The sequence below is a fragment of the Enterococcus sp. AZ179 genome (assembly GCF_050498885.1).
GTDB classification, from domain to species: domain Bacteria; phylum Bacillota; class Bacilli; order Lactobacillales; family Enterococcaceae; genus Enterococcus_D; species Enterococcus_D entomosocium.
The window spans coordinates 2120001-2350686 of record NZ_JBMHEO010000001.1; the positions used below are offsets into that span (position 1 = coordinate 2120001).

Below are 230686 nucleotides of genomic sequence, written 5' to 3' on the forward strand. Positions count from 1 at the left end.
TATCGTCAAGCGGGTATGTTTCAAGTACAACCATATCCGTTGATTGAAGAAACATTGCAGGAGTTGGCAAAGGATCACGATTTGTATATCGCCACGTCGAAACCAGAAGTTTTTGCAAAAAAGATTCTGACTCATCTCAAGTATGATGGCTATTTCAAAGGAATCTATGGGGCGGATCTTGAGAATAAACGTGGGGAAAAAGCGGCCGTTATCCACTATGCGCTAACTGAGATCGAAAAGGAGCAAAAAGCGCAGCAAGCCATCATGATCGGCGACCGTGAGCATGATATTTTAGGTGCAAAAGAAAACCAGTTACCGGCAATCGGTGTTTTATATGGTTTTGGGTCACGAGAAGAATTGCTTGATGCTGGTGCAATCGCTTTAGCCGCTGAGACACAAGAACTTCTTTCGTTGATTTCCCATTCCGTATAGAGAAAAAGAGCTGACAAGCACCTTACAAGGCGTTTGTCAGCTCTTTTGTTACACATTCGTTTGCTTCAACTGCGGAGAAGCTTCCAATAAAAGATTGGTATCCAAATAGCCGCTTTCGTTTTTCAAAATCAAGGTTCCTGAAGTTGGGTGAACATCTAGAATTAGATGACCAGTCAAGAACATTTGATCATAGGTTGATGTAAAAAAAGTAAACTGATTGCTTGAGACTAACTCATTGTATGGGTCTAACGGTTCGTCGATCGGTGTGATCAAAAAACGTTCGCCGATCATACAGCATCCAGCTGCGGAAGAAAATTGGTTCGATCCGTCATTACTCGTCAGAATATATAAGTCGTGTCCTTCTGGAAAGCGAGCAGCGGCATTAGGGGTAATATGTAAGTCCATTTTGCATGATCTCCTTTTTGAAACGAGTGAGCAGCAAGCTGTTCGTTTCGATAATTGTTGATAAATCAAGTGTATCACTCCTCTTAGGGATGTGACAGCAACTTGCTTTTCAACAAACCAAGCTTAAAGTTTTAGCAAGAAAAAGGCGATAATACCGATTATCAGCAAGAAAAGCCCTAAGTACAAGAGCACAGTGACTGCAGCATGGAAAAAAGAGCGCATTTCTTTCACCTCGAATCATTGTTCTTCTTATTTTACTGCATAATTGCGGAACCAAGTAAGGACCTTCACAAATCTTAAAGGAAGTTTTAGGTCTCTTAAGAGTAGACCTCGTCCTTTTTTGTAACGCTTCCATTTTTTGTGGTAAAATAAAGAAAAGGAGGCGATTTGGATGTTACGTAATTCTCAAAATGTACTTGTAGCCTTAGATGGGTCGGATCAGTCAGAAAAAGCGTTCCAAGAAGCACTCGCGATTTGCCGTAGGAACAAAGCCAAATTGTATGTCCTCTCTGTTATCAACAATGCTGAGTTATCCACAAGTGCCTATGCTTTTGCGAAAATTTTTGATCAAGAAAAATTACGTGTGGAAACGGATATGTTGAAAAAAATCTATGATGCCAATCAACATGGGGTGGAAGATGTTGAGGTGATCGTTGAAGTCGGTGATCCAAAACGTTTTATCATTCATGCAGCGACTGAATTGTATCCAATTGATTTGATCGTTATCGGTGCAACTGGTAAAGGCACATTGACCCGAGCTGTCGTGGGTTCAACCACCGATTATGTCGTTAATCATTCGAAATGTACGGTGCTGGTCGTGAAGTAAAAAGTTGAATCAAACGGAAAAAATATGTTATTTTTTAAGTCAGCATAAGGCATCTCCTATCAAAAAAATTCAGTTTAGTTGAAAAACCCGCTCTCTTTGCTTTAGGAGAGCAGGTTTTTTGTTGTAAAAAAGAAGTGCCTAAAATGGAGCTGTGAGTAACGATTGAAAACGTCTTTTCGTCGTTTTATCAAAAAAATATTTATGTAAATTGAACTAGGTTGACCGTTAGAAAAGAAAGTTTGTTACACTTTTAATAAGCAAAGGATGTAGGAAAAGTATTGGAGAGAGGGGCTGATAATTTACTGAGTTTCCATGATTCAGCTGGTTGCAAGTGGCTATCATTGGAAAGGAGAATGAAATGAAGCGTGTTGCAGAAAACTATTAGGTTGTTTTTTCGATTCTTTTGCTGAGTATATGGTTAGGCTTGATCCAAGTGAAGGAATATTCGCAAGAAGCAGTCCTGTCGATCATTTACTTTATTAATCTTTATACGCTCTTGTTCAAATTTAAAGATGCAGCGAGAATGGTGAAAGCAGTTGTATCTTTCGTACTATTGGGTTTTACGATCTTATTTCTTTTGTATATCGCAAGTAATTAGAGGCAATACGAATTGTTAACTTTAGAAATTATCGCTATATATTGGGAATGAGATGTACAAAAAAAGACAACGTCCGACAAACGTTGTCCTACCAAAGCCACTTGACGGGCTTGAACCGTCGACCTCATCCTTACCATGGATGCGCTCTACCAACTGAGCTAAAGCGGCGTGTTATTTAACACAAGATATAGAATACCGTAAAGGCGCTACTTTGTCAATGAGATTTTCGGATATTTCTAGAGAAAAACGCTTTGCGGGAAGGGAAGTTTCTAAAAGGGGATTTTCTTGAAAAAAAGGATCAAAAAATTGATTTTTGCTCTTGCTAAATTATCTGACTATTTGGTATAGTACAGATAGATTCTTCCGGCATAGCTCAGTTGGTAGTAGCGCATGACTGTTAATCATGATGTCGTAGGTTCGAGTCCTACTGCCGGAGTATCAAAAACGACCTTCGTTTCGGAAGGTCGTTTTTTTGTTGGAAAGAGTCCGTTCTTTTGTTGGTTGTCGATAGCCTGGGGATAATGGGTTGCCCAGTTTTTTCTCCAGAACACTCACTCCGCTGAGGAAATCTTCTGTAATAGTTCCTCGTATAAATCCGTCGTTTCGGCGGCTTTTTTATTTGTGTAAAAAACGGTTGGGCCATCGTTAGTAGTGACTTTTAAAATGGGCGTCACCTTCGTGTCGACAAACATTCTGGCAGGTTCGCCGGCAACGGTAAACTTACCGATTTGGTAACTGGCGGTTCCTACACCCATGGTACGAACACGAGGAGACGGCAATGTTTCGATCAATTCCACCGTCTCTATATCTGCCAAAGAGACCGTAGTTTTCCCGGTCATTGGTGCATTGAAGGTGACTTCTTGTCCTTGCACTTCGCCGGTGATCGCATCAGGAGCGAAATCTAAGCGGTACATGGGAATGATGGTCCCAATCATTAACACAAGTAAGAAGACCGCGGTGATACCTGCGACGATTTGTCCGCTGCGTTTGCCTAAATTGATGCCGATATTCATCCCAACACGGTCAGGAACGAACAGACGCGCATCATTAGGATTGATGTAAAAACCATATCGCCAGTAAGCATCTTCGCCATAATAGCGCGGTTGTGCTGCTGGTTCTAAGAGCTGATCTTGTTTTTTACGCAGATCAAGCAATAAGAAGAAGGTAAAGACGATCAAGAAAACCACCAAAACAACAAAGAGCACTAAGAGGATAGTACTGAATGCTCCGGTAGCGGACATGGACGCCAGCGGGACAGTCAACAAGAGCAGCGTAATGGTGCAAGTCACGGCGATCATTAAGGACCAATAGCGCTTTGTTAAATCATTGATGTGTTGATCGATAGTTGAATTGCCGCTGATCCCGCGAACGGGTAAGCGGCTGATGATCACCCAGAGATAGAGGAACAGCGCAAAAATTGCTAAGGAGACACCGCCCATCAAGTATCCTGTAGAAAGATCAGGCAACTGCCATGCTTGGTACAAACTGATCATCAACAAAATCCCCGCAGGAACGAGGCTATACCACGGCAGCATCCGCTTATTTTTGGTTTGAACGAGTTTCGTATCGATCCGAATCGGATCGATGGGTAGTTCCCATCCATTGGTAAGGATCAATTGCCGCATTTTTCCGATGTAATGTACTTGCACCAAGTAAGCTGTCCCCAGCAAAGCGGCCATATAAAGCCAGAACAGGGTAAGGATGATGGAGTCAGATAAATTGAACAAAAAAAGGAGACTTGCTACACTAAATGTACCAACGATTTGTAGGATACGCTTGCGAAATTCTGTGATCAAGCTGTGGACGCTAGGATCATCCAGATGCTCAGGGGCAAGGGTATTTTCGAGTAAAACATTTTTGTGGGGTTTACTGATCAAGCGTAAACCAAATGCGGTCGTCCCACAGAGGACGAGGGCAATAATGAAAAAAAGATAAGTCATTTGCATTCATTCCTTTCAGGAAATTGGTCCAGAAGTTGTTGAACATCCGTTAAAAGCGCTTGCTTGCTTTTGCCGTGTAAGAGAGCGGTTGCTAGCTGTAGCTGTAAGTTTTGGCGATACTCCGCTTCTTGTCCGGAAGTAAACGGTGGTGGCGCGGCAACGGCGGTTCCTTTGCGGCGATCTGTGACTAACAAGCCTTCTTCTTTGAGGGAATTGTAGGCTTTTGAGATCGTCATGGTATTGATGCCGATCTCTTCGGCTAATTGACGGACGGATGGCAGCAATTCGCCAGCGGCCAAATCGCCTTTTGCGATACCGACAATGATCTGTTCCCGCAACTGCTGGTAGATGGGTTGGTTGCTTTGGGTTTGAATATCAAATATCATCGAAAACAGCTCCTTTGTATTATATATATTAATACAAACTATACAAAATAGCAACTGGTAATCAAATGAACAAGAATCGTTAGAAAAAAGTAAATAGCTTGTTATAGTTCTGTTTCATGGATCAGGTATCCTTTGACAGATACAACTTAGAGGAGGAACTTTTTATGAGCCAATCGCAAAGAACGGCTTACTTTGATAATGCAAAATTTTTACTGATGATCTTGGTCGTCTTCAGTCACTTGCTGCAGCCTTTTATCGGCGATCAGAAGTTTTATCATGACCTATATTATTTTATCTTCACTTTCCACATGCCAGCTTTTGTTTTTCTGGCTGGGTACTTTGCCAAACCGTTGACGAAGGGACACAAGCTTCGTGAGTTGATGAAAAAGTTCTTGCTGCCTTATGTCTTCTTTCAGGTGTTTTACACCGTCTATTACTGGTTGATCGGTCTACGGGAGTCGCTAAAAATCCAACTGTTGAATCCGCAATGGGCACTTTGGTTTTTGCTTAGCATGTTCTTTTGGCAGCTCTCGCTGTTGATCTTTCAAAAAATGTCCAAAAAGCAGGCGATCCTGCTGAGTATTGGCTTGAGCATCTTTGCTGGCTACGTGCCGTTTTTAAATCAAGTGTTGACCTTGCAGCGGACCTTTGTCTTTTTGCCGTTTTTCATTATCGGGTTTTATTTTCCCAAAAATGAGATGCGCTTTTTATTGAAACCAAAGATTCGAACCATCAGTTTGCTTTTCCTACCGATCATCTACACCTTTATCGCGTTTTTTCATGGGATGAACAAGTACATGGTTTTTGGTTCCAAGCCTTATGACGATTACTTGAGCTATCCGTTGTTCGGCGGTCCCTTGCGTGCGGTCTTTTTCGTGATCGGGCTGATGGGGATCATCGGTTTTCTGAGCCTCGTGCCTAGAGAGCACCTGTTTTTTACGAAGTGGGGCAAAAACACTCTGCTGGTCTATCTTTTACAGGGGATCTTCATCAAGGGCTTGCGGGCATTAGCGATCACCGACTTGAACCTGTCGGTATTAGGCTTTGTGACGTTGGTGTTAGCCAGTGTTTTACTGACGATCTTGCTAGCTAGTCGTCCGATCCGCTTCCTTTATGCACGATTTGAACGAGGACTATCCTTTGTTTTACTTGGCTTTTTGCTTTTGATGCTAACTCTTTAAATCCTTGATACGAGCAACCGCTCTTAGAAAGATGATTTTTTCATTTTTCTAGGAGCGGTTGTTATTTGAGAGGCAGAGGCGTAAAATGGAAGGAAAGGAAAGTGAAAGGATGAAGAAATATGTCAGAAATTTCAAAAAAGACCACCGCTGCCTTTGCGCAAGCGTATCAAGAAAATAATAAACAAACGGCACTGCAACGGAGTGTTGTGAAAAATGGGATCACCGCTTCTGCGGAAAACGTGTCAGCAAAAGTCAACAATGTGCCAGTTTTTTCAGTTGATGTGACAACCGGGAAAGTCTCAAACCAAAAACAATCAGGCCGCTGCTGGATGTTTGCCGCATTGAATACATTCCGTCATAAGATGTTGAATGATTTCAATTTAAAAGAATTTGAATTGTCGCAAAACCATACCTTCTTTTGGGACAAATACGAAAAAGCCAACTATTTCTATGAAAATATTTTAGCAACTGCTAACGAACCTTTAACAAGTCGCAAAGTTGCTTTCTTATTGCAAACACCACAACAAGATGGTGGGCAATGGGACATGATCGTTTCGATTTTCCAAAAATATGGTGTCGTGCCAAAAACGGTCATGCCAGAAAGCAGCAACTCTTCCAATTCTCGTGACCTAAACAATTACTTGAACAAAAAACTGCGTAAAGATGCGGTTGCTTTGCGTCAGCTAGTGGCTGAAGGCAAAACAGCTGAAGACATCCAAACAGCCAAAGAAGCGATGTTGGAAGACATTTATCGTTTCTTAGCGACTTCTTTAGGCACACCGCCAGAAACATTTGATTTTGAATACCGTGATGAAGACAAAAACTATCACATTGATCGCAACTTAACACCGCAAAGCTTTTATGAAAAATATGTCGGGGTGGACCTTGACGATTATGTCAGTATCATCAACGCACCAACTGCCGACAAACCTTACAATCAATCGTATACCGTAGAAATGCTAGGCAACGTGGTTGGCGGCAAAGAAGTCAAATACTTGAACGTCGATATGCCGACCTTCAAAAAATTAGCGATCGCTCAATTGGAACAAGGGGAGTCCGTGTGGTTCGGTTGTGATGTCGGTCAATCTTCTACCAGAGATACTGGGATCATGGCATTATATGCCTATGATATCAACGACTTATTTGATATCGACTTTACGATGACGAAAGCAGAACGCTTAGATTTTGGCGAAAGCTTAATGACCCATGCGATGGTCTTGACTGGCGTTGACTTGATCGACGGCGAATCAACCAAATGGAAAGTCGAAAACAGCTGGGGTGAAAAAGTCGGAACGAATGGCTTCTTCGTCATGAGCGATGCATGGATGGATGAATACACCTATCAAATCGTGGTTCGCAAAGAATTCCTGACAGCAGAACAATTGGCTGCCTTTGAAGCAGAACCAACGGTCTTAGCACCTTGGGATCCAATGGGCGCTTTGGCGTAAGTCAGCAATTTCTAATGATTGCCTGAATATTTTCTGAAATTTTTCAAAAAGACGAAATGAAAAAATAACGAACCAGTTGCCGCAATCCAACCGTTAGGAAAGCAGAAATCCTAGCAGCATGGGAGTGTGGCAACGGTTCTTTTTTTATTTACTGACAAAAAAGCGGTACCATCCCAGAAAAGTGGGAACTTATTTATTGTAAGATGAAGCAAACTTCTTTAAAATGGAATAGTCACTAATGATGCCACACGTCTCATTAGAGTGAACTGTTGAAGAATGGTCACTGGGAACCTTTACTTCCTCTGACAGACTTTGTCATGTTTATTGAACAAAAGGAGGATTCAAATGACAAATCTGTTAACTATTATTGTTGTTCTACTTTTTGCTGCCCTTATTTATGGGTTCTACTTATTGCAAAAGCGTCACGTGAAGTTTTCAACGCGGGTCTTTGCGGCGTTGTTCGTCGGGATCGTTTTTGGTGGTGTGCTACAGCTGATTTTTGGGACAGGCTCTGACGTTGTCACGCAAGCTCTTGACTGGATCACGATGGTCGGTAGCGGCTATGTGGCCCTCTTGCAAATGCTGATCATGCCCTTGATCTTCGTTTCGATCGTTGGTGCTTTCACCAAGATGAAAGAAAGCGAAAAAATCAAGAAGATCAGTTTTACGGTTCTTGCGACTTTGCTAGGGACAACGGCGATCGCTGCCTTGATCGGGATTGTGATGGTCATGGTCTTTGGTCTTGACGGTGCCAGCTTTACCGAAGGAGCAACGGAAACAGCGCGGATCGCAGAATTAGCGGAACGTTCGACACAAGTCCAAGATCTATCGATCCCACAACAAATCGTTTCTTTCATCCCAAGTAATGTCTTCGCCGACTTTGCTGGTACTCGTTCGACAAGTACGATCGGGGTCGTGATTTTCTCAGCCTTTGTTGGGATCGCCTTTCTTGGTGTCAAACGCAAATCACCGAAAGAAGCGGAAACTTTTGCGAATTTGATGGACAGCTTATATAAAATCGTGATGCGTATCGTCACGTTAGTTTTGCGCCTGACACCTTATGGCGTTTTGGCATTGATGACAAACGTATTAGCTTCAAGTGATTTTGAAGCCATCTTGAACTTAGGAAAATTTATCATCGCTTCTTATGCCGCTTTGATTTTGGTCTTACTCGTTCATTCATTATTGCTGATCGCTGTTCGGGTCAATCCAGTAACGTATTTCAAAAAGGCCTTTCCAGTCTTGAGCTTCGCCTTTACTTCTCGTTCAAGTGCGGGTGCCTTGCCATTGAACATCGAAACCCAAACCAAAGCGTTAGGTGTTGATGAAGCCACGGCTAACTTTGCAGGCAGCTTTGGGTTATCGATTGGTCAAAACGGCTGTGCGGGTGTTTATCCAGCGATGTTGGCAACGATCGTTGCACCAACGGTTGGGATCAATGTCTTTGATTGGCAGTTTATCCTGCTGCTAGTTGCAGTAGTTACGATCAGCTCATTCGGCGTTGCTGGTGTCGGCGGTGGCGCAACCTTTGCTTCATTGATCGTCTTAGGCTCAATGAACTTGCCGATCGCCATCGTAGGCTTAGTTATTTCTGTTGAACCATTGATCGATATGGCACGGACACTTGTTAATGTCAGCGACAGTATGGTTGCTGGAATGGTGACCAGCAGCCGTATCAACGAACTGGATCGTTCGATCTTAGATGATTCTGCGGCCGTGATCGAAGCCGAATAGAAACATTTTTTAACAAGCGAAAGCAAAGAAAGACTGCGTGTGGTCTTTCTTTTTTTTGTCCGTTAAAGCTCAGCTCATAGAAAAATCTAGGTTTCAGTGCCCTTAATAGCGAAGTTTCTGCTATACTTTTAACTAGAACATCGCGGGAGGGATAAGCAATGACACAATTGATTCAACTAGAACGAGCAGCAAACGTCAGAGAACTTGGCGGCTATCAAACGATAAACGGCACGACGATCAAACGAAAAAAATTGATCCGCAGTGCGGCGATCAATGAATTGACTGCTTCAGATCAAGCAGTACTGGCAAACTATGGGGTCAATCAGGTCATTGATTTTCGCTCCATCGCTGAAGCCAATGCACAGCCTGATCGACCGATCGCCACAGCAAAGCAGCTTTTTTTACCTATTTTCAAAGAAGACGAAACGATGGTTTCCTTGTCGCCAGAAAGCTTGAAGCAGCGCTTGGAAGATGGGGAAGATGCCGAAGAGCAGATGAAAAAAGTCTACCGTCACTTTGTTGAAAGCGACTATGCCCGCCAACAATATCGGCAGTTCTTTGATCATGTGATCGACAATGCGGAAGGTAAAGGAGCAACCTTGTTCCACTGTACCGCGGGCAAAGATCGCACAGGCTTTGGCGCCTTTTTATTGCTGCATGTGTTGGCTGTGGCACCAGCGACGATCAAAGAAGATTATTTAGCGACCAATCGCTATTTAGCCCCAATGCTAAAAGAAAAATTTGCCCCAATGACCCAGCATTTGCCGGAAGAGCTGTTAACGGCGATTACGGTTTTGATGAGTGCCAAAGAGAGTTTTCTTGAGGAAAGTTTGGCTGCGATCGATCAGTATTTCGGTTCGGTCGATCAGTATCTCCTGCAAGGACTAGGTGTGACGAAAGAAGAGCAAGCGTATTTGACTGCCCAACTGACTGAGTAAAGAAAGGGAGATCCGTATGGAGGAAGCATTGTTCGCAGCAATCGGGATGCCCGGCTCGCTGACACCCATCAGTGGTGGGGATGTCAATCAAACGTATCGTTTCACGACAGCAGAAAATCGCTATTTTTTAAAGACCCATCCTCATGTTTCATCGGTGTTCTTTCAAGCAGAAATCAATGGCTTAGCTGAATTAGCCCCTTTCGTGCGGGTGCCAAAAATCGAACGCCTCGGTCAGACCGAAGTGGGGGCATTTTTATTGATGGAATGGATCGATAGTGGGGAAGGACAGCAGCGGCGCTTAGGCCAATGCTTGGCTCGGCTTCATCAGCAGACGCAGGAGTCTTTTGGTTTTTACGAAGACAATTACATCGGCTTTTTGCCGCAAGTCAATCCGAAAACCACCGATTGGCTTGATTTTTACACAGTCTGCCGTTTGGATGTGCAAGTCGAATTAGCGAAGCTGGGTAATCACTGGCATGCCAAACGGGAAGCCGCTTATCTGCGTTTGAAAGAATTTTTGCATGAGAATTGGCGTGATCGCAGCGTCACACCTGCTTTATTACACGGTGATTTTTGGCGGGGGAATGTGCTGTTCGATCAACAAGGAGAACCAGTGTTTCTTGATCCGGCAGTCGCCTATGGGGATCGAGAAATGGATATTGCGATGTCCCAGCTTTTCGGCGGTTTTCGTCAGGAATTTTTGGAAGGCTATCAAGAAGTCTATCCATTAGATGAGAATTGGAAAGAGCGACTGCCAGTGTATCAATTGTATTATTTATTGGTCCATTTGAATCAATTTGGCGAAAGTTATGGACCAACTGTCGATGAAATATTGAGTCGTTTTTAGGAGGCAATTAGAACTATGGCAGCAAAGTATCAAGCCACGCATGAAGTGGCGTATTATGAATGTGATGTCAACCAAACGATGACGTTTCCAGCCATGCTAGGCATTGCCATCAAGACATCAGAAGAACAAAGTGCGGCGTTAAACCGCGGACCGGAAGTCATCGCTAGTTATGGCTTGACCTGGATCATTACCAGCTATCATATAACGGTAACTCGTTTGCCGCGCGTAGGGGAGCAGATCCAAGTGGCGACCCAGGCGAGAGAATACAATAAGTTTTTCTGCTACCGTTACTTTTGGTTATTGGCAGAAGACGGAACGGAATTGGTCAAAATCGAAGCGGTTTTTGCGTTGATGGACCCGGAGACGCGCAAAGTCAGCAGTGTTCCGGATGAGATCGTGGTACCTTTTGGCAGTGAAAAAATTAAGCGAATCAAACGCTATCCGAAGATCACCCCTATCACGCAAGGACAATTTTTGCCGTATCGGGTGCGTTTCTACGATATCGATAGCAATCAGCATGTCAACAACGCCATGTATTTCAATTGGCTGATGGACGTCTTAGGCTATGAGTTTTTAACAAAACATGAAGTGACCCAAGTGACGATCCGCTTTGATCGGGAAGTTGCTTACGGCCATTTGATCGAAAGCCATTTTCAAATCAATGAAAAGACAGTCGATGAAGCCGGCGAGGCTGTGCCGCTGCATACGATCCACGAGATCAAGATCGGTGAGGATACTTACTGCGAAGCCATCTTTACTTGGCGAGAAAAATAAAACAACCCTTTTGCCTCCGTTAACGGAATGGCAAAAGGGTTTTTGTTTGGTCAATTCTCCATGAAATCAGGAAGCTCATCCATGGTCAACCCACGGTTTTTCGCTATCAACAATTTGATGCGGGCTTTTTGGCTATTGATGCTATTGCAGAAAATCACCCCAAGAGCTTGCAATTCGATCCCGCCGCCTAAGTAGTCATAGACCGGCTCGGCAACTCCGTTGAAGCAGCGAGAAACTAAGACGACCGGAATGTTTCTAGCGATCAGTTTTTTCAAAGGCTCAATGGTTTGAGGCGGCAGATTGCCAGCGCCTAAAGCTTCGATCACTAGTCCATCGATCAGCGAGTCGGCTAAAGCATCGAACAATTCCCCAGTCATCCCAGCATAGGCTTTGACGATCGGAAACAAACCATCGACACGATCAACATCCAAATGGCGGTTATTTAACAGCTCTTGCATAAACAAGATTCGGTGCTTTGTGACTAAGCCGATCGGACCTAATGTCGGGGTGCGGAACGTCGCAATATTGGTGGTGTGGGTTTTCGTAACATAACGTGCGGAATGGATCTCATCGTTCATCACGACTAAGACACCTTTTCCTATGGCATCGGGGGACTTGGCGACCCGAATCGCACTTTCAAAGTTATAAAGCCCGTCACTGCCGATTTCATTACTTGAGCGCATGGCACCAGTCACCACGATCGGTAACTGACCGCCGATCGTGGTATCTAAAAAGAAGGCCGTTTCTTCCAGCGTATCGGTTCCGTGAGTGATCACGACCCCATCGACACCGCTTAAATGCGCCAGCTGGATACGTTCTTTCAGCTGCAGCATTTCTTTTGGCGTCATATGAGGACTGGGAATATTAAAAATGTCTTCGACGATCAATTCAACATCGTCATCAATGTGGATCGGTGCATCCATCAGCGGATTGCTGACATCGGGGCTGACGCCGCCTGTCAGGGTATCTTCTTTCATGGCGATGGTACCGCCAGTGTGCAACACGAGAATTCGTTTCATTTTTTCATCACCTGCAATGATTTATTTACTCTTAACTCAAAACTATTGTATACTATTAAAATAAGAAAACAAGGAGCGATGGGAAAAAATGATTCGAATTGGTTGTACCACATTTAGTGAACATGGCAGTCTCGTGCAAAGAAAAAACTCGAAATTATTTGAGTATGCCCGTTATTTTCCGTTAGTTGAGCTGGATACCACCTATCATTTTTTGCCAAAAGAAAAAGACGTGCGCAATTGGTTGGCCCAGATTCCCGAAAATTTCCGCTTTGTGTTGAAAGTCCATCAAAGTGTGACCACCCAAGGGGATTTGCCAGATCAGTTGACCATGACCGAAGCGCTGCAGCTTTATAAAGAAGCGATCGCGCCAATGGTAGAAGCGGGCAAACTGTTTTGCCTATTGGCGCAATTTCCCAACAGCTTTAAATGTACGAAAGAAAATGTCGCCTATTTAGATCAAGTGCGAGAATGGTTTGCGGGTTACCCAGTGGCGATTGAGCTGAGAGACAGCAGCTGGTATCAGCCGAAACTGTATCCGGGAATGATCGATTATATGAAGCGAAAACAGTTTTCCTTAGTAGTCGTTGATCAGCCGAAAAAGCTATCGACCACGATTCCCCTTGATCCAACCGTGACCAATCCTGCGTTTGTCCTGTGCCGTTTTCATGGACGCAACGACAGCGGCTGGACAGCGACGGGGCCAGATGCCAAAAATCTGCGGACCTTGTATCGCTATGACCAAGCCGAACTAACGGAGTTAAAACAAGCGATTCAAGCCATCGAAGCCAATGCCAAAGAAGTCGCAGTGGTCTTCAATAATAATGCCGGTCGTGATGCCGCTGACAATGCTCGTGCATTGATCGATGCGCTGCAGATCGATTACGAAGCATTAAATCCTAATCAGTTGAAATTATTTTGAGGAGTCATATGATAAAAGCAATCTTTTTTGATATTGATGGCACACTGATTGCCAGTAACGGCAAGGCGCTTGCCAGTACTCGTGAAGCCATCAAACAAGCCCAAGCCAATGGCGTCCTCTGCGGCATTGCCACCGGACGTGGTCCGGTTGATTTAGAGAAGGTGATCGATTACTTGTCGTTAGACATGTTTATCACCTATAACGGCCAATATGTTTACACGAAGGAAACCTTGATTTATGCCAAACCTTTTCCAAAACAAACGCTGGAAGCGATCGTAGAATACGCCGATGAAAATTATCGTCAAGTCATGTTTGGCGGAGAAACGCAAGTGGCTGGCAGCTTGACGATCCGTTTAAGCCAATCACCCGTCATGCAGCGCTATTTGCGCTATGTACCGAAAAAATTTCCCGTCGGCTTTTTAAAGAAAGTCTTGCAGCGCTTCAGTCCCAATCGCAACGCCAAACGTTATGAATCATTGGACATTTTACGAGAGCCAATCTATCAGTGTATTATGCTGAGCCCTGAATCAGAGCGCGAAAAATTACGCTCCAAGCTGCCGCAATGTGATTTTAAGCGATCCAATGCCTATTCTGTTGATATCGTGCCGAAAAACGGTTCGAAAATCAAAGGGATCAAAGAATTTTTGGCCTATGAAGGGATCGCGATGGAAGAAGCGATGGCCTTTGGGGATCATTTTAATGATGTGGAAATGTTAGAAGGTGTGGGGATCGGGGTTGCGATGGGCAATGCCCAGCCCATCACCAAAGCCAGTGCTGACTTTGTGACGGACACCAACGATCATGACGGCATCAAGAAAGCCTTGATCCATTTTGGGATCATTGCCGAGGATGCCCAAGCAAGGGATTGAATTAAAAAAAATAAACAAGGTGTAGCCAATCCATGAAGCAACGTAGGAGACAGCGCAGAACCATGAAACAGAACCATTAGAAAAAGCAGAAAGAAGCGAGAGAAATGAGTCCATTTGAAATGACGGAAGAGTTTCATAAAACCTTTGATCCAACACGACCGCCATATCCACAAGCTTTTTCAGCGGAAAAAGCCCAGTTTCGTGCTGGTTTTAAAATTGAAGAATTAGTTGAGTTCCTTTATGCTGCCAGCAACAATGACGAAGAGACCTTTCAAGCAGGCCTGGAGCATTTGCATCAAGCAATTGATCAAGCCCAAGCCAAGCTGGCTGCCAAACAACAGCCTGTCAGTGATTCTCTAGTAGAACAAGTCGATGCGCTCTGTGATCTGCTGTATTTTACCTATGGCTCTTTTTCACTGGTAGGGGTCGATCCAGCGCCGATCCTGGCTATCGTTCATGACGCCAACATGGGGAAACTTTTTCCAGATGGGCAGCCCCATTATGATCCTGAGACCCACAAAGTCATGAAGCCTAGCGATTGGGAAGAACGGTTTGCTCCTGAACCGCGAATCAAGGCAGAAATCAAACGCCAATTGGCACAAAAACAAGCGCAAGCCCAAGAATCGTCAGAATAATAAAGAAACGTGCCAGTTGCCCGTTCCGATTGCTTATTAGCAAAAGGAGTGGTGCAACTGGCACGTTTGGTTTAATCAAAGAAAGTGTAGTAAAGGGTTCTGACAGCGGCTTTTTCTTGTTCTTTGTGGATGCCGAACATGATGCTGACCTCAGAGGACCCCTGGTTGATCATCTCTAAGTTGATATTTTTCCGCGCAAGGGCAGCGGTACTGTCGGCAGTGATCCCGACCCGCTGACGCATCCCTTCACCAACGACGACGACCATGGATAGATCGTGGGTCATTCGCAGTTCATCGGGATCGATCTCGTAGGCGATCTTGCGCAGCAGTTCTTCTTCCAATACTGGATTCAACTGGTTGGAGCGCATAATGATCGAGATATCATCGATTCCTGAAGGCATGTGTTCATAATTTAAATCAAATTCCCGGAAAATCTCTAAGACCCGTAACGTGAACCCAACTTCGCGGTTCATCAAGTATTTGCGGATATAGATCATACAAAAGCCTTCGTCACTGGCAACGCCGATCACCGGCTGATCCAAATTGTCTCTTTGGTTGGTGATCAAGGTGCCGGGATGACTTGGGTTATTGGTGTTTTTGATCACCACGGGAATTTTCGCATGGTATGAAGGCATCAACGCCTCATCGTGCAAAACAGTAAAGCCGGCATAAGACAGCTCCCGCATTTCTCGGTAAGTCACTTCTTTGATGGACTCTGGATGATGAACGTAGCCTGGATGAGCAGAAAAAATCCCATCGACATCGGTAAAGTTTTCGTACAATTCTACTTGCAGACCAGCCGCCACGATGGCACCAGAAATATCAGATCCCCCTCGAGAGAAGGTACAGATTTCGCCGGCTTCTGTGTAACCAAAGAAGCCAGGAATCACTAAGATTTCAGGACTATCGCGCCATTGTGCGATCTTAGCGTACGATTTGTTCAAGATACGGGCGTTTTGGGGTTCATCCGTCACCAGCAACCCAAGTTCTTGTGGATTCATGTAGCGAGCAGCTAATCCACGGCTTTGTAAAATCCCTGCGATCAATTTGGCATTGTTGTCTTCGCCGCTTGCCAAAACCGTATCATAAAGATGCGGATTGTCTTGAGTAGGCAGTGTTTGAAAAGCCGCCAATGATTGCCAGATGCGGTCTAAATGGACTTGTTCGATACCAAAGGGGGCGGCGATCGCTGTATAGCGGGCATAGATTTCTTCTATTAAATCAGTGATTTCTTCTTGGGCAGACAGACGGGTACAGACTGCTAGTAACAGATCGGTGACTTTCTGATCGTCGCTGGAACGCTTACCAGGCGCTGAAACAACAACAAACCGTCTTTTAGGATCACTTTCAATTATCGCAACAACTTTTTCGACTTGTTCGGCTGAGGCAAGGGAACTGCCTCCGAATTTCGCTACTTTCATTTGACATTACTCCTGTTCAAGCTTTTTACTAGAGTACAGTTTCAATAGGGAGAAATCAAGCGGTTTCTTGAAAAAAATCGGAAAAATCAGAAAAAAAGTCACTTGTTGATGTAAATTTCACGATTTGTTTTCATTATCGATGGAAAAGCCGTGAATGATTTTATTCAATGCGAAAAAAGTCGATCTTTTTTGCCTCAATCTAATGCTTGATTTTTTTCTTTATGCTATAATCTAGCGTAGATGCTTTTTTATAAAGGGACTGTCTGTCCTTTTTATACTCAACGAACTTATCAATCAATCTGCTGATCAGCAGATTTTAGACGAAACATGTATATTTGAAAATTGGAGGAACCACAAAATGGGAACTAATATCATCTTTGGAATTGTCATTGCCATCATCATCATCGCAGCGGTCTTGTATGCAATTGGCTTTTTCATGCGGAAGAAAAACCAAGAAAAGCTAAATGACTTGGAAAAACGCAAAGAAAATCTGTTTGACTTACCGGTGATCGAAGAAGTCGATGAAGTAAAAAGAATGCACTTGGTTGGTCAAAGTCAAAACACCTTCCGTGAGTGGAACCAACAATGGACAGATATCTCCACAAAATCTTTTGCTGAACTTGAGAGTCAAATCTTTGAAGTGGAAGAACTAAACGAACGCATCCGCTTTTTCAAAGCAAAAGGGGCGATTGTTCAAGCGGAAGCGACCATGGATGAGATGGAACGCCAAGTAGAAGAGATTCGCGCCGGCTTGAAAGAATTACGAGAAAGTGAAGAACGAAATTCACTGGAAGTCCAAAAAGCGTTGGACGTTTACGAAGACTTGAAGAAGAAGCTACGGGATCAAGGCGAAGAATTCGGTCCTGCTTACAATGAGCTGCAAAAACAAATCAAAAACATTGAAATTGAGTTCACCCAATTTGTTACCTTAAATACTTCAGGCGATCCTGTGGAAGCACGGGAAGTGTTAGACCAAGCAGAAAAACACACCTATGAAGTAGAAGACTTAATGAAACGGATCCCAGCGGCCTACGAAGAATTAAACCGTACCTTCCCAGATCAGTTGAAAGAAATCCAAGATGGCTACAAAAAATTATTAGAACAAAAATATGTGTTCCCAGAAGCAAACTTCCAAGAAGAAATCAACCGTGTGAAAAAACGAGTTGAAAACTCCATGAACGATCTAGCGAAAACAGAAGTCGCTTCCGTTGAAGTGGCAAGTCGTGATACTGCAAGTGATATCGATGCCTTGTATACGGTGATGGAACGTGAGATCAATGCCAAGAAATATGTCATGAAAAATCGCCAAATCATTGAAGACTATATTGACCACGCAACGAAGAACAACCGTCAGTTGTTGATCGAGTTGGATCATACGGCACAAAGCTATACATTGAATCATAATGAATTAGGTCGCGTCCGTGGTTTTCAAACGGAAGTCGACGAATTGGCTCGTCGCAATAACGAGTACCTACCACAATTAGAAAAGCACGAAATTCCTTATTCAGAAGTGCAAAGCTTCTACAAAGATGCCTACAAGATTTTGGATGATGTGGAAAGCCAGCAAGTCGAAATCGATGATTCCCTTGCGGAATTACGTCGTGGCGAAAAAGTTGCGCAAGAAAAAGTGGAAAGCTTCGAATTCCGTCTACGCAACTTGAAGCGGTTTGTTGAGAAGCAACGCTTACCTGGTTTGCCAGGTGAGTACTTAGAATTCTTCTTCGTGGCAACAGATCGGGTGGAAGAACTAGGCAAAGAATTGAACAAGATTCGCATCAACATGCAAGAAATCAATAAATTGGTTTCTGTCTGTGAAGAAGATCTTGATCTTTTAGATGAACAAACGAAAGACTTGGTGGATGCTGCGGCATTGACTGAGCAAATGATGCAATATGCCAACCGTTATCGTCATTCTCATCCAGATATCAAGGCAGCGATCGACAAATCACTTTACTTGTTCAGTAAAGAATATCGCTATCAAGATGCGCTAGATGAAATCGGCACAGCGTTGGAACGAGTAGAACCAGGTGCCTTCAAAAGGATCGAAAACTTCTACTTCAATAACCGCGACTTAGTATAATACGAAAGCCAGCAGTGAAAAACTGACTGGCTTTTTTCATGGAAAGAATGGCTCGCTGCATGATTAACGCTTACGAAGGAAGGGAAAGTTTCCTTTAAATAAAGCCAAAGCCAGCGAGTCACCTTGAAACTCAGCCCAAGAGCAGTTATAATGGGAAAGAATTTTTTTAGAGAAAGGGTCCTATCATTGATCTATTTTGACAACAGTGCAACAACCGCTATTTATCCACAAGCTTTAAATACATATGTCCAAGTCAGTCAGCGAATCATCGGCAATCCCTCAAGCCTGCATGATTTAGGAAATCAAGCCAATCGCCTGCTACAGCAATCACGTCAGCAGATCGCCGATCTGTTAAACGTTTCTTCCAAAGAGATCGCATTTACCAGTGGGGGGACCGAAGGAGACAACTGGGTCATCAAAGGGACTGCTTTAGCGAAAAAAGCCTATGGGAATCACCTGATTATTTCCAGTATTGAACACCCAGCCGTCAGTGAAACAGCCGCTCAATTAGCCGAGTTAGGGTTTGAGGTCAGTGTGGCACCTGTCGATGCGCAAGGCTTTGTCAACGTGTCAGAATTAGCAAACATGATTCGCAAAGAAACGATTTTGGTTTCGGTGATGGCGGTCAATAATGAGGTAGGATCGATTCAACCGATCCATGAGATCGCAACCGTGTTGGCGGACTACCCAACGATCCATTTCCATGTAGATGCTGTCCAAGCCATCACAAAGGTCCCGCAAGAGCAATGGTTCAATGAGCGAGTCGATTTTGCCGTGTTCTCTGCACATAAATTTCACGGACCTCGTGGCGCCGGATTTATCTATTGGAAACAAGGTCGTAAGTTGGCGCCATTGATGACTGGCGGTGGGCAAGAGCAAAACCAGCGCAGCGGTACCGAAAATGTACCAGCAATCGTTGCCATGGCAAAAGCCCTGCGTTTAGCGACGGAACACAAGGCTGAAAAGCCGAACCATGTTCAATTATTAAAAGGCTATTTGCAAGAAGCACTGGCTGGCTATGAGAAAGTCACGCTTTTTTCTGGCACTGAAGGGTTTGCGCCACATATACTTTGTTTCTCATTAAAAGGGATCAGAGGAGAAGTCTTAGTCCATGCCTTTGAAGAAAAGCAGATCTATCTTTCGACGACGAGCGCTTGTTCCTCTCGTAAAAAGATGGCCAGCAGTACGCTTCATGCGATGCACGTTCCGGAACAGTTAGCGACATCCGCTGTTCGTATCAGTTTAGATGAGAGCAATACGATGGCAGAAGTCGAGCAGTTTCTAATCGTCTTCCACCAGTTGTACCAAAAATTTTCGAAAATTAATTAAGCACGACATAGCACTATAAAATCAATCCAAATCAAAGGAGTTTTCTCGTGAATTATTCAGAAATCATGGTTCGTTACGGCGAACTGTCAACAAAGGGCAAAAATCGTCGTAGTTTTATTATGCAATTAGCCTCAAACGTCAAACGTACCTTAGCCGATTATCCCCATGTCAAAGTTCATGCCGAGCGAGATCGCATGCACTTGCTATTGAACGGTGAAAACAGCCAAGAGATCATTCCTAAGCTGCAAAAAGTCTTTGGGATTCAAAACTTTTCCCCTAGTATTCGGGTTGAAAAAGACATTGAGGTATTGAAGAAAGCCGTTCAAGACGTTATGGCAGAGATCTACACCGGTGTTGAGACCTTCAAAATCACAGCTAAGCGCAGCGATCACTCGTTTGTGCAAGATAGCAACCAGTTGAATTTGACCTTAGGTAATGCGGTGATCGACCGTTTTCCTGATATCAAAGTCCAAATGAAAAAACCAGACATCAATCTGCGGGTGGAAATACGGATCGATGGCGCCTATCTGTCCTATGAAACGATCCAAGGAGCAGCCGGCTTACCCGTTGGCACCAGCGGTAAGGGAATGTTGATGCTTTCTGGTGGTATCGATTCGCCAGTTGCAGGCTACTTTGCCATGAAACGCGGTGTTGAGATCGAAGCAGTCCATTTTGCAAGTCCTCCTTATACGAGTGAACAAGCATTACAAAAAGCCAAAGATCTAACGAAGAAGCTTGCTCCTTATGTGGGAAGCATCCAATTTATCGAAGTTCCGTTTACGGAAATCCAAGAAGAAATCAAAAACCGTGTGCCGCAAGGCTATTGGATGACCATCACCCGTCGGATGATGCTGCGTTTGACAGATGCGATTCGTGAGGCTCGTCATGGCTTGATTATCTTAAATGGTGAATCATTAGGACAAGTCGCTTCACAAACTTTGCATAGCATGGTCGCCATCAATGAAGTAACCAATACGCCAATCGTGCGCCCAGTGGCAACGATGGACAAATTGGAGATCATTGAAGTTGCCGAAGCCATTGATACCTTTGAGTTATCGGTTCAGCCCTTTGAGGATTGCTGCACAATCTTTGCCCCCCCTCAACCAAAGACACGCCCAAGACTGGATAAAGTACATCAATATGAAGAGCGTCTCGATATCGAAGGGATGATGGAACGTGCGATGGCTGGGTTGAAACTAGAAGTAATCACGGCAAATCAAGAAAAAATAGCAACCGAATTCGCTGAATTCTTATAATAAAGTTTCTTTTTTAAACTACGACCACAACTGTTATGGAACATTTGTGGTCGTTTTTCATCGTGTGAGAGAGTTTGTGAATATTTTCTTGCTATTGAAAATGGAACATGCTACACTCAATATGTGAATCATTTAACAAGGAGGGTGGACAGGATGGAAGCATTAAGAGATAAAAAACTTCCGAAAGCAACGGCAAAACGTTTGCCAGCTTATTTACGACACTTAAAATTACTGGATGCCTCAGGTATTCAGCGAATCAAATCAAAAGAGTTTGCAGAAATCACGCAAGTTCCTTCAGCCACGATCCGCCGGGATTTTTCTCATCTAGGAGAATTGGGTAGAAGTGGGTATGGCTATGATGTTCCTTATTTGATTGAGGTTTTGAGCTATATTTTAGAAACCAATGAGGAGAAAAAAATCGCCTTGATTGGTTATGGAAATTTAGGAAAAGCGTTAGCTAACAACAATTTTCGCAGAAATGAAAATCTTTCCGTCATCGCGGTTTTTGACAATGATCCAGAAATGATTGGCCAGACCATTAGTGGACGTTATGTCTATGGAATGGACCAATTGGCGGAAGTCGTAGCAGAAAAAGGGATCACCGTAGCGATTTCGACTGTTCCTAGCCGCTATTCACAAATGGCGATCGATGCGATCGTGGATGCTGGGATCACAGCAATCCTGAATTTTGCCCCTGATCCCGTCATCGTGCCAAAAGATGTCAATATCCAATACATTGATTTGACGACAGAATTGCAAACCTTGATCTTTTTTGATACGACCTACTCGCAAAAATCGAAAGTCTGAGCAAATCCTTTTCGTTTTTTGACAATCTTTCTTATACTGGGAGAAAATGCTATAGGAGAGATGTTATGCAAGTTACACGCAAAGAAACGGTTTATGAGATGCCCGGCAACCAACCAAAAGTAGGGGATAAAGCAGCTGATTTTCGCTTGAAAAGTTTAGAGGACAAGGAATATACACTGACTGATTTTTTAGGAAAACCAACGATCATCAGCGTTGTTCCCGATATCGTGACACGTGTCTGTGCGTTGCAGACCAAGCGTTTCAACCAAGAAGCAAGTCAATTGGATGATATAAATTTTGTAACGATCTCTAACAATACAAAAGAAGAACAAGCACAATGGTGCGGCCAAGAAGGCGTCGACATGATCATGTTTCATGATCCAGCGAATACCTTCGGTGAGGCCTATCAAATCATGATCCCAGACTTCGGTCATTTTGCCCGAGCAATTTTCGTTTTAGACCGTGAAGGCGTGATTCAACACGTTGAGATCGTACCTGAGATCTCCCACGAACCAGATTATCAAGCAGCCATCGATGCAGCGAAAGCAAACCTCTGATTGACTTTCAAAAAAGTTCATTGTAGAATGTAGCAAGATGAAACAAGAATCTATGATGGCAAGACAATGTTCAAGAGGAGTATCAGTGACCCTGGCGGTCAGAGAGAAGTCGGTCGGTGCAAGACTTCCCCAGACACTGAAAAGGTAGCTTGAAGGTCTTTGATCCGAACCACGGTTTGTTTCTTGCAGACAAAGCCGCACAGTAAGATCAAGCGCGTCGTGAACGTTACCTCACGTCAAAGTGGCAGAGCAATCTGCAATTTAGGTGGTACCGCGTATCAGCGCCCTAATGCCTCGGCATTAGGGCGCTTTTTGCTGTGAATCACTGCGACTGGCCCACAAAGTGGGACAGAGCAGATGATGAACAGTACTAGGCGACCAAAGGGAGCGTAGTAACCATACTAGGAATCACTGCGACTGGCCCACAAAGTGGGACAGAGCAGATGATGAACAGTACTAGGCGACCAAAGGGAGCGTAGTAACCATACTAGGAATCACTGCGACTGGCCCACAAAGTGGGACAGAGCAGATGATGAACAGTACTAGGCGACCAAAGGGAGCGTAGTAACCATACTAGGAATCACTGCGACTGGCCCACAAAGTGGGACAGAGCAGATGATGAACAGTACTAGGCGACCAAAGGGAGCGTAGTAACCATACTAGGAATCACTATGACTGGCCCACAAAGAGGGACAGAGCAGATGATGAACAGTACTAGGCGACCAAAGGGAGCGTAGTAACCATACTAGGAATCACTATGATTGGCGCACAAAGTGGGGCAGAGCAGATGATGAACAGTACTAGGCGACCGTAGGGAGCGTAGTAACTATACTAGGAATCACTATGACTGGCGCACAAAGAGGGACAGAGCAGATGATGAACAGTACGCGAAGTCAACAAAATTGGTTCACGAAGCGAGCCAGATCGCTTGCCAAAAGCCCTAAGACACAATAGAGGATCACGGAAGTGAGCCATGACCTCTGTAAGCAATTTTTTTTACCAACAATAAACAGCTGTTAATTACCACTGCACTCATCCTGAACGATTCAAACATTTTCGCGCTTTACCCAGCAACAGGCACCAAAAAACCACACCAACCATTACGTTTAAAAAACGTAACTTTAGGAGGACCAACTATGACAGAAACTGAGAATCTATCCACCAAGTACAATCCCCAAGAAGTAGAAGCCGGGCGTTACCAAGATTGGTTAGAGCATGACCGTTTTAAACCAAGCGGCAACAAAGAAGCAAAACCTTATTCTATCGTGATTCCACCACCAAACGTAACAGGAAAATTGCACTTAGGTCATGCCTGGGATACCACGTTACAAGACATCATCATTCGTCAAAAACGGATGCAAGGGTATGACACCTTATGGCTGCCAGGAATGGACCATGCCGGGATCGCTACCCAAGCCAAAGTAGAAGAAAAGCTGCGGGAACAAGGAATTTCTCGCTATGACCTTGGTCGGGAAAAATTTGTTGAACAAGTATGGGATTGGAAAGAAGAATATGCCGGTCACATTCGGGAACAATGGGCGAAACTAGGCTTATCCCTAGACTATAGCCGTGAACGGTTCACATTAGATGATGGATTATCCGAAGCGGTTCGTAAAGTTTTCGTGACGCTATATGAAAAAGGCTTGATCTATCGTGGCGAGTACATCATCAACTGGGATCCACAAGCCCGCACGGCATTATCTGATATTGAAGTGATCCACAAAGACATCGAAGGTGCTTTTTACCACATGTCTTACGAATTAGCAGATGGCAGCGGTGTGGTGGAGATCGCAACGACTCGCCCAGAAACGATGTTGGGGGATACAGCAGTCGCGGTTCATCCAGAAGATGAACGCTATCAAGCATTGATTGGTAAGAAAGTGATCTTGCCTTTGGTCAATAAAGAGATCCCAATCATCGCTGATGAGTACGTGGACCAAGAATTTGGAACAGGGGTCGTAAAAATCACTCCTGCCCATGACCCGAATGACTTCGAGGTCGGTAACCGCCATGACCTACCACGGGTCAATGTCATGAATGATGACGGAACAATGAATGACTTAGCAGGTACCTATGCAGGCATGGATCGTTTTGCTGCTCGCAAGCAAATCGTGAAAGATTTAGAAGCGTTAGGTCGTCTGATCAAAATCGAAAAAATGGTCCATAGCGTAGGTCACTCAGAACGGACAGGCGTAGTAGTCGAACCTCGTTTATCGACACAATGGTTCGTAAAAATGGAACCATTAGCAAAACAAGCCATCGACAACCAAGAAACCGACGATGCGGTGGACTTTTATCCGCCACGTTTCAACCAAACATTCTTACGTTGGATGGAAAATGTCCATGACTGGGTTATCTCTCGTCAGTTGTGGTGGGGCCATCAAATCCCAGCTTGGTACCACAAAGAAACGGGGGAAATGTATGTAGGACTTGAAGCGCCAGCAAATGCCGAAAATTGGCAGCAAGATCCAGACGTATTGGATACATGGTTTAGTTCTGCTTTATGGCCGTTTTCAACGATGGGGTGGCCAGATGAAAACAATGAAGATTTCCAACGCTACTTCCCAACGAATACATTAGTGACTGGCTATGACATTATCGCATTTTGGGTAAGCCGTATGATTTTCCAAAGCTTGGAATTTACTGGCAAACGACCATTTGAAAATGTCTTGATCCACGGATTGATCCGTGATGAACAAGGTCGCAAAATGAGTAAGTCTCTTGGAAACGGGATCGATCCGATGGAAGTCATTGAACAATACGGCGCTGATGCATTGCGTTGGTTCTTATCAAATGGCTCTGCACCGGGACAAGACGTGCGTTTCAGCTATGAGAAAATGGATGCTGCTTGGAACTTCATCAATAAAATTTGGAATGCTTCCCGTTTTGTCTTAATGAATGTCAGCGAAATGACTGCAGAAGACATTGATTTTTCTGGTGAAAAATCAGTGGCGGATCGTTGGATCTTGACGCGCTTGAATGAAACGATTGAAAAAGTCACTGACCTTTTTGAACGCTTCGAATTTGGTGAAGCAGGTCGTCAATTATACAACTTTATCTGGGATGATTTCTGTGACTGGTACATTGAAATGTCGAAAGAAACGTTATACGGTGACAATGAAGCAGCGAAACAAGTTAATAAGAGCATCTTAGTCCATGTTCTTGATCAAATTTTACGCTTGTTGCACCCAATCATGCCATTTGTTACAGAAGAAATCTGGAGCAAGCTGCCGCATACAGGGGAATCATTAGTCGTTGCTGAGTATCCACAAGTGGCTCCAGAATGGACGGATGAAAAAGCGGCGCAAGGGATGGAAGTGTTGAAAGAATTGATTCGTTCGGTTCGAAACATCCGAGCAGAAGTAAATACACCACTTTCGAAACCAATCACTTTGCTGATCCAAGCAAATGAGCCTGAGATCGAAGAATTCTTGATCGCTAACAAAAACTATATCGAACGCTTCTGTAATCCAGAAGAACTAGAAATCTCTAACAGCTTGCAAGCCCCTGAATTGGCGATGTCTGCCATCCTATCAGGTGCGACGATCTACTTGCCACTAGCTGGGTTGATCAACATTGAAGAAGAAATCGCGCGTTTGGAGAAAGAACTAGCGAAGTTCACCCAAGAAGTTCAACGGGTACAAGGCAAACTGGCGAATGAACGCTTCGTTGCCAATGCACCAGAGGAAGTCGTGGCACAAGAACGCAGCAAAGAAGCCGATTATCTTGAAAAACAAAAAGCCGTTCAAGAACGGATCGAACAATTACGCACAATCCAATAGGATGAGCACATCATACGCAAACAAGCATCTTTCGGAGATGCTTGTTTTTGCTTATTCAATAGAAACAGGGCGAACAATTTTCTCGTTTAAAGGAAAGAAATTGGGAAAGCCGTTCATTTTTTGTTAAAATAGGAGCGAGGTGAGCGAGATGACAAGCGAAGAAGCAACAGCGTGGATCCATTCGCGTTTGACATTTGGGCAAAGACCTGGATTGATGCGTGTCGAAGCATTATTAAAACGGATGGGTAATCCTGAAAAAAAGGTGACCATGATCCATATCGCCGGTACGAATGGCAAAGGATCGACCGTCAGTTATTTGCGTAGTCTTTTAGAAGAAGCTGGGCAGCAAGTGGGGACCTTTACTTCCCCACACATTGAAGCGTTCAATGAACGAATTGAAATCAACGGACAATTTATATCAGATGAGGACTTGGTCGCTTGGGTGGAAAAAATCCAGCCGCTGGTTGCTGAAATTGATCGCGATGAAACGTTGACGGGCATTACCCAGTTCGAGATCATTACCGCTATGGCATTAGGCTATTTTGAAGAAAAAAAGGTCGATGTTGCGATTATTGAAGTTGGCTTAGGGGGACTCTTAGATAGTACCAACGTTATTTCTCCTATTTTGACCGCGATCACGACGATCGGCATGGATCACATGGATGTCTTAGGGGATACCATTGAAGCGATCGCTGCCCATAAGGCAGGGATCATCAAGCCGCAAACACCCCTTGTTACTGGCAATATCGTTGAAAGTGCGCTTTCGGTGATCGATTTGAAAGCTGCAGAAGCACAGGCACCCGCTTATCATGCAGGGCAAGAGTACCGTGTGACCTATCGTCGTCCCGATGAAGAATGGGGCGAATTGTTTGATTTTGAAAATGAGCATGGCAAAATCAAAGGCTTGAAAACACCGATGTTAGGCCGCCATCAACCAGAAAATGCCGGTGTTGCGATCCAATTATACAGCCTGTATTGCGACCTGCGGCAACTGCCCTTTTCAGCCAAAGAGATTCGCAATGGCTTGCGAAAAGCCTATTGGCCCGCCCGGATGGAACGAATCAGTAGTGAGCCACTAGTGATTATCGATGGTGCCCATAACGTACACGCCATGGCTCGTTTAGTAGATACGATGAAAGAAGAGTTCAGCGAATATCGTATCCATGTACTGTTTTCAGCGCTTGAAACCAAAAACGTCAATGAGATGCTTCAGCAATTGCTATCGATTCCCCAAGCCGAGATTTATTTAACGACCTTCGATTTTCCCAAAGCACTGCATTTGGCAGACGGCTATCAGGAACTTGATGAAAAACGAATCTCAACCGTTTCTTTATGGCAGTTTGGCTTGGCAGAATTATTAGAAAAAATGACCAATGAAGATTTGCTGCTGGTGACAGGATCCTTGTATTTTGTTTCAGAAGTTCGTGAATTGTTATTGGCAATAGGAGGAAGAAATGGCTAAGTTACGTGGTGTGATTTTCGATATGGACGGCTTGATTTTTGACACGGAGCTGCTTTATTACCAAGCGACTCAAATCGTGGCGGATCAAATGGGTATTCCCTATACAAAAGAGTTATACCTAGCCTATGTAGGTGTTTCGGATGAAGAAGTCTGGGCAGCTTATCATGAGAGATTCGATGAAGCCTTTGGTCATCAGATGATTGAAGAATTTATTCAAGCGGCTTTTCAGCAAACGTTGGAAATGTTCCAACGGGGCGAGGCTGAATTGAAGCCGGGGATCCACGAGTTATTGCATTATCTTGATGAGAAAAAGATTCCCCGAGTGTTGGCGTCTAGTAACCAGCGCAAAGTGATCGACACCTTGCTGGAAGCAGCAGACTTAACGGCGGAATTTCCTAAGATCGTCTGCTTTGATGATGTCACACGGGCAAAACCAGATCCTGAGATTTTTGAAAAAGCTCATGCATTACTGGCGGTACCAAAAGAAGAATTGGTGATCCTTGAGGATTCGGCTAACGGTATTCATGCTGCTCATGGGGCTGGGATCTCAGTCATTATGATTCCCGATTTGATCGCGCCGACGACCATCATTGAAGAAAAAGTCTTGAAAGTCTTGCCTTCACTAGAGGATGTCCCAGATTTTCTAGAAACGGCTTTTTCGATTTAACTGTGATATTTTGCGCATCTTATTCATGAAATACTCTCTCCTTTGCGTATCTTTTATTAGACCGACGCAAAGGAGTTTTTTTATGATCAATGAAACAGAGATTCCCCAAAGCTCGTTTCCACGAGAGCGCTTAGTGCAATATGGGGTTGATGCCCTTTCGAACCAAGAACTGTTGGCAATTTTGTTGCGGACTGGCTCACGGCCCCTAAATGTCTTGGAATTAGCGGCTAGTGTCTTGAATCGTTTTGAAGAATTGTATGAATTAAAAGAAGCGACAATCGATGAATTACAAGAAATTCGCGGCGTCGGACAAATCAAAGCCATCGAGATCAAAGCGATGATTGAATTAGGTGTGCGGATCCAGCGGTCTGTTCAACCAAAGTACGGCAAGATCAACTCCAGTATGGCGATCGCTCATCAGCTGATCCAAGAATTAAAAGACTTTCGTCAGGAGCACTTGCTAGGGATTTATTTGAATACCAAAAATGAGATCATTCAAAAAAAGACGATCTTCATCGGATCGTTGAATCAGTCGATCGCTCACCCACGGGAGATTTTTCATTGGGCGGTACGCTACAGTGCCGCACGAGTGATCGTCGTTCACAACCATCCCAGCGGTAGTCCCCAAGCCTCAGAGGCAGATCTGCTGTTTACACGCCGCTTGATCAAGTGCGGAGACTTGATGGGGATCGAACTACTGGATCATTTAATTATTGGCGACAATGCCTATGTTAGTTTGCGAGAAGAAGGCCTCTGGCATCAAGAAATTTGCTGACACAACGGCTAATTTGCGAACATTATTAAAAATAAAGGTGAATTGTCTAATCGTCTGTCTTGCAAAAAAATACGGGCAAGTGTAAAATATTATTGTAATTTTGTTTGCTGAATAGATGTTGAAACGCACGTTAGGCCTCTATCGCACAAAGGCAATGTTACACATAATTAAGTGCTTATGCACGAGGAGGTTTTTTTATAATGGAACAAGGTACAGTAAAATGGTTCAATGCTGAAAAAGGGTTTGGTTTTATCTCTCGCGAAGACGGTACAGACGTATTTGTACACTTTTCAGCGATCCAAGGTGAAGGATTCAAAACTTTAGAAGAAGGTCAAGCAGTAACTTTCGACGTGGAAGATTCTGATCGTGGACCTCAAGCAGTTAACGTAAACAAAGCGTAAGCTTTCAAACAAACTGCCAGTAAGAGCACTTTGAAATCAAAAACCCAAAAGACCATCGAATCGATGGTCTTTTTTTTGCTTTTTGCAACGGAAAGGAAAAAGGGGAGTTCCCAGTAACCTGAGAACTCCCCTTGCATGTGAGACTATAAATCATCCGGTGTCATGATCATTGAAAGGATCATTGGATGACGCTCGGTTTTTTCAAATAGGAATGGCTGTAAAGCCGATGACATCGCTTCTCTTAATTTGTGCTCTGTTGGGTCTGATTGGTTCAAGACTTCTCGCAACGCACGGAAGAGAATTTGTTGGGCTTCGTTGATCATCTCGCCGGATTCCCGCATGTAAACAAACCCACGAGAAAGGATATCTGGTCCAGCAAGAACTTCTTTCTTCGCCACATCGACTGTCGCTACCGCTAAGACGAGGCCTTCTTCTGAAAGAATACGACGATCTCGTAAGACGACATTCCCGATGTCACCGATACCGCTGCCGTCGACATAAACATCATTGGCATTGAAATGACCAGCCAAGCGAGCGGTATCCGCTGTTAAGGCCAACATGTCACCATTTTCCATAATGAAACAATTTTCTTTTGGTACACCGACATCTTGTGCCAGTTGGGTGTGGATGTTCAGCATCCGAAATTCCCCATGGACAGGCATGAAGAATTTTGGCTTCATTAGACGCAACATCAGTTTTTGTTCTTCTTGGCCACCATGACCAGAAGTATGGATGTTGTTCAATTTGCCATGGATCACGTTTGCGCCAGCTTCCAACAGCAAGTTGATCAGCTGATTGACACTCGTGGTATTTCCTGGAATCGGTGAGCTTGAGAAAATCACGGTATCATCTGGGTGAATTTGGATTTGACGGTGAGTCCCGTTGGCAATCCGACTCAAAGCAGCCATCGGCTCTCCTTGAGAACCCGTACAAAGGATCATCGTTTCATTTGCAGGCAAACGATTGATCTCATGAGATTCCACAAATGTACCATCTGGCACCTTGATATAGCCAAGGCGCTGTCCGTTGACGATCGCATTTTCCATACTGCGTCCAAAAACGGCGATTTTACGTCCAGTCGCAACCGCCGCATCTGCAGCTTGTTGGAGCCGGAAAATATTGGAAGCAAAGCTGGCAAAAATGATCCGACCATCGATTTTTTCAAAAATCTTTTGGATCGAGCTGCCGATCGTTTTTTCTGATTTGGTAAAGGTCGGAATCTCTGCATTGGTACTATCGGAAAGGAGGCAAAGGACGCCTTCTTCACCAATTTTTGCCATTTTGTGCAAGTTTGCTGGTTCGCCCACAGGCGTAAAGTCAAACTTGAAATCGCCAGTTGCGACGATATTGCCAGAAGGCGTTTTGACAACGACACCTAAAGCATCAGGGATACTGTGGGTCGTTCGGAAGAAGCTGATGGACGTTTTACGGAAACGAATCACCGTATCTTCATTGATTTCGTGTAATTCCGCGTCCCGCAATAAGCCATGCTCATCTAATTTGTTGGTGATCAAAGCAAGTGCCAAGGGTCCCGCATAGATTGGGATATTGGCTTCCCGCAACAAGTAAGGGATTCCGCCAATATGGTCTTCGTGACCATGAGTAACGATCAAGCCTTTGACTTTCGGTAAATTTTGAACGATGTAGCTATAATCGGAAATGACATAGTCGATCCCAAGCAGTTCATCTTCGGGGAATTTGATTCCCGCGTCAATTAAGATGATCTCATCTTGGAATTGAACCCCATAACAGTTTTTTCCGATTTCGCCAAGTCCACCGACGCCGAATACGCCGGTCTCATTATTTTTCAGCGAAACTTTCATCTTAAAACTCCGCTAATTTGAAATCAGCGTTTTCTTTTTCGTAAGCTAAATGTTTTTCATCTAGTTCTTGAACGAACTCGATGTTGTATGGGGTATTTTGTTCCACTAGACGGCGTGCGATCACTGCATCGTCTGCTTCAATGTACAAAGAGTGGGTTTGTTCTCTCTTTGGGTTGCGGTCTTTTGTTTCTTGGTAATAAATTTTGTAAATCATATCTTTTCTCCTTTATCTGCTTTTCGCAGTAGTCTATTTGGTTGATGAATTCGCTGCATCAAAAAATCGAGGTCCGAATAAAGTGACCTGAAAAGAAGGCTTCGAGAGCCGCTGCATGCTTTTTTCAGACAATCGTTGTGAGAAAAAAGAGAAAGCCTCGTCTTTGCTTTCCAAATGTCGTCATAAAAAATTCACCGGGTTTGTAAGTCGTTCCACTACAAGTATCCCTAGTTTATCACAGAAAAACGAATAAGTATAGAAACACGTCATTTTTGAAAAGGCTTACTGAAAGAAAATGAAACGACTATTTCCGAAGTTTACTTTTTTTCGTTGAAAGTGCATTACAATGAGAATATTCCTATGCTATAGTAGAAGTAATGAAGTAAAAAAGGAGGGGATTTTTTGAAATTAATGTGGCACTATACGATGAGAAACAAAAAACTGCTGGTTTTTAATTTCATCTGTGTTTTTGGTTTTATTTTGATTGAATTAGGTTTGCCGACGTTATTGGCAAGAATGATCGACAAAGGGATCGCCGCTGGTGATCGCGACTACATATGGAAAATGGGTGCGGCGATGATCGCGATCACCATTGTGGGGATCACGATGAACATTTTGTTAGGCTATTTCACGTCACGTATCACCACTAACATTGTGGCAGATATTCGTGACGATCTTTTTGAAAAAGTCCAAGGCTATTCACATACTGAATATGAAAAAATCGGGGTTTCATCATTGATCACCCGTGTGACCAATGATGCGTATCAAATCATGCTGTTTATGCAAAGCATCTTACGGACGGGTTTGATGACACCCATGATGTTTGTGGTCAGCTTGTACATGGTCATGCGGACAAGTACACAACTAGGATTATATGTCTTGGGGGCATTGCCGATATTGCTAATGGCAGTCATCGCCATTGCCAAAATCTCGGAACCATTATCCACCAAGCAACAAGCCAATCTAGATAAAATCAATGGCATTTTGCGGGAAAATCTCTCTGGTTTACGAGTGATCCGTGCCTTCGTCAATGAAAAATTTGAAGAAAAACGCTTTGGCAAAGTCAACCAAGCCTATGCGTCTAGTTCTCGCAGCTTGTTTCGCTTGATGGCAACGGCACAACCGGGCTTTTTCTTCTTATTCAATATCGTGATGATCTTGATTATTTGGACGGGAAGTATTCAAATCGATCAAGGGCAACTGCAAGTCGGTGACTTGATTGCGTTTATCGAATACATCTTCCATGCGCTGTTTTCTTTCATGCTGTTTGCGACCGTCTTTACGATGTATCCACGAGCAGCCGTTTCTGCTCGCCGAATCCAAGAAGCGTTAGATGCGACTTCTGAAATCAAAGAGCCAGAACAGCCAGTGACAGAAACTAAGACAAAAGGTTTCTTGGAATTTAAAAATGTTACCTTTGCTTATCCGGGACATGCGCAAAGTCCAGTGATTCGTAATGTTAGCTTTACCGCTTCACCAGGTGAAACTGTGGCGTTTATCGGTAGTACCGGGAGCGGGAAATCGACCTTGATCCAATTGATTCCGCGTTTTTACGACGTCAGTGAAGGCCACGTCTTGGTGGATGGCGTTGACGTTCGGGATTACAGTTTAACGACTTTGCGCAACAAGATCGGGTTTATCCCTCAAAAAGCGTTGCTATTTACAGGGACGATCGCAGAAAACCTGCGCTATGGGAAAGAAGATGCCACGCAAGCAGAGCTGGAACGAGCAGCCGAGATTGCGCAAGCGGCCGATTTCATTTCTCGCACACCAGATGGCTTTGATGCTCATTTGGCAGAAGGCGGAAGCAATTTCTCTGGCGGACAAAAACAACGTCTAGCGATTGCCCGTGCGGTGATTCGCCAACCAGAGATCTATATTTTTGATGATAGTTTTTCTGCATTGGATTACCAAACGGATGCAAAATTGCGGGCACGCTTGAAAAAAGAAACCACGGAATCGACCGTTTTGATCGTTGCTCAACGAGTAGGAACGATCATGAATGCCGATAAGATCGTCGTCTTGAATGAAGGCGATGTGGTTGGGATCGGTACCCACAAAGAACTGCTGCAAACTTGTCCAGTATACTACGACATTGCGGCGTCACAATTATCAGAGGAGGAGTTGGCACAATGAAAGCAATCTCTTCTTTAAAACGGTTAGGTGCTTACATCAAACCGTACAAAGTACAATTTATCCTAGTCTTGCTGTTTACAGTTGCAACCGTCGGCTTCAATGCGGCAATGCCGTATGTTTCTGGATTGCCGACGACAGAGATCAGCCGCAACATCGCTGCAGGCGAAGGCGTTAATTTTGATTACGTGATCCTTTGCTTGATCTGGATCGCAGTCGTTGGTGTCGGTTACTGTTTCTCACAATTGATGTCAGGGCTGCTGATCACCAACGTTGTCCAATCTGCGATGCGAGATTTGCGGCAAGACATTGAAGAAAAAATCAATCGTCTGCCCGTTTCTTACTTCGACCGCAACCAGCAAGGGAATATCCTGTCAAGGGTGACCAATGACGTGGATGCCGTCAGCGGTGCGATGCAGCAAGCCTTGATCGGGATCGTCAATGCCTTCTTAGGAATCATTATGGCGGTTTCTATGATGTTTTATATCAATACTTACATGGCATTGGTTTCATTGATCATGATCCCAGCCTCCTTATTGATTTCTCGCACAATCGTCAAAAAGTCGCAAAAGGACTTCCAAGGCATGCAAAATGCGTTAGGAGATCTGAACGGCTACGTACAAGAAAACATGACTGGATTCAGTGTGTTGAAAGTGTATGGACGGGAAAAGCAAACACTTGAAGGGTTTAAAAACGTTAACCACCAGTTGCGCTATTACGGCTTTCGTTCTGCCTTTGTGTCAGGATTGATGATGCCACTGGTGCAAATGACCGCTTACTTTACCTATATCGCAATGGCAGTCATGGGTAGTTTTTACGTGATCAGCGGCGTGATCGTTGTTGGTCAGCTGCAAGCGTTCATTCAATACATTTGGCAAGTCAGTCAGCCAATGGGGAACATTACCCAGTTGTCTTCCGTCTTGCAAAGTGCCTCAGCAGCAGCAAAACGGGTCTTTGAAATCTTAGATGAGGAAGAAGAGCCAGTCAATCGAACCGATATCCAATTACCGGAACAAATCAGAGGTGACGTGACCTTTGAACATGTCGGCTTTGCCTATGATCCGAAAAAACCATTGATCAAAGACTTGAACTTTGAAGTCAAAGCTGGGCAAACTGTGGCGATCGTTGGACCAACAGGTGCTGGGAAAACGACCTTGATCAATTTGTTGATGCGTTTTTATGATGTCAATGAAGGGGCTATCAAGATCGACGGCATCGACACGAAAAAGATGGAACGTCACGATGTCCGCTCACTGTTTGGGATGGTTTTACAAGATGCGTGGCTGTATGAAGGCACGATCGGCGATAACATTCGCTTTGGGAAATTAGATGCCACCGATTATGAAGTCGTTGATGCAGCGAAAACCGCCAATGTCGATCACTTCATTCGTACGATGCCAGATGGCTACGAGATGATCATCAATTCTGAAGGTGATAATGTCTCCTTGGGACAAAAACAATTGTTGACCATCGCCCGGGCAGTCATCTCTGATCCGAAGATTTTGATTCTCGATGAAGCCACCAGTTCGGTAGATACCCGCTTAGAAGCGCTGATTCAAAAAGCAATGGATAAAGTGATGGAAGGTCGTACCAGCTTTGTGATCGCCCATCGTTTGTCAACGATTCGTGAAGCAGATCTGATCTTAGTGATGGATCAAGGGTCGATCATTGAAAAAGGCAATCACGAGACCTTGTTGGCAGCTGGCGGCTTTTATAGCCAACTGTATCAAAGTCAATTTTCAGAAGAAGCCGAGTAAGCCGAAAAGAGCGTCCAGTCTGACTGGCGCTCTTTTTGCATTGTAGCAAGGGTGGTGCTATAGTGAAAAAAGAAAGCGCAGATCCGTTTATGGATTGGAAGGAGAAGTTGATGGACAAAGAACAATCAGGGAATGAAACCCAAAAAACAGTTTCGCCCGCCTCGCCGCAAGCGACACCTTGTTTTGTGGCAAAAAATGCGACGATCGTAGGAAACGTGACTCTAGGAAAAGATAGTACGGTCTGGTTTCAAGCAGTGATTCGAGGCGATGCCAATCGAATCGAAATCGGCGCGCGTACCAATATTCAAGATGGAACGATCATCCACGTTGATCACGATGCCCCGACGATCGTTGAAGACGATGTGACTGTTGGGCATCAGTGTATGCTCCATGGCTGTACCATCAAAAAAGGGGCGCTGGTCGGCATGAGCTCGATCGTTTTGAATCATGCCGTGATCGGCGAAAATAGTTTGTTAGGTGCCGGTTCGTTAGTGACGGAAGGAACCGTCATTCCTCCTAATGTGTTGGCGTTTGGTCGTCCGGCACGAGTGATCCGCCCGTTGACAGAAGAAGAGATCGCCAAAAATCAGGCAAACATCACGCATTACGTGGAAAATGGGCATGCTTACCAACAAGGCCAATATGGCGAAGTCTGACGATGAACCAAAAGACGCAAAAAGGTGTACGAATTGCTTCGTACACCTTTTTATGCAAGCTTATTTCAATTTGTTTGATTCCATGATCTCGTCGATCAAGCCGTAGTCTTTGGCTTCTTGTGCGGTCATGAAGTTGTCGCGATCGGTATCGCGTTCAATCACTTCGATTGGTTGACCAGTACGTTCTGACAAGATTTTGTTCAGACGTTCGCGGGTTGCCAAAATGTGGCGGGCAGCAATTTCAATCTCAGTTGCTTGACCTTGTGCGCCACCTAATGGTTGGTGAATCATGATTTCGGCATTTGGTAACGCAAAGCGTTTGCCTTTTTCACCAGCGGTCAATAAGAATGAACCCATAGAAGCAGCCATCCCCATAACGATGGTTTGGACATCGGCTTTGATAAAGTTCATGGTATCAAAGATCGCTAGACCAGCAGTAACGCTTCCGCCAGGCGAGTTGATGTACAAGTAGATGTCTTTTTCAGAATCTTGCGCGTCTAAGAATAAAAGCTGAGCAATGATCGAGTTTGCTAAGTCATCGGTTACTTGACCACTCAACATAATGATCCGGTCTTTTAATAGACGAGAATAGATGTCATACGCTCTTTCACCGCGAGATGATTGTTCAATGACAGTAGGAATTAAATTCATAGTGATAGTCCTCCTAAAAATCGTTATAGATATAGTTTAGCATAAAGTTTTCGCAATATCTAAGAGATAGTATACCGATTAGGTCAAGAAAGGTCAAATAAAAAGTTCGTTATCTTTTTTGCGAAACTTTCAAATATGATACAATATTAAAAAAGGAATGAGGAAGGATCGAAGAATGGCAGTAGCAATAGCAGGTTTGATTGGCGTCTTAGTGGGCGCATTGTTAGTAACCATCATTTTTAATTTACGCATACGGTATGAGGAACAAAAAGAAAAACAACGCCGTTTGTTGGAGCATAAAGTCAAAGAAATCGAAACGCTGGTTTTATTGAATCAAAAAATCAGTGAGATTCTACAAAAACGGGTCATGCTGATGGATGAGTATGTCAGCTTTGATGCCTTTGACGACTGTTATATCACCATCGATGATTTTGCCTATCTACAATCTTTTGCGGCGCAAAACAGTTTTTATCTACCGAATTTTTTCTTGGAAGAATTTTTCAAAAAAATCGGGACACGTCGGGTGATTTTGTCGCCAGAGGAAACCGTTAAGATCGGTGGGTATACGTATAAAGGCGGTCGGATCATTATGGAAAATTTCCTTGATCAATTGGTTGAAATGGTCAATGAGCGTAAAAACCAAATGAAAAACATGACGAGCGAACCGTTGACCTATTTTTCAAAAACGATTTGATTCTTCTGGTCAGTCGGTCGCCTTGGTTAAGGTAACCAAACCATAGTATCGACGATTGCACTTTTTCAACTGATCACACACACTCTTACTGCGATCATAGTAAGAGTGTTTTTCTTTGACCGAAACAAAGCGCTGTCCCCTTAAAAGGATCAAAACAAACAGAGGCTTTTTGGTTCTAGCAGATTCCATGGTAAAATAAAGAGTGAGAATGGAGTGAAAGAATGATGGTACAAATCGTTGCCCACCGCGGGAGTAGCGGCAACCGACCTGAAAACACGCTACCGGCATTCGCGGAAGCGGTGCGGGTCAAAGCTGATATCATTGAGTTAGATGTACATCTATCAAAAGATGGCGGCTTGATCGTCATGCATGATGAAACGGTTGATCGAACGACCAACGGCAAAGGTCGGATCTGTGACCTGACGGTTGCTGAACTAAAAGAACTCAATGCCGGCAGCTGGTTTTCTGAGGAATTCCAAGCCGCCAAAGTCCCCACGCTAAAAGAAGTGTTGGATTTACTTGCAGCGAAGAATTATCGTGGCATTTTGACGATCGAATTAAAAACCGATCATTATGAGTATGAAGAAATCGAAGCCAAAGTATCCGATTTATTGAATAGCCAAGAATGGCCTTTTACTCATTGGTATTGTTCCTTTAATATCGAGACTTTGGATCGGATGCATGCGATCGAACCGGATGCGATCCTTGATTTTATTATGGGACGCGGGGAAGACAAACCACCGTTGGCGCTCAGCCGACCGTATATCGAAGGAATTCATCCGGCCTATCGCTGGGTCCAAGAGACAGCAACGGTCTTGACTGATTTTCCGATTGCGATCCGTCCGTGGACTGTCAATGAAGAAGCGGCGATTCGCACCTGCTTGGCTTTGGGGTTGACCGGGATCATCACCGATTTTCCAGAAAACGCTCGGGCAATTGTGCAGCAGGTCCGCGAGGAAACAAAAGGATGAAAAAAGTCTTAGTGATCGTGGGACCGACCGCAGTCGGTAAAACCGCCTTGAGTATCCAATTAGCTCAAAAATACCATGGGGAGATCATCAGCGGGGATTCCATGCAAATTTATCGACAATTAGATATCGGTACCGCCAAAGTGACGAAGGAAGAAATGGCAGGGATTCCTCATCATTTGATCGATATTCGTGCAATGACGGAAACGTATTCTGCGGCTGATTTCCAGCAAATGGGGCGTGAGGCCATTGAGACGATCCAGCAGCAAGGAAAACTGCCGATCATTGTGGGGGGGACAGGGCTATACATCCAAGCGCTTTTGTATGACTTTCGTTTAGGGGCAGAAGAAGGCGACTCAACGATTCGTCAGCGCTATGAACAAGAAGCAGCAGCCATCGGCAAAGAAGCTCTATGGCAAAAGCTGCAGGCGGTCGATCCCTTGGCAGCAGCGAAGATCCACTACAACAATGAGCGGAAAGTGATTCGTGCGTTGGAGGTTTTTGAAATGACTGGCGAAAGTATTGCTGCACCAAAAGAAACACCGCAAGTTTTGTACGATTTCTTCATGATCGGTTTAACCACTGAGCGAGAATTGTTATACCAGCGAATCAATCAGCGAGTGGACTTAATGATGGATCAAGGTTTGATCGAAGAAGCAAAAGCTGTTTTGCAGTATCCAGAAACGCAAGCCGCCAAAGGGATCGGCTACAAGGAATTTTTGCCCTATTTTCACGGGCAGGCCACATTGGATGAAACAATTGAGCAAATCAAGCAAAACTCACGCCGCTATGCCAAGCGGCAGCTGACGTGGTTCAATAACCGAGCACAGCCCCGATGGATTGATTTAGTGAGACAACCTGAAGAACAACGTACCCTTGAAACAGAAATCAACCAATGGTTGGAGGAGAAAAGATGAGCCAAGAACGTGTGATTCTTGTCGGAGTAGAAACGGAGAAAAACTATCTTCATTTTGATTCGTCAATGAAAGAATTGAAAAGCTTAACAAAAACCGCCAATGGTGAAGTTGTTTTTTCACTGGTGCAAAAACGGCAGCAAGTCGATCGACAAACCGTGATTGGCAAGGGGAAAGTTGCGGAATTGCAGCAGTTGGCAGAAGCACATGAAGCAGATCTAGTGATCTTCAATCATGAACTGACACCAAGGCAAAGCCAGTTGATCGGTGATGCGCTAGAAGTGCCAGTGATTGATCGCGTCCAGCTGATCCTCGATATTTTTGCGATGCGTGCCCGTTCCAAAGAAGGAAAGCTGCAAGTAGAATTGGCGCAGCTGGATTATTTGCTTCCACGTTTGATAGGGCAAGGAAAGAACATGTCTCGGCTGGGGGGCGGAATCGGAACGAGAGGGCCAGGGGAAACCAAGCTGGAGACCGATCGTCGACACATCCGCAACCGCATCACCATCATCAAACGGGAATTGAAGGAAGTGGCCGCCCATCGAGACCGGACACGCCAAAAGCGCAAAGACAGCCAAGTCTTTCAAATGGGCTTGATTGGTTATACCAATGCCGGAAAATCAACTATTTTAAATATTTTGACCAGTGCGGATACGTATGAACAAGACCAGCTGTTCGCAACACTCGATCCGTTGACGAAACGCTGGCGGATGCCGGAAGGATTTGAAGTCACCATTACCGATACGGTTGGCTTTATCCAAGAATTGCCGACCCAATTGATCGATGCGTTTCATTCCACACTGGAAGAAAGTCAAAACATGGACTTCTTGCTGCATGTCGTCGATGCCAGTTCCGAAGAACGGGTTCAGCAAGAGGAGACCGTCTTGAAGTTAATGGAAGAACTTTCTTTGACCCAATTACCGATGTTGACGGTCTATAATAAGGCGGATCGCATCGACGCCGATCAGTTTGTCCCAACGCTCTTTCCCAACGTCTTGATTTCGGCAAAGAGTACCAAAGGCAAAGAACGCTTGACTCAGGCGATCAAAATGGAGTTGATGCAGATCATGCAGCCTTATCATCTGGTTCTGCAAGCCGATGAAGGCAATGCGCTGAATCGTTTAAAACGGGAGTCACTAGTTTTGAGCAATGCCTTCGATGAAGCAACACAGACCTATCATATCAAAGGATTTGCGCTTGAGGATACCTATCCACTACGCAGAATGGCGCAAGAACAGGAATAAGCAGAAACGGTGCAACCGATGCACCGTTTTTTTGTCGTGACAAAATTATGAAGTATAAGTGGTTTGGCTTGCTTTGAACGCAAAAACCGAACATTTTTGGCTAAAGCACCATTTATTCCATAAAAACAACTGCTTGAACATACGATCAAATCAAGGACCTAATGAAAAAATCAAAAAAATTTGCATTCATGTCACTTTTTCTAACATGAGGGGTTGACACGCAAAAAAAGAATTGGTATAGTTTCCATAAAGTTACGCAGCATCATTGAAACGGAGGGGAGCCAAGTTATGCGGGAAAAAGAATTGCGGCGCTCAATGTCAGTCTTTCCTATCGGAACAGTCATGAAATTGACCGATCTCACCGCCCGTCAAATTCGTTATTACGAAGAACAAGAATTGATCCACCCGGAACGCAGCGATGGCAATCGACGCATGTATTCGCTGAATGATATTGATACCTTGCTAGAGATCAAAGACTATCTTTCCGATGGACTGAACATGGCTGGGATCAAACGAGTTTATGAAATGAAAGTTGCCAAAGAAAAAGAAGCGAAGAACAAACCGCCGCTGACCGATGAAGATGTTCGTCGAATTTTTTATGATGAACTCTTGGCTCAAGGTGGATTGAATCAACAACAGCCATACCAGCAAAAAGGTCCACGAATGTAGAACACTTGTAGATCATTGCTGTGATATAAAAAAAGAATTGGGAAAAAGGAAGGGATACTATGCCAAAATTTGAAAGAACTGCCGAAGACATCAAACAAATCGTAAAGGATGAGAACGTGCGCTTTTTACGCTTGATGTTTACTGATATTTTAGGAACAAACAAGAACGTTGAAGTACCTGTAAGTCAATTAGATAAAGTACTGGAAAACAAAATGATGTTTGACGGTTCTTCTATTGAAGGATTTGTCCGTATTGAAGAAAGTGACATGTATCTGTATCCTGATTTGTCGACATGGATGATCTTCCCTTGGGAAAGTGAACATGGCAAAGTGGCTCGTTTGATCTGTGATATCTACAATCCAGATGGCACCCCATTTGCAGGCGACCCTCGCGGCAACTTAAAACGGGCATTAGCGGACATGCAATCCCTTGGCTTTACTTCTTTCAATCTTGGACCAGAACCAGAATTTTTCCTATTCAAATTAGATGAAGCAGGCGAAATCACAACGGAATTAAACGACAAAGGCGGCTACTTCGATTTTGCCCCAACCGATCTAGGGGAAAACTGCCGTCGCGATATCGTATTAGAATTAGAAAGCCTTGGCTTTGAAGTTGAAGCGTCTCACCATGAGGTAGCACCAGGGCAACACGAGATCGATTTTAAATATGCGGATGCAGTGGAAGCATGTGACAACATCCAAACCTTCAAACTTGTCGTGAAAACTATTGCTCGTAAACACGGCTTGCATGCAACCTTCATGCCAAAACCATTATTCGGCATCAACGGTTCAGGCATGCACTGCAACATGTCCTTGTTCAAAGGCGATGAAAATGTCTTCTTTGATGAAGAAGGGCCAATGCAATTAAGCCAAACAGCGTATCACTTCTTAGGCGGTTTGATCGAACACGCCCGTGCTTACACAGCTGTCTGCAACCCAACCGTCAACTCCTACAAACGCTTAGTGCCAGGTTACGAAGCGCCTGTATACGTGGCATGGTCAGGACGCAACCGTTCACCATTGATTCGGGTACCAGAATCAAGAGGCTTGTCAACGCGTTTGGAATTGCGTTCGGTTGACCCATCAGCCAACCCATACTTAGCAATGGCTGTTTTACTGCAAGCAGGACTTGATGGCGTTAGACGTGAGTTGACACCACCACCAGCAGTCGACCGCAACATCTACATCATGAACGAAACAGAACGTGCAGAAGCACAAATCGAAGATCTGCCATCAACGATCCACAATGCCATCAAAGCATTGCGCAAAGATCAAGTGATGATCGATGCTTTAGGCAAACACATCTATGCCAACTTTGTCGAAGCAAAACGATTAGAATGGGCAGCCTTCCGCCAAACAGTCTCCGAGTGGGAAAGAGAACAATACTTGGAGTTGTACTAAAATCGAGAGAAAACCGCTAGAGATAAACAATCTAGCGGTTTTTTTATTGCTACATATTTAATCAAGGGGCAGAAAAGGGGCACTTTTAAATATTTACCGTATTGAGTTGGTCAATTAAATTTGTTTGCATTTTGTTAGTTACATGCGTATAGATTCGTATGGTTGTTGATTCGTCTGTATGTCCAACACGATCCATTACTGTTTTTATTGGCACGTTCATTTCAGCAAGAATTGAAATATGAGTGTGTCTTAACCAATGGCTAGTCACGGGTTTGTCTATACAAACTCTTGCAGCTCTTTTAAGAGTTGGGGCGAATGTACGATAATCTATAGGGTTGCCTTTTTTATTAGTGAAAATATATCCTTGATCATTGTACTCTGGAGTAGTTTTAAATATTTCATTTTCTTGGAGAACGGTAATTATTATGTCAATTGCTCTATTTGGTAATGATACATTTCTGTAGGCTGCGCTCGTTTTTGGAGATGTTCTAATTACTTCAGAATAATGACCGCTTCTGAAATCGATTGTTCCTGTTACTTTAATATATCCGCCGAATAAATCCTCTTCCCTTAGAGCGATTAGTTCTCCATATCGCAAACCCGTTAGCACCATGAATTCGACCATGTAGGCTTTCCTTACATTTTTAGCGTAAGAAGAAAGTTCATTGATTATCTTTCTAACTTCATGATGTTCGAGGTACTTTTCCGCAGGGCCTGTCTGCTCTTTTTTTAAATTCAACCTAAACTTAGGTATGTCTATACTGTATCCTTCTTCTTTTGCATTTTCTAAAATTGCTATTATCAGTGCTTTGACCCTCTTCACGTAATTAAAAGAATATTTTTCAACATAAAACATATGCTCAAGTTTCATTCTGAGAAATTTTGTGTCGATATTTTTGATAATAATTTCTTCACCTATTACTGACCTAATTTTTTTTTCAGTAGATTTGAAAGAAACAAAAGAGGATGACTTTACTTTTCTTTTATAAACTATCAGGAAAATATCAACAGCCTCTCCAAAACGTAAAGATTTCTGCGTTGATTGGTTAGTTGCCTTTTCAATCTTTTCTTGCAACTCTAAGATTGCTTGTTTTTTTGCTTGGTTAGATTTGGAATTTAACGTTATTGATACCCTCTTCAATTTCTCAGTGTACGGGTCTTGGTATCTCTCGAAATATTTATACTTACCATTTGGTAATTTCTCTATCCACATGACATTCACTCCTATTTCATGATAAAATAGGCATAGCAAATAAGCCTATTAGTTTATTGCAATACACGCCCTCGTCCGCCAAGATAGAAGGGCGTGTTTTTTTATAAGTCGATACTTATCTTTACAGCTTTCCCGATAATTGTCGCAGGATTATCTTCTGTAATTATATAGGGATCGTATTCCTTGTTATCTGCGACTAACATGACAATGTTCCCTTGACGTTTAATGCGTTTCAACGTAGCTTCTTCGTCACCGTTTACCCTAACAGCGGCAATTTCACCATCTTCCACACTCTCTTGTTTTCTAATTAATACGTAACTACCAACTGGAACTGTCGGAACCATACTATCTCCTTTTGTTTTTAAGAAAAACAATTCCCCAGTAGGAAGGAAATCACCTATTTCTTCTCTATAACCATCAAAGTTTTCTTCAGCTAAAATAGGCTCGCCGCAAGTAATCGTCCCAAGTATTGGAATTTTCACTATGCTTGATACTCTTTGTAAAACGCCAGTTTGTTCTTCGGTTATTCTAGAACGCGGAACGTTAAAATAATCAGCCAACATTTGCAATTTATCAATTCTAGGATACTTCTCTCCGTTAAACCAACTACGCACTGTTGCCTCAGCTACGCCCAACTCACGAATTACATCAGCCTGAGTTTTCCCTTTACTACGCAATAGGGAATTGAGATTATTTGCTAATATTTCTCTTTGTTCTTTTGCCGTTTGTAATTTTTTCATTCTATATAACTCCTCTGATTTATGTATTCATTCTACACTTAAAGTGATGTATTGTAAATAACTTTTATTAAAAATAATTTACTTTAAGTGTTGACACCGTACTTTTAGTGCGGTATATTTAACTCACAGAGAAGTTGGAGGTGATTTACAATGGGGGATAAACAAATGTCTGTGAGATCATTCAGAATTGATGCTGGTTACACTCAAGAAGCGTTGGCGCAAAAATTAGGGGTGACATCAAAGACTATTTCTGATTGGGAAAATAATAAAGTTCCAATCAAACCACTTACTGTTTTTGCTTTAGCGTATGTGTTCAAGATTGATGCAGATCTAATCCGCATTTAATTTTTTTGCATCATACCGCACTTTAAGTACGGAAGAGGTGAGAATATGCAAGTAACATTGGCGAGAACAATTGAAGTAAAACAAGCGTGGATGGCTAAGGACGAAGCGGTTATCTACTTTGGCTATCAAAACCATAAATCATTGTTTCAAAAGTTACTCAGGGAATTTAAGGAACACAAAGACTTTAAAGATGGATATAGATTAGTCACTTCTAATCTGCCAATTATCAACATTAAATTATTTGATGAATTCTTGGTCTGGAGAACATCGAACAAATACAAACGATAGAGAAGGAGGAGCATTAAATGAATACACCACAAATTTTTAATTTCGAACAAAATGAAGTTCGGACAATCTTAGTAAATGACGAACCATATTTTGTAGGTAAAGATGTAGCAAGAGTTTTAGGATATTCGAACACTAAAGATGCCTTGTCACGACACGTGGATTCGGAAGATAAAACGGGGTCGCGAATCACGACCTCAGGTCAATCAAGAGAGATGACGATCATCAACGAATCGGGGCTGTACAGCTTGATACTTAAATCCAAGCTACCAAATGCAAGAAAGTTCAAACGTTGGGTAACAAGTGAAGTCCTTCCAACAATCAGAAAAACAGGAAGCTACACAAACGTCCCTCAAAGTTTCGCTCAGGCATTGCGACTAGCAGCTGACCTAGAAGAAAAGAATCAACTGCTCGAACAGCAGATTGCTGAATACGAACCAAAAATCAGTTACCTAGACATGATCCTGTCATCAACCGATACAGTAGCAACGTCTCAAATCGCAGCAGATTACGGAATGTCGGCAATCGCACTCAATAAACTGCTTAATGAGTTAGGTGTTCAACATAAAGTCAGTGGTCAATGGATTCTGTACCGCAAACATATGAACCAAGGATACACAAAATCGCACACAAGCGAGATTCCAAAAGCTGATGGCGGAGTAAAAGTTGTGATGAATACTAAATGGACGCAAAAAGGTCGTGTCTTCATTTACAACTTATTAACTGCAGAGGGTTACTATCCTCAAATGGATCTACTGGATTAAAAATAACCCCACACGGAAGGAGGAGTCGGCATGAAAAATAAAACGTTTGTTGAATTGGCGGAAATTTACCAAGCAGCCATTGATGAGCTTGAAAAAGCAGATATCGAAATTGGTAAGTGTTTGGATGCGGGTGATAAATCAAGAGCAAAGTCGCTTGAATGCGGTATGAATCAACATATAGACACGCTTTTCGAAGTGGAAGAAATACTTGATCTAAGGGACGACTTTTGCTAAGGCAATTTGATGTTAAGAAAACTATAAAGGAGCAAACACATTGAAAAACAAACTAGCAAAAACAGCAGCAATCATCGGACTAGCACTAGGTAGCGGAGTTATCGGCTACGCAGCAAGCAACGCATTTCAGGATTTGGACACGATCAAAGCAAATTTCAACACAGTCCTACAATACGGACAAACGAAATCGCAACGTGTGTCAGAACTCGAATCACAGCTATCTAACAACACTCGCACGCAGGATCAGCTGAAAGCCGAGATTGAGCAAATCAAATCGGACAAGCAGAAGGAAATTGAAGCTAAACAACGCGAGATCGAACAAAAGCAACAGGAGATCGCTACAAAGCAACAGGAAGCCGATAGCTTGCGCCAACAGCTGAACACAGTGCAGAACGACAAGGAACAGCTAGAACAACGTGTGAGCGAATTACGGCAGTATACGGATCAAAAAGTAGGGGAGTTGGGGAAATAATGGCAAGAAAACCTAAAAACAGATATCGATTAACCGTTGGTGGTTTAAAGGTTGAGCTTTCCCTTTGGACTAGATTCACTGATACGGCTAGTGACCTAGAAATTGCAAAAGCTATCTTACGTCACATGAGGTTCTATTCGGTTTATGAGTCGGTATCCGAAGGAGCGCCTTTTGATTTAAAAATGATTCGAGCATCTAAAGCAAACGTTGAGAAAGGATGACTAAAAATGATTAAAAGAATCACTATATCAGTTGAGGAAGATAGCGGATCAAAAATGCAGCATACCGTCTCAACAAAAGAAGAAGCGCTTGCTTTGATCGATCGTTACTTCAAGGAGGAGTCAGCATGAATAAAAAATGGTTAGCCAGTCTAAATAGTAATCACTTTTACAAAGCAAGACAACTTCAAGCGATTTCATATTTGAGCATTGGGTTAAACATCGTACTTTTGTTAACTCTGATTTGGATCATGGGGGTTAAGTAGTATGACCAGAGTTGAAGCGCTACGTATAGGCAAAGTCATTGCTGATCGCTGGTACAAGCATAACAAGCCTTTGATTCAGTCAAGGCAGAATATTGAACGACAAAAAGACCGACTAGCCGGCAAGCTTTAGTCAGTCAGAAAATACATCTTAAGGAGATTATACCATGAGAATAGCTATTGACACAATCGGGCGTATACATCTAATTGACGGATACAAGCCATACGGATCAATCGTTTTCGATATTGATAAGAAGAACGATCGAGTAGGTGTTTATCAGGACAGTGACGACGAGGATGTCCGCACACAATTTGAAACTATCGAAGAATCAGCTGAATTTGATCGAGAAGAACTGATTCAAGGGTTGGAGCAAGTAATCGAGAAATTGAAGGAGGCGTTGTAGTTGAGTGAGAAGAATGTTTATCAGCGTTTAGCGGAAGTCAGAAAATCAATTTCTTATCTGAAGAAAGAAAAATCTGGTAGCCAGTTCCAATACGTGGGGTCTAGTGATGTGTTAGGGGCTTTGCACAGTGCTATCAACGATGCTGGGCTTTTGCTAATTCCTTCCATTACTAATCACAAACTCAACGAACGGGTTGAGCTAATCGGAAGTAAAGAAAACCAGAAAGAACGTGCCACTTATTTTACTGAATTAGAAATGAATATGCGTTGGCAGAATATCGATGACAGACATGATTTTGTCGATAGTGCTTGGTATGCACAAGGTGTTGATATTGCTGGGGAAAAAGGAGTGGGTAAAGCTTTAACCTACGGAGAAAAGTATTTCTTACTGAAGTTTTTCAACATTGCGACAGACAAAGACGATCCAGATTCATTCCAAAGAAAACAAGAATCTATCCAGCCGCCTAAGCTTATTGACGGTAAACAGCTGGCTAGTTTGAATGACGAAGCTAGAAAAGTCGCTGAATTAGTAGGGGCTGAACTATCGATAATCCAAAATAAGTTGGCTGGAATGGCAAAGGTTTCATCTCTTGAACAATTGCCAGCGAATCTATATAGCGGTGCTATGGCTCAACTCATTAAGTGGAAGCAAGACTATGAGAAAAACACTAAAGAAAGCAAGGCTGCAGAACAAAAACAAAATGATATCAATTGGGGGAATGCACAGTGACGACCGATTTAACTACTCAACTTGAATTTAACGTAGATTTCACACCAAGCCAAATCACGATCAACAATGAAGCCAAGCTGAAAGAGTTGGTGGATGTGACTATCGCTCGTTATGGAACTTTGGTTTTCACTGACGACAATATTCCAGAAGCGAAACAAGCTAAAGCAGATTTGAATAAAATTGCCAAGTTGCTGGACGACCAACGCAAAGCGGTTAAGAAAGAATACAGCAAGCCTTTAAAAGATTTTGAAACTAAGATCAATGGTTATACGAATCAAATCAAACTTGTTAGCGACGGCATCAACGAAAGTATTTCTTCTTTTGAAGAGTCTGAAAAGAACAAACGATTTGAAAAACTGAAAGCAACGATCGAAGAAATTGCACCAAACTACGAGATTGATCCCAACGAGTTGGAGATTAAGCCAGCATGGTTAAACAAAGGCAATTTTACTACAAAAGGTGAATTGAACAAGAAAACACTCGAAGAAATCACATTCCAAATGAAACAAATCGCTGCAGAAAACAAACGAATTGAAAATGATAAAGCTATCATTGGCAACTACGCTAAAGCAGTAGGGCTTGAGCCAGAATCGTGGGTAGCCCAGATCGAGAATGGATTATTCGCATCAGATTTAATGAAGCAAATTGATGCGACTGTGGTCGCTAAACGGGAACGAGAAGAGCGTGAACTCAAGGAGCAGCAAGCCCAAGCTGAATATGAGCAAGCTATGAAAGAACTCAAAGAGCGACAAGTTGAGAATAATGTCATCGATCAAGAAACTGGTGAAATTTTAGAGGAGTCACCAGATTTGCAACGCCAAGAAATTGAAGAGTTTAGAACAGTTGAATTGCGACTAACAGGAACGCATGAACAACTAACTGCATTAAACAAATTTATCACTGGTGAAGGAATAAAAGTGGAAGTGATGTAAATGAATAACCTTTCGTATCTAGCGAAAATATCAAAAGTAGAAGGTAATCACCTGATGCTAGAACTTAAAGATGAACTAAACATCGAACGACTCAAAACAATATTTGATGGATATGACGGTGAGCGACAAGCAGAACTATTCATCAAAGACCCACGAGGGTTCACAGTCGAGCAGAGACGCTTCACATTCGCTTTAATGCAAGACATATACATTTACACTGGCGAACCATTAGAGAGCCTTAAAGACGTGTTCTATTGGCAATTTCGATACTTTACAGGGAAGAACATCAGCTTGTCGAATCAATCAGAGAACACAGTCGATGAAGTCTCAACATTAGATGAATTGATACTAGATTTTATCTTCGCAAATGACATTCCATTTCGTGAAGGCTATGAGATTCCGGCACAAAATGAACAGTACTTTTTCTATAAATGTGTGACAAACAGGACTTGCTGCATTTGCGGTAAAAAGAACGCTGACATCGATCACTTTGACAAAGCCTTGGGAAGACGTAAGCGGAAAGAAGTAGATCACACAGAATTTACTTTTGCAGCACTTTGCAGAACCCATCATACCGAGAAGCATCAAATGGGGATTACAGAGTTTAAAAACAAGTATCACGTTATTGGCATAAAGCTAAATCAAGATGAGATAAAAAAATTGAGGATAGGAGGTTGATAGCGTGGCAGAAAGAAGGATGTTTGCCAAAACCATTATAGACAGTGATGCGTTTCTTGACATGCCTTTATCAACACAATCATTGTACTTCCATTTATCCATGCGAGCAGATGATGACGGTTTTATTAATAACCCAAAAAAGATACAACGTATGGTTGGTTGTGGAGACGATGATTTAAAGCTGCTTATGGCTAAGAAATTCATTCTTGTTTTTGATAGCGGAGTGATTGTTATCAAGCACTGGAAAATTCATAACTATATTCGTAACGATCGGTACAAGCCGACTCTTTATCAAGAAGAAAAATCTATGTTAGCTGATAAAGAAAATAAGGCTTATACCTTTGATACCAATGGTTTTGGCGCTCAAGAAATTGTTGGTATACCAGATGACAACCAAGCGGTATACCAAATGGATACACAGGTTAGGTTAGGTAAGGTTAGGTTAGGTAAGGATAGGGTAGTAGTAAACAAGGACATCTACGACTACTACGAACAAAATGGATTTGGATCAATCACACATAAGACAATGACTGATTTTGAGTATTGGGTGGAAGACCTAGTTAAAGCAGGGGCTACAGAAGATAATGCTCGATTGATGATTATACACGCTTTGGGAATTGCGATTGATAATAACGTTCGAAAATACGCTTATGTAAATACAATTTTAAAAGATTGGGAAAGAAATAAATTCAAGTCAGTTGAACAAGTGCAAGCGGAAGACAAGAAGGCTACCAAAGATAAAGGCAAGCTTGAAAATACAGGGTCTAGCGAATATGACGATTTAGGATGGTGATTTATTGGAAAGCGTAGCAGTAGGTATTTCAAGACTTATAGAGCAAACGCTAGAAATCAGAGGAGTTTGTCCTGAGTGTAACGGCGCTCTGTACGGTTGGAAAACGAAAAATAAAGACGGTTCAGATAGATGCGCACCTACTTGCATGGTGTGTGGATATTATGCCTTAAAACTAAAAGTAGATGCAGATACGAACAAGCGATACGAAACCAGCCTGAAAAAGAAGAATCATGATTTATTCAAGTATAGATCCGTGATTACTGATTATGCCTTGTTCGATAAGTCTCTAGATAACTACCAGACCAAAGAAGAGGAAACTGCGGTTGCTATGACTTATGCGGTGGACTTTATCAAAGAGGTTTTGAATGGAAATCCTACACATATGATTTTATCTGGAAAATCTGGAGTTGGTAAAAGCCACCTATGCATGGCGGTATGTTGGGCGATATTACAAGAAAGTCAATACTCAAAAAAAGTATTATTTGTCAATTATAGAGAGTTGTTGGAAAGGCGCAAGGCTTCTTTTAACGATCAATCTGAGTCGAAAAATCAAATAGCCCTTTTACAAGATATCAAAACAGTAGACTTCGTGGTTATTGATGATTTGGGCGCAGAGCTTGGAGGTAACAGCATAAAAGATAGCACCAGCTTTAACAACGACATCTTGTATTCAATTTTAGAAGCAAGGCAAAATAAAGCATTAATGGTAAACACGAATTTAACATCGGATGAAATTAAAAAGGCGTACGGCGAGCGAATATTGTCTAGAATATCAAAAAATTCAAAGCGGCATAACATTCAATTTACTAGAACCACTGACAAACGGATAAGAGGTGTAGATCAATGACTGGAGCATTAATACAAGAACATGTGATTTGTCTTGACGGATGGAGATTTGATTTCCCTAAACATACGGTAGCCAGAGCTGTAGCGTTGCTAGATAAGGGAGTTAAGCCAACGGAAGTAGCCAAGACTCTAAGACTAACAGAAAAGGATATAGCGGTCATAACTCTGGATCACTTGGACAAGCGAAATGCGCTATAAGGACGTTGGCACAGGCAAAGAATTTCAAGAATATTTGAAAGAGCATGAAATGGTGCCAAGTTGTATTTCGGAGAAATATCTTGAGTGCGTACGGCGTTCACAACAGACGATAACGAATTTAATCAACTTAACCGACTTAGAACGGCGGTATTACGAAGGCATAGGAATAGATTTGGAAAAGGAGCTTAGATATTGGGAAGCTCATAGAAAAGCCTATATTCAAGTTGCGTTATCTCAATGTGAATTTAAGAAAAACATTCATAATCTGGCAGGATGGATGAGCGCAAACGAAGCGTATAAGAAAACGATGATCGAATATGATTTGGCACCGATTTTAGTTGAATACAAACCTTTGGATCCAGAGCATTGCAAACGATACTTGAAAGCGAGGGGAATGTTCTGATTATTACGATACCAGGAGAGCTAACAGACCTGAACAAATTCATCAATAGTCAGCGGACGAACCGCTATGCAGGCGCTAAGTTGAAAAAGGAGAACACGGAAAAATGTTGCTATGCATTCTTGATGGCGAAAGCAGCAGGGCTGAGAGTGACAAAGCCAATCAACTTGAAAATAACTTGGTACTGCAAAAACAGAAAAAAAGATAAAGACAACATTGCGTTCGGAATCAAGTTTATCTTGGACGGCATGATTGAAGCGAGAGTGATCGCAAATGATGGATGGGGCGAGATTGCCAACTTTGAGCATCGGTTTGAAGTGGACAAGGATTGCCCGAGGATTGAAATTGAATTGGAGGAAGAAAATGTTATCAAAGAAAAACAAAGCAAAGATTATACCGACCGGGCTTTATGCAAGGGAAATTGACAAGAGAACTCGCACAGGGGCAAGCACCGATCCTTATTGGTGTACGAACTGGACATTTCTTCCTCGAATTAGCGAAAACGAAATAACACTGATTGATAGCTACTATCAAAGTTATCAAGATAGCATTTCATACGTTCTTGACGATGAAAATATCAATGACTTCACGCTGATTTTTGATTGTAACGATGTTCGAGAAGTAGAACAAACCACTTATCAAGAATACTCGGAAGATGATCGCTTTCAGGTTGCATGTGATTCAGGCGGCAGAAGATACCCAAAATATTTTGTCAAAAAGACGGCATTTCCTAACAAAGAGAAACAACTTTATCAAGTAGATAGTGAAATCGAATCACTTGAATATCAGTTGAAGAGGCTTAAAGAGAAGCGCAATTCAATTATCAAATCGGAGGAAGAAAAATGAATACAGTAAATTTAATCGGCAGATTGGTAAGGGATAACGAATTGAAGTACACGAAGTCTGGAAAAGCAGTGGCAACGAATACGCTGGCTTTAGACGATGGTTGGGGAGATAACAAGAAATCATATTTCATCCCGATTGTAGTGTGGGAAAAACAAGCCGAATCACTAGCCAACTACACAAACAAGGGATCAAAAATTGCTGTCAACGGTAAGCTGACTAGCAGAAGTTATGAAACGCAAGACGGGCAGAAAAGAACGATTGTCGAGGTCGTGGCAAACCAATACGGCGGAGTTGAGTTTTTAGACGCCAAAAACAACGGTGGCGGTGTTTCAAATAGTCAAACGACTAATAATGCCAATGCTCAACAAAACCGCAACAACGTTCAATCAGACCCGTTCAGCAATTCATCGATCGATATTGATGATAATTCTTTACCGTTTTGAGAGGTGAGCAGATGACACCGACACAAGAAAGCATACGCAAACTATCAGATAAAGAGCTAATAGCGCAACTAAAAATCGTGCGGAGCGTGCAAAGGCGATTTAATTTTCGTGAAAAATGGATTTGTGAAGAAATGGAACGGAGGAGTAAAAGTGAATAAACAGGAAATAATCAGAAATATTGATTTACAAACCTATACTTATCCAGATGAACCGCCAAAAGGTAATTCTGGACCAACTATTGCATATAAAAAAGGATTTAACAGTTGTGCAGAATGGGCATTAAACTTAATGGAGCAGCTAGATGAACAATCAAAAGTGACAGTGCCGCAGTTTTTAGATAAATATATTCAAGATAATAAAGGAAATAGCGCATCAGACATTTTCAGCCAAGACTGGTTTCACGAAAGCGTAGACGAGACGGATGATGAGGTTAATAAATGGCTTTACGACAATGACGCAGCGGAGAATGACAGAAGATATCTCATTGCAGTTCAGGCTTTTGTGACAGGTGAGTATGAGGTGGAGAAAGAACCGCTATATCAAATTGAACTTCCCGGAACATCATGGGGCGCATACCTAACTAAAGCTGATAATGGGGATATCGTGATATTTCAAAATACTACAAGCGGATCAAATTTTACTGAAGCTGAAATCAAATCAATCGATGAAAGATATTGGGCATTCGCAGTACCAGTGGAGGAAGTCAAATGAAACTAGCAGACACAGTAACAGGCGTGCAAGACGGCAAGTATAGCCCGCCGCCACGAGTAGTCAGAAAGCAACGGAGAGTAAAAGCAGGCATCGAGTATTGGTGCGTGACCGAACGGTTTAAAACACCTTTCAAAGCAGTGTGTGTCAAAGTGCTTGAGAACTCAGCTATTGTGACGTTTGGCAGCGATCGGACAGTAGTTAGATTGCGAGATATGAAGAGGGTGGAATGATGGCTAACAAAGAAGATTTGTATCGGTTGGAAAAGTTAGTTAATACGCCAGGTGCTGATGAAGACGAAATCAGAGTTTTGAGAAAGGCTTTGTGGGGAAAGAGTTACGACCGACCAAAGCAGAATAGATACAACTCAACGCCAGTCAGATTTACTTTTCCAGATGGTGAAGTCAAAGAATTCAGCACACAGCGTGAAGCCGCAGAGATGTCAGGGCTGAACAAATGGACATTGGATCGAGCGTGCAGATTGCAGATACCTTTGAAGAAAGGCAATTTTGCAGGTGCAACGGTCGAGATATTGAGTCAGTAATCGGAAGAAATAGAAAACTTGGAGGAAATATAAATGAAATGGATACCGCGGTTAAATAAACCTTTCAGGATAAAAAAAGATTTATCTATTTTTATGTTAGATGGCATCCAAACGCTAAATATCTGGATGCGAGATGAAAAGATTTGGTGTAATCCGTTCGGTTTAAAAAAGGAAAATAAAATCAGAACAATGGTAGAGGATAAGGAATGGATGTACTTATTTGAGTATAAGGATGAAGAATTCACAGCAAATAATTTAAGTCATGCTTACACTCGATTTTTAGATGAATCTTGGGGAAATCACTACGTGAAGTATCTCGAAGAGCTAGGATTTAAGAGCATGTCTATTGATGCAGTCGAAGACATAAAAGAAATCGAAGAGGATGAATACTACAAACTCATACAAAAATTAGAGAATGGGTCTTTGTTTCAAATCGAAGTCTGGGAAAACGAAGATGGATCATATCAGGGACTGGCGCAAGAAGTTCATACAGTCAATTAACGACAGAAATAGCAAACTAGAAAGGAAGATAACAAATGAGAATTTTTGAAATTAATGACCCGTATTTTGCAATTGTAGCAGCTGAAAATGAAGGGAAATGTATGGAATTTTATGAAGAAGTAGTGTGTGACGTAGAAGACAAAGAGGACTTTATGGCTAGTATGAAAGAACTTGAGACGACAGTTGCCATTACAAAAGTTGCAAATACAGTGAGTGAAGAGACAAATGAGCCAGTAGGTCTTCATGAGGCAGGTAATCAGGTTTTTAGTTGCATTAATGACAATGAATCAACGTTATTGGCTCTCGATGGGGCTTTAGTTTAGTCCGTTATCCACCAAAATAGTGGAATAGGGGGGAGGATTTGTATATGACAAAAAAAGAACGATTAACCTACTCAGGAGAACCATTCACTCTAGGTAAATGGGGCGACAGTATTTACCTAAAAGAAGCAAGAAATGGAAAATACTGCACTGAAATTAGGGAATTCATTCCACAACCACATGAAGCCCAAAATGCAGAGTACATGATGTTTTGCCATGGCTTACAACCAGAACTAACCAGAGATGAGTTAAACGAGTTTGCCTTGAAAATCCTGAGTTTTACTGGGTATTTCGATAAGTAGAAATTGAGTCGGTTATCCGACGAAATAGCAGAAAGCGAGGAATGAATGTGAGTGAAATGAATGACTTCAGAGATTACGTTGAGGAGCAACAGCATCTTTGCTACGGAGTTGAAGGCGGAACGCCGGGAGTACATGGCAGTTTAGCAAGGCAATATGACTTTTTGCTTGAAACCATTGATACCTATCAGGAAATTGAACAACCGCAACTCAGCGAGAATCAGCAGATTGTGTTGGAGCGTTTGAAAGAAATGATGGTTAGTTTTGATCTATGCAATGCAATTCATCGATTGGAACGCGCCGAAGATTGGGGATATTCAAAAGAACCATACGATATCGCTTATGAGTCACTAAACGATAAACAGCGACGTCAAGTTGTTCAAGAGGCTTGTCAATGGGCGCAGGGACAGGAGGAATGAACGTGATTAAACCGAACACTATATTTCTTGAGGGTAGAAAAATTGGAACGTACAGAAAAATGAGGACGGCCGGGACAGGTCACATTAATTTCAGTGGATTTGAGCCATACGAGGAAAGACCGGATGGAAAAAAACGTTATAGAGTATTACTACCTATTCGCTTTAGTAGCTACAAGTATAATTATTTAACTGCTACGGGCATTCACGGGATGACTGATTTATTGTGTATGGTGCCACAACTCACAGAAAGTGAGATCAGGAGGCTTGATCCAAGATTGATGGCGCTTGCGACACCTGTGGAGGAGGCAGAGTGATGGAGAAAATAAATGATAAACAACAGATGTTATTAGATGATTTAAAACATGTATATAGCTGGCAACATAGTTGTGCTTGGGATCTATTTTACTATTTGGTTGATAGTGATAGGTCTATGTTTGAAGACGATACAATACGTAATTTTCAGAGCTTGTCTGATGATGAATCTCTTAAAGTCCTAATTATTTTCAGTCAATGGGTCTTATCACCAAAAGATTAATTCCGCAATCGTCAGCGATAGCGAAAAAAAGACCCACTAGGAGTCTTCTTTTGGAATTATTGAAATTCCTTGTGTTTTCAGATCGACTGCAACACGTTCAGTCACTCTGACCATAAATTGTTGCTTAAGAATTTCAGAAAATTCATCAGAATACTCATTTATGTAAATACTCAGTTGTTTCAGAAATTCGTTAGGATCATCGCTTAATTCGATGACTCGTAATGGATACATCATTTCATTAACAGCATCAATGACGGCTATTGGAACAACTGAGTTTAGATCAACAGTAATTTTCATACGATCGCCTCCTATGGCGATTATATCATGGACGGAGGGATAAGATGCTTGGATTATTCAAGAAAAAAGTTGAGTACGTAGAAGTCACAAGAAATACATTTGATAAATATAATAAAGCTATTTTAGGAGGAAACTTGAGTTTGGAATTGGGTTACTGCCGGTTATTCGAGCATTCAGGGCTAGGGATAACTATTTACGTAGTCATCAATACATCACACGAAGACACCGCTAATTTTTGGCGGAAAAGTCTTGAAAGTCAAGGACTGGAACAGTGCGGTGACAGAAATTATTTCAAAAAAGTTATGCATTTAAAGGAATTTGATGACTTCATTTCTGAGACGTTTGATAAACAGGAGGGATAAGATGGTACCAAAATATAGATGTTGGTTTAAAAATAGCGGAATACAAGCTGCTCAGATGGTTGAATGGGACAAATTGAAAGAGTTCGTAGGTTTAGGACGTTTGTTTGATGATAGTAAGAAATCAACCTTATTTACCCTCATGCAGTCCACTGGCTTGAAAGACAAGAACGGCGTGGATATTTTTGAAGGCGACGTTGTAAAAGTATCTGACGGGGGCAACGAAGAAGACAGCTACACCAGTGTGGTTAAGAATTATGCGGACGAGGGTTACCCAGCCTTTGATATTGAAGCTCCCAGCTCGTGGTATTACGAAAACAACGTTTTGTCTACAATTATGGGGGGAGATTACGAGACAATCGAAGTTATCGGGAATGTTTGGGAGAACCCAAACCTGCTGGAGCAAGCCAATGAAAACTAGCCAAGCAATCATCATAATACTGCTGACGATCGCTGGTCTAAGTTGGCTATCCTATACAATTGTGGACCAGCAGAAACAGATTGAGCAGTTACATGAACAGCTGCAGCATGAGCAGATGAAGTACAAGATTATTATCAATGATCCGCTAGTGCGAGATGCGATGGAAAGCGGAGGATAAATGATGGACTTTGCAGTAGCGTTTTTTCTCGCAGTCGTAGCGACAGTGGTTGCAAGTGTGATTTTTGGTAAGGAAGATAATGAGGAGGGCAATAAAATGAAAGACAGACAATTTATTTGTATCGATAGTTTTGAAAGCGAAGGGCGCTATTGCTTGGTTGGCGAAGTATACACCGCATATAAGATTGATGGCGGTTATAAATTGGTGTTTGAGAATGGGGAAATGAATTTTACGGATGACTTATTTGAACGAACTCTGAAAGCTTGGGAAGGCGTTCTTGTCGAGGAGGGCGAGTGATTGGATTTGAAAGCTGCTGGCTCGTATGCTTATGATTTCTCTCACGGAATGCTGCTAGAATACGTATGGCAGCGACTGATCGAGAGTGAGTTTGGAACAAGAAAAAAATACAGCGAAGAAGAAATTGAAGAGTTCGTCAGAGATTATATGGAGGTCGAGTAAATGTGTGAGTACTGTAAACCCGATCCAAGGAATAGGGAAACTTTGTATAGATCTGATTATCTGTGGTCAGGACGTACCGACTGTGTGGAAGTTGGAGTGAATGGCAATACAATGCATGTTACAGCTGAAGTTGATAATGCGGGTTACACGGCAGAGTTTGATATTACCTTCTGCCCTATGTGTGGGACCAATTTAATTGAGGAGGGCAAGTGATTGGAGAAATGGCGTGTTGAACGAGTCAAGGCAGTGTTGAAAGATTACCGAGATACGGATAAGTACGTCAGGAAGCTTGAAGAAGAGATTCGGGTTCCGTATCGGGAAGAGGATATAAATGGAGATATCAAGGGGACTAGAAGTGATAGTGATACAATGTTCGGCACATTGTGGACTATCGAGACGGATAAACAGATTCGGCGGTTGAAACGCAATAAGCAGATTGTACAAGAACTTCTCGATGAGTGCGGCAGTGACACCGAGACGATCATTCGAGAGTTGTATATCAAACGATTTCCGCAATACACGATGCAAGGGCTGGTTGATAGTTTCCAGATAAAGTGTGGTAAAACCAAAGCGTTTGAATATCGGAACAGATTTTTCGAAGAGTTAGACAAGATGCTTGATATATGAACGATTTGCGGAATTTTAGGCACTAAAAACGTGGTAAATTAGTATTATCAGATATCGCCCACAAGCACAACGGCATTCAACCTCCTTTTGATACGTAAAAATTATTCTGTGGGCGATAGTCACTGTGGCGGAAAGGGTAGACGCTTAGACCGTAAGATAAAGTACTCCTCGGTTATGGGAACGACGTGATTAATAAGCTAGGTCGGGAACGTGAATGAAGTAGCGTACCAGTCGGAAATATAATCTTTATCATGCAAGGTTCGATTCCTTGCCAGTGACTCTAAATGCCTATGATGGTTACGATCACCGAAAAAGATCGTGAAGAAGCTATACGGTGCTACATACGGCAATGTAGTAAGTGTGCTATCTGTACACCACCAAGCTTCGGTCACTGTGGCGGAAGTAGAAGACGCTTGGTTGTATCAATATTTTTAGGGGCGACCAACAAAGGAACTAGCCAATCTTTTGTGGTATTGATACGTGAGTGGGGCAGTACCACTCCAGTGACATTGAGATTGGACAGTAAGCACGTGGCAATCAGCCACCGAATTATCCCGGGGCTTTTGTTGGATAAACAATCTCAAAACACGGGAATTAGTCCCAGAAAAATAAGCATGCAGAGGGTAGCTCCCTCAAGTTGGTATATAGTTTAAAGGGAAAACAGTCGTCAGAATGCGGAGGATGTCGGTTCGAGTCCGACTATGCCAGTAGGGTTCACAGTAATCCCTAAAAACTGATAGAACCCCGCACACCTCTTAGCAATGTGTCCCAAGCGGGGACGTACATATCGAAGTCACTCATTGCGAGTGGCTTTTTATTTTGAGGAGGAATGGAAATGGTACAAGAACAGATTTTAAAAGGTGAAGTTGCTTACTTAAGAAGTCTTTCAAGTCGTGCTGATGTTAACCTAGATGAAATTGCACAAGTAAGAAACAAATTGAGCAAAAAGGTTAAAGGTATGAAATTGGATCAAGCGATTGAGCAGCATGCACGTACGGTACATGCATTTTAAACAGCGTAGCTAGTCTACGCAATACATAGAACGAAGCGAGGTGGCAGACATAAACTGGACGGAACAAGAAATTGATAGGCTGAAAGCTTTAGTCGGTGAGGGTAAGACAAATAAAGATATAGCGATTATATTATCAAATGAATTCGGCAGAGAGTTTACCTATCACAGCGTTAGGCATAAAGCTAGACGTTCGAGTGTGACTACGCCGCCTCGCAACATAGATGGTCAGTCAATTAGTGAGAACAAGCGGTACAACATTGATGGCACTATTTCTCAAGCCGAATTCGATGTGAAGATGGCTTTCTACCAGAAGGACAGGAAAACGCCAGAAGATATCCTTAAGTACAAGGGCTATGATCCACAAGAGTGGGAAATATCTCAAGTAACCACTAATGAGTGGACGACCACAACAGCGGATATCCAGAAATGGAATCAGCAGTTGAAGTTTGTGGTGAAGCCAAAGCATAAGGCATTTAACACATCTGCCTTTACCGAATCAATCGAGCCAGTAAAGCTAACCGCAATCAAGACGGGTGACAGAAACCTATTCATCGGTTTGGCTGATTGGCATTTTGGTATCACTAAGCTAGAGGATTTGCAAGATAAGCTAGCGAGAATGATTGAAGTTATCTCAAAAGGCTATAAGCAGATTGTTATTGGTCAGCTAGGAGATTTATTCCATAGCAGCCAAATTAAGAAGTCGGTCACGATGGCTGGCACACAGTTAGATGACGTGGACATGGTTAAAGCGATTAAAGACGCTCGCTCCTTTTTTGATGTATTGATTACTGAGTGTGTGAGACATTCGAAGCTAGTGACTGTGGAACACGCTGAAGGGAACCATAGTGGATCCATCGAGTACATGTTTCTCTTATACCTAGAAGCCAAGTACCCAGACATCCAAGTGCATGCACATAATAAATACCGACAAGCGTTCATGTTGGATAACGTGGCGATCATGATTACTCATGGGCAGTATGGCAAGCGGAAGGATTTGCCGATGTTATTTGCTACTGAGTTTAGCGATATGTGGAGTAATGCAACTACACGGGAGATAATCACTGGTCATTTCCACACGCAACAGACGAACGACTATCAAGGTGTGATCCATCGTCAGTTAGGGACCATTAAGCCGAATGACAGCTATGAGATTGAGAATGGTTGGACGATGGGCAAGAAGGTGTTGCAGTTGTTTGAATATGATAGCGAAAGGCTGAGGGTGACGTATGACATTTAAGGTAAGATATCTTTTGCTCAGATTGCAAATGAAATGGCATTACTATGTTACTCATGATATGGACAAATGGGAAGAACTTTGGAAAAAGAAGAATCGCATGAAAAAGCGTATGGCGTCTAAAGGTCAAGAAGTCTATGTAGTCGTTAAAATGGGATTCAAAGCCAGAGCGGTATGCAATAATCCGTTATCACAACCGGAACTTAAGTTATTCGGAGATATAGCAGGCATCCATTCAATAATGGAAAATGAAAAAGATGCTATACGGACAGCGGAGCAATTAAATGAACAAAATTCTATTTATCAATATGAAGTCCGTGAATGTGAGTTGAGGTGAATTATGACATCTAAAAATAAAACTTTCTATGTATACGTGAGTTGCTTAAGCGATATTTACTTTTTAGATGAATATGACGAAGAAGTCACTTCGAGAGTTTGCCCTATGTGTGGAGATTCAGATGACTATATTGGATCTTTTGATAATGTAGAAGATCTCGTTAAAGAGGCTTGCTACGATGACTGGTATTGCTTTAGAGAAGACTATGTGCGTGAGTCTTGGAATGAGCATATTAAATCCAAAGGAGGAAATAATAATGAATAAAGAAAATAGTGGTGGCTTGGGTTTCTTGAGTATCCTGACATTAATTTTTGTCGTTGCTAAATTATTTGGAGTAATTGCTTGGAGTTGGTGGTTAGTATTTACTCCAGTTCTAATTGGAGTTGGACTAACAATACTGATTTTAATCATTGCGGTGATTGCAGCCGCAGTTAGTGACTGATATGCATTACTATTACATCCAACTATCAGTAGGAATACTAAGTCATAAGAATATCCGACAAGCGGAGTTGAAACCAAAGCACACGTTGCTTGAATGCCATGAGCAATTTAGTGACGAGTATATCGATCGGCATAGGTTGATATACATTGGGCATGGCTGGAAGAGTGACTCGCATATTATGGAGAGATTAAGGAGGTATGGAATGTGAATGAAGAAAAACGAATTATGTTGAGAAATGCGTTTAGCGCTTTCGAGCAATTAGACTTAAGTGAAGTCCAATCGATAAATCTTGAATTGGTTGAGTACGATGACTTTACTAATAAATTAGCCCTTGAAGTTGTATACTCACAAGAAAATAAAGAAAAGGACAAAGAGTATCATATTCACACAGGGGTAAATAAAGCATCTGAACTAAACATTGCTATTAATGGCAAAGAAATTGCCGGCCGTATTCTTGCTAAGTCAGGAGATGCTCGCATATGAAATTCTTTGAAGCATTATTAACGGTTGATGTAGAACCTGAATTCGCTGAAGCGTATAAGAAGGCGATTGAAGGCGAGAACGAAAGATACTTTACTGAGAACCCTATCCTGGATAAAGAGGGCAAGCTGATTAGCAATGAGATTAAACCAGTATGGAGTGGGAACTATGTGAATGTGAATACCGATTATATCAGATCAGTAGCAATTTGTTGGTTATCTATTGCAGTAGTATCCCGAACTCAAACAAACGTTGAAGAATTTATTAAACAGTATGAGCGAGAGGGAGCAACGCTAGTTAAGAAGAACTTTTAGAAAGAAGGTGAGGTTGCATGACAGAAAATGACAAATACAAACCTACACCAGCTGAGAAAAAACTATTAGAAGTCTTATTGAACGCTGAGAATGTCGGTAAATCTGTTCAAGAGTTGTGTAATCTCGCTGGTGTTAGTCGAAATAAGTACTATGATGCAATGAAGAAACAAGAATTTGTCGATTTGGTAAATAAAACGACTATGGAGCTAATCAAAGGGAAAGCCGCTAACGTTCTGAATGCGGCGTATAACTTTGCTTTAACAGAGAAAGGCCATCAGGACAGAAAAATGATTCTTACGATAGCCGGTATATACGCTGAGAAACAAGAAACTAAGATTACTGGTGATATGAAAGTGAGCAATCCTTTTGCTAATCTTTCCGAAGAAGAATTGCGAAAGTTGGCGAATTTATAGCTATAAACCTACCATGTACTACCTAAATGTGTTACAATATATATGAGGTGGTAATATGGAAAAATGGAAAGATGTTTCGGGTTACGAAGGATTATACCAAGTCAGCAATTTAGGAAGAATCAAAAGCGTAGAAAGATATCGAGACAATCACGGAAAACCGCAAATTGTTCATGAGAAAATTAAAAATACAAGAATGAAAAATAGCGGATATTTAATGACAGATTTGTATAAAAATAATAAATCAAAATCTGTCATGGTTCATAGGATTGTAGCGAGTGCTTTCTTGCCTAATGGAGAAGGAAAAGAAACAGTTAATCACAAAGACGGTAACAAACTTAATAATAATGTTGAAAATTTAGAATGGAGTTCTTTCTCTGAACAAAACAAGCATTTTTACAAAAAAGGATTAAAATCAAAAGAAAATATAAAAAAAGCAGTAAAAGCAATGAACGGAAAAACAGCGAGAAAAGTAATGTGTGTAGAAACAAATGAAATTTTTAATTCTCTTTCAGATGCTAGTTTATATAGCAAGGGAGACAGAAAAGGCGTGCCTCTAATTGTAAGGAGTGCCAAAACAAAAACGACTACTGCTTATGGGTATCATTGGAAGTATGTAGATTAGAAAGAGGGTGATGGGGTGCAAATTAATGAGATAGTAGTTAAAGGAGCAAAGATCGAACTTGCAAAGCGCAGGTTCTTTTTTTATTGCAATTTAATCATGCCGAAGTTTTACGATATACAACGTGAATACTTAATGAATTTATGTGACAATTTGCAAAATTTCTTGAATGACGATGAACATGATGTCCTAATTATTAATTTGCCTCCGTAGCTTAGACATGGAAAAAGTTTAACGCTTGGACGGTTTGTTGAATGGGTATTAGGAAATGATCACAGCAAGAAAATCATGACTGGTTCATATAACGAAACACTATCAACCGTATTTTCCAAGAATGTGAGAAACACGATCCAAGAGATAAAGGCCGACAAAGATATGATTGTGTACGCCGACATATTCGACGCAAAAATCAAATATGGTGATGGCGCAATGAATCTTTGGAGTTTGGAAGATGGCTATAATAACTACCTGGCTACATCGCCTACTGGTACAGCTACTGGTTTTGGTGCAGATATCATCATCATTGATGACGTAATCAAGAATGCAGATGAAGCCAACAACGCTGCAGTCCTTGATAAACATTGGGAGTGGTTTGTAAATACCATGCTATCTCGCCTTGAGAGCAACGGTAAGATCATTATCAACATGACTAGATGGCATAGCAATGATTTGGCGGGTAGAGCATTAAAAGAACTCCCTCTTAGCGGATATAAGGTTAAGCATATCAACTTTCAAGCGTACGATGAAAAGAACGATCGGATGCTTTGTGAAGACGTCCTTTCCTATGCGGATTATCAGCGTAAGGTCAAAACAATGGGTGCCGACATCGCAAGTGCCAACTACCAACAAGAACCTATCGACATTAAAGGGAGATTGTACGGAGAGTTCAAGACTTACAGCAACAGATCCAACTATAAGAAGATTTGGCATTATTGTGATACTGCCGATACTGGTAAGGACTACCTTTGTTCGATCGTTTGGGGAGAAACGCTAGATGGCTATCAAGATGTTTTAGACGTTATCTATACGCAACAACCTATGGAATACACGGAGAGTGCAGTTGCAAATCAGTTGATTAACTTCAAAGTGAATACATCACGTATCGAGCGCAACAACGGCGGTCGGTCTTTTGCTCGTTCGGTAAGAGAGAAAGTAAAAGGGAAATGCGCAGCTGCAATATCCGATTTCTTTCAAAGCGCCAATAAAGAAGCGAGAATCTATTCCAACAGCCACTGGATTGAACAATATGTGCGGATGCCTAGTGATTGGAGAACAAGATTTCCTGATTACTACAAGGCAATGACTACATACCAACGAGAAGGAAAAAACAAACATGACGATGCTCCAGATGCTACAACAGGCATCGCCGAAACGATGAGCATGAACACAACAGAAAAAATAGATGTCATGAAGACGATCGACACATTCAAAAAACTAGGATTGTAGAGGTGATACAGTGGAACAGAATATTCAGCTTTTAGGGCATAAGCGATTTGATGAGGAAGCGAACCTTGTTTATAAGGTGCCGGTTAGTCAGTTGCCGAAAATAGACATGCTAGATAAGCGGACAGAAAAAATAAGCGAGTGCATCGACTTCAAGCATGAAGACATGTGGAAAACGATTGTCGGTTTTATCAGGCATCATCGTGAGAAACAAGTACCTAGATTAAAAGAGCTAAAGCGATACTTAAACGCTGACAATAACATCAAGCGGCGCCCAAGCAAGCCAGATGGCAGAGCAGACAATCGGATAGCGAGTGATTTCGCAAACTTTATCGTGTCGTTCAAGCAAGGCGTCTTGCTAGGTAATCCGATTAGTTATAACGGTGATCGAGTTATTGTTGAACGAATCAATCGGTTTGCTAGTGAATCCAATGAGGACTACCACAATCAGTTGATGAGCCGTGATGCTTTTGGTTTAGGGCGTGCTTATGAGTGGGTTGGGCGTGATGAATATGGCAAAGAAACGATAGCTAAATTTGATGCGGAACAAACATTTGTGATTTACGACAATACTAAAGACAGAAATTCCATCTGCGGGGTTCACTACTTTGTTGAGAAGTTCTTGGACAAGTCATTCACTCGGATTGAGTTATACACAAACTGTGGATATAACTATTACTTCACGGCTAAAGATGATGATTTAGAGAATGCTGTACTTGATGAAGGCGGAGCTGTTCAAAACTATTTTGACGCTGTGCAAATCAATGAATGGCCAAACAACGAAGAACGAACGAGCGACTTTGAGCATGTGATGGATTCCATCGATGCATACGACCTTTCTCGATCAGAGATGGCTAACTTCCAACAAGATTCATCGGAAGCTTACTTGGTGATTAAAGGTAACCCTGATACAGCAGACGACCAGGAAGGCGACAACAGCAAATTAGCAGTATTCCAAGCTATGATGCAAGCTAGAATGCTTGTATTAGGGGATAAGAAGATTTACGACAACAACGTTGCAGGTGCTGAACCTGATGCATACTACCTTAAGAAAGAGTATGACGTTGCAGGAATGGAAGCTAATGACAGTCGAACAGTTGCAGATATTTTGCGCTTCACATCTCTTATTGATTTTACTGATGAGAACATCGGGTCCAACCAGTCGGGTATTGGATTCCGTTTCAAGGGTTGGGGATCAGACAACGATCGCAAGAATAAGGAACGGATGGTCAAAAAAGCTATCATGCGCCGTCTACGGTTGCTCACACACTCTTGGAGCATTAAAGAGGGACTGGATGGATTGGATAAACCACGAGGCTTGATTGATACAGTCAAAGCCTTTTTTGCTTCTGATGAAAAACAACAAGAGCAGCTATACAACAAAGTAAACGAGATCCAAATTCAATTTACGCCAAACGTACCGCAATCTGACGAAGAAATCATGAGCGTTATCGCTGGAATGGTTGGCATCGTATCAGATCAAACGTTGTGCGAAATGGCTGAGCGATTAACTGGTGTTCCGTTTGAAGAAGAACTGAAGCGATTGAAGAAACAAGCTGGTTCTGGCGTGTTTGATAGTGACAAAGAAACTGATACGGAGGTTGAAGAAGATGAATCTCAAACAACAGATGATGAGCCAGTATCAGAAGAAGGATAGCGAAAAAATCAAAGATGCTATCGCTGAAGCGATGAAGATTGGCAAAAAAGAAGTCCTGTACGGCAAAGACGTTGTCACAGATGATATCCGCAAAGAGTTTCAAGATGGCGGCTTTAGTGTTGAGGATTACGAGGATAAACATTCGATTGATGCAAAAATTGAGTTAGTCAGATTTTCTTGGTAGGGAGGTAGTATCATGGAGTTTAATCAAAACGAACCAGTTACAGAGGAGGTAATTAATGCGTTGAAAAACGCAAGTTTCATGACTTTTGCCGAAGAAGAAAAAATCGCCATAAGTAAAAATGAATATAAAGACTTGTTGGCAACAAAAGGCAAAGCAGAAGTTCTTGAACAAATTTTATCGAACCTCGGATATTTAGATCGTGACGTTAATATTGCAACGGAATTTTAGCCATTCTGGAATTAAAAGGAGTGATTAAGTGAAATCACAAGATTACTTCATCAAGCGGGAAAAAGCTTGGCAAGAGCAACAGATTAAAGATGACAAGAAGCGCATGAACGAAATCAAGAAGCGTCTGCAGTACGCACAGGATGCGATACAGAAAGAGATAGACGCACAGTGGGATAGTTTTTCCGACGGACAGAAAATCACTCGTAGTGAAGCGATGAAGCGTGCTGACGAAATGGATGTAAAAGCATTTGCTCGCAAGGCTAAGAAGTATGTTAAAGAAAAAGACTTCTCTCCAACAGCAAATAAGGAATTAAAGCTATACAATCTTACGATGCGTGTTAATCGATTGGAATTGCTAAAGGCGAATATCGGACTTGAACTGGTTGCTATGTTCAACGATATGGACAAGTATTTCTCAGGAGAGCTTACTAGCGCTGGTTTGAAAGAATTGCAACGTCAAGCGGGCATCTTAGAAATGACGATCGCTAAAAGCGGTTATGCCAAATTAGTGGAGCAAGTGATAAACAGCTCGTTTCGAGCGGATGGATTCGCAACGTTTAGCGAACGGCTTTGGATGTACCAAGCGGAGCTGAAAGCAGATTTGGATAAGTTGTTTGTTCGAAGTGTGACGATGGGCAGAAACCCTAAACAGTTGGCATCTGAATTAACGAGATTCCTTACTGAGAAAGGTAGAGAGAACACTCGATTCAATACTGAGCGTTTGATGGTAACTGAAACGACTAGAGTACAGATTGGTATCCAAGAGCGAAGCTATCGTGATGCTGATATTACAAAGTACACATTCATTTCTGAGCCGACTGCTTGTAAGCTGTGTTTGCCCCTGAATGGCAAAGTATTTGATGTTGATGAAATGGAGCCAGGAACAAATGCTGCTCCGATGCATCCGTTTTGTCGTTGCTCAACCGCACCATACGTTGATCGTGATGCATTTGAGAAGTCGCTTAAAGAAAGAGGGTTATAACAATGGAGAAAGATTCGTTTCAAGTTATATCTGACAGATTTTTAGAAACGGCATACGGGAAAAGCAAAGAAGAAATATTGCATTTGTATCAAAACGATGCTCAATTTAAAGAAGACTATGATGCCGTTAAACAGCACTTAATTGATGTCTTAGAACCAATTGTAAAAGAAGTGTATGAAGCTGCTAGAAAGGTTATTGAGCCTGTTGTGCAATCAATAACCGAATTGGTTCAGTCTAACCCAGAGCACTTCAAAGCTTTGCAAAACAATATGAATCAAAGTATGTTTCAAAGTGCTTCTATGTAGAGGTGAGCTCTATGACATTCACTGATTATAAAGACGAAGACGGTGACATCATAATCACGGCTAAAGAGCGGTTGCCAAGTGGCATGACTGTGCAAATCGAATTTTGCCTTTATGATTTGTACAATATTGCGGTTGCGAATGTTTACCTGAATGTGTATCACAAGCGTAAGCAGATTAGTGACAATACTTTGCACCAGACTGGCAAAGACGGCATCTATCCTTTTGTGTGGGCTGTAAGAAAGATTAGGGAATTTGAGGAATACGCCAAGCATTCATTGAGCAACCCTCTCCCCACTTACATTCAAGTCCATTGGGAAGATAATCGAAGAGCAAGGATATATAAAAGATTTTTGCAACGTGAAGGTTTTGAGATCAGAAACTTCGGTATCGGGAATCAATTATACAAATATATTGAAACGGATTAAGACAGTCGCTAGCCCATTCGCTAACGACTTTTTATTATGCCTTCTTACTGCTTACAGGCACTAAAGAGAAAGCTGTTCCGACTGACTGGCGTAACTAGTTAAATTATCGGGTAGCGGACGTAACCGCGGAGGAATAATCATGGATAGTAAGAAGTTCATTGATATCTGTAAAGAGGCTGTTATTGCTTATGCTAATGAGAATTTCGAGAAGACAGATCAGAGTCAAATTACCGAAGAAGATGTTTTTGTTGTTTGGAGCTGCAAAACACTGCAAAACAATAAAGCTTTGCTTAGCACAACGATTTCTGATGGTATGTATTATGAATTGACCTATAACGGCGATAAATCAGAAGTATACCTTGATGCTTATAAAAAATGGGAAAACAAGTGCATTAAAGTCTAGCTAACGTTAGGCTTTTTATTTTGTCCAAGCATTGATGACTTTAAAAGCTATGGAAAGTGCAAGCATTTATCCACGTTAAAAGATATGGAAGGAGAAATATTTGATGAAAGATAAATTATTGATGAAAAATAAATTTTCTATGCCGATGAAGCTACAATTCTTTGCCGATCCAGATGGAGAAGGCGACCCGGGAGAAGCAACTCCACCTGAATTAAACCTTGAAGAATTGAATGAAGAGCAATTGGCACTCATCAAAGAAAAGTATGGCTTCAAAGACGACAAAGATGTTGATTCGATCGTAAAAAGCAAAAAGTCTCGCTGGCAAAAAGAAGCTGAAGCAGAGAAAAATGAAGCAGCAAAATATGCCGAAATGACTGCTGAAGAGAAGATTCAACATGAGTTGGCCAAGAAAGATGCTCAAATTGCTGAATATGAACGCAAGGAGAACCTTTCCAAAATGTCATCTCAAGCAAGTGAAATGCTGGCTGAGAACGGCGCTAAACCTTCGAAAGAAATGCTACAGCTAATTGTTTCAGAAGATGCCGAAACCACTTCAAACAACGTTAAAACGTATCTAGCATCTGTTGAAGCGGAACGTGAGGCCATCAAAGCAGAATTCGAGAAACGCCTTGGCGGACGTATTCCTTTGGATGGTGATTCTGGTAATGGCGCTCAAGGCGACTACGGAAAGCAATTAGCAAAGAAAGCAGCAGTCGCTAAACCCAAACAAACATATTTTAAAAACTAGGAGGAACTAACAGATGGAAAAACGAGTTTTTGGTTCAAAAAATCAAATTTTAGCTGATGTAAGCAACTACAAGAGCTTATCAGTAGTAGTTGGAGCAACAGGTGTAACAGCAACAAACGGACAGGGTAAAAAGTATATCCCAGCTGGTACGCCAGTAGGCGGTGGCGATCCATTCGCTAACGAACAAGCAGTTGTGACGGTAACCAACACCGCAGAAGCAGCTGAAGGCACAAAAGGCGTGCTATTGCATGACGTCGTATTCGATGCAGATGCTACAACTGCCAACGGTACATTACTATACTTCGGTACGGTCAATGAATTCCGTTTAGAAGATACTTTAACAATTGTTGATGAAGCAAAAGCAGCGTTGGATGGCAAAGTTTACTTTGTTAAACGCAACAAATAAGGGGGAACCGAAGAATGAAAGTGAAAATCCACAAAGAAACATTGATGAAAATGAATTTACAGTACTTTGCAGCGCTTAACATCTTTGATCTAGTTCAGGCGCCAAACATTGCCACTTATTGGGCAGAACGAGTAAATGAGCAACAACCATACCTTGGTGAAGAGTTGTTCCCAGCTGATAAACAGTTAGGCATGAAGCTATCTTGGTTGAAAGGCAAAACCGGCTCTCCAGTAGCATTACGACCTTCTGGACTAGACGCTGACGTTATCCCTCGTGGGCGTGCTGGGTTCGAAGAATTGATTCAAAAAATGGTGTTCTTCAAAGAGTCTTATTACATTGACGAAGAATTGCGCCAAGAATTGAATATGATCAACCAAACAAACAACGCAGCATATCGTGATGTTGTACTGAATCGAGTATTTGACGATGTAGCAGACTTGTTACGTGGTGCTGCAGTACGTCGTGAGATTATGCGTATGCAACTATTAACTACAGGCGCAATCACGATCAAAGAAAATGGTCAAGATCATACAATCAAATATGATTTGCCAGAAAACCACAAAGGGAATGCTGCGGTTGCGTGGAGCGATGTGGCTAACGCTGATCCAGTGGAAGATATCGACAAAGCTATTTCTGTATTGAAAGAAGAAGGCGTGAATCCAGCTCGTGCCATTATGAATAGCAAAACTTTCCGCTATTTACGTCAGAACGCAGCGATCAAAGCGACTATTTTAGGTAACAACGCAAACGCTCAAGCTGCTAAATTATCGAAACAAGCTTTGCTAGATTACATTTCAGAAGAGTTTAACTTAGAAATCGTTATTTACGACAAAATTTATACCGACTCTACTGGTACTCACAAATTTATTCCAGATGATACGTTTGTTCTGTTGCCAGCTCAAACATTGGGTAAAACTTGGTTTGGTACCACGCCAGAAGAATCTGATTTGATGTCTAGTCCGAATGTAGCGAATGTATCGGTTGTCGATACTGGCGTTGCTGTTACGACTATGAAGAAAGCTGATCCAGTCAATGTTGAGACTAAAGTTTCTATGATCTCGCTTCCTTCATTCGAACAAGCAAATGCGGTCTACATTTTAGAAACCACTCCAGAAGGGTAAGGTGATTTAATTGGCACAATATAAAGTGTTGAAAGAATTCAAAGATATCCACACCAAAGACTTGTACAACGTCGATAGCACGATCGATATCACGAAAGAGCGTGCAGATGAAATCGAAACGAATCTAGCACGTTTAGGCGGCGGGTTTATTGAACCTGTAAAAGCCAAGCTGACAATCGACGATTTAAAAGCTGAATTGGATGCGCTCGGTGTGGATTACAAAGACGCCAAAGTAAAAGCTGATTATGAAAAATTGTTAGAAGCTGCAAAAGAAGGTTAGTCATTCGACTAGCCTTTTTATTTTTGAAAGGAGGCAGTCATGAACGAAACCTTAGAAGAAGTGAAGCGATCGCTCGAAGTTGATAACGAAGAACTCGATAAACAGCTAACTGACTTTATCAAACGAATCTCAAGCCAACTGTGTGTGCGTTTAGGCTTCTTAGAGAGCGTTCCTGTGGCTTTGAACTATATTGTGGTCGAATGTACTATCAAGCGATTTAACCGCAAAGGCAACGAAGGCATGAGCTCTTATGGGCAAGAGGGGGAATCAATCTCTTACGGGAAGCTTTTAGATGAGTTTGAAGATGATATTTCAGCATATAAAGAGAAGCAAAGAGAGAATAGCGTTCCTCGTAGAGGGGTGGCTAGGTTCTTATGAGATATGACACAGAAGTAACTTTCGTTATCGAAAAAGATGGCTACTACGATCCTGACTTAGGAGAGCATGTAGAGCCGACCTTAGACGAAAAAATCAAACTTGCTAATGTGACTGATTTGGGAACTGATCGCTCGAAAGCTTTGTTTGGAGACATTAAACAAGGTGCCAAAGTTATTCGTTTACTTCGACCTTATACCAAGGAATGGGATTATGTTTTAATCTTCAACAAACTAAGGAGCAAAACGGAGAAGTTCGAGATTATCACTGAGCGTAACCTTCGACTAAAAAACACTTTTATCGTTCAGGAGGTGGTTTCTGGTGGTTAGAAGAGGCGTAAGCATTTACGGATTGGACGCACTAAGCAAAAAATTAAAAGAAAACGCAACGCTTGACGATGTGAAACAAGCAGTCAAATTGAATACAGCCGAAATGCAAACAGAAGCTGAGATTAATGCTCCTGTGGACACAGGCTTCCTCGAAAGAAGTATCCAATTAACTTTGGATACTAGTGGTCTTGCTGGTAGGATTCGTGCGACGGCTGAGTACGCTGGGTATGTTGAATTTGGTACTCGATTCACTCCTCAACAGCCATTCATTTACCCGGCTTTTCAAAAGCAGAAAAAAGCTTTCAGAAAAGACCTGAAACGTCTCGTAGAGTAGGGATAAAAATGATTAAAACAAGAGATCAGTATATTTTTGATGAAATGTTCAAGAAGGTTACCAGTTTGGGTTATAAGGCATACGACTTTAAGCCTTTAAATGATATAGGTTATCCGTTTGTGGAATTTGAAGGAACGGATATAGATCATGATATCAACAAAACTAATGTGCTAGGAAACGTGACCCTTGTAATTTCAGTGTGGGGCTTGCAAAAGAAGAGAAAAGAAGTATCAGATATGGCAGCTAAGATATTTAATGCGGCCATGGAAGTTAAAGAAACGGAAGGCTATTCATGGGCTTTAAACATTCAAACCAGCGGGATTCGCATTTTGGATGATGTTTCGACAAATACACCGCTAAAAAGAGCGAGATTATCGCTCGAATTCAAGCAAACAGGAGGAATTTAAATGGCTGAGGCTAAACAAGGTATTGATTTAATTTTGCTTTATCGAGTTAAAAGTAAAGCGGAGCAAGAAGCGGCTTGGAAAATGGCTTTCCAAACTGAGCACGAAAATAGCAAAACTCGAAGCGCTGACACAACGCCGACAAAAGACGGCGGAATTATTAATTTAGGGGATATCGAGTACACATTGAGCGGTACGTCTATTGCCACTAAAGGTGACAAACATATTGATGAAATGGACGATGCCTTTGATAATGGAGAAGTTATCGAAGTGTGGGAAATCGACAAAGCGGAAAAAGGGACTGGCGATGATGCCGAAAAATACAAAGCGAAGTATGCGCAAGCTTATTTAACAAGTTTTGGTCAGTCTGCAGGGGCAGAAGATGCAGTTGAACTTTCTCTTGAGTTTGGCGTTTTTGGTCGCCAGCAAAAAGGATATGCGACTCTGACGGACGATCAAGCAGAAGTGGTTCAATACGTATTTACGGATACAACAAAACAAACACCAGAAGGCTAAGCACTCTTAATTGAGTGCTTTTTATTTTTAGGAGGATGAATCAATGGAATTAACAATCAACGGAAAAGCTTATTCATTTAAATTTGGCGTCAAATTTGTTCGGGAAGTTGACAAGAGAAAGCCTTTCGAGCGTGAAGGTGTCCAATTTGGACTCGGTCTGGTTGCAAGAGTTTTACCTGAACTACAAGCAACGAACGTTGCCACATTATCAGATGTTCTTTATATGGCTAATCAAACAGAAAGTCCCAAAGTAAAACAATCTGAATTAGATGATTTCATTGACGATCACGAAGATATTGAAGCTTTGTTTGATGAAGTTATCAAGGAATTAAGAGAAAGTAATGCGGGAAAGCTAGCAATGCGTCAAATGGACGAAAACAAACTGAAACAATAAGCTCAGCAGAAGTATACGAAAACATTCTTATTAATTCGTTTAGGTATCTTGGGATGACAGATATCCGACAAATAGAGCGAATGACACCTTATGAGTTTGAAATTCGTATGACAGCCCACCAGTTAAAACGACTAGATGAGCAAGAAGTTATTCATCTGCAAGCTTGGGCTAATCGCAAAGTAAAAGCAGAAAAAAATATAGGTACTGAGAAAAAACCTAAGATAGTTCCAGTATTTACGAAATTTGAAGATTTCTTTGACAAAGAAAAACTTGAAAAAGAGATTCTTGGAATTGAAACACAAGAAGTAATACAACCACCTAAACAAACTAAGCTTTTGAAACTAATGAAAAAAGCTAACTCCTGAGGAAAGGAGGAAAACTATGGAATCATTTACAGTTGAAGCGATCCTCTCGGCTGTCGACAAGAATTTTTCTTCTACCATGAAGAATGCTGATAGTTCGATGAACAACTTAGATAGCAGCACTCAAAAAACGAATACTTCTATCCTCGATATCGCCAAAGGTGTCGGGGTTTTTAAATTGATTGATAATGCTATTGGATTAGTTACTAGTTCACTAGGCGGTGCGATTGATCGTTTCGACACAATAAAAAAATTTCCTGTCGTAATGCAAGCATTAGGTTATTCCGCCGAAGAAGTAGACAAATCCATGAACAAACTGACAGACGGAATAGACGGATTGCCAACAAGTTTAGATGAAATCGTATCTAGCGCTCAACAGCTAGCTATTTCAACGGGTGATTTACAAAAAGGGACAGACACAGCGGTAGCCTTGAACAATGCTTTCTTGGCCAGCGGTGCTTCTGCAGCTGATGCAAGTCGTGGGGCGCAACAATACCAGCAAATGCTCTCAAAAGGAGAAGTCGATCTTCAGTCTTGGCGTTCTTTGCTTGAGACTATGCCAATTGCAATGGATAAGGTATCGAAATCCTTTAGTGATCAAGGCGTTAACTCAGCGAATGACTTATATGCTGCCTTGAAGAAAGGCGATATTACATTTGATGATTTTAACAGTCGCTTAATCGAACTAAACGAAGGTGTTGGTGGATTTGCTGAACTAGCCCAAAAGAACTCGGCTGGTATCAGGACTTCCTTTGCGAACATCAAAACAGCAGTTGTAAAAGGTTTGGCGAATGTGATCACAGCGATTGATGAAGGAATGCAAGACGCTGGGCTTGGATCGATTGCGGAAAATTTTGACAAGATCAAAGGGGCAGTAAACGTAGCTTTTAAAGCTATCACTGACAGCATTCCGCCGGCAATTAGCTTTTTGACAACTCTGTGGGACACGATTAAACCTTTCTTACCGCTAATCATGGCAGTAGTAGGATATATAAGTATCTACCAAGGTGTCATGGGTACTGCTAGAAAAGCAGTTGAGCTATACAATGGCGCTCAAAAAATGATGAACGTACTGATGAACTTAAATCCGATTGGACTCGTTATAGCAGCGGTTATCGCTCTTGTTGCAGGATTCATCTATCTTTGGAATACAAGCGAAGGCTTTAGAAATTTCTGGATTGGTCTTTGGGAAGGAATTCAAAGTGTTGTTGGCGCTGCTGTTGATTGGATCGTTTCTGCTTGGAATGGAATGACAGAATTCTTTTCAAATGCATGGGATGGTTTGATTGAAGGGAGTAAACAAGCAGTAGATAGTGTCAAAAAGGGTTGGCAGAATACCAAGCAATGGTTTGCAGACCTTTGGCAAGGTATTAAAGATTCAGCAGCTGCAATGTGGGAAGGAACGAAGCAAGCATTTAGTGATGGCGTAGATAGTATCGTTTCGGTTTGGGATGGAATCACACAGTGGTTCTCAGACTTATGGAACGGGATTAAATCGACGGTTACTTCTATCGTTAAAGGTATTGCAGATGGAATCATGAGCCGTTTCGGAACGCTTGTTTACGGTGTTCGAAATGCGTTTATCCATATGAGCTTTTTCCTGAAAACACTTTGGACAAATTTAGTGAAGATTGCTGGCCAGATATTTGAAATTATGAAAAACGTCATTCTAGCCCCAGTTCTATTCGTGACTTCTTTAATCTCAGGTGGTTGGGAAGAAGCGATGAACAACATGATCGGGATATGGACCAATATTCAAACAGCAGCAGGGAATATATGGGCTTCCATTCAAGCGATTTTTGATAGCTTCTTAACTAATACTCAGATGGCATTCTTAAATATCTGGAATGGTATTAAAGCAGCACTAGCCTATATATGGACAACAATTCAAACGATTGCGATCGATACATTTAACAGTATTGTAGCTTTCTTTGTTGAAACGTGGACTAATATTAAACAAGGTACAATCGATGCTTGGAATGCCTTAAAAACATGGTTATCTGAAACATGGGAAAACATGAAACAAGGTGCGATTGACACTTGGAATAGCGTGAAGCAATTCTTTATTGATCTGTGGGAGTCTATTAAGACAAACACAATCAACATGTGGAATGCGATCAAAGACGGTGTCACAACCGCTTGGGAAAATACCAAGAATGCTGTCATTAATACAGCGAAGAGCATTGTAGACGGTGCAGCGCAAGCTTGGGAAGACATGAAAACCGGCGTTTCAAATGCCGTAGATAGAGTAAAAGAAACCTTTGACACTATAAGACAAATTGACCTATTGCAAATCGGGAAAGATATCATTGATGGATTAGTAAATGGAATCAGAAGCAAGATTGATGATGTAGTTAATGCAGTCAAAGATGTTGCTGGATCTATTACTGGAAAAATCAAAGATGTATTGAATATCCATTCTCCTTCACGTGTGATGGCTGAATTAGGTATGTTCACTTCGCAAGGTTTAGCAGAAGGTATGCTTGACGGTTCAAAATATGTGGATAAAGCATCCTCTACACTAGCTGATAAAGCATCAAATATGGACATCGGAAACCGAATTTCGGCAGTTAATAGCCAAATTCAGTCGAAAGTGCAACATGAGGTTAGCTACGGAACAAATAACAAACCAGCATTATTTAATATTCAAATTGGCAACCAAAGTTTCCAAGCCTTCGTGGATGACATTAGTCAAGCGCAGGGCGGCGAGACAGCTATACAACTACAATTTTAGGAGGTAGGAAATGAACAACATGTATCCATTTTTGGACACACAGAAAAATGAACGATACATACCGGAGTACATTCCTACTTCCGCTATGTATTATGATGGCATTCTATTTGAGAAGGTCATCGAAGGTTATCAAACATTGTCAGTCGAAGGCAGAGAAATGATTTCTGTGGGCATTGAATCCGAATCAATTCAAGTCGGGAGCATTGTCACGAACCAGACGTTGCCTTCAAGGACGCTGACAGTGAAATATAAACTCGAAGATAACGATCCAGAGAAACTGCAAAAAAAGTTTGATCTTTTAATGTGGTATCTCTATAAAACAAAAGATGTTCCAATTCAATTCAATGATGAATTAGACTACACCTATCATGGGCGGTTTTCATCTGCCAATACGGTTGCAGGTGACACAAACAGAATCGTTTCAAGCTTCGATATCTATTGTGCTGATCCTAGAAAGTATTCAAAGCAATATAAATCAGATGGCAAAATTGCCACGTACATTCCATACACGATCGTCCCTGACATCGTAAAAGTTAAATTGAGCGCACCAACAAGCGTTAAAGTAACGAATGGCTCACTCTCGATGTCGATCACAGGCGCAAGTATCGTTGCGGGAGATGTAATTGAGTTTCGAAACAAAGAAGGTAGTGTGTATGTAAATGGTGTAGATAAAACCAACATCTTGGATTGGGCAGGCGGACAACTTGAAGATTTCTATATCAAAAAAGGGGATGTTGTTAAGACAAACAATGGATCTCTTGAAGTATTTTATCGGGTGGTGGCGCTATGAGCGAAAGCATTTACTTTCTTAATGATGAACAAGAACTGCTAAAAGTATGCGGAGAAAGCAAAATCATTGAGTCCATACAGTCAAAAGAAATCACAGCAGATAAAAGCGAGCTGATGAACGATACTTTGAGCGTTAGTGTATTGGATGACAAAAAAATTCGAGATGCTGCTTTTATGGCTGTTCGAGAAAATGATGATTCGTTTTCGATGTACAAAATAACCGCTGATAGCGACCCTAGAGGACGTTTAAGCTTTACAGGGGTTAACTTTGCAGTAGATGAACTACATTCGTTTATCGTGCTTGATATGCGCCCTAGCAATCGAAGTATCAAACAAGTAGCAGAACAGATTCTGGGTTATACAAATTCTGAGTGGCGTGTGGGTTATGTCGATCCGACTCTTCCGGCGATTTCAGGAACTTTTTACTATCTAAGCGTTAAAGATGCTTTAAAGCAATTACAGACATTCGGCTGTGAGATAGTCTTTAAATGTAAAATCGATGGCAACAAAATCACAGATAAATGGATCGAAATTTATAAGCAGATTGGTGTATTTAGTAATAAACGATTCGTATATGGTTCGAATGCGCTCGAAGTTGTGCGTCAAAGAGATCGATCGCAACTATATACCTCGATTATCGGAAGGGGGAAAGGTGAAGAGGTCGGGGACGGCTACGGACGAAGAATTGAATTCACTGACATCGAATGGAAAAAGTCGAATGGTAATCCTTTAGATAAACCAAAAGGACAGAATTGGCTTGAATACCCCGAGATGACAACTTTATACGGCATACCGATGAAGAACGGAAGCAAGCGTAAACGGGAAACTGTTCTAATTTTGGAAGATATAGAAGACCCTAGAGAGTTGCTGCAAGCGACCTATGAGAACCTTGTAGAATACTCAAGGCCGCTGATTCAATTCAAAACTTCTGTGCTAGGTGGAGATTCAATCGGTAACACAGTAACTATCCACCGATCAGACAAGAACTATCACTACAAAACTCGTGTTTTCAGCGTCAAAATTGATCGTATTGGGAACAAGGTAGAATGCGGATTAGGCGATAACTTGAACACCTCAAGTACTAGGCAAGCAGCAAGTGTTCAAAATAGTGTAACCAATCTGGCTGAAACTAAGATGACGTTCTATGATTCAACTGAAATCAGCAAATGGCAATCAGATATCATCCGTGGCGCTCATGGCGGTGCGGTTATTTTGATGTCGCCATCTGATTATCCTGCCAATCATCCTCAGCGAGGAGAAAGTCGACAGCCGTTTCAGATGGTATGGATGGACGGCGATTCAATTCAAACTTCAAGCCATTTCTTAGTTGCTAACTCAGATGGAATTGGGTTTATAGATGGCGATTTCTATACTAGCCCGTTTAAGACCGCTTGGACCATTGACGGAAAATTCAATGCCGACTTTATTCAAACTGGATCGATCATTGCTGATATTTTCGAAACATCATTTAATAAGTTAGGTGAGATTTTGAAATTGTCAGCAGGATCGTTGCAAGCAATGAAAAACGGCAAAAAGATTATGGAGTTAACTAGCAAAGGGATGGAGTTCTGGGGAGCCAACCGACAAATTGGAACTATCGGGACGACCGACTCAGCTGGCAATCCTTTTCCAGAAGCGTCAACGCCGACACCGCTTGAAGATAACTCGCTTGTAATTAAAACAGAAGGTGACGGAAAGTACATTCTTATCTCGACCAAAGAAGGATATGGCTGGGTATTTCTTGGAGATGGGTCGGGGATTTATCGTGGAGATGTTACACATCAAGGAAATGTCCGAATAACGGGCGACTTAGATGTACAGGGTCAAATTAGAATCCAAGGGCAACAAGTTTACCCCGGCGGTTCTGGCGGTGGCGTTGGTCCCGGTGGCGCAACATATGATCCAATTAATATCGGCAGCAACATAACAGGCAATGCAAATATCGTTGCTTGGCTTGAAAAGTATACGAAACTATATGGAATTTCGGATTATATCGGACTAGCTTATGCGCTGATCATGGTAGAAAATCCCGGTACAGACGGCACAGATGATATCATGCAGTCTTCTGAATCAGCAGGCTATCCTGGTCCCGGTTATCTTACAGGTGAAGCGTCGGTAAAACAAGGGTGTAAACATCTAGCTCAACAAATTAAAAACGGTCAGGATCAAAACGTAGACATTTGGGGAGTAATGCAAGGATACAACTTCGGAAGTGCCTATATCCCTTGGCTCTCAAACAGAGGAGGAGTAAATACCACTGATTTGGCTGAGGTTTATTCAAGAACAGTTGTTGCTCCTTCCTTAGGTAATACAACTGGTGCAATATATCCATATGTGAATGCTGTATCTCAAGCAGATGGCAGAACGTATCTGTATGTAAATGGTGGTAACTTCCATTATGCGGCGATGATCCGACAATATGTGAAAGTGAATGAAAGTTCGGGGTATGTAGTTCCCATAAGCAAACCAGTAACAGTGACTAGTGAGTTTGGCTACAGATACCATCCGATAACTGGATCATATGAGCTTCACAATGGAATTGATCTAGTAAATGGAAATGCCACCACGCCTATATATGCATCTGCTGCTGGTGAAGTGGTTATAGCTGGAAGTTACCCCGATTGGTATGGAAACTACGTTGTTATTAAGCACTCTGACGGACTTTACACAGGTTATGCACATCAAAGCCAACTGAGAGTTTCTGTAGGCGATACGGTCAATCAGGGGCAACAAATCGGCAATATGGGGACAACTGGTCCAAGTACGGGACCCCATTTGCACTTTCAATTTTTTACGAATGGTCCTTGGCCATCCAATAGTGATTTTATTAATCCAAGAGAACACATTAATTTTTAGGAGTGATGGATTTGGAACTAGATCAATTTAGAGATGTCGATTTAGTGATTGATAGAGCGAATGATAGCTTTGTGCAGAAGCAGTTCGTTTCACAAGGCGATTATAAAGGCCGTACACTTACTGTTCAGGTTACTAATAATGGAAGTGTTGGCGAAGTGCCCGGATTGACCCTAAATTTAAATTGGCATAATGAAGCAAGCGGACTAACAGATTTAACTGCTTTTGCAATAGTGAGCAAGACGAGTAGTATCTTTAAAATCGAGTATCCCGAACATATGATGACCCCAGGTAAGGTTCTAGCAAGTATTCAGGTGATTCAAAACGGAAAGGTAATTAATCTCAAAGAATTTGAGCTAACAGTTCAAAGTTTGGCCGGACAACCTGTAGGTATTGTACAAAAAGCTGAATTTAGTGCATTAGTTGCCGTTCTGGCAGATTCAAATAGATTTAGAACAGATATTGATACTTTGGGTATTGCAAAAGTTGATAGGTCGGGGGTTGGTCAGGTTTCATGGGCTAATATAAGTCAAGAAGCAAGAGAACAGTTTATCGGGGAAGTTCCCCCAGCCGTAGTTGGGATTGACTCAGTATTAACAGAAAACATTGTTGATAAGGCAGTAACAGGTAGTAAAACCAGTTTTTTGAAAGTTGGCGAGAATCTCTTCAATATTGAGAATGTAGTATACGATAAATTTGTTCAACTAGACGGAGCAATCCGTAACAGTACAGATTATGTGTATATACCAAGCATTCCAATTTCAGAAGGTCAATCGTTAACATTGAGCCTAGACGGGGCCTTACAATCTAAAAGATTTGTAACAGCATATGATTCAAACGGTAATGTTTTACCAGATAAAGGTGTTGCTTCATCCGCCTTGCCATATACCGCTCCATCCGGAGTCGCTTCTGTAATCGTATCGCTGCATAAAAATGTTTTTAACGAGAGACTAATGCTCAGTTATGGCTCATCACCACTGCCTTATTCAGCACCTCTAAAAATGAGCGATATTATTGAATTTGGTGATTTGCAAATTAACAGAATAAAAGAGATCGCTCAAGAGGAAGCGAACAGCACCCAAGGATCTGGCGATGTTAGGATATCAATTCTAAACAACGGTTTTTCTGTTCGATCAATGTTGGAAAGCGATGAAATAACTGTAAGTGGCTCATTGGTTGGTTCAAGTAACGGTACATTAAGTTTTTATAGCACATCGTTAAACTCTCAGGTCGTACACAGTATTACAGACGATATAACCCCTATGAGATTGTGGACTACTGTAGGAGCGAACCATGGGTATACATCTGCAGCGAATGTTACTTTGGCCAATCACGGGAAGACAAATGCAGACTTGGGATCAGTATGGACAGATGGATCTGAAAATTACATTTTAGTAAAAGTGAGTGGCAATATCTTAACATTTATAAAAGACTATTTACTAGATAATCAAGGGGCTGTTTATAGTTCATCAATCAGTTTTGCGAACAACCTGACGCATGTTTCGGGTGCGACAAATACCGCTCAAGTATCAACTAGCACAGCTGCTTCTGTCCAATTGTATCCTTCAGTGAACAAAAAAACGAATAGGGTACTTGTAAATGGAAAGGAAGTAGCTAAAACCGGAACTTACTATGGTGATAATATTACGATAATCGAGCAATACAATATTATGGATTACAAGAAAATCGTAGATTGGGCAAAGGCAAATATTGGTAAAAGTATTGAGAACGATGATATTGGCGGTGCGGTAAAGATTACGATAGCTTATGTATTTACACAAGGCTGTAAATGCCTTGTATCACACTCTGCTGAATTCTTATCGAAGCAGATTATTCAGAACAATGGTTTTTTACAAGCGGCTAGCCTAAACTCTGGTGCAAAGAGGTATGTACCGGATCTAAAAAATACAATTTATGATTGGGGGAATGGAGTTGTCTTATCATCTGCTACTCAGACTGAGGTGATAACGAGCGATAAACTGGACGATGTTTCATTTCCACCTTCTCGGACATACGAAGTATATAACGGCCTAGTATTTAATCTAGGCTATTTGTTTGATAAGTTTGATGCATCTCCCGATTTCCGTTTGGCTAATTCAACCCGATATTGGGATCTTCGGAATACTGGCAAAAACTATCCTATAGTTATGGATAATAAAAAGGGATATGCGGATGTTGGTGAATATATTTCAGTAGCAGGATACAGAGTATATGGGAAAGTAGCTAATTTGCCTAGTACTTTGTTGAATAGTTTTTATGTTGAAGACGCAGAGTCATATTACTTATTTGTAGATTCAAAAGAATCCATTTCCAGAATCAGTGTATCTTTCAAAGGCAACATTGGAATGCCGGTTCAATTAATTCAGTCCAAGAATTGTAGCTTGCTTGAATTATTTACAAATGTAGATGGAGTTCTTTTGTCTTTCAGTAATAAAGGTTCTGCCGTTTTGAAAATAAGGAAAATATAACTATTATCGCACGCTTGAGAATACTTATCATATTAGGCAAGTAGGTTAAAAAATGAGTATAAAAACTAAAAACCTATCAAATAAAGCTGATATCGAAAGTAGTGTAGAGGAAACAAGAAAAATAAACCGATTTATTGAATCTATTAAGAGCGATATTATTGTCATAAAAACAAAAGGAGGCAATGATGCAAATATTAGGGATGAAATAACAAAAAAATTTTGATAAGTAGAAAATCAAGCACATTCAATCGAGTGTGCTTTTTATTTTAGAAAAGTAGGTGACATATGTGGGATAAAACCAGAAGTTTGTGGCTTAGGTTTGCAAGGGTTGTGATTTTAAAGTGGTATAGTATCGGACTAGCTGTGGTGAGTTTCTTCTATGGCTTGATTCTCTTCGAAAACCCAGAAATATTAATCAGCTATGAAATGTACGAGACATTAAATGAAATATTTGACCAACGTATCATAAGCAGCTCTTTCATGATTCTAGGTGCAATGAAATTGCTTGGTGTGTTCATAAACAATCGAGTAATTAAAAGAGTTAGCCTATCGCTTCTAGTTGGACTATGGCTAATATTCAGTACTTCTTTCTTCTTCAATGGCCCTCCTAATACAGTGGGAATCTTAACCTTTGGTTATGCATGGATTGCCTTAGGTATCGCTGTTAGGGAGGTTTTGGAATGAAGGATAGTTGGTTAGATAGTTGGTTGCCTGTTTTAACAGGGGTGATTGGCATTATAGGAACGACTATTGCGAATAGAATAGACTTCCGAAGTGTGGTTCGAAAAGGTGAACTAGAGAATAAGAAGGCTGAGATTGAAAACAAAGATGATGTCTATGCTGGTTGGAAGACTTTGTACGATGCGCAGTTAAAAGAAAACATTACCTTGAAAGAAGAATATGAGAAAACTCGTCAACAAGTGTTTGGCCTACAAACTGAATTTAATAAGTTGAAAATCAAGCTTGATACAATTGAGCACACATTTGCGGAAAAAGAGCAAGGCTATTTGTTGCAGATAGAAAAGCTAGAAACTAAGTGTGATGAGTTGGAAGAAGAAAACGAGATGTTGAAGTTGCAATTGAAAGGTGGAATTTAGATGGAAGCATTACAAGATGCATTGTTAAATTTATTGATTGTTGTGGTTGGCTTGGTAGCAGCATTTATTGGCCAAAAGGGTTCAGAGTACTTGAAGAAGAAAGGTGTCTTAGCTCAGTTGGAAAGCAAGAAGAACTATGTGGCGATCGTTGTATCAGCAGTGCAGCAAGTTTATGCAGAAGCGAATGGAGATGCTAAGCTACAAGAAGCCAAAGCTCAGTTAGTAGACTTGTTTAACAAGAACGGCATTAAGTTCACTGAAGACGAGCTGAACCTGTTAATCGAATCAGCAGTAAAAGGGATGAAAGATGGCGTTGACCAAGGAGTGGCTGAATAAGCCGCTCTTTTTCTATATCTAAAGGAGGAAGAATAATGTTCAAAGAAGGTTCTTATGTAACTGTACTCGGAAAGTTACAAGTAAAAGAAGTCGGAGAAGAATATGTCCAGTTAGATCCATTCGAAAAAGGAGAAACAGAGACAGTCGATCGATACGAAGAAAATGGATTTAAAGAGGTTACATCGGATGGACTTCCTAAAGAATTCGATGGATTCCAAATTGGTGACTTCTTTTACTTAACAGGTAAATACAAAGTTTTAAGATCGAACGAAATCTTTACCAAGATCGAATTAGAAGGTCAAATGTTGTCATTGCCAAATCATAAATTAGTGGAGGTGGAATAAATGGTAGTAAGTTATTCAGGAATTGCAGGTGCTCGTGGATCAAACCCGACAGCAATCGTTTTGCATAATGATGCCGGAAGCCAAGGAGCCACTGCTGCATTTTATAAAAACTGGCTAGAAAGCCATACGCCTTCTTTAGGATTTGCTCATTATTACGTTGCAAGTGATGGAACATATCAGGCTGAGAAGGACAGCAACAAGGCGTGGCATACAGGCAACAGTAAAGGTAATGCTAATTACTTGGGGATTGAAGTATGTCAATCTATGGGAAATGAATCCACGTATCTTGCGAATGAACAAAAAGCGTTTAAACTGGCTGCTGATTTATGCAAAAAGTACGGTTTAAATCCTGCTTCAGCTGTTTTCCCTTTACATCGTGAGTTGAGTGCTACATCGTGTCCTCACAGAGCGTGGGACCTGCACGGAAAAGGCGTAGCAGCTATCAAAAAATATTTCGTGGATCAAATCAAAAAATATTACAGTGGAGATAGCAATTCGAACAATAATTCTGGATCGTCAACTTCCACTGTGACAACCAAATACGCTGTTGGTTCATCTGTTAAAGTGAAGACTAGTGCTACTCATTATCAGACAGGGCAGTCAATCGCTAGCTTTGTAAAAGGATCAACGTACAAGGTGAAGCAGGTTAAGGAAGTGAATCAATCACGATCTAAATACGCTTTTCTGTTAGAAGGTATCAACTCCTGGTTGTTGGGTCAAGACTTAGAATCTGCATCCAGCGGTAGTTCAAACAATTCGAATAATAGCACGTCATTGAAAGGTGCAAATTTGCCGAATAAAGGAAGTTATAAGTTTACTGTTAACACTATTATTCGTGCTAGCGCATCTACTTCTTCAGCGAATGTTGGGATGTGGTCTGCCGGTCAAACAGTTAACTATGATTCTAAAGTAATTGCCGGTGGATACGTATGGTTGAGTTGGATTGGTTCGGAGTCTGGAAAACGTAGATATTCTGCGGTAGTATAAATAAATACCCCTTACTCTTTTGAGTAGGGGGCTTTTTTGTTGCTTTAATTTCCACCGGGTTTATACTTTGTGTTTGGATCGTATTTACGGAGTATCTTGTCTTGAGTCCTAACATGATCAAACAGATAGTTTTCTCCGTCTTTCTTAAATACATAGGCTAATTCTTCTGGGTAACCACTATAGCTTGATGGCACGGTAAAATAGGGTTTTCCAAAGTTCTCCATCGTCCGAACAAACTGATCGTAAAGTAAGTGCGCTGGGCCCATTCGTTCGATGAATTCATAATAGTAGCGTTCAAAAGCATACGTCCGTTTATCTGCAAGTGGTATTTGCATATCAATCACTCCTTGCAAGAATTATACGAACGTTTGTTCTTGTTGTAAAGCGAACAAAAGGTAAAGAAAAAAGCCTGCTATGCAGACTTAGTTTATTTAACCCTGACTTGATCGCCGGGATAAAGCATATAGTAATCAGACGTAAATCCATTTAACTCAAAGAATTGATCTACTGAAATACCACTTCTTTGAGCAATCATTTCTGGCGTTTCGCCTTTTTGAACGATTGTATACTCGGCAACACCTGCTTGAGGATCAACTACGGCAACGCTATTCTGTGGTTGTTCTTCAGCTTCTGAGCTTGGTTCGCTGTAAGCAGGGGCAGCATTTTGCTGAGGAGCGCTTGATTCTTCATAAACAATTTCCGAAGAACTAGCTTGAGTAGATGAAACTGATTCGACAGTGCTAGATTCTTCTAGCGAAGTTTCCTCTGTAGTTGTCTGCGTCGTTGATTCAACGGTAGAAGATGATTCAACAGCACTAGAACTAGATGAGGAGCTATTCGTAACAGTTTTTTCATTAGAACAACCAACCAATAGGAACATACCAACAAAAAGTAACCAACTGATTTTTTTCATAATATCCTCCTTTTATAATCTCAACAATTCTTTTTTCTTTTCATCAAATTCTGCTTGAGAAATAATTCCATCATCAAGAAGGCCTTTGAATTTTCTCAACTCATCAGCGTTGCTGCCAGCAGATGTAGGCTCTTGAGCATTTGAAGAAATTATTTGATCCAGTTTAGCTGCAATGTTGTTGTAGTCTTCCATCGCCGACTTCGTAAGGAAACTATCTGATTTTGATTCTGAAATCATAAGCATATAGTTTTGAGAGCGATTGTCAGTAAGGTGTAGGATGAAGCCTAATCGCTTAATGGTATCAAATTCTTTTTCGCCAGTTCCAGCTCCTACAACAGCACCAACAGGACCAGCTAAAACGCCGCCAACAATTGCACGTGTAATGCCATGATGTTTTTTGATTTTACCACCTTCAAAAATAGGCGTGTAGCTAATTAACTCATCGTAATTGTATACAGCTTGTGATCTGTTCATGGTAAAAGATTTCTTTATAAATAATTTTCCATGTTTATCATCAAAATACATGTCGCCAACTTTGTAGTCATTATGGTTCTTAAAGTATTCTAGTATTTTTTCGTTTTCAGCTTTACGATTCGCTTTTTCAGTCTTTGTCTTTTCTTTATCCGCTTTGCTGCTAAACAAGCCCATACCCGTTCCTCTTTTCATTAATTTTATAGCTTCATTGTATCAGAAAACAAATACATAGCCTATAAATATCGATATCTATTTACAATAGCTTTAGGAATCAGATGCAAAAAATATAAAAATCAAAAGAGAATGTTTTCGAGGGGGCAGAAAAGGGGCAAAGGTTGTAAAATGTTATATAAACATAATCTCCGAATGAGGAGTAGAAAGCTTATATATTAGGGTTTATAGAACCCAGTACAATGTTACTAATGTGATTTCAACAATACTTGGAACTATACTAAAATCGCAAGAAAACCGCTAGAGATAAACAATCTAGCGGTTTTTTTATGATGAACTCAGCTTTTATCCTAATAATTCTCGGTTTATTTATTTCCGATAGTCAATAACTGGTTGATCAAAATTTGAACAGAAAAACATTGCGAAGCTAGAGCGGTTCTGTCTATAAGGCGCGTAAATTTTGCCTGATCATTGGGAAAAAATAAAAAAATACCAGTCGGGCGAGGACTGGTAAGAGGAAGAAAAATAGGTTTGGTATAAAGCTAGCATAGCCGGTCAAAGTAAAATGAACCTTAAAAAGTAGAAAGTTTCTTGTAAGAAGTCCTTATTCGTCAAAGGTTTCCAGCTCAGACAGTATTTTTGCTGGAACTTCTGATTGAGGGACTTCATTGGGACCCGAGATGACACGGGTTTTACTGATCTCTGCTTTGACTAAGGTATTTGGCGCGAATGGCTTCACATTTTCACCAGAAAGATCATAGGTCATGAGTTCTTTCTCGCCGTTTTTCTTAACAAACTCAAACGTGTACTTATACGTAAAGGAGCCATCGATTTTTTCACCGGAATCGCTGTACGTTTGGGTCTTTTCTGGGACTTTGTTGGGCGTGATGGCATAGGCCGTTATCCCTTGATAAGTTGTTGTATAGTAAGTGTAGCCAAAATAGCCACCTACTGCTAAAATCAAAACGCCAAGCGTCAAAAGTAGTTTTTTCATGTGCATCGATCCTTTCAATTACTGGGTTTACTATAGCATGATGGAGCCAAAATCATTCATCGAAATGGATAACAATATTGTAAGTTTACTGTTTATTATCAAAAAGCTTGTAATTTTCTGTTTAACAATTGTGATAATGAAAAACATTTCTGAAACCTTCCTGCAACATTGTAATGTTATTCTCTTACTTGTGCCCGATAGCGGGACAAATAATCAAAAGAGAGGTTTTTTCATTTGAAAAAATTTGCATTTACAGTTGTTGCAGGATTTGGTTTATTCGTTGGAGGAACAGTTGTTTCAGCAGCAGAACAAACCCATGTTGTCGAACCAGGAGACACCCTATCTGGGATCGCTGCTACTTATCAAACAACGATCGAAGACCTTTTAGCTTTGAATGATTCGATCGAAAATCCAAATATGATTTTTGATGGCGAAACATTGTTGGTTTCTAACGATGGCCAATCAGTAGAAAACAAAGAAACAAGTACGAAAGAAAGCACAGAAAAAAGTGAATCTACAGCGACTGCTAACGTGAGTCAAACCCGTTCAAGCATTCCTGGTGCTGGTTCTGGAGTCTTGAATCCAGTGGATGGGATCAACTACTTCAATGGTGTGAGAGAATCGTACTACTCACAAAAAGTTTTGCCAGGAGGCGGATTGAACATCCCTGGACGCCATGTAGCCTCTGACGGAACGATCCGTGATGCCGATGGGTACATCGTTGTTGCCAGCGACAATCAACCGAAAGGATCGACTGGTCAATCATCTTTAGGTGCCTATAAAGTCTATGACACAGGTGTCGGTCATAGCGGTATTGATGTTTATACGAATTGGTAAGCAAGTAGAATACGAGTAGAGACGAGCGCATTTTAGAGCTCGTCTTTTTTTGATTGGTGATAAAGAAAAAATCGTCATCTGGTCTAGACTAATTATTGTAATCAAACACAACCTGTGGTATTATTGGACTATACCAAATAGAAACGGAGCGCTGATCATGGAAATTATTCGCGTTAAAGATGCTGCTCAAGGCGGAAAGAAAGCTTTTGAATTGATACAAGAAGGTATGGCAAATGGCGCCAAAGTGCTAGGTTTAGCAACAGGAAGCACGCCAGAGACCCTTTATGCAGAAATGACTGCCAGTGAAGTTGATTTTTCAGAAATGACTTCAGTCAACTTAGATGAATACGTAGGACTAGGCGGCGAAGACGAACAAAGCTATCGCTACTTCATGAATGCTCATTTATTCAATAAAAAACCATTCAAAGAAACCTTCGTACCAAACGGCAAAGCGGAAGACTTAGAAGCAGAATGCCAACGCTACGATAGCGTGATTGCGGATCACCCAGTTGATATCCAAATCTTGGGTATCGGTCAAAACGGACATATCGGCTTCAACGAACCTGGTGCATCCTTTGAAGGAACGACCTCAGTCGTTGACTTGGCTGAATCAACCATCAATGCCAACAAACGCTACTTTGATAAAGTCGAAGACGTCCCAACGACGGCGATTTCCATGGGGATCGGTTCAATTATGCAAAGCAAAAAAATCATTTTGATGGCATTTGGCGAAGTCAAAGCGGATGCAATCCAAAAAATGATCGAAGGACCCGTAACCAACGAATTACCAGCTTCTGTTTTACAAAAGCATGATGACGTGATCGTGATCATCGATGAGGCTGCTGCCAGCAACCTGTAAAACAAAATCAGCCCTTTTCAGAAATAAGTCAGAAGGAAAACGCGCCATCCTTGCAGCTTCCCCCTGCGCTTGTGCAGTAATGCCAGCGCAGCTGCGAGCGATGGTTCGGATCTATCTTGCTTATTTCTGAGGAGGCTTTTTTTATTTGGCCGCTCTAGCGATGTTTTTTCCTTTTTTCCATCAGAGATGCTATAGTTAAAAGAGAGAATACGAAGAAAAGAGGGATGCAAATGGTTGATATGCATTTATCCATTCCTGAAGTAGCACTGAGGTTGCTGTTGGCGATGGTCATGGGTGGCGCGATTGGGTACGAGCGGCAGTACAAAAGCCGACCAGCTGGTCTTAGAACCCATATCTTGGTTTGCATGGGGGCTTGTGTCATTGCTTTGATCCAAGTGGAGATCGCCACAGGTGCCATGCGAGATGCGCTGGATCATCCAGATTTAGCAGGCGTGATTCGTTCGGACGAAGCACGATTGATTGCACAAGTCGTCAGCGGGGTCGGTTTTCTAGGCGCCGGAACGATCATTGTGACGAAGCGCTCCGTGACGGGGTTGACGACGGCTGCTTCCTTATGGGCGATCGCCGGTTTAGGAATTGCCATCGGGATGGGCTTTTACACCATCGCATTAAGCAGTTTTATCGGGATCTTCTTTGCATTGACGATCGTTAAGCGGATCGTCCGCGTACCAACAGCAAAGAAATTGGAGATCCAGTACATTCATCGCACCGAGACCAAAGAGTTTTTGACGGAGTACTTCCAAGAGAAAAATATCGTGATCGAAGATGTCAATTTTGATGTCAAATTCATGGAAGACTATCGCATTTATACCAACATTTATACGATTGATCTCCCGCGAGGACTAGGCTTTTCTGAAGTGATCGAAGAATTGTCTGTCTACAAAAATGTCACGAAGATCCGCTTGGTGGATATTGCTTAAAAGCAACAAAAAAGCGAGATTGAAACGTAACGCAAACAGTATCGTTTGCTTCGTTTCAATCTCGTTTTTTGTTGTGTTTTAGAAACGTGGATCGATCCAGTTTTTTGCCATAGCTCGACTAGCATCCCAGGAATCCCAGCCATACCAAGCAGGCTCATTGATCGTATCGATGGATAACTTATAGGTCCAGTACATGTGTCCGGCTCCTTGGTTCCAAGCTGTGATTGAAGCACGCCACAAAGTTTGATAAACTTCTTCTAATTCACTTTTTGTCAAACTACGGTTGCTACTGAATTCCTCTTGTGTGGGATTGATACCGCCTTTGGTATCTGTACCAACAGCATAGGAGTTGAACAAGGACCATTCTCCAACAAAAACCTCGACATATTGTGCAACCGTGGCGATCTCTTGGGCTAAGCCATCAATGAAAGACACGTATGCTTCCAAGGATTGCTCTGTGCCGGCCATTTCTGCCATCATAACGTATTGGTGCGTATCTAGCATGACATTGTGAAAATCGTTTTGGGTGAAAAACTCTTTCCAAGCATGCAATTGGAAGCCATCATGAAAGACGATCACTTTGTCATCGCTTAAATAGTTACGCATTCTTCGATAGGCATCTTGATAAAAAGTTCTCAAAAAGTCTAAAGAGATCGGTGCACTACCTTTTGCTAACGCAAGATCACGAGGTGGGAAACGATCCATGGGATTCATGCTGTGCCATACTTCACCATCTGTGATCGGTTCGTTTAATACTTCAATGCCCCACAATGCTTCGTGATCCGCATATCTTTGCGCCAAACGTTCCAAGACCGTTAATTCGAACGCCACTTCTTCGGGCATTTGTGCCCATCTGACCACACCCGAGAGACCACCATTGTCAAAACCATTTTGGCTGAAGGGTGCAGTATGCAGATCGATCAAGACTTTTAGGTCATAAGCCTTTGCCCAAGCGAAGGCTTTATCCAAATAGTCGATACAGCCAATAAAGGGGGTACGATCACCAAAAATAAAATAAGGGACAGGTATTCGAACGGTATTGAAGCCAGCTGCTGAAATGCGCAAGAAGTCAGCTTCAGTGATGAACGTTTCACGATGAATCAACAGCCGTGCTTGGTATTCAGCTTCAGGTAGATCATAGGCTAAATAATACTCGTCATCGGCAGGTGTTCCTTGAAAGAGACTAGGTGCCATCCATTTTTCTAATACAAGCCAACCGCCTAGGTTGACGCCTCTAAGTTTTTGTTCCATCTTATAGTTCCTCCTTACTAATAGGTGTGGTTGTTTTATTGAAAGCGAGAAATAGAAAAATCAGAGCAATGATTGCCATGATTCCGGCAACGATTCTGACTTGCATGACCGCCGTTGTCATGCCAAACAGTTGACTGATAAAGTTTATGACATAGGGGGAGGAAAAAGCACCAAGATTACAAGCGACCATTGCCAAAGAAACAACTAAGTTATTGGCTTCTGGATCTACATCGCTAAGAATGACACTGTATACATAAGGAACTACAAGATTGGCAAGATAAACCACTAATAGACCAATGAAAAAGACGGTCATCGTAGGTGCTAAAGTTATCGTGAAAAAACCAACCATTGCGAAACTGATGACGACAACTGGTGTAAAGCGCTTTAATAATTTGGTGATTTGACCAAAAGCTAATGCGACCAAGCTGCTAAAAATACCGGCGATCGCTAGTGCGGTGGAAAGAAATCCTTGATTCGTCAGCGCCAATTCTTGAATCAGTAGTGCGGAAGAAGTAATGACGACCATCAAACTAATGAAGAATAAAAAGAGAGTCAAAATACCTAAAGTTACGCTTAATGGCAGCTTTCTTCTTTTTGTATCGATGGTTGATGACTGCGTTGTTTCAACTGGATTTTCATTGACGTTACGATAACCGAAAAGAAAAAGAAACAGAATCGGTAAGATGACCAAGTACACTAAGAATGAAGCTTGCCACGAGATCGTTAACAGTAAGCCCGCAGCAAACGTTGCTAGGCTATTTCCTAAAGTCATCACGGCTGATTGAATACCTAATAAGTTTTTTTGCTCGGCACCTGTAAAGTTGTCGCCGATCAAGGAGACGGTCATTGAGTTAAAGAGCCCCAGACCTGCGCCAAACAAAATACGGGCAAATAAAATCAAGCCAAAGTTCATTGTAAATGCCGGTAAGATACCACCGACTAAAGCGATCATCAAGCCTAAACAGACCGTTCGCTTTTTGCCAAGTGCTTTGATAAACCATGAACTTAGCAGAATGAAAATCAAGATTGCCATTGATGGCAGTGTCAAAATAGATTGGACTTGTGCGGTGGTTCGGTCAGAAAAATCGTTCATAATAAAAGGTACGGCTGCTGCTACTGCACCAGCAGCTTGTACGACCAATGAAAGACTCAAAATTCCGATTTTTAACGGCAACCGACTTTTGATTGACATTGAATTTTCTGAAAGCATACATATTCCCCTTAATGTAGTGCAAAGCAAGTGTGCTGAGAATATCTCCCATCTTGCTATTTTGCAACTAACTATTTTTATTCCTGCAAACGATTTCTTGGTATTAATCATAAAGAATGCTGACAGGACTTGAAATATCAAAAAAAAGGGGAAATTTACCATTTTTCATTTATTATGTGAAAAAAGCTTTTTTCGAATCCTCAGAGGAAGAAGTAGAAGTCGCTTTTCTCGAATCATTATTTGTCGATTACTTATTTTGCTGCTTCTAACTGGAGCTTACGGTATTTATTCGGCGACATGTTTGCCCATTTTTTGAATTGTCTCGTAAAGTGGGCGGCATTTTGATAGCCAATGATCTCTGCGATTTCGGCGATGGCCAATTTGGGTTGATGGAGATAGAATTTTGCTTGGTTGAAGCGTAATTGATCTAAGTACTGTTTTGGACTACTAGCATAAACTTTTTTGAAAACCGTCAGCATCGTACTATTACTAATGTTCAATGAATTGGCCGTATAACTCATGGAAAGCAAGGCTTTGTTTTCTTCCGTAGGGCTTTGTGTGTACGTACGAAAATTTTGTTGGATCGATTCTGCGATCGCTTTTGCTAAAACAAGGGAAGTGTTATCTGTATGCGCTAACTGATTTTTTTCATCTTCGACATAGTCTAGTAAGGCACGCATCAGTTCTAACAGTAAGATCTCAATGGCGATTTTTTCTTTCATTCCAAAGTATCCGCTTGCCAAAAACGCAATGTATTGCTGAAGGATCTCAACGATCGCTTGGTAAGCGGGATTTGTCTTTTTTAGTAGTAAAGGACAATACATCAACAACTGTTGCTGAATCTCAGGATCATCAAGATCGAAATGCATACAAAAATACTCTAAACCTTCTGCTACGAGACAAGTATTTTCATGAGCGGTACCAGGCGGTATCAGGATCACATCATTTGCCACAAAATCAAACTGCCTGCCTTCAAATATTGTGCGCTGCTCTCCATCAATGATCATCATGATCTCAAAAGCAAAGTGGGTCTCTTGCGGTGCACACCATCCTTCGGAAACGCGTTGCTTGTGTCCACCAAAGGTTTTTAAATTGATGTCGATATCGGGTAATTTGACCAGCTGTTCTAGCCATTTAGGTGTTGGGTTCATTCGGTACGACCTCCTTAAAAATGAAAAATGGTAAGTATTGGCTTTTTTTTGATATTCATTCTACCCTAAAAGTTTCGTAAGATAAATGTAGCAATCGAATAAAACGGTTTCAATTTATCGCATTCGCCTGCAAACGATGATAAAAAAACTGTTGTTTGGTTGCAAAACGAATAAAAAGTTAAGAATAGGAAGGAAGCTTATGACAATCATCAAAAATCCAGTTATTCCTGGAATGGCGCCTGATCCCTCTATCATTTGTGTGGATGAGCGTTATTATATCGCAACTTCAACCTTCCATTGGACACCTGCGATTCAACTTTTCGAATCAAAGGATCTTGCGAATTGGCAACTTGTTGGTTATGCCTTGAACAATGAAGAAGTGAATTTACGTGGAACCAATACACCAGCTGGTATCTGGGCACCACATTTATCTTATGATCCACAAACAAAACGATTTTGGCTGGCGTATTCACATATGGTCAACATGGCAGGACGTGAATTTAATGCTGATTCCTATGCCATTTGGGCGACTGACATCCGAGGACCATGGTCAGAACCGATTTATTTTACCTCAATTGGCTTTGATCCAGCGCTATTTCATGACGAGGATGGGCGGCATTATTTAACGATTTTGGAATGGGAAACAAGAGAAGGCTATCAAGCGCCGGGACATATTGTTCTTGCGGAGATCGACTTGCCTTCAGGTAAATTACTGTCCCCTTGGCATCGCGTAACACAAGGGTTCACCACCAGAGGGTGTGCGGAAGCACCCCAAATATACAAGCATGAAGGGGCATACTTTTTATTGCTGGCATCTGGAGGCACGGGCTATGCTCATGGTGTGGAAGTCGGTCGCGCAGAGACTATTTTTGGTCCTTATGAAGCGCATCCTTCTGGCGAACCAATCCTTACTTCTTCTCCAAGGCATCTGTTTTCTTTGGGCGACCCTGATGCTGGGCATTTTGAAATGGTCAATCCTCATTCAGTGATGCAAAAAGCAGGACATGGTTCGCTCGTCCATACCCATACTGATGAATGGTTCATGGCTCATTTAATGGCAAGACCCTTAGAGGGGGAGCTGTTGAATCCTCTTGGAAGAGAAGCTTCTATTCAAAGGATGCACTGGACCGAAGACAATTGGTTGGAAATGGAAGATGGAAGCAATTTGGCAAAAATGACTTTTAAAGGATTAGCTGGTGTTCCAATTGACAATGAACCAAACACTGATTTATTTGATTCATTTCAAGAGGCGCAGTATCTGTTAGAATTTATGACACCGTATCGCCAACAGCATCAGTCATGGGTCAGTACGCAAAAGCGGCAGGGGTACTTACGGATCTATGGGGGCAATTCCTTGTTTTCACAGATGAATCCTGCCATCATGGCAACACGAGCAACCTCTTTCACCTATGAGGTGGAGACCTTGTTGGAGTTTCAACCGAACCATTATTCACAAACAGCAGGACTTGGGCTTTATTATGATTCAAACAATTGGTTATATGCTCATGTTACCTATTCAGAAGAAAAGCGATGTCCTTATTTGACTCTCTTACAGGCAAAATTAGGACAAAGGATCGAATATGTAAATACTCGCGTCGTCGTTCCCGAAGGAAATATTCACCTGAGAATTAGATACGAGCATGGGATCGCAAACGTCTACTATCGATTAGAGGAACAAGAGACTTGGCAAGTTTTGCTCCAAGATCTGTCAGTGGCGTACTTATCTGATGAAGGAGTCAATGGAATGCCAGGAGAAATAGGCGGCTTCACAGGATTATTTAATTTCATTGGTGCCGTGGATGCACACCAACATCAATCCTATGCTGATTTTGCTTATTATAAAGTGACGAATCATTCGTCTGCATCTTAATCAGGCTCCTTATGGAGTGAGCACCCGTATCATACTTTCACTAAACAAATAAAAACCTTCAAGAGAAACACAAACGTGTAGCTCTCGAAGGTTTTTTGTATGAAGGAATTGTCATCGCAGTGGATTGCCTGATTACTTGAAAAAAGAGCCAGTTAGCAAGACTGATACAAAAACGATCACTATTGAAGTCAGCAAATTGACCCCTTCATTCGTTACAAAGGAAAGACCGCTGACTTGCTTGGTCGCAACGTCGTGGTGGACTTTTTTTTCGGTGTATTGGTGACAGACAGGGCATTGATAGCGCACCTGAATCGCTGCGCCCAGTAAGCTGTCCAAAAGACTACCGCAAAAGCCTAAAGCAGTCAAAGTCAACCAGAGATCAAGGGAGAACGGCTTGCCGTTCAACCATAAGGCTGCTGCGAATAAACCAGTGATGGCGAGACTCCCTGCTAGGGAAGCGGCAGTTCCCAACCAACTGACACCGCCGGAAAGTCCCGGTGGTAATTTTTTTCCCGTTAGTAAGTGACGCGGTGGACTTGGACTCAGCACGCCGATTTCTGAGCCCCAAGTGTCAGCCGTACAGCTAGCGATTCCCGCCACAAATCCCCAAAGGAATAGCGGTTCTTTCGTCCAAAAGGCAAGCAGTAGAGCAAAGATGCTTGGTGCGATGTTCGCAAAGACTTGTTTTGCATCACGGCGAGCACCTTTGGCAAGCACAGCTAACTCTGGCTGACGGCGCATTTTCTTTAAAAGACCAATGATGCCAGAGCTGGCAAAGAAAAATCCAATCAAAAAGATGCTGTACCACGGACCAAAGCCAATGACCAGTGTGCCGCAAAGAATCGCAGCCAGTGCGCCAGAAATAGTCAGCCACTGAAAGACGAATGCTGCCGCTGCAACGAATATGCTGGCAAACAATCCTAGCATGAATTGATAAAAGAAAACCATTTGAACACTCCTTTGCGTATAGTGTAGCATAGGTCTCATTTATTTTACCGCAGTTAACAAAAAAATAGTAAGGAAGATAGCTTTTTACTCGTCAAATGAGAGCGTTTCATTTAAGCTAAAGGAGAGAGGTGATCCAATGAAAATCATAATTATAGGTGGGTCTTTTGGTGGTGTCAGCTGCGCCCGTGAAGCACGCCGATTATACCCTGACGCAGAGATTTTATTGATAGAAAAAAAAGCCCATCTTGGGTTTGTTCCAAGCGGTTTGTTATTGCTGATCGAAGGCAGGATCGCTTCACTGGATGAAGCATTCTTTTGTACGAAGGAGCAGCTGGAGGCAGAAACAATCGACGTAGCCTTAGAAGAAACCTTTCTAGAAGTCTTTCCTTCTGATCATCGGATTCGGACGGATCAGCGAGAACTAAGCTATGATCGACTCGTCTTGGCGGCAGGTTCTAGTCAAGATTCCACTGTTTTGCCGCAACCAGAAGAAGCACTGCTGACCTACAAAGAATATGAAGCAGCGAAGCATTTCTTACAGAAATTGCCCCAAGCAGAGTCGATTACCATCGTCGGTGCTGGTCAAGCCGGGATGGAAGCGGCGAATACCTTAACGATGATCGGCAAAAAAGTCAGTGTGATCGAATCAATGTCGTATCCTTTATTCAAATACTTTGATCGCGATTTTTTGCAGCCCTTTTTAACGGAGATCGAAAAAATCCCCAACTTGCAGCTGCATTGGTCGGAGCCAACTTTGGCAGTCGTTAAAACGGAAACAGGCTTTCGGATCGAAACCGCCGATCAAGGTTATGAAAGCGATCTGGTATTGACGACAGTTAACGTTCATCCTCGCTTGCCAGAGGCATTTACGGTCTTTGAATTACACAGTGATCAAACTATCTGGACAGATGCCTACTTGGAAACTTCTGCCACGGATATTTTTGCGGTCGGCGACTTGATCCAAATTCCAAATGCTATTACGAAAGACACGGTCTACATGCCCTTAGTCAATAATGCTGTTCGCTCAGGGATTGCGGCAGCTCGCAATCTAGCAAACAAAACGACCCCGTTTCGTGGTGGATTGCGGACAGTCGGTACACAATTGTTTGAGTGGTATTTAGCCAGTACCGGCTTGACCGAGTCGGATCAGTTTTTCTATGAATCACCGATCGTTTGTCACACTTTTACGGCTACCGTTTCCCTTTTTGATTCGACGCAGGTTCATGGAAAAGTGATGATCGAACAAGCCAGCGGTCGAATCGTTGGTGCACAGCTTTTATCAAAAGCCAATATTTTGGAAAAAATCAATTTACTAGCGTTTGCGATCGAGCAGCAGGCAACGATGGAGGAGCTGACCCAAAAAGACTTTTTCTTCCATCCACGATTCACTCATGTGTTGGATCAAACCTTCATATGGTCGGGAAGTGATACCGATGAGACTTGATCAGTTATTAGAAAAAAAAGAAGCAAAACAATTGCAGCTGCTCAAAAAACTTTTACTAGTTGGCGGTCAAATGGAGCTACATGAATTAGCGCTCTATCTTGGCATCAGTAAGCCTTCTCTGGAAAAGTATGTGGATGAGCTGCAAGATGAGTTGACGCACTATCATGAGCAGTGTCGATTGTATTACCGAAATGGTTCACTGGTTTTTGAAATGAGTCCCACCTTTTCTCTTAACCAAATTGAATGGGCATTTTATCGTTCGGCCTTGAAATTTCAAATTCTCGAGCATCTTTTACAACATCAAGAAGTGACAACTGTCCAGCTGGCACAAAAATTAACAGTCAGCGAGTCATCCTTGTTTCGCAAAATCAAAGAGCTAAATGGTTTGCTAGCAGAATTTGAGTTAGAGATCTGGCAAGGAAAGCTGATTGGAGAAGAAACCCAAATTCGTTATTTCTATTTTGAACTCTTTTGGTATGTTCATTCTTTTGACAGTCAGCCATTGCCGATCGATGAGAAATATGTCGGTCTGATCACTCGCGGCCTGAACATGCGCTTTACGAAAGAAGCCCAGCAGCGCTTGTCCCTATGGCTGAGGATCATGAAGGCGCGACTTAAAATTGCTACTCAATCCTTTCAAGTTTTACGGGAGAAAATGGCACCTTACATGAAAGACCCTTTGTTTCAACAATTACGTGAGTTGGTATTTCGTGGCTTTGGCCATTACGCATTAGAAGTCAGAGAAGAGGAGGCGATGCTGCATTTTGTCTTTTTGTTGTCGTTCTCGGTGTTATCCGAACACGATCTGCAGGTGTATATGCTGCAGCGTTCTCGGTTTACGCCAACTGCCTTGACGGATACATTGATTTTGGAACATATTTTGCATCTTTACCGCCCATCGTTTGTTCCTCGTGAAATGGAAGCCACTTGCTATGGTCACCTGCTGCAGATCCACAGCCGCGTCTATTTTTTCAAAGGGGATGTGGAGGTTTTTGATCGAGAAAATATTTGGCAGTTAGAAGCGCAGTTATCCAGCCGCAACATTCAGCAAATCAGTCATGAACTATTAGGTAAGGCCTTAACAGAGTTAAATATCAAGCCGTCCGAGAAAAATAGTCTACTGATGATGACGATGGTCAAATACTTGAGTGTCATCACGATCATCGACTATCAAATCAATCGAGAATTTCGTGTTGGGATCGCCTTGAAAATGGATGAGCTATTTAAAGAAGCTCTCTATTATATGTGGCTGCTGTATCTCAAAAATTTGAATGGCGTAGTTGTCGAACGCTATCGTCCAGAACAAGAATATGATTTGATCTTGGCGAATTATGCCATCGAGACCAAAACACCGACTTATCGAATCAGTGAATTAGGGACTGCTTATGATCGTGAGACAATCAAAAAAATGATCCGTGAACGCTTTAAATAGTGGATTTCGTCAATTTCTTAGAGATTTGAAAAAAAATTGACGAACCATATAGCAAAAGTTCAGCTAAAATAAAAGCAAGTCAGAAAGCGCTAACAAAAAAAGCGCGTATAAAACCAAAGGGAGCGAATCAAATGGCAGAAAAAAATTATGTAATGGCGATCGACCAAGGAACCACTAGTTCAAGAGCAATTATTTTTGATCGTAACGGGAAAAAAATCGGCAGTTCACAAAAAGAGTTTCCGCAATACTTTCCAAAATCAGGTTGGGTAGAACATAACGCCAACGAAATTTGGAACTCTGTCCAATCAGTCATCGCAGGGGCATTTATTGAATCAGGTATCCGACCAGAAGCAATCGCCGGCATCGGGATCACCAACCAGCGTGAAACGACAGTGGTTTGGGATAAAACGACAGGGCAGCCAATCGCGAATGCGATTGTTTGGCAATCCCGTCAATCTTCACCGATCGCTGACCAATTAAAAGCAGATGGCCATACAGAGATGATCCATGAAAAAACTGGTTTAGTCATTGATGCGTATTTCTCAGCGACCAAGGTGCGTTGGCTTTTAGACAATATCGAAGGGGCACAAGAAAAGGCGGATAATGGTGAGTTACTCTTCGGAACGATCGATTCATGGCTTGTGTGGAAACTGACAGATGGACAAGTCCATGTCACCGACTACTCCAATGCTAGTCGGACGATGCTTTACAACATTCATAAATTAGAGTGGGATCAAGAAATTTTGGATCTTTTGAACATTCCAAGCTCGATGCTACCAGAAGTCAAAAGCAACTCAGAAGTCTATGGTCACACCCGCAGCTACCATTTTTACGGCAGTGAAGTACCAATCGCTGGAATGGCTGGAGACCAACAAGCCGCCCTCTTTGGACAAATGGCCTTTGAAAAAGGTATGATCAAAAATACTTACGGCACTGGGGCATTTATTGTCATGAATACGGGTGAAGAACCACAATTGTCTGACAATGACCTACTGACGACTATCGGGTATGGCATCAACGGCAAAGTCTATTATGCCTTAGAAGGAAGTATCTTCGTTGCTGGATCAGCGATCCAATGGCTGCGGGATGGTCTACGCATGATCGAGACTTCGCCACAATCAGAAGAACTAGCTGCCAAAGCAAAAGGAGATAATGAAGTCTATGTGGTGCCTGCCTTTACTGGATTAGGTGCGCCTTACTGGGATTCAGATGCAAGAGGAGCAGTCTTCGGCTTGACTCGTGGGACGACGAAGGAAGATTTTGTTCGGGCAACACTGCAAGCTGTTGCGTACCAATCAAAAGACGTCATCGATACGATGAAAAAAGATTCCGGTATCGATATCCCATTGCTGAAAGTCGATGGAGGGGCAGCCAAAAACGATTTATTGATGCAGTTCCAAGCGGACATTTTAGACATTGACGTACAACGAGCAGCGAATCTGGAAACAACCGCATTAGGTGCAGCCTATTTGGCAGGACTAGCGGTTGGCTTCTGGAAAGACTTAGATGAATTGAAATCAATGGCAGAAGAAGGGCAAATGTTTACGCCAGAAATGCCAGCAGAAGAAAGAGACAATTTGTACGAAGGTTGGAAACAAGCGGTGGCGGCTACTCAGACCTTCAAATTCAAAGCGAAGAAAGAAGGCGAGTAAGCCATGACCTTTTCTCAGAAAGATCGGAAGGAAACCATTCAAGAAACGGCAAATACCACCTATGATGTGTTGATCATTGGTGGTGGGATTACCGGCGCAGGGGTTGCCGTTCAAACAGCAGCGGCTGGGATGAAGACGGTTCTTTTGGAAATGCAAGACTTTGCCGAAGGGACGTCTTCGCGGTCCACGAAACTCGTTCATGGCGGTATTCGCTATTTGAAAACCTTTGACGTGGAAGTGGTCGCTGACACCGTGCGGGAACGGGCGATCGTCCAACAAATTGCTCCGCATATCCCGAAACCAGATCCGATGCTTTTACCGATTTACGATGAACCGGGGGCAACCTTCTCCTTGTTTTCTGTCAAAGTGGCGATGGATCTTTATGATCGCTTAGCAAATGTGACAGGCAGTAAATACGAAAATTATCTGCTGACGAAAGAAGAGGTCTTAGCACGCGAACCACAGCTGCAGGCGGAAAACTTAGTTGGTGGCGGAGTCTATCTTGATTTTCGCAACAACGATGCCCGCTTGGTGATCGAAAACATTAAACGAGCACAAGCCGATGGGGCAGCAATGATCAGTAAAGCCAAAGTCGTCGGCATCTTACATGATGAGCAAGGCATCATCAATGGGGTAGAAGTGGAGGATCAACTGACAAACGAGCGCTTTGAGGTTCACGCCAAAGTCGTGATCAACACGACCGGCCCTTGGTCAGATATCGTTCGTCAATTAGACAAGAATGATGAGCTGCCACCACAAATGCGTCCGACAAAAGGCGTCCATTTAGTGGTCGATCGGGAAAAACTAAAAGTACCGCAACCAACCTATTTTGATACTGGGAAAAATGATGGTCGGATGGTTTTCGTGGTACCAAGAGAAAACAAGACCTATTTTGGCACAACCGATACGGACTATACAGGCGATTTTGCCCATCCGACGGTCACACAAGAAGATGTCGATTATCTACTGACCATCGTGAATGAACGCTTTCCACATGCACAGATCACCCTTGATGATATCGAAGCGAGCTGGGCTGGTCTACGTCCATTGATTACGAATAATGGTGGTTCGGATTACAATGGTGGTGGTAAAGGCAAATTATCTGATGAAAGCTTTGAGCAGATCGTTGAAAGCGTCAAAGAATATCTTGCAGATGAGCGGCAGCGACCAGTTGTAGAAAAAGCTGTAAAACAAGCGCAAGAACGAGTAGAAGCCAGCAAAGTGGATCCATCGCAAGTTTCTCGCGGCAGCAGTTTGGAACGCTCAAAAGACGGACTATTGACGTTGGCAGGCGGAAAAATCACCGACTATCGTTTGATGGCGGAAGGAGCAGTCAAACGGATCAATGAATTGCTCCAAGAAAGCGGTGCTTCCTTCGAGTTGGTGGATTCAACCACGTACCCAGTTTCTGGTGGTGAGCTTGATGCAGCCAATGTAGAGGAAGAATTAGCGAAGCTGGCTGACCAAGCACAAACCGCTGGGTTCAATGAAGCAGCTGCGACGTATTTGGCTCATCTTTATGGGTCGAATCTTCCCCAAGTGTTGAACTACAAGACGAAGTTTGAGGGCTTAGATGAAAAAGAAAGCACTGCCTTGAACTATTCCTTACATGAAGAAATGGTTCTGACGCCTGTCGATTATCTATTGCGTCGGACCAACCATATCCTATTTATGCGAGATACCTTAGATGAAGTCAAAGCCGGTGTCGTCGCAGCTATGACCGACTTCTTTGGCTGGAGCGAAGAAGAAAAAGCAGCCTATGTAGCAGAAATGAACCAAGTGATCGCAGAATCAGATTTAACAGCCTTAAAAGGAGGAAAAAAAGATGAATGAAACAACACAGATCTTTAGTGAATTTCTAGGAACGGCTATTTTGGTTTTGTTAGGGGATGGCGTGTGTGCGGCTGTCAATCTGAAAAAGAGTAAAGCAGAAGCCTCTGGCTGGATCGTGATCGCGATGGGCTGGGCAACGGCGGTGACCATAGCCGTATACGTTTCAGGGTACATGGGACCTGCTCACTTGAATCCAGCCGTTACATTAGGCATGGCGATGACAGGGAATTTTTCTTGGAGTTTGGCTATACCGTTTATGCTGGCGCAGATTGCTGGTGCGATCGTAGGAGCAATCCTCGTTTGGCTCAACTACTTGCCATTATGGGATGAAACAAAAGACCAAGGCGCGATTTTAGGTACCTTTGCAACAGGGCCTGCAGTTCGTAATTTAGTATCGAATACGATCACTGAAGTCATTGGTACCTTTGTCTTAGTCTTTGGCTTATTGGCTTTTGGTGCCAATACCTTTACGGATGGATTAAATCCCATCGTTGTTGGGATCTTGATCTTAGCGATCGGACTGTCTCTTGGTGGACCAACAGGCTATGCCATCAACCCGGCACGGGACTTAGGACCACGGATCGCTCACCAAATCTTACCAATCAAAAACAAAGGGACTTCCGATTGGGGCTATGCGTTAGTACCAATCATCGGTCCAATGATCGGTGCAGCGATCGCAGCTGGTTTGTTTATGATGTTGCCATTATAAACGATGTTATTTTAAGGATGGTGCCTATTGGTATCATCCTTTTTTAATCTTTAGCGATTGTCATTGAATTTGCTAAAAAAACATGGTTAAATGAAAAAGCTGAAACAGAACGAAGGAAGGAGCTTTTGCGTGAAAAAAATTCTGCGCTTTTTCATGTGGGTGGCGATTGTCCTGATCGGACTCTTAGCTGCCGTTTTTCTGGCTTTTCAACTCTCCCCACGACCGGGGGCTTTTTTGATCGGTCATATGTTTAACCAAGAAGTGACCATCAAGGATGAGGCGGCTTATCAAAAAAGTTTGCCGAATGTGACGGTCAAACAGGACTTGGCTTATCAATCGGATTATCAACGCAGTACCTTTGATCTTTATTATCCCAAAGATGCACAAGGCCCTGTTCCAGTCATTTTTTGGGTCCATGGGGGCGGATATGTCGGGGGAGACAAAGAAGGCGTCAAAGAATTTGCGACCTATGTCGTCGATGAAACCAAAGCCGCTGTGATTTCGATTAATTATGAATGGGCGCCAAGTTTGCATTATCCGGGACAGGTCAAACAATTAGCCCAAGCGGTAGACTCGATCAAAGCAGATGCCCAAGCATACCCCATGCTTGATTTCGATCAACTCTTCTTTGGTGGAGATTCTGCAGGTGCCCAAATTGCCGGGCAATATGTGGCGCTGCAAACCAATCCAGCGTATGCGAAGGAAATGTCCTTTGATCAAGACATTCCTACATCGGCCCTGAAAGGGTTTATTTCCTATTGCGGCCCCCTTGATTTGAAGCAGATCGTTGGAACTTCTTCGGATGATCGTTTTATGAAATTCTTTGTTAAAACGGTGGCTTGGTCGTTATTAGGCAAAAAAGAATGGCAAGATAGTCCCCAACTGCAGGAGATCTCACTGGTGGATAAATTGACGGCTGATTTTCCACCAACGTATATCACTGATGGCAACGCCTATTCCTTTGAAGACCAAGGCATTGCCTTTGCCAACCAGCTGCAAGCTCTTGATATTCCCGTGACAAGTCGTTTTTACAAAGGGGATTCGGAAACAGTGACCCACGAATACCAATTTGATTATAGCTTGCCGCAAGCACAGGAATGTTTGACAGAAACGTTGACCTTTATCAAAGACCAGCTGGCTAACTAAAAACACCTTGTTTCTCACCCTCTATTGGCGAGAAACAAGGTGTTTATTTGTAAGCAAATCAATCAAGTCCGATGAAGTAGTCATCGTCTTTCATCGCTTCAACGGAACCAAGCAGATACCCGTTCCCAACTTGTGAGAAGAAGTCGTGATTGCTGGTACCAGTTGAAATACCGTTCATGACGATTGGATTGACATCGTTGGCGGTGTCTGGGAAAAGCGGGTCTTGTCCTAGATTCATCAAAGCCTTATTGGCATTGTAACGCAAGAAGGTTTTGACTTCCTCGGTCCAGCCGATCTCATCGTATAATTCTTCGGTATAACGCTCTTCGTTTTCATACAACTCATACAACAAGTCGTACATCCAGTCTTTCAGCTTTTGCTGTTCGTCTTCTGGTAATTCGTTGAACCCTAATTGGAATTTGTAGCCGATATACGTGCCATGAACGGATTCGTCACGAATGATCAATTTGATGATCTCCGCTACGTTCGCTAGTTTGTTATTACCTAAGTAGTAAAGGGGTGTATAGAAACCTGAATAGAATAAGAAGGTCTCTAGAAACACACTGGCGATTTTTTTCTCTAGCGGTGTCCCATTTTTGTAAATCTCATTGATTCGTTCGGCTTTCTTTTGTAAGTAAGGATTGGTATTGGTCCATTCAAAAATATCGGCGATCTCCGCTTTTGTATTCAAGGTGCTGAAAATCGATGAATAGCTTTTTGCATGGACAGATTCCATAAATTGGATGTTGTTCAAGACCGCTTCTTCATGTGGGGTGCGGACATCTTTACGCAGTTGATCCATACCGCTTTCTGATTGAACGGTATCTAATAAGGTCAAGCCGCCAAAGACGTAGCCCACCGTCGTTTTTTCTAATGGTGATAGCGTCCGCCAATCATCAAGGTCATTTGATAAAGGGATCCGCGTATCTAACCAGAATTGCTCTGTTAATTTTTCCCAAGTGGATTTATCGATGATATCTTCGATCTCATTCCAGTTGATTGCTTCATAGTAAGTCTTACCCATAGTCGGTTCCTCCAATAATCGTATCAAGACAACAGCCGACCCGCTCTCAATAGAGAGCAGGGGCAGGCTATTGGTTCGTTTTCAGGCAAAAGTTGGATTAGATGACACAGCTTTCACATTGGTTGCTGCCGATCTCTTCTGCATCATCTGTAAAGGTCCGTACATAGTAGATCGATTTGATCCCTTTGTGGAAAGCATAGTGACGCAAGATGTTCAAATCACGGGTGGTTTGTTTTGTCGTTTCTTTCCATTCGTAAAGACCTTCTGGAATATCTGAACGCATAAACAAGGTCATACTCATCCCTTGATCGACGTGTTTTTGAGCAGTTGCGTAAACATCGATCACTTTGCGCATATCCATATCGTAGGCTGATTTGTAGTAGCCGATCGTCTCATTGCTCAAGTAAGGTGCTGGATAATAGATCTTGCCGATTTTCTTTTCTTGGCGTTCTTCGATCATCCGAGTGATCGGGTGGATGCTGGCACTCGTATCATTGATATAAGAGATCGAACCATTTGGTGCAACGGCTAAGCGGTTTTGGTGATACAAGCCGGTTTCTTTGACGGTTTGTGCCAAGGCTGCCCAATCTTCACCAGTTGGTAAAAAGACGCCTTCAAACAATGCTTTGACTTTTTCCGATTTTGGTTGGTAGTCACCTTGGATATAATCAGTGAAGTAGCTGCCATCTGCATAAGCTGATTTTTCAAAGTTATGGAAAACTTCGCCTTTTTCTTTGGCGATGGCATTGCTTTCAACCAATGTCCAATAGTTCAACAACATGAAATAAAGATCAGTAAATTCAAGGGATTCTGGTGAACCGTATTCCATTTGATTTTTTGCAAAATAGGTATGCAAGCCCATTGCGCCTAAACCGATCGTGTGGTTCAAGGCATTCCCATTTTGGATCGATGGTACCACGTCAATGTCAGACGCATCAGTAACGAAGGTCAAGGCACGAGTCATTGCTCGAACAGATTTCCCAAAGTCAGGGCTGTCCATCAAGTTCACGATATTGGTGGAACCTAAGTTACAGCTGATATCTGTTCCTAAAACCTCGTATTCTTGCTTGCCGTTGATCTCAGATGGTGCTTGAACTTGAAGGATCTCGGAACAAAGATTACTCATGATGATCTTGCCATCGATTGGGTTGCTGCGGTTTGCTGTATCGATATTAATGATATAAGGATAACCAGATTCTTGTTGCAATTTAGAAATTTCATTTTCTAAATCGCGAGCTCTGATTTTAGTCTTGCGAATCCGTGGATTCATGACTAAGTTGTCGTATTCCTTGGTGATATCGACATAAGAAAATGGTACGCCATATTCTTTTTCGACACTGTACGGACTAAAGAGATACATCTCTTCATTTTTACGCGTCAATTCGTAAAATTTGTCAGGTACGATCACACCTAATGATAAGGTTTTGACACGGATTTTTTCATCTGCATTTTCTTTTTTCGCTGATAAAAAGCTGATGATGTCTGGGTGGAAGACGTTCAAGTAGACCACACCAGCCCCTTGCCGTTGACCCAATTGGTTTGAATAGCTGAAGCTATCTTCAAACAATTTCATTACAGGCATCACACCACTTGCTGCACCTTCGTAGCCTTTGATAGGCGCGCCAGCTTCCCGCAAGTTTGATAATGTGATCCCGACACCGCCGCCGATCCGTGAAAGTTGCAGCGCGGAGTTGATCCCACGACCGATCGCGTTCATGTCATCAGTGATTTGGATCAAGAAACAAGAAACTAATTCACCGCGACGTTTGCGTCCTGCGTTCAAGAAAGAAGGGGTTGCTGGTTGGTAACGTTGGTAGATCATTTCATCTGCCAAGCTCATGGCTAACTCTTCATTCCCATCCGCAAAGTAAAGGGCGTTGAACGCCACCCGATCTTCGTAACGCTCAAGATACGCGGTACCATCATTCGTTTTTAATGCATATTGTGAATAAAACTTGTAAGCAGCCATAAATGATTTGAAAGTAAAGTGTTGCTCATCTAAGAATTGATACAAGTCCTCAATAAAAGCAGGACGGTACTTTTTGATAAATTCTTCTTCTAAATAATCATTTTCAATCAAATAATTGATTTTGTCCATTGCAGTCGCAAAGGTTAAGGTATTTGGTTCAACGTTTTCTTTAAAGAATGCCGCTAGGGCTTCTTTGTCTTTATTTAATGGAATTTGACCATCTACTGGACGGTTGATCTCATTATTCAATTTGAAATAACTGACATCTTTGATTTCTTTCAAGCTCATAAATGGCTAACCTCTTTTCTTGTTTTGTTCGTATAAAAAAGGACTTGCGGTCTGGACGACTGACAAATCCCTCAAAAGCATCACATTGAGAAAAATCTTAGCTCGCTAATTGACGTAGTTGATCTGGACGGAAACCGATGATCGTTTGCGCATCAGAGGTAATGACTGGCACACTTTGAAATCCTTGTTCTTTCAAAAATTCTAATGCTTCAGGCTCATTATCGATATTGATTTCTTCAAAGGCAATCTGATTTTCACTTAAAAAGCGTTTCGCCATTTTACATTGCATGCAGTTGTTTTTAGAAAATAGTTTGATATTCATAATTGTTTCCTCCGAGTTGTAATAGTTATAAACCTAGTATAAATAAGTCTCGGAGAAAGTCAACGAAAAAACACTATATCTTGTGCTTGTGAATTCGGCATACACAATTTATAGTGTTTCTGTGTTTTTTATGCAAATGAAAAAAGCGGAAAATACTTAGAATTACAAGGTTTTTGCGTAATTATTAGAGGGGATATGCAATCAAAATGAGTAAAAAAAATCTCTATTGTGAAGGAAGATTCAAAGTTAAGTCGAAAACAGATTGACTTCCTATGGAAATGGCTCTATTATAATGATAATCATTCTCAATTAAAGTAGGTTAATTAAAAAACACTTCACAAAAGGAGTAAGAACCAATGAAAATGGCGCAAACTTGGGCTTCTGGGACATACAAAATCGACTCGTTGGCAACAACCAAAGAAATCACGGTTCATTTAAACGATCTTGGCATTCGCACGGGGGTTGAAATCGTTGTGGTGCAAAAAGATCGCAAAGGCGGCATCATTTTGCACCAAGGGACGCGGATTGCTTTAGATGCACGGGTCATGGAACAAATCGATGTCACAGAAATCCAGCAGCAAACGGTCATTACCTCTTTGGATCAGCTGCAAGTTGGTGAAAGCGGGAAGGTCAATCAGATTGGTGCAAAAGGTGCTTTGCGCCGTCGTTTGATGGATATGGGGCTTACGAAAAACGTTCATTTGGAAGTAGTGAAACTGGCTCCATTGGGTGATCCAATGGAGATTCGGCTCCGCGGTTATGAATTGTCTTTGAGAAAGCAAGAAGCAGCGTTGGTTTTTATCGAAAAAGGAGTCGAAGCTTGATGACCTATCAATTTGCATTAGCAGGAAATCCCAATAGTGGGAAAACAAGTACTTTCAATCAATTGACTGGTGCCAAACAAACAGTGGGCAATTGGCCGGGTGTCACCGTAGAACGTAAAGCGGGGCGACTGCGAAAAGACCGGCACGTGCTGATCCAAGATCTGCCCGGGATCTATTCCTTGTCACCTTATACGCCTGAAGAACTGATTTCCCGCAATTATTTGATGGAAGCATCGCTGGATGCGGTGATCAATATTATTGACGGAACTAATCTTGAGCGAAATCTGTATTTAACATTGCAATTATTAGAAATGAATGTTCCGACCGTGGCAGCCATCAACATGATTGATCTATTAAAGAAAAAAGGCTTGCAGATCAACTTCGAAAAATTGGCTTACGGATTAGGGATTCCTGTAGTGGGGATCAGTGCTTTGAAACAACGTGGTTTAGCCAAAATGATCGAGGCAGCGAAGCAAGCAGCCAACACACTACAGCTCCCTCCCCGCTACGATGCTCGTCTAGAGGCTGGCTTGACCGAGATCATGGCGATTTTGCCAGAGACGATCCCTCAGCAGCGAAAACGCTGGTTTGCCATAAAACTCTTCGAAAAAGATGAAGCGATTCAAACAATGTGTAAACTGACTGATTCCCAGCAAGCAGTCATTCAGGAGACGATTTCGATTTTAGAGATGATCTTTAAAGACAGCAGTGACGCCATTCTCGTCAATGAGCGCTATGGCTTCATTGAAGAATTGTTGGCGCTGGCAGTCATCAAGGAAACAGATCAGCACTTAGCCTTCAGCGACAAAATCGACCGCGTGTTGACCCATCGCGTATTGGCACTACCGATTTTTGCCTTCATTATGTGGGGAATCTACTATTTATCGATTCAGACGATTGGCACGATCGGCACTGATTGGGTCAATGATGTATTATTTGGCAGCTGGATTCCCGAAACAACAGCGCATTGGCTAGAACAGCTGCGGGTCGCCCAGTGGCTACAAGAACTGATTTTGGATGGCATCGTGGCTGGGGTCGGTGCGGTTTTAGGCTTTTTGCCGCAGATTTTCGTGTTGTTTTTTTGCTTGGCTATCTTGGAGGACTGTGGATACATGGCACGGGTGGCATTTGTCATGGACCGGTTGTTTCGCAAGTTTGGTCTATCTGGCAAGTCGTTTATCCCCATGTTAATCGCTACAGGTTGCGGCGTGCCGGGGGTGATGGCAAGCCGAACGATTGAAAACGAAAAGGATCGTCGGTTGACGGTGATGGTCACGACCTTTATGCCTTGTTCTGCCAAATTGCCGATCATTGCATTGATTTCGGGTGCCTTTTTCCCTCATTATAGTTGGGTCGCACCATCGGCCTATTTTGTCGGCATGGGTGCTGTGATTTTTTCAGGGATCGTCTTGAAAAAAACGCCGCTTTTTGCAGGTGATCTGGCACCATTCATTATGGAACTGCCAGCGTATCACTTGCCGCAGCTCACAACGATTTTGAAAAGTGCCTGTGATCGAGCCATTGCTTTTGTAAAAAAAGCCGGAACGATAATCTTTGTGGCTTGTATCTTTGTCTGGTTTACCTCCAGCTACAGCTTTGCCTTGCAGCGGGTCAGTGAAGACCAAAGCATTTTGGCCTTTTTCGGTCGACTTTTGGCGCCCCTCTTCGCTCCCCTAGGCTGGGGAACTTGGCGAGGCGCCGTGGCGACGATCACTGGCTTGGTGGCCAAAGAAAATGTGATCGGCACATTCGGGATTCTCTACGGACAAACCGGTGAGTTGTCAGAAAGTGGGACGGAGATTTGGCAAGTGTTGCGCGGCGATTACACTGCTGTGGCGGCATACTCTTTCCTCGTCTTTAATTTACTATGTGCCCCCTGTTTTGCTGCCATCGGTGCGATCCACCGTGAAATGGGGGACAGCAAGTGGACGTGGTTAGCCATTGGCTATCAATGCGGCTTGGCGTACTGCGCCAGTTTTCTGGTGTACCAATTCGGACACGTCATCTTTGAAGGCGGACACCTCACGCTAGGTGTTTTTGCGGCAATAGTCATTGCTGGTCTATTAGTATTTGCTCTGGTGAAGAAACCATTCCGAGGGAGTGCGCCCTTGATCCAAGTCGTAGGAGGCGAAAAATGATTGCTACAGTAATTCTAAGCGGACTGATTTTTGGCTATGGCGGTCGTGTGGTGTACCGCATGGTGAAAAAGGATCATTGTTCTGATTGCCACAGCAGTTGTCCCGTGAAGCATGAGGAAGCAAAGTAGAAAATAGCGGTTGTAAGTAAAAATTCGTGTGAAAACACCTACGGCTAGAAATACAATTGAAACGGTAGATCTATAGCCATGAATAGAGTGTTTGCTTTAAGAAGTTCTTAGTTTATTTAAGAGCTTCTTTTTTTTATTGTGGGTGCAAGCAAAAGATCTGTCCATTTTTGGTTCATTTTTTCCTTTATAGAATAAGTTTTGTGAACTGCTCAAGAAGGTTATCGAGAAAAACTGGAGGCTAGTAAAAAAAATAGGCAGTATTCCTGGTCTTTTTGAGAAGAGCAGTTCACTTAATCTGGAAGCGTGTACAAATATGTGGTCGCAAATCGTCTATTCAGGTCAGAACTTTTCACTTATAGTGTGTGTATAGGAATTATCTCGAGAAATTCTTTTACCAAAACCTAAAGAAATTTTTTTAGAAAGGAAATCGTCGTTTGCAAACTACATTATTAACAAAAGAAAACATTTTACTTCAGCAAGACAGTACCAGTTGGCAAGAAGCAATCAAAAAAGCTGCCCAGCCGTTATTGAGGAATGGCAGCGTTTCAAAACAGTATGTCGAAGCGATGATTCAATCCGTCTTAGATGCCGGGCCGTATATCGTGCTTATGCCTGGGTTTGCATTGGCCCATGCCCGATCAGAAGATGGGGTTTGTCGTTTAGGACTAAGTGCGATGACCTTAAATACCCCCATCTCATTTGGTTCGCCCAATGATCCAGTGAAAGTCATTTTCTGTTTGGCAGCGATAGACCCGACCAGTCATTTGGAACTGATGAGTGAGTTAGCAGAGGTTTTAGCAAGGGACAATATCATTGATCGTTTAGCAAATGTGGAGACACCAGAAGCATTTATAAAACTATTAGAAGAAACGAGGAGTTAAGATGGGATTCTTTCAAAAAAAGAAAAATGATGCATCAATCCAATCAGATGCAAAACCTAAGGCGAGTAATGGCAAGAAATTTTTGATAGCGGTTGCATGCCGTGCTGGGATGGGGAGTTCAACGCTGCTTCACATAAAAGTAAAATCAGTGATTGAAGAAAACGGCTATCCCATTGAAACGATTCATGGAAATCTAGATGTTCTCATTGGTTTTACGGGTGATGCCTTTATGAGTATGGCAGATATCGCAGCGGAACCTGATTTTCAAAACAAACCTTATGAAGTCATAGGTATTCAAAATATTATGAGTAAAGAAGAGATCCAAGGAAAACTAGAAACATTTCTTGAAACGATGCAAACAAAATAAATTGATGGAGCGAGGAATAAATTGAATGGCAATTTTAGTAATGAACCAATTCAGAAATACTGCTGTGTTGCTAATGATTTTAGCTTTGATCGGGTTACTTGCACAAAGAAAGCCTGCGAAGGAGACCCTGAGCGGTGTCCTCAAAGTGGGCATTGGGTTTATGATTTTTAATATTGGTGGTGGTCATGTAGGAACGATTGCTGCAAATTTCGCCACGTTGTTTCAGACCGCATTTGGTGTTCAAGGGACGGTTCTGGCAGTAGAGCCTGCTACAGCGTTAGCTATGGATGTATATGGTTTTGAAATATCAATGATTATGGGGCTAGGGTTCATATTCGGATTAGTTATTGCGAAATTGACGCCTTTAAAATCAATTTTCTTAACCGGTCAGCATTATCTTTTCTTTGCTGCTGTCATTGGGTTGATTTTTATTTCGAATGGTATGCCCACTTGGGTAACAGTTATCTTTGGTTCTTTGGTACTAGGTTTTGCAGGAGCAGGGTTGCCCAAATTGGCTCAGAAATATACAGATGAGCTGACAGGTAATGCAGGGGTTGCACTAGGTCACTTTAACTTGATTTTTTACTGGTTCTCAGGTGTCATCGGCAGTGTCATTGGCGGGAAAAATTGGCAAGCAAAGAAAGAGAAAGCAGCCAATCGTGAGCTTCCTGATTTCTTCTCCGTATTCCGAGATTTTGTCTTCTCTGTTGCATTTTTCATGATTATTCTTTTCTACATTGCAACGATCGCAGCAGTTTTAAGTGGTCATATGGATGTCGTTCAAGAAATGGCTGGCAACGACTTATGGTTCTTGTATCCGTTGATTCAAGGGTTGCAATTTGCGGCGGGTATGTCTGTACTGATTTATGGTGTGCGTCAATTTATTGCTGAATTAACGGCTGCCTTCGTGGCGATCTCTGAAAAATATATCCCGGGATCAATGCCGGCAGTAGATGTTCCTGTGTTTTTCCAATATGCGCCAACCATGGTTCCTGTCGGTTTTATTACCTCGTTTATAGGTGGCTTAACAGCGACGTTTGCCATGGCTGCTATGGGTTCTCCCGTTGTACTTTTGCCAGCAGCTGGGATTGCTTTTTTCTCGGGTGGAACAATGGGTGTCTTTGGTTCAATAAGAGGCGGGTTGAAAGGGGCGATCATCGCATCCTTCTTAGGCGGTATTTTGCTGACTGCATTGCCTTTGGTGCTTTTCCCAGCTTTTTCTGAATTAGGCATCACAGACGCTGGATTTCCTCAAATCGACTACAATATTATCGGAATTTTACTAGATAAAATCTTAAAACTATTTAGTTAAACAGTATGATTAGCAAGGAGAAAGGTGGATACAATTTCTCCTTGCTATAAGGAAGGAAAATCTGTATTGAATGAAAAAAACGTTTTGTTTGAATATAGTACGAATTTAAAAGCCCAAAGCGATGCTCAATTTTATCGGCTTGAAGAAGAAGAAGTCTATCAACAGATGGTGAAGGCCAAAGAACTTATTCTCCATGCAGAAAAAAATCATAAGCGTGTTCATGTAACAGGCGTGGGAAAATGTTCCTATGTAGCAGGCTATGCAGCTTCACTTTTCTCATCTGTCGGCACGCCAACCTATTTTTTAGACACAACCGAAACTGTGCACGGATCGGCAGGACAAGTCGTGGCTGGCGATGTAGTGATTGCGATAAGTAATAGTGGGAACACCAAAGAATTAGAATATGCACTTGCTGCCTTAAAAGCCAATGGCGCTGTAATTTTAGCGGTAACAGGAAATGAAGATTCTTCCCTAGCTTCCTGTGCTGAAGTCACATTGTCTTCTTATGTTTCCCAAGAAGGGGACTCATTGAATAAACCGCCACGTTCCTCTGTGATCGCCCAAATGATCCAGCTGCAGGTTCTGTCGGTGTTGCTGCAAGAAGCAAAAGAAATCAATTTAGAAGATTACCTTAAATGGCATCCAGGGGGAAGCTTAGGAGCAACGACAAAAAAGGAGCTTACGCAATGAAAATCAGAGGAATTATACCAGCAATGGTCACACCATTAAATGAGAACGGCATCAATGAAGAGGGCACCAGAAAGCTTGTAAGGCATTTGATTGCTGGTGGTGTCCACGGGTTGTTTATTTTAGGAACCAATGGCGAATTTCATACCTTAAGCAAAGAAGAGAAAATCCAGTTTGCAAAAATCGTTGTCGATGAAGTATCGGGCAGAGTACCAGTATTTGCAGGTGCCGGAGATATCGCAACGAATAAAGTGATTGAGTTAGTAAATGAGTTTGCAAAAATCGGCGTTGATGCTGCTTCCATCATTACGCCGTATCTTTTGAAATATACCGATGAGGAGTTGATCCATCACTACCGAATGATTGCTGAGCAAACGACACTACCAATCATTTTGTACAATATTCCGCCAAATACTAGAAATTTCATCAATCGTCATGTTTTCTCGGAATTACTCAAAATTGATTCGATCATTGGGATAAAAGATTCAAGCGGTGATCTAGAAAACTTCAAGGGCTATCTTGAATTAAATCATCGAGAGGATTTCTCTTTGCTGATGGGAAGCGACTCTAAGATTTTAGAAGCATTACAGTTAGGAGCAGATGGCTCTGTGGCTTCAACCGCAAATGTTTTGACGAAAACAGATGTGGCGATCTATGAACAATTTGTAGCTGGAAACATAGAACAAGCGCGGCAAGAACAAGCAAGTATTGATGATTTTAGAGAAGCCTGCAAATGCTCAACGATTCCGTCTGGGCTGAAATACTGTTTGCGGGCAATCGGACAGGATGTTGGGTTACCGAAACTGCCTGTTCTAGATCTTACGAAAGAAGAAAAGCAGCAGGTAGATCAAGTGCTTCAAAAATATGTACAAGCGGAAGGATTTACATTGAAAGTAGAACAGTAGGCTGCAGAAATGGGGGAACATTGATGGTAAAAATTGACTATAGGACGAGAAAGATGATGATGGCTCTGATTGAAAAACCGACCATCAGTTACGATTATCTTCAGCGGAATTATTCTATGAACCGCACTCAAATAGAGTATACCATTGATAAAATCAACCAGTTTCTATCTGCCCAAAAACTACCACTTAGCGTGAATAAGGAAAGTGTGATTCGACTGCCTGAAAAAAGCAAGGAATATTTGTTGGAGTCATTTTTACGTGAGCGTATGTTTAAGTATTATGAGATGAGTTCAAAAGAACGAGGAAAATATATCTTTTTGACGCTCTTTTACTACGAGAAAGACTATCTGTCGGTCAACCATTTTTTAGATGCGTTAAAAATCGGCAAAACAACCTTTATGAGTGATCTGCGCAAATTACAAGCGGAATTACATGGGTACGATATTTCAATCAGTTATTCAAGAAAAGAGGGGTATCACTTAGCAGGTGATGAACTGATGATTCGTTACGCTTTATTTCGAATGATTTTGGAAGATGTGACTAGCAAGGATGATGATTTTATTTACCGTTACTTTATTCATAACGAACGAATACAATTGGCGGATGAGCAGGACACCTATCTTTCTCTTCTTTTAGAAAAACATGCGATAGAGTTAGTTGAAAATAGGTTGATTGAATTGAACTATATCCTTATTTTTTTATACCCAAGAATGGGCTTGAATGAATTTGATCTAAAGCCCTTTTCTAATGATCATGAGTTAGTAAAAATGAAGGAGTACCGCTTTGCTGAAGAAATTTTAGAAAACGCAGGGGTGATGAATAGTATAGAAAAGAACTATCTCTGTGGGTGGGTCCTGGGAATGGCATTAGGGAATGAAAAGGAATGGCTTCAAGGAAATTTGGTCATCATTGACTTGGTAGAAAGAATCGTCGAGCGATTTGAATTGCTTTCAGGTATTCGTTTCAAGGATAAACACTCTGTCATCAAGCAATTATATAGTCATTTTCGACCGACCTATTTCCGAATGCTGTTTCGATTACCGATCATCAATCCTATGCAGGAGAAAATTTTTGAAAAATATAATGACCTTTATCAGATCGTAAAAGAAACCTTGAGACCAATCAGTGATAGCTTTGATTCAAAGCTTCCAGATGAAGAAGTAGCCTTTTTAACAATGCACTTTGCGCTTTTGATCAGGAATTCTGAAGAATATATGGTGCAACAAAAAGTGGGGGTCGTTGTTTGCCCAAATGGTATTGGAAGCTCAGCAATCATTTACAATGAATTAAAGGAAATCTTTCCCTCTTTTATCTTATTGGGACCGATTGAAACAAGCGAACTGCATTCATTTGATCAGTCTTACGATATCATTTTTACGACAAAACCCAACTTTCAACTTTATCCGTTAAAAAAACCGATTTTTGTAGTAAACCCGATCATGTCTTACGAGGAACGAACCCAGTTGTTTTTAGATGTCAAATTCGAAACCAGTACAAGTATAAAGCCCAATACTGTTACGATCGACGGCTTGATGCAAGTTATTCAACAATATTCAACGGTTACCAGCGAGTCAGCTCTGCGGCATCATTTAGAGAAATTTGTACAAGAGACCTGCTCGCCAACGGCATCTATCATGTCTCAAAAAGAAAAAAAGACAAAAGAACCTGCAATGCTGTTGGATATGATGCGTCCAGAATTGATACAATTAAACAAAAAAGCCAGAACGTGGGAAGAGGCCTTTTATCTCGCAGCCAATCCATTGATTGAAAGAAAGATCATCACTAGAAATTACATCGATTCGATCATTCAACAAACCAGATCAGAAGGTGCTTATATGGTGATAGTCGATCAAGTTGCCTTACCGCATACGGTTCCTGAAGCAGGTGCAAAAAAACTTGGCATGGGATTGACAACGTTAGAATCTGAAGTATATGTCTTAGGAACGATTCCTGTAAAGTACATCTTTACTCTTTCTGCGTTAGACAGCAAGCAGCATCTAAATGCGATGACTCAGTTTATTACCCTTATTGAATCCAAAGACTTTTTTCGAGAATTAGAAAAACATGAATGTCCGGAAACAGTTTATCACTGGTTTGCAGAGATTTTACGTACTGCTGTTGTATAAATTTTTTCGAAAAAACTGTAAGTATTATAGAATAAAGCATATACTCTTTGGTCTTTATTGAGAGAAGCGTGCGAAGGGGAGTAATTTGCTTTCATCGTTTGCTGCTGTTCATCCGAAAGCGAGGGATGTCATCCAGAACTGTTAACAGCCGAAGGATTATCTAATGATACTAATTTATGCCGTTTGAGGTTAGTCCAGTTCTACAAGAAAGATTCATTCGGAAATCAGCTACCATAGAAGTGGAGAAACAGTTCGATCACGATCGGGCTGTTTTTTTATTCTTTAAAAAACGATCTATTAAAGGGATCTTAAATATAGTATAATTATTTAATGAAAAGATATTATTTAGTGGGATTTGTAGGAAAGGGAGCAGGGAACCTAGTTAGAACGTAAACGAAGATAGGCTTTTGATAAAGCAGAGTGAAAGGGTGAGGGCATGAGACAACAACGAAGACGGGAGCGTCAGAAACGCCAGCGGATCATTGCTGGGTTAAGTGTAGCATTATTGGCGATCACATTCGGAGTGATTTATCTAGTGATTCAAGCGACAAGCATCCCCGAACAGCGTCTTACAGCAGAATCGACAAAACCGACTAAGCCAATGCAAGAATCAAGTAGTTCTACCGAAACAAAGCCAGAAGTAAAAACCATCACAGTGACAGCTAGTGGCGATATGCTTTATCATACACCTGTTTATTTAAGCGCTTACGATGGAAAGCGTTATGATTTTGACAATGATTTTGAGCAAGTCAAACCGTTAATTGCATCGGCGGATCTTGCTCTGGGTGATTTTGAAGGAACCATCAATCCTAATAAACCGCTTGGCGGTTTTCCCTTATTCAACGCGCCTATCGATGCCGTTGCCAGCATCAAAGATGCGGGCTTTGATGTGATCGATCTTGCTCATAATCATATCTTAGATACGGGAATCGAAGGAGTCAAAACAACGGCGGCTGCTTTTCACGATCAAGGGTTGGCAACGATTGGTGTCACGGTCGACAATAGTGGAATTTTGGTCAAAGAAGTCAACGGGATCAAAGTTGCTCTCTTGGCCTATGCCTATGGCTTCAATGGACTTGAAGAAAGCTTAACTCAAGCAGAGTATGACACCTATTTGAAAGACTTGTCCCTCGATAAAGTGGAAGCAGAGATCAAAGAAGCGGAAACCTTGGCGGATATCACCATCGTGATGCCTCAGTCTGGTGTCGAGTATTCTTTAGAACCAACGGAAGAACAACAAACTGTTTATCGGAAGATGATCGATTTTGGTGCTGATATTATTTTCGGCGGCCATCCGCATGTAGCAGAACCAACCGAAATCATCGAAAAGGACGGTGAAAAGAAATTTATCATTTATTCAATGGGGAACTTATTGTCGAATCAACGTTATGAAACCGTCAATAACAACTATTGGACCGAACGCGGCGTCATTCCAGAAGTTGAGATCACCAAACAGGGAGCTCGGACCTATTTAAGTAAGATTGCCTTACATCCAACTTGGGTCTCCAAAGAGCCGATCCCTGATCGTACCTATTATGATCCAGAATACGGCGTCTTGCAGGCCTTTGATTTTCAAGTTTACTTGGCCGAAGATTATCTACCGGATGGACAATACGCCAAACGTGTTACTGAAGAAAAACGGCAGCGCATAGAAACCGCCTACCATGAAATGCTGGAGCTGTTAGATTTGAAGTGGGAGCAGCAAAAAGAAAATCAAATTGACTAATAAGGCAACCTGACCAACAGGTTGCTTTTTTATTAGCTTTCGAGAAAACGAATCATGAAACGAATGGCGCTCCTTCCAACAAAACATGACAGTAGACTATCATTTATGAACAAAAAATGACACCTCAAACTGATAAAAATAAGTAATAATGTCAACATAAAGCATTCAGAAATGAGTCGGAAAGGATTCAGTAGATGATTTCTGAATAAAAGGGAAAGAAAGCAGGATGTGTCATGAGAATTATTATACTGACGAAAAATATATCATATGAGATTGATTTGCAGCGGGAGTTACAGATTTTGAGTCATGAAGTGTTCGTAGGGAAAAATACAGAAGAGGCGGAATGGTTGATAGAAAGCGCCAAATTATTTGACTGCTTATTTGTCAGTGAAACGATTGCAGATCCAGAATTTTTATTGATCAATCAGGCGTTGGCTCCTTATTATCAAAAACGAATCGTCCGTATCTTGCCAGGGAATATTGAACAAGAAGGTAGGATGGAAAAAGCTGAAAATGCCACGTACCTGAATCGCTCTTTTGTCGAGCTGAGAGAATTTTTGGCTGCACTACCACCAATTAGTCGTAAGTTAGAAAAAGCATCCGTCACGAAAGAATCCTTTCCTAAATTTCTTAGTCTGCAAGAACAGATCTTTTTTAACAATTTAGGAGAAGAGCAATTTATTAACCGAGAAGACCTGTGTTGGAAAATTTGGGGAAATGGTGGAACAAACTCGAGAAAATCTCAGTTGTCAATATTAGCGAAACGAATCAATGAAAAATTAGATGAATACGACTACACTGAAAAACGGGTTCGTACCGCTTGGGGCAAAGGCTATATCTTACAATAAAAAGAAAATTGTGTGATCAAAAGAGCATCGAAGCCTTATTTCTCACGAATAGACCTCTTTGTAGCTTCGACTGCTTTTCAGGTAGAAACGACTCTGTTTTCAAATTGAGTCGTTTTTTATATAAAAATATTAGTATTAAATAAATGATGGTATCGAAAATTATGATAATGCTTTTTTTTAGTGTTAAAATAGAGATAATCAGTAATGAAAAGGAATACTACAGGATTTAAAAAGCACTTTGGAGAAACGTGCTGTAGTATCTTTCAGAGGAGGAAATGTCGTGAAGAAGATTGAGTGTGTGATATTTGATTTAGACGGAACCCTATTAGATTCGAGAGAATGCAGCATCAAGGCGACAAAAGCAGCTTTTACAGAGATGGGACTCAAAGTACCGAGTGAGGTAGTCATTGAACATTACATGGGGATACCGATCGAAGAATCGTTTTTTAAAATGTCAGAACAGCCATTGGATCAAGAAACAGCAACGGAACTGATTCGGGTTTTTCGTACCTATTATCAAACATACGAGGAAAGTACCTTGAACGTATTTCCTGAAATTCCCCATGTCCTAGAAATCTTAATGAAACGAAAGGTTCCTTGTTTCGTGGTTTCAAGTAAGAAGACAGCGGTCGTCAAACGAAATTTGGCTGCTCAGAACCTGGTGGCGTTCTTTGAAGAAATCATCGGCTCAGATGCGGTGTCCCACTACAAGCCTCATCCAGAAGGAATCAATAAAGTAGTAACTCAGTATCAGTTTGATCCGACAAGGACGATCATGGTAGGAGATGCTATTTTTGATATCCAGATGGGCAAAGCAGCCGGTGTCAAAACCATCGCTGTTACCTGGGGCAGCCACGATGCGAAAAAACTTTCCGCTGACAAACCAGATGCTTTGGCAGAAGCGCCGCAGGATATTTTAGATTATATCTATGCTTGATCTATTTTTACTGATACAGTTTAAAAATCATTTCTATTTTTGATCTGTAGCGTGAAAAATAGAATGGACTGAACGTCTTCTTCCAGCAGTATATTTGAGGTTTCGACCAATGATCGATAGATTCGATTATTGGTTTTTTTGTTGGTATGGATATGGGGCGTCTATTTACATGAAGCAACAATTTTAGCTATCTGTTGATTTTTATGGATATTATAGTCATTTTCTTGTCATTAGAGACGATCTAGTTGCATTCGGGCACTACTTTTTAGCAGAAGGGAACGGGGCCGCCTCTTTTTCACTCTTATTTCTTTTATTTAATAAAAAGTAATTATAAGAGAATCTGAAAGGGAAACTATAATAGGCGTAACTGATTTTCTTAATGTGTCTGCATTGGTAAGAGCTAAAGACCCAATCATTTTTAGTGGTTTTTGGACAGCTAAGCTTCAATTAAAAAACCTATCGGAAGAAAATCAAAGCGAGCAGAAGGGATAGCGCTACTTTCACCAAAAAAACATAGATGTAAAGGAGTAAGGATATGATATCAGAAAATATCAAGGAACCGAAAGACTATTTGTGTTATTCAAAAGAAGTGTTGCTAAGTGTAGGGGTATTGACTGATTACCCAAAAATCTTTCATTATTATCAAGAACTCTGTGATGAATTTGAGCACATTTACTATGATCAATCAAAGAGTTTATTTGTTCAGCTCAAAGCACTTCTAGCAATAGATGCGCAGATTCAAATTTTACTGGAACTTTTTGAAAATAGTAGAACAAACCTATGCAAAGAGTTTTGTATGGATGAGCATGAAATTATTTGTATGATCAAAAATGATAAAAAATCTTATTATCGCGAGCTTACAGGTCAAAAAAACAATCAAGTACCAAAATGGAGTTTAATTTATTTAAGTGAGGAGTAAGCATATTTTAGGATAATTCAACCATCTCAAGAAAGAACACATGGAGCAATAACGCGATGAACACGGGAGTAGAGGAATAGAAAGAGCGATCATAATAACAGAATCCCATCTTATGATCTAGTAAAATAGTCTAGCGCACTTTCCTTGTGATTTGTTATACTAATTCTAAGGAGCTGATCTTGACACCTTGTGTTCGGCAAGTACGTTCATGTGAGCGCTTTATTGATTGAGTGAGAAAAGAGGGAATGATTTGACGAAAAAAATTGTCTTTTTAGATGTAGATGGAACATTATGTGATGATGCTGGAAATGTACCAGAAAGTGCACGCCAAGCGATCACAGCGGCGCATAAGAAAGGCCATGAATTTTTCTTATGTACCGGTCGTTCAAAGGCCGAAATTACAGAAGACGTGTTGGCACTGCCCCTAAGTGGGATGATTGGTGCCGGCGGCGGTTATTGTGAGGTGCATAATGAGGTGATTTTGCACAAAGTTTTTGAAAAAGAAGCTTTATTAAGATTGATTGATTTCTTAAAAGAAAACCAAATCGAGTATTACTTGGAATCGAACCAAGGTTTATTTGCAAGTACCAATCTAAGAAATCGTTTGCTGGAGATCGTCTTAGCAGGTGAGTCTGTTGAAAGTAAAGCAGGAAAACAACGCGTTCAAACTATTCAGTGGTTCCTTGATTTACTGATTGAGGACGAAGCGAAAATCGATTACGATGACGTGAACAAAGTTTCCTTTATCAATCATTCCATTCCTTATGAACGGGTCCATGACCAATACCACGAACAATTCCAAATGATTCGCAGTACGGTACCTGTTTTTGGCAAAGATAGCGGCGAGATCGGCATCAAGAATATCCACAAGAAAACAGCCATCGATTTTCTCTTGAACCATTTAGGGATCGATAACAAAGATACCTTGGCGTTTGGTGACGGCCATAATGATGTCGAAATGTTTGAAGCTGTTGCGACGGGAATTGCAATGGGCAATGCCTGTGAACAGCTATTGGCAGTAGCTGACGAGGTGACGGCTCGACCAGAAGACGGCGGGATTGCGCAAGCGCTCCAAAAGCACGGCCTCGTGTAACTACTAAGAAGCAGATGTCTGCACAATCCTTTTGTTTCCTGGAGGAATTGATCAGGAGTTGAGCGATGTTGGTAAACTGATCGGTAAAACCAACGATTGACAAGGAGGCTGAGTTGAATGAAGGAAACAACCTTTTTTTGTTATCTTGAACAAGCATTGAAAAATCTGAAGGCGACAGAAGCCTTGCGCTTCAACATCGAAGGCGAAGTCAAACGGCTGATGAAGGTGTACAGTGAGGCAGAAATTTGTGAGAAAGTAAAAGAGGGTACCTTTAAAAAGTAAGACCATTTTCTTATGAAACGCAGCGAATAGAACAAACACCCAACCTTGTGAAAGGCACAAAAGCGATCAATGCGTCCTTTCAAGGAGGGGCACACAAGTAACTATTTGTTGTATCAAAAAAGACTGATTCCAATTGAATCAGTCTTTTTCTTTCTTCTCAAGCAGTCAGATAAGCCACTAAAATAGCAAACAGGTCGAACAAGACATGTGTGCCCCAACTAGTCAGGATCGAGTTGCTCTTGATAGCAGCTTGGTTAAATAGCAAGCGCGCCACTCCTTGAATGAAAAGAATATGGATCAAGGTATGGAAAACATTGCCGTTGTCATAAGTGCTGTAATGAACCAAGCCAAAGATGATCGCGGAAAGGATGCTGGCAATTGGCAAGGTACATTTACTAGAAAAGATCGCTAAAAAGAAGATAGAAAAGAGTTCTTCTCCAAGTAACATGATTGGAATAACTAGCAGAGTCAACCATTGAAAGCCTTCGTTCACTGGATTTCCGTGAAGATCCCATTTTAGTCCATATTGCAAAACGAGAGAAACGAGGAAGCTGATCAGGATGTTTAAAAGAACATACTTGCTGATCGTCTTCACTGGCGCGATGGGTTTTCCAAAGAGCTGCTTGACTGCCTCATTACCGTAAACCAGCCGTAATGCCAAATAGCTGGCAATCGATAATGAGAAGATGCTGACGATGGCAGGGGCATACAAAAGACCGACCAAACCGATACCTGCGAGGACTGTTCCTAGTAAAGCGTTGTTCCATGAGATTTGTTTTCCTATAAGTTTGTTCATTTACTTTTCTCTCCTTATTAAGCTATAGAGCATGTACTATTTAGCTGTTTTCTCTGATTCTTCTGAGTGTGCTTTTTGTGCCGCAATATAAGCGATAAGTACAACAATGAACGTTTTGGGTGATTGTCATATCATCGCTTCATTTGCGCCAATTCTTTGTACGGTACAAAGGATAGAGTAATCGATAACGAGTTTCTGAAACAAGATGGTCGTATATTTCGGACTTTTTTATGGTTGTGCAACTAAGTGATGGAGGATGCACAAGTACTAAGTTACTTCATTAAGAAAGGAAAACTGACTTCCAGTTTCGATGGAATAATCGTCAACAAAGAAACGACATCGCTATGTTCTCTTGAAATCGACTAAAATTCCAGAATATTTCGAAAAATACCATTGCTTATTTATGGCAAAACCATTAGTATTATTAGAAAAACTGATGGTGAATCGATGATAAAGCGAGCCTTTAACAGTGAGAAAGCCGGATCAGTGGCATGAAATAGGAGTGATAAGTGTGGAAGAGTTATGGAATGTATTGAAACCAGCCGAACAAGTCGAACTGAAATTAAGAAAATTGTATACGCAGCATCATTTTTCACCTTATCACTCGAACAACTTTGAAGAGTATCGCAACTATCAGCAAAATGATCAGTTTTTGCGTGGTTCTTCCATCATCACGTTTACAGGCACGGATGGCAGGACGATGGCTCTAAAACCCGATGTTACCTTGTCGATTGCCAAAAATACACCGTCTGGAGAGGCGCGTAGAGTGTATTATGTGGAAGATGTCTATCGACAGGATCGTCAAGCTGGGGAATACCAAAAAATCGATCAAATCGGTTTGGAGCTCATTGACCAAATCACGTGGGAAGATCAACTGGAGGTTGTAAAACTGGCGTGGGAAAGTTTGGCTCAGGTGGGAAAAGGGACCTTGGATCTGTCCCATATGGGGATTTTGGATGGCATCTGCCAACGCTTCCCCGAAGCGGATCGACAAAAGGTATTGCACTGCCTGCGGGACAAGAGTTCTCATGGCATGGATGCACTGACTGAAAAAGCTGGCTTGTCAGCAACAGAAGCTGAAAAATTAGCGAAACTGGTACGTTTGTCAGGTGATTTTGAAACCAAGTATCAAAAAGCCAAAGAACTGCTGGCAGAATATCCCCAAGCTCAAGCTGGTTTAGCAGAACTGAACCAACTGTATCAAGCATTGCAAAAAGAACAACTGTCATCCTCCATTCGAATAAGGTTAGATTTTTCGATTTTAAATGATGCCGATTATTACAGTGGTTTGCTGTTTCAAGGATTTATCGAAGAAGCAAGAGAGACAATTTTATATGGCGGCCGTTATGATCGCTTGATGAGTCGGCAAGGCAAAGCGCAAGGAGCGATCGGATTTGGCATGAAGCTCAATCATGTGGGGCAAAAGTTGCCGACTGACAACGAAAGTTCAGCCTATTTGAACATTGCGCTGCCAAAAGGCCGCATGGGGGATGCCGTATATGATTTGTTCACGAAAGCCGGAGTCGCTGCGCAAGGCGTCTTCAAAGACAATCGCCAACTAATTTTTTGTGATGAAGAAAACAAGCTGCGCTTTTTCTTAGTCAAGCCTAGCGATGTAGCAATCTATGTGGAGCACGGAGTGGCGGATATCGGTGTCGTAGGCAAAGATATTTTAATGGAAAGCAAGGCGGAAGTCATCGAATTTCTTGATTTGCATATGGGGGTCTGCCGTTTGGCCGTAGCGGCGCGTAAGGATTTCGAGGAAGATTTCTCCCGACCGCTGCGGGTCTCTACAAAATATCCGCAGATCACCCGCCAGTTTTATCAAGGTTTAGGTCGCTCAGTGGAATTGATCCAACTGCATGGATCGATTGAATTGGCCCCTTTATTAGGTCTCTCCGATGTGATCGTTGACATCGTCGAAACGGGGACGACACTAAAAGAAAATGATTTAGAAGTGATCCAAGACATCGCGCCGTCTTCAGCGCGCTTAGTGATCAACCACGCCACGTGGCGTTTCAAGCAAGAACGCATTCAAACAGTGATTGAGAAGGTGAGGGAGCAATTATGAGAATTTTTTCGACCCAAAAAAATACGATCGAAACGATTGTGGCAAGGAAACAGTCGGAAACGAAAGATGTTTCAACCATTGTCGCCCAAATCATTGCCCGTGTTCAGCAGCAAGGAGATCAGGCGTTGTTTCAATTAATTGAGGAAATCGATCAAGTGACCTTGTCTTCCTTAACCGTCAGTCCAGGGGAGATAGACGCGGCTGTCCATGCCGTCTCACCCGAGCTGCTTAATGTGATGGAACAGGCGAAAGAAAACATTTTGGCATTTCATCAAAAACAAGTCCAGCAAGGCTTTGTCTTAACGAAGGAAAATGGCGTTGTGATGGGACAGCGGGTCTTACCATTAGCAAAAGTCGGGGTCTATGTTCCTGGCGGCACAGCAGCTTATCCAAGTACGGTTTTGATGGATGTCCTGCCGGCAAAAATCGCCGGGGTCAAAAAAATCGTTATGATCACACCGACGGACAGTCAGGGAAAAGTTCCGGCTGCTATTTTAGCGGCAGCTTCCGTTGCCGGAGTGGATGAAATCTACAAAGTCGGTGGGGCCCATGGCGTAGCGGCATTGGCTTATGGAACAGAAACAATTCCCAAAGTCGACAAAATCGTCGGACCGGGAAATATTTATGTCGCCACAGCGAAAAAAATGGTGTACGGCGAAGTTGATATCGATATGATCGCAGGGCCCAGCGATGTGCTGATCCTCGCTGATGCCAGCGCAAATCCTCGCTGGCTGTCGGCGGATCTTTTGGCACAAGCCGAGCATGATCCCTTAGCGCAAGCTATCTTAGTCACAACAGAAGCAGCTTTGATTGAAGAAGTACAAGCCGAGCTTGAGTTGCAGCTGAAGCAACTGCCCCGCAAAGACATTGCTGCTGCGGCGCTTGAATCTAGCGGAAAGCTGATTCTGGTCAAAGATTTGACCGAAGCACTTACCATTGCCAATCAAATTGCTCCAGAACACCTTGAATTAGCGGTGGCTGATCCTTTTGCATTATTGGGACAAGTAGAAAATGCGGGTAGCGTCTTTTTAGGTCACCATACACCGGAAGTACTGGGAGATTATTTTGCTGGACCAAACCATACCCTACCGACAGAAGGGACGGCTCGTTTCTATTCGCCGTTATCAGTGGACGATTTTATTAAGAAAAGCAGTTATTTGTATTACCCAGAGGCAGCCATGAAAGCAGCTGGTCCAGCTGTAGCGTTGTTCGCGGAAACCGAAGACTTGATCGGCCATGCCCGTTCGATCAATGTACGAAGAGAGGGAGAAAAATGACCTTTTTACATCAAAAGTATCACAAGCTGACTCCTTATACACCGGGGGAACAAGTAGATGAGCAAGTCGTTATTAAACTGAACACCAATGAAAGTCCTTATCCGCCAGCGCCAAGTGTTCAAGCAGCGGTTGCTGATGCCGCCCAAAAGCTGAATCGTTACTCGGATATTGCTGCTGAAGTAGTGACAAACCCTCTGGCTGCCTATCTTGGCGTTACACCAGCCCAACTGTTTCTCGGTAATGGCAGTGACGAAGTCTTGTCCTACCTCTTTCAAGGCTTCACGGAAAACGGCATCGCCTTTCCCGATGTGACCTACGGGTTTTATCAAGTGTATAGTGCCTTGTACCAAGTCGCTGCCACCGTTGTTCCGCTGCAAGAAGATTTCTCGATCGCGTTAACGGACTACGATTCACTCAAAGGGACCGTCATTTTTGCCAATCCCAATGCCCCGACTGGGGTTTATCAAGAACAAAGCGAAATCTGTGCCTTTCTAAAACGGCATCCCGATCGCTTAGTGATAGTCGATGAGGCCTATATCGATTTTGGCGGCTCTTCAATGGTTTCTTTGATCGATCAATACCCAAATCTCTTGGTTGTGGGGACGTTTTCGAAATCTCGGCAGCTGGCAGGAGCACGCTTAGGCTTTGCGGTTGCCAATGAAGGACTGATCCAAGACTTGAATCGGTTGAAATTTAGCTTGAATCCGTACAATGTCAATAGTTTGACCCAAGCCGCTGGTGCAGCCGTTTTGCAGGAACAAGCGTATGTCGATGAGAAAATCCAAGCAACGATCCACGTGCGTGAGTGGAGCAAGCAAGCCCTAGCGAAATTCGACTTTGAGCAGACCGACAGCCAAGGGAATTTTTTGTTTGCAAGGCACCCTGCGATTGCCGGTGAAGAGTTGTATCAGGCACTGAAAGAGCAGAAAATCTTCGTCCGCTGGTTCAATCAGCCCCGCATCAAAGAGTATTTACGAATTACGGTAGGAACGAAGGCCCAGATGGAACGACTGATGACGGTGCTAACAACGATCATAGAAGAGGTGAAGGAATGAGAAAAGCAGAAGCTACCCGCAATACGACGGAAACCAAGATCCACCTGCAGTTGACGATCGATGGTACTGGTCAGCAATCAATCAAGACTGGTGTGGGGTTTTTAGACCACATGCTGGAATTATTTGTCCGCCACGGTCGCTTTGATTTGACGTTGGTTTGTGATGGCGATACAGAAGTAGATGCCCATCACACAACAGAAGACGTTGCCATCGCCATTGGCCGAGCGTTTTCAGAAAGTCTTGGGGAGCGACGAGGTATCAAACGCTATGGTAGTATGCTGCTGCCGATGGACGAAGCCTTAGTTATGACAGCGATCGATATTAGCGGTCGCGGCATGGCAGTCGTAGAGTTGGCGATACCGAGTGAAAAAATCGGGCAGCAGTTTGATACGGAGTTGGTTGAAGAATTCTTCATTGCTTTTGCCCGTGAATTAGGTGCTACGATCCATCTCCATCAAATCGCTGGCAAAAACAGCCACCACATTGTGGAAGCTTGCTTTAAAGGTTTTGGGCGTGCTTTAGGTGAAGCGGTGGCGATCAATCAAGCAGCCCCAGATGAGATCCCTTCAACCAAAGGGACGATCCAGTGATTCATGAGGGGAAAAATGATTACGTATCTTCCACACAGAGGGATGAGATAAGGAAAGGGGCGTATTATGTTAGCAATCATCGACTATGGGGTCGGCAATTTGTTCAGCTTGTCTCGTTCGCTGGACTATTTGGGTGTTGAGTGCCGAATCACGCGTTCATTAGCAGAATTAAAAGCTGCCGACCGCATTCTTTTACCCGGCGTAGGGGCTTTTGGCGATGCTCGCCAAAAGTTGGCAGAGTTGTCGCTGATCGAACCGATCCAAGAATTGGCAGCAGCTGGCAAACCCTTTTTAGGCATTTGTTTAGGGATGCAGCTGTTGTTTGATAGCAGTGAGGAGTTTGGCACACATGCGGGGCTCGGTTTGATTCCAGGACGGATCGTTTCCATGCAATGCGCCTTTGAAGAAGCCAAACTGAATCTGAAAGTGCCGCAGATTGGTTGGAATCGTTTGACTGTCAGAAAAGAAAGTCCCCTCGTCAGCGGGCTAGGGGAACAAGACTTTGTCTACTATGTCCACAGTTATTTTGCTACTGATTGCCAAGAGTATGTCGTGGCAGACAGTGACTATGGTCTAGCAATTCCCGGTATCGTGCAAAAAGACAATGTCTTCGGCACTCAGTTTCACCCAGAAAAAAGCGGGGCAGTCGGGTTGAAGATTTTAAAAGCATTTACGGAGGTGCCGCTATGAAAATTTTTCCAGCAATCGATCTGTTAGATCAAAAAGTGGTCCGTTTGTACCAAGGAGACTATGAGCAAAAAGAAGTGTTTGGGGATGATCCAGTGGCATTTGCTCGTTCATTTGAAGAAGCGGGTGCCAACTATCTGCACCTCGTCGACTTAGATGGTGCCAAAGCCGGCAAACTCCATTACTTTGATATCGCAAAAAACATCGTCCAGCAGACCAATCTGTTTGTCGAAGTTGGCGGCGGGATTCGTGAGGAAGAAACGATCCAGCATTGTTTGGCAGCAGGCGTTCATCGGGTGATCCTCGGCACGATTGCCCAGAAAGACCCAGCATTCACAAAAGCGATGCTCAAGAAATACGGCAATAAGATCGCCATTGGAGTCGATGCCAAGGAAGAAAAAGTGGCAGTGGAAGGCTGGCTCGAGAAAACGGCAACAGACGCGTTTACTTTTTGCCAACAATTGGTGGCATGGGGCGCGCAAACGATCATCTTTACCGAAATCTCCCGTGACGGTACAGGAGAAGGCATCAATCTGCCCTTATACGAAAAACTCAATCAATTGGATTGCGACATCGTGGCTTCTGGCGGCGTGGCTTCATTGGCAGATATCAAAGGATTAAAACAGTTGGGGATCTCTGGCGTGATCGTCGGGAAATCCTTATATAACGGTAGTCTCCAATTGGCCGATGTCTTAGCAGCAGGGGAGGCAGAAGCATGATCGCCAAACGAATTATTCCTTGCCTTGATGTGCGAGATGGGCGAGTAGTGAAAGGGGTCAACTTTGCTGGCTTAAAAGATGTCAATGATCCGGTGACTTTGGCGCGCTTTTACAATGAACAAGGCGCCGATGAGCTGGTTTTTTATGACATTACTGCTTCTGCAGAAGAACGCGGCTTATTCACGGACATTTTGCAGCGCGTGGCGTCAGAAGTGTTTATTCCTTTGACGGTGGGGGGCGGCATCAATCAAGTAGCAGATTTTGAGCGAGTCTTAAACTGTGGCGCCGACAAAGTCAGCGTCAATTCGGGAGCGCTTCGCCGACCAGAGCTGATCGCAGAAGGCGCGAAACGCTATGGCAGCCAGTGCGTTGTTTTATCCGTTGATGTTCGCCGTGTCGGTGAGAACTGGCATGTGTTTGCCAAAGGCGGACGGGAAGATACAGGCTTAGAAGCATTGGCGTGGATTCACCAAGCTGAGCAGTTAGGTGCTGGTGAACTAGTCATCAACAGCATGGATACCGATGGCGTGAAGCAGGGGTTTGATCTCGACTTGCTGAAAGCTGTCAGCGAAATCACCAAATTACCGATCGTCGCATCCGGTGGTGCTGGCAAAAGTACCGATTTTATCGAGCTGTTTCAATTGCCAAATATTGAAGCAGGATTGGCAGCCTCGATTTTTCACTATGGCGAGGTAAAAATCCCAGAGCTGAAAAAACAATTACAGGCCGTCGATATTCCCGTACGAATCGTATAGAGTAGGCGTTTTGATAGGCAACAGAAGGAGTGGATAACATGGTGCAAGTACGATTTGATGAACAAGGATTGGTTCCAGTGATCGTGCAGGATGTGGAAACGAATGAAGTCTTGACTTTGGCTTATATGAACCAAGAAAGTTTGACCTTGACCTTGAAGGACCGATTGATGACCTTTTATTCCCGCAGTCGTCAAGAATTGTGGCGCAAAGGAGAAACCAGCGGCAATTACCAGCATTTAGTGTCATTGACAGCAGATTGCGATCAAGATGCCTTAGTCGCCAAAGTAAAAAAAGACGGACCTGCTTGCCATACAGGCACGGAAAGCTGCTTTACAGAAGTGCTTTATGGTACAAAATCCTCTCCAACCATCGATGCGTTGTATGAGCTGATAAAAGGTCGTAAAGATACGCCACAAGAAGGAAGCTATACCAGCTACTTGTTTGAAAAAGGCAGTGAAAAAATCTTAAAAAAAATCGGCGAGGAAGCAACCGAGGTCGTAATTGGGGCGATGAAGGAAGACCGTCAAGAAACCGTTTATGAGATTGCTGATTTGGCGTATCATACATTGGTTTTAATGGCAGAAATGGGGATTGATTTAGCGGCTATTCGCCAAGAGCTTGCCAAGCGTCATGTTGTGGATAAGAAAGTCAAACAAGAGCGGATGCAATAACGGTCAGGATTTTTCAGTAGAAAGAAAGTAGCTGACGATAAAAAAGAAGCCCTTCAGCTATTGCTTGAAGGGCTTCTCATCCGTGAGGAAAAAGTTGATCTGCTGGTTCTTTAAGTGAGCACATAAAATTGCTATTTGTTTTCTAACTCTTCGATCAATTCTTTCATTTCTTTGATTTCTTTTTCCTGTGCGTCGATGATTTTTTCTGCAAGTTCTTTTACTCTTGGATCAGACAAATCGGCATTTTTACTGGTTAGAATCGCAATCGAATGATGGGGAATCATGGCTTTCATCCAGGCTGTATCTCCCACGGCAGTTTGGCTTCTGACCATAAAAAGTGAACTAAAAAAGAGTGCAACACTGACAACTAGAATGCCGATATTCATTTTCTTGTTGTCATACATCTTCCACATAAACAATAGCATGATGATCGCCATCATCGCGCCCATCATAAGTGCCATAAACAGGCGGGTTTGGCTGAAAAAAATATGATCGAGGGCATAGACATTGAAATACATCATACAAAACATAATCACCGTCGATACCCCAATCATTACCAAAAATTTCCCATACTTCTTCATTTCTTTCCTCTCCTTTTTGTATACAAAATAAAAACAATAAAGCAATCCAAAACATCATCGTAATAGATGCTTTTTTTTGTTTATTGTTTTGTTAGAATAAATTTACTCCCTAAATCAAGTATAGCGGAGGAAGTAGAATGAGAGAAGCGATATACATTTGAACGAAAACAATGGGTTCTTAGAGTAAAAAAGCGAAAACGGGATTACTCGTCTAGGTTTATTTGTTATAATCAACCTAAGAAATGGATGGTGTATAGAATGAATCACAATGATCGCTTGACGCGTTTACGCTATGCTTTGGATATCAAAGATACTGACATGGTGAAAATTTTTGAACTTGGCGGCGCTTCTTTCACGAAAGAAGAAGTAAGACAATTATTGAAGAAAAAAGACCCTGAGACCTACGAGATTGAGTGTACCAATGAAGCCTTTGAGCGTTTCTTAAATGGTTTGATTCGCTCGCAACGAGGAACAAAGTCAGATGCTGCAGAACCTGTCTTAGAGTTGAACAATGGCAATGTGAATAATTTGATGCTGAAGAAAATAAAAATCGCCCTTTCCCTAACAACGGATGAAATGCTGAACATTTTCGAGCAAGCGGGAGTTAAGGTTTCAAAAGGTGAACTGGGCGCCATTTTACGCAAAGAAGGCCATCGCAATTACAAGCCATGCTTAGACAAATATGCCCGCAACTTTTTAAAAGGATTGACGATCGAGTATCGGGATAACTAGTAAAAAATCAATAATAGACTGAACTTACAATGGGGCGCCTAAAGAGATGCATGTTATGTGTCTCTTTTTATGTGTGTAAAAATAACAATTTAAATAAGTGATTGTAGCGCTGACCGAGTCCAAGCTTGGAGCATGAAGAAGCAGGTTAAGTGAACGATCTGTTTGTTTGAATAACCTGTTCGTTGAAACCTGACAAGTTTGGTCATTTCTGATACAAATGTTGACGTGTTCAGAATGATGAACCATGCAATACTATCAAAATGAACAGGAGCATCCTGTGTCTAAAAGTTGTAATTAACAAGTCATCACCATCATCAGAAGGCGAAGTTTGTAGATAGGTGAAAGATAGGAAAGCGTATCGTATTTAAACGAATATAAAAGGAGAATGTTATGAAAAGGAAATTTTGGGGCTATTTGTCATTGGCGATCTTGTTAAGTCAGCCTGTGTTGGCACCTTTGGCACAAGTTATGGCTGAGGAACAGGAAACCATTCCATCAAACAAGGAAATAACGACACTAGGAACATTAGAAAAAGTGGAGGAGACTACTGAAACAGTCGCTTCTTCTCGTATAGAAGAATTCAACGGGGACACCACAAGTAACTCAGAATCGCAAGAAGTGTTTAATGATGATGAGAAAAATGGCTCGACGGAAAGGACAGAAAAAAAACTACCTGATTCAAGTGAAGACACAGCTAGCTTGGCAACCGAATCGTCAGCAGAAATGAAAGAGGCATTCTCTGATCGCAGCGTTCCATTGGACGCTTGGATGCCGGATAAGAATTTGCAAAATGAGGTAGCGAAAGGGCTAAACAAAACAGTTGATACAATCACTCAAGAAGATATGGCGAATCTAAAACAGCTAGATTTTTCTTCTTTAGTCAAAGACACAGTAGTCGATTTTACTGGCTTAGAATACGCTAGCAACTTACAAGCGTTATATACGACGTCTATTATTGCTGCGAATGTTCCCAAAATCACTATGGCGGACAATGCAACATTGTTTACCCGTCCTAATGTACTAGCACAAATTTTTCCAAAAGGATCTTTTTCAAATATCCACATAGGAAATTATGATGCCTATTTGACAGCCCAAGAATTAATTGGGGTTGGTCAATATCTTAGTGGATGGGTTACAGATTATCTGACGGTCTATGCAAGTAGCATGACGGATTTTTCTAAGTTAGAGCTATCTGCAGAACACCATCAAAATTCCCAACTATCTATTATGACTCAGGAGAAAATACTATTAGAGTCAATGTTAGTAAAAGACGGCCAATCTGATGTTCTTTATAAAGACCATATGATGGTTGATACCCAAGGAAATGCGTTGCTCTCTTCTTTGTCCAACAAAAAGTATTCTTATTCGATTCGGGGGGTAGATAAAAATGGCTATATCTTTCCCTTATATGAAAATGATGGGTTCGAATTGACTGAAGAAGGGATTCAATTTAAACATATTCCCGCCAATGTTGATTATTTGTCAATCACTTCTCTTGTTCCTAATCGTTTGTCCACAGAAAGAGTTGCTAGTACAGGTACCATTCAATATTTAGTGAATTATCAACTACCTGTGAAGTATGTGAATACTGCAGAAGATGTGACCGTCAAGTATGTTGATGAAAGTAAAAAGACATTGTTACCAGACGTCACTTTATCAGGGGTTGTTGGTGAACCGTATACGACACAAGAAGAGCCGATTGCTGGCTATACATTGAAAGAAATCCAAGGGGATAAAACAGGTACTTTCAGTGATACCCCGCAAGAAGTCGTTTATGTATACAAACGCAGTGATGCTGCACCCGTGACAGTAAGATACGAAGATACAGAAGGCAATCAGTTAGCCGAACCAACGATTCTGAACGGCAAAGTAGGTTTGCCGTATGAGAGCAAGTCAGAATCTATTCCTGGTTGGTATGTAGCTCAAACACCCGACAATGCCAAAGGCATCTTCGGCGACACCGCGCAAGAAGTGGTCTATGTGTATGAACGTAGTGATGCTGCACCAGTGACGATAAGATACGAAGATACAGAAGGCAATCAGTTAGCAGAATCAACGATTCTGAACGGCAAAGTAGGTTTGCCATACGAGAGTGAAACCAAAGAACTTTCAGGCTGGACGGTGACTCAAACGCCAGCGAATGCCAAAGGCATCTTCAGTGACACCGCGCAAGAAGTGGTCTATGTGTATGAACGTAGTGATGCTGCACCAGTGACGGTAAAATACGAAGATACAGAAGGGAATCAATTAACCGAGCCGACAATTTTAAGTGGCAAAGTAGGTTTGCCGTATGAGAGCAAGTCAGAATCTATTTCTGGTTGGTATGTAGCCCAAACACCCGACAATGCCAAAGGCATCTTCAGCGACACCGCGCAAGAAGTGGTCTATGTGTATGAACGTAGTGATGCTGCACCAGTGACGGTAAAATACGAAGATACAGAAGGCAATCAGTTAGCCGAACCAACGATTCTGAACGGCAAAGTAGGTTTGCCGTATGAGAGTGAAGCCAAAGAACTTTCAGGCTGGACGGTTTCTCAAATACCAAGCAATGCCAAAGGGATGTTCAGTACTACCGCACAAGAAGTCATCTATGTGTACGGTGCTGAAAAAGAGAATAAACCAGAGGATGATTCAGGAGCAGATACGCCTGAATCAGAAAACAAAACCCCTGAAGAAGAAAAAGAGGATAAATCAGGAAACAAAGACAATCAAATGAACACACAAACCAACACACAAACCAACGGGAAAAGTAAATTACCTGCCACAGGAGAGCAACTAACAGGTCAACGAATCATGGGCTTTTTGGGAACGATCATTGTTCTATTTTCTTTCTTAGCAATTTGGCGAAGAAAAAGAAAAACTGAGAATTAAAGCTTCTCTATAAAGAGTAAAATATGTCCAGAATGGACGATTGGTTTAAAAAGTTAACCTTTTATGGAGTGGGGCGATCCACTCCTTTTTTGTAGGATGGATTGGACGGTTTCCTCGTCTCCTTAATCTTTGAATGGATTTTATCTGACTATTCCCAGTAGCTCAAAGAATTTCTGATCATTTGAGACTCTGATTCTTTATCAGACTAACGTTCCAAGACAATCTCGAATAACAGAATTATTTAGCAAGAATGTTTCATTGAGAGAAACGAATGAATCAACACCTAGGAAATGAAAATGCACGTTTAAAAGAGTATAATTACTGTAAAACTAAAGTTAAGAGGTATTACTATGTATAAATTTCTTTTAACTAAATTGGATCAAGATGTCTATGAGCTATTTGCGTATTTTTTTGAACATGCCATTGATCGTGAACTATTGAGTGACCTTGCGGATCATGTGCATTTATCAAAAAGAAGAATCGTTTTAGTTTTTGAGCGTGCAAGAGACTTACAAAAATCATACCCTTTTTTTGAAATCGACATGCGAGAAGGAAGGGAGCTAGCCCTTGATTTTGCGCCTAATTTTTTGTTGTCAAAATTCTATTCGGTTATGTTAGCAGAAAGTATGCCCTTTCAAATTTTAGACAGACTCTTTAGTGATAAATACGTGTCTTTGGAAGAAACCGCCCAACAACATTATGTCAGTAATCGCACGGTTCAAAGAAAGCTCAAGGAAGTAGAAACGATTCTTGAGAATTATCAAATCAAATTGAATTTAAAAAAGAAACCGTTATTTGTAGCGGAAGAATACCGAATTCGTCATTTTTTCCATATCATGTATTGGCAGATCTATGATGCGACGAATGTGCGTTATATTGGATTGTCGAAGCAAAGTGTTCGTGCATTGAAGGAGAAGTTGACAAGTTATCCTAGTTTTTATCGCGGTATCGATCAGGAAAAATTTATCCAACTGCTTGCACTAAGTCTTTATCGTTTTAAAAGAGGTTTTCCGGTAAAAGAGATTCCTCAAGAGATGAAGAAAATGGTCCATCACACGATTTCCTACGAGCAATTCAAAGAAGAGCTCATAAAACCATTGCTAAACGCTAACTTGATTCTAAGTGACGTTCCAGAAACAGAGTTTCTCTTCTTATATTATATGTTTTCTGTGATGACGACGTATTTGCCTGAAGAGATTCCTAGCCAACTAAGAGTTGTTGATCACTTCTCGGAAGGATCAATTGCAACAGCAAGACTGTTTGCAAAAACTGCTCAGAAGATCTTTCTCGTCCCTGAAGGGGAGATCGAGTATCTTTTCGTTAATGCCTTGAACATTCATTCTGTGTCACTCCTCTTTGCGTCGAAAAATAAAATTGATGCTTTTGGAAAAACGACAACGGATAAAGATTATCGCAGAGTCTTTCCCAAAATTTTTCCACTCGTGCAGGAGATGTACCAATCGTTAGCCCAACAATCCCCAATTTTTACTACCATGTATGCTTCCAATAATCGACTGCTTTTTCAATACAGCATGCTTCTTTCAATTGTAGCAAAAATCGATCGAACGACAGTCCGCATCTTTCATGAATCAAAATTTGGAAAAATTCAAGAAATCAGACAAAAAGAACGATTGAAACGCTGGTTTGGCTATACCCTCGCTTTCGTTTCAGAAAAACCAGATTTTGTGGTGACCGATTATCCAGTTGATCGGCAAGCCTTTTTGGACCAAAATCCAAACGTCCAATTTTTTAAGTGGAATAGCTTTCCAACCGGTGACCGGTGGCTGGAACTAATTGAAGCGGTGGAAACATTTCAGAATACCTCCAATAAAAAATACAATGAAAATGATTGATTTACCCAAGATTCAGCAAACAGGCAGTATTCTCAAATCTGAGAGGACTGCCTGTTTTTCTTTATAGCCAGAGGATAGAAATTTGCTGAACAACAGTGTCACACCTTCTATAGCTTGCGAAGTATGTTCGGAGATAAAGGTGATTATGTAAATGAACTGTACTAACTAGAATCAGTATTTATATAACAGGACGTATTTTGTATTTAATCAGTCACATATTGACGCGTTTCCAGCTAAAAACCGTGTGATAATACAGACATACAAAACTGGAATAAATCATTTTACATAAGAATCAACCATTAAAATACAGGAGGTGCTGGAGATGGAGGAACCATTTAAAATCCACACATTGCAAGAATATTTGAACTTTTATATTGAGGAATCTGAACGGCTTTTCAGTAAAGATGAGTATGGAAAAATCAAAGAAAAAATCCATAGAAACTGTTTAGAAATTCGCATGGCGATTCAAGAAATCAATCAAAAAAATTTTTTCGAACAGCTTGCGAAAATCAATACCCTTGAAGCAGAGATTTTGATTATTTTAGAGTGTAGTGAGCTTCGAGGCAGTGACAGTGTTGTGCCTTTTACTGAAGCGGAAATCTTGCAAGTGGCAAAAGAAGACAGCAAGACTTACTTTAAAGAAAGGTGCGGGCTGACATTGATCGCCCCAACCCCTCATTCCTTGCATTTTTCGGTGGAGTAGGAATTTATCAGTTGGAATGTACGGTTTGACGCTCAAAGACAAAAAAAGCAATAATATGACCAAGTCAATTAATAGACATGGTTTTTATTATGAAAATAAATAGAAAGGGGAAACAAAACGAATGAAGCGATACGATATCAATGAGGACTGGGCACTTTCAGGTGTGATTGAAGCGGGAAATTTTGTTTTCGTGGGCTATTGCGTGGGGAACATCGGGCAGCCAATAGAGCAACAGATTGTAGGGGCATTGAATCATTTAGAAGAACGTTTGAAATTAGTCGATTTGACATTTGCAAATGTGGTTCAAATGGATGTACTTTTTAAAGATGTGTTTGATATTCCAGTGATGGAGAAGCTCTTAAAAGAAACCTTCCATGGGAAATTTCCGGTTAGAAAATCAATTCAGACAGCTTTCGCTCATTCTGGAGAGGTAGGCATTCTTTTTCAAATCGATGCTATTGCTTTTAAGGAAGATCAGGGAAAGTAAGTTCGTAGAAATCAAAAATGGGCTTCGATGTTTTTGCTTGTTAGCCGTAGGATAAAGGGAGAAGATCAAGAGCGTCTTGGCTGTTTCTATGAATAAGAATGATAAACAAAAGGGGCTGAATATCCAGTCTCTTTTTTTGTATCTCTATATAGCTATTATTTCCTTCGAGTTAATTGGATTGATCGGTTACACCCAAAGTTTTTTACGAGGACTCCGAACGCTTTGTAAACATAGTGTGAACCAGTTCTAGGAAGTAAGTTAAACTATATTTCTTTAATTTGTTCACACTTTCAGAGACACAATCATTCATATTCTTTATTTTCGTTTTATAAAATAGGACTTATTTTGTCATATTCATGACAATTATTGTCGTGTTCGTCCCTGAAAACCATGCAATAATGCAGTCATAAGGAATGAGTCAGCGAACGTATTACATAGATGTAAGAAGTAGTTGTCAATGGGCAGCTTTTTTTAATTGGAGAGAGTGTAGCTGATCTTATTTACTTAATTTGAAAGAGGGAAAAGCAATGAAAAAACCAGCGAAGAAAGAACTTTTATCACGTATTCTGATCAGTTCTTCTGTTTTTATATTAGGCAGCCCATTGATCACGCAAGCAATTGTCAGTGTTCCGGCAGTAGCTGAAACGATCAGCACTTCAACGACAGAAGAAGTAACACGAAGTACAAATGAATTCATATCTGAACAACAAGAAGGAATAGTCGAACAAGCTACAGGTGAAGAAACCGTCGATTCAGAAACACAAGTAGTAGAAAGTACAGGGGAACATGGGGCATCGGAGTCATCACAAGCAAGTGAAGATCAAGTGGAACCATCCACAGAGCAAATGACAGAATCCTCCAGTGAGCCAGAAGCCGCTGAGAGCAGTACAACATCTGATGAGGAGTCGAAAACAAAAGTAGCGGAAGCAGAAAATATCCTTTGGTCAGGTAACTGGGGAACCGCTCCAGCCACATTAGATATTGAAGGGGTTTTGACTGTAGGAGCAGGTACATTGACAACGGCGGTGGACCAAGTGATTCCTTTAACGGAAGAACTTAAAAATATGGTCATAAAAAAAGTTATTCTCACTGCGCCCGTCATTCTGCCAGCCGATGTGGCAGGTTTGTTCGAGAGCTACTCCCACTATGGCACTGTACCCTCTCAATTGAATGAGATTGTTGGGCTGACTTATCTTGATACGAGTCAAGCCACCACGATGAATAGTATGTTTTATGGCTATAGCGGATCTACATTAGATTTATCGAATTTTGATAGCACCGGTGTTATAAATTCTTTAGGTGCTGGGATGAACCAGTTTTTAGCAAATGTACGCTATCTAAGAGAATTAACATTAGGACCAAAATTCAGTTTTGTTGGGTGGAACAATTGGCCAGGCAATTCCTATCCGGTGAACTTGGTTGACCCAAGTGGGATGTACGGATGGAATTCAAGTTATTATACCGGCTACTGGCAAAATGTAGGGACAGGTACCATAGATGCGCCATACGGTGAACATATATTAAAATCAGAGGAGCTAGTGCTGATTTACGATGGCACGACGATGGCTGACACCTATGTATGGCAGCCTCGGTTTATTGAAGGAGCACCAGTCACAGTCAATTACCTAGATGAAGAGGGTAATGAATTATTGCCACCTAATGTATTGACTGGCGGAAATATTGGCGATTCAATTGAAGTTGTCCCTGAGGAGATCCCTAACTATACATTGAAGGAAGTTCAAGGAGAGGAAAAAATTGTCTTTAGCAATGTTCCGCAAACGGTCACGTATATCTATAGTCCTAAAATAGAAAGTAATGAGGAAAGAAAAATTGTCGCACGAGTCATTCACTATTTGCATGAAGACGGTACAGAAGCTGCTCCAGATAAAGTAGACACAGTTGAATTTACTCGAGAAGTAAGGACGAATCTAGCCACTGGCGAAGAAACGTTTGGTGAATGGCAAGCAAGAGATGATGATACGATATTTGATTTAGTCAAAAGTCCAGAGATAGTCAACTACTATGCAGATAGGGAGTTTATCGATGAAGTTATCGATGTAAAGGCCGATTCAGAAGATATTGAAGAATTTGTCATTTACTCGCCAAAGATGGTTGAATCTACGGAGACCAAAGAAGTCAAGCGAATGATCCATTATGTGTATGAAGATGGTAAAGAAGCCGCGCCAGACAGTGTCGATACGGTGACCTTTACACGCACAGTGACAACGAATGAAGCAACAGGGAAAAATACCTATGGCGAATGGCAAGCCCAAGATGATGACACGATGTTTGATGAAGTGTTAAGTCCAGAAATAGACAAGTACAATGCAGACCAAAAAATGGTTGATAAAGTCACAGACTTGACGGCAGAATCAGAAGATTTCGAAATAACCGTCACTTATTCGCCAAATATGATCGAATCTACGGAGACCAAAGAAGTCAAGCGAATGATCCATTATGTGTATGAAGATGGTAAAGAAGCCGCGCCAGACAGTGTCGACACGGTCACCTTTACACGCACAGTGACAACGAATGAAGCAACAGGGAAAAATACCTATGGCGAATGGCAAGCCCAAGATGATGACACGATGTTTGATGAAGTGTTAAGTCCAGAAATAGACAAGTACAATGCAGACCAAAAAATGGTTGAGAAAGTCACTGAGTTGACTGCAGAATCAGAAGATCGCGAAGTGACTGTCACTTATTCGCCAAACATGATCGAATCTACGGAGACCAAAGAAGTCAACCAAACGATCCATTATGTGTATGGAGATGGCAAAGAAGCCGCGCCAGACAAAACGGACACTGTTACTTTTACACGAACTGTCACAATAAATGAAGCAACAGGTGACAAAACTTTTGGCGAATGGCAAGCGAAAGATGATGACACGAAATTTGACGAAGTGAAGAGTCCTGAGATCAAGAACTATCACGCAGACAAAACAAGCATCGAGGAAGTCACAGGTTTGACAGCAGAAGACAAGGATCGTGAAGTGACTGTTACTTACTCACCAAATATGACCGAGTCAACAGAAACCAAAGAAGTCAAACGAATGATCCATTTTGTATATGAAGACGGCAAAGAAGCCGCCCCAGACAAAGTAGACACGGTTACGTTCACTCGAACGGTCACCACGAACGAAGCAACTGGCAACAAGACCTATGGCGAATGGCAAGCCCAAGATGATGATACGATGTTTGATGAAGTGTTAAGTCCAGAAATTGACAAATACAATGCGGACCAAAAAACGGTTGATAAAGTCACAGGTCTGACTGCAGAATCAGAAGATCGCGAAGTGACTGTCACTTATTCGCCAAATATGATCGAATCTACGGAGACCAAAGAGGTCAAACAAACGATCCATTATATGTATGAAGACGGCAAAGAAGCCGCGCCAGATAAAGTAGACACGGTCACGTTCACGCGGACGGTCACCGCCAACGAAGCAACTGGTGACAAGACCTATGGAGAATGGCAAGCCAAAGGTGATGATACAACATTTGATGAAGTGAAGAGTCCTGAGATCAAGAACTATCATGCAGACAAAACAAGCATTGAGAAAGTCACAGGTTTGACAGCAAAGGACAAAGATCGTGAAGTGACTGTTACTTACTCACCAAATATGACTGAGTCAACAGAAACCAAAGAGGTCAAACAAACGGTTCATTATGTGTATGAAGACGGCAAAGAAGCAGCCCCAGACAAAGTAGACACGGTGACCTTTACACGCACAGTGACAACGAATGAAGCAACTGGTGACAAGATCTATGGAGAATGGCAAGCCAAAGAAAACGATACGACATTTGACGAAGTGAAGAGTCCTGAGATTAAGAACTATACCGTCGATAAGGAAACGATCGAAGCAGTTACAGGAGTAGCGGTTGATAATCAAGACATCGAAGTCACCGTTACGTATGTGCCAAAAATGGAAACCGCAACAGAAACTGAGGAAGTCAAGCAAACGATTCATTACGTCTATGAAGATGGTAGCAAAGCGGCGGACGATCATACCGATAAAGTCACGTTCACCCGGGTGATAGCAAAGAATTTGGCAACTGGTGTAGTGACCTATGGCGAATGGAAGGCAAAAGACAACGACACGACTTTTGCTGAAATTTCCAGCCCAATGATTGAATATTGCACACCAGATAATGAGTTAATCGAAGCAATTACGAATATTCAACCCGATGCAAAAGATACCGAGTTGACTGTGATCTACAAAGCAAATACGGAAACGAAAGAGGAAAGCAAAGAGGTTTCGCGGACGATACATTATGTTTATGAAGATGGTAGCCAAGCGGCAGAAAGTTATACGGAAACCTTAACCTATACACGCACGGAAACAACCAATCTGCTGACTGGTGAAGTCGCATATACTGACTGGACAGCCACAAATGGTGACACGACATTTGATGAGGTGAAAAGCAAGCAAATTGAGGGCTACACGGCAGACCTGACGACAGTCAAAGAACAAACAGGAATGACTGCAGAAGATGAAGATACGGAGCTGACTGTGACGTATATAAAAAATGCAACAGACGAAGCCAATCCAACAGACTCATCAAAAGAGTCGAGCAACACGCCAAGTGATCAGACAAAAACAGATGATAACACACCGTCTACTGATATGAAAATAACGACTAACGTATCAGAAACAACAAGAACAGTCACGAGTGAAAAAAGTCTTCCAAAAACAGGAGAGAAAGAGGAACCCTTCATATTATACGCTGGAGTGACTATGGCGGTATCATCCCTGCTAGCATTTTTCTTAAGACGCTTAAGACAGAAACGAAAATAAGAAATCAGAAAAAGCTTTCTTATGAAATGGAATAGAATACTGGCGAAGTAGAAGACTGCTGATAATTTCCCATACTAATCTTGGAAATTTATCAGCAGTCTTTTCATTATGATTTGAAGCTTGTTCAAGTACTATCACACACCAAACCTTCTGACCACTTCAATAGAAAAACTCCTTCGTTTTCTGAAGAAAATTATGATATGATTTTGTGACAGAGACACGCTATGAAAGATAAAGGGAGGGATGGAACTATGAAGATAAAACAAGTGAGTGAAAACTATGATATCACACCACATACTCTTAGGTACTATGAACAAATTGGTTTGCTATCACCCAACTATACTGAGAATGGGTATCGAGATTACTCATACGAGGATATTGAGCGATTAAATACCATTAGAGACCTGCGTTTTTTTGATGTGTCACTTGAGGAAATTAAGAACTACTTGGATACAAAGAATAAAGCGCTGACTAAAGAAATCCTTCATTTCGAGATGGAGCAATTAGAAGATAGAATCCATGCGTTAAAAGAGAAACAAGATTTGTTAAAAGAGCGAATTGACTTGCTTGTCTACGCTGAAAAAAAGCAAAACCATGAAATTGAACGTACATTTTATGAAGAACGGTACCTTGTTTTAAGTCAAGAGAAAGACACAATGGGGAAAGACTTGTACTTTGAACTTAAACGCCTGCACAAACAATTTGAAAAAGAACTGCATGCCAATAATCAAAATGTTTTCGGAACGATTTTACTGCCGCACGAAGACGCATTTAGGCATCAAGTTTTCTATTGTCTGGCAAACGATTTGGCAGATGAGAAGGCATTTACAATGCCTGCAGGAGAGTATCTCGCTATTTATTATACGGGCACATATAAGCAGCGTTTAGCTGCTTTAGCAGAACTAAAAAGTTACCTAAAGAAAAATAGACTGGTCGCGAAAGGAAATTTTTATGAGTTCTACTTGATTGATTTTCATGAGACGAATTTACCGGAAGAATACGTGAGTAAAATAGAAATTCTCCTTGATCAACCCGATTAAAACGGGATCGATCAAGGAGAAACGTATCTATTGGTACTTAGTGATTCAGCAAGTTTATCGATAAGATGACTTATGAAATAGAACTGTTCTTATTTCTCTACTTTGGTATCCATTGAGTAGGTGGGAGTAGTTTCCTTTAGAATGACTCGTGTTACGTGCTTTTCAGATTCTACTAATAAGAAAAGTAGAGTTGCTGGGATAACACTGATAAGCAGTTCGGATAAAGTTAAAGAGGTGGTCTGTAAGATACTTTGCAATGGTGAAAAATAGACCATTCCTAATTGGAGAATCGCCATAACAAGTAATGAGTAAATCAAGGCTTTATTCTGCTTGATTTTGTTACTGAAGGCTGAATCCGTGATCTCACGACAGTTGATCATGTAAAAAGCTTGACCGAAAACGATCGCATTGATCAAAACGGTTTGTCTGACAGCTTCGTCGCCGAATGCATTCATCGTTAGAAAGCCGAAGAAGGTCAAGAGTAGGCCGACATAAACGATTCGAAAGAGTGTATATTTGGAAATGATTTTTTCTTTCATATCACGAGGTGCTCGATTCATGATCATTTTGTGAGCTGGTTCAAAACCTAACGCATAGGAGAGTGTAATTGACGCAACTAGATTTAACCAAAGAATCTGCACTGTGCTTAGTGGTAAAGGAAGATTTCCCAACATAGAAACGATCAGCAAAAGCCCCTGGGCCAGACAGGTTGGCAAGTAGAAGAGGATCGTCTTTTTTAAATTATCAAAAATTCGACGGCCTTCTTTGATTGCTTTTGCAATCGTTTCAAAATTATCGTCAATGAGGATCATGTCGGCAGCTTGTTTACTAACATCGCTTCCTTTAATTCCCATGGCGATCCCTACATCTGCTTTTCTAAGTGCGGGTGCGTCATTGACCCCATCACCAGTCATTCCAACGATTTCGCCTTGTTCTTGTAAATAAGTAACGATCATCAGTTTATGCTCAGGTGTCGTTCGGGCAAAAATATTGGTATTTTTTACCACTCTTTGCCACTCATCTGTGGATAAACGATCCAATTCAGTTCCAGTGATTGCCCGTTCAGAATGGTCGATTCCTAATTTTTTGGCAATCGCTTTTGCGGTCGTTGGGTGATCCCCGGTGATCATTACGACTCTGACCCCGGCTTTTTTACAATCTGCTACCGCTTCGATCGCTGATTCTTTTGCTGGATCGATAATGCCAGCTAATCCGATGATTACGAGCTCGTCCATCTCTTCATGAGTCAATTCAGTCGTTGTATCTACATCTTTATAAGCAAACGCGATCACTCGTTGTCCCTCTGAAGCAAAAGCCAAATTGATCTTTTCCCACTGTGCATGATCAAACTCCGCTATCTGCCCATCAATATGTGCAGCAGTCGCTTTATTTAAAACGATATCTGGAGCACCCTTTACAAAAATCCGCTTTTTCCCATTGATCAAATGGCTTGTTGCCATATACTTATATTTTGAGTCAAAAGGTAATGTTTCTAGACTCTTGATCCGCGGTGTGCCAATACGATTGGTCCAACGTAATAAAGCTAATTCTGTTGCATTTCCGGTCACTGGACAGTGGCGATCACCGAAACTCTGTGTTTCTTGACAGTTTTGCATGATTTTGGCTAGCAGTTCGTTGTTCGAAGAATCTGTTTGGTCTTCATGATCAATCACTGTTACCTGATTATTAGAAAACACATTGGTAAGGGTCATATCGTTTTTGGTCAAAGTACCTGTTTTATCAGAACAGATGACTGTCATTGAGCCAAGTGTTTCGACAGTAGGCAATCCCTTTACGATCGCATTTTGCTCCGACATATTTTTCACGCCGGAAGACAGAATAATCGTCAAGATAGAAGGCAATCCCTCAGGAATAGAAGAAACGATCAAAGCAATGATTGCTGACACGATATACATCGGACTCATGCCATAAATGAAGTAGCTGATCAGTCCTAATAAGAAGATAAAGACGCCGATCCCTTTAAAAATAGCATGATTCATTTCGTTCACTTTTTTCAATAAAGGGGTTTCTTTCACTTCAATGGTTGCTAAAGAAGCATTGATTTTACCAATCTCAGTGTCCGAGCCAATTTCAACAACGAGCCCTTTTCCAGTTCCTGACTGTACTTGCGTACCTGAATACGCCATATTGGTTCGTTCAGCAAGTGCTATTTGCCCCTCTAAACGAGCAGTTGTTTTTACGACTGCATCAGGCTCTCCAGTCAGAATCGATTCATCTATTTTTAGTTGATTCACAGTTTCCATACGCAAATCAGCAGGAATAACATCACCAGGTGCTAAATAAACACGGTCCCCTGGAATCAAATCTTCTGCATCGATTAAAAGGCGTCCGTTTTCAGATTCGACTGTCGCCTTTGAACTAAGTAATTTTGAAATGCTAGATAGTGAATCATCTGCTTTTCTCTCTTGATAATAACCAATCATTGCGTTTAAAACGACCACTAGTAAAACGATCGCTCCTTCAATTAGACTTCCCGTAATAAATTTTAAAACAGCTGCACCGATCAAGACATACATTAACGCATCGTGGAAGTAAGATAAAAACTTCTTCCATTCGGGTGTCTTTTCTGATGCTTGTAATTTATTTTTCCCGTGTTTTTCTTGATACGCTTTACGTACCTCATTTGTGATAAACGTCTCACTTGTCGCTGACTGCACCTTTTCAATATCCAAATTATGCCATTGTTTCATTATTTTCCCTCCGTTTTCTTTACATGAATAGCATAAAGGTTAGAGTGACTATAAGGTCAAACGTTTTTTGAAAATATTTTTTATCTATAGGCTAATTGCAAAAAAATCTTTAGATTGGCTGAAAAAGGCGATTTGGATCCGTGTTTCGATATATGAGTCAAGGCGCTTGATTAATGAAGGTACCTACAAAAAGGCTAGCAAAACTATTATCAAATGGCTAAATCAATGTCCGCTGGTAAACTTGATGCCCAAAATACCAACTATTAATAAGACGACGAAAACCCAAGTCAGAAGGGATAGCTGGTCTTTAAAGAACACGACCCCCACAATAATCGATCCCACCGCACCTATCCCTGTCCAAACAGGATAAGCGATACTTAATGGTAGGTTTTTGACCGCTAAAGCCAAGAAGCCAAAACTGAAAAGCATTCCGATGACTGTTGAAATACTATACCAAAAGTGGCTAAACCCGTTGCTCAGTTTCATGGTAGATGCCCATACGACCTCAAAAAATCCTCCTAAAAGTAAATAAATCCATGTCATAATTTATTCTCCTCCTCAAAAAAAAATAAGCATTCAGTAAACTCTTCAAGGACCTAATGAGTTTACCAAACACTTCTATCACCCGGTGGTGTTTTGGATATTCAATTAATGTAACAATAATAAAATCTTAGCTGAAAAGGGAGAGATTGTCAAACTCTCTGAATTCAGAATCTTTTCATTTACTAACCATAGTTTGCATGCATTTCACAAAAGTTAGAATCAACAAAAGGAGCTGGATTCCCCAGCTCCTTTTATAATTGCTTGATACAGCTCAAAAAGTGGTGATAGTCACTTTTTTGTAAGATTGCTTGTTGAATATCTTCACGATCCATCAATTCTAATAAAAGACTATAGATTTCTTCGGTATCTTCATATTCGTCTTTTTGAATCGCAAAGAGAAAGACAAATTTAACCAAATCACCATTTCCCCAATCAACACCATCAGGAATGATCGCCACTGAAACGGCTGAGCGTTTTGCCAGCAATGTCATGGGGTGGGGGATAGCAAGCCACTCGTTAATATTGGTCTGATTGATTGCTTCTCGTTTTTTCACACTGTCATAAAAATCTTGGGGCACAAAATCTTTTTGGTACAATTGCTGCGCCATTTTCTTTAGTAAGGTTTCTTTATCTGCATGATTTTCATGAAGAAAAAATGCTTTTTGAAACAATGAATAGATGCCGTCTTTTGTTTCACTGAGCGTTTCAATGAACGGTTCGATTTTGCCAATTTCTTTATCTAGCTTGGCCATGTTGATGTAAATAGAGGGAACCGAAAACTGTTCTAATGGAACGGTTGTGATCACAAAGTCAATCGCAGAAAGATCACATTGTTGTAGCTCGACGTAAGAAAAGCGATCAACGACTTCGATCGTTTCTTGATAGTGCTTGATAATTTTTGCTTCAATAATACGACTCATGGCTCGACCAGTTCCACAAACAAGGATGACGCGATGTTTATGATGATTTCTGATGGAATTCCTTTCCATAGCACCTGCGATGTGCAAAGCGATATAGCCGATCTCATCAGGAGAAAAATAAAAACCGTGTTTCAGGCTTACCGTTTCTAAATGAGTCAAACATAAATCATAAGCCTGTGGAAAAGATTTTCTGATCGTTGCCAGCAATGGATTGCTACGGCGTGCATCCATTAGATTCATATTGATAAAGCCCTCAATATGAGATGTCAGATCTTCTATTAGCATCTTGTCTGTCTCTAATGCATAGTTTGACGTCTGTTTGATCGCAGTTAATAATTCTTCCACAATGGCTTTCGCAGTTTTCGTGGAAGAATCGCTTGCATCGCCTGTTTCAACTAAACGTGGTGCGTTCATCGCGAGATAGTAAATGAAGTATTGTTTTTCTCCAGCAGTCAATTGTATATCAAATGCATGATCGATTTCTTCTAAGAAGTGACCTACAACTTTCTGGGCGTCTTTTTTGAGCACGGGCACATGCAAGGGAAATTCGTTGATCTGATGACCGGCTATAAAGCGACTGATTGCTAAAGTAAAATGAGAAAGAATGTTTTTATGATAGTAATCAGAGTCTAATAAGTCTAAGGGTGCCAGATGATTTAATGACAATTCTTGCAAGCGGGTTAGATCAATCGTATCAAACAACTCAAGTTCCATTTCCGTGAAGCCGACCAAATACTCTTGGAGATCTTTTTCAATCAACAGATCACTGATTGCTTGGCGTTTGGCGAATTCGTTACCCAAGACTTCAAAGCCAATATTTGGACGATTTACTATTTTTAATTGATAGGTCGCTAAATTGTCTCGAGCCGTTTTTAAGTATGAGTAAAAGGTGTTTTTACTAATAAATAATCGATCAAGAAAATCATCCAAGGATAAAGGGGTTTCATTCTTAAATAAAAGGAAAAGTAGATAAGCTTGTCGTTCTTCACTCGTAGTTAGAAAGGACTCGGTAGTCGACATACTTTCAGTCCACCAGTCATGAAATCGTTCTTTTGAACCAATAGACAACAAATAGCCTTGTCCTCGAATCAACTTGATGGAGGCTCCTACATTTGTTAACAAATCATTCAAATTTGCAATGTCGGTCCGAACCGTTCGCTCAGAAATCGAGAAGCTTTTTGTTAACTCCTTCATTGGTAGCGGCGCCGTTTGTCTAGTTAATACTTCCATTAGATCATCTAATCGTTGATAAGCAAGTTTTGACACTTGTTTCACCTCCGTGCTCTTTCTCATCATACAATAGAAAGAATAAGAAGGAAATGCTTCACCAGTACCGAAAGTTTCCAGAAGAGTTGGCAATCATTTTGGAAAACGCTTTACTAATGATTGCCGCTTGAATTGGAAATTTGTTGTGTTTACATGGTGAATCAGAAACCGTAAATTAAACGTGTACAGAAAATAAACCACACGAATTACGCTAATGGTTTCATAATAAAGGAAAGGAGCAGATGAGATGGATTTTCAGGAAAAAAATATTCTCTTGAATGTGGCTGTTACATCAAAAGAAGAACTGTTTCACGTAATTGCGCATCATGCCTATGAATCAGGGATCGTTACCAATGCAGCAGATACATGTGAGGCATTCATTGAACGGGAAGCACAATATTCAACCGGCTTACAAGAAGGCTTTGCTATTCCACATGCAAAAGCTGAACCGGTTTTGGAACCGACCGTTTTGTTTATTCGTTTAGAGCAAGCCATCGAATGGGAAACTTTCGATGATTCGGCAGTCAAAAATGTGTTTGCTTTGATGGTCCCTAAAAAAGATGAAGGAACGGTGCATCTGCAAATGCTGAGTCGTCTAGCAACCGCATTGCTTGAAGAGACATTCATCCAGCAGATTCAACAATCAGAAGACAAAGCTTATTTAGCAGAATTGATCAAAAAGGAAATGATGGGAGAGAAAATTATATGAAAATAGTAGGGATTTCCGCCTGTCCAGCAGGATTGGCACATACACCGATGGCGGCAAAAGCTTTAGAAAAAGCTGGTGCGAAACTTGGCTATGAGGTCAAGATCGAACAGCAAGGCTCGTTAGGGCAAGTCAATGAGATCACTGCAGCCGAAGCAAAAGAAGCAGATTTCTTGCTTTTAGCGACTGACCAAAAAGTTGTTGGGATGGAACGGTTTGAAGGAAAACCGCAAATTCGAGTAAATATCAATACGTGTATCAAAGCACCGGAAGCGGTGCTGAAGAAATGTGTCGCTGCTGTTGAACAAAGAAACGCAAACTAAAGGAAAGAGGCAAGGATGATGAAAAGAGTTCTAGCAGATTTAAAAGGCCACTTGATGAGTGGAATTAGTTTTGTACTGCCATTGATTATTGGTGCTTCACTGGTTGTTGCCATTCCGAAAATGATTGCTCTTGGTATGGGGATCACAAGCTTAGATCCTTATGCTGACACGGAAGGCTTTAAACATGCGCTTTATTTGATTGAACAAGTAGGGTGGACAGGAATCGGCTTGATCAATACTGTCTTGGCTGGTTTTATCGCGTATTCTGTTGGAGATAAGGCTGCGCTAGGTGCCGGCTTTATCGGTGGTGCAGTCGCTTCTAGCACCAATGCTGGGTTTTTAGGGGCAGTTATTGCTGGGTTCTTAGCAGGATACTTAGTGAAGTGGGCGAAAGAACATATCAAATTACCGGAGTCGTTTGCTGGGGTGATGCCGCTGGTAATTTTACCCTTGATTGCTACATTGTCTGTAGCAATCGTCATGGGCGCCTTACTCTCTGAGCCATTGGCGTGGATCAATACTAGTTTGGTTGAATGGATCCGAACCATGATTGAAAATGACGTTAACAAAATTTTACTGGCAGTCATCATGGGGGCAATGATTGGCTCTGACTTAGGGGGACCTGTAAACAAAGCTGCTTGGATGGCAGGAAATGTGTTACTAGCGGAAGGGGTCTTTTTGCCAGCTATCATCGTGAATGTTGCGATTTGTGCGGTACCATTTGGATATGCCTTAGCAACTTTGTTCCACAAAAATCGATTCAACAAAGAGCTACTGGATGCTGGGCGTAATAACTTTATTATGGGGTTTATCGGAATCACAGAAGGAGCAATTCCTTTTACATTAGTCAATCCATTACGGCTTGTGCCGATCAACATGTTGGGAGGAGCAATCGCTTCTGGTTTGGGGATCGCATTAGGAATGTATGACAAAATGCCGCCAGTTGGGGGAATATACGGCTTCTTCACTGTTGGAAACGGTTGGGCGTATTTGATTGGACTATTTGCAGGAGCAGCCTTCATCGGTTTTGTCGCGCCTTTATTCGTGAATTTCAATAAGCAAGAAGAACAAACAGAAGATATTGCCCTCGATGATATTGAAGTGAGCTTTGAAAATTAAGCAACAAGGCTGATTAGCTAAATAGTAGCAAAAGAAAAGGCACGAGCAGGTGATTTTTCAAGAACGCTTTAAGGCATCTGACAATGTCAAGACTTGGGGAAGAAAACGAGAGTATTTGAAGAGAATCGATTTTCAAAATTCGAAGTATTTGTGTAAGAATCAAATTATGTGTACCAGATGGTAAAAAAATTGAGAAAAATTAATAGGCACGAACGACACCCATCGTTACGTGCCTTTTCTAATCACGGGAGAGGAATGATTGAATGAAAAAAACAGTACATGTCGTACCCCACAGTCATTGGGATCGCGAATGGTATTTTACGACGAGTCGCTCGAAAATCTATTTGATGCACGATCTAAAAAACGTCATTGAACAACTAGAAAAGGATGATCCTTATGAAAGTTTTATCTTAGATGGACAGGCTTCTCTGTTAGATGATTACTTGAAATGGCGTCCGCAGGACAAAGAAAGGATTCAACAACTTGTTCAACAAGGGAAGTTGATCATTGGTCCATGGTACACACAAACCGATCAATTAGTGATTTCGGGAGAAAGCATTGTTCGAAATATGTTATATGGCATGAAAATTTGTGAAGCATTCGGAACCTACATGAATGTCGGCTATGTGCCAGATTCTTTCGGACAAGCAGCTAGTATGCCGCAAATCTATCGTGAGTTTGGTATCACTGACACGATGTTTTGGCGCGGTGTCAGTGATGACGATGTTAAATGCACAGAGTACAAATGGCGTGGAGAAGATGGTTCTGTGGTCAATGTTTATCAGATCCCAAGTGGGTACTACATTGGCGGTGCCATTCCTGAGCGAGAAGTAGAATTAGCAAAGTTCTTACATCAAGAACCGTTTAAAACGACTTGGGGACGCAGTGCAACGGATCAAGTGTATTTTCCAAATGGTTTCGATCAAGCACCAGTTAGAGAAAATCTTCCAGAATTGGTTGATCGAATGAATCAACTGTATCAGGATGAGTATGTGTTACAATTTTCAACGATCGAAAAATACATTGCTGCGGTCAAAGCACGCCATCCTGAGTTGGAAGAAATCGCTGGTGAACTGATCAACGGCAAATTGATGCGAATCCACAAAACGATTTTTTCTTCACGTCCTGATTTGAAGGCGATGAACACCCAGATCCAACATTACTTAGTCAATGTCATGGAGCCTATCTTAACCATGGCTATGCAATTAGGATTTGAGTACCCCGTAGAAACAGTCATAGAGATTTGGAAGTTAATGTTTGAAAATGCGGCGCATGATTCGATTGGTTCTTGTGTTTCTGATACGACCAACGAAGATATCTATATGCGCTATAAGCAAGCGCGAGATATTTCTATGAATCTTGTCGAATTGACGTTACGACAGATTTCTACTGCAATCAACAACCCACAAGCAAAAGAAATTACTTTTACGCTTTTCAATACCTATGACACAAAACGTAATGGGGTGATCGAAGCAGAGGTTTATTTGCCGCAAAAAGAGTTTGCGATCCTTGACCAGTCAGGTCAGGCGTTACCTTATACGATTTTAGAGCTTACCGACCAAACGGAGTATGTGTTGAATCAGGGGAACATATTAGATCCAGTCAAGGAGATCTATTTGCCGGAGAAAGTCTATAAAGCAAAAATTGCCATAGAAACGACTGACGTGCCGAGTATGGGGTATACCCAGCTGACGATTGATTTAAAAGGTGATACAAGCGCACCATTGCAGGAGATTACAACCAATACGATCGAAAATGAGTACTATCAGATCACTGTCAATAGCAATGGTTCGTTGGATATTCTAGATAAAACCAATCAAGTACTTTATCAAAATCAAGGGATTATTGAAGAAAATGGCGACGATGGTGATTCATTCAATTATTCACCACCTGTGAAAGATTTTGTGATTTCATCAATTGATGCGCAACCAACGATCTCGATTCAGCAATCAGCGATCTACCAAAAGATTGATGTGGCATTCACCCTGAGGGTTCCGAAGGATTTAGCTGAACGTGCAGAAAAGAAGATCTCGGCTTCACTGCCGATCCAATTGACGATCGTGTTAAAAAAACAATCGCAACAAATTGATTTCAAATTAACGGTTGAAAATCAACAAGTGGATAGCCATCGGGTATGTGTGCTATTTGATACCGGAATTGCCTCGAAATTTTCGCTGGCTGACCAACAGTTTGGTACATTGCAGCGTCCGGTTATGTTTGAAAAAGAAATGGCCCTTTGGGAAGCCAATAAAGAGCAATGGAATGAGCAACCGATCGCCATAGAAACGTGTCAATCGTTTGTCAGTTTATTCGATGCATCCCATGGCGTAGCAGTAATGCCTCAGGGTGTACGTGAATATGAGATCGTGGGGGAAGCGTTTGATACGATTCGCTTAACGATTTTCCGAACCTATGGCTTCATGGGGAAAGAGAATCTACTGTATCGTCCAGGGCGTGCTTCAGGAGAATCAGTGATTGCGACACCAGCTGCGCAGTGTCACAAAACGATGCATTTTGATTTTTCTGTTGCTTACTTTGCGCAAGGATTTGATCAAGCAAATGTTGCGCAACGTGCCAAACAAGCAGTAACACCGATCACGCTTTATCAATCCGCAGAATTCCTGAATTCCCGATTGATTTTTACTTTAGGGCCGGTTGAACCAACCTTACCGGCAAACTTTAGTCTTTTTGAGATCAATGGCAATTTGACCCTAAGTGTATTGAAAAAAGCCGAAGCTCGTCCAGGTTATATTTTGCGTCTATACAATGGGCTTTTAGATGAAGTTGGACACGCGACGATCACATTTAACCATCCAGTGAACGTAGTAGAAACAGTCGATTTAAAAGAAGCTACAAAAGAAGCACTTCTTGTGGAAAAGAATGTAGTCACTCTTGAAAAGATAGGCCATGCAAAATTTGTGACATTGTATGTAGAATAATTGCTAGTGATCGAGAGTAAGGATATTCAAGTGCAGAGTTGAAGAAAATTCATAGTGAAAAGGTCAACCTCCCGTATACATTTTAACCAGATGTGTATGGGAGGTAGGTTTTATTTTTGACTATTTTTAACAGTTTTTGTTGAGAGTCTATCAATTCACAGCAATGAAAGGCAAAGAATTTTCTCAGCCACAGCTTTTCCTAAAATTTCCCCTCCAGTTTGAGAAAAATGCAGATGATCCCCCGAATCAAATGCAGAAGCTAATCTCGTTTTATCAGAAGGATCTCTTACCATATCATTGATATCGATCGTATTTGCTTGAGTCATTATCCATTGATTAAACGCAGTTCGGATAGCTTCTTTTTCCTCGGTCCAACTCGGCTTTCCTTGGTTGTAAGAATAGTTAAAAGGGGGAAGCGTGAGGGGAACAAACGGAATGTCTGCTTTTTTTGCCAGATTTATTAGAACTTTGTATTGTTGGATCAACTCTTCTTTGATAGGTAATTCTGAAAGCGGTGAGCCAGTTCCTGGGTGAAACAAGTCATTTAACCCAATCAATGAAACAATCAAATCTGGCTTTTGATCCACGACATCTGCTTGGAACCTGTCGATTCCTGCAACACCAAAGCTGTCTTTCCAACGAGAAATCCCTGAACCAGCATGTGTCAGACGATTGCCTGATATGCCAGCATTAAAGCTTGTTGCAATCAGACCACGTTTGTTTAGATTGTCGATGACACTATCACTAAAATATCCTTGATTCGTCAAAGAGTCGCCAAAAAAAGCAATGACTTTTGCATCAACTTTCGTTTCTAGAGCAACTGAAGTAATCCCAAAAATAAAGTTATTGGTTTCTCTTATATTCGAATGGACTACTTGATCAGATAGTAAGTTTGCCGAGGAAGATACTCGATTGATCTCGTTGGAGAATAATGCCTCTATCAGAATATCGGCTCCTTTGGTTACTGAAAAATCAACGTCATCTGTCCATAAAGTGGATCCAGCTGGGACAATGAATTGTGGTCGATTATCTAAGGTAATAACATTGGATTGTTGGTTTCCCGGATTACTACTGATTTTTATCGACTCTACGTTTAAATCAAAAGAATCATAGCGGTTACAAAGTTCGAGTGCTAATCGTTGTCCAGAAAGCGGCTGCTTGATTCTTAAACGTAATTTACGTCCATTAGGAGAAAAGTTTAGTACTTGGTAATTAGAAAATACTTGATGCCAAATTATTTTTTTCATCATATATCACCTTACAGTTCATCTGCAGCTTTCATTTTATCATTGAAACCAAAAAGCCAAGTCAAAAGAAAGGATAGCAAAAATGTTCCTATATGAGAGAGTAGATAAGCATAGAAGTTTTTATCGATCCCTGCAACCGGGTTGATAAAAGAGGCAAATCCTATAACCCCACCTGCGAATCCATAGTTGACCAAGTGAAGGAAACCTGCTAGAGCACCACCAAAAATATTTGAAAGGGTCACGAGATAGAAGACTTTTTTGTATTTTAGTAGAATACCATAGATTGCAGGTTCGCCAACACCGCATATTTGTGAAAGAGTGGCAGCAAAGGCAACTTGTTTTAGTTGAGCTTTTTTTGTTTTCAATGCGATTGAGCATGTTGCACCCGCAATACCCATCATCAATACAGACGAGAAGGCATTCATCATACTAAATCCGTTAACAGTTAAATCGTTGACGATGATCGGAATCAATGGCCAATGCATGCCGAAGACCACTAAGACTGGAAAAAGTGCGCAATAGACTGCTCCGCCAATAATCGTGTTAAAGTCAAAAATGGTACTAATTCCGAATGCTAGCCCATCACTAATAATCGTTATGATTGGTCCGATGATAAGAAGAACGGCTAAGCTTAGTACCAGAACTTCAACGATTGGTGACACAATGGAAGAAATCACGAGAGGAACAATTTTCTTTAAAAACTTTTCAACATACGTTGCTAACCAAGCAGCGACCAGAATAGGGAAAACCGAAGCTGTATAATTCATAATGGGGAATTCTATGCCAAAAATAGCGACCTTCGCAGCTGTACTTGAAGCAATAGTGACTATATTTGGGTGAATGAGTATCGCACCGACGACTGCCAGAACAATAGGATTCACCTTTAATTTTTGAGCTGCAGTAAAACCTAAGATGACAGGTAAAAAATAAAAAATGCCATCTGCAATCGTGCTAATCAATAGATAAGATTGCGAACTATCTTGTAATAAACCAAACGTCACCAACGAAGCTTGTAATCCTTTGATTATTCCAGCTCCTGCAAGAAGACCGATGACGGGCATCATTGAACCTGTAATTATGCCAATAAACTGATTGAAGCCATTTCGAAATAGCTGAAGAAAATCACTATTGGAATCATTTTCCACCACTCCCTCTGTAGAATCAAAGACTTGATCATTGTTTAACTGGCGCATTACTTCCTCGTAAATAGCATTTACTTTGTTTCCAACAACCACCTGATATTGTCCTTGAGCTTCTACTACGCCCATTACATCATCCAACTCTTTTATCTTAGTTGTATCGGCTTTCTCTTTGTCCACTAGATAGAAACGAACACGTGTAATGCAGTGGATGACATTTTTGATATTATTTTTTCCACCAACGTACTCAATCATGTACTCCGCTAACTGTTTGTCACTCATAATAAAACCTCCTCATTTCTTTTAACCGGTTACGCTCATTTTAAATTTGTTTAAACAAATAATCAAGCATTTGTTTAAACAAATTTAAGTTTTTTTATAGGTAGAATGATATCATGTTATAATTAACTGAAAGAGTGAGGTGGAACTATGGTGAATAAGTTTCGGGATATATATGACACTTTGAAAAATGAAATTAATGAGGGACTCTATAACGATACAATGGTTTTACCGACCGAAATGGCGTTAATTGAGCGATTTGGTACTAGTAGAAATACAGTTCGCAGAGCGATTCAACTGCTTAATGAAGATGGATTGGTTTATAGTGTGAAAGGAAGAGGGGTAGTTATTCTTGAAAGAATCGAGATTGACAAGAAGTCTTTCAAGGTAGGAAATTTTCAAGGATTGAAGGCACTATCCGCAGATACTGAGGTCGAAAAAAAAACAATTGTGCAAGAATTTCACGAGTTGACTGTTGATGATTCATTAGCAAAAAAAATTTCATTTCCGGTTGGTGAAAGAGTATACCTTGTGAAACGATTACGCCTCATTGATGGGAAAGCGATGATGTCAGATACGAGTTATTTCAAAAAAAGTATCGTTAAGGGTCTTAATGAGAAAATCATAGCCGGATCAATCTACGACCATATCAAACAAAACTTAGATTTTAAAATCGCTGCATCAAAGTCTATAATGAAAGTTGAATCTGCAAAAGATTCTGACTTTAAAGAATTAGCTTTAGGAAAAAATAATTGTGTGGGAATATTGGAAAATGCGGTCTATAATGATATGGGAAAATTATTCGAATATACGACAATCAGGTATATTCCTAACGAATATGCACTCATTTCATTTGATCAAAATTAAAAACTGGTTTAGCTAAATAACATAAAAGATCATAGCAAAGGGATTTCTAGTACATTGTCTGTATACTTTTTTTCTATTGCACTTGTACAAATCAACTAGCTGTCATTTATTTCTAAGTTGATAAATGAATGTGAGTTATCTAAAACAAGACCGAATAAAAAGCCAAAAGGTGGGAGAATACTATGAGAATTAGAGCTGCTGCATTGTCTGATCATAAAGAACTAGCTCATTTGTCGAAAGTACTAGGCTATCCAATCGAAGAAGAAGTATTGATCGAAGGCCTAAAGAGAATTTTAGCTGAGGAGGATCATCTCTTGCTGGTCGCTGAAATAGAGGGAAAAGCAGTTGGAATGATTGAAGCACAGCCATATTCAACAGTTTATTCTGCCGGGCGATTTTTTAATGTCCTAGGTTTGGTAGTGGATGATCAAGTGCAAAAGCAAGGCGTTGGCGGGAAACTACTGTCGGCAATTGAAGCAGAAGCCCGACAGCGAGGAATGCAAGGCATTCGATTAAATTCGAATGTCAAACGCCATGCTGCCCACAAGTTTTATGAAAACCATGGCTACCACAGCAGTCATGAACAGAAACGGTTTATCAAGGAATTATAAAAATGCAAAGACGCTGGAGGAGTGACAAACGACTCTTCAGCGTCTTTTTTGTATCCACGTTTTTATTTGTTCAATTTAAGACAGAAAATCTAGGTTCTAAGGGATCAATGCTAGCTGTAGCCTTCAGATACAAATGCATAGATCATGGAGGAACATTTCTTTAATCTTTTAGTGAAGAGGATAATTTTATTAACTGGTCCACGAATAAATAGATAATTTTCTATTTCTATGACTTGAATAGTGGTAAGAAAATCACTCAATTATTGAGGAAAATGGACGTACACTAGGTAAACCCATTTAATTGCTACCTTTTTATCCGTCTAATCATAGGAATGTATTAATGTTTGCTAAAGATCAATCAGATACTCAAACTTTTTTAGTTTTTGATAAGCTGATTTTCCTTTTCTTGAAAGTTTCACTTTGCTGAATTTAAATCGTCTTCGATTGGCTGATAGCAAGGATCGATGTAATCGAGTATTGATGATAGATTCAATTTCATTCTCTTCTTCTGTGGTTAATTTGATAGGGGAATACCCGCTTTTAATCAAAGAATATGAATATTCCAGACAGCTCATTTTATAAATAAAAGCAGTCAATTTTACTTTTTCGACCCTCATTTAATCACCCTTTCTTCTTAAAATATAGTAGTAAAGAAGATACAAAATTGCCATTCGATATTTACTTCGTGTTATGCAAATATTGAAAAAGAGATGAGTTTATGATGGAAGTTCCCTCTATTTATGGCCTGTTATTTTAGCAAGAAAGTTTTTTTTCTTATCTACTGATTTTTAATAACTAGAAGAAATACCCGGTATTGATATGAATAGCCTAGCTATATCAAGGGAATGACATAGGAAAGCAACAACTTAAAAAAAGCAAGACCTAAAATTTTTAAAAGCTGCTTTTTTTGTTTTTTTTTGCACGGTATTTTTGCGAATTTGGTGCCATTTTAAAAATGATTTTTACTATTTTTTTATTAAAAAACAATTGTTTTCTCTGGGGGGACTTAGTATGCAAGAAATAATAAATGAATATACGGGTTATAAATAATTGTTATTTTTCTCAAAAATGCATGGCGCTATGAAAATTTCGATTTTGATTTTTTCTTACCCACTTGTAATCTATTAGATGCAAGAAGCAAACAGAACGCACCGTTTTTTTTCGAAAAGTTGAATCACTAATTTTAAAAGGTAGACTAAAAGATTTATTTTTCAAAAATATCTGTTAGAAGTGATTCAGCTTTTATAAAAGAAAAATACAATGAGTCATCTAAATTGATGGCTAATTTTCACTAAAGGAGGGTGGTGAATGAAATCAAAAATAGGTGAGGGAATGTTGGTCTTTTGCATAGTAGTTTTCATCCATTTTCCAACTATTGTTTATGGTACACAAACTCAAGAAGTGAAAACTGAAGGCATGATTAGTTTCACTGGTACATACGAACCCATTGGCGCGCCAGAGCCTAAGCCACCAGTTCACGTTGTCAAGCCACCTTCAGATGGTAGTTCAAGTTTGGAAAAAACTTTTCCACAAACAAATATGATCACAAACACTTGGTGGAAATCGATTGGATTAAGTTTACTTATCATTGTCGTTTGTTGGTGGGGGAAAGCATTGAAAAACATATATGAATTAAAAGAAAGTAGGAATGAAATATGAAATTTATTCGTTTAGCGTCAATTGCCGTATTATCTACCACTATTTTAGCTGGAAGTGCGACCAAAGCTTATTCACAAGAGGTTCGAGATGTAACCTCGAATGGACAAGTTGAGTTTCGTCCGGCGGGTGAAGAGGATGGAGAGCTAGAGGTGGTGAATCCAGTACCAAATCCAGATGTGGAGATTGAACCCGAAATTCCTGGGACCACTGGAGAATTATCCATCATGAAAGTAGCAACGATGAATTTCGGTACACAAGTAATTTCTAATCAAGATAGAGAATATAACATGGTTGCAGAAATGCAGCAAAAATCTGGAACAACGGGTGACGATAATAAAGTACCTTATGTCAGTTTTGCTCAGGTTCATGATCTACGAGGAACAAATGCCGGTTGGGATCTAGAAGTTAGTTTAAGTAATTTTGAGTCACAAACACAAAACAATATTTTGACGGGTGCTTGGATAGAGTTTGTTGGTTCTGAGATTAGGTACGAGGGAAGCAATAATTTAAATTCACCTAGCGCTCATGAAGATAATTTAGAACTACTCACAAACGGGGCTGCTCGTTCAGTGATGAGAGCGATAAAAGGTCAAGGCGCCGGGGTTTCTTCAGTTGTCTGGGGAAATCAAGAAGAACTGACAAATCAATTTTCCTCAGAAGATTTTGATTCTAAAAATGATGTTGTAGAAAATGGTGCCATCAAATTGCATGTTCCGGGTTCTACTGCTAAAGATGCGACCACGTATAAGGCAACACTGTTATGGGATTTGACAACGACTCCTAATGGCGATGTTGGTGATGAAGAAAATAATATTTAGTAAGAGCAGGCACCAGAAAACTTTATGAAAAATTCTCTACAGCGTTGCATGAATGTGTAGCGTTGTTTTTTTTAGAAAGGATGATTCATTTGAACCATACTCATATATCTACTTATTTACAGCATTTGTTCCTTAAATATAAGGTTTTTTTTCTTCTTTCGATTTTCTTGTTTCCAGCATTGGTCCAAGCCGAAGAAAGTAGCCTGAATTTTCATGTTGTACCGGAATTACCTGCTAGCCAAGTAGACAGTACAAATAGTTACTTTGATCTGAATCTAGCACCAGGTTCAAAAGAGAAATTGTCCTTAAAGCTTCATAACGGGAGTGAAGAAACCATTCAAGTGCGAATCACCCCTCATACTGCTTATACCAATGTGCATGGTTTCGTGGAGTATGGCAAAAAGGCAGAAGAACCGGACCCAACATTACTATATTCTCTTGACGAATTGATTGAATCACCAGATGTGGTCGAGCTCAGTGGAAATGAAACAAAAACAGTGAACTTATCACTTCAAATGCCAGACGCTTCCTTTGATGGATTTCTAGCAGGTGGGCTGCGTATTAGTGAAGTGAAGGAAGAGACAGAAGAAACGGTTAGTGAGCAAGAGGGGGTTGCAGTAAAAAATGAATTTGCTTATGTCATAGGAGTTGTGGTCAGCAATACTCGAGATTCTGTAGAACCAGATTTAGAACTCTTAGATGTTTTCCCAAATCAATTGAACTTTCGCAATGTAATTAGCGCGACGATTCAAAATGTGACGCCAACCTTTGTGAATCGACTAGCCATTAAAGCGAGTGTTCAGCGCGAAGGTGAAACAGAAATTCTTTATGAGGCAAGTGACGAGCAAATGCAGATGGCACCTAATTCCCACTTTCATTTTCCAATTCCTTTGGGAGGCGATCGTTTTGAAGCTGGCAATTATCTTTTGAAACTGACAGCAACTTCTAAAGGGGAGTCGTGGTCCTGGGAACAAAAATTTACGATTGATTCTGAAAAAGCGCGAAGTTATAACCGTACAGATGTCACGATTGACGCAAGCACAAACTGGTGGATGATAGGATCACTTGTTTTATTTTTTGCGTTATTGGGGATGATCGTTTACGAACTCTATAAGAAAAAGCTTAAAAGAAAGTCAGGAGGTGTGAGATCGGATGAGTAAATTATTTAGGAAAGCGGTAATTTATATTATCGCTTTCAAAATGATTGCACAATCATTCTCTGTACCATTGAACATGGCTTTTGCAGAAACGCTTACTGATTTTGATGATGTGTCTGAAACTAATGAATTTCCTTCTATCGTGGAGCAAACAGAAGCGGATGAATTAAAGGATGAAACCTTTCATTTTTCTGATACTTATCTTAAAGGAAAAGTATCAGAACCGATAATCGTAAAGATTTTTTCAAACAGTGAGTATCTATCTGTTCCTATTACTTTGCCAGAAGAGGCACAGATTGTTGAAGAAAAATTACCAGAGGGTATTTCTATAAAACAAGAAGCACAATTAGGTCGGTGGCTAATTGAATCCGTTCGTCCTCAAGATACATTTGACATTCCTTTGTTTTTCGAAGTTCCAGGGAAATATCAAGTATCTGTATTAGAAAAAATACTTGTTCTTGAAATAGAAGAAGAGCAACCTACAAATGATGCTAGGGACACAGAGTCAGAGGAAAACAATGGTATTTTTCCTGATGAAGATGGAATTGCTGGACAAGAAAGTGTAGAAACGGGTATTGATTATGAAGCATACAGTGAACATCTTGAGTTATTCAATGAAGTTTTTGAAGGCACACCATTAAACGAGAACAGAAAAGTTATCGTAGATGTGAACAATCTGCAAGACTATTTTCATTTTATTGGCAACGCAAAGAATGACGGTTTTGGTCAAGTGACACTCACGGAAGAAGTAACCAATCAAGCCGGTGCCATAACTCTAAAAGAAAAAATGCTCTCTGGTTATCCTATGCGAGTCACTGGCTCGATTAATACTGGACGTCTCAGTAATACGGGTTTAGGTTCGAGTAGAGGTGGCGATGGGGTCGGCTTTGGTTTTCATGCGGATGACTTAGATGCTGTAGGTGAAACAGGTCAGGGGATGGGGCTTGCAGGATTGGCTTCTTCTTTTGGCTTTAAAATTGATACGTATAGAAACAGTAGTGCAACAGCTCTAACTGAAGCGGACCCCTCGTCAATAGATGGAACTTCAAACTCTGCATTTGGTGCATTTGTTTATACAGACTCAAACTCAGGCATCCTGCGAAACTATCAAGGGAATGAAGCGCCTCCTCGAGTCACAACAAATCCCAGTAATAACTCTTTTCGAAATTTCTCGTTAGTTTACAATCCCGGTGTCGACAACAAAATACTCAGTATTAGCTATGAAGGAAGAGTATGGCGAGTTGATGTTTCTCAGTGGATAGACACAGAAGACTTATCTTTTATCATTTCTGCTGCGACAGGTGGGTCAGTCAACCTCCATCAAATTCGTCTTGATCGCTTTGAGTATGTGGCAGCAGCTACGGAATATGATTTTATTGAAGGGGATCGGACCAATTTTTTGGACCATTTTCATTTGAGCGGTTCGGCAATTTATAATGACCAAACTGGAATCGTCACACTAACCGAGGATAGGAGTAATCAAAACGGTAGTATTTTACTTAAAGAAAAATTGAGTAATATGCATCCTTTTGAGTTTAAAGGTCGTGTCAATATTGGGAATGGAAACGGAGGACAAGGAGCATCGGGTAGTTCTTTGAGCGGAAGTGATGGCGGTGATGGAATAGGTTTTGGCTTCCATCAATCTGAACTTGATACGTTAGGTCAGTCTGGACAAGGGATGGGCATAGCAGGACTGCAAAACGCTTGGGGATTTAAATTAGATACTTATCACAATCGTGTGGATTCGGGATCTGCCACTGCAGATTTAGACGAGTTTCGATCAACTGGTGTTTGGCCTTTGGTTACCCACAATCCACATGGGTCATTCATCTATACCAGAGACGATGGAATGTTGACTAGCCATGTAAGTAACAATAACGATAGTTCAGCAGCAAAGGCGATCTTAAGGAATAATAATAATTTATTTAGAGAGTTTAAAATGACCTATAATCCCGGAGAGTATGATTCGATTTTGTCAATTGAGTATAATGGTCAGGTTTGGCACCATGATGTCAGTGAATGGCTATCTAGTGGAAATGTTACTGCTTTGTCTTTTATTATTTCAGCAGCAACAGGCGCTCAGAGTAATCTACAACAGATAGAGGTAGATTACTTTAAATATATTGTTGGAGAGGGATCGGTCAACGTTGAATACAAAGATATTGATACACAGGAGAATATTTTGTCTGGGGAATCCTTTACGGGCAAGTTGGGTGACTCCACTTTCATCGATCCTAAGAGTAAAGAAAGTGATGAACCATTTCTTAATGGCTATGATTTTGTAGGAATTAGTGAAGACTCCTCTTCGCTGATTGACGACAAAGGATATTACACATTTTCAGATGAAGAAAAGACAATTGTTTATTACTTTACTAGAGCAAAAAATGAAGTCAAAGTGATGCACGTCGCCGAGCCAGGAACGATTGTTATTAAAGAAGAAACCGTTGAAATTCCCGTGAATCAACACAAAGAATTTTCTGCAGAATATTTTGAAGGATATGAACTCTTATATATTCAAAATGATGAGGAAATCTTAGAAGATGTGCAATCTCTTACTTTAAAAATTCAAAGAGACTCTCCCAAATGTATCAGATTCGTTTATATAAAAGAAAATGATCGTGTTTCTCCGTTAGATCCACTAGCTCCAGATAAAGAAGTAAATCCTGAAAATCCCTCATCTCTGCCTGAAAACCAGGGATTGTTCAGTATTGATTTTGCATCCAATTTTTATTTTGGCTCCTTTGCAATTTCCGCACAAGACAAAAGATATTACGCTAAGCCACAAAGATTATTATCAGTTGATGGAATGTTCATTGAAGAGGAGATTCGACCAAATTACGTTCAAGTCAGCGATCGCCGTCCATCAAATACTCGTGGGGGATGGGAGCTCTCTGTGAGTCAAAACGAGCAATTCTATAGCGCTGAAACAGGATCGGAGTTAACAGGGGCAAGCTTTATATTCCAGAATCAACAATTAGTTTCAGTACAAGATGGCATCGAACCTGGCTTGCAGCAGACGACACCTATCACACTTATTCCTGGTGGAGCTAAACGCACGGTTTTAAAAGCTCAAGGAGCTGAAGGGACGGGAACATGGATTTATCGATTTGGTGATTTTGAAAGTGCTGGTCGAAGTGTGATTTTAGAGGTTCCTAAGGGGGCCAATCCTGATGCTGCAAGTTATAAAACGACATTAACCTGGGAGTTAAGTTCGGTACCATCTAATTGATTTCTCTCGTGAAAAAGTTTGTTTCTTTGGCTTATATAGGAAAATATCAAGTGAAAAGGTCTGCGATGGAGTTGATAGCTACTATCCATGCTACCGTTCGTTTAAGTTTGGACAAGTATTAAATCAAGAATCAGAATAGCCTATACGTGCATTTTGACAGATCATCTACACGTCATTCAATAATGATAAATCAATGATTCCTCCCTTTTTTATGGGCGCACATAAATTATTCTGACAGATATTAATATAGGTGTCTTTCTTTGTTTAGTTGAAGGCTTACGATACTTTTCTGATCGCTTAACAGGTCTCTTTGTGGTGAAGTCTACAATCAAGGTATGTTTCTAAAATGATCAGTGTTGGATAGGGATCCATTGTTCAAGTGATAGAAATTTCTTAAAACATACCAGAGTTCCTAGGTTCTAAAAGAACTAAATGAATGCTAATAGAGCGAATGATACTTATGAACAAAGCGATACTAAAGCGAGTATTAGCAATCTATTTAAGTACTAGTTAGTAGATGGAAAGATAGAAAATGATTACAAATAAAGCGAGGAATATGATGCGTGAACTTCAAATTGCTTTTATTACAAGTCCTATGATCAGAAGATGGATGCGAATTTTAACTATTATAGAACAAGAAGAGACTTTTACAACTATTACGCTAGCTGATAAATTGGCAATCTCCCAACGTACACTAGTCAAAGATATTCATTTAATAAAAGAACACTTCGGTGATAGTGTTGCTATTTATTCAAATAATACTGGTTTTCGTTTTGCTGAAATCGATCGTCTAATGTACCAAGAGAAAAAAGAGGAACTTTTAGACCAAGATGCACTTTATGAAATATTGGAAAGAATTTTTTATGGTGATTTTGCTGACCTCGATGAACTCGCACATCAGTACAATTATGCAGAAACTACCCTAAGACGTTTTTTAAAAAAGACACAACCAACATTGGAAGAATACGATCTTAGCCTCAGCTTTAAACCTGTAAAATTTATTGGAGAGGAGTCAAACATAAGGAAATTTTTCTTTGATTTTTATTATGGAGGCGAACAAACTCCACAAACGGTTCGCCCCCCAGATGACCTGCATGCAATTATTCGAAAAGAACTTTCAGTAGAGTTGAAAACTTATAAAATAGGAACGGGAATTTCAATTGCTGCCTTCTATTCATTACTTTACTTGACTATGGTAAGAGTAAAACAAGAACAGTTGATTAAGGTTCCCGAATGGGCTAAGAGACTCGTTTATCAGGATGAGGATTACCAGTTATTTGAGTCACTGATCCCAATCATTGATAGAGAATACGGAATTCTCCTGCCGAAAGATGAGTTAGTCTGGCTCTATTTAATGATTGTATCAAAACGTACTACAAGTTGCTTGGAATACGAGCAGTGTTTTTTGCTGCGATTTGATCAATGGCCTCAAACTACTGCAATAGTCACTGATTACTTTTCAAATGAACTCTTTAGTCAATGGGATCGTCCTTTGTTAATAACCTTTACGAGGTCTTATTTCATTGCATGGCAATTAAGTAACGCCCTTTGGCCAATATGGAATAAACAGCAAATAGAAGTGAGACATATTGCCATGCAACAATCATCCTATGAAAAAAATGTAGCGTTCCTGAAAAAACATCAGGAGGAATTAAGATTATCTGCTACAGCACTTGAAGAATTAGCTGTTGGATTTACTTTATTTATTGAACTTTTAATTCATTCTCATCAGCCTCGTCAAAATATTTTATTTTTATTGGAGGGCGATTCAATGGTGGTTCAAAGTATCCGTCTTCAAGCACAACGTTTGTTAGGCGAAAGCTATCAGCTAAATTTTTTATCCTTACCAGAGTTGACAGAGGAGCGCTTAAAATCTAATAAAACAGATTTAATAGTCACGAATTACCGACCATATATTTTTGATTATGAGTTGGAGAAAGATTATCTCCTTATTAATACAATTCCAAATCAGAAAGATTGGGATCAACTAATGCAGAGGTTAAATACTTTAGTGACAAGTTAACTTGATTAAAAAATACGTTTTGAAAATCAAGACAGATAATCTTATTAAAATACTTACTAGGGTTGATGATTTTACTTATTCAAAGATTAAGTACAAAAAGCAAAATTGTACACAAATCGAAAGATTGGAATTCATCATACTTTTTGTGTGCACTATGATTATTTTACAACTCGTCATATTAAGGTATTGTGATGTTTCTATGGGGATTCACGAGGGAAATTAATGATGAGTCATGCTCATTAAATCTCATAATAATTACCGATTAATCGATGAGATGGTCAAAATGGAATTCGTTACTGGTAAAGTGAGAACATAAAAATTATTAGCTAGCGAGTAGCAGTTACGATTGCGTAGAAAAGGACGTGAGTTCTTTTCTACGTATTTTTTTGGTTTGCCTCATTGATTGAGTTGAAATATTTGAAGGGTTCATTTGTTATATATGGAAGGGATATTTCTCTTATTACATGAATCGTATTAGGAAGTTTTAAATAAAAGTAGGCAAATTATATAGTAATAAGTTTATATAATGAAGATTTTGATGGCTAATTTATATTAAGCTTATATACCGATACAAAGCGAAATATTCTTTCTTTTTATTAAAATTAACAAAAGATTATATAGATGGAAACGTTATCGAACCATAATGGGCTTTCTTCTTATTCCAATTTTTAGCGAAGTTTTCAAAAAAGACATATGGTTATTATTTGTTATATTAACGCTAAAAAAATCATCTTTTTATCTGCGTTTCTGAAAAGTGCAATATGCTATGAAAATTTAGATTTTAATTTCTTCACTACCCTGTGTAACCTTATATGTGTAATGAGGATGCGTAATTTCAATACTTTTAATTAGCGATCAAATTCATTGTTTTCGATCGTGGAAATATTCACTATTTGCGGTAAACATCCTTTTTTATTTTATAAAAGCGAAGCAGGTAAGTAATAAAATTTTAGGATCTATAGAAAAGAACGCAGCATGTCATCTTAGCTTTCGAACCAAAACCTTATTTTTCAATGACGCTCCTTAAGAAAAATGGTTCAAGGAAAAGAAAAAGGGGGATGAGTACATCAAATAGTTAGCTATCTCACTACATGTATAAACAGTCATGAGCATTCATTGAAATCATAGCAATGGGTAAAAGTTTAACGCAATGAATGGAAGATTTATCTCAAAAACTGGTCAAACTGATTAAATTGGAGAGTTGTTCAATGTTAAAGCACTCAAAGTTAGTTCAAATTAAAGCAAAACTTAGTAGCTATTATGAAAAAAGTAATATGCAAGGTCAAACGGTCATCTACATTTCGTGGTCAACTGGTCAAAGTAGGGCAGAAGTAAAGTCTTTCTGCTCGAAGGATTTTGATAGAACATGGATTAAGGTTCAAAGATTTTTTGAAAGAAATAATTTGAGTATGGTCAAGTATCTCAAATTTGATGTTGTCATCTACTCAAAGAAAATTCCTTATCAAAAATTTGACGAAATGCTAAAAGAAACACCAAGAAACAACTATTTTCGATATGGGATCGCTTTTGATGAGGAATTACGTATTTCTTTGCTGGAAGAAGAAATTAATGGGAATATGATTTTCCAACCGGATAGAGAGCATAAAATTGGGAAAAATAAACCAAATTTATCTTTCAATCATGTAAATCTGAGCAAATATCTTTTCCGGAAATATAAGAAACCTATTATTTTACCCGATCCCCTCAAGGCTATCACCATTTTTAGAACGAGAGGAATAATGGTGAATGAAGGCTCGGAACTCTATGAGCTTCAGTATCGTGGACCGGGGATCAATGTGAGACAGCATTTGAAGAAAAATATTGTATCTGATTTAGAAAGAGTGATTAAAGATGGGCGCAAATATTTAAGCGACCAAATACTTGATTCAGGAAAATTCATATATGGCTATTTTCCTCAGTTTAATAAAACGCTAATCAACTACAATACGGTAAGACATTTTTCCACTTTGTATGCGTGGTTAGAAGCAGTCGAAGACTTAGAAACCTATGAAGAAGATCTTCCGAAAATTAAGAGTGGGCTTGACTGGGGGATTCAAAACCTAACGACTGATATTGAAGGACACTTGCTTTTCAAAGATATTATCGATCGAAGAATCGACGCCTTTGAATACAAACTTGGAAGCAATGCGATGGTGCTGTTAGCATTTTCAAAGTATCAAGAAATAACTGGTGATTTACAGTATGAAGAAATTCTTATCAATACGGTGAAAATGATCAAAGAATATTTTATTCAAGATGGAGATACAATTCACGTTCTAAACGAAAAGTTAGAAGTAAAAGAGGCTTTCCGGACAGTTTATTACGATGGCGAAGTACTATTCGGTCTCGCTAGAGCGTATAAGCAAATTCCAGATGATACCACTTTATCATTAGCGGAATCAATTTTGAAAAAATTAGTAGAAAAAAAATATTATAAATACCATGACCATTGGATAAGCTATGCCGTTAATGAGCTATCAGCTTTATTACCTAAAGAGGAATATTATGAGTTTGGTATTCGAAATGCTACAGAAAATTTGAATTTTATCAACAAACGAGACACTGCTTATCCTACCATGCTAGAACTTTTAGTTGCGGCTGCTAAATTTGTTGATCACTTAGATACAAGTGAACAATATTCACATTTGTTAGAGAAGTTTCCTAAAGCGAAGGATATAAAACCAACTATGGATAAGCGAGCGTTGCATGAAATGAACGTAGGGGTGTTTTATCCGGAGGTTGCTATGTATATGGCAAAACCAAATATCATTGCTGGTGGTTTTTTTGCAAGACACGATAATTTTAGAATGAGAATAGATGATGCAGAGCACTTTTTAAGTGGACTAATCAATTATAAGAATTATCTCAAAAGCAATTGAGGTTCACTTAATTGCTAAGTTTATATTTATTTTGAATGTGAACTTAGCAATTAATAGAAATCTTATTAATTACTAAAAGGGAGGAAAAAATGAAAAATCAATTTGATCACGTTCAGTCATTGAATAGGAAAAATATTAAGAAAAAAAATGCTAAAAATAAACTAATTTACAATGCTATGATTGCTGGTGTAATTACAAGCGGCTTGTTTGTAGCTGAAACAAAAGTAAATGCCGAGTCTGTAAACGTTACAGATAGCACAGGAGGCTATGAAGAAGTTGCACCTCGAATAGGGATTAACTTTGGCTTCACAGATAAGTTCAATAAATTATCTGCAGATGAGGACGGGATTCACATAGCAACAGCAGGTGAATCTAATACATGGCTAAACATTGGTTTGATTTCTCAATTTAAGCAAACGATCTATTTAGATCCTGATTTAGCAGATCAATTCTTCTTAACCCCAAATTATACAGACTATATTTCAGGAACGATTTCTCGACCGTCAACTTTCTTAGGTTGGGGTGATGTAACTGAAGACATTAAAGATGTATGGGATGCGAGAACCGGCATTATCTCAGGTTATGAAACGATGGGGTATGATCCTGATACCCATTCCATCACCTATTATACCCCTAACTATTTAATTCAGTTGAGTAGTGTAGATATTGCTATTGATCTAAAGATTGATTTGGCAAGATGGAAAGAAGATAATCCTCGAGACAACATGGTGATTAGGAAGGATAATTACTCTGTTAGAAGTGTAACAACTAGTGCAGACTGGATTGTTATTGGAGGTAGTGGAACAATATCCGGGGAACTTTCTTCTGAGGGGATTTATAACACTTGGATAGAGAACCCGGTAGAGACGACTACATTATTAACTTCTGACGATCAAAATTTCTATGGAAATGGGAAGCAAGATCTCGTTAATGAACATGATACCGATTATTTTGTTGAACTATTAGTCAATGGTGTACCAAGAGATACAATTGGTATGGATGAAGACGGCAATTGGGAATACGATTTTGGTAGTTTTCTGCGAGAGGGTGATATCGTTACCGCAAGGGTAAAAGGAGTTCATCAATACGTATTGCGCAATGGAAAAAGGTATACAAAATATTCTGGTATTACTTACCATAGCACAGGTACAGATATTGTAGACTATGAAGATTGGGTAGTAAGTAATCCAATAGTTCATCAAGCGTACACTGGTGAGTATTTAGTTACTGGGTTAAACTTGCCACAAAATCGTCAAGCGGGAAGAACGTATGATTTAGTATTGACTATTGAAGGGCAGGAAGTCCTAAGAAGAGAAAATATCTCAAATGATTTTGAATTCTCTTCAATGTGGATCGTGGATGGATCACCAGCGCCGTTGCCTGAAGGTGCAGTTGTTGAAGCATATGTCATTGGAAAACAAGATGGGCATGAAGATAAAGTAAGCTCAACAACTACGATGATTGTTGAAAATATCGATGACTATGATCAATGGGAAGTTCAAGCTGCAAGAGTTGATCCATTAAAAGAAGACGATCAACTGATTAGTGGAAGTGTTCCACTTCAGAGTAGAGCGTACGAGAGAAGCTATAACTTAGAACTACTGGTGAATGGCCGTCTCGTTAATACTGAAGAAGATATTCCAGTAACAAGTAGAAGTTATGTATTCGCATATGATGTAAATGAATTAAATCTAGATCTTTCTTATGGCGATGAAGTAACAGTCAGAGTTGTCGGACAACAACCGGATGTTGCTAATCCGAGTCAGATAAGAACTAAGGCAGTTGAGACAACAGTAAATGTCGATGACACAACTGGCTACAATAACTGGGTAGTCAATCAACCCAAACTAAATGATATCTATGTTGGTGACAATGTAATAACAGGAAGTCATGAACAAGATGATACATTTGGTAGAACGTATTCACTTGACGTTTATATCAATGGTGAACTTGTAGAGAAGAATGTACCAATCAATGCTAGCGGTGAATTTGAAATTCCACTAGATGCTGAGCTCAATCTTGGTGATGAAGTAAGTATTGTTGTAAACGGACATCAGGAAAATCGTGATGATAAACAGTCTGATATGGTTGCTGTAATTATACAAGAACCTATTGATACTGACTCAGATGCTGATTCCGATTCAGATTCCGATTCAGACGCCGATGCTGATGCTGATTCCGATTCCGATTCAGATGCGGACGCCGATGCTGATGCGGATTCAGACTCAGATGCAGATGCCGACTCAGATTCCGATTCAGACGCTGATGCCGATGCAGATTCTGATTCCGATTCAGACGCTGATGCCGACTCAGATTCCGATTCCGATTCAGACGCTGATGCTGATTCCGATTCCGATTCCGATTCCGATTCAGATGCGGACGCCGATGCTGATGCGGATTCCGATTCAGATGCCGACGCCGATGCTGATGCTGATTCCGATTCCGATTCAGATGCGGACGCCGATGCGGATGCTGATTCAGATGCGGATTCCGATTCAGATGCGGATGCCGACGCCGATGCGGATGCGGACGCCGATGCTGATGCGGATGCCGATGCCGACTCAGATTCAGATTCAGATTCAGATTCAGATGCGGATGCCGACGCCGATGCCGACTCAGATTCAGATTCAGATTCAGATGCAGATGCAGATGCTGATGCGGATTCCGACTCAGATGCGGATGCTGATTCCGATTCAGACGCCGATGCAGATTCCGATTCCGATTCAGATGCGGACGCCGATGCTGATGCAGATTCAGATGCGGATGCTGATGCCGATTCAGATGCGGACGCCGATGCGGATGCCGACTCAGATTCCGACTCAGATTCCGATTCGGATGCGGATGCCGATGCGGATGCCGATGCGGATGCCGATGCTGATGCAGATTCAGACGCTGATGCGGATGCAGATTCAGACGCCGATGCAGATTCCGATTCCGATTCAGATGCCGATGCAGATTCCGATTCCGATTCAGATGCCGATGCGGATGCGGATTCCGATTCCGATTCAGATGCGGACGCCGATGCGGATGCCGACTCAGATTCCGATTCGGATTCTGATTCCGATTCCGATTCCGATGCTGATGCCGATGCTGATGCAGATTCAGACGCAGACGCTGATTCAGATTCAGACGCCGATGCAGATTCCGATTCAGACTCAGATGCAGATTCCGATGCAGATTCCGATTCCGACGCTGATGCGGATGCAGATTCAGACGCCGATGCAGATTCCGATTCCGATGCCGATGCGGATGCGGATTCCGATTCCGATTCCGATTCCGATGCGGATTCCGATTCCGATTCAGACGCCGATGCAGATTCCGATTCTGATTCAGATGCGGATGCGGATTCCGATTCAGATGCGGACGCCGATGCGGATGCCGACTCAGATTCCGATTCCGATTCCGATTCAGATGCGGATTCCGATTCCGATGCGGACGCCGATGCGGATGCGGATGCCGACTCAGATTCCGATTCAGATTCCGATTCAGATGCGGATTCCGATTCCGATTCCGATTCAGATGCGGATGCTGATTCAGATGCGGATTCCGATTCCGATGCGGATGCCGACGCCGATGCGGATGCCGATGCGGATGCCGACTCCGATTCCGATTCAGATGCTGATGCAGATTCCGATTCAGATGCGGATGCGGATGCGGATTCCGATTCAGATGCGGATGCCGATGCGGACTCCGATGCCGATTCAGATGCCGACGCCGATTCAGATGCGGATGCTGATTCCGATTCAGATGCGGATGCGGATGCGGATGCGGATTCCGATTCCGATTCCGATTCAGATGCCGACGCGGATTCAGATTCCGATTCAGATTCCGATTCCGACGCTGATTCAGATGCGGATTCCGATTCAGATGCGGATGCGGACGCCGATGCAGATGCCGATGCGGATGCGGATTCCGATGCGGATTCCGATGCGGATTCCGATTCCGATGCGGACGCCGATTCAGATGCGGATGCGGACGCCGACTCCGATTCCGATTCAGATGCGGATGCCGACTCAGATTCCGATTCCGATGCGGACGCCGATTCAGATGCGGATGCTGATTCCGATTCAGATGCCGACGCCGATTCAGATGCGGATGCCGACGCCGACGCCGATTCCGATTCCGATTCAGATGCCGATGCGGATGCTGATTCCGATTCAGATGCTGATTCAGATGCAGATGCTGATTCCGATTCAGATGCGGATGCAGATGCTGATTCCGATTCAGATGCGGATGCGGATGCTGATTCCGATTCCGATTCAGATTCCGACGCGGATTCCGATTCCGATTCAGATTCCGACGCTGATTCAGATGCGGATTCAGATTCAGATGCGGACGCGGATTCCGATTCAGATTCCGACGCGGATTCAGATTCCGATGCGGATGCGGACGCCGATTCAGATGCGGATGCGGACGCTGATGCTGATGCGGATGCTGATTCCGATTCCGATGCGGATTCAGATTCCGATGCGGATGCGGACGCCGATGCTGATTCCGATGCGGATGCAGATTCAGACTCCGATTCAGATTCCGACGCCGATGCTGATTCCGATTCCGATTCCGATTCCGATGCGGACGCCGATTCAGATGCGGATGCGGACGCCGATGCTGATGCGGATGCCGACTCCGATTCCGATTCCGATTCAGATGCTGATGCTGATGCGGATTCAGATGCGGATGCTGATTCCGATTCCGATTCCGATTCAGATGCTGATTCAGATGCTGATTCAGATTCCGATGCGGACGCCGATGCTGATGCGGATTCAGATGCCGATTCAGATTCCGATGCCGACGCCGACGCAGATTCAGATGCGGACGCCGATTCCGATTCCGATTCCGATGCGGATGCTGATTCCGATTCAGGCTCTGGCAATAAGAAACCGGGTAGCAAATTACCACAAACAGGTTCTTCCTCGATTGCAGCCTCAGTTGTTGGTGGTTTAGCATCTGTAGGTGCTGGATTTGGATTGTGGAATAGAAAGAAAAAGAAAAAGAAATAAAAATAGAAAGAAATAAAAATTGGATTGTTGATAGAACACACTCTTCGTGTTCTATCAACAATTTTAAGGATTAATAGTTTAGAGGTCAATGTATATGGCTAAAGACACGCTGAAGAAGTATATATCCAATATACTCATAGTATTTTTAATAATTTTAGGGGCAATAGCTATTTTTAGTGTTCCTCTAAAAAATCAAATCATTAATATGAATGTAAAACAGTTTTCCATCGAAAATATGACAAAGGAACAAGTGAAGGAGAATCATGAAAAATTAACAGAATTAGAAAATGATCCCATTGAAGAAAACAGTTTTGATTTTGAGTCAATCTCATTGACAAGTTTGTCTTCGATTGTCAGATTACAGCTAGATGAAAATAACGAAACAGTAGCTAAGGATAGGACGATGGGCGCAATTTTGATTCCAAGCGTAGGTATTGACTTACCTATTTTTTTTGGAGTAACAGATTTTACGTTAAGTTTTGGAGCAGGAACTATGAAACAAGACCAAGTTATGGGAGAGGGAAACTATAGTCTTGCAAGTCATAGAAGTGAAAGTAAAAGCTTATTATTTAGGCCTTTAGAGCGTGTGGAAATCAATGATTTGATTTACATAACAGACTTGGAACAAGTTTATATCTACAGTGTTTCTTTTAAAGAAATCGTAAACCCAGAAAGTACGTATTTAATTGAAGATATCCCCGATCGGAAGATGATTACTCTTGTGACATGTGATGATGCCAGAGGAACAAGAAGACTAGTAATTCAAGGAGAATTGATAGAGACAGTGGAATATCATAATGATTTTTTTGAATCTACTTAAAAATTAAATTAATACTTACTTTTCCAATGGAACAGACGGTGTACCAAAAAACTCAATTAAGATAGGGTGAAAAAATTGTATATCTATTTATCTGTGCTTCTCGTGAGCATAGCCTTATTAATACTCATCTCATGGAGGATTTTTAAAGAGCGACAATTAAAGAAAACAGAATTAGCAATTGGAAATGATTTGCTGCTAAAAAAAAAATTAATAGTTTTTAAGCAAATACAGCAAAGTGTAAATATCTGGATTATTTTAGGTGTGACTGCCACAATGCTCCTTAGCCTAATTACATTAGGAACATTACAAATGAAAGAGAAGAAGTATGTAGAAAATGTTTCGGGAGAATTAACGAAACTAGAAAAACAAGTAGATGAATTATCAAAAGCACAAGAAAAATTTTTGGAACTATCAATCTATAGCTATCCGGAAGAGGGTATTGGTCTTTCTGAGATTGATTGGAAAGATCTCCTTGCACAGATAACGCCAGAAGAGCGTTTTGTTTATGAAGAAAAAATAGGCAGGGATCTTACGCCCTATTTTGGTCGTACTGTGTCAATCATCACTAATAATGTACCTTTACAATACTTAATTTTGTCAATCTATATTGAAGTAAATAATCAACAAGATCTACCAAAGATACAGGAAAATATCGAAGTTTATTTAAGCGAAGTTCAAGACATAAGTTTTTTAAATCAGGCAAACATTCAAATTTTTGATAGCGATACAGAAACTATGATTTCTGATGAAGTATTTTTAAGGACAGATTCTGGTGAACTAGAATTGCTTGAAAAGGGCGATGATAGTGTGGAGCAAGAAAATGAAAATAAGACTGAAGTCAAAGAAAAAGTAGAGCAAAAAGGAGAAGTAATAACGAATGGCTAAGAAAGAAAAAAGTTTTTACAAAAAATTATTAGATGAAATTCAAGAAGTAAATGTTGAGTCTATTGATCTATATGACACTGAGTCTGAGTTAGAAAGCGATAAATTAGTCAAAGAGCACTCTCAGGAGAATAACAATAAGAAACAAGAGCGAACTGAACAACTTGAAAAAAAGGTCAATACATTAGTAGCTGAGAAGAACAATTTGCTTCAAGAACTAGAGATGAGTAAGAAAAACCATCAAAGAATAAATAATGATCTTAGCGCAATAAAAGAAATCCAGAAGCAGCAGGAGAATAATTTAAAAAAGATTACCGAAGATCGAAATAATTTAAAGGAACAATTACGACTAGCTCTTGAAGTAAACGAAACGACTGAAAAGGAATTACAAAAATCATTAAAAGAGAGAAACGAACTTTCAACTAAAGTAAAAGAGATTACAAGCCAAAAAGAAAAAATTGAAAATGACTTGGAATCAAAGAACAAAGAGACTAAAGACGGAAGTAATTTGAAGGAACAATTACGATTGGCTATTGAAGTCAAGGAAACGACTGAAAAGGAACTTCAAAAAGCAATAAATGAAAAAAATGAACTTTCAACTAAGTTAGAAGAAATGGTTAGTCAAAAAAATATGGTTGAAAGTGAATTGAATACACAAAACCTAGAGTTAAGAACAAAATTAGAAGAGATTGAAAATCAAAATAAAAATTCAGAAATAAAAGAAGCGTATCAGGAGTTAAAAAATAAATTCGAAACTAGTAAGAAGGATAACCAATATCTTACACACGAACTAAATAAAGCAACACAAAAAGTAATTGAATTAACACAATCATTAGAGCAATACGGCCCTAATCATTTAAATAGTGAAGAATTAGAAAAAGAAAATACGGAAGATTATCGAATTGAACAACTAAAAAGCCAATTAACCAATGTTATTGCTGATACACAAAAAAGATATGATGAATGGCAGGTCGAGAAAGAGCAGTTAAAGGCAACCATCAACAAAGTTGAAGAAAGCTATGAAGAAAAATTAGAAGAAAAACAACATGAGATTGATACTTTGAAAGATAAGCTTTCTGAGAAAGAAATAGCAGAATTAGTTATTACAAAAAAAGATATTCCAAAAGCAATCCAGGACCTTCAGGAACTAGAGACAGAACTTGAAGAAATTCAAGAAGTTCAAGAATTAAAAAAAGAGTTGAGTAAATTAACAAAAGAAAAAGAGAAGTTGCAAAAAGAGAAAGAAGAGTTCGAAGAGGAAATTGGTGAAGTATTAGCATTCGCAAAACGAAAAGCTAAAAGAACTGTCGAAGAAGCACAGTTAGAAGCCAATAAAATGATTCGATTAGCAGAAGTACGTGTTAGTTCTATTCATGAGAGAGCAAAAGAGATTCTATTCGACGTAGATGAAACAAAAGACGAAGTGACAAATCTTTTTGAAGATTTGCAATTTAAAGTAAAACAGCTAGCACATAATAAATTACAATTTAATGACTTTGAAGAATACAAATAATTTTTGTGAAAGAGCATTCTTGCAACAGTCAACAGAAACAAGATAATCATACCATTTTTATCGGATATCGGTCATGTATGGTCAACTGTTGCAAAATACTAAGAACAAAGAATATTTAATATAGATAAATTTTTGTGTAATAATCTAACATTTTTAAAAAAAGCGTTTATTTGAATAGAAATAGGAAAGCAAGAAACAATGAAAGAGAGAATGAAGCGCGAGGAGGTATTAAGATGAAAAATAAGAAGATAGGTATCACACTAATCAGCCTAGGTGTATTAGCAGCACAAAGTTTTACCACACCAACTTTGTTGGCAAGCAATTTAACTGATCATCTTTCTGATAAATCAGAAGACGCAAGCCAATCCACCTTCTCAAAGGAAAGGAAGCAATCGAATGTTGATTTGCAAGAACCCAACATAGAGTTAGTTTCGAGTATGCGACAAGCGTCTAATGTAACATCGAATATAGCAATGAGTACCAGCTCCAAAACCGAATTGTCTAGTGGTTATGTTCCAATAATAGAAGAGTCAAGTGAATCTTCCGATGAAAGTACCGACTTTCCAGAAGAGTCTCATTGGGAAGATGAAGAGTTGGGGGAAGAAAACACTGAAGAACAAGAGTCAGACAAACCTGAAGAATCGCAGCAACCAGATATCCCAATAGAAGAAACGATTCCGTCTGAAGTACCAGAAGCTGAACAAACAGTACCACCTTCTTCTGAGGCACCAGTGCAGCCCGATCCACCAACTTCCTCAACAAATCAAGAGGATCAAAGTTCTGATTCAGGAGCTAATCCATTTCCACCGAGTGCTCCGGTGACTCGACCACCTGCTACAGATCAAGAAATTGATACAATTTTTGAAGGTTTACTCAATAGTGCAGAGAATCAACTTCCAGATGCATTTAGAAGTAGTGAAGTGGCTGAATCAACGTTAGGGAGTTTCACATTACCGTTATTAGCTAGCTTTGACCACTCCTGGCAAGCTGCGTTGGTGTATCAAACAATTCGACAGGTTGGCGCAGATGACATAGAGAGTAAAGAAGTCGATACTTGGCTGAAAGAACTTTATAACGAAGTACTGGCGACAAATCTAGAAAATCTTGATATGAAAGAATCAACCTATAATTCATTACAGCCTGGTGATATTCTCTATAAGGAAACTGCGGAAGGGAATCAATTATTGGGAATTTGGCTAGGAAACGATTATTATGGGACAATTGGTACACAAGAAATGTCAGAAACATTGGAACAAGAATCTCAAGAAGATGAAGTGAATGAAGACGTTGATTTAAATCAATCAGCGACTTCAGTGGTTTATCTTGAGAAGCTGTCCTATCAACAGGTCGATCAAGAAGAATGGGATGAAGAAAACATTTCATTATTGATTAAACGTGCGCAATCACCAGAGTTAACTGAAGTAGGTAAAGAGTTGGTGAAAAATTATCCAGCACAACTTGATTTCCAATTTAATACTGCTACACATGAATTTATCAAACAAATTAGTGAAAAAGCTCGGAAACTAGGGCAAGAGTATGACGTCTTTGCTTCAGTCTTGATTGCGCAAGCTATTTTAGAAAGTGGCAACGGTAGTAGTCTTTTATCAAAGGCACCCTATTATAACCTTTTCGGTATTAAAGGAAGTTATCGAGAAGGTGCAGTAGTGATGACTACCAAAGAGGATTTAGGAAATGGCGAAATGATTGAAATTCAAGATGCTTTTCGTGTTTATCCAAGTTACGATGAATCGTTAACAGATTATATTGCATTGATTCGCGGAGGCGTTTCCCACGATTCATTTTTTTATAAATCAGTCTGGCGCTCAGAAGCAAAAAACTATTTGCGTGCAACTGATGCTTTAACCGGAACCTATGCAACAGACACTAGCTATAATCAGAAATTGAATTCTTTGATTGCTGTTTACGAGTTGACCCAATACGATGAGGATCAATCACAACAAAGTGGTGTCTTCATTAAAGGATTGGAAGAAGTTCCAAATGAATATCGGGAGTTAATGACTTTCCCAGCTTATAATGGGAAAGATTATAATACTTCTGGTTCTTATCCTGTAGGTCAGTGTACTTGGTATGCCTTTAATCGAGTCGCACAATTAGGTGGTCGTGTAGATGATTACATGGGAAATGGGGGAGATTGGGGAACTACTGGTCTTAGATTAGGTTATCAAGTTAGTCGAACCCCCAAAGCCGGAACCTTGATTTCTTTCAGCCACGGGACAGCGGGGTCGGATCCCAGGTATGGTCATGTCGCATTTGTAGAAGCGGTTGGACCGAATGGTATTTTAATTTCCGAAGCAAACGTTTATGGTGGTACAACGATTTCTTACCGAGTGATTGGCAATGATCTAGCTCGTTCCTCGTTGGTTCAATATATCACACCGAAATAAGTAATAATAAAAGAGGCAAGTAAAAGATGAATGAATCTTATTATGGAAAGGTGTAACTAAAAGAGTCAATAAGGAAATGAAGGTAGTAAAGCAGGAAGAGAAAATGCTCGATAGAACCTTAACATCAAAAGTCTTACAAGTATTAAAAGAAGAACGTCAGTTGCTCAAAATGAATGCTTAGTGGTATCGGCAGTGATGTAAAATAAAAGTAAAATGTTTAATAGTAGACTGGCGGTTATCAGTATTCTTTGGGGGATCTTCTCTTTCCAACTCGTTCGGATTCAAGGGGGATTCAATGAATCCGACGTTAATAGCATGTTTAAAATCACTTTTACATCTTGATCGTTTTTTGTTGATCAAGAGTGACTCCCATAATGAAGGAGATTTTTATTGGCTATTGTCGCTTCTTCATAAATTACATCTGGAAATTTTTTTAAAGAAGAGGTTTCAAGAGTATCATTCATACATTATCTCACCTATTAAACTACTTTATCGAGAGGCATGTATTTTATTAGCTTCCAAAAAATGTTCACTATTTTTTGGAACGCATTAGAAAGAAATAATCACATAGAGAGGACCTTATGAATCATGCTATTCACAATGAAAGAAGAATATAGCAGCTATTATCAAAAAGAATTTAGGAATGCATCAAGAAAAGAAAAAGATTTGAAAGACTATTTAATTGATTTGTTGCGGCGTTTAAACCAACTAACTGATGAAATCTCAAAAGAAAATTTTTGGAGTGTGCTGCCAAGAATTTTGGGAATTGATGCAAAATTAAACCTATTAGTTGAATTGATTAAATTTGAAGAACTACCAAGCGAAGAAATTATCCGTATCATTGAAAATGACTATCAAAGCTATTTTAAAGAACTATGTGGGTATGATTTAAGTATGGAAACGAGATATTCTTTAGTATTTAACGTCGCATAAATGTATTTTGTTTTTTTGCAAAAAATCGAAGTTGTCTGATGGAAATCCTTTATACTGATTCTGAGAAATTTTCTTAAGAATCAGTATAAAGGATATTTTGTTATCTTCTCGATTCACCAGTACCAGCAGCTCTATTCCTTTCCAACAACAGCCGTTTAATCTCCTCATAAATCTCTCCGGTCTCCGGCGTCGCACGCTGACGATTCTGAATGATAAAAAGATCACGATAGCGGTACTCTGGATCAAGTTCCTGCCAAGGCAACTCTTCTGGTAATGAAAGTTTCGAGATGATCGATTTGCCGATGTTTTGTTTTAGTAGGGACAAAATCACTTCGCTGTTATTGGCTTTGATGATTTGCGGATGCAAGTGCTGTGCGTACAGATAGGTTTCGTTAATGTAGTACATCCCCGAGTCGTTTTCCCGCAAGACCCAAAAATCAGAAGCGAGGTTGCCTGCTAACACCAATTCATCGCGATAAACGAATTCTTTTTGGATCAATGGCGAAACGATTGATTTTTCTATCAGCCCAATATGGGCTTTGTTTGATTCGACGGCATCGATTACTTCTTGAGAATTCATGATTTTGATTTCAAAGGCAAACGTTGGAAATTCTTCAATCAGCTGCGCCATGATGCTGGGCAGTAAGTAGACGGCGGTCGTATTCGAACAAGCGAGCACACACTCTGTTTTAAAATTTTTGGTGTCTTTGGCTTGCGAAAAAATAGTGGACAATGAGCGGAGAGACTCGACCACACGAGGATACAAAAACTCCGCTTGGCTGGTGGGTAAAATCAATTGTTTTCCTTTACGTTCAAAAAGTTTGAAGCCAAGTTCGGCCTCTAAGCGTTGGATTTGCAAGGAAATCGTTGGTTGAGTTTTATAGAGTTGTTTGGCGGCAAGACTAAAGTTTCTCGTTTCATAAACAACAATGAAGGTTTTGAGCAATTCAATCATTTTGGGGACTCCTTTATTATTAATAATATTTATAATTAGTATTTAAAAGTATAATTTTACAAATAGTTATCAGGTGATTATAGTATAAGTGTAGAGAAAAAAGAAAGCAAATTTAGTTGAAATTTTCATACGTTTAGAAAGGATGAGTTGATGAAAACATCGATCCAGCATTTTTTACATTCATTGCCAATCCCGATTTGTGGCTTGATTTTAGGCACTGTGTCATTGGGGAATTTATTGTATTCAGAAGGAATGGAGACGGTTGGAAATGCGTTTTGCACCCTTGGTATTTTCATCATGGGGCTCTTCCTTCTGAAAGTATGCTTTACATTTAAGCACACGATGTCAGAGTTGCAAAACCCAATCGTTGCTTCTGTGGCGCCGACCTTTACGATGGCGCTGATGGTGATTTCCACTGTTTTTGAACGGGTCATTCCCGATGCAGTGATGAATGATCTGCTCTGGTGGGGGGCTATCGGCTTACATTTTGCTTTAATGATCTATTTTGTTGTCGTGCATATTTTGCCTGTCGACCTTTCGCTGGAATACATTTATCCGAGCTGGTTTATTACCTTCGTCGGTATTGGCGTCATTCCCAATACTTCTGCTGTCTTTTTTAAAGAGCTGGGGGAAGTGATCGTCTGGATCGCATTGGTATTGTATTTTGCGCTTTTGCCGATTATTTTAAAACGAATCGTCCATCAGAAGCTGACGGAACGTGCGGCAGTTCCTTTGATCACGATTTTAACAGCACCAGGTTCTCTTTGCTTAGCAGGTTACCTTTCCGTATTTGAACAAGGCTCTGCTTGGTTTGTCGCCTTTATGCTGTTATTGTCACAAACGATTTATTTTTGTGTCGTCGCTTATATGAAAAACATGCTGGCAGTCGGCTTTTACCCAAGCTATGCGGCATTTACGTTTCCTCTTGTGATTTCAGCGACTGCTATGTTCAAATCAGCGCAGTTTTTTGCGAATCACCCACTGATATTTGGGTTTCTACAAGCCTTAACGATTATTGAAACAAGCTTTGCCGTGATTGTCGTCTGCTATGTGTTAGGAAAATATGCAATTCATTTGTATCAGCAAGCCAAAGCGCTGATTGCCGGTCATAGTTATTAAGGAAACACAAGAGTACACAAGAGAACATACATTTTTTGAGAAAATACGTAATATACGCAAAACAATAGCACAAGTATTTGAAAAGAAAAGGAAGGGATCGCACATGAAAAGTACAAGCAGAAAAGTTGTCGTTGTCGGAACAGGTTTCGTTGGAACGAGCATTGCGTATTCCATGATCAATCAAGGACTGATCAATGAGTTAGTCTTGATCGATGTCAATCGTGACAAAGCAGAAGGAGAAGCCCTCGATTTGTTAGACGGTATGTCATGGGGGCAAGAAAACATCAAAGTTTGGGCTGGAGAGTACTCGGAATGTAAAGATGCTGACATCGTGGTTATTACCGCAGGGGTCAACCAAAAGCCAGGACAAACACGGCTTGAATTGATTGATGTGAACGCCGAAATTATGGCAAGCGTCACAAAACAAGTGATGGCTTCAGGCTTTGATGGCGTGCTTGTTATCGCTTCAAACCCAGTCGATGTCTTAACTTATCAAGCATGGCGTGTGTCCGGGTTGCCAGCCAATCGGGTCGTTGGTACGGGAACGACCCTCGATACCACAAGACTTCGAAAAGAAGTGGCGGCAAAATTAGCCATCGATCCACGGAATATTCATGGGTACATCATTGGGGAACACGGTGACTCGGAAGTCGCTGTCTGGTCCCATACAACGATCGGTGGGAAACCGATCGTAGAATTGATCAAGCAAAAGGATCGTTTGACCGTTGCCGATCTAGCGGTTCTTTCTGAACGAGTAAAAAATGCTGCCTATGAAATCATCGATCGAAAACAAGCAACTTTTTACGGGATAGGGATGAGTGTCGCAAGAATCGTTCGAGCGATCTTAAATGATGAGCAAGCGATTCTGCCGGTATCTTCCTACCTTAATGGGGAATATGGCATCAACGATTTATTCACAGGGGTTCCTGCAGTCGTGGACCAAAACGGCGTCCGCGAAATTATTGAATTGACGCTTACACCTGAGGAAAAACGGCAGTTTGATACTTCGTGTCATCAGTTACGAGCAGTAATTTCCACAATTGGACAAAGCAAAGTCAGCTGATCTCTAGAACACCAATAATGAAATCCTCGTGTTCGTTTTTGCCAAAGCATGGTTCGACTATTTACGGTCTGCCATGCTTTTTTTCATCTAGCAAAGAATGTTAAAAGGAAATGGCGTATTTTACGCGAAACGCCCAGTATTCAACTCTCTTTATTCACACTCCTTTAGGAAAAAACATCCTCAGTGAATGACAGAAAAAGAATGATCGATCAACCTTACAAACTTTCCGAGTTGTAAAAAGTGACAAAGTGTCACCTTATGTGGTATTCTTCAAAAAGTGACACTTTGTCAATATTTGGAAAGTAGGAGGAAAGAACAATGTTTCTGGCTATAAAAGAAATGCGTTATTCAAAATTAAGATATGGGTTGATCGTAGGAATCATGTTTTTGATCGCCTATGTTGTTTTTATATTGTCTGGCTTAGCTACCGGACTTAACTGGGATTTTAAAAAGGCCATCGTCGACTGGGATTCATCCGCGATCGTTTTATCAGAAGATGCGAATGACACATTTGCGGCTTCGCAATTGACGAGAGGGGATTTAGACCGTGTAGAAGGGACACAAAAAGCCCCAATTGGTTTATACAGCAGTGTCATTACGGTCAACGATGAACAAGTCAATGTGACTGTTTTTGGTACACAAGACGATGCGTTCTTGTTACCAGAAGTCTTAGAGGGCAAGCTGTTTTCAAAAGAAAATGAGATCACGATTTCAGAAAACTTAGCAGAAGAAGGTATCAAGGTCGGGGATCAAGTGAAAATCGGACGCTCAGATGAAACCTTCAAAGTCGTTGGGATCACCCCAGAAACGTCTTATACGGTGTCACCAGTGATTTATACTTCCCTCGATACTTGGACGAAAATGAAGTTTGCTAATCAACCATTTGCATCTGACAAGGAGCAGCCAATCAATATCATTGTGACCAAATCAAGTGATCCTAAAGTCGATAACCAAGAAGGAACCCAGCTCAAAGTGTTGGCAACGGAAGACTTTATTGAAAAGCTTCCCGGATTTTCTGCCCAAAACTTGACCTTAAATGCCATGATCTACTTCTTGTTTGTTGTTGCAACGGCAATCGTGGGGATTTTCATGTATGTGATCACCCTACAAAAAACAGCGATTTTTGGTGTGATGAAAGCCCAAGGGATTCGGACCAGCTTCATTGCCAAATCAATTATTGCGCAAGCATTTATGGTAGGAGTGATCGGGGTAGCCCTAGCCTTTGCGGCGGCATACGGCACCAGCTTGTTTTTACCAGATGCCATGCCATTTTTCTTTGAATTAAAGCAATGGCTGCTTTATAGCGGCATCTTGATTCTCGTGGCAGTTCTAGGCGGCTTATTCTCCATTCGGACGGTCACAAAAGTCGATCCAATAACGGCAATAGGAGGGTAACAAAGATGAAAGACATTTTAGTAATGAAGGATATTATAAAAAAATTTGGCAAGCAGCATACCGAAGTAACGGCACTAAAAGGACTGAATTTTCACGTTCAAGAAGGGGAGTTTGTCAGTATCATCGGTCCTTCTGGTTCAGGAAAAAGTACCTTTTTGACCATCGCTGGCGGCTTACAAAGTCCAACAGCCGGAGAGATCATCATCAACCAGGTCAACTTTTCCCAATTAAATGAAAAGCAACGAGGGAAGTTGCGTTTTAAAGAGATTGGGTTTATCTTGCAAAGCTCGAATTTGATCCCTTTTCTAACAGTAAAGGAACAATTTTATTTGGTCGACAAAGTTTCAGGAAAAGCCAAGGAAAAGGAACGGATTGATGAATTGCTTGCTTCATTAGATATTCTCGATCTTCAAGACAAGTTTCCCCGCGATTTATCTGGTGGGGAACGTCAACGAGTAGCGATCGGCAGGGCCTTGTTTAATGACCCAAGCTTGATTTTAGCGGATGAACCAACTGCCAGCTTAGACACCGATAATGCGTATGAAGTCGTGAAGTTATTAGTGAAAGAAGCGCATGAGAAAAAGAAAGCGACAGTTATGGTCACCCACGACGAGCGAATGATCCAATGGAGTGATCGCATTTTCCGAATGGAAGATGGCAATCTGATCGAACAAAACGCCCCATCAAGAGAAACTGCACAAGTCTGAGTGGAAAAGTAGAGGGATTTGTTTATAATAGAGGGAGTAGATTGCGAATGATGGAGGAGAATCCCTTGCCAAGTACAACATTTTTTCATTTAAAACAAGAGAAAAAAGAAAAAATCGATGCCGTGCTTTTAGAAGAATTTTTTAGCAAGCATATCAGTCAAGTCAAGGTCTCTGCCATCGTCGAAAAATCGCACATTTCTAGAGGGGCGTTTTACAAGTACTTTCAAAACTTAGAAGATGCCTATGACTATGCGATCACCAACTATTCCAACCAAATCCATTCTGCGATTTTTACGTTTATCAATCGCAACAAAAATGATTTTTTCAAAGGGATCGAAGAATACTTGGCTTGGTGCAGTCAATGGTCACCTGAAGATGATCATTGGAAAATGATCCACTTATGTACCCAAAGCAATGCCTGGACGAAGCGCGATGCGATCCCTGACGATTCGCCCATGATTCGCCAATGGTTGGAGCTGTTGGAAGAAAATCGCTTCACGATCCATGATACGCAAGAAGCCGTCAGTTTCCTTTACTTTATTATGGCGGTCGTGATGGATAGTCTGACAGATTTTATTTCGAATGAATGGACCGCAAAAGAGCTGATCAAAGATTTCCGCTATAAGGTGCAGTGGATCAAGTATGGAATCAAAAAGGACAACAAAGAGTACAACAAAGAGGAATGAACGCTTCGGCAAGAGGATGGATCAAATACCGCACGCGGCGGAGAAGTTCATTTACAAAGAAAGAGGTGCCCGACAACCGAAATAGTTGTCGGACACCTTTTTTTTGAGCAAATGATTATTTTTTATTTACACGTTTCGCAATGATTGGCAAGATCAAGCCAATCAAAAGAAAGGCGATCGGCGTAATGATATTTAAGGCCAATTGGAAGAACCAAGCTTGCGGATCTGCCGCATAATCAAGCTTAGGAACCATCCCTAAAATGCAGGCAAAGGCCGTGAACAAGAAGCACCATAAGCCAATCCCAAAGCCAACTTTGGTGTTTTTCACGAATTTATAATCGGAAGTAAAGCGATTGGCGTGTTTGTTGACTAGCATAAAGGCTAAGAAGACCCATAAGTAACGCAGTGGCATGACAACTGAATTCAAGTTCAGCAACCAACGGTACAGTTCGGTCATATTGCCGATTCCTAGTGCTGGAATAATGATCAAAATGCTTACCAGGATACCAGTCATAATATATCCATTTACTGGTGTTCCTTTTTTGTTTAGTTTTGCTAAGCCATTTGGTACAAATTCTGAATCAGCATCAGACAGTAATATTTTCAATGGGGCATCAATTGAAAAGGCCAAAGCAGAGATTTGCGCCAACGCATTGGCGATGGAATAAAGAATGACAAAGAAGTTGCCGATTCCGTAGAAGTTTCCAAGTCGTTGAAAGGCTTCATAAGCGCCGTTAACCATCAAATCTTCTGGAATATGGTTGGCATCAAAAAGCATCCCCATAGCAATCGAGCCGAGCAAGGCACATAACGCCACCATACCGGCTAAAAAGATCATGCCTTTTGGAAATTCTTTTGCAGGATTTTTTGTGTTATTTACGTAAGGCGAGATTTTTTCACAGCCGCCTACCGCAAATACCAGCATCGAGATCGTGGTTAAATAGGTAAAGTCAAATTTAGGGATATAGGTTGAAACAGATGACATGTTTGGTGTAGCAATTTCAGCACCAGTCATTGCTGGAGCGGTGACTGCTAAAAGAATAAAAAGAATCGACATCACGAACATGGCTGTTCCCGCGATGTTCCCAATCATTTTTAAGGTCGTCAATCCTTTAGAGGCAATCCATAAAAAGAATAGAAAAATAGCTAAACAAATCAACGAGACTTCCATGGAACCCATCGTCGATACAAATGTACCATTTCCTTTAAATAACCAACTCAAGGATACTAAGATTCCTTGGGGTTTTTGTGCCAAGTAGGGCACGTGAACGACCCAATAAGTCCAAGCAGCAAAAAAAGCCAACCGCTTTGTTGAGGTTTCTTTGATCCATGAGGAGACCCCACCACTTGACTCTTTGAAGGTCGATCCTAACTGACCAACACTTAATGCATAGGGTACAAAATAAAGAGCCATAATTAATAGCCACGAAACAACAACAGTCAATCCTTGTTGAGCGTAATTGTTTACAACATTTCCCAGTCCCCAAACAGAGACGAACGCCATCAGCGCAATATTATACCAGCGTAATTGTTTCTCATTCATCGCTTTCTCCTTCTTAAAATGATTTTTCTGACTGGTTAAAATAGAGCGTTTTTTGAAATTTAGTGAGAAAAAAATTTCTTTCCATAAGCGCTTGATCACTATCAAGTTTCTTATGCACTTTTTCACAAATGTCAAAGGTCAAATTGAATAAAAAAATTTCAGCTGCTCTTTTTTATCCAGTCATTGATTTTCCATAGTTAGGATAAACCTCTGAATTCTTTTGGTCAAGAAAAATTAAATTGTTATTTAAAAAAAATAATAAATTTCTGATGATAGAAAAAGTAAACATCATCATTCATTAATAATCTGAAAGAAATGCTACTACATTCGGTCAAGGGCGTGGATGAAATAGAGAACGTTTCATTTAAATGAATGGACGCATAAAGATGAAAGAAACCCTTTCGAAAGGCTTTTAGCTGTTACTTTTTGGATAGATTTTTAAGCAAAGGAAACAGAAGAGTAGCCATAGTTTTTTTGTTTTTCTAACAATAACTTTACGCTAACATTCTTTCAAAGAAACACGAAAACAAAGTTAGCCGGATTCTTCATTCCATCGAAATCACTGGTTTTTTTTCTTCAATTTATAGGAGTTGGGTGTTATTCGCTCAAATACTGGCCATAAAAGCAAATAAAAGACGAAGTTTCCACTGGCATGAAAGAAATCGAACAGTAGTCCTTGAAGGTAATAGGCAAGAAACGAAGGAAACTGATAAAGCCAAACCTCCATCAACGAAACGATCAAGCCATAAAGAAGTCCGCAAAGAAAGGCAAAGAAAGCTTGCAGGATACGATTTTTCTTGATGATCGGGATTTTTCCAAGCTGTTGAAAAAGAACGATGGTGCCGGTAAGTGCAGCCAATTGACTGATCGTCCAGGGACCCATGCCTAAATAGATATTTGTTCCGAGCAAACTTAGCAAGGCAATCATCAACGCATCGGTTAAGCAGTAAGAAAAAGCCACTAAAAATAAAAGGGCACTCATAGGCTGAACGTTAGGGATAAAGACAAAAACCAACCGTCCAACGATACACGCTGCGGTGAGCAGTGCTAAATGAGAAATTCTTTGAACGGAGAATACCTTGGATTGGGGAGGAAGCATGAAAATCGCCGACTTTCTAATTGATAATCATTCTCATTATACATGGAAAATAATATAATTCAAGATTGGAATACACATCATATAGTACGATAATAAAAACGGAGCACAATATGTTGTGTTTTTAGAAGGAGAGGGAAAGAAATGGACTACAAAAAACAAACGATTGAGAAATTGAACGAGGATATCAAGTTGTTCCAAGAAGTTTCGGCGATCACACCGGAAATGACCAAAACATTTGAGGGAATCGCTCGTTTGATTATGTTGGATCGTTACTCATTCAAGGATCAAACCCATCAAACGTTGGGTAAGGATGATTTGGTGATTTTGACAACGAAAGCTGATCCTAAATATCCTGCACGAGGAATCGGTATTGTGAAAGCAATCGATGGGGAACTAGTCTCTATCGAAGTGGAAGAGGCCTATCGTTCAGCGTTAGAAGATACTGATGAACAAGCCAGTGGACTTGTGAAAAGAAGAAAAAGTGACATTGAAAAACCGTTAGAACTCTTTTTTGAGCAAGTGGCGCATCGTGTTGCCAAAGGGATTTCTGCCAACGAGTCCCATGACCAGGAGCGCTTCCTTGAGACGTTTTACCAACAAATCGTGGCGCAAAACCTAATTCCCGCAGGCAGAGTACTTTATGGAGCAGGAACAAATTCTCAAGTTACCTACTTCAATTGCTTTGTGATGCCTTTCATCCATGATTCCCGAAAAGGGATTGCTGTCCATCGACAAGAAGTCATGGAAATCATGAGTCGTGGTGGTGGGGTTGGAACCAATGGGTCGACCTTGCGACCAAAATCAAGTGTGGTCCACGGCGTCAGCGGTCGGTCTTCTGGGGCAGTTTCTTGGTTGAATGATTTGGCGAACTTGACGAACCTTGTCGAACAAGGAGGTAGTCGTCGCGGAGCGCAGATGATTATGATGGCAGATTGGCATCCAGATATTTTTACGTTTATTCTTTCTAAAGTTCAAAATCCTGCTGTATTGCTTCACCTGAAAAAAACAGTCACGAATGCAGCAATCAAACAACTGATCAATGAAAAACTGCAATTTGATCCTTTGACAAAAATGGAAGAAAGAATGTTCACTTATCTAGCGCAACTGCCTGAATCGTCAGATAAGGAACATAATGACATGATCCAAAAGGCAAAAGAAAAATTGCGAATAGGTGGCAGCTATACGGTAAAAGAAAGTGATTTCTTAACTGGTGCGAATATTTCAGTCTGCTTGACAGGAGAATTCATGGAAGCAGTGAAGACAGATGGGTGGTATGAGCTGCGCTTTCCAGATATTGACAATTATTCAGAAGCAGAGATGGCGCAATATGATGCAAAATGGGCGGAAGTCGGGGATGTGCGAGAATGGGCAGCAGCTGGTCATAAAGTCAAAACCTATCAAAGGATCAAAGCTCGTGAGTTATGGGAGTTGATTACTTTTTGTGCAACGTATTCTGCTGAGCCTGGTATTTTCTTTATCGATAATGCCAACAAGATGACGAATGCTACAGCATACGGACAAAAAGTCGTGGCAACCAATCCGTGCGGTGAACAGCCCCTAACCCCTTATGCCGTCTGTAACTTGGCAGCCATCAATCTCGCAAACATGGCGGATCGCCAGAAAGGCACCGTTGATTTTGCCAAACTAAAAGAAACCGTGAAAACAGCAGTTCGTTTCCAAGACAATGTTATTGACGCAACGCCTTACTTTTTTGACAAAAATGAGCAGCAGGCGAAAGGGGAAAGACGTGTTGGATTAGGGATCATGGGCTTGGCAGATTTATTGATCTACTGTGGGAAAAAATACGGATCGGCAGAAGGGAATCAATTCGTTGATCAAATTTTCGAGGCAATGGCAGTCACTGCCTATGAGGCATCCATTGAATTGGCGAAAGAAAAAGGCAGCTTTCCCTTCCTGATTGGAAAAAATGACCAAGAGACGCAAGCGTTGCGGAAGAAATTTGTCGATACAGGATACATGAAAAAAATGCCAGCGCACATCCACGAAGGCGTGCTGCGATTCGGCATTCGTAACTCTCATCTTTTGACCGTTGCACCAACAGGATCGACAGGCACGATGACGGGAGTTTCAACCGGTTTAGAACCTTACTACTCCTTTTCTTATTTTAGAAGCGGTCGACTAGGTAAGTTTATTGAAATCAATGCGGAGATCGTTGACGAATACCTGATGGATCATCCTGAAAGAACCAAAGCGCAGTTGCCGGCATGGTTCATTTCCGCTATGGAGTTGACGCCCGAAGAACATGTCGGTGTGCAATGCACCATTCAACGTTGGGTGGATAGCTCCATTTCAAAAACGGTCAATGCACCAAAAGGATATACAGTAAGCCAAGTAGCCAAGGTTTATCGAGATCTTTATGAAGGAGGAGCCAAAGGAGGGACCGTCTATGTAGATGGCAGCCGAGATTCACAAGTACTTACCTTAGAAGCGGTAGAAAATGAGCTGACCGCACAAGTTGAACCGCTGCCTGTCGTTCAAGTAGATGAACCCGTCGTCTCTGGTGAAATCTGCCCCATCTGCCATGAAGGAACCATTGAGGAAATCGGCGGCTGTAGTACCTGCACAAACTGTAAAATCCAATTAAAATGCGGGCTCTAAGAAAAAACGGGATTGATAAAATAACTCTTATCCGCATATTGGATAGAAAAACGATTAGTATTTTGACTATTGGAGAGGAAGAAATAGATGAAAAAAGTATTTGTCGTATTTATGCTAGTGAGCACATTACTCGTCGCTACAGGATGTCAACAGGCAAGTGTAACGTCAGAAAGCACGCAGCAAAGTTCCTTGAAGCAAGAACAAGGAACAGCTACGATCGTCATCCAAAATCAAGAAGATGTGACCTCAAAAGAAGTAACGTTCCGAGAAAATGAGTCGCTGCTGGAAGTAATGAAAGAAAACTTTACGATCAAAGAAAAAGATGGCTTTATCACCTCGATCAACGGCATCAGCCAAGATCAAAAAGCCAATCTATTTTGGGTCTATACCGTCAATGACGAAATGACCGATAAAGGGGCACAAGCGTTGATTTTAAAGAACAATGACACTATCACATTTGATTTGAAAACATTCTGATTTGTTTGATTCTAAGGATCTTTATTGGTGCAAAAGAACTTGCACATAAAGATCTTTATCTATACAGATAGACTCTTGCGTTTATTTTGGAGGTAGTTTTGCATTCAAGTTCTATTCAAGAGTCTATTCTTGTTTTTCTATCATAGTTTGGAGTGGTGGCTTATTTTATTTTAAAATTGGAATAATAGAAATAAAGATACCATTACATACATAAGTTTTAGCCATGATGTTTCTTTCGTATTTTGGCTTTCGTTCCTATTTTTTGTAGAAAATAATTTTTTTATAGTAGAGTGGAAATGGACAAAAATTTGATTTATCCGTTAGCTTAAGTGGCTAACGCTTCTATTCTCTAATATATGGTTTTACTTACTATTTTTCTTGCGATTGTTTCCCAATCTGCTTGTTGTTCATAAAAACAATGTTATCATTGTATCATCAGATGTGGGTGGCGAACAGTGGTCTAAAACACGAGCGTTGATTACAAATAAGGTTTTTTCGTTCTCTTTGTTTATTGATCAGAAAAGGTAGGAGGAGAATAATGGTTGAGGTACTTTTGATGTGTGGCGTTAGTGGTGCAGGCAAAACCACTTACTCAAAACAAAAAGAGCAAGAAGGTTATGTAAGATTAGCAATAGATGAATTAATTTGGGAAGACTATGGCGTTTATGGTGTTGATTACCCTTCGGAAAAATATGCAAAAGTTTCGTCATTATCTTCAGTTAAATTGAAAGAGCTTACAGTAAGGGCTGTTCAAGAAGGAAAAAACGTAGTTGTCGATTCTAGTTTTTGGGCTAAAAGTCACCGAGACGCTTATAGAGAACTACTGGCAGCATATGATGTGACGATTAAAGTAATCTATCTAAAAGCTGATTATGATACTTTACGAAAACGATTAGCGATCAGAAATAAAGTCCAGACTGCAAATTCCGCTTTTCCTATTACAGAAGAAATCCTTCAACGGTTTTTTTCAGGATTCGAAGAACCGATAAATGAAGATGAAGTAGTGATTGAGCAAAAGAATAAATGAAGTAGCATCAAAATGTTTTTACTCCTTTTCAATACATTTAGTCTTATTACTGTGCAGGACACAAAGGACAGTCATACTAGAAGCAAAACAGTGATTGGCAATTTCTTTTCTTGTTGCATTCTTCGATTAATAAACGGATCAAAAAGCAAGCCGCTGAAGACAAAATGACTATGGCAGCTGTTAAAGACCAAGAATCAATACAAGAAACCGCCCATTTGGTAAATAGGACGGCAAACAGTAACCAATTTGAGCAATCGAAACCACAAATTACGGCACAAAAAACGATTACTAAAAGACTTGAAGACTTGTAAGAAAAATTAAATATGTTCTTCCTCTTTATTTACGTACGTTATAATATGCTTAAGATTTTTAAATAGAAGGAGGAGAAAACATGGAAGTAATTACACCAACGAATGCAAGAAAAAACCTTTATGGAATCATTAAGCATGTTGTGGCTGACAGTCAACCTGTAGAAATTGCGAGTACAAAAGAGGAAGAAAGCGTCATCATGATTAGTAAGAGCGATTGGAACTCCTTACAAGAAACGCTCAACTTACAAAATGTGGGTGTACTTGATCGGATCAAACACTTTGAGAATGAAGAAAGTGAAGACTTAGGTGAAATTGATTGGGATAGAATGTAAAGATCAAAAAGAATGCTCGCAAAGATTTGTCTAAATTGAAGAGTATCAATCTAACTAGTAAGTTTGATGAACTGATCAAAGTCATTAAGGAAAATCCTTTTCAAACACCGCCGCCTTACGAAAAATTACCAGGATTACCTTACTGTTCAAGACGTCTCAATATCAAACACAGGTTGGTTACAGCGTGGAAGAAGAGAGTAAAACGATCACGATTCTCTCTGTTTGGTCACACTATGAACGTGGGATATAATATGCTAAACTATTTCGACTCTTTGTCAACAAGGACTGATGAGTCGTACAAAATCAAATCTGGGTCAGAATGAATAGCATTCTGGCTCAGATTTTTTGTTAGCTTACTTTGATTAATTGATTGATCAAAATGATTCTAATTCTCATGTTCTCAAATGATTTAAATCTGTAGAATACTCGTTTCGTGATCGGTAAATGAGTCATCGTTTGAGTAAGGGAGAGAATCGTATTGAGATGCCTTCTTCATCGCTCAAAAGTTTTTGAAGTTTTACACAGACCTCTTCGAATAAGAAATCTTCTTATCAAAAAAATCCTTTATTCGTAAGGTGATAATTATAAACAAAAAAATGGAACAGCATAAATGTTTTCGAAATGCTTTCGCACCAACATTTACCTGTTCCGTGGGTTTGGCACCCAATGGGCCGTGAGGGGCTCGAACCCGCGACCCGCTGATTAAGAGTTAAATAATTGATAGTTTTATTTGGTTTGAAAATGCTTTGGATGTGTTGAATTTTATTAAGTATATCAAGGTTTTTAGGCTTGTTTTAATACTAGTTAATACACATAAATATAAAACAGTAAAAGAAGAAACACAGAAATAATCAAGAAAAATGTTGGCAATATGGAGAACGATTCTAACAAAAAGTTTTTTTAAAAAAACATCTTTATATTTAGTTATTAACTAGTATGTAGAAAAAAGGATAGGTGATAAAAGAATTTGGAAAGAAAACTCAATATATCAGTTTATCAGCAGGGAAATTTTTACAGAGTTCCTAAACTATTGATTCAAGGAAAAAAGTACGAAAAATTAACTTCTGATGCAAAATTACTTTACGCAGTCTATCAGGACAGAGCAGAGATTTCAATCCAAAATAAGTGGACAGATTTAAATGGTGATATTTACTTTCTTTTTTCCATAGATGAAGTGTGTTTTTTTATGGGGTGGGGAAGAGATAAAACTATGAAAATTAAAAAAGAGCTAATAGCATTTGATCTTCTATCTGAAAAAAGGCAAGGAAGAAATTTAGTAAATAAAACTTATTTGCATCTAATAGATTTAAATACAGATATACGAAAATTTATTTCTAAATCATTAATAATTAAGGAAATCGATAGAAAAAGTATTGAGAACGAGAAAGTTTGTCAAAGTGAATGTTTGGAGGATTTTGAGAATAACTGCATTCTGAGCTTAGCACAAAACTTTAATTGTGATATTGGTAATATCAAATATTTTCTGAAAAAGTATCAAATTTCTTTAATTCAGAAGTACGATGATTTTAAAAATCTTTTGGAAACTAAGGAAGTCGGAAAAGCAGTCTTCCAAGAAATCTTCGATGAAAATAGGAAGTCGGAAAAACCGATTCCTAGAAATAGGATTAACAGACTCCTTAAAGTCGGGAAAACCGATCCTAATGATACTAATATAAATAAGAAAAATAATATGAGAAAAGATGAAGATAATTTAAAAAGAGAAATTGAAAGACTAATGGATGATAATCCTCTCATTCAGAAGTATGCTCATAGATTGCTATTCGAAAAAAATTATAGTATAGAGGTGTAGTATATAGTTGTTAACTCTTTAGACAATTGCTGGCAATTATTACTTTTCGAACGTGATCATGGCAATGAAAAGATAAGTGCTAATATCAATTTATATGGTGAAACGTTTTTAGAAAGCTTGTTTAGAGAAGTTTTTGAAAAGCAACTAGACTATACTCAGCATAACTGTAGAAATTCTGTATATTTTTTGAGATATTTTGTTGAAGGAATGAAGAGTCGAATTGATAATCTTCTTTTTTAGTTTAAAAGTATATAAGATCTTTCAAGAAAAAGAGTGGATCTGTATGAAGGAAATAAAACATTCAATTGGGAACTAGTCGGTGAAGGGAATACGTATGGTGTAATGATTGTTGATCTTATTGATTGCGATCAAGAACTTATGGAAACCAAACTTTTGTCACTTTTTGTCAAAGGAGTGTGGAAGCAACTTCTGATTAAGAATTGTATCGTGATACCCTACTAGAAAAACAATGATATGGAGTATACCACATTGTATGGAGTAATGTGTATAGGTGGACAAGAAAATGGATGCAGAAAGTAATTGTTAGGGATTGTGTCCAACAATAAAGTCATTGTTCTGATTGAACGGTGAAGTATTAAGTTATCCAGTAGATCTCCATTAAAATAGATTTTAAAGCTACAGGCGAAATTATTTCCGCCTTTTTTTTGATCAATAATAAGAAATGTGGGTGAAGCATGATTCGTGCGCCATGCTCCAAGTTTGATTAGACAAAGTAATCAAACAAACAGGAGGAAATTAAATTGAAGATGAAGAAATTTAAGAAAGTGACGACGTTTCTAGCTTTGTTGTTTACAATGGGGCAACTGTTTGTGTCGCCTGGTCTAGCTGTAGCAGATCACATAGAGTACAACAGGATGACGGCAGTCGCCGAAAACGAAGAGGAAGAGCAAAAGGAAGCACCACCATCGGAGGTAAAGCCGTTCCGTTCCGATGAAGCAATAGATGACATAATAAGAAGTGCCGGTTTACAATCGGAAAATGCACGTGCTAATGATAGTCCAGATGCCAGTGAATTACCAGTCGTAGAGACAATTGGTGATTCACTTTTTATTTTGCCTTCAGGAACTGAAGTTAAGCCACTTGAGGATACAGAAGAAGTCAATGTAACGGGTAACTTTGACGATCGTTACACAATGGATTATATCCTAGAGAATGCAAAAAGCACGTCAGAACAAGAGGAAATGTTAGCAAAATCAGAAGAATATGCTCGGTTAAAACAAAACTTTACTCGTTCTACAGGTTTTACGATTGAAAATGCACGAACGATCGATCATCGTTTATGGAGAAATCTTCCTAATGGGAATAATTTTCTACATGACAGGTTTTATATGTTTCGAATTCGAGAAACAGGTCAGATTGCCTTTTGTATAGAGGAAGGTGTTCCAGCTGGATTGGGCAGTGGTGCGACTCAAGAGAACTTAAATCAGGTTGTTTCTAATGCGGCGTTAAGAGATAGACTTTCCTTGACAGCTTATTTTGGCTGGTACGGGAATTCTGATAAATCAGATACACAATATGTGGCAGTCCAACAAATGTTGTGGGAATTATTTGGTGGAGAAACATTATCTACGACTGTATCTAACTATACAAGTCGCAAGCAATTTGTTGAGTCAGAGATTTCAAAATACAACACTCGGCCAAGCTTCCATAACCACCGGGTAAGGGTAAAAGTTGGAGAAACAGTTACCATTACAGATACAAATGGTGTTTTTGCTAATTATGCAATGGACAACCTGACAAACACCGCAAATGTCACGCTTCGTCAAGAAGGAAATCGTCTCCATATTACCGCAAATGCCAATTCAAATACGAATGGTACAGTATCGATTGCTAGAATTCCGAAAGAATTCGCAAATGCAGCATTAGTCTATCAAGTTAGGAACTTTCAAAGAGTAAGCGTACTACATGTAGAAGACCCGATGTCAGTGAACATTCCCATTGACGTACTAAAAGAAGGACATGCTGAAGTCTTGAAAGTTGACGAAGAAACGGGACTTCCACTTGCGGGTGCTGTTTTCCGTTTTGTAACGTCCGATGGACAAGAAAAAGAACTTACTACCGGTGCAGATGGAAAAGCGCGTTGGGAAAACCTTATGGTGGATACAACGGTAACCATTACAGAAATCAAAGCACCAAATGGTTATATTTTAAATTCAAACCCACAAACATTGACGATTCGGGCCAACGAGACAACCACTGTTCGATTTGATAATAAGGAACAGCTGGCGAATCTGACGGTCATCAAAGAAGATGAAGAAACAGGAAACGCCCCACAAGGTGCCGCAACGCTTTTTGGTGCGAAATATGACTTGACGGATGCAGATGGAAACTTCGTCGCAACATTAACGATGGATAATGTTGACGGGATCTCTCAAGCAGAAATCAAAGGTTTGAAACTAGGCACTTATTTCCTACAAGAAGTAGAAGCGCCTGAAGGGTACAATCTGGATCCAACGAAACACGAAGTTCAACTAACGTACGCTGGTCAAAATGAAACAGTTGCGATTCACAGCCGTACTGTAACAGATCGTGTAATCAAAGGGCATATCGAGGGCTACAAATTCGGTTCTCGTCCATTGATTCCAAACTCTTTAGCAGAGATATTGGAACGAATCTCCGGAACCAATCAAGACATTAAACCACCTTTAGAAGGCGTTGAATTGACCGCAACTGCCCACGCAACAGGACAAGAATATGTGGTTACTACAGGCGAGAACGGCTTCTTCCGTTTTGAAAACCTGCCGTATGATACCTATACGATTTCAGAAACAAAAGGTCCTGATGGCTATCTATTGATTGAGCCATTCGATGTAACTATCTCAGAAGACGGCTATACGCACTTCTTCTTACTGGAAGACTGGATCATTGAGTCTCGTTTGCACATTGTCAAAGTCGATGAAGAAACCGGTAAAAACATTCCTTATGCCGGCGCACAATTCAAAATCTTTGATACCTGGGCAAATGATGGCGAAGGGGCATTCGTATCGATGCAGCGTCCGAATGATACGGAAAGCACTGACGTCTTTGAAACAAACGAAAAAGGTGAGATCGTCACAACAGAAAGCCTTGCATGGGGCGTTGATCGCTATGAATTGCATGAAGTAAAAGCGCCAGAAGGGTATTTTTTACTTGAAGAACCAATCGTCTTCAGTGTGACGCAAGAAGATTCTGACGGGATGATCCGAATTGAAGTGCCGAATCGTTTAGCACGTCAAGACGTCCAATTGATCAAACGCGATCGCTTGAACGAACAACCTTTAGCGAATGTACCATTCAATTTATACCAAATTGAAAAAGATGGGTCTGAAACGCTGGTTGATGAGTTCTTAACGGACGAAGAAGGAATGATTTCACTTGAAGGATTACCTTACGGAGAGTATAAATTCGTCGAAGGGCAACCATTACCAGGGTACCTTGAATTAGAAGAAGACATTGACTTCTCCGTTACTGTCGAAAACGATGGTGAATTGATTGTATTAGAAGTCGTGAACGAACGTGAAGACTTAGAAATTACGACATTGTTTGCGACGGTTGATGGTGAGAAAATCGTGGATCCTACGATCGATAACCGATTGGAAGACAAAGTATGGATCAAAGGGGACGCCATTGAAATTGGGCACACCTATACGATCGTTACTGAATACGTGAATCGCTTAACTGGTGAAGTTGTAAGCCGCGACACAACGCAATGGACAGCTAAAAGCAAAGAAGATGAATTGTCTGTTTTCCTTGATTTACCGGCAAACACCATGAAAGATGCCGACGAAATGACTGCCACTCATGTCCTTTACTATGATGAAGAACAAGAGGAAGAAGTTGGCCGTGAGGTTGATTTAGAGAACATGGATCAAACGGTTCATTTTGTCGCACCAAAACGTGAAGGGGAACTACCGAAAACAGGAAGCACAGCTGGTATGATTCTAACTGTACTAGGTGTGAGCATTGTAAGTATTGTTGGTGGATTCTACTTCTTCCGTAAGAAACAAGCGTAAGCACTTGACTGCAAGGATAAAAGTTCCTTGCAGCTCTTTTTTGAAAATGAAGATTGACTAAAAGTATTCATACTCCACGTCTAATCAGTCAACATTTTCTAGTGTCACCATTTTTTCATACGAGAGTGGAAAAATTGATTACACATTGCCTTTTATCTTCGGTATGATAAGAGAAGAAAAAAAAGGAGGATTTTTTAGTGAAACAATCAAAAAAATGGATCGCACTTGCATTGGTCTGTAGCCAGTTTTTAACAACTATCCCAGCTTCAGCTGCACTTGTTGGTCCAGATGATATAGCAGAATCAACACCAACCGAAGAACAATCACCGGCTACTCCTGAAGACCAGGAGTCACAACCAAGTGAAACACCTGAAGAAACACCAACCGAACCGGTGAATCCACCTGTTGAAGAAGGCCCTGCTGTTCCGGAAGTTCCTGAAGAAACGCCAGAAGAGCCAAAACCTGCGCCGAAACCAGAAGATCCGGCACCGGTTGATCCGCCAAAAGAAGAAATAAAACCAGCACCAACACCGAAGCCGGATCAATCAACGAATCAGGACGCAACGCCGGAGACCGCGCAACCAGCACCCGTTGAAAATCAACGTACGACTTTACCAGAGCTAGCAGAAAGCACGCCAGCTGAAGCCAATCAATCAACGGCCATTGAAATCACTCCTGTCAAGGAAACGTGGGATTTCATTAAAGAAATCGGCGAAGATGCGCGAAAAATCGGTTTAGAAGAAGACCTCTACGGCTCGGTTATGATCGCCCAAGCGATTCTTGAATCTGCCAGCGGTCAAAGTAAGCTTAGCCAAGCCCCTTACCATAACCTTTTTGGGATCAAAGGAACCTATGAAGGAAAGGGCGTCACCTTCAAAACACAAGAAGATGATGGAAAAGGTAATCTGTATACGATCGATGCAACGTTCCGTCAGTATGAAGATTACGAAGCGACCTTCAAAGATTATGCGAAGCTTTTAAAAGAAGGTTTAGCGCATGATCACGAATTTTATAAAGGTACCTGGAAGTCAGAAACGGAATCTTATGAAGACGCAACAGAATTTTTAACCGGCCGATATGCGACGGATACACAATATGGCGAGAAGTTAAACGCTCTAATTGAAGCCTACGCATTGACTAGCTATGACAAAGAAAAAGCTGAATTACCAGAAGGCACTGACGAAATGATCCACCCTGTGGCTAATCCGGTCGTATCTTCTTCCTTTGGCCCACGTGGGGGAGGATTTCATCGAGGCGTTGATTTTGCGGCACCACTAGGCACACCAATTTTCGCCAGCCTTGCAGGAACCGTGATTCGATCCGAATACCATGCGTCATGGGGCAATTACGTTGCTATTGAACACGAGAACGGGCTAACAACACTCTATGCCCACAACAACCAAAACTTAGTGACCGTTGGTCAAACCGTTGAGCAAGGCGAAATCATTGCTTCAATGGGCAGCACCGGAAACAGTACCGGTCCTCACTTGCATTTTGAAGTGAGTTTATCGCCAAGTTTGGCACAGGATCAATTGATCGATCCTATGACTGTCTTACCAAAATAAGCGTTACCCAAAAGAAAGTACTTCGGTGCTTTCTTTTTTTATTTCTAAAAGAAAGGAAAAAACACATGACCGAAACCACAGAAGAAAAAGTCCTCCATTTAACCGTCGGAAAGGAAGTCCGATTGACCTTCACCGCAAAATTTGAGCGATTACGCTCGATCCAATTGAGTTTAAACAAAGTATCAGAATTGATTCGCAACGGCTTAGTGACGCAGGAAACATTGACTGAAGTCGATCGAATCGGGTTGATCACGAAAAGCAATCATAATACCTACGTTCAAGTAAAAGATATTCGGCAGGTTCCGATTGATCCAATCGAAGTCATGGTGCCAATCAACAAGAAGAAAACGGGAGCAAAATTCAATCCCAATGAGTCTTGGGCGCGGCAAGGCTGGTTTGAATATATCGTCTCGGAAAACCAAGAAATCTCACGAGGCGATTTGTATATCTTAGATCAACTAAATACTGAAATTAAGTAAAAGTAAGGTGGAGAATACAAAATGACACAATTTAAGAAATTAGTAATGCTAATAATCTTCGGAATTCTGTTCTTTGGAGCAGCTGGTACATGTTTTTACCTTTATCAAACAGGAGCAGAACCGAAGACACTGTTGATTATCACGCTTGCTTTAGCAGTGCCTGTTGGGATTGCAATGATGATCAGCAAGCGAAAAAAGCGGTATTAAGGAGGCAAAACGATGATAGACGCGCTGACTAAAACGAAGAAGCAAGAGATTGAGAAAAAAACAAAAGAGTTGATCGAAAGCCAAGGAATTGATTATGAGGAGTGGCGGTTTACCCTTCACTTCAACTATCTAATGAATCATATCAACGACCTTAGCGTCACCAATAAACCTGAAGGAGTTTACCCACGATGAATCCATTTATTTTTCAACTTATGACACGCGCTGCGATTGCCAATACAAATCCAGGTCAACTATTTAAAAAAATCATGGACGATGTAAGTACCTGGCTATTAGCTGGTATCGGTGTTTATGCGGCTGTTCAATTTATCCTGGGCTGTATGGATTTCATGTCCAAAGAACCACAAAAGCATTCGATGGGAAAAGACCACATGATTCGTGCCTGCATTGGATTGATTGGCGCATTTGCGGCAGCCACAATCATGGCTTATTTAGAAACGCAAGCCAAAAGTTGGGTAGCCATTGTTCATCAAACGGTCATCATGATGGGCATATACTTCCCTCGATAAGACGATTTACAGATAGGGGGGCGTCACTTGATTAGCATATCATTTGATCAAAATCATCGTTTCTTAAAGAAACCGATATCCCTGTACGAAGGGCTTTCCGTGCTTTCACAAGTGGAGGACCAGCTAGCACTAGAAGAAGTAGAAGAGTCCGTGCATATTCGAATCTATTCGAACCAGCAAGATGCCAAACGTCGTAAGAATTCCAACTTTGATGCTGTCATGACCTTGGGACTCGGCTATGGGTACAATCTTCTTGAATTTATCGAAGAACAAGTGGAAATCAACTATTCCAAAGAAGCAGCAGAAGCATTTATTGGTCATTTGGCATCAGAAATCATGGACAGCCAACGAGCAGAACAAAGCCCAGAACCAGTAGCGGCCGATCCACACGAAAATGTCCAACCCAAAAAGCGCAGAAAATGGCTTCGATCAGTCCTGATAGGGGGTATTGGAATAATCCTAGTATCAGGAATTGGTTATACAGGAATCCACGTATATCAAGGGATACAAGCGACAGAAGCCGTTGAGGATCTCCAATCTAGTAAGGAGCTGCTGGAAAACCGTCTCAAAGAGGAAGCGCCAGAGGTTCTAGCAGTAGAATATCCTGAAGAAATTGGGACGATTGCAACGTTATTAGCCGAAGAAAAGCGGTTTGACGAATTGAAAAGTTTCAATCAGGAATGGCCAACGCCAGAAGGATCTTTTGATTTAGCCTTTCATCAAGAGGATTGGGAGACTGTTATTTCATTGGATGAAACTTCGTTGACTGAAGAGCGAAAAGTAATGCTCGCTTACTCTTTCATTCAATTGGATCGACTAGAAGAAGCAGAGATCCTTAATCGCACACTAAAAAGTGAAAAGCTCTCTGTCCTGATCACCGAACAATGGATGGTGCGCGGGATCAAGTATGTGCAATCAGGGAATTTCCAGGCAGCCAAAGATATCCAAAAGGAATTATCCGATCCTTACTTAGAGGAGTTGATAGAAACTGGAGAGGCCTGTCAAGAGATGATCGATTTCTATAAGGAACAAAAAGACGATAGAAACAAAGAACTATGGGAAAAACGTCTGAAAAAATTAGGAGAGGAGTATTTAGAGCATGAAACACAAAAAACAGCTACTTAATAATAAGAAATCCGTTTTGATTTTCGCCAGTTCCGCTATCTTAGGAATCGGCACCGTCGCACTATTAGGAAACTCACTATCTTCAACGGATGAGACCAGCACTGCTGATACACAAGAGCAGATATCTGAAGAAAGCAGCAATACGACTACGAAGGAGAGGGAATCTCCTAACGTCAAAGAAGGGACTAAAGACAAGGCAGCAAGTATCTTTGACCGTTTTGAACTCGCTCCACCATTAGGAGGTTTATTTGCAGGTGATCAACGTCGAGAAACCGGAAGTGCAGCATTGCAGCCACAAGAACTTTTGTCGATCGCCAATGCGATTCGTGAGCGTGATTCACAAGAAACACCAGAAACGCCTGTTACACCACAGCCTCCTGCTTTGCCAGAAGGGCCGCTGCTTCCTGTACCTGAACCAGACGACGAAGGCGATTTACCTGTTGTTGAGCCGCCGGTTATTGTTGATCCTCCGATCGTAAATCCACCATTACCACCAATCATTCAAGAGACGACACCAATCATAAATGTTTTTGCACAAACGATCTATTTGAACCAGGGCGATTCATTTTCCCCCTACGATTATTTTTCAGTTACTGATAGCGGGGATACTTCACCAATCATTGAAGTATCTTCCTATACGCTTTCAGCTGGTACTCATACCATTTCGATTACAGCGACCAACCGTTTTGGGTATAGTGCCTCTGCCACGCTTATTGTAGTAGTTAACTCTAGACCTGTATTAACACCTGCGGCTACAGAGATTGATTTAGAGATCCATGACAAAATTGATCTACTTGACTATATCCAAGCAGATGACCTGGAGGATGGAGATATTACTGATTCTGTTCGGGTATCGACCAATCTAGACATGAGTAAAGAGGGAAGTTACGAAGCAACATACAGAGTTCGTGATTCTTCTGGGGCAAGTGCAAGACCGGTAACGATTACTTTCCACGTGACCAATGAGGCGCCTGTGATTCATACGCAAGATATTGAGTGGGAGATTGATCAACCGCTTAATCCGTTGGATTTTGTGAAGGTGACGGATCGTGAAGACGATCGTGACGGATTGACGATTGAAGCGACTGAAGAACACATTTTAGAAAACAACGTGGATATCAGCAAAGAAGGAACGTATACCGTTCGTTTTGGTGGTATCAGCGATCGGGATGGAAAACTAGCAGAAGAACAAACAATGACTGTCACTGTTGTCAATGAGGCACCAAATATTTATATACCGGACATGATTATTGAAACGGGGGCAACGTTTGATCAAAATCACTTTATCAATTCCATCATTGTAAGTGATCGTGAAGACGACAAAAAAGGGCTGTTACCGACGATTGAAGTGGACGATGCAGCATTAAACGCCGTGGATACTTCTTCAGAAGGCGAGTTTTTGATCCCTATCTCAGCAACGGATAGCTACGGCAAGCGTACAGAAGCGGTTGGAAAAGTCATTGTGGATGCTTTACATGATCAAGAACCGCCAGCAGAAGAGAGCACTCCGATCGACGAAGTGAAAGCAGTCCGTGAACCTTTTTTACCAGAAAGTTCGGATTATCTTATCGAGGAGGTTTCTACCCCTAGTGAGCTTTTGGTTGAGAATAGTGAAGAGGCCACTACACCAAATAATATCGAGAGTGAACAAACTATCAAGAATTCAGAAATAGAGGATCGCTAAACCATAAAAAGTTACAGAAAAAAGAAGTGTCTTACTAGTTAAATCGTGAGACACTTCTTTTTTTTATACGGAGGAAATTGATGAGTGGAAAATCAAAATATCTCATTTTAGCAATCCCACTATTAGAGAACGGATTGCGATCAAGCAGCTTTTGGGTGAAAAGCCAAGTAATAGAAAAGGATGGAAAATTGTATATAGATTTTGATTGGACTGATGAAATTAGAGAAACAACATATTTCGATTCAAAAGAATCAGCTGAAGAGATTGCAAATAAACACTGCGCTCAGCTTCAGCCAAATTTTTGTAGTGTAGTAATGGTGAGCAACCAAGCAATTAAGTTATTAGGGATTAGTAGGGATAGAACACCAGATAATCTAGAGCTGTATTACATTTAAGATCAAAATTGATATAAAAATTTTTATTTGATTCATTCAATCTAAATGAACCAAAAAAGTAGATTCTATATTCTGAGCTTCTTTTTGCTTGTTTTCTTAAAAACTTTTCTTTATGAACAACACCATGATGAATCGAGTTGTTGCGGTTTAAATTAAAAGTTGGTTTAGAACTTATATCATTCAAATGGCATACAGATTTTAACTTTAAATGATAAAAAGGATTATCTTCTGGACCTCTTAAAGATACTGAAGCATCAGAATAGTAGATTTTAACCTCTCCTTCATTGAGTGTTGTAAATTGATTTAAGTCATGAAAATGGTCATTAAGATCGATTGGGAAATCGAATTTATTAACAATCTCGAAAAGTTCTCCTTGTTTTGTTCTTTCAAAAATATCAATTAATGCTTTTAATGATTTTAATTTTTTATTTAAAATCTTTTTATTATCAGAATGGACTTTTGATGAAGAATATGCCACAGAAGAAGAAGTACTTAACTGTTTATTACCTGTATTCGTTGTCTTTGAATCAGATATTTCTGCTAACAGTCCTTTAACCAAATCAATTTCAACAGTAATTTTACTATCATTTCTGTTGAAAAAAAAGCTTTGTTCTTTTTCTCCGATGCGCGATTTTGCTTCCTTTTGCACTAAAGAGCAAGAAGAAGAATGTCTTTGATCTAATTTAGCAGATCTGAAATGAGGATCTTTGATAAAAACTTCTTTACCGAAGTTTACTAATACTAGCTTAAAATTACAGGTGCTTGAACATTGGAACGCACTTTTATTTGTGAGTTCTTTATTTAAAGACAATTGATGAGCTGTTTCTGGTTCTAAAGTTTCACTTTTTTCCAGCGAATAGGCGTTACTATATGTTTCCGGCATATTTTGAGTTCCTTTCATTTATTTTTATTTTAACACAAAGTTTTGAGGAGAAAACAATGAGACCATATAGTCTCAATCAACCATATGGTATAAGAAGCGGTGTGTATATCCTATTATTAAGTTTTGAGTATTATTCCAGAAAGTATGAGAGATAACCGTTGTTAATAATTGGGATAGTCTAACTGTTAACTATGTTCATATTTAAAGGAAAAGGAAGCAACAAAAAAAGAGATCTCACTAAAAATCTAACTTAATCGATGATATTTGGTTGAATTTGGACGAATTAATTAACCATATTTTCACTTTCTATCATTAAAACAAATGGGATTTAAAAATTATTTCAAGTTACCAAACTACTCTCTTCTATGTTAGTAGAGGGTCTATAGGGGAATAACGCTATAGTACTAAAACAAGATCGTAAGCAATCTAAAGGGCGTTGAATCAGGACCGTATCCGTATAAGCTGTCAGTGATTGTTGAGTCAACCGAGAAGAGCCACACGGAGCTATTGGGCAAATGGATTGATACCGACTATCTATTAGCAACGCAATGGATTAAAAAAAATACTACCAAACAAACGAATATAGAAGGAGGAGATTTGTTCATATGACTGGTAAAAAAAATCTAGTACAGGTGGTTGAAGTTAAGCCAACAACATTGATTGGGAAAGATATACAAACCAATGAAATCCTTCGCGCACCTGTAGATGAAGTCATTGCCGAAGACTTTAAGATGCAATTAGAAGAACGATCCCAAGAGGGTGACGGCTTATTCATGGAAAGGGAGGAATTCCATGGCCAAGTATTCTAAGCGATCAACTGAAGCACTCCAAGAAGAAATAGCCGCATTGACAACTTCAAGTCTTGAACATGTCAAAGAATACACGGATTCACCTGAACAGAAATTGAAATTACTTGATTTCATGGGGAATTTCTATCAGTACTCGCTTAGGAATCAGCTATTGATCCAATCCCAATTTCCAGGGGCAAGTGGTGTCGGAAGTTTTGGTTTCTTCAAAAAAATGGGCTTTTCGGTGAAAAAGGGTGAAAAAGGAATCCGTATCTTGCAGCCTAACCCACAAACCTATTTTAAAACGAAAGCAGGAGAGACGAAACGTTTGACCGACGCAACGCCTGAAGAAAGAAAGGCGTTGGACCGTAAAGAGTTGAAGCAACATACTGTCACATACTATAAGTTGACTTCTGTTTTTGATATTTCCCAAACCACCGCTGGTCCAGAAGACTACCCGAAGTTGTTTCCAAATCGGCCCTTCTCTTTTGAAATAAAAGATCCGCAACTCCTGAAGGAACTTGATTTAGGTCTGAGACAGGTCGCAGACAAGCTGAATGTTCCGATAAATAATCGTGAGAATTCTCTCTTTCACATTCAAGAATTAGGCTCGGCAAAAGGCGCATTTATCAGCGATAATCAAGGACAAAAGGAAATTTTTTTGAGTCACCGGCTTTCTGAAGAAGAACAGATCCCAACGCTGATTCATGAATTGGCCCACGCTGCGCTCCATGACCCAAAAAATCTTCCTGAACTAGGGTATTGGACAACGGAAAATGTAACCTCAGCTGACGCGTCGATCAAGGAACTACAAGCAGAAATGGTCTCTTATATCGTAACCAAACACTATGGAATCGACACGAGTGAAGAAGCAATCCGCTATATGGCCTCATGGACAAAGCACTTAAGTGTTCTAGATGAAAAAGAAGAACCTGCTCAACTTCAGATCCTTGAAGACATCCAACGTACAGCCAAGCAATTCGTTGAAACGATCGAAGCGTCTCTGTCTCAAAATCTTAGTCGGGAGAATCTTCTTAAGAACGAACGCCAAGAAGAACGTGAGCTTAGTGACCCAACCGTATCGAACGTTATTGCTTTGGAAGAGCAATTTGCGACACACTATGGTATTGCAGAAAATCCTGCTTTTTCTCGAGAAGAGATTTCACACTATGCCCAGGAAACAACCACCTTGTCAGAAAAAGAGATCCGAGCAAAGTTGGCTCTCCATCGAGACGAGAAAATCGTGGACTGGAGCTATACTGGCGAAAAAACAAGCAGTGAGATCAAAGACTATAAGGAGGAACAACAGCTGAATTTCAGGAAGCGTGTAGTTGATGGCCATGCTTTTTATCAAGTCGATGAAACGATCGAAATCATGCTAAAACCCAATAAGGATGGTACAAGCATTGATTTCATGCAATTTGATCAAGTCGGAGACGTGCAGACCTACGTTGTAGGTAATCTCGAACAAGCAGCAGAAAGATTGGCCTCCATGAACGCTAGTCCAACCTTTGATACTCCGTTTATCCAAAAATTCCTTTCCAAGGACAATGATCAGAAATTGAACCAACACATCCTTCACAACCAGATCATGCGTGACACGTATCAGGAAGAGACAGGACGATCGATGGTATGAAGAAAAAGTTCATGCGTGAAGAAAAAAATATTCTTTTCCTTACTCGCCTGAAGACAGCGGTTCAGAAACTGGATAAAAAGAAAGGGCAGCTCTATGTAGGGATCGGCGTCTTTTTCCTCATGACCCTATTAGGGAACTTGATCAGCTCATTTCTTTATAATTTGCAGTATGTTTTACCAATGAAACTGCCTATGCAAAATATTTTCGGCTTTCACCCGATTCTATATCCGTGGATCTACCTCACCCTCTACCTTGCTGGTATTGGGCTATTTTTTTATTTCTGGTTCCGGATTAAAGTGAACTATGAGTCGTTGGAAGAAGGAAACAAAGCGACGCAGCGCTTAACAACAGACAAAGAAATCGTCGCACAGTACGTGGGTGTGCCAATCAGTGCAAGAACTGCTGTAGAAACGTATCCTGGACCAAGTGGAACGATCGTGAAGCGTATCAAGGATAAAGTCTATATCGATCAAGGGCCTGCTCATAATTTCATCTTAGGCCGTTCTCGATCTGCCAAAGGTCAAACAAAGGTTTTGCCTGATATGGATGTCTACTCTCGATCAGAAGAAAAGCCACACCTGGTCTACGCTTCGGGAAAGTACGAACTTGCGGTTGCTGGTATGGGGAAAGGTACGCTTCAAAAACGTGGTTATGAATGTTCCGTACTTAATCTGATCGACTTAGATCGATCCTTACAATATAACCCTTTGGAATTAGTGAAAGATGCCTATATGAAAGGACAAGTTGATGAAGCAATCGAACTCTGTAAAACCTTCAGTTATCCGCTTTATCATAACGAAGAAGCAAAAGAGCCAATCTGGGAAGAAACCGCAATGGCGCTTGTTAATGCGATCATCCTAGCTTTGTGTTATGAGTTTATTGAAAAGAGTGAGGATCCTTCAAAAACGGAAAAATATATCACCATGTATGCCGTCTCAAACATGTTGGCAGAACTGGGTACCGTAGATGAAAGCGGAGGAACATTACTAGATAAGTATTTTGATAATCTTCCTGCAGGAAACCCCGCTAAACTAGAATATTCAACCGTTAAATATGCGGATGGTCAAATGCGGGCCTCGATCTTCTCAACCACTCAAGCGAAATTAAGAAACTTTATCGCACCTAAAGTGGCTAAGATGATGGCACGATCGACATTTGATTTTAAAAAATTGACGAAAGATTCTACGCCAATCAATTTTACGGATCAGATAACCGTTAAAGGGAAGGTGGATCCAAGTACTGTTGGCGAATACACCTTGACCTATGAAATTACCAATGAATTCAATGAAACCTTTCAAGCAACGAGAAGGATCTCTGTTGTTAAGGGGACAGAATATCAGGCGTTTCCAAATTCAGATGAGTATTTTAAAGGAATTGATCATGTCGAAATGCCGCCTAGTGAATCATTTGATCCAAGAGCAGGCGTTACGTGTTGGTATTACTACAAACCACAAGCTGTTTTCTTGGTCTTGCCAGATTATATCCAGACCAACTATATCATTGCCAGCACATGGATCTCACAGCTGTACCACGTCGCCAGCGAATATGCTTCTAGCTTAGAAGGAGGAAAATTACTCAAACGGATTCGCTTAGGATTGGATGAGTTCGGTAACCGTGCGACCTGTTTAGCCTAGAGACAAAAGAGGCTAGTTATAACTGTCGTTGTAATAACTTTACTATTGAGAAATCAAATGATGGGGTAACGCCCTGAAGGGTTTCCACTGATACTGCGACATGCATTATAGGATGTGCGTCCAAACGTGTATGAAGCTCGCTGAAGTCGGCTGAGAGTTACCGCAATTGCATTTGACAAGCGAAAGCTGTCCAGCGGTGGATGGTGTAACCTATAGGCCGGGTGTCCCAAAAAGTTCAATAAGGTGAGAATGAGTAAAATCTGACTAACTTGTGAATGGAATGTCTGAAACGAATAACTCGTATAAATGCGAGGGGGAAATATGGTATGCCATATTTCCATTGACTCGAGGTTGAGTAAGAATAGGTTTCTATGAAAAACCTTGCATAGTTAAAGGCTATGGAGTAGTCAACAGGCAAAAGCAAGCACCTAAGTTGAGACATATGGATAGATAGTAAGGAACAGGGGAAGCGTCTAACACAGAGGGAGCACCCCAATGAAGTGGTTCTGAGGAAAACCCATAAAGGGGATAACTTGGATTGATAGACGTGAAAGTAGAGCCATGACCCGTGAAGGCTTTGTAATAAAGCTGGAGGAATAGGCTCAAGTCGTTATTTATAATATAAAAAACCTATTAACATCATGGATTCTCGTAAGACTAAAAAGGTCACGAACCAGAATGGAGCGTGATAAAACCATGACTAACACAAAAGAAATTAGCTTAAAGAACAAACAACTCAGACACGCCGAATACTACGACATGACTGAGACTTTCGATGAATTGCACGCAATGAGTGTTGCAAAATCAAATTTTAAAAATCTCATGAAATTCATTATTGACGACAATAATATCTTTCTAGCGTATAGAAATATCAAAAGAAATAAAGGAAGTACCACTGCTGGATACGATGGAGTTACTATAAAAGACATTGAGAAATTGGCATGTGAAGACTTCTTGACTATCATTAAGAGGCGATTTAAGGATTACAGACCAAGAAAAGTTAAACGAGTAGAGATTCCAAAACCCAATGGAAAACTTCGACCTTTAGGAATTCCTTCAATATGGGACAGGATAGTCCAGCAATCTATTCTACAAATTTTAGAACCAATATGCGAAGCAAAATTTAATAAGCATAGCTATGGATTCAGACCAAATTGTTCTACAGAAAACGCCATAGCAGATTGTCTTTCTAGAATCAATCAAAGTAAGATGAATTATGTTGTAGATATTGATATAAAAGGATTCTTTGATGAGGTAAACCATACCAAACTTATGCGTCAAATATGGACAATGGGGATTCGAGATAAACAACTCCTTGTAATTATTCGTAAGATGTTAAAGGCTCCAATTGTCATGCGAAAAGGCAATGTTGTTTTTCCAACCAAGGGTACTCCACAAGGAGGGATTTTAAGTCCACTTCTTGCGAATATATGCCTGAATGAATTTGATTGGTGGATAGCTAATCAATGGGAGGAACGAACTGTAAAAGAGCTGAAACACCACTATCGGAAAAACGGAGCATGGGATAAAGGAAATATCTATTCGAAATTAAGAAGCCACACAAATTTAAAAGAAGTGTATCTGGTACGTTATGCAGATGATTTCAAAATTTTCTGCCGAACAGGTGAAGAAGCCCAAAGGGCTTTTCATGCCACTCAAAAATGGCTTAAAGAAAGACTAAAGCTTCCAATTTCTATGGAGAAATCTAAAGTTACGAACCTAAATAAAGCTGAAAGTGAATTTTTGGGTTTTGCAATAAAACTCCACAAAAAAGGAAAAAAGAAAGTAGCTTTCACCTACGTTTGTCGCAAAGCAGAAGAAAACATTAAAAACAAACTAAAACAACAAATAAAAAAAATTCAATACGCTGGAGCTAAAAGGAGTAGACACCGAGCAATAGGTGACTACAACATGATGGTCATCGGCATCCACAATTACTATCGGATAGCCTCACATTGTAGTGTCAATTTTACTGAGATTTATAGAAGTGTTAGGACAGTAATAGAAGCAAGATTGAAAGCTAGAGGAATGACTAGAACCGGAATCTATGGACAAGATCACGAAGGATACCATTTGTATCTAAAGTCTAAACAAATAAGATATATTGAAGGTTTTCCGATACTTCCAATTGGTTATATTCAAAAAAGAACTCCACTTAATAAACGGAGAAATCTAAATAAATATACCAAAGAAGGAAGAAAATTCATTCATCAGGAGCAACAAGCTGTAGAAAGTTGGAAAATAAAATATCTTGTAAAAGGTCTTAGTAACAATAAGAAATGCACTGTGGAATTTTCTGACAACAAAATATCTAAGTTTATTTCCCAAAAAGGGAAATGCGCTATCACAGGAAACGAACTTTTGATGGAAGAAATTGAATGTCATCACATTAACCCATATCATTTGTCCAAAGACGATAGTTACAAGAACCTTGTCATTACCTCCAGAGAAATCCATAGATTAATCCATGCAACTAGTGAAGAAACTATTCTGAAACTGCTTCGGTTAATGAAACTAAATCTCTATCAAATTTGTAAACTAAACACATATCGAAAAAAAGCAGCTAATTTTCCAATATCAATCAAAATGAATTAGATAGGAAACAAATTATATTGTAATTAACGATGGAACGCCGTGTGCGGTGAAAGTCGCACGCACGGTGTGGACCGGGGGAAAAGACGGAGATAGTATCAAACTCTTACCTATCGGAATTTCCTGGGTTCTCCAATATTTCTTCGATGCTTTCTGTTGGTGCAGGTAGAGGTATCCTGATTGATTTTTATGTGCAACACCCTAACCAATTAGTCATGAAATACTCGGATAAAGTGGGAGAGTTCATTGAGGATGAAGCAATGAATAAATTTTGGCTTATGTCCGGTGCTAAGAAGGCCAGAGAAGACTTTTCTGCACTTCTTGGTGAGGAAGAGGTAACAATGAAGAGTCGTTCTGGCGGCTTGTTTGACATCAATAAACAATTTACTGAAACGGTTGATACACGTCCACTGTTTACGCCCGCTGAATTGGGACGTCTAAAAGAAGGGGAAGTGATCGTTCATCGATCTATCCATCGTAAAGATTTAGAAGGAAATGACATACGAGCATATCCTATTTTCAACACTGGAGAAGATGGATCGCTGCTCTATGCATACACCTATCTTTACGAGTACTTTGATCCGGATGGCCGTTGGCAAGACCTCGATTTACCGTATGTGCCAAATATTGAGTTGGAGGAATACAGTCGGAGTTTTGTCCAACGAATCAAGAATCCACTTGCGCAACAAGACATACAACAAAATGAAGAAGAACAAAGAAGGGAGATTGCAGCACTGATGGAAAAACCAGAAGCAATCCTAGATGAAAAATATAAAGGAGTTGACGGGAATAAAATTGCCGCTAACTTATCCTCAATACCGTCTGTCCATTTACCTGAAGAACGGGTAAGTCTTATCGAAAAATATGGCGAAAATGCTGTTTATACTATCCACTCAATGTTAGAAAAAGCGAACCCAGAACGACTGGAGCAGCTTGATCAACTTGAATATTATGAGGAGTACGTCGACTACTTGGAGAAACTTAACAATGAAGCTTTGCTTGAAAAACTACAGTTTTTAGGATACTTTACCGAGCAGAAATGAGGTCACAATGGATGTAATCGACGTTTTACGAGAATTCAGTTCCTTTTTGTTACGATCCAATCTCATCATTTGGGTCTATCGGCAGTTCATGTGGGCATTAGTACAACTCTTTTCTTTCGTTCTTAACAGTTTAGAGAAGCTTTTAGATGGGGTCTACGAGCTGGTGACCTTTTCTTCTTCTTCCGGAGTCGGTCGCTTTGTTCAGAACAATCGCGTGGCGGTTTTTGCCGTAGGCACATTATGCATGATCCTTTTTTTCCTAGGTTACATGCGGAATTCAAAAAAATACCAATTGCCCACTCTCATGGACAATCTTCTATTAGGAATTGGCGTTATCTTATTAAGCACGACACTGACCGCCTCCTTCCTAACGTCAAGTTTCTCGGTGGCCAAAGCAATATACCAATCAAATGGTAGTACCAGTCAGACGATTATCCGGGAAAATCTTTACGACGTTGTATCATTTGATACATTTGGTTGGTCATCGGCTGACAAAGCGACTACGATCGAATATTCAGATGATGCTATGGAATGGCTAGATATCACAGAAGAGGTAAAAGCTTCTGACTTTGACTTTGAAAACAAGATTTCAAAAGAAGTCTTCACAAAAAAAGTCATCGTTAATGCTGAAGGCACGCCTGAAGTCGTGAACTTAAACAAAGGCATGTTTACGATCAATGAGTATTACTATCGTTATTCCTGGAGTCCTTGGACCATTTTAGGTCAGTTGATTCTGTCCATCATTATTGTACTTGCGACTTCATACAAGTATACTAAAGCAATTTACAACGCGTCATTTAACGGGATCATTGCCCCTTTCTTTGCGTTTAGCGATTTAGTAGAGGCTGCCAAAGTGAAGAAGATTTTAATGGGAATTGTCAATACCTGTATCAATGTCATTTTGTTTGCGGTCTCTTTGCGGATGTATCGTTTGATGGTGAATTTTATCAACTCAAACAAGGAAATCGAGAGTATTCAAGGGTTTATCCTACAAGTTTTTATCGCTTTTATCGTTATAGAAGGACCGTTTATTATCCAAGAATTGACAGGACAAGAGTCGGGAATCGGCTCAGCGGTCAAACAAACGATGGGAATGGCTGCCCTTGCAGCATATGGTGGCAAGAAAGGATTGCCAAAATTAAAAGATGGCTTAGATAAAATGAAGAATGGTGTCAAACAAGGCGGCTCCTTCATTGGTGGCCTGGCTAGTGGTGCATTCCAACACGCTGGAGAAACCGATACGCTGGATCAAGATATGAAAGCAGCGTCGTCTGACAACACAGATTCATTCAAGCCTAAAGATAACGCGCTCAGTCCAGACGAAATGGAAGCATTTGAGAAAGAAGTCAAAAATGATTTAACTGGATCTAGTAAAGCAACAGACTCACTCAGTGCTGCAAATGGTGCCACAGAAGCAACGGATTCAGTTGATCAAGAAGAAGTGGGATTAACTAAAGGTAGTCCTTTACTTAGCAGCACGACCAATAAACCGTTATCCAAAGGATCCGACAAACTTGCGACGGGAACTTCACCATTATCAGGTGGGTCGCTAGGATTACTAAGTGAGGCTTCAGAAGGTGAAGGAACTGAAGCCAAAGAAACCACTAATTCTACTGGCAGAGGCTTTACACCAAACTTGGCAATGGCTAAACCGCTTGATCAAGCAATGGATCAAGCACTATCCGAGGCAAGTGATACGCTAGGACAGCCAATCAGCTTGGGTAGCCAAATGGCGATCAATAAAATGATGGCCGGTGATTCGCTTACTAGCCAAAAACCAGCCGAGGCCATGGGCATGCCAGAACAAGTCAAAGCAGCACCAGGATTGCAGCAACTAAACAATCCTAATGCTGGCAACGTCTTGCGTCAATCGATGGCTGGGAAAGCTGTTCAAAGCATGGCTTCAGATAGTCTAGCGGCAGCACGTCCAGGGGCATACGCCTCATTGGCGGGTTCTTCAAGAACGCCTTCTGCAAGCTTCACGCCGTCAGCTGCAATCGTCAGCAATCTTTCTGCAGGACAAGTCTCTTCAGCTGCTAATGTGTCACGCGCATTCACCAAGCCACTCAGTCAAGTACACGTTCCTCAACTAGATAGTTTAACTGGTGTCCAGCAGTTTAAAACAGACCTGGCAAACTCATCCAGACCATTAACAACGGATACCGTAGGAGAGGTCATTTCGAACAAATATGCGGATAGAAAAATTGAAAAAGCACAGAAAAACAAAAAGTACCGAGAAACCTATGACTTAGGGAAAAACACCTCTTATAAAGCCTTATCCAACTTCGAACCTAGAAAAAAATATATAGAAAAAGAGGAGGACTAAGATGGAAGAATTGAAAAACGTATCAAGTATCCGCCCCAAACGAGAGATCGTTTGGGGGATCCGTTTACCTGAACTCGTATTTATTATTCTCGTTACAGGATTGGCTTGGATCATACGAGGGATCGTTTATCCACTGTTTGAACTACCTTTTGTCATATTAACAGGCGTCAATATGCTCTACCTGATGAAGAAACCGAAGGATAATCCAACGATCAATAATTTACAAATGTACAAACTGGTTATTCGACGGTATTTGTTAAAGGAATATGCCGGGTATCAGACCATCGATCCTAGAGGTTTTTCTGAAGAGTAAGGAGAATTGCCTTGCTCTTTTTTAGTAAAGGAGGCATTTAACGCGTGAGGAACAAAAGGAAATTTCCGTTAAAGAAACAACAACCAGAAGTAAACTTTCAATTTACAATTCCTAGTGAAGGGACAAACGAGCAATCAAAACCGCAGGTAAAATCGAAACCAGCGAGGGAAAAGCGGAAGATAAAAACACCAGCCAATCAACCACCCTCTCCAGCATTGACGAGGGAAGAAAAGCGAGACAAAAGGGAAGAAAAACGAAATAATCGAAAAATTGGAAAAGACTTAAAAAAAATCATTGAGGTACACCCAATTAAGAGTTGGGGTGGAACAGAACAGGAAAATTTTATCAGAAATACCACTGGATTTTTTGAAGTCTATCGTCTGAAAGGACGGAATCTATTTGGCATGAAGCAAGAAGCCTTCATTCGATTGATGGAAGCGTACGGGGCTTTATCAAGCCTGTACGAGCCACCGCTTAAGATCGTATCGATCAACTCGCCTGTCGATACAAGCGCCCAACAAGCCTACTATAAGCGTGAATACCAGCGGGCAACGTCGCCTAGGTTAAAAAAATTATTGGAACGAAAGTACTCGGAACTTGCCTTTATTGGTAAGTATAGGCAAATGGAAGAATACTTCATTTTCGTCTTTGGGTATTCTGAAGAAAAATTGAGAGAAAACGTGAGTACCTTCCATAGCTGCCTAAGTAACAGTATTGAGGTTGAGAGCCTCTCAAAAGAAGATAAAGTGCAGCTACTGTTTCGGATGAGCAATCCATCCATGAACCAGGCACCAAATCCGCCTAGAGGGCTTGTTGTAAAAAACAAGCGGATCCTCGAAGAAGGTATCGATGTTGAGTTGCTCGCACGGATCCAACCACAAGGCAATCTCAAATTTGGCGAAACCTATGTTCGAACAGGAACAGGTTATTCTGCCACATTAACGACCTTTCGTCTTCAAAGTGAACCTGATTATTTATGGCTAAACAGTTATACCAAAATCAACGATAAAATCCTATCGGTGGATATCGCAACGCAAGATGATGACAATTTGCGTGCTGCGATCGGACAAGCGTTAAATGAATTATCAAATACTTACCATACCAGCAAGGATGCGACGTCAAGAGAAATTGCCTATGATGACCACCAAGCCTTACTGAGGTTGTCCAAGCAGGTAAGAAAAGGGCGAGAAATCTTAAAGTTCATTATCATTCGGACGAAACTATTCGCCGATACGCTGGAAGAACTGGAAAAGCGAGTCATTGACGTACGAAAAGAGTTGAAAAAAGATGAGTTTGGCGTGACGAATGCCACCCTTGAGCAAGGGTATGAGTGGCAAGCTATGTTTCTAGATTACCATTCGCAATTGATGTTACCTAATGGCCATAGCGGGCTGGATATCTCCAGTACGGTATTTGGGGCAAGTTTTCCTGCAAATCAAGTATTCCTTACTGATCCACGGGGACAATATATCGGCCTTTCCAATACTGGCGGACAGATGATCGTTGATTTTTTTGAAATCAGTGGTGGGCGCACGTTTTATAATATCTTACTAACCGGACTGATGGGTCGCGGGAAAACGACGCTGATGAAAAAAATCATGCTTGATAACGTTGGACGAGGATACATGGTTCGAGGGTTTGATAAGTCTGGAGAGTTTTCAAAGTTGATCAAAAGCTTAGACGGCACGATCCTTCGATTGGATGGCCAAGACGGACGTTTGAACATCTTTGAGGTGTTTCCGTTAGCTGTTAACGAAGATACCCTTCAGATTGACGAGAAAGCGTGTATGATTTTTCATCAGTCAAAACTGGGGACGTGGTACTCGATTTTGAAGCCTAAAGCACCGGAAGAAGAATTAGACATCTTTGATAAGATGGTCAGCCGCCTATACATCCAAAAGGGGTTTAAAGATGCTTTTGGGGATGTGAAGCAAGTGACCGGCCGAGCGCCAAATGACTATCCGATTCTGTCTGATTTGATCGCGCTGATCGAAGAAGCAATGAAAGCGACTCAAATTAAAGTAGAAGAAGAACACTTATATAACATATATACTACGCTAACCAAACTGATCGAGACGACTCAAGATATGTTTAATGGTCCAACGAACGTTCCGGACTTATCGAACCAACAAATTCTCTTTTTTAACATCGATGGGTTGTCTAGTTATGATAAACGCTATGTGAATGCCCAATTGTTCAACGCATTCAACTTTTTCCAAAGCAGCTTATTTATCAATGGACGACGGGAAAATAAACGTTATCAAGAAGGAGAGATCAGCTTTGAAGAGATCAAGCGGGGCATGTTCTTCATGGCTGAAGCGCACAACCTATTAAATGCACGAAACCCGCGAATGGTTGAATATTTTAATACGTTTGCCAGAGAGGCTCGAAAACGATTTTGCGGGCTTTGTTTAGATACACAAACGGTACGATCGCTTGTTTCAAGAAAAGACACTGGCGCTGAAGATGATGAAATGAACGATATCTATGACTTTATGCAATATCGCTTTTTCTTTCAGCCAGGAGACGAAGAATTAAAGAACCTACGTCAGGCAAATGACGGCTCACTAACGGATACTGAAGTAGAGAAAATCAGCAAATTCCAGCCGAAACAAACGCTTTTGAAAATCACCTCTGGGGAAACCTATGAGATGCGTGTTTTTGCTTCAGAGGAGGAATTGGCATTGTTTGACGGTGGAGGAAAACGCTCAGATGATATCGCATAGATTGGGGGAGGTTACATGCTTGGTCAATACTTAAAAGACCGCTGGAAATTAAAAATACTCTTATGGCTCACACCATTCTTGCTCGGGATTGCGGCCATATTGCTTTTCGTTGTTATGATCACCTCCTTTCTTGCGAGTGACGCGCAAGCATCAGAAAGCGCGCCTGTTGGCACTGTGCTAGGGAATAAGAATTTGAGTGCTGAAGTGATCTCTTTACAACCACTCATTCGAAAATATGCCACTGAAAAAGGGATCCCTGATGAAGTGCCATTTCTCAGTGCGATCATGATGGTTGAGTCTCGTGGTATTGGGCCAGATCCAATGCAAAGTTCAGAGTCAGCGGGCATGGCACCAAACGCGATTAGCAGTGTCGAGTGGTCGATCCAACAAGGCGTCAACCACTATTACAATGCTTTGCAGCTATCGAAAACCTTGTCCCTAGGAGACGATCGTAAGATGATTTCCCAAGCGTATAATTTTGGTACAGCCTATATCTCTTGGTTAGGCAGTACAGGAAATACTCACTCAATCAACGTGGCCGATCGCTATTCACTAACGGTCATGGCTCCGATTCAAAGAAGGAATGGGTTCCCGACTGCAGGTACGCCGTATAACTATCCGAACCCGATCGCGATTCCATACAATGGGGGGCAATTATACTTGCACTCAGGCAACTTTTTTTATGGTGAGTTGGTGTTCCAATACATTGAACTCAGTGAAGCACAAGCCGCAAGTCCCGGTGGTACGAATGGCGAAATCGCTATTCTAGAAGCAGTGCTGAATAAAGGACTCTACAACGGAGAGTGTTATGGCTTAACAGCCTATTATGTGGATCAAATGGGCGGTCCTCGACTCATGGGTTCTGGTTTTATGTACGCATGGAAAATCGGACATGACTACAATTGGGCCGCACATGGCTGGGAGGTTATTTTCAATCCCAAATACGAGCAGCTGCGCCCGGGAGACATTATTAATTGGCACCCTGGAGGGGCAGTGTCACCAGGTGTCTATGGCCATACCGGCGTGATCTATAGCGTTGATAATAATGGCAACTTTTCCACCTATGAACAAAACGCGGAGAAGGGGCGAGTTTGCGCGAAATACAACCGTTCCATGAGTTCTGGTTCAATCGCTAGTATCGTCCGTAAAGTGAACTAATAAAGATTAAAGTGGAGGAACGCAACATGGAAGAAAAACAAGAAAACGTCTTAGTCATTGCCTCAATTTACCTTGATGAAGAGGATTGGCACGAGCTAACACTCTATGAAAATGTCACAAAACTAGTTGAAAAAACAGATAAAATCGAAGACGAGACCATCCTTCAATTTATCTCACAGGGCCGTCTTGAAAGCATTGACTGTTCCGACGTAGAGTGGTATCGATTCGTGTCAACTGATTCTCCTCTCGCCAATTATGTACGATCTGGTGATCGCTATGATTGTGAATGGGACTTAGAAGGAAATCGAATAAACGAAGAAACGAGATAGAGGTGCGCAATGAATAAAAAAATAATCGTATCGTGTACTGGGCTGGCCATTCTTTTAGGAGTTGGTGGCCTATTTTTATGGACAGAACTTCGCTCACCGACAGAATCAAGCACGTCCTTTTCCACCAATGAACCCGCAATTACTTCTGTGTCTTCAGAAGAAAAGGCCTTTGTATCGGACGATTCAAAGGCCTTAGTTGCTTCATTGGAGGAACAAAAAAAGTTGGTCGAGCAAGCGGAAGCCGCAAGTGTTACTCGTCAAGAAATCATTCGTGTATCAGAACAATTCATTCGGGGATTTTACTCCATATCTTCTAATGAAACAGAAAAACAATTGGCAGAATTATACCCGTTGATGACTGAAACTGCGCAACAATCGATCGCTCCTTTCTACTTAAGTCCGGATGATGATCGTTTGATCACACGTGCATTACTGGGACAAGAGACCTACCTCTTAGATGAATCTTCTACAGACACAGCCACTACTCTTGTACTGGCAAAAATTGATTTAAGGATCGATGGGAACGATCAATACCTGAACAACTATATCGTGAAAGTTCACCTTCAGTCTTCAGAAGACGGGTGGCTGGTAGAACGTATCGAAGAGGCCATTCCAACGAATGAAGTGCCAGAAGTTTTCTTTGAAGCGATCGGTGAGTAGGGATGTCAGAATACAAGAATAAATCAAAAATTGATCAAATACGAGACTGGTATGAAGTCGTTCAGATTCGTAAACGTCGGCATCAGTCAATCTGGTACTTGGGATACTTTTTTCTGATGGTCGTGGTCTACTCTGGCATGATCCTTTCTGGGATTTTTATCAAGTCAAATACAGATGTTGTATCGACACCAGTCGGTCAACTGTACACGCTAAACTCGCGAACCTATACCTTGCATGAAAAGACAATCGATAAAGAAAATAATCGTGCGTTGTTTATTATCACCAATCCTGAAGAGCCGTTAACAGACATCTACAATCAATTAGATGTAACACTCGAATTTATCAATGCTTCGCAACATAATGCACAGGCTACTGTCATTCAAGGCGACCGAGGATACTATGTTATCCTCTTGGAAAATCTTCCAGAATCCTACACCGCTATGCGGGTTGCATTTGAATTTACCATCAATGATGTGGTGTCTGAAGGGGTCATTTTGGTGAATGAGAAAGAGGAAATTTCTGAAGAGATCCTTGTTCCTTCAGAAGCAGACGTCTTCGTTCAATCCCTTGAATTTATGATTGAGGATCGCATGGAACAAGTAGATAAAAATCGAACCTTACAAGAAGAAAATCAGAAAACAATTGAGGAATCAGAAGAGAAAATTTCGATTCTTGAAGAAAGTAAAGCCCACATGACGGACCGAGAAATTATCGAAACCGACGGTTCGATCGAACAATTGAAACTTGCGATAACGAACCTTGAAACACGGAATCGAACCATTGACTCAGAGATCGAGGAACTCGAGAAACAAGTTGCCAATTTAAGGGATAGGCTCAATGAATCCGGAGAAAGTCAGTTGAAAAACTGATGTGGCAATGTGGTGGTAAACATGTGGCAAAGATGTGGCAGTGCGCCACAAATGTGGTGGCAGTCATGTGGCAACCTGCCACAAATGTGGTGGTAAACACTACTTTCGCGGTCCCCGCCAAATCACCCAGCACTGCTGGGTTCACACGAATGTGGGACCGGATTTCCCTTATGCTCTTTCTAAATACCCCCTTGTTTGTCGCTTCGCGCCACCCAGAGGGATTTAGAAACCAGCTCCATTCTTCGAAAGGAGGTCGATCGCCATGACTCAGCGGAACGATTCGTTGTGCGAAATTCACATCCGACGAATACCAAAAGAGAAGTTGATTCGACTAAAACGCCAAGCAAAAAAACAAGGTAAAACACTTCAAGATTTCATGTATGAGCAAACCCTGCGCCTCGCCGATGGTGAGGAGATTGTCGCGGTACAATACAAAATGCTGGAACAACAATCACAGTTGGCACAAATCATTCAAGCAAACACAGAAGCGCTGTTGGCACAAGAAACTCGGTGGCGCGCGCTGCTTGGAGAGGAGGAAGAATAATTGGAAGACACTTCTACAAATTTTGCAAGAATCAATGCGCGGATTTCACAGTCCACAAAAGAGTTCTTATTATCCTACATGAATGACCACAAATGTCGAAGCCAGGGGGAGGCACTCGACGACTTGGTTGCCCAAGTTCAAAACCAAGAAACGAATCTGTTTGTTGCGGATCTCGTGGCTGAACAAACCGCTGCGCGGGTGATCGATTCTCTTAAGAAAAACTATTTGGATCCAATGCGGATCCGAACCGGTTACGTGGACAAGCAGACAAAAGCGCTATTAGAAGTCATGAATCATATCATTCTCAAAGGAGAATTTGATCAAGAAAATGTTATCACTACCGACGTCTTAGAAGCCAATGTTTTGACGACTGCACAGGATAAAGTACAAAAAGACATTGAACACTTTAGGCAGCGTAAGGCAAGCATAGAGGAAAAACGAAAGGCAAGCAATGAGTTATAAGGCAGGAATCGTCATGCGGACGAAGTTCATTTCTCCAGGTGATAAACGATTCAACGGGGCCATCAGGTACCTTGACAAGGAACAGTCGAAGCGGATCAATAATCTAGATAAGTATTATGGCATTGAGTTCATGAGCGAGGCCGAAAAAACACCCAAACGAATCTCTGCCTTGTTCAATGGCTACCAAGATTATTTGGATGCAGCGCACCTGGTTGATCTCAAAGGTAAGTTTGAATTGGCCAAGGAAAGAGAGAGTCCGATGTGGCAAACGGTTTTTAGCTTTGACCATGAATACCTGAAGGAAATAGGGTTGTATTCACAAGGGGAACATGGCTTCTTAGATGAATCCGCGATTCGTCAAGCGACGATCGGTGCAATGAATAAGCTAGTTGAGGATATGGGCTTTGGATCTAGCGCTGCCTGGGGGGCAGCTATTCACTTTGACACGGACAATATTCACGTGCATTCGATGTTAGTGACGACAGATCCAGAAGGGATGTTGGATCGGATGACCTACAGAAATCAATCGATGTATCGTGCGAAGATCCCTCCGAAGGCAACCCGTGCAATGAAGTCCAAATTTGGTAGTGTGATCATGGATCGCGACGCGTCATTAAGTCGGATCTCTTATTTGATGCGGCATGAGTTAGTTAAAACGAGTATGTCCATCGGTTACTCAAAAAACCTCAAGATTATTCAAGGGGTCACCCGCTTGATGAACCAGCTGCCTGATGACCGCAGACTATGGAAATACGGCAACAATGCCATGATTGATTTTCGTCCGCAGCTGGATGCTCTTTCAAGGGAAATCATGAGTCAAAACAATCCAAGCGCCCTTCAGGAACTTGACTCCTTACTTGATGAACAAAGTACGATGTTTCAAAAAACATTTGGAGAAGCAACTGTTCAAGAGGGACGGCCTTCTTATAAGCAGCAACAGTTGGCCAACTTGTATAAGAATATGGGGAACGCCTTGTTGACTGAGATGAAAAAGAGTATGAGCCGCGACGAGTGGATGGCGAAATCTGCTTTTACCCCAGAAGAAGTCAAAGCCTATCTAGAAGAAAAACGGGCGCCTATTCTTGGAAAAAAAGCACTGAATGATTTCAAGAAAGCGATCGATGATTCCCACCAAGAGTTTCTAAGTAAATGTGCCTATGAGCGCGAAGAATGGCGTAAAGCAACGATGAGAAAAAGAGAATTAGAACACGGGAGAGGCTACTGAGGTAGCCTCTTTTCTATGTGTTAAAAGGAGGAACTATATGAGTACACAAGAAAAGAAACGAACGAGAATTTACTCCAAAGCAGAGATTAAAAAAGCAAGCTTGGTCGATATCGTCAGTTACATTCAAGCACACGGTTCTGGCGAGTTAGAAGGTCATGGCCGCTACTTGAAGTACCATGTGAACGGGCATGACTCCTTAATTATTGATCAGAAAAAAAATTACTTTTTTCATAATAGTATTGGACGTGGGGACAACATTCTTTCTTTGCTTACACAGTATGAAGGCTATTCCTTTCAAAATGCGGTTGGCTTTCTTCTTGGAGAAGAGCTTGAAGCACACAAGGGGTACGATGAACCAGAAGAAAATAAAGGTCCTTATAAACATGCGTATGAGGCAGCCGATTCTACAGAAAAAGTAAGGCACTATTTGGAAAATATACGCGGGATCGATCGGGAAATTATTACGTACTTAATCGATAATGATTACTTGATTCAAGATAAAAAATACGGAAGTGCGGTTTTAAATTGGAAACAGTATGGACTGGCACAAGAGAAGATCGTTGGTGCAACGAGTATCGTCATTCGAGCCAAGATCACGGATTCGCCCCGTAAGTATATTGGAGAAAATTCCGAGAAACATTATGGGTTTAACATTACTCTTGGTGAACCAAAAGCCATCTACTTCTTTGAGGCAGGCATCGATTTACTCAGCTATTGGTCGCTGCATAAGGACCTGACGGATTGCCGCTTAGTTTGTTTAGAGGGTCGGAAGGAAAAAACAGTCGTTAAAATGATCCAAGAAGGCTACCAAACCTTTGAGACCCTTCCCAAAAATGGCATTTTCTATGGGGTAGACAATGATCCAGCGGGTCAGTCTTTCTACAGTAAATGCGATAAAAAAATCAATATCAAGCAAGAGGTCGGCACTGATACGCTGATTATTAATCAAGCCTTGAATCCTTATGACCATCAAGTCCAACAAGAGATAATTGACCAGGTCAACCAGGCAGCTACCATCCACGGTGTAGATCCGTACCTACTCCTAACGATCCAAAAGATTGAGAATAATCTAACAGACACGAACAAAATTTCAAATGACTGGAAAGCCTACGGTTACTTTGCTAAAACCCCTAAGAGTCATGCCAAAGAAGAAACGATCGACCTGACTGATGCCTTAGATACCCTTTGTAAGGACATTAATGAAAAGCATGTAACACTTGAATCGATTGCCGATTTATACCTGGAGAATAAACCGTCAGGATTAGAGCAGCAGCTGCTTCAGAGTCGAGGGAACGAGCTGTATTCGACGTACGCGAATGATCAAATGGAGATTGTTCATGAAGTCAGCAAGGATTGGAACGATTTTTTAAAAGAGCAACGCTCAGAAGGATTGATCACGGAACATACGCCTCTGGTCATTCAAGAGCCAGTCGATCAGGTGAATCGAAGAAGTATCAACCAATTCAAGTATTACTTAACCGATAAGAAAGACAATGTTGAAATGAAAGCATTGTTGGTGGATCAGTACAGTATAAACCCCAAAATCGTCGATGCGCTTTATAAAAAAGGATTGATGCGTCAGGATATCCATGACCGGATCGTCTTTTTGTGGAACGATCAAGGGCGCGTCACAGGCGG

226 protein-coding genes, 3 tRNA genes, 2 pseudogenes and 1 other annotated feature (2 of these 232 only partly in view) are annotated in these 230686 nt (G+C 41.1%); of the genes and pseudogenes, 196 read left to right on the top strand and 35 right to left on the bottom strand.

Annotation, left to right across the window (positions count from 1 at the left end; all coding sequences use genetic code 11):
- Positions 1 to 432 carry the 3' portion of an HAD hydrolase-like protein gene (locus tag IGI88_RS09930; RefSeq protein ID WP_194199755.1) on the top strand. It extends 219 nt beyond the left edge of the window, so 432 of the gene's 651 nt are visible here — the last part of the coding sequence; its start codon lies off the left edge, out of view; the stop codon is at positions 430 to 432.
- A 48-nt stretch (positions 433 to 480) separates the two neighbouring features.
- Here IGI88_RS09930 and IGI88_RS09935 read toward each other — a convergent pair whose 3' ends face one another.
- Positions 481 to 837, bottom strand: a complete 357-nt coding sequence (locus IGI88_RS09935; protein ID WP_008376995.1) for an iron-sulfur cluster biosynthesis family protein — start codon at positions 835 to 837, stop codon at positions 481 to 483.
- A gap of 391 nt (positions 838 to 1228) precedes the next feature.
- Here IGI88_RS09935 and IGI88_RS09940 point away from each other — a divergent pair, with 391 nt between their 5' ends.
- A complete protein-coding gene (locus IGI88_RS09940) occupies positions 1229 to 1663 on the top strand; it encodes a universal stress protein (RefSeq protein WP_005237544.1) in 435 nt (144 codons plus the stop codon).
- Positions 1664 to 2356: 693 nt separating this feature from the next.
- Here IGI88_RS09940 and IGI88_RS09945 read toward each other — a convergent pair.
- Positions 2357 to 2429 (bottom strand) — tRNA-Thr (locus IGI88_RS09945).
- A gap of 194 nt (positions 2430 to 2623) precedes the next feature.
- Between IGI88_RS09945 and IGI88_RS09950 the strand changes: the two genes are divergently transcribed.
- A tRNA-Asn gene (locus IGI88_RS09950) sits at positions 2624 to 2697 on the top strand.
- Between the two features lie 115 nt (positions 2698 to 2812).
- Here the strand turns inward: IGI88_RS09950 and IGI88_RS09955 are convergent.
- Both IGI88_RS09955 and IGI88_RS09960 read right to left on the bottom strand, forming a co-directional pair.
- Complete coding sequence (locus IGI88_RS09955) at positions 2813 to 4201, bottom strand: hypothetical protein (RefSeq protein ID WP_429960394.1); 1389 nt, start codon at positions 4199 to 4201, stop codon at positions 2813 to 2815.
- Entirely contained in the window at positions 4198 to 4587 is a 390-nt protein-coding gene (locus IGI88_RS09960) for a GntR family transcriptional regulator (protein WP_005237540.1), read from the bottom strand. The genes IGI88_RS09955 and IGI88_RS09960 overlap by 4 nt, the downstream gene beginning before the upstream one ends.
- Positions 4588 to 4751: 164 nt before the next feature.
- Between IGI88_RS09960 and IGI88_RS09965 the strand changes: the two genes are divergently transcribed.
- The 6 genes from IGI88_RS09965 (at position 4752) to IGI88_RS09990 (ending at position 11509) form a co-directional block, all read left to right on the top strand.
- A complete protein-coding gene (locus IGI88_RS09965) occupies positions 4752 to 5768 on the top strand; it encodes an acyltransferase family protein (protein ID WP_008377006.1) in 1017 nt (338 codons plus the stop codon).
- A 119-nt stretch (positions 5769 to 5887) separates the two neighbouring features.
- Complete coding sequence (locus IGI88_RS09970) at positions 5888 to 7216, top strand: aminopeptidase C (protein WP_429960395.1); 1329 nt, start codon at positions 5888 to 5890, stop codon at positions 7214 to 7216.
- 345 nt (positions 7217 to 7561) lie between these two features.
- Positions 7562 to 8950, top strand: a complete 1389-nt coding sequence (locus IGI88_RS09975; RefSeq protein ID WP_010747447.1) for an L-cystine transporter — start codon at positions 7562 to 7564, stop codon at positions 8948 to 8950.
- A gap of 158 nt (positions 8951 to 9108) precedes the next feature.
- The gene (locus tag IGI88_RS09980; protein ID WP_429960396.1) at positions 9109 to 9888 is read left to right on the top strand and encodes a tyrosine-protein phosphatase; all 780 of its coding nucleotides are present in this window, start codon (positions 9109 to 9111) and stop codon (positions 9886 to 9888) included.
- Between the two features lie 16 nt (positions 9889 to 9904).
- Positions 9905 to 10735, top strand: a complete 831-nt coding sequence (locus IGI88_RS09985) for a fructosamine kinase family protein (protein WP_429960397.1) — start codon at positions 9905 to 9907, stop codon at positions 10733 to 10735.
- 15 nt (positions 10736 to 10750) lie between these two features.
- Positions 10751 to 11509 carry an acyl-ACP thioesterase domain-containing protein gene (locus IGI88_RS09990; protein ID WP_429960398.1) on the top strand — a complete coding sequence of 253 codons (759 nt, stop codon included), beginning with the start codon at positions 10751 to 10753 and terminating at the stop codon, positions 11507 to 11509.
- Positions 11510 to 11559: 50 nt separating this feature from the next.
- Here IGI88_RS09990 and IGI88_RS09995 read toward each other — a convergent pair whose 3' ends face one another.
- Complete coding sequence (locus tag IGI88_RS09995) at positions 11560 to 12528, bottom strand: asparaginase (protein WP_005237533.1); 969 nt, start codon at positions 12526 to 12528, stop codon at positions 11560 to 11562.
- A gap of 88 nt (positions 12529 to 12616) precedes the next feature.
- Between IGI88_RS09995 and IGI88_RS10000 the strand changes: the two genes are divergently transcribed.
- The 3 genes from IGI88_RS10000 (at position 12617) to IGI88_RS10010 (ending at position 14951) form a co-directional block, all read left to right on the top strand.
- Positions 12617 to 13447, top strand: a complete 831-nt coding sequence (locus IGI88_RS10000; protein WP_429960399.1) for a DUF72 domain-containing protein — start codon at positions 12617 to 12619, stop codon at positions 13445 to 13447.
- A gap of 8 nt (positions 13448 to 13455) precedes the next feature.
- Positions 13456 to 14316, top strand: a complete 861-nt coding sequence (locus IGI88_RS10005; RefSeq protein WP_016611697.1) for a Cof-type HAD-IIB family hydrolase — start codon at positions 13456 to 13458, stop codon at positions 14314 to 14316.
- 104 nt (positions 14317 to 14420) lie between these two features.
- Positions 14421 to 14951: an HAD family hydrolase gene (locus IGI88_RS10010; protein WP_275852178.1), complete on the top strand. Its 531-nt coding sequence runs from the start codon at positions 14421 to 14423 to the stop codon at positions 14949 to 14951.
- Positions 14952 to 15022: 71 nt separating this feature from the next.
- Here IGI88_RS10010 and IGI88_RS10015 read toward each other — a convergent pair whose 3' ends face one another.
- Positions 15023 to 16372: an aspartate kinase gene (locus IGI88_RS10015; RefSeq protein WP_016611695.1), complete on the bottom strand. Its 1350-nt coding sequence runs from the start codon at positions 16370 to 16372 to the stop codon at positions 15023 to 15025.
- A 358-nt stretch (positions 16373 to 16730) separates the two neighbouring features.
- Here IGI88_RS10015 and ezrA point away from each other — a divergent pair, with 358 nt between their 5' ends.
- From ezrA to IGI88_RS10065, 10 genes are all read left to right on the top strand, one after another.
- Positions 16731 to 18452 carry a septation ring formation regulator EzrA gene (gene ezrA, locus IGI88_RS10020; RefSeq protein ID WP_016611694.1) on the top strand — a complete coding sequence of 574 codons (1722 nt, stop codon included), beginning with the start codon at positions 16731 to 16733 and terminating at the stop codon, positions 18450 to 18452.
- A gap of 186 nt (positions 18453 to 18638) precedes the next feature.
- A complete protein-coding gene (locus IGI88_RS10025; protein WP_035006519.1) occupies positions 18639 to 19781 on the top strand; it encodes a cysteine desulfurase family protein in 1143 nt (380 codons plus the stop codon).
- Between the two features lie 47 nt (positions 19782 to 19828).
- Positions 19829 to 21037 (top strand): tRNA uracil 4-sulfurtransferase ThiI, encoded by a 1209-nt coding sequence (gene thiI / locus IGI88_RS10030; protein ID WP_087665115.1) that lies wholly within the window; start codon positions 19829 to 19831, stop codon positions 21035 to 21037.
- 153 nt (positions 21038 to 21190) lie between these two features.
- Complete coding sequence (locus IGI88_RS10035) at positions 21191 to 21844, top strand: redox-sensing transcriptional repressor Rex (protein WP_005237525.1); 654 nt, start codon at positions 21191 to 21193, stop codon at positions 21842 to 21844.
- Positions 21845 to 21909: 65 nt separating this feature from the next.
- Positions 21910 to 22401, top strand: coding sequence for a thiol peroxidase (gene tpx / locus IGI88_RS10040; protein ID WP_016620880.1), 492 nt, complete (start codon positions 21910 to 21912; stop codon positions 22399 to 22401).
- 57 nt (positions 22402 to 22458) lie between these two features.
- Positions 22459 to 22693: a binding site (T-box leader), on the top strand.
- An 844-nt stretch (positions 22694 to 23537) separates the two neighbouring features.
- The gene (locus IGI88_RS10045; RefSeq protein ID WP_142437649.1) at positions 23538 to 26183 is read left to right on the top strand and encodes a valine--tRNA ligase; all 2646 of its coding nucleotides are present in this window, start codon (positions 23538 to 23540) and stop codon (positions 26181 to 26183) included.
- 148 nt (positions 26184 to 26331) lie between these two features.
- Positions 26332 to 27645 carry a bifunctional folylpolyglutamate synthase/dihydrofolate synthase gene (locus tag IGI88_RS10050; protein WP_301388048.1) on the top strand — a complete coding sequence of 438 codons (1314 nt, stop codon included), beginning with the start codon at positions 26332 to 26334 and terminating at the stop codon, positions 27643 to 27645.
- A complete protein-coding gene (locus IGI88_RS10055) occupies positions 27638 to 28312 on the top strand; it encodes an HAD family hydrolase (RefSeq protein ID WP_016611929.1) in 675 nt (224 codons plus the stop codon). The genes IGI88_RS10050 and IGI88_RS10055 overlap by 8 nt, the downstream gene beginning before the upstream one ends.
- Positions 28313 to 28394: 82 nt before the next feature.
- Positions 28395 to 29087, top strand: coding sequence for a RadC family protein (gene radC / locus IGI88_RS10060; RefSeq protein WP_008377042.1), 693 nt, complete (start codon positions 28395 to 28397; stop codon positions 29085 to 29087).
- Positions 29088 to 29287: 200 nt separating this feature from the next.
- Positions 29288 to 29488, top strand: coding sequence for a cold-shock protein (locus IGI88_RS10065; RefSeq protein WP_005225155.1), 201 nt, complete (start codon positions 29288 to 29290; stop codon positions 29486 to 29488).
- 143 nt (positions 29489 to 29631) lie between these two features.
- Here IGI88_RS10065 and rnjA read toward each other — a convergent pair whose 3' ends face one another.
- Both rnjA and IGI88_RS10075 read right to left on the bottom strand, forming a co-directional pair.
- On the bottom strand, positions 29632 to 31311 hold the full coding sequence (gene rnjA, locus IGI88_RS10070; RefSeq protein WP_429960400.1) for a ribonuclease J1: 1680 nt from the start codon (positions 31309 to 31311) through the stop codon (positions 29632 to 29634).
- Between the two features lies 1 nt (position 31312).
- Positions 31313 to 31525, bottom strand: a complete 213-nt coding sequence (locus IGI88_RS10075; RefSeq protein WP_005225157.1) for a DNA-directed RNA polymerase subunit epsilon — start codon at positions 31523 to 31525, stop codon at positions 31313 to 31315.
- Positions 31526 to 31927: 402 nt separating this feature from the next.
- Between IGI88_RS10075 and IGI88_RS10080 the strand changes: the two genes are divergently transcribed.
- From IGI88_RS10080 to IGI88_RS10090, 3 genes are all read left to right on the top strand, one after another.
- The gene (locus IGI88_RS10080) at positions 31928 to 33661 is read left to right on the top strand and encodes an ABC transporter ATP-binding protein (RefSeq protein WP_420694651.1); all 1734 of its coding nucleotides are present in this window, start codon (positions 31928 to 31930) and stop codon (positions 33659 to 33661) included.
- Positions 33658 to 35415 carry an ABC transporter ATP-binding protein gene (locus IGI88_RS10085; protein ID WP_005237514.1) on the top strand — a complete coding sequence of 586 codons (1758 nt, stop codon included), beginning with the start codon at positions 33658 to 33660 and terminating at the stop codon, positions 35413 to 35415. The genes IGI88_RS10080 and IGI88_RS10085 overlap by 4 nt, the downstream gene beginning before the upstream one ends.
- 62 nt (positions 35416 to 35477) lie before the next feature.
- Positions 35478 to 36071, top strand: a complete 594-nt coding sequence (locus IGI88_RS10090) for a gamma carbonic anhydrase family protein (protein WP_016611938.1) — start codon at positions 35478 to 35480, stop codon at positions 36069 to 36071.
- A 60-nt stretch (positions 36072 to 36131) separates the two neighbouring features.
- Here IGI88_RS10090 and clpP read toward each other — a convergent pair whose 3' ends face one another.
- The gene (gene clpP, locus IGI88_RS10095) at positions 36132 to 36722 is read right to left on the bottom strand and encodes an ATP-dependent Clp endopeptidase proteolytic subunit ClpP (protein WP_005225161.1); all 591 of its coding nucleotides are present in this window, start codon (positions 36720 to 36722) and stop codon (positions 36132 to 36134) included.
- 175 nt (positions 36723 to 36897) lie between these two features.
- Between clpP and IGI88_RS10100 the strand changes: the two genes are divergently transcribed.
- From IGI88_RS10100 to glnA, 6 genes are all read left to right on the top strand, one after another.
- On the top strand, positions 36898 to 37416 hold the full coding sequence (locus IGI88_RS10100; protein ID WP_008377057.1) for a hypothetical protein: 519 nt from the start codon (positions 36898 to 36900) through the stop codon (positions 37414 to 37416).
- Positions 37417 to 37637: 221 nt separating this feature from the next.
- On the top strand, positions 37638 to 38387 hold the full coding sequence (locus IGI88_RS10105; protein WP_086299151.1) for a glycerophosphodiester phosphodiesterase: 750 nt from the start codon (positions 37638 to 37640) through the stop codon (positions 38385 to 38387).
- A complete protein-coding gene (miaA, locus tag IGI88_RS10110) occupies positions 38384 to 39301 on the top strand; it encodes a tRNA (adenosine(37)-N6)-dimethylallyltransferase MiaA (RefSeq protein ID WP_016611941.1) in 918 nt (305 codons plus the stop codon). Before IGI88_RS10105 ends, miaA begins: the two co-directional genes overlap by 4 nt.
- Entirely contained in the window at positions 39298 to 40542 is a 1245-nt protein-coding gene (gene hflX / locus IGI88_RS10115) for a GTPase HflX (RefSeq protein WP_005225165.1), read from the top strand. Before miaA ends, hflX begins: the two co-directional genes overlap by 4 nt.
- A 288-nt stretch (positions 40543 to 40830) precedes the next feature.
- On the top strand, positions 40831 to 41211 hold the full coding sequence (locus tag IGI88_RS10120; protein ID WP_005225166.1) for a MerR family transcriptional regulator: 381 nt from the start codon (positions 40831 to 40833) through the stop codon (positions 41209 to 41211).
- A gap of 59 nt (positions 41212 to 41270) precedes the next feature.
- Positions 41271 to 42611, top strand: coding sequence for a type I glutamate--ammonia ligase (gene glnA, locus IGI88_RS10125; RefSeq protein WP_005225167.1), 1341 nt, complete (start codon positions 41271 to 41273; stop codon positions 42609 to 42611).
- A gap of 85 nt (positions 42612 to 42696) precedes the next feature.
- Here glnA and IGI88_RS10130 read toward each other — a convergent pair whose 3' ends face one another.
- Both IGI88_RS10130 and IGI88_RS10135 read right to left on the bottom strand, forming a co-directional pair.
- Positions 42697 to 43824, bottom strand: coding sequence for a tyrosine-type recombinase/integrase (locus IGI88_RS10130; RefSeq protein WP_429960402.1), 1128 nt, complete (start codon positions 43822 to 43824; stop codon positions 42697 to 42699).
- A 101-nt stretch (positions 43825 to 43925) separates the two neighbouring features.
- Entirely contained in the window at positions 43926 to 44564 is a 639-nt protein-coding gene (locus IGI88_RS10135) for a LexA family protein (RefSeq protein WP_429960403.1), read from the bottom strand.
- A 150-nt stretch (positions 44565 to 44714) separates the two neighbouring features.
- On the opposite strand from IGI88_RS10135, the gene IGI88_RS10140 reads away from it, so the two are divergent.
- The 27 genes from IGI88_RS10140 (at position 44715) to IGI88_RS10270 (ending at position 56740) form a co-directional block, all read left to right on the top strand.
- Positions 44715 to 44909, top strand: a complete 195-nt coding sequence (locus IGI88_RS10140; protein ID WP_034695685.1) for a helix-turn-helix transcriptional regulator — start codon at positions 44715 to 44717, stop codon at positions 44907 to 44909.
- Between the two features lie 45 nt (positions 44910 to 44954).
- Complete coding sequence (locus IGI88_RS10145) at positions 44955 to 45197, top strand: 23S rRNA (cytosine(1962)-C(5))-methyltransferase RlmI (RefSeq protein ID WP_010747471.1); 243 nt, start codon at positions 44955 to 44957, stop codon at positions 45195 to 45197.
- A gap of 17 nt (positions 45198 to 45214) precedes the next feature.
- The gene (locus IGI88_RS10150) at positions 45215 to 45958 is read left to right on the top strand and encodes a phage antirepressor KilAC domain-containing protein (protein WP_413132687.1); all 744 of its coding nucleotides are present in this window, start codon (positions 45215 to 45217) and stop codon (positions 45956 to 45958) included.
- A 30-nt stretch (positions 45959 to 45988) separates the two neighbouring features.
- Entirely contained in the window at positions 45989 to 46192 is a 204-nt protein-coding gene (locus IGI88_RS10155; RefSeq protein WP_429960404.1) for a hypothetical protein, read from the top strand.
- A gap of 40 nt (positions 46193 to 46232) precedes the next feature.
- Positions 46233 to 46664: a hypothetical protein gene (locus IGI88_RS10160; protein WP_429960405.1), complete on the top strand. Its 432-nt coding sequence runs from the start codon at positions 46233 to 46235 to the stop codon at positions 46662 to 46664.
- Positions 46664 to 46885, top strand: coding sequence for a hypothetical protein (locus IGI88_RS10165; protein WP_429960406.1), 222 nt, complete (start codon positions 46664 to 46666; stop codon positions 46883 to 46885). The genes IGI88_RS10160 and IGI88_RS10165 overlap by 1 nt, the downstream gene beginning before the upstream one ends.
- 6 nt (positions 46886 to 46891) lie before the next feature.
- Positions 46892 to 47014 (top strand): hypothetical protein, encoded by a 123-nt coding sequence (locus IGI88_RS10170; protein ID WP_255324147.1) that lies wholly within the window; start codon positions 46892 to 46894, stop codon positions 47012 to 47014.
- Complete coding sequence (locus IGI88_RS10175) at positions 47011 to 47148, top strand: hypothetical protein (RefSeq protein ID WP_429960407.1); 138 nt, start codon at positions 47011 to 47013, stop codon at positions 47146 to 47148. The genes IGI88_RS10170 and IGI88_RS10175 overlap by 4 nt, the downstream gene beginning before the upstream one ends.
- Positions 47149 to 47312: 164 nt before the next feature.
- Positions 47313 to 47549, top strand: a complete 237-nt coding sequence (locus IGI88_RS10180) for a hypothetical protein (RefSeq protein WP_213357340.1) — start codon at positions 47313 to 47315, stop codon at positions 47547 to 47549.
- Positions 47550 to 48278, top strand: coding sequence for an ERF family protein (locus tag IGI88_RS10185; RefSeq protein ID WP_429960408.1), 729 nt, complete (start codon positions 47550 to 47552; stop codon positions 48276 to 48278).
- The gene (locus tag IGI88_RS10190; protein ID WP_429960409.1) at positions 48275 to 49210 is read left to right on the top strand and encodes a DUF1351 domain-containing protein; all 936 of its coding nucleotides are present in this window, start codon (positions 48275 to 48277) and stop codon (positions 49208 to 49210) included. Before IGI88_RS10185 ends, IGI88_RS10190 begins: the two co-directional genes overlap by 4 nt.
- Positions 49211 to 49888, top strand: coding sequence for a putative HNHc nuclease (locus IGI88_RS10195; protein ID WP_429960410.1), 678 nt, complete (start codon positions 49211 to 49213; stop codon positions 49886 to 49888).
- A 19-nt stretch (positions 49889 to 49907) separates the two neighbouring features.
- A complete protein-coding gene (locus IGI88_RS10200; RefSeq protein ID WP_429960844.1) occupies positions 49908 to 50681 on the top strand; it encodes a DnaD domain-containing protein in 774 nt (257 codons plus the stop codon).
- A gap of 4 nt (positions 50682 to 50685) precedes the next feature.
- On the top strand, positions 50686 to 51528 hold the full coding sequence (locus tag IGI88_RS10205) for an ATP-binding protein (protein WP_429960411.1): 843 nt from the start codon (positions 50686 to 50688) through the stop codon (positions 51526 to 51528).
- Positions 51529 to 51714: 186 nt separating this feature from the next.
- The gene (locus tag IGI88_RS10210) at positions 51715 to 52128 is read left to right on the top strand and encodes a hypothetical protein (RefSeq protein ID WP_429960412.1); all 414 of its coding nucleotides are present in this window, start codon (positions 51715 to 51717) and stop codon (positions 52126 to 52128) included.
- Positions 52129 to 52250: 122 nt separating this feature from the next.
- Positions 52251 to 52550 carry a RusA family crossover junction endodeoxyribonuclease gene (locus IGI88_RS10215; protein WP_429960845.1) on the top strand — a complete coding sequence of 100 codons (300 nt, stop codon included), beginning with the start codon at positions 52251 to 52253 and terminating at the stop codon, positions 52548 to 52550.
- Positions 52489 to 52971, top strand: coding sequence for a hypothetical protein (locus IGI88_RS10220; protein WP_429960413.1), 483 nt, complete (start codon positions 52489 to 52491; stop codon positions 52969 to 52971). The genes IGI88_RS10215 and IGI88_RS10220 overlap by 62 nt, the downstream gene beginning before the upstream one ends.
- Positions 52968 to 53414, top strand: a complete 447-nt coding sequence (locus IGI88_RS10225) for a single-stranded DNA-binding protein (RefSeq protein WP_429960414.1) — start codon at positions 52968 to 52970, stop codon at positions 53412 to 53414. Before IGI88_RS10220 ends, IGI88_RS10225 begins: the two co-directional genes overlap by 4 nt.
- 150 nt (positions 53415 to 53564) lie before the next feature.
- Positions 53565 to 54125, top strand: coding sequence for a DUF1642 domain-containing protein (locus tag IGI88_RS10230; protein WP_429960415.1), 561 nt, complete (start codon positions 53565 to 53567; stop codon positions 54123 to 54125).
- Positions 54122 to 54355 (top strand): hypothetical protein, encoded by a 234-nt coding sequence (locus tag IGI88_RS10235; RefSeq protein ID WP_257601785.1) that lies wholly within the window; start codon positions 54122 to 54124, stop codon positions 54353 to 54355. The genes IGI88_RS10230 and IGI88_RS10235 overlap by 4 nt, the downstream gene beginning before the upstream one ends.
- Positions 54355 to 54666 carry a hypothetical protein gene (locus IGI88_RS10240; RefSeq protein WP_228073940.1) on the top strand — a complete coding sequence of 104 codons (312 nt, stop codon included), beginning with the start codon at positions 54355 to 54357 and terminating at the stop codon, positions 54664 to 54666. Before IGI88_RS10235 ends, IGI88_RS10240 begins: the two co-directional genes overlap by 1 nt.
- Before the next feature lie 33 nt (positions 54667 to 54699).
- Positions 54700 to 55167, top strand: coding sequence for a hypothetical protein (locus IGI88_RS10245; protein WP_429960416.1), 468 nt, complete (start codon positions 54700 to 54702; stop codon positions 55165 to 55167).
- Between the two features lie 35 nt (positions 55168 to 55202).
- Positions 55203 to 55490: a hypothetical protein gene (locus IGI88_RS10250; RefSeq protein WP_074934617.1), complete on the top strand. Its 288-nt coding sequence runs from the start codon at positions 55203 to 55205 to the stop codon at positions 55488 to 55490.
- Between the two features lie 44 nt (positions 55491 to 55534).
- Positions 55535 to 55789 (top strand): hypothetical protein, encoded by a 255-nt coding sequence (locus tag IGI88_RS10255; protein WP_429960417.1) that lies wholly within the window; start codon positions 55535 to 55537, stop codon positions 55787 to 55789.
- Between the two features lie 47 nt (positions 55790 to 55836).
- Positions 55837 to 56205: a hypothetical protein gene (locus IGI88_RS10260; RefSeq protein WP_429960418.1), complete on the top strand. Its 369-nt coding sequence runs from the start codon at positions 55837 to 55839 to the stop codon at positions 56203 to 56205.
- Between the two features lie 2 nt (positions 56206 to 56207).
- Positions 56208 to 56519, top strand: a complete 312-nt coding sequence (locus IGI88_RS10265) for a hypothetical protein (protein ID WP_429960419.1) — start codon at positions 56208 to 56210, stop codon at positions 56517 to 56519.
- Positions 56519 to 56740, top strand: coding sequence for a hypothetical protein (locus tag IGI88_RS10270; protein ID WP_429960420.1), 222 nt, complete (start codon positions 56519 to 56521; stop codon positions 56738 to 56740). The genes IGI88_RS10265 and IGI88_RS10270 overlap by 1 nt, the downstream gene beginning before the upstream one ends.
- 36 nt (positions 56741 to 56776) lie before the next feature.
- Here IGI88_RS10270 and IGI88_RS10275 read toward each other — a convergent pair whose 3' ends face one another.
- The gene (locus tag IGI88_RS10275; protein ID WP_131732160.1) at positions 56777 to 57037 is read right to left on the bottom strand and encodes a hypothetical protein; all 261 of its coding nucleotides are present in this window, start codon (positions 57035 to 57037) and stop codon (positions 56777 to 56779) included.
- Between the two features lie 44 nt (positions 57038 to 57081).
- On the opposite strand from IGI88_RS10275, the gene IGI88_RS10280 reads away from it, so the two are divergent.
- The 45 genes and pseudogenes from IGI88_RS10280 (at position 57082) to IGI88_RS10500 (ending at position 86436) form a co-directional block, all read left to right on the top strand.
- Positions 57082 to 57399 carry a hypothetical protein gene (locus IGI88_RS10280; protein WP_413137459.1) on the top strand — a complete coding sequence of 106 codons (318 nt, stop codon included), beginning with the start codon at positions 57082 to 57084 and terminating at the stop codon, positions 57397 to 57399.
- Between the two features lies 1 nt (position 57400).
- Positions 57401 to 57817, top strand: a complete 417-nt coding sequence (locus tag IGI88_RS10285; RefSeq protein WP_429960421.1) for a YopX family protein — start codon at positions 57401 to 57403, stop codon at positions 57815 to 57817.
- Positions 57807 to 57995, top strand: coding sequence for a hypothetical protein (locus tag IGI88_RS10290; RefSeq protein ID WP_429960422.1), 189 nt, complete (start codon positions 57807 to 57809; stop codon positions 57993 to 57995). Before IGI88_RS10285 ends, IGI88_RS10290 begins: the two co-directional genes overlap by 11 nt.
- Before the next feature lie 3 nt (positions 57996 to 57998).
- On the top strand, positions 57999 to 58292 hold the full coding sequence (locus IGI88_RS10295; RefSeq protein WP_429960423.1) for a hypothetical protein: 294 nt from the start codon (positions 57999 to 58001) through the stop codon (positions 58290 to 58292).
- On the top strand, positions 58293 to 58454 hold the full coding sequence (locus IGI88_RS10300) for a hypothetical protein (protein ID WP_175496514.1): 162 nt from the start codon (positions 58293 to 58295) through the stop codon (positions 58452 to 58454). It abuts the gene before it with no gap.
- A gap of 213 nt (positions 58455 to 58667) precedes the next feature.
- On the top strand, positions 58668 to 59081 hold the full coding sequence (locus IGI88_RS10305) for an integrase (RefSeq protein WP_429960424.1): 414 nt from the start codon (positions 58668 to 58670) through the stop codon (positions 59079 to 59081).
- Between the two features lie 638 nt (positions 59082 to 59719).
- Positions 59720 to 59789, top strand: a tRNA-Ser gene (locus IGI88_RS10310).
- A gap of 127 nt (positions 59790 to 59916) precedes the next feature.
- A complete protein-coding gene (locus tag IGI88_RS10315; protein WP_429960425.1) occupies positions 59917 to 60093 on the top strand; it encodes a hypothetical protein in 177 nt (58 codons plus the stop codon).
- Positions 60094 to 60133: 40 nt separating this feature from the next.
- Entirely contained in the window at positions 60134 to 61330 is a 1197-nt protein-coding gene (locus IGI88_RS10320; protein WP_429960426.1) for a helix-turn-helix domain-containing protein, read from the top strand.
- The gene (locus IGI88_RS10325; RefSeq protein ID WP_429960427.1) at positions 61320 to 61664 is read left to right on the top strand and encodes a hypothetical protein; all 345 of its coding nucleotides are present in this window, start codon (positions 61320 to 61322) and stop codon (positions 61662 to 61664) included. The genes IGI88_RS10320 and IGI88_RS10325 overlap by 11 nt, the downstream gene beginning before the upstream one ends.
- Before the next feature lie 3 nt (positions 61665 to 61667).
- Positions 61668 to 61928, top strand: coding sequence for a hypothetical protein (locus tag IGI88_RS10330; RefSeq protein WP_429960428.1), 261 nt, complete (start codon positions 61668 to 61670; stop codon positions 61926 to 61928).
- Positions 61921 to 62106 (top strand): hypothetical protein, encoded by a 186-nt coding sequence (locus IGI88_RS10335; RefSeq protein WP_429960429.1) that lies wholly within the window; start codon positions 61921 to 61923, stop codon positions 62104 to 62106. Before IGI88_RS10330 ends, IGI88_RS10335 begins: the two co-directional genes overlap by 8 nt.
- 204 nt (positions 62107 to 62310) lie before the next feature.
- Positions 62311 to 62589, top strand: coding sequence for a hypothetical protein (locus tag IGI88_RS10340; RefSeq protein WP_429960430.1), 279 nt, complete (start codon positions 62311 to 62313; stop codon positions 62587 to 62589).
- Positions 62586 to 62900 (top strand): hypothetical protein, encoded by a 315-nt coding sequence (locus tag IGI88_RS10345; protein ID WP_429960431.1) that lies wholly within the window; start codon positions 62586 to 62588, stop codon positions 62898 to 62900. Before IGI88_RS10340 ends, IGI88_RS10345 begins: the two co-directional genes overlap by 4 nt.
- 17 nt (positions 62901 to 62917) lie before the next feature.
- Entirely contained in the window at positions 62918 to 63313 is a 396-nt protein-coding gene (locus IGI88_RS10350) for a phBC6A51 family helix-turn-helix protein (protein WP_429960432.1), read from the top strand.
- A 55-nt stretch (positions 63314 to 63368) separates the two neighbouring features.
- A complete protein-coding gene (locus IGI88_RS10355; protein WP_429960433.1) occupies positions 63369 to 63935 on the top strand; it encodes an NUMOD4 domain-containing protein in 567 nt (188 codons plus the stop codon).
- Positions 63936 to 64031: 96 nt separating this feature from the next.
- Positions 64032 to 65378, top strand: a pseudogene (gene terL, locus IGI88_RS10360) (phage terminase large subunit).
- A 10-nt stretch (positions 65379 to 65388) separates the two neighbouring features.
- Positions 65389 to 67032 (top strand): phage portal protein, encoded by a 1644-nt coding sequence (locus IGI88_RS10365; protein ID WP_429960434.1) that lies wholly within the window; start codon positions 65389 to 65391, stop codon positions 67030 to 67032.
- A complete protein-coding gene (locus IGI88_RS10370; protein WP_429960435.1) occupies positions 66986 to 67216 on the top strand; it encodes a hypothetical protein in 231 nt (76 codons plus the stop codon). Before IGI88_RS10365 ends, IGI88_RS10370 begins: the two co-directional genes overlap by 47 nt.
- Positions 67217 to 67228: 12 nt before the next feature.
- Positions 67229 to 67444 carry a hypothetical protein gene (locus IGI88_RS10375; protein ID WP_429960436.1) on the top strand — a complete coding sequence of 72 codons (216 nt, stop codon included), beginning with the start codon at positions 67229 to 67231 and terminating at the stop codon, positions 67442 to 67444.
- 28 nt (positions 67445 to 67472) lie between these two features.
- Positions 67473 to 68426: a minor capsid protein gene (locus IGI88_RS10380; RefSeq protein WP_429960437.1), complete on the top strand. Its 954-nt coding sequence runs from the start codon at positions 67473 to 67475 to the stop codon at positions 68424 to 68426.
- A gap of 2 nt (positions 68427 to 68428) precedes the next feature.
- On the top strand, positions 68429 to 68731 hold the full coding sequence (locus IGI88_RS10385) for a hypothetical protein (RefSeq protein ID WP_429960438.1): 303 nt from the start codon (positions 68429 to 68431) through the stop codon (positions 68729 to 68731).
- Positions 68732 to 68742: 11 nt separating this feature from the next.
- On the top strand, positions 68743 to 69156 hold the full coding sequence (locus IGI88_RS10390) for a hypothetical protein (RefSeq protein ID WP_429960439.1): 414 nt from the start codon (positions 68743 to 68745) through the stop codon (positions 69154 to 69156).
- A 139-nt stretch (positions 69157 to 69295) separates the two neighbouring features.
- The gene (locus IGI88_RS10395; protein WP_429960440.1) at positions 69296 to 69559 is read left to right on the top strand and encodes a DUF6275 family protein; all 264 of its coding nucleotides are present in this window, start codon (positions 69296 to 69298) and stop codon (positions 69557 to 69559) included.
- A gap of 103 nt (positions 69560 to 69662) precedes the next feature.
- Positions 69663 to 70307, top strand: a complete 645-nt coding sequence (locus tag IGI88_RS10400; RefSeq protein WP_429960441.1) for a DUF4355 domain-containing protein — start codon at positions 69663 to 69665, stop codon at positions 70305 to 70307.
- Between the two features lie 13 nt (positions 70308 to 70320).
- On the top strand, positions 70321 to 70713 hold the full coding sequence (locus tag IGI88_RS10405; RefSeq protein ID WP_301389962.1) for a hypothetical protein: 393 nt from the start codon (positions 70321 to 70323) through the stop codon (positions 70711 to 70713).
- A 14-nt stretch (positions 70714 to 70727) separates the two neighbouring features.
- On the top strand, positions 70728 to 71834 hold the full coding sequence (locus tag IGI88_RS10410; RefSeq protein ID WP_429969529.1) for a major capsid protein: 1107 nt from the start codon (positions 70728 to 70730) through the stop codon (positions 71832 to 71834).
- A gap of 10 nt (positions 71835 to 71844) precedes the next feature.
- Positions 71845 to 72114: a hypothetical protein gene (locus IGI88_RS10415; protein WP_429960443.1), complete on the top strand. Its 270-nt coding sequence runs from the start codon at positions 71845 to 71847 to the stop codon at positions 72112 to 72114.
- 39 nt (positions 72115 to 72153) lie between these two features.
- Positions 72154 to 72492, top strand: coding sequence for a phage head-tail connector protein (locus IGI88_RS10420; RefSeq protein ID WP_429960444.1), 339 nt, complete (start codon positions 72154 to 72156; stop codon positions 72490 to 72492).
- Positions 72489 to 72818, top strand: coding sequence for a hypothetical protein (locus IGI88_RS10425; protein WP_429960445.1), 330 nt, complete (start codon positions 72489 to 72491; stop codon positions 72816 to 72818). The genes IGI88_RS10420 and IGI88_RS10425 overlap by 4 nt, the downstream gene beginning before the upstream one ends.
- A complete protein-coding gene (locus IGI88_RS10430) occupies positions 72811 to 73152 on the top strand; it encodes an HK97-gp10 family putative phage morphogenesis protein (RefSeq protein WP_429960446.1) in 342 nt (113 codons plus the stop codon). The genes IGI88_RS10425 and IGI88_RS10430 overlap by 8 nt, the downstream gene beginning before the upstream one ends.
- Before the next feature lie 8 nt (positions 73153 to 73160).
- A complete protein-coding gene (locus IGI88_RS10435; protein WP_429960447.1) occupies positions 73161 to 73559 on the top strand; it encodes a phage capsid protein in 399 nt (132 codons plus the stop codon).
- Positions 73560 to 74072: a phage major tail protein, TP901-1 family gene (locus tag IGI88_RS10440; RefSeq protein WP_429960448.1), complete on the top strand. Its 513-nt coding sequence runs from the start codon at positions 73560 to 73562 to the stop codon at positions 74070 to 74072.
- A gap of 43 nt (positions 74073 to 74115) precedes the next feature.
- Complete coding sequence (locus tag IGI88_RS10445; RefSeq protein ID WP_429960449.1) at positions 74116 to 74466, top strand: tail assembly chaperone; 351 nt, start codon at positions 74116 to 74118, stop codon at positions 74464 to 74466.
- 53 nt (positions 74467 to 74519) lie between these two features.
- Positions 74520 to 74831, top strand: coding sequence for a hypothetical protein (locus IGI88_RS10450; RefSeq protein ID WP_429960450.1), 312 nt, complete (start codon positions 74520 to 74522; stop codon positions 74829 to 74831).
- A gap of 16 nt (positions 74832 to 74847) precedes the next feature.
- Entirely contained in the window at positions 74848 to 77562 is a 2715-nt protein-coding gene (locus IGI88_RS10455) for a phage tail protein (protein WP_429960451.1), read from the top strand.
- A gap of 10 nt (positions 77563 to 77572) precedes the next feature.
- Positions 77573 to 78352, top strand: coding sequence for a distal tail protein Dit (locus IGI88_RS10460; protein WP_429960452.1), 780 nt, complete (start codon positions 77573 to 77575; stop codon positions 78350 to 78352).
- A complete protein-coding gene (locus IGI88_RS10465; protein ID WP_429960453.1) occupies positions 78349 to 81207 on the top strand; it encodes a phage tail spike protein in 2859 nt (952 codons plus the stop codon). Before IGI88_RS10460 ends, IGI88_RS10465 begins: the two co-directional genes overlap by 4 nt.
- 11 nt (positions 81208 to 81218) lie before the next feature.
- Complete coding sequence (locus IGI88_RS10470; protein ID WP_429960454.1) at positions 81219 to 83672, top strand: hypothetical protein; 2454 nt, start codon at positions 81219 to 81221, stop codon at positions 83670 to 83672.
- Between the two features lie 52 nt (positions 83673 to 83724).
- Positions 83725 to 83895 (top strand): hypothetical protein, encoded by a 171-nt coding sequence (locus tag IGI88_RS10475; RefSeq protein ID WP_429960455.1) that lies wholly within the window; start codon positions 83725 to 83727, stop codon positions 83893 to 83895.
- A 62-nt stretch (positions 83896 to 83957) separates the two neighbouring features.
- Complete coding sequence (locus tag IGI88_RS10480) at positions 83958 to 84356, top strand: hypothetical protein (RefSeq protein ID WP_429960456.1); 399 nt, start codon at positions 83958 to 83960, stop codon at positions 84354 to 84356.
- Positions 84353 to 84769 carry a hypothetical protein gene (locus tag IGI88_RS10485; protein ID WP_429960457.1) on the top strand — a complete coding sequence of 139 codons (417 nt, stop codon included), beginning with the start codon at positions 84353 to 84355 and terminating at the stop codon, positions 84767 to 84769. The genes IGI88_RS10480 and IGI88_RS10485 overlap by 4 nt, the downstream gene beginning before the upstream one ends.
- Positions 84770 to 85105 (top strand): phage holin, LLH family, encoded by a 336-nt coding sequence (locus IGI88_RS10490; RefSeq protein WP_016611207.1) that lies wholly within the window; start codon positions 84770 to 84772, stop codon positions 85103 to 85105.
- Between the two features lie 35 nt (positions 85106 to 85140).
- Positions 85141 to 85449 carry a hypothetical protein gene (locus IGI88_RS10495; protein ID WP_016611206.1) on the top strand — a complete coding sequence of 103 codons (309 nt, stop codon included), beginning with the start codon at positions 85141 to 85143 and terminating at the stop codon, positions 85447 to 85449.
- Positions 85450 to 86436, top strand: coding sequence for an N-acetylmuramoyl-L-alanine amidase (locus IGI88_RS10500; protein ID WP_429960458.1), 987 nt, complete (start codon positions 85450 to 85452; stop codon positions 86434 to 86436).
- A gap of 44 nt (positions 86437 to 86480) precedes the next feature.
- Here IGI88_RS10500 and IGI88_RS10505 read toward each other — a convergent pair whose 3' ends face one another.
- The 4 genes from IGI88_RS10505 to IGI88_RS10520 all read right to left on the bottom strand — a co-directional run bounded on the left by IGI88_RS10505 (position 86481) and on the right by IGI88_RS10520 (position 88988).
- Positions 86481 to 86771 (bottom strand): DUF5960 family protein, encoded by a 291-nt coding sequence (locus IGI88_RS10505; RefSeq protein WP_429960459.1) that lies wholly within the window; start codon positions 86769 to 86771, stop codon positions 86481 to 86483.
- Positions 86772 to 86863: 92 nt separating this feature from the next.
- The gene (locus tag IGI88_RS10510; RefSeq protein WP_429960460.1) at positions 86864 to 87349 is read right to left on the bottom strand and encodes a LysM peptidoglycan-binding domain-containing protein; all 486 of its coding nucleotides are present in this window, start codon (positions 87347 to 87349) and stop codon (positions 86864 to 86866) included.
- A 12-nt stretch (positions 87350 to 87361) separates the two neighbouring features.
- On the bottom strand, positions 87362 to 88015 hold the full coding sequence (locus tag IGI88_RS10515; RefSeq protein WP_429960461.1) for an SHOCT domain-containing protein: 654 nt from the start codon (positions 88013 to 88015) through the stop codon (positions 87362 to 87364).
- A gap of 583 nt (positions 88016 to 88598) precedes the next feature.
- On the bottom strand, positions 88599 to 88988 hold the full coding sequence (locus IGI88_RS10520) for a DUF1093 domain-containing protein (RefSeq protein WP_005237494.1): 390 nt from the start codon (positions 88986 to 88988) through the stop codon (positions 88599 to 88601).
- A gap of 234 nt (positions 88989 to 89222) precedes the next feature.
- Here IGI88_RS10520 and IGI88_RS10525 point away from each other — a divergent pair, with 234 nt between their 5' ends.
- The 3 genes from IGI88_RS10525 (at position 89223) to IGI88_RS10535 (ending at position 91625) form a co-directional block, all read left to right on the top strand.
- The gene (locus tag IGI88_RS10525) at positions 89223 to 89825 is read left to right on the top strand and encodes a LysM peptidoglycan-binding domain-containing protein (protein WP_016620555.1); all 603 of its coding nucleotides are present in this window, start codon (positions 89223 to 89225) and stop codon (positions 89823 to 89825) included.
- A gap of 157 nt (positions 89826 to 89982) precedes the next feature.
- Entirely contained in the window at positions 89983 to 90684 is a 702-nt protein-coding gene (gene nagB, locus IGI88_RS10530; protein WP_429960462.1) for a glucosamine-6-phosphate deaminase, read from the top strand.
- 230 nt (positions 90685 to 90914) lie between these two features.
- Positions 90915 to 91625, top strand: coding sequence for an MgtC/SapB family protein (locus IGI88_RS10535; protein ID WP_008377072.1), 711 nt, complete (start codon positions 90915 to 90917; stop codon positions 91623 to 91625).
- Between the two features lie 78 nt (positions 91626 to 91703).
- Here the strand turns inward: IGI88_RS10535 and IGI88_RS10540 are convergent, their stop codons facing one another.
- From IGI88_RS10540 to IGI88_RS10550, 3 genes are all read right to left on the bottom strand, one after another.
- Positions 91704 to 92876: a glycoside hydrolase family 5 protein gene (locus tag IGI88_RS10540; protein ID WP_016611948.1), complete on the bottom strand. Its 1173-nt coding sequence runs from the start codon at positions 92874 to 92876 to the stop codon at positions 91704 to 91706.
- 1 nt (position 92877) lies between these two features.
- Entirely contained in the window at positions 92878 to 94086 is a 1209-nt protein-coding gene (locus IGI88_RS10545) for an MFS transporter (protein ID WP_086299152.1), read from the bottom strand.
- Between the two features lie 251 nt (positions 94087 to 94337).
- Entirely contained in the window at positions 94338 to 95237 is a 900-nt protein-coding gene (locus tag IGI88_RS10550) for a helix-turn-helix domain-containing protein (protein ID WP_016611954.1), read from the bottom strand.
- A 199-nt stretch (positions 95238 to 95436) separates the two neighbouring features.
- Here IGI88_RS10550 and IGI88_RS10555 point away from each other — a divergent pair, with 199 nt between their 5' ends.
- Positions 95437 to 97107, top strand: coding sequence for a family 43 glycosylhydrolase (locus IGI88_RS10555; RefSeq protein ID WP_429960463.1), 1671 nt, complete (start codon positions 95437 to 95439; stop codon positions 97105 to 97107).
- 132 nt (positions 97108 to 97239) lie between these two features.
- On the opposite strand, the gene IGI88_RS10560 is transcribed toward IGI88_RS10555, so the two are convergent.
- Entirely contained in the window at positions 97240 to 98055 is an 816-nt protein-coding gene (locus IGI88_RS10560) for a DUF92 domain-containing protein (RefSeq protein ID WP_034872857.1), read from the bottom strand.
- A gap of 136 nt (positions 98056 to 98191) precedes the next feature.
- On the opposite strand from IGI88_RS10560, the gene IGI88_RS10565 reads away from it, so the two are divergent.
- The 6 genes from IGI88_RS10565 to IGI88_RS10590 all read left to right on the top strand — a co-directional run bounded on the left by IGI88_RS10565 (position 98192) and on the right by IGI88_RS10590 (position 106271).
- Positions 98192 to 99499: an NAD(P)/FAD-dependent oxidoreductase gene (locus tag IGI88_RS10565; RefSeq protein ID WP_016611957.1), complete on the top strand. Its 1308-nt coding sequence runs from the start codon at positions 98192 to 98194 to the stop codon at positions 99497 to 99499.
- On the top strand, positions 99489 to 100931 hold the full coding sequence (locus tag IGI88_RS10570) for a helix-turn-helix domain-containing protein (RefSeq protein WP_016611958.1): 1443 nt from the start codon (positions 99489 to 99491) through the stop codon (positions 100929 to 100931). The genes IGI88_RS10565 and IGI88_RS10570 overlap by 11 nt, the downstream gene beginning before the upstream one ends.
- Before the next feature lie 131 nt (positions 100932 to 101062).
- The gene (gene glpK / locus IGI88_RS10575) at positions 101063 to 102583 is read left to right on the top strand and encodes a glycerol kinase GlpK (RefSeq protein WP_008377082.1); all 1521 of its coding nucleotides are present in this window, start codon (positions 101063 to 101065) and stop codon (positions 102581 to 102583) included.
- A gap of 3 nt (positions 102584 to 102586) precedes the next feature.
- Positions 102587 to 104416, top strand: coding sequence for a type 1 glycerol-3-phosphate oxidase (gene glpO, locus IGI88_RS10580; protein ID WP_016611959.1), 1830 nt, complete (start codon positions 102587 to 102589; stop codon positions 104414 to 104416).
- The gene (locus IGI88_RS10585; RefSeq protein ID WP_005237471.1) at positions 104409 to 105125 is read left to right on the top strand and encodes an MIP/aquaporin family protein; all 717 of its coding nucleotides are present in this window, start codon (positions 104409 to 104411) and stop codon (positions 105123 to 105125) included. Before glpO ends, IGI88_RS10585 begins: the two co-directional genes overlap by 8 nt.
- A gap of 90 nt (positions 105126 to 105215) precedes the next feature.
- Positions 105216 to 106271: an alpha/beta hydrolase gene (locus IGI88_RS10590; protein ID WP_016620571.1), complete on the top strand. Its 1056-nt coding sequence runs from the start codon at positions 105216 to 105218 to the stop codon at positions 106269 to 106271.
- Between the two features lie 58 nt (positions 106272 to 106329).
- Here the strand turns inward: IGI88_RS10590 and nrdF are convergent, their stop codons facing one another.
- The 3 genes from nrdF to nrdH form a co-directional block, all read right to left on the bottom strand.
- Positions 106330 to 107295, bottom strand: a complete 966-nt coding sequence (nrdF, locus tag IGI88_RS10595; protein ID WP_005225180.1) for a class 1b ribonucleoside-diphosphate reductase subunit beta — start codon at positions 107293 to 107295, stop codon at positions 106330 to 106332.
- Between the two features lie 97 nt (positions 107296 to 107392).
- Positions 107393 to 109552, bottom strand: a complete 2160-nt coding sequence (gene nrdE / locus IGI88_RS10600) for a class 1b ribonucleoside-diphosphate reductase subunit alpha (RefSeq protein ID WP_008377092.1) — start codon at positions 109550 to 109552, stop codon at positions 107393 to 107395.
- A 97-nt stretch (positions 109553 to 109649) separates the two neighbouring features.
- Positions 109650 to 109874 (bottom strand): glutaredoxin-like protein NrdH, encoded by a 225-nt coding sequence (nrdH, locus tag IGI88_RS10605; RefSeq protein WP_005225182.1) that lies wholly within the window; start codon positions 109872 to 109874, stop codon positions 109650 to 109652.
- 356 nt (positions 109875 to 110230) lie between these two features.
- Here nrdH and IGI88_RS10610 point away from each other — a divergent pair, with 356 nt between their 5' ends.
- From IGI88_RS10610 to IGI88_RS10680, 15 genes are all read left to right on the top strand, one after another.
- A complete protein-coding gene (locus IGI88_RS10610; protein WP_005237467.1) occupies positions 110231 to 110698 on the top strand; it encodes a FeoA family protein in 468 nt (155 codons plus the stop codon).
- A complete protein-coding gene (gene feoB, locus IGI88_RS10615) occupies positions 110698 to 112836 on the top strand; it encodes a ferrous iron transport protein B (protein ID WP_086299153.1) in 2139 nt (712 codons plus the stop codon). The genes IGI88_RS10610 and feoB overlap by 1 nt, the downstream gene beginning before the upstream one ends.
- The gene (locus IGI88_RS10620; RefSeq protein ID WP_005237465.1) at positions 112833 to 112964 is read left to right on the top strand and encodes a hypothetical protein; all 132 of its coding nucleotides are present in this window, start codon (positions 112833 to 112835) and stop codon (positions 112962 to 112964) included. The genes feoB and IGI88_RS10620 overlap by 4 nt, the downstream gene beginning before the upstream one ends.
- 434 nt (positions 112965 to 113398) lie before the next feature.
- Positions 113399 to 113845: a PTS sugar transporter subunit IIA gene (locus IGI88_RS10625; RefSeq protein WP_005237464.1), complete on the top strand. Its 447-nt coding sequence runs from the start codon at positions 113399 to 113401 to the stop codon at positions 113843 to 113845.
- 1 nt (position 113846) lies between these two features.
- Positions 113847 to 114212: a PTS sugar transporter subunit IIB gene (locus IGI88_RS10630; RefSeq protein WP_005237463.1), complete on the top strand. Its 366-nt coding sequence runs from the start codon at positions 113847 to 113849 to the stop codon at positions 114210 to 114212.
- A gap of 25 nt (positions 114213 to 114237) precedes the next feature.
- Positions 114238 to 115524: a PTS ascorbate transporter subunit IIC gene (locus IGI88_RS10635; protein WP_016610457.1), complete on the top strand. Its 1287-nt coding sequence runs from the start codon at positions 114238 to 114240 to the stop codon at positions 115522 to 115524.
- A gap of 24 nt (positions 115525 to 115548) precedes the next feature.
- Positions 115549 to 116214, top strand: coding sequence for an SIS domain-containing protein (locus IGI88_RS10640; protein ID WP_005237461.1), 666 nt, complete (start codon positions 115549 to 115551; stop codon positions 116212 to 116214).
- Entirely contained in the window at positions 116211 to 117116 is a 906-nt protein-coding gene (gene dapA, locus IGI88_RS10645) for a 4-hydroxy-tetrahydrodipicolinate synthase (RefSeq protein WP_086299155.1), read from the top strand. Before IGI88_RS10640 ends, dapA begins: the two co-directional genes overlap by 4 nt.
- 23 nt (positions 117117 to 117139) lie before the next feature.
- Positions 117140 to 119242 (top strand): BglG family transcription antiterminator, encoded by a 2103-nt coding sequence (locus IGI88_RS10650; protein WP_016611965.1) that lies wholly within the window; start codon positions 117140 to 117142, stop codon positions 119240 to 119242.
- 436 nt (positions 119243 to 119678) lie between these two features.
- On the top strand, positions 119679 to 120968 hold the full coding sequence (locus tag IGI88_RS10655) for a CapA family protein (protein WP_086299156.1): 1290 nt from the start codon (positions 119679 to 119681) through the stop codon (positions 120966 to 120968).
- A 233-nt stretch (positions 120969 to 121201) separates the two neighbouring features.
- The gene (locus tag IGI88_RS10660) at positions 121202 to 121816 is read left to right on the top strand and encodes a hypothetical protein (RefSeq protein WP_005237455.1); all 615 of its coding nucleotides are present in this window, start codon (positions 121202 to 121204) and stop codon (positions 121814 to 121816) included.
- Positions 121817 to 122096: 280 nt separating this feature from the next.
- Positions 122097 to 122753 (top strand): HAD family hydrolase, encoded by a 657-nt coding sequence (locus IGI88_RS10665; protein WP_176273466.1) that lies wholly within the window; start codon positions 122097 to 122099, stop codon positions 122751 to 122753.
- Between the two features lie 535 nt (positions 122754 to 123288).
- On the top strand, positions 123289 to 123672 hold the full coding sequence (locus IGI88_RS10670; protein ID WP_016611968.1) for a DUF7006 family protein: 384 nt from the start codon (positions 123289 to 123291) through the stop codon (positions 123670 to 123672).
- Between the two features lie 250 nt (positions 123673 to 123922).
- Positions 123923 to 124765 (top strand): Cof-type HAD-IIB family hydrolase, encoded by an 843-nt coding sequence (locus IGI88_RS10675; protein ID WP_086299158.1) that lies wholly within the window; start codon positions 123923 to 123925, stop codon positions 124763 to 124765.
- A gap of 117 nt (positions 124766 to 124882) precedes the next feature.
- Positions 124883 to 125047, top strand: a complete 165-nt coding sequence (locus IGI88_RS10680) for a hypothetical protein (protein ID WP_008377119.1) — start codon at positions 124883 to 124885, stop codon at positions 125045 to 125047.
- A gap of 157 nt (positions 125048 to 125204) precedes the next feature.
- Here the strand turns inward: IGI88_RS10680 and IGI88_RS10685 are convergent, their stop codons facing one another.
- Positions 125205 to 125843, bottom strand: a complete 639-nt coding sequence (locus IGI88_RS10685; RefSeq protein WP_016611971.1) for a CPBP family glutamic-type intramembrane protease — start codon at positions 125841 to 125843, stop codon at positions 125205 to 125207.
- A 511-nt stretch (positions 125844 to 126354) separates the two neighbouring features.
- Between IGI88_RS10685 and hisG the strand changes: the two genes are divergently transcribed.
- From hisG to hisIE, 8 genes are all read left to right on the top strand, one after another.
- Entirely contained in the window at positions 126355 to 127914 is a 1560-nt protein-coding gene (gene hisG / locus IGI88_RS10690; protein ID WP_086299159.1) for an ATP phosphoribosyltransferase, read from the top strand.
- Positions 127911 to 129191 (top strand): histidinol dehydrogenase, encoded by a 1281-nt coding sequence (hisD, locus tag IGI88_RS10695; RefSeq protein WP_008377127.1) that lies wholly within the window; start codon positions 127911 to 127913, stop codon positions 129189 to 129191. Before hisG ends, hisD begins: the two co-directional genes overlap by 4 nt.
- Entirely contained in the window at positions 129188 to 130246 is a 1059-nt protein-coding gene (hisC, locus tag IGI88_RS10700; protein ID WP_008377129.1) for a histidinol-phosphate transaminase, read from the top strand. Before hisD ends, hisC begins: the two co-directional genes overlap by 4 nt.
- Positions 130243 to 130836: an imidazoleglycerol-phosphate dehydratase HisB gene (gene hisB, locus IGI88_RS10705; RefSeq protein WP_061053828.1), complete on the top strand. Its 594-nt coding sequence runs from the start codon at positions 130243 to 130245 to the stop codon at positions 130834 to 130836. The genes hisC and hisB overlap by 4 nt, the downstream gene beginning before the upstream one ends.
- A 66-nt stretch (positions 130837 to 130902) precedes the next feature.
- A complete protein-coding gene (gene hisH / locus IGI88_RS10710) occupies positions 130903 to 131526 on the top strand; it encodes an imidazole glycerol phosphate synthase subunit HisH (RefSeq protein WP_016611979.1) in 624 nt (207 codons plus the stop codon).
- Positions 131523 to 132242, top strand: coding sequence for a 1-(5-phosphoribosyl)-5-[(5-phosphoribosylamino)methylideneamino]imidazole-4-carboxamide isomerase (gene hisA, locus IGI88_RS10715; protein WP_016611981.1), 720 nt, complete (start codon positions 131523 to 131525; stop codon positions 132240 to 132242). The genes hisH and hisA overlap by 4 nt, the downstream gene beginning before the upstream one ends.
- Positions 132239 to 132997 (top strand): imidazole glycerol phosphate synthase subunit HisF, encoded by a 759-nt coding sequence (gene hisF, locus IGI88_RS10720; RefSeq protein ID WP_008377137.1) that lies wholly within the window; start codon positions 132239 to 132241, stop codon positions 132995 to 132997. The genes hisA and hisF overlap by 4 nt, the downstream gene beginning before the upstream one ends.
- Before the next feature lie 38 nt (positions 132998 to 133035).
- Entirely contained in the window at positions 133036 to 133668 is a 633-nt protein-coding gene (gene hisIE / locus IGI88_RS10725) for a bifunctional phosphoribosyl-AMP cyclohydrolase/phosphoribosyl-ATP diphosphatase HisIE (protein ID WP_008377139.1), read from the top strand.
- A gap of 131 nt (positions 133669 to 133799) precedes the next feature.
- Here the strand turns inward: hisIE and IGI88_RS10730 are convergent, their stop codons facing one another.
- A complete protein-coding gene (locus IGI88_RS10730; protein ID WP_005237438.1) occupies positions 133800 to 134249 on the bottom strand; it encodes a DUF305 domain-containing protein in 450 nt (149 codons plus the stop codon).
- A 258-nt stretch (positions 134250 to 134507) separates the two neighbouring features.
- On the opposite strand from IGI88_RS10730, the gene IGI88_RS10735 reads away from it, so the two are divergent.
- The 7 genes from IGI88_RS10735 to IGI88_RS10765 all read left to right on the top strand — a co-directional run bounded on the left by IGI88_RS10735 (position 134508) and on the right by IGI88_RS10765 (position 146734).
- Entirely contained in the window at positions 134508 to 134981 is a 474-nt protein-coding gene (locus IGI88_RS10735) for a DUF1456 family protein (RefSeq protein ID WP_008377143.1), read from the top strand.
- Positions 134982 to 135371: 390 nt separating this feature from the next.
- The gene (locus IGI88_RS10740; protein WP_061053831.1) at positions 135372 to 137852 is read left to right on the top strand and encodes a MucBP domain-containing protein; all 2481 of its coding nucleotides are present in this window, start codon (positions 135372 to 135374) and stop codon (positions 137850 to 137852) included.
- Positions 137853 to 138202: 350 nt separating this feature from the next.
- A complete protein-coding gene (locus tag IGI88_RS10745) occupies positions 138203 to 139705 on the top strand; it encodes a helix-turn-helix domain-containing protein (protein WP_008377149.1) in 1503 nt (500 codons plus the stop codon).
- A gap of 322 nt (positions 139706 to 140027) precedes the next feature.
- A complete protein-coding gene (locus IGI88_RS10750; RefSeq protein ID WP_008377151.1) occupies positions 140028 to 140408 on the top strand; it encodes a DUF7006 family protein in 381 nt (126 codons plus the stop codon).
- Between the two features lie 121 nt (positions 140409 to 140529).
- Positions 140530 to 140895, top strand: coding sequence for a RidA family protein (locus tag IGI88_RS10755; RefSeq protein ID WP_008377153.1), 366 nt, complete (start codon positions 140530 to 140532; stop codon positions 140893 to 140895).
- Between the two features lie 527 nt (positions 140896 to 141422).
- Complete coding sequence (locus IGI88_RS10760) at positions 141423 to 145694, top strand: mucin-binding protein (protein ID WP_429960464.1); 4272 nt, start codon at positions 141423 to 141425, stop codon at positions 145692 to 145694.
- A 251-nt stretch (positions 145695 to 145945) separates the two neighbouring features.
- Positions 145946 to 146734 (top strand): MerR family transcriptional regulator, encoded by a 789-nt coding sequence (locus IGI88_RS10765; RefSeq protein WP_005237432.1) that lies wholly within the window; start codon positions 145946 to 145948, stop codon positions 146732 to 146734.
- Positions 146735 to 146823: 89 nt separating this feature from the next.
- On the opposite strand, the gene IGI88_RS10770 is transcribed toward IGI88_RS10765, so the two are convergent.
- From IGI88_RS10770 to IGI88_RS10780, 3 genes are all read right to left on the bottom strand, one after another.
- Positions 146824 to 149445: an HAD-IC family P-type ATPase gene (locus IGI88_RS10770; protein ID WP_016613044.1), complete on the bottom strand. Its 2622-nt coding sequence runs from the start codon at positions 149443 to 149445 to the stop codon at positions 146824 to 146826.
- A 222-nt stretch (positions 149446 to 149667) separates the two neighbouring features.
- Entirely contained in the window at positions 149668 to 149988 is a 321-nt protein-coding gene (locus IGI88_RS10775; protein WP_005237430.1) for a DMT family transporter, read from the bottom strand.
- 251 nt (positions 149989 to 150239) lie between these two features.
- Entirely contained in the window at positions 150240 to 152174 is a 1935-nt protein-coding gene (locus IGI88_RS10780) for a BglG family transcription antiterminator (protein ID WP_429960465.1), read from the bottom strand.
- 247 nt (positions 152175 to 152421) lie between these two features.
- Here IGI88_RS10780 and IGI88_RS10785 point away from each other — a divergent pair, with 247 nt between their 5' ends.
- The 4 genes from IGI88_RS10785 to mngB all read left to right on the top strand — a co-directional run bounded on the left by IGI88_RS10785 (position 152422) and on the right by mngB (position 157261).
- Entirely contained in the window at positions 152422 to 152883 is a 462-nt protein-coding gene (locus tag IGI88_RS10785; RefSeq protein WP_005237428.1) for a PTS sugar transporter subunit IIA, read from the top strand.
- Positions 152880 to 153203 (top strand): PTS fructose transporter subunit IIB, encoded by a 324-nt coding sequence (locus IGI88_RS10790; RefSeq protein WP_005237427.1) that lies wholly within the window; start codon positions 152880 to 152882, stop codon positions 153201 to 153203. Before IGI88_RS10785 ends, IGI88_RS10790 begins: the two co-directional genes overlap by 4 nt.
- Positions 153204 to 153221: 18 nt before the next feature.
- Positions 153222 to 154322, top strand: coding sequence for a PTS fructose transporter subunit IIC (locus IGI88_RS10795; RefSeq protein ID WP_008377165.1), 1101 nt, complete (start codon positions 153222 to 153224; stop codon positions 154320 to 154322).
- Positions 154323 to 154585: 263 nt separating this feature from the next.
- Entirely contained in the window at positions 154586 to 157261 is a 2676-nt protein-coding gene (gene mngB / locus IGI88_RS10800) for a mannosylglycerate hydrolase (protein ID WP_005237425.1), read from the top strand.
- A gap of 155 nt (positions 157262 to 157416) precedes the next feature.
- Here the strand turns inward: mngB and IGI88_RS10805 are convergent, their stop codons facing one another.
- Together IGI88_RS10805 and IGI88_RS10810 are read right to left on the bottom strand one after the other, a co-directional pair.
- Positions 157417 to 158508: a GDSL-type esterase/lipase family protein gene (locus IGI88_RS10805; RefSeq protein ID WP_233499088.1), complete on the bottom strand. Its 1092-nt coding sequence runs from the start codon at positions 158506 to 158508 to the stop codon at positions 157417 to 157419.
- Positions 158509 to 158519: 11 nt separating this feature from the next.
- Positions 158520 to 159929: a PTS transporter subunit EIIC gene (locus IGI88_RS10810; protein ID WP_016613049.1), complete on the bottom strand. Its 1410-nt coding sequence runs from the start codon at positions 159927 to 159929 to the stop codon at positions 158520 to 158522.
- Positions 159930 to 160076: 147 nt separating this feature from the next.
- Between IGI88_RS10810 and IGI88_RS10815 the strand changes: the two genes are divergently transcribed.
- The 14 genes from IGI88_RS10815 to IGI88_RS10880 all read left to right on the top strand — a co-directional run bounded on the left by IGI88_RS10815 (position 160077) and on the right by IGI88_RS10880 (position 184722).
- Positions 160077 to 160793: a GntR family transcriptional regulator gene (locus IGI88_RS10815; RefSeq protein ID WP_005237422.1), complete on the top strand. Its 717-nt coding sequence runs from the start codon at positions 160077 to 160079 to the stop codon at positions 160791 to 160793.
- A 182-nt stretch (positions 160794 to 160975) separates the two neighbouring features.
- Positions 160976 to 161404: a GNAT family N-acetyltransferase gene (locus tag IGI88_RS10820; RefSeq protein WP_008377173.1), complete on the top strand. Its 429-nt coding sequence runs from the start codon at positions 160976 to 160978 to the stop codon at positions 161402 to 161404.
- A 1308-nt stretch (positions 161405 to 162712) separates the two neighbouring features.
- Positions 162713 to 163063, top strand: coding sequence for a hypothetical protein (locus IGI88_RS10825; protein WP_005237418.1), 351 nt, complete (start codon positions 162713 to 162715; stop codon positions 163061 to 163063).
- Entirely contained in the window at positions 163060 to 163881 is an 822-nt protein-coding gene (locus tag IGI88_RS10830) for a WxL domain-containing protein (protein WP_005237417.1), read from the top strand. Before IGI88_RS10825 ends, IGI88_RS10830 begins: the two co-directional genes overlap by 4 nt.
- An 80-nt stretch (positions 163882 to 163961) precedes the next feature.
- Positions 163962 to 165041, top strand: coding sequence for a DUF916 and DUF3324 domain-containing protein (locus IGI88_RS10835; RefSeq protein WP_086299163.1), 1080 nt, complete (start codon positions 163962 to 163964; stop codon positions 165039 to 165041).
- Entirely contained in the window at positions 165034 to 168267 is a 3234-nt protein-coding gene (locus IGI88_RS10840; protein WP_086316942.1) for a lectin-like domain-containing protein, read from the top strand. Before IGI88_RS10835 ends, IGI88_RS10840 begins: the two co-directional genes overlap by 8 nt.
- A gap of 532 nt (positions 168268 to 168799) precedes the next feature.
- Positions 168800 to 170290: a helix-turn-helix domain-containing protein gene (locus IGI88_RS10845; protein ID WP_016621834.1), complete on the top strand. Its 1491-nt coding sequence runs from the start codon at positions 168800 to 168802 to the stop codon at positions 170288 to 170290.
- A 1208-nt stretch (positions 170291 to 171498) separates the two neighbouring features.
- Positions 171499 to 173169 carry a poly alpha-glucosyltransferase gene (locus IGI88_RS10850; protein ID WP_225869261.1) on the top strand — a complete coding sequence of 557 codons (1671 nt, stop codon included), beginning with the start codon at positions 171499 to 171501 and terminating at the stop codon, positions 173167 to 173169.
- A gap of 89 nt (positions 173170 to 173258) precedes the next feature.
- The gene (locus tag IGI88_RS10855; protein WP_429969530.1) at positions 173259 to 178169 is read left to right on the top strand and encodes an LPXTG cell wall anchor domain-containing protein; all 4911 of its coding nucleotides are present in this window, start codon (positions 173259 to 173261) and stop codon (positions 178167 to 178169) included.
- 94 nt (positions 178170 to 178263) lie between these two features.
- Positions 178264 to 178989, top strand: coding sequence for a class A sortase (locus tag IGI88_RS10860; RefSeq protein WP_233499089.1), 726 nt, complete (start codon positions 178264 to 178266; stop codon positions 178987 to 178989).
- Positions 178990 to 179055: 66 nt separating this feature from the next.
- Positions 179056 to 179874 (top strand): hypothetical protein, encoded by an 819-nt coding sequence (locus tag IGI88_RS10865; protein WP_016621803.1) that lies wholly within the window; start codon positions 179056 to 179058, stop codon positions 179872 to 179874.
- Positions 179867 to 181384, top strand: coding sequence for a hypothetical protein (locus tag IGI88_RS10870; RefSeq protein WP_008377200.1), 1518 nt, complete (start codon positions 179867 to 179869; stop codon positions 181382 to 181384). The genes IGI88_RS10865 and IGI88_RS10870 overlap by 8 nt, the downstream gene beginning before the upstream one ends.
- 170 nt (positions 181385 to 181554) lie before the next feature.
- Positions 181555 to 183789, top strand: coding sequence for a glucosaminidase domain-containing protein (locus IGI88_RS10875; RefSeq protein ID WP_016621802.1), 2235 nt, complete (start codon positions 181555 to 181557; stop codon positions 183787 to 183789).
- 588 nt (positions 183790 to 184377) lie between these two features.
- On the top strand, positions 184378 to 184722 hold the full coding sequence (locus IGI88_RS10880; RefSeq protein WP_005237412.1) for a DUF7006 family protein: 345 nt from the start codon (positions 184378 to 184380) through the stop codon (positions 184720 to 184722).
- Between the two features lie 100 nt (positions 184723 to 184822).
- Here IGI88_RS10880 and IGI88_RS10885 read toward each other — a convergent pair whose 3' ends face one another.
- Positions 184823 to 185677 (bottom strand): LysR family transcriptional regulator, encoded by an 855-nt coding sequence (locus tag IGI88_RS10885; RefSeq protein ID WP_008377207.1) that lies wholly within the window; start codon positions 185675 to 185677, stop codon positions 184823 to 184825.
- A 150-nt stretch (positions 185678 to 185827) separates the two neighbouring features.
- On the opposite strand from IGI88_RS10885, the gene IGI88_RS10890 reads away from it, so the two are divergent.
- The 5 genes from IGI88_RS10890 to IGI88_RS10910 all read left to right on the top strand — a co-directional run bounded on the left by IGI88_RS10890 (position 185828) and on the right by IGI88_RS10910 (position 190647).
- Positions 185828 to 186796 (top strand): TDT family transporter, encoded by a 969-nt coding sequence (locus IGI88_RS10890; RefSeq protein ID WP_042890594.1) that lies wholly within the window; start codon positions 185828 to 185830, stop codon positions 186794 to 186796.
- Positions 186797 to 186899: 103 nt separating this feature from the next.
- Positions 186900 to 187859 (top strand): L-lactate dehydrogenase, encoded by a 960-nt coding sequence (locus tag IGI88_RS10895; protein WP_034878749.1) that lies wholly within the window; start codon positions 186900 to 186902, stop codon positions 187857 to 187859.
- 318 nt (positions 187860 to 188177) lie between these two features.
- The gene (locus tag IGI88_RS10900; protein ID WP_005237408.1) at positions 188178 to 189254 is read left to right on the top strand and encodes an ABC transporter permease; all 1077 of its coding nucleotides are present in this window, start codon (positions 188178 to 188180) and stop codon (positions 189252 to 189254) included.
- A 5-nt stretch (positions 189255 to 189259) separates the two neighbouring features.
- A complete protein-coding gene (locus IGI88_RS10905; RefSeq protein ID WP_429960467.1) occupies positions 189260 to 189961 on the top strand; it encodes an ABC transporter ATP-binding protein in 702 nt (233 codons plus the stop codon).
- Between the two features lie 47 nt (positions 189962 to 190008).
- Positions 190009 to 190647, top strand: coding sequence for a TetR family transcriptional regulator (locus IGI88_RS10910; protein ID WP_016613761.1), 639 nt, complete (start codon positions 190009 to 190011; stop codon positions 190645 to 190647).
- A gap of 115 nt (positions 190648 to 190762) precedes the next feature.
- On the opposite strand, the gene IGI88_RS10915 is transcribed toward IGI88_RS10910, so the two are convergent.
- Positions 190763 to 192190 carry an APC family permease gene (locus IGI88_RS10915; RefSeq protein ID WP_005225272.1) on the bottom strand — a complete coding sequence of 476 codons (1428 nt, stop codon included), beginning with the start codon at positions 192188 to 192190 and terminating at the stop codon, positions 190763 to 190765.
- A 559-nt stretch (positions 192191 to 192749) separates the two neighbouring features.
- Positions 192750 to 193289 (bottom strand): hypothetical protein, encoded by a 540-nt coding sequence (locus IGI88_RS10920; RefSeq protein ID WP_086299165.1) that lies wholly within the window; start codon positions 193287 to 193289, stop codon positions 192750 to 192752.
- A gap of 141 nt (positions 193290 to 193430) precedes the next feature.
- Here IGI88_RS10920 and IGI88_RS10925 point away from each other — a divergent pair, with 141 nt between their 5' ends.
- The 4 genes from IGI88_RS10925 to IGI88_RS10940 all read left to right on the top strand — a co-directional run bounded on the left by IGI88_RS10925 (position 193431) and on the right by IGI88_RS10940 (position 198055).
- Positions 193431 to 195908 (top strand): vitamin B12-dependent ribonucleotide reductase, encoded by a 2478-nt coding sequence (locus IGI88_RS10925; protein ID WP_086299166.1) that lies wholly within the window; start codon positions 193431 to 193433, stop codon positions 195906 to 195908.
- 87 nt (positions 195909 to 195995) lie between these two features.
- Entirely contained in the window at positions 195996 to 196385 is a 390-nt protein-coding gene (locus IGI88_RS10930; protein WP_086299167.1) for a DUF4430 domain-containing protein, read from the top strand.
- Positions 196386 to 196923: 538 nt separating this feature from the next.
- Positions 196924 to 197412 carry an AAA family ATPase gene (locus tag IGI88_RS10935; RefSeq protein WP_005237399.1) on the top strand — a complete coding sequence of 163 codons (489 nt, stop codon included), beginning with the start codon at positions 196924 to 196926 and terminating at the stop codon, positions 197410 to 197412.
- Between the two features lie 391 nt (positions 197413 to 197803).
- Complete coding sequence (locus IGI88_RS10940; RefSeq protein WP_005237397.1) at positions 197804 to 198055, top strand: type II toxin-antitoxin system Phd/YefM family antitoxin; 252 nt, start codon at positions 197804 to 197806, stop codon at positions 198053 to 198055.
- A 348-nt stretch (positions 198056 to 198403) separates the two neighbouring features.
- Here IGI88_RS10940 and IGI88_RS10945 read toward each other — a convergent pair.
- A pseudogene (locus tag IGI88_RS10945) lies at positions 198404 to 198573 on the bottom strand (ISL3 family transposase); the annotation flags it as partial.
- 449 nt (positions 198574 to 199022) lie between these two features.
- On the opposite strand from IGI88_RS10945, the gene IGI88_RS10950 reads away from it, so the two are divergent.
- The 10 genes from IGI88_RS10950 (at position 199023) to IGI88_RS10995 (ending at position 209860) form a co-directional block, all read left to right on the top strand.
- Positions 199023 to 199865, top strand: coding sequence for a replication initiator protein A (locus IGI88_RS10950; RefSeq protein ID WP_429960468.1), 843 nt, complete (start codon positions 199023 to 199025; stop codon positions 199863 to 199865).
- A 767-nt stretch (positions 199866 to 200632) separates the two neighbouring features.
- Entirely contained in the window at positions 200633 to 203878 is a 3246-nt protein-coding gene (locus IGI88_RS10955; RefSeq protein WP_429960846.1) for a SpaA isopeptide-forming pilin-related protein, read from the top strand.
- Positions 203879 to 204075: 197 nt separating this feature from the next.
- Positions 204076 to 205443, top strand: a complete 1368-nt coding sequence (locus IGI88_RS10960; protein ID WP_429960469.1) for a peptidoglycan DD-metalloendopeptidase family protein — start codon at positions 204076 to 204078, stop codon at positions 205441 to 205443.
- Between the two features lie 65 nt (positions 205444 to 205508).
- Positions 205509 to 205922, top strand: coding sequence for a hypothetical protein (locus IGI88_RS10965; RefSeq protein WP_429960470.1), 414 nt, complete (start codon positions 205509 to 205511; stop codon positions 205920 to 205922).
- A gap of 21 nt (positions 205923 to 205943) precedes the next feature.
- On the top strand, positions 205944 to 206129 hold the full coding sequence (locus IGI88_RS10970) for a hypothetical protein (protein WP_220426743.1): 186 nt from the start codon (positions 205944 to 205946) through the stop codon (positions 206127 to 206129).
- A gap of 12 nt (positions 206130 to 206141) precedes the next feature.
- Complete coding sequence (locus tag IGI88_RS10975) at positions 206142 to 206321, top strand: hypothetical protein (RefSeq protein ID WP_086333131.1); 180 nt, start codon at positions 206142 to 206144, stop codon at positions 206319 to 206321.
- Positions 206318 to 206656 carry a hypothetical protein gene (locus IGI88_RS10980; RefSeq protein ID WP_429960471.1) on the top strand — a complete coding sequence of 113 codons (339 nt, stop codon included), beginning with the start codon at positions 206318 to 206320 and terminating at the stop codon, positions 206654 to 206656. Before IGI88_RS10975 ends, IGI88_RS10980 begins: the two co-directional genes overlap by 4 nt.
- Before the next feature lie 27 nt (positions 206657 to 206683).
- A complete protein-coding gene (locus IGI88_RS10985) occupies positions 206684 to 207781 on the top strand; it encodes a hypothetical protein (RefSeq protein ID WP_429960472.1) in 1098 nt (365 codons plus the stop codon).
- A complete protein-coding gene (locus IGI88_RS10990; RefSeq protein ID WP_429960473.1) occupies positions 207756 to 209465 on the top strand; it encodes an immunoglobulin-like domain-containing protein in 1710 nt (569 codons plus the stop codon). Before IGI88_RS10985 ends, IGI88_RS10990 begins: the two co-directional genes overlap by 26 nt.
- Positions 209466 to 209545: 80 nt before the next feature.
- Complete coding sequence (locus IGI88_RS10995; protein WP_429960474.1) at positions 209546 to 209860, top strand: hypothetical protein; 315 nt, start codon at positions 209546 to 209548, stop codon at positions 209858 to 209860.
- Here the strand turns inward: IGI88_RS10995 and IGI88_RS11000 are convergent.
- On the bottom strand, positions 209814 to 210743 hold the full coding sequence (locus IGI88_RS11000; RefSeq protein WP_429960475.1) for a hypothetical protein: 930 nt from the start codon (positions 210741 to 210743) through the stop codon (positions 209814 to 209816). The genes IGI88_RS10995 and IGI88_RS11000 overlap by 47 nt on opposite strands.
- Positions 210744 to 211348: 605 nt before the next feature.
- Between IGI88_RS11000 and IGI88_RS11005 the strand changes: the two genes are divergently transcribed.
- From IGI88_RS11005 to IGI88_RS11080, 16 genes are all read left to right on the top strand, one after another.
- Positions 211349 to 211552 (top strand): hypothetical protein, encoded by a 204-nt coding sequence (locus tag IGI88_RS11005; RefSeq protein WP_016619368.1) that lies wholly within the window; start codon positions 211349 to 211351, stop codon positions 211550 to 211552.
- On the top strand, positions 211536 to 213167 hold the full coding sequence (locus tag IGI88_RS11010) for an ArdC-like ssDNA-binding domain-containing protein (protein ID WP_429960476.1): 1632 nt from the start codon (positions 211536 to 211538) through the stop codon (positions 213165 to 213167). Before IGI88_RS11005 ends, IGI88_RS11010 begins: the two co-directional genes overlap by 17 nt.
- Positions 213164 to 214801, top strand: coding sequence for a type IV secretory system conjugative DNA transfer family protein (locus IGI88_RS11015; protein ID WP_429960477.1), 1638 nt, complete (start codon positions 213164 to 213166; stop codon positions 214799 to 214801). Before IGI88_RS11010 ends, IGI88_RS11015 begins: the two co-directional genes overlap by 4 nt.
- Before the next feature lie 696 nt (positions 214802 to 215497).
- Positions 215498 to 217396: a group II intron reverse transcriptase/maturase gene (ltrA, locus tag IGI88_RS11020; RefSeq protein ID WP_429960478.1), complete on the top strand. Its 1899-nt coding sequence runs from the start codon at positions 215498 to 215500 to the stop codon at positions 217394 to 217396.
- Between the two features lie 134 nt (positions 217397 to 217530).
- Entirely contained in the window at positions 217531 to 218436 is a 906-nt protein-coding gene (locus tag IGI88_RS11025) for a TraM recognition domain-containing protein (RefSeq protein ID WP_429960847.1), read from the top strand.
- Positions 218437 to 218443: 7 nt separating this feature from the next.
- Positions 218444 to 220762 carry a pLS20_p028 family conjugation system transmembrane protein gene (locus tag IGI88_RS11030; RefSeq protein ID WP_429960479.1) on the top strand — a complete coding sequence of 773 codons (2319 nt, stop codon included), beginning with the start codon at positions 218444 to 218446 and terminating at the stop codon, positions 220760 to 220762.
- 1 nt (position 220763) lies between these two features.
- Positions 220764 to 221075, top strand: a complete 312-nt coding sequence (locus tag IGI88_RS11035) for a DUF5592 family protein (RefSeq protein ID WP_429960480.1) — start codon at positions 220764 to 220766, stop codon at positions 221073 to 221075.
- Between the two features lie 44 nt (positions 221076 to 221119).
- A complete protein-coding gene (locus tag IGI88_RS11040) occupies positions 221120 to 223801 on the top strand; it encodes a hypothetical protein (protein ID WP_429960481.1) in 2682 nt (893 codons plus the stop codon).
- Between the two features lie 15 nt (positions 223802 to 223816).
- Positions 223817 to 224959: a lysozyme family protein gene (locus tag IGI88_RS11045; protein ID WP_429960482.1), complete on the top strand. Its 1143-nt coding sequence runs from the start codon at positions 223817 to 223819 to the stop codon at positions 224957 to 224959.
- Positions 224960 to 224985: 26 nt separating this feature from the next.
- Entirely contained in the window at positions 224986 to 225288 is a 303-nt protein-coding gene (locus IGI88_RS11050) for a hypothetical protein (RefSeq protein WP_429960483.1), read from the top strand.
- 9 nt (positions 225289 to 225297) lie between these two features.
- Positions 225298 to 225948: a hypothetical protein gene (locus tag IGI88_RS11055; protein WP_194188882.1), complete on the top strand. Its 651-nt coding sequence runs from the start codon at positions 225298 to 225300 to the stop codon at positions 225946 to 225948.
- Between the two features lie 2 nt (positions 225949 to 225950).
- On the top strand, positions 225951 to 226817 hold the full coding sequence (locus tag IGI88_RS11060) for a hypothetical protein (RefSeq protein WP_429960484.1): 867 nt from the start codon (positions 225951 to 225953) through the stop codon (positions 226815 to 226817).
- A gap of 262 nt (positions 226818 to 227079) precedes the next feature.
- A complete protein-coding gene (locus IGI88_RS11065; protein ID WP_325837678.1) occupies positions 227080 to 227361 on the top strand; it encodes a hypothetical protein in 282 nt (93 codons plus the stop codon).
- Positions 227362 to 227823 (top strand): hypothetical protein, encoded by a 462-nt coding sequence (locus tag IGI88_RS11070; RefSeq protein ID WP_429960485.1) that lies wholly within the window; start codon positions 227362 to 227364, stop codon positions 227821 to 227823.
- Positions 227813 to 229048 (top strand): MobP2 family relaxase, encoded by a 1236-nt coding sequence (gene mobP2 / locus IGI88_RS11075; protein ID WP_429960486.1) that lies wholly within the window; start codon positions 227813 to 227815, stop codon positions 229046 to 229048. The genes IGI88_RS11070 and mobP2 overlap by 11 nt, the downstream gene beginning before the upstream one ends.
- A 37-nt stretch (positions 229049 to 229085) precedes the next feature.
- A protein-coding gene (locus IGI88_RS11080) for a DUF3991 domain-containing protein (RefSeq protein WP_429960487.1) crosses the window boundary here: on the top strand, positions 229086 to 230686 show its 5' portion. Its footprint extends 547 nt past the window's final position; only the first 1601 of its 2148 coding nucleotides appear in the window; it begins with the start codon at positions 229086 to 229088; its stop codon lies off the right edge, out of view.

What these genes read in the sequence shown, in the direction of transcription:
- IGI88_RS10975 (WP_086333131.1), top strand. Translation starts at nt 206,142, where the DNA reads ATGATAGACGCGCTGACTAAAACGAAGAAGCAAGAGATTGAGAAAAAA.
- glnA (WP_005225167.1), top strand. Translation starts at nt 41,271, where the DNA reads ATGCCAAAATTTGAAAGAACTGCCGAAGACATCAAACAAATCGTAAAG.
- IGI88_RS10795 (WP_008377165.1), top strand. Translation starts at nt 153,222, where the DNA reads ATGAAAAGAGTTCTAGCAGATTTAAAAGGCCACTTGATGAGTGGAATT.
- clpP (WP_005225161.1), bottom strand. Translation starts at nt 36,722, where the DNA reads ATGAATTTAATTCCTACTGTCATTGAACAATCATCTCGCGGTGAAAGA.
- IGI88_RS10920 (WP_086299165.1), bottom strand. Translation starts at nt 193,289, where the DNA reads ATGCTTCCTCCCCAATCCAAGGTATTCTCCGTTCAAAGAATTTCTCAT.
- IGI88_RS09940 (WP_005237544.1), top strand. Translation starts at nt 1,229, where the DNA reads ATGTTACGTAATTCTCAAAATGTACTTGTAGCCTTAGATGGGTCGGAT.
- IGI88_RS10055 (WP_016611929.1), top strand. Translation starts at nt 27,638, where the DNA reads ATGGCTAAGTTACGTGGTGTGATTTTCGATATGGACGGCTTGATTTTT.
- IGI88_RS10355 (WP_429960433.1), top strand. Translation starts at nt 63,369, where the DNA reads ATGGAAAAATGGAAAGATGTTTCGGGTTACGAAGGATTATACCAAGTC.
- IGI88_RS11045 (WP_429960482.1), top strand. Translation starts at nt 223,817, where the DNA reads ATGCTTGGTCAATACTTAAAAGACCGCTGGAAATTAAAAATACTCTTA.
- IGI88_RS10105 (WP_086299151.1), top strand. Translation starts at nt 37,638, where the DNA reads ATGATGGTACAAATCGTTGCCCACCGCGGGAGTAGCGGCAACCGACCT.
- IGI88_RS10275 (WP_131732160.1), bottom strand. Translation starts at nt 57,037, where the DNA reads ATGAAAATTACTGTTGATCTAAACTCAGTTGTTCCAATAGCCGTCATT.
- IGI88_RS10325 (WP_429960427.1), top strand. Translation starts at nt 61,320, where the DNA reads ATGACATTTAAGGTAAGATATCTTTTGCTCAGATTGCAAATGAAATGG.
- IGI88_RS10335 (WP_429960429.1), top strand. Translation starts at nt 61,921, where the DNA reads ATGAATAAAGAAAATAGTGGTGGCTTGGGTTTCTTGAGTATCCTGACA.
- hisD (WP_008377127.1), top strand. Translation starts at nt 127,911, where the DNA reads ATGAGAATTTTTTCGACCCAAAAAAATACGATCGAAACGATTGTGGCA.
- IGI88_RS10345 (WP_429960431.1), top strand. Translation starts at nt 62,586, where the DNA reads ATGAAATTCTTTGAAGCATTATTAACGGTTGATGTAGAACCTGAATTC.
- IGI88_RS10435 (WP_429960447.1), top strand. Translation starts at nt 73,161, where the DNA reads ATGATTAAAACAAGAGATCAGTATATTTTTGATGAAATGTTCAAGAAG.
- nrdE (WP_008377092.1), bottom strand. Translation starts at nt 109,552, where the DNA reads ATGAGCTTGAAAGAAATCAAAGATGTCAGTTATTTCAAATTGAATAAT.
- hisIE (WP_008377139.1), top strand. Translation starts at nt 133,036, where the DNA reads ATGGTGCAAGTACGATTTGATGAACAAGGATTGGTTCCAGTGATCGTG.
- IGI88_RS11060 (WP_429960484.1), top strand. Translation starts at nt 225,951, where the DNA reads ATGTCAGAATACAAGAATAAATCAAAAATTGATCAAATACGAGACTGG.
- IGI88_RS10180 (WP_213357340.1), top strand. Translation starts at nt 47,313, where the DNA reads ATGAGAATAGCTATTGACACAATCGGGCGTATACATCTAATTGACGGA.
- IGI88_RS10650 (WP_016611965.1), top strand. Translation starts at nt 117,140, where the DNA reads ATGGTAAAAATTGACTATAGGACGAGAAAGATGATGATGGCTCTGATT.
- IGI88_RS09965 (WP_008377006.1), top strand. Translation starts at nt 4,752, where the DNA reads ATGAGCCAATCGCAAAGAACGGCTTACTTTGATAATGCAAAATTTTTA.
- IGI88_RS10670 (WP_016611968.1), top strand. Translation starts at nt 123,289, where the DNA reads ATGATATCAGAAAATATCAAGGAACCGAAAGACTATTTGTGTTATTCA.
- IGI88_RS10895 (WP_034878749.1), top strand. Translation starts at nt 186,900, where the DNA reads ATGAAAAGTACAAGCAGAAAAGTTGTCGTTGTCGGAACAGGTTTCGTT.
- IGI88_RS10745 (WP_008377149.1), top strand. Translation starts at nt 138,203, where the DNA reads ATGTATAAATTTCTTTTAACTAAATTGGATCAAGATGTCTATGAGCTA.
- ltrA (WP_429960478.1), top strand. Translation starts at nt 215,498, where the DNA reads ATGACTAACACAAAAGAAATTAGCTTAAAGAACAAACAACTCAGACAC.
- IGI88_RS10680 (WP_008377119.1), top strand. Translation starts at nt 124,883, where the DNA reads ATGAAGGAAACAACCTTTTTTTGTTATCTTGAACAAGCATTGAAAAAT.
- IGI88_RS10805 (WP_233499088.1), bottom strand. Translation starts at nt 158,508, where the DNA reads ATGAAAAAAATAATTTGGCATCAAGTATTTTCTAATTACCAAGTACTA.
- IGI88_RS10120 (WP_005225166.1), top strand. Translation starts at nt 40,831, where the DNA reads ATGCGGGAAAAAGAATTGCGGCGCTCAATGTCAGTCTTTCCTATCGGA.
- IGI88_RS10825 (WP_005237418.1), top strand. Translation starts at nt 162,713, where the DNA reads ATGAAATCAAAAATAGGTGAGGGAATGTTGGTCTTTTGCATAGTAGTT.
- IGI88_RS09990 (WP_429960398.1), top strand. Translation starts at nt 10,751, where the DNA reads ATGGCAGCAAAGTATCAAGCCACGCATGAAGTGGCGTATTATGAATGT.
- IGI88_RS10000 (WP_429960399.1), top strand. Translation starts at nt 12,617, where the DNA reads ATGATTCGAATTGGTTGTACCACATTTAGTGAACATGGCAGTCTCGTG.
- IGI88_RS10270 (WP_429960420.1), top strand. Translation starts at nt 56,519, where the DNA reads ATGGAGAAAATAAATGATAAACAACAGATGTTATTAGATGATTTAAAA.
- IGI88_RS10235 (WP_257601785.1), top strand. Translation starts at nt 54,122, where the DNA reads ATGAAACTAGCAGACACAGTAACAGGCGTGCAAGACGGCAAGTATAGC.
- hisF (WP_008377137.1), top strand. Translation starts at nt 132,239, where the DNA reads ATGATCGCCAAACGAATTATTCCTTGCCTTGATGTGCGAGATGGGCGA.
- IGI88_RS10220 (WP_429960413.1), top strand. Translation starts at nt 52,489, where the DNA reads ATGTTATCAAAGAAAAACAAAGCAAAGATTATACCGACCGGGCTTTAT.
- IGI88_RS10385 (WP_429960438.1), top strand. Translation starts at nt 68,429, where the DNA reads ATGGAGAAAGATTCGTTTCAAGTTATATCTGACAGATTTTTAGAAACG.
- IGI88_RS10210 (WP_429960412.1), top strand. Translation starts at nt 51,715, where the DNA reads ATGCGCTATAAGGACGTTGGCACAGGCAAAGAATTTCAAGAATATTTG.
- IGI88_RS10515 (WP_429960461.1), bottom strand. Translation starts at nt 88,015, where the DNA reads ATGAAAAGAGGAACGGGTATGGGCTTGTTTAGCAGCAAAGCGGATAAA.
- IGI88_RS10830 (WP_005237417.1), top strand. Translation starts at nt 163,060, where the DNA reads ATGAAATTTATTCGTTTAGCGTCAATTGCCGTATTATCTACCACTATT.
- IGI88_RS10450 (WP_429960450.1), top strand. Translation starts at nt 74,520, where the DNA reads ATGACAGATATCCGACAAATAGAGCGAATGACACCTTATGAGTTTGAA.
- IGI88_RS10245 (WP_429960416.1), top strand. Translation starts at nt 54,700, where the DNA reads ATGAAATGGATACCGCGGTTAAATAAACCTTTCAGGATAAAAAAAGAT.
- IGI88_RS10455 (WP_429960451.1), top strand. Translation starts at nt 74,848, where the DNA reads ATGGAATCATTTACAGTTGAAGCGATCCTCTCGGCTGTCGACAAGAAT.
- IGI88_RS10585 (WP_005237471.1), top strand. Translation starts at nt 104,409, where the DNA reads ATGAATGAAACAACACAGATCTTTAGTGAATTTCTAGGAACGGCTATT.
- IGI88_RS10315 (WP_429960425.1), top strand. Translation starts at nt 59,917, where the DNA reads ATGGTACAAGAACAGATTTTAAAAGGTGAAGTTGCTTACTTAAGAAGT.
- IGI88_RS10490 (WP_016611207.1), top strand. Translation starts at nt 84,770, where the DNA reads ATGGAAGCATTACAAGATGCATTGTTAAATTTATTGATTGTTGTGGTT.
- mngB (WP_005237425.1), top strand. Translation starts at nt 154,586, where the DNA reads ATGAAAAAAACAGTACATGTCGTACCCCACAGTCATTGGGATCGCGAA.
- IGI88_RS09935 (WP_008376995.1), bottom strand. Translation starts at nt 837, where the DNA reads ATGGACTTACATATTACCCCTAATGCCGCTGCTCGCTTTCCAGAAGGA.
- IGI88_RS10465 (WP_429960453.1), top strand. Translation starts at nt 78,349, where the DNA reads ATGAGCGAAAGCATTTACTTTCTTAATGATGAACAAGAACTGCTAAAA.
- IGI88_RS10540 (WP_016611948.1), bottom strand. Translation starts at nt 92,876, where the DNA reads ATGGAACAAAAACTTAGAGGCGTCAACCTAGGCGGTTGGCTTGTATTA.
- IGI88_RS10460 (WP_429960452.1), top strand. Translation starts at nt 77,573, where the DNA reads ATGAACAACATGTATCCATTTTTGGACACACAGAAAAATGAACGATAC.
- IGI88_RS10500 (WP_429960458.1), top strand. Translation starts at nt 85,450, where the DNA reads ATGGTAGTAAGTTATTCAGGAATTGCAGGTGCTCGTGGATCAAACCCG.
- IGI88_RS10955 (WP_429960846.1), top strand. Translation starts at nt 200,633, where the DNA reads ATGAAGAAATTTAAGAAAGTGACGACGTTTCTAGCTTTGTTGTTTACA.
- IGI88_RS09970 (WP_429960395.1), top strand. Translation starts at nt 5,888, where the DNA reads ATGTCAGAAATTTCAAAAAAGACCACCGCTGCCTTTGCGCAAGCGTAT.
- IGI88_RS10010 (WP_275852178.1), top strand. Translation starts at nt 14,421, where the DNA reads ATGAGTCCATTTGAAATGACGGAAGAGTTTCATAAAACCTTTGATCCA.
- IGI88_RS10445 (WP_429960449.1), top strand. Translation starts at nt 74,116, where the DNA reads ATGGAATTAACAATCAACGGAAAAGCTTATTCATTTAAATTTGGCGTC.
- IGI88_RS10545 (WP_086299152.1), bottom strand. Translation starts at nt 94,086, where the DNA reads ATGCTTTCAGAAAATTCAATGTCAATCAAAAGTCGGTTGCCGTTAAAA.
- IGI88_RS11000 (WP_429960475.1), bottom strand. Translation starts at nt 210,743, where the DNA reads ATGCCGGAAACATATAGTAACGCCTATTCGCTGGAAAAAAGTGAAACT.
- IGI88_RS10995 (WP_429960474.1), top strand. Translation starts at nt 209,546, where the DNA reads ATGAGTGGAAAATCAAAATATCTCATTTTAGCAATCCCACTATTAGAG.
- IGI88_RS10855 (WP_429969530.1), top strand. Translation starts at nt 173,259, where the DNA reads ATGAAAAATCAATTTGATCACGTTCAGTCATTGAATAGGAAAAATATT.
- glpO (WP_016611959.1), top strand. Translation starts at nt 102,587, where the DNA reads ATGACCTTTTCTCAGAAAGATCGGAAGGAAACCATTCAAGAAACGGCA.
- IGI88_RS10815 (WP_005237422.1), top strand. Translation starts at nt 160,077, where the DNA reads ATGGTGAATAAGTTTCGGGATATATATGACACTTTGAAAAATGAAATT.
- IGI88_RS10850 (WP_225869261.1), top strand. Translation starts at nt 171,499, where the DNA reads ATGTTAAAGCACTCAAAGTTAGTTCAAATTAAAGCAAAACTTAGTAGC.
- IGI88_RS10485 (WP_429960457.1), top strand. Translation starts at nt 84,353, where the DNA reads ATGAAGGATAGTTGGTTAGATAGTTGGTTGCCTGTTTTAACAGGGGTG.
- IGI88_RS11030 (WP_429960479.1), top strand. Translation starts at nt 218,444, where the DNA reads ATGGATGTAATCGACGTTTTACGAGAATTCAGTTCCTTTTTGTTACGA.
- IGI88_RS10150 (WP_413132687.1), top strand. Translation starts at nt 45,215, where the DNA reads ATGAATACACCACAAATTTTTAATTTCGAACAAAATGAAGTTCGGACA.
- hisH (WP_016611979.1), top strand. Translation starts at nt 130,903, where the DNA reads ATGTTAGCAATCATCGACTATGGGGTCGGCAATTTGTTCAGCTTGTCT.
- IGI88_RS10905 (WP_429960467.1), top strand. Translation starts at nt 189,260, where the DNA reads ATGAAAGACATTTTAGTAATGAAGGATATTATAAAAAAATTTGGCAAG.
- IGI88_RS10155 (WP_429960404.1), top strand. Translation starts at nt 45,989, where the DNA reads ATGAAAAATAAAACGTTTGTTGAATTGGCGGAAATTTACCAAGCAGCC.
- IGI88_RS10560 (WP_034872857.1), bottom strand. Translation starts at nt 98,055, where the DNA reads ATGGTTTTCTTTTATCAATTCATGCTAGGATTGTTTGCCAGCATATTC.
- IGI88_RS10405 (WP_301389962.1), top strand. Translation starts at nt 70,321, where the DNA reads ATGGAAAAACGAGTTTTTGGTTCAAAAAATCAAATTTTAGCTGATGTA.
- IGI88_RS10880 (WP_005237412.1), top strand. Translation starts at nt 184,378, where the DNA reads ATGCTATTCACAATGAAAGAAGAATATAGCAGCTATTATCAAAAAGAA.
- IGI88_RS10225 (WP_429960414.1), top strand. Translation starts at nt 52,968, where the DNA reads ATGAATACAGTAAATTTAATCGGCAGATTGGTAAGGGATAACGAATTG.
- miaA (WP_016611941.1), top strand. Translation starts at nt 38,384, where the DNA reads ATGAAAAAAGTCTTAGTGATCGTGGGACCGACCGCAGTCGGTAAAACC.
- IGI88_RS10195 (WP_429960410.1), top strand. Translation starts at nt 49,211, where the DNA reads ATGAATAACCTTTCGTATCTAGCGAAAATATCAAAAGTAGAAGGTAAT.
- IGI88_RS10735 (WP_008377143.1), top strand. Translation starts at nt 134,508, where the DNA reads ATGAATCACAATGATCGCTTGACGCGTTTACGCTATGCTTTGGATATC.
- IGI88_RS10170 (WP_255324147.1), top strand. Translation starts at nt 46,892, where the DNA reads ATGATTAAAAGAATCACTATATCAGTTGAGGAAGATAGCGGATCAAAA.
- IGI88_RS10570 (WP_016611958.1), top strand. Translation starts at nt 99,489, where the DNA reads ATGAGACTTGATCAGTTATTAGAAAAAAAAGAAGCAAAACAATTGCAG.
- IGI88_RS10135 (WP_429960403.1), bottom strand. Translation starts at nt 44,564, where the DNA reads ATGAAAAAATTACAAACGGCAAAAGAACAAAGAGAAATATTAGCAAAT.
- feoB (WP_086299153.1), top strand. Translation starts at nt 110,698, where the DNA reads ATGACCTATCAATTTGCATTAGCAGGAAATCCCAATAGTGGGAAAACA.
- tpx (WP_016620880.1), top strand. Translation starts at nt 21,910, where the DNA reads ATGCAAGTTACACGCAAAGAAACGGTTTATGAGATGCCCGGCAACCAA.
- IGI88_RS10755 (WP_008377153.1), top strand. Translation starts at nt 140,530, where the DNA reads ATGAAGCGATACGATATCAATGAGGACTGGGCACTTTCAGGTGTGATT.
- IGI88_RS10730 (WP_005237438.1), bottom strand. Translation starts at nt 134,249, where the DNA reads ATGAAGAAGTATGGGAAATTTTTGGTAATGATTGGGGTATCGACGGTG.
- IGI88_RS10400 (WP_429960441.1), top strand. Translation starts at nt 69,663, where the DNA reads ATGAAAGATAAATTATTGATGAAAAATAAATTTTCTATGCCGATGAAG.
- IGI88_RS10295 (WP_429960423.1), top strand. Translation starts at nt 57,999, where the DNA reads ATGGACTTTGCAGTAGCGTTTTTTCTCGCAGTCGTAGCGACAGTGGTT.
- IGI88_RS11010 (WP_429960476.1), top strand. Translation starts at nt 211,536, where the DNA reads ATGGCCAAGTATTCTAAGCGATCAACTGAAGCACTCCAAGAAGAAATA.
- IGI88_RS11015 (WP_429960477.1), top strand. Translation starts at nt 213,164, where the DNA reads ATGAAGAAAAAGTTCATGCGTGAAGAAAAAAATATTCTTTTCCTTACT.
- IGI88_RS09955 (WP_429960394.1), bottom strand. Translation starts at nt 4,201, where the DNA reads ATGACTTATCTTTTTTTCATTATTGCCCTCGTCCTCTGTGGGACGACC.
- IGI88_RS10280 (WP_413137459.1), top strand. Translation starts at nt 57,082, where the DNA reads ATGCTTGGATTATTCAAGAAAAAAGTTGAGTACGTAGAAGTCACAAGA.
- IGI88_RS10935 (WP_005237399.1), top strand. Translation starts at nt 196,924, where the DNA reads ATGGTTGAGGTACTTTTGATGTGTGGCGTTAGTGGTGCAGGCAAAACC.
- IGI88_RS10775 (WP_005237430.1), bottom strand. Translation starts at nt 149,988, where the DNA reads ATGACATGGATTTATTTACTTTTAGGAGGATTTTTTGAGGTCGTATGG.
- IGI88_RS10240 (WP_228073940.1), top strand. Translation starts at nt 54,355, where the DNA reads ATGGCTAACAAAGAAGATTTGTATCGGTTGGAAAAGTTAGTTAATACG.
- IGI88_RS10685 (WP_016611971.1), bottom strand. Translation starts at nt 125,843, where the DNA reads ATGAACAAACTTATAGGAAAACAAATCTCATGGAACAACGCTTTACTA.
- IGI88_RS10785 (WP_005237428.1), top strand. Translation starts at nt 152,422, where the DNA reads ATGGATTTTCAGGAAAAAAATATTCTCTTGAATGTGGCTGTTACATCA.
- IGI88_RS10980 (WP_429960471.1), top strand. Translation starts at nt 206,318, where the DNA reads ATGAATCCATTTATTTTTCAACTTATGACACGCGCTGCGATTGCCAAT.
- IGI88_RS10495 (WP_016611206.1), top strand. Translation starts at nt 85,141, where the DNA reads ATGTTCAAAGAAGGTTCTTATGTAACTGTACTCGGAAAGTTACAAGTA.
- IGI88_RS10390 (WP_429960439.1), top strand. Translation starts at nt 68,743, where the DNA reads ATGACATTCACTGATTATAAAGACGAAGACGGTGACATCATAATCACG.
- IGI88_RS10330 (WP_429960428.1), top strand. Translation starts at nt 61,668, where the DNA reads ATGACATCTAAAAATAAAACTTTCTATGTATACGTGAGTTGCTTAAGC.
- IGI88_RS10915 (WP_005225272.1), bottom strand. Translation starts at nt 192,190, where the DNA reads ATGAATGAGAAACAATTACGCTGGTATAATATTGCGCTGATGGCGTTC.
- IGI88_RS10050 (WP_301388048.1), top strand. Translation starts at nt 26,332, where the DNA reads ATGACAAGCGAAGAAGCAACAGCGTGGATCCATTCGCGTTTGACATTT.
- IGI88_RS10620 (WP_005237465.1), top strand. Translation starts at nt 112,833, where the DNA reads ATGATTGCTACAGTAATTCTAAGCGGACTGATTTTTGGCTATGGCGGT.
- IGI88_RS09960 (WP_005237540.1), bottom strand. Translation starts at nt 4,587, where the DNA reads ATGATATTTGATATTCAAACCCAAAGCAACCAACCCATCTACCAGCAG.
- IGI88_RS10375 (WP_429960436.1), top strand. Translation starts at nt 67,229, where the DNA reads ATGGAGTTTAATCAAAACGAACCAGTTACAGAGGAGGTAATTAATGCG.
- IGI88_RS10910 (WP_016613761.1), top strand. Translation starts at nt 190,009, where the DNA reads ATGATGGAGGAGAATCCCTTGCCAAGTACAACATTTTTTCATTTAAAA.
- IGI88_RS10130 (WP_429960402.1), bottom strand. Translation starts at nt 43,824, where the DNA reads ATGTGGATAGAGAAATTACCAAATGGTAAGTATAAATATTTCGAGAGA.
- nagB (WP_429960462.1), top strand. Translation starts at nt 89,983, where the DNA reads ATGGAAATTATTCGCGTTAAAGATGCTGCTCAAGGCGGAAAGAAAGCT.
- IGI88_RS09995 (WP_005237533.1), bottom strand. Translation starts at nt 12,528, where the DNA reads ATGAAACGAATTCTCGTGTTGCACACTGGCGGTACCATCGCCATGAAA.
- IGI88_RS11005 (WP_016619368.1), top strand. Translation starts at nt 211,349, where the DNA reads ATGACTGGTAAAAAAAATCTAGTACAGGTGGTTGAAGTTAAGCCAACA.
- glpK (WP_008377082.1), top strand. Translation starts at nt 101,063, where the DNA reads ATGGCAGAAAAAAATTATGTAATGGCGATCGACCAAGGAACCACTAGT.
- dapA (WP_086299155.1), top strand. Translation starts at nt 116,211, where the DNA reads ATGAAAATCAGAGGAATTATACCAGCAATGGTCACACCATTAAATGAG.
- IGI88_RS10660 (WP_005237455.1), top strand. Translation starts at nt 121,202, where the DNA reads ATGAGAATTATTATACTGACGAAAAATATATCATATGAGATTGATTTG.
- IGI88_RS10840 (WP_086316942.1), top strand. Translation starts at nt 165,034, where the DNA reads ATGAGTAAATTATTTAGGAAAGCGGTAATTTATATTATCGCTTTCAAA.
- IGI88_RS10635 (WP_016610457.1), top strand. Translation starts at nt 114,238, where the DNA reads ATGGCAATTTTAGTAATGAACCAATTCAGAAATACTGCTGTGTTGCTA.
- IGI88_RS10075 (WP_005225157.1), bottom strand. Translation starts at nt 31,525, where the DNA reads ATGATTTACAAAATTTATTACCAAGAAACAAAAGACCGCAACCCAAAG.
- hisC (WP_008377129.1), top strand. Translation starts at nt 129,188, where the DNA reads ATGACCTTTTTACATCAAAAGTATCACAAGCTGACTCCTTATACACCG.
- ezrA (WP_016611694.1), top strand. Translation starts at nt 16,731, where the DNA reads ATGGGAACTAATATCATCTTTGGAATTGTCATTGCCATCATCATCATC.
- hflX (WP_005225165.1), top strand. Translation starts at nt 39,298, where the DNA reads ATGAGCCAAGAACGTGTGATTCTTGTCGGAGTAGAAACGGAGAAAAAC.
- IGI88_RS10630 (WP_005237463.1), top strand. Translation starts at nt 113,847, where the DNA reads ATGGGATTCTTTCAAAAAAAGAAAAATGATGCATCAATCCAATCAGAT.
- IGI88_RS10835 (WP_086299163.1), top strand. Translation starts at nt 163,962, where the DNA reads ATGATTCATTTGAACCATACTCATATATCTACTTATTTACAGCATTTG.
- IGI88_RS10395 (WP_429960440.1), top strand. Translation starts at nt 69,296, where the DNA reads ATGGATAGTAAGAAGTTCATTGATATCTGTAAAGAGGCTGTTATTGCT.
- IGI88_RS11050 (WP_429960483.1), top strand. Translation starts at nt 224,986, where the DNA reads ATGGAAGAAAAACAAGAAAACGTCTTAGTCATTGCCTCAATTTACCTT.
- IGI88_RS10990 (WP_429960473.1), top strand. Translation starts at nt 207,756, where the DNA reads ATGAAACACAAAAAACAGCTACTTAATAATAAGAAATCCGTTTTGATT.
- nrdF (WP_005225180.1), bottom strand. Translation starts at nt 107,295, where the DNA reads ATGGGTAAGACTTACTATGAAGCAATCAACTGGAATGAGATCGAAGAT.
- IGI88_RS10250 (WP_074934617.1), top strand. Translation starts at nt 55,203, where the DNA reads ATGAGAATTTTTGAAATTAATGACCCGTATTTTGCAATTGTAGCAGCT.
- IGI88_RS09980 (WP_429960396.1), top strand. Translation starts at nt 9,109, where the DNA reads ATGACACAATTGATTCAACTAGAACGAGCAGCAAACGTCAGAGAACTT.
- IGI88_RS10065 (WP_005225155.1), top strand. Translation starts at nt 29,288, where the DNA reads ATGGAACAAGGTACAGTAAAATGGTTCAATGCTGAAAAAGGGTTTGGT.
- IGI88_RS10440 (WP_429960448.1), top strand. Translation starts at nt 73,560, where the DNA reads ATGGCTGAGGCTAAACAAGGTATTGATTTAATTTTGCTTTATCGAGTT.
- IGI88_RS10005 (WP_016611697.1), top strand. Translation starts at nt 13,456, where the DNA reads ATGATAAAAGCAATCTTTTTTGATATTGATGGCACACTGATTGCCAGT.
- IGI88_RS10350 (WP_429960432.1), top strand. Translation starts at nt 62,918, where the DNA reads ATGACAGAAAATGACAAATACAAACCTACACCAGCTGAGAAAAAACTA.
- IGI88_RS10425 (WP_429960445.1), top strand. Translation starts at nt 72,489, where the DNA reads ATGAGATATGACACAGAAGTAACTTTCGTTATCGAAAAAGATGGCTAC.
- IGI88_RS10085 (WP_005237514.1), top strand. Translation starts at nt 33,658, where the DNA reads ATGAAAGCAATCTCTTCTTTAAAACGGTTAGGTGCTTACATCAAACCG.
- IGI88_RS11055 (WP_194188882.1), top strand. Translation starts at nt 225,298, where the DNA reads ATGAATAAAAAAATAATCGTATCGTGTACTGGGCTGGCCATTCTTTTA.
- IGI88_RS10750 (WP_008377151.1), top strand. Translation starts at nt 140,028, where the DNA reads ATGGAGGAACCATTTAAAATCCACACATTGCAAGAATATTTGAACTTT.
- IGI88_RS10770 (WP_016613044.1), bottom strand. Translation starts at nt 149,445, where the DNA reads ATGAAACAATGGCATAATTTGGATATTGAAAAGGTGCAGTCAGCGACA.
- IGI88_RS10410 (WP_429969529.1), top strand. Translation starts at nt 70,728, where the DNA reads ATGAAAGTGAAAATCCACAAAGAAACATTGATGAAAATGAATTTACAG.
- IGI88_RS10900 (WP_005237408.1), top strand. Translation starts at nt 188,178, where the DNA reads ATGTTTCTGGCTATAAAAGAAATGCGTTATTCAAAATTAAGATATGGG.
- IGI88_RS10035 (WP_005237525.1), top strand. Translation starts at nt 21,191, where the DNA reads ATGGAAGCATTAAGAGATAAAAAACTTCCGAAAGCAACGGCAAAACGT.
- IGI88_RS10655 (WP_086299156.1), top strand. Translation starts at nt 119,679, where the DNA reads ATGAGACAACAACGAAGACGGGAGCGTCAGAAACGCCAGCGGATCATT.
- IGI88_RS10810 (WP_016613049.1), bottom strand. Translation starts at nt 159,929, where the DNA reads ATGAGTGACAAACAGTTAGCGGAGTACATGATTGAGTACGTTGGTGGA.
- IGI88_RS09985 (WP_429960397.1), top strand. Translation starts at nt 9,905, where the DNA reads ATGGAGGAAGCATTGTTCGCAGCAATCGGGATGCCCGGCTCGCTGACA.
- IGI88_RS10890 (WP_042890594.1), top strand. Translation starts at nt 185,828, where the DNA reads ATGAAAACATCGATCCAGCATTTTTTACATTCATTGCCAATCCCGATT.
- IGI88_RS10215 (WP_429960845.1), top strand. Translation starts at nt 52,251, where the DNA reads ATGGCGAAAGCAGCAGGGCTGAGAGTGACAAAGCCAATCAACTTGAAA.
- IGI88_RS10885 (WP_008377207.1), bottom strand. Translation starts at nt 185,677, where the DNA reads ATGATTGAATTGCTCAAAACCTTCATTGTTGTTTATGAAACGAGAAAC.
- IGI88_RS10940 (WP_005237397.1), top strand. Translation starts at nt 197,804, where the DNA reads ATGGAAGTAATTACACCAACGAATGCAAGAAAAAACCTTTATGGAATC.
- IGI88_RS10200 (WP_429960844.1), top strand. Translation starts at nt 49,908, where the DNA reads ATGTTTGCCAAAACCATTATAGACAGTGATGCGTTTCTTGACATGCCT.
- IGI88_RS10765 (WP_005237432.1), top strand. Translation starts at nt 145,946, where the DNA reads ATGAAGATAAAACAAGTGAGTGAAAACTATGATATCACACCACATACT.
- IGI88_RS10045 (WP_142437649.1), top strand. Translation starts at nt 23,538, where the DNA reads ATGACAGAAACTGAGAATCTATCCACCAAGTACAATCCCCAAGAAGTA.
- IGI88_RS10565 (WP_016611957.1), top strand. Translation starts at nt 98,192, where the DNA reads ATGAAAATCATAATTATAGGTGGGTCTTTTGGTGGTGTCAGCTGCGCC.
- hisB (WP_061053828.1), top strand. Translation starts at nt 130,243, where the DNA reads ATGAGAAAAGCAGAAGCTACCCGCAATACGACGGAAACCAAGATCCAC.
- IGI88_RS10480 (WP_429960456.1), top strand. Translation starts at nt 83,958, where the DNA reads ATGTGGGATAAAACCAGAAGTTTGTGGCTTAGGTTTGCAAGGGTTGTG.
- IGI88_RS10535 (WP_008377072.1), top strand. Translation starts at nt 90,915, where the DNA reads ATGGTTGATATGCATTTATCCATTCCTGAAGTAGCACTGAGGTTGCTG.
- IGI88_RS10100 (WP_008377057.1), top strand. Translation starts at nt 36,898, where the DNA reads ATGGCAGTAGCAATAGCAGGTTTGATTGGCGTCTTAGTGGGCGCATTG.
- IGI88_RS10370 (WP_429960435.1), top strand. Translation starts at nt 66,986, where the DNA reads ATGAATCTCAAACAACAGATGATGAGCCAGTATCAGAAGAAGGATAGC.
- IGI88_RS10520 (WP_005237494.1), bottom strand. Translation starts at nt 88,988, where the DNA reads ATGAAAAAACTACTTTTGACGCTTGGCGTTTTGATTTTAGCAGTAGGT.
- IGI88_RS10845 (WP_016621834.1), top strand. Translation starts at nt 168,800, where the DNA reads ATGATTACAAATAAAGCGAGGAATATGATGCGTGAACTTCAAATTGCT.
- IGI88_RS10140 (WP_034695685.1), top strand. Translation starts at nt 44,715, where the DNA reads ATGGGGGATAAACAAATGTCTGTGAGATCATTCAGAATTGATGCTGGT.
- IGI88_RS10590 (WP_016620571.1), top strand. Translation starts at nt 105,216, where the DNA reads ATGAAAAAGCTGAAACAGAACGAAGGAAGGAGCTTTTGCGTGAAAAAA.
- IGI88_RS10550 (WP_016611954.1), bottom strand. Translation starts at nt 95,237, where the DNA reads ATGAACCCAACACCTAAATGGCTAGAACAGCTGGTCAAATTACCCGAT.
- rnjA (WP_429960400.1), bottom strand. Translation starts at nt 31,311, where the DNA reads ATGAAAGTTTCGCTGAAAAATAATGAGACCGGCGTATTCGGCGTCGGT.
- IGI88_RS10510 (WP_429960460.1), bottom strand. Translation starts at nt 87,349, where the DNA reads ATGAAAAAAATCAGTTGGTTACTTTTTGTTGGTATGTTCCTATTGGTT.
- IGI88_RS10285 (WP_429960421.1), top strand. Translation starts at nt 57,401, where the DNA reads ATGGTACCAAAATATAGATGTTGGTTTAAAAATAGCGGAATACAAGCT.
- IGI88_RS10870 (WP_008377200.1), top strand. Translation starts at nt 179,867, where the DNA reads ATGGCTAAGAAAGAAAAAAGTTTTTACAAAAAATTATTAGATGAAATT.
- IGI88_RS10165 (WP_429960406.1), top strand. Translation starts at nt 46,664, where the DNA reads ATGGCAAGAAAACCTAAAAACAGATATCGATTAACCGTTGGTGGTTTA.
- IGI88_RS10760 (WP_429960464.1), top strand. Translation starts at nt 141,423, where the DNA reads ATGAAAAAACCAGCGAAGAAAGAACTTTTATCACGTATTCTGATCAGT.
- IGI88_RS10475 (WP_429960455.1), top strand. Translation starts at nt 83,725, where the DNA reads ATGAGTATAAAAACTAAAAACCTATCAAATAAAGCTGATATCGAAAGT.
- IGI88_RS10970 (WP_220426743.1), top strand. Translation starts at nt 205,944, where the DNA reads ATGACACAATTTAAGAAATTAGTAATGCTAATAATCTTCGGAATTCTG.
- IGI88_RS10965 (WP_429960470.1), top strand. Translation starts at nt 205,509, where the DNA reads ATGACCGAAACCACAGAAGAAAAAGTCCTCCATTTAACCGTCGGAAAG.
- radC (WP_008377042.1), top strand. Translation starts at nt 28,395, where the DNA reads ATGATCAATGAAACAGAGATTCCCCAAAGCTCGTTTCCACGAGAGCGC.
- IGI88_RS10925 (WP_086299166.1), top strand. Translation starts at nt 193,431, where the DNA reads ATGGACTACAAAAAACAAACGATTGAGAAATTGAACGAGGATATCAAG.
- IGI88_RS10555 (WP_429960463.1), top strand. Translation starts at nt 95,437, where the DNA reads ATGACAATCATCAAAAATCCAGTTATTCCTGGAATGGCGCCTGATCCC.
- IGI88_RS10610 (WP_005237467.1), top strand. Translation starts at nt 110,231, where the DNA reads ATGAAAATGGCGCAAACTTGGGCTTCTGGGACATACAAAATCGACTCG.
- IGI88_RS10740 (WP_061053831.1), top strand. Translation starts at nt 135,372, where the DNA reads ATGAAAAGGAAATTTTGGGGCTATTTGTCATTGGCGATCTTGTTAAGT.
- IGI88_RS10145 (WP_010747471.1), top strand. Translation starts at nt 44,955, where the DNA reads ATGCAAGTAACATTGGCGAGAACAATTGAAGTAAAACAAGCGTGGATG.
- IGI88_RS10015 (WP_016611695.1), bottom strand. Translation starts at nt 16,372, where the DNA reads ATGAAAGTAGCGAAATTCGGAGGCAGTTCCCTTGCCTCAGCCGAACAA.
- mobP2 (WP_429960486.1), top strand. Translation starts at nt 227,813, where the DNA reads ATGAGTTATAAGGCAGGAATCGTCATGCGGACGAAGTTCATTTCTCCA.
- nrdH (WP_005225182.1), bottom strand. Translation starts at nt 109,874, where the DNA reads ATGAATATCAAACTATTTTCTAAAAACAACTGCATGCAATGTAAAATG.
- hisA (WP_016611981.1), top strand. Translation starts at nt 131,523, where the DNA reads ATGAAAATTTTTCCAGCAATCGATCTGTTAGATCAAAAAGTGGTCCGT.
- IGI88_RS10175 (WP_429960407.1), top strand. Translation starts at nt 47,011, where the DNA reads ATGAATAAAAAATGGTTAGCCAGTCTAAATAGTAATCACTTTTACAAA.
- IGI88_RS10290 (WP_429960422.1), top strand. Translation starts at nt 57,807, where the DNA reads ATGAAAACTAGCCAAGCAATCATCATAATACTGCTGACGATCGCTGGT.
- IGI88_RS10255 (WP_429960417.1), top strand. Translation starts at nt 55,535, where the DNA reads ATGACAAAAAAAGAACGATTAACCTACTCAGGAGAACCATTCACTCTA.
- IGI88_RS10420 (WP_429960444.1), top strand. Translation starts at nt 72,154, where the DNA reads ATGAACGAAACCTTAGAAGAAGTGAAGCGATCGCTCGAAGTTGATAAC.
- IGI88_RS10930 (WP_086299167.1), top strand. Translation starts at nt 195,996, where the DNA reads ATGAAAAAAGTATTTGTCGTATTTATGCTAGTGAGCACATTACTCGTC.
- IGI88_RS10860 (WP_233499089.1), top strand. Translation starts at nt 178,264, where the DNA reads ATGGCTAAAGACACGCTGAAGAAGTATATATCCAATATACTCATAGTA.
- IGI88_RS09975 (WP_010747447.1), top strand. Translation starts at nt 7,562, where the DNA reads ATGACAAATCTGTTAACTATTATTGTTGTTCTACTTTTTGCTGCCCTT.
- IGI88_RS11035 (WP_429960480.1), top strand. Translation starts at nt 220,764, where the DNA reads ATGGAAGAATTGAAAAACGTATCAAGTATCCGCCCCAAACGAGAGATC.
- IGI88_RS10505 (WP_429960459.1), bottom strand. Translation starts at nt 86,771, where the DNA reads ATGCAAATACCACTTGCAGATAAACGGACGTATGCTTTTGAACGCTAC.
- IGI88_RS10790 (WP_005237427.1), top strand. Translation starts at nt 152,880, where the DNA reads ATGAAAATAGTAGGGATTTCCGCCTGTCCAGCAGGATTGGCACATACA.
- IGI88_RS10820 (WP_008377173.1), top strand. Translation starts at nt 160,976, where the DNA reads ATGAGAATTAGAGCTGCTGCATTGTCTGATCATAAAGAACTAGCTCAT.
- IGI88_RS11065 (WP_325837678.1), top strand. Translation starts at nt 227,080, where the DNA reads ATGACTCAGCGGAACGATTCGTTGTGCGAAATTCACATCCGACGAATA.